General features: G+C 64.8%; 210 protein-coding genes and 9 pseudogenes (1 of these 219 running past the window's edge). 105 read left to right on the forward strand and 114 right to left on the reverse strand.

Annotated elements, in window-relative coordinates; genetic code table 11:
• Positions 1-162: 162 nt before the first annotated feature.
• From PL79_RS00005 to phnS, 7 genes are read right to left on the reverse strand one after another with little or no spacing between them, the layout of a single operon-like run.
• Entirely contained in the window at positions 163-714 is a 552-nt protein-coding gene (locus tag PL79_RS00005) for a phosphonate degradation HD-domain oxygenase (RefSeq protein ID WP_044845720.1), read from the reverse strand.
• A 4-nt stretch (positions 715-718) separates the two neighbouring features.
• Entirely contained in the window at positions 719-2,173 is a 1,455-nt protein-coding gene (gene phnY, locus PL79_RS00010) for a phosphonoacetaldehyde dehydrogenase (protein WP_044845721.1), read from the reverse strand.
• Entirely contained in the window at positions 2,170-3,480 is a 1,311-nt protein-coding gene (gene phnA / locus PL79_RS00015; protein WP_044845722.1) for a phosphonoacetate hydrolase, read from the reverse strand. The genes phnY and phnA overlap by 4 nt, the downstream gene beginning before the upstream one ends.
• Complete coding sequence (gene phnV, locus PL79_RS00020) at positions 3,477-4,337, reverse strand: 2-aminoethylphosphonate ABC transport system, membrane component PhnV (RefSeq protein ID WP_044845723.1); 861 nt, start codon at positions 4,335-4,337, stop codon at positions 3,477-3,479. The genes phnA and phnV overlap by 4 nt, the downstream gene beginning before the upstream one ends.
• Positions 4,327-5,247, reverse strand: coding sequence for a 2-aminoethylphosphonate ABC transporter permease subunit (locus PL79_RS00025; protein WP_044845724.1), 921 nt, complete (start codon positions 5,245-5,247; stop codon positions 4,327-4,329). The genes phnV and PL79_RS00025 overlap by 11 nt, the downstream gene beginning before the upstream one ends.
• Complete coding sequence (gene phnT, locus PL79_RS00030) at positions 5,225-6,328, reverse strand: 2-aminoethylphosphonate ABC transport system ATP-binding subunit PhnT (RefSeq protein ID WP_044845725.1); 1,104 nt, start codon at positions 6,326-6,328, stop codon at positions 5,225-5,227. The genes PL79_RS00025 and phnT overlap by 23 nt, the downstream gene beginning before the upstream one ends.
• Before the next feature lie 34 nt (positions 6,329-6,362).
• Positions 6,363-7,454 (reverse strand): 2-aminoethylphosphonate ABC transporter substrate-binding protein, encoded by a 1,092-nt coding sequence (gene phnS / locus PL79_RS00035; RefSeq protein WP_044845726.1) that lies wholly within the window; start codon positions 7,452-7,454, stop codon positions 6,363-6,365.
• Positions 7,455-7,709: 255 nt separating this feature from the next.
• Here phnS and PL79_RS00045 point away from each other — a divergent pair, with 255 nt between their 5' ends.
• The gene (locus PL79_RS00045) at positions 7,710-8,819 is read left to right on the forward strand and encodes a 2-aminoethylphosphonate--pyruvate transaminase (RefSeq protein ID WP_044845727.1); all 1,110 of its coding nucleotides are present in this window, start codon (positions 7,710-7,712) and stop codon (positions 8,817-8,819) included.
• 102 nt (positions 8,820-8,921) lie between these two features.
• Here PL79_RS00045 and PL79_RS00050 read toward each other — a convergent pair whose 3' ends face one another.
• The 3 genes from PL79_RS00050 to aroQ are packed head-to-tail and all read right to left on the reverse strand — an operon-like array spanning position 8,922 to position 11,610.
• On the reverse strand, positions 8,922-10,262 hold the full coding sequence (locus PL79_RS00050; RefSeq protein ID WP_044845728.1) for an MFS transporter: 1,341 nt from the start codon (positions 10,260-10,262) through the stop codon (positions 8,922-8,924).
• A 41-nt stretch (positions 10,263-10,303) separates the two neighbouring features.
• On the reverse strand, positions 10,304-11,158 hold the full coding sequence (locus PL79_RS00055; RefSeq protein ID WP_044845729.1) for a shikimate dehydrogenase: 855 nt from the start codon (positions 11,156-11,158) through the stop codon (positions 10,304-10,306).
• Entirely contained in the window at positions 11,155-11,610 is a 456-nt protein-coding gene (aroQ, locus tag PL79_RS00060; protein WP_044845730.1) for a type II 3-dehydroquinate dehydratase, read from the reverse strand. The genes PL79_RS00055 and aroQ overlap by 4 nt, the downstream gene beginning before the upstream one ends.
• Positions 11,611-11,867: 257 nt before the next feature.
• Here aroQ and PL79_RS00065 point away from each other — a divergent pair, with 257 nt between their 5' ends.
• A complete protein-coding gene (locus PL79_RS00065; protein ID WP_044845731.1) occupies positions 11,868-13,760 on the forward strand; it encodes a bifunctional sugar phosphate isomerase/epimerase/4-hydroxyphenylpyruvate dioxygenase family protein in 1,893 nt (630 codons plus the stop codon).
• 285 nt (positions 13,761-14,045) lie between these two features.
• Positions 14,046-14,309 carry a hypothetical protein gene (locus PL79_RS00070; RefSeq protein WP_044845732.1) on the forward strand — a complete coding sequence of 88 codons (264 nt, stop codon included), beginning with the start codon at positions 14,046-14,048 and terminating at the stop codon, positions 14,307-14,309.
• 65 nt (positions 14,310-14,374) lie between these two features.
• Here PL79_RS00070 and PL79_RS00075 read toward each other — a convergent pair whose 3' ends face one another.
• The gene (locus PL79_RS00075; RefSeq protein ID WP_044845733.1) at positions 14,375-15,169 is read right to left on the reverse strand and encodes an AraC family transcriptional regulator; all 795 of its coding nucleotides are present in this window, start codon (positions 15,167-15,169) and stop codon (positions 14,375-14,377) included.
• A gap of 662 nt (positions 15,170-15,831) precedes the next feature.
• On the opposite strand from PL79_RS00075, the gene PL79_RS00085 reads away from it, so the two are divergent.
• Entirely contained in the window at positions 15,832-16,968 is a 1,137-nt protein-coding gene (locus PL79_RS00085) for a branched-chain amino acid ABC transporter substrate-binding protein (RefSeq protein WP_044845855.1), read from the forward strand.
• 321 nt (positions 16,969-17,289) lie between these two features.
• The gene (locus PL79_RS00090) at positions 17,290-18,600 is read left to right on the forward strand and encodes an MFS transporter (RefSeq protein WP_044845735.1); all 1,311 of its coding nucleotides are present in this window, start codon (positions 17,290-17,292) and stop codon (positions 18,598-18,600) included.
• A gap of 125 nt (positions 18,601-18,725) precedes the next feature.
• Here PL79_RS00090 and PL79_RS00095 read toward each other — a convergent pair whose 3' ends face one another.
• The 4 genes from PL79_RS00095 to garD form a co-directional block, all read right to left on the reverse strand.
• Positions 18,726-19,163, reverse strand: coding sequence for a DoxX family protein (locus PL79_RS00095; protein WP_044845736.1), 438 nt, complete (start codon positions 19,161-19,163; stop codon positions 18,726-18,728).
• Between the two features lie 225 nt (positions 19,164-19,388).
• Entirely contained in the window at positions 19,389-19,844 is a 456-nt protein-coding gene (locus PL79_RS00100) for an RbsD/FucU family protein (RefSeq protein WP_044845737.1), read from the reverse strand.
• Positions 19,845-19,923: 79 nt separating this feature from the next.
• Entirely contained in the window at positions 19,924-20,316 is a 393-nt protein-coding gene (locus PL79_RS00105) for a nuclear transport factor 2 family protein (RefSeq protein ID WP_044845738.1), read from the reverse strand.
• A 224-nt stretch (positions 20,317-20,540) separates the two neighbouring features.
• Positions 20,541-22,094 (reverse strand): galactarate dehydratase, encoded by a 1,554-nt coding sequence (gene garD / locus PL79_RS00110; RefSeq protein ID WP_044845739.1) that lies wholly within the window; start codon positions 22,092-22,094, stop codon positions 20,541-20,543.
• A gap of 233 nt (positions 22,095-22,327) precedes the next feature.
• Here garD and kdgD point away from each other — a divergent pair, with 233 nt between their 5' ends.
• Positions 22,328-23,242: a 5-dehydro-4-deoxyglucarate dehydratase gene (gene kdgD / locus PL79_RS00115; RefSeq protein WP_044845740.1), complete on the forward strand. Its 915-nt coding sequence runs from the start codon at positions 22,328-22,330 to the stop codon at positions 23,240-23,242.
• A gap of 119 nt (positions 23,243-23,361) precedes the next feature.
• Here the strand turns inward: kdgD and PL79_RS00120 are convergent, their stop codons facing one another.
• Together PL79_RS00120 and PL79_RS00125 are read right to left on the reverse strand one after the other, a co-directional pair.
• Positions 23,362-23,916 (reverse strand): hypothetical protein, encoded by a 555-nt coding sequence (locus PL79_RS00120; protein ID WP_044845741.1) that lies wholly within the window; start codon positions 23,914-23,916, stop codon positions 23,362-23,364.
• A gap of 289 nt (positions 23,917-24,205) precedes the next feature.
• Positions 24,206-25,783: an aldehyde dehydrogenase (NADP(+)) gene (locus tag PL79_RS00125; protein ID WP_044845742.1), complete on the reverse strand. Its 1,578-nt coding sequence runs from the start codon at positions 25,781-25,783 to the stop codon at positions 24,206-24,208.
• A 278-nt stretch (positions 25,784-26,061) separates the two neighbouring features.
• On the opposite strand from PL79_RS00125, the pseudogene PL79_RS00130 reads away from it, so the two are divergent.
• Together PL79_RS00130 and PL79_RS00135 are read left to right on the forward strand one after the other, a co-directional pair.
• Positions 26,062-26,275, forward strand: a pseudogene (locus PL79_RS00130) (MFS transporter); the annotation flags it as partial.
• A gap of 132 nt (positions 26,276-26,407) precedes the next feature.
• Positions 26,408-27,256 (forward strand): helix-turn-helix domain-containing protein, encoded by an 849-nt coding sequence (locus PL79_RS00135; RefSeq protein WP_044845743.1) that lies wholly within the window; start codon positions 26,408-26,410, stop codon positions 27,254-27,256.
• 6 nt (positions 27,257-27,262) lie between these two features.
• Here PL79_RS00135 and PL79_RS00140 read toward each other — a convergent pair whose 3' ends face one another.
• A complete protein-coding gene (locus PL79_RS00140; protein ID WP_044845744.1) occupies positions 27,263-27,889 on the reverse strand; it encodes a LysE family translocator in 627 nt (208 codons plus the stop codon).
• A 174-nt stretch (positions 27,890-28,063) separates the two neighbouring features.
• Between PL79_RS00140 and PL79_RS00145 the strand changes: the two genes are divergently transcribed.
• Together PL79_RS00145 and PL79_RS00150 are read left to right on the forward strand one after the other, a co-directional pair.
• Positions 28,064-28,528 (forward strand): Lrp/AsnC family transcriptional regulator, encoded by a 465-nt coding sequence (locus tag PL79_RS00145; protein ID WP_044845745.1) that lies wholly within the window; start codon positions 28,064-28,066, stop codon positions 28,526-28,528.
• Between the two features lie 206 nt (positions 28,529-28,734).
• Entirely contained in the window at positions 28,735-29,763 is a 1,029-nt protein-coding gene (locus PL79_RS00150) for a hypothetical protein (protein WP_044845746.1), read from the forward strand.
• Between the two features lie 166 nt (positions 29,764-29,929).
• Here PL79_RS00150 and PL79_RS00155 read toward each other — a convergent pair whose 3' ends face one another.
• Genes PL79_RS00155 through PL79_RS00180 form a run of 6 tightly spaced genes read right to left on the reverse strand, consistent with a single transcriptional unit; the run spans position 29,930 to position 36,176 of the window.
• Entirely contained in the window at positions 29,930-31,141 is a 1,212-nt protein-coding gene (locus tag PL79_RS00155; protein ID WP_044845747.1) for an acyl-CoA dehydrogenase family protein, read from the reverse strand.
• Positions 31,138-31,995 (reverse strand): hypothetical protein, encoded by an 858-nt coding sequence (locus PL79_RS00160; protein WP_044845748.1) that lies wholly within the window; start codon positions 31,993-31,995, stop codon positions 31,138-31,140. Before PL79_RS00160 ends, PL79_RS00155 begins: the two co-directional genes overlap by 4 nt.
• 54 nt (positions 31,996-32,049) lie before the next feature.
• Positions 32,050-32,706, reverse strand: coding sequence for a methionine ABC transporter permease (locus PL79_RS00165; protein WP_044845749.1), 657 nt, complete (start codon positions 32,704-32,706; stop codon positions 32,050-32,052).
• Positions 32,699-33,898, reverse strand: coding sequence for a methionine ABC transporter ATP-binding protein (locus tag PL79_RS00170; RefSeq protein WP_044845750.1), 1,200 nt, complete (start codon positions 33,896-33,898; stop codon positions 32,699-32,701). The genes PL79_RS00165 and PL79_RS00170 overlap by 8 nt, the downstream gene beginning before the upstream one ends.
• Positions 33,899-33,916: 18 nt before the next feature.
• Positions 33,917-35,335 (reverse strand): LLM class flavin-dependent oxidoreductase, encoded by a 1,419-nt coding sequence (locus PL79_RS00175; RefSeq protein WP_044845751.1) that lies wholly within the window; start codon positions 35,333-35,335, stop codon positions 33,917-33,919.
• Between the two features lie 10 nt (positions 35,336-35,345).
• On the reverse strand, positions 35,346-36,176 hold the full coding sequence (locus PL79_RS00180; protein WP_044845752.1) for a MetQ/NlpA family ABC transporter substrate-binding protein: 831 nt from the start codon (positions 36,174-36,176) through the stop codon (positions 35,346-35,348).
• A 435-nt stretch (positions 36,177-36,611) separates the two neighbouring features.
• Here PL79_RS00180 and PL79_RS00185 point away from each other — a divergent pair, with 435 nt between their 5' ends.
• The 5 genes from PL79_RS00185 (at position 36,612) to PL79_RS00205 (ending at position 42,840) form a co-directional block, all read left to right on the forward strand.
• The gene (locus PL79_RS00185) at positions 36,612-37,976 is read left to right on the forward strand and encodes a 2-hydroxycarboxylate transporter family protein (RefSeq protein WP_044845753.1); all 1,365 of its coding nucleotides are present in this window, start codon (positions 36,612-36,614) and stop codon (positions 37,974-37,976) included.
• Positions 37,977-38,136: 160 nt separating this feature from the next.
• Positions 38,137-40,023 carry a sensor histidine kinase gene (locus PL79_RS00190; RefSeq protein WP_044845754.1) on the forward strand — a complete coding sequence of 629 codons (1,887 nt, stop codon included), beginning with the start codon at positions 38,137-38,139 and terminating at the stop codon, positions 40,021-40,023.
• Positions 40,013-41,374, forward strand: coding sequence for a sigma-54-dependent transcriptional regulator (locus PL79_RS00195; RefSeq protein ID WP_044845755.1), 1,362 nt, complete (start codon positions 40,013-40,015; stop codon positions 41,372-41,374). Before PL79_RS00190 ends, PL79_RS00195 begins: the two co-directional genes overlap by 11 nt.
• A 25-nt stretch (positions 41,375-41,399) precedes the next feature.
• Positions 41,400-41,729 (forward strand): DUF3579 domain-containing protein, encoded by a 330-nt coding sequence (locus PL79_RS00200; RefSeq protein WP_044845856.1) that lies wholly within the window; start codon positions 41,400-41,402, stop codon positions 41,727-41,729.
• A 259-nt stretch (positions 41,730-41,988) separates the two neighbouring features.
• Positions 41,989-42,840, forward strand: coding sequence for an alpha/beta fold hydrolase (locus tag PL79_RS00205; protein ID WP_044845756.1), 852 nt, complete (start codon positions 41,989-41,991; stop codon positions 42,838-42,840).
• Between the two features lie 105 nt (positions 42,841-42,945).
• On the opposite strand, the pseudogene PL79_RS37090 reads toward PL79_RS00205, so the two are convergent.
• Positions 42,946-43,056: pseudogene (locus tag PL79_RS37090) on the reverse strand (PACE efflux transporter); the annotation flags it as partial.
• Here PL79_RS37090 and PL79_RS00210 point away from each other — a divergent pair.
• Positions 43,055-43,201, forward strand: a pseudogene (locus PL79_RS00210) (LysR family transcriptional regulator); the annotation flags it as partial. The pseudogenes PL79_RS37090 and PL79_RS00210 sit on opposite strands and share 2 nt — an antisense overlap.
• Before the next feature lie 63 nt (positions 43,202-43,264).
• On the opposite strand, the gene PL79_RS00215 reads toward PL79_RS00210, so the two are convergent.
• Positions 43,265-43,696: a hypothetical protein gene (locus PL79_RS00215; protein ID WP_044845758.1), complete on the reverse strand. Its 432-nt coding sequence runs from the start codon at positions 43,694-43,696 to the stop codon at positions 43,265-43,267.
• Between the two features lie 127 nt (positions 43,697-43,823).
• Between PL79_RS00215 and PL79_RS00220 the strand changes: the two genes are divergently transcribed.
• A complete protein-coding gene (locus PL79_RS00220; protein WP_044845759.1) occupies positions 43,824-44,420 on the forward strand; it encodes a TetR/AcrR family transcriptional regulator in 597 nt (198 codons plus the stop codon).
• Positions 44,421-44,514: 94 nt separating this feature from the next.
• Here PL79_RS00220 and opcM read toward each other — a convergent pair whose 3' ends face one another.
• From opcM to PL79_RS00240, 4 genes are read right to left on the reverse strand one after another with little or no spacing between them, the layout of a single operon-like run.
• Positions 44,515-46,050 carry a multidrug efflux transporter outer membrane subunit OpcM gene (opcM, locus tag PL79_RS00225; protein ID WP_044845760.1) on the reverse strand — a complete coding sequence of 512 codons (1,536 nt, stop codon included), beginning with the start codon at positions 46,048-46,050 and terminating at the stop codon, positions 44,515-44,517.
• 10 nt (positions 46,051-46,060) lie between these two features.
• Entirely contained in the window at positions 46,061-49,261 is a 3,201-nt protein-coding gene (ceoB, locus tag PL79_RS00230) for a multidrug efflux RND transporter permease subunit CeoB (protein WP_044845761.1), read from the reverse strand.
• A gap of 46 nt (positions 49,262-49,307) precedes the next feature.
• The gene (gene ceoA / locus PL79_RS00235; RefSeq protein ID WP_044845762.1) at positions 49,308-50,525 is read right to left on the reverse strand and encodes a multidrug efflux RND transporter periplasmic adaptor subunit CeoA; all 1,218 of its coding nucleotides are present in this window, start codon (positions 50,523-50,525) and stop codon (positions 49,308-49,310) included.
• A gap of 32 nt (positions 50,526-50,557) precedes the next feature.
• Complete coding sequence (locus PL79_RS00240; RefSeq protein WP_044845763.1) at positions 50,558-51,418, reverse strand: alpha/beta hydrolase; 861 nt, start codon at positions 51,416-51,418, stop codon at positions 50,558-50,560.
• Between the two features lie 173 nt (positions 51,419-51,591).
• On the opposite strand from PL79_RS00240, the gene ceoR reads away from it, so the two are divergent.
• Entirely contained in the window at positions 51,592-52,596 is a 1,005-nt protein-coding gene (ceoR, locus tag PL79_RS00245) for a putative multidrug efflux transcriptional regulator CeoR (protein WP_044845764.1), read from the forward strand.
• 416 nt (positions 52,597-53,012) lie between these two features.
• Positions 53,013-53,309 carry a DUF4148 domain-containing protein gene (locus tag PL79_RS00250; RefSeq protein ID WP_044845765.1) on the forward strand — a complete coding sequence of 99 codons (297 nt, stop codon included), beginning with the start codon at positions 53,013-53,015 and terminating at the stop codon, positions 53,307-53,309.
• 227 nt (positions 53,310-53,536) lie between these two features.
• On the opposite strand, the gene PL79_RS00255 is transcribed toward PL79_RS00250, so the two are convergent.
• From PL79_RS00255 to selD, 3 genes are all read right to left on the reverse strand, one after another.
• A complete protein-coding gene (locus PL79_RS00255) occupies positions 53,537-54,604 on the reverse strand; it encodes a purine-nucleoside phosphorylase (RefSeq protein ID WP_044845766.1) in 1,068 nt (355 codons plus the stop codon).
• Between the two features lie 246 nt (positions 54,605-54,850).
• A complete protein-coding gene (locus tag PL79_RS00260) occupies positions 54,851-55,441 on the reverse strand; it encodes a LysE family translocator (RefSeq protein WP_044845767.1) in 591 nt (196 codons plus the stop codon).
• 73 nt (positions 55,442-55,514) lie between these two features.
• On the reverse strand, positions 55,515-56,579 hold the full coding sequence (gene selD / locus PL79_RS00265; RefSeq protein ID WP_044845857.1) for a selenide, water dikinase SelD: 1,065 nt from the start codon (positions 56,577-56,579) through the stop codon (positions 55,515-55,517).
• A 105-nt stretch (positions 56,580-56,684) separates the two neighbouring features.
• Between selD and PL79_RS00270 the strand changes: the two are divergent.
• Positions 56,685-57,522, forward strand: a pseudogene (locus PL79_RS00270) (EamA family transporter).
• A 243-nt stretch (positions 57,523-57,765) separates the two neighbouring features.
• Here PL79_RS00270 and pdxR read toward each other — a convergent pair.
• A complete protein-coding gene (pdxR, locus tag PL79_RS00275; protein ID WP_044845768.1) occupies positions 57,766-59,274 on the reverse strand; it encodes a MocR-like pyridoxine biosynthesis transcription factor PdxR in 1,509 nt (502 codons plus the stop codon).
• Positions 59,275-59,394: 120 nt separating this feature from the next.
• Here pdxR and PL79_RS00280 point away from each other — a divergent pair, with 120 nt between their 5' ends.
• The 3 genes from PL79_RS00280 to PL79_RS00290 all read left to right on the forward strand — a co-directional run bounded on the left by PL79_RS00280 (position 59,395) and on the right by PL79_RS00290 (position 63,558).
• Positions 59,395-60,684 carry a 4-aminobutyrate--2-oxoglutarate transaminase gene (locus PL79_RS00280; RefSeq protein ID WP_044845769.1) on the forward strand — a complete coding sequence of 430 codons (1,290 nt, stop codon included), beginning with the start codon at positions 59,395-59,397 and terminating at the stop codon, positions 60,682-60,684.
• A gap of 89 nt (positions 60,685-60,773) precedes the next feature.
• Positions 60,774-62,243 carry an NADP-dependent succinate-semialdehyde dehydrogenase gene (gene gabD, locus PL79_RS00285; RefSeq protein WP_044845770.1) on the forward strand — a complete coding sequence of 490 codons (1,470 nt, stop codon included), beginning with the start codon at positions 60,774-60,776 and terminating at the stop codon, positions 62,241-62,243.
• A gap of 166 nt (positions 62,244-62,409) precedes the next feature.
• On the forward strand, positions 62,410-63,558 hold the full coding sequence (locus PL79_RS00290) for a hypothetical protein (RefSeq protein ID WP_235879165.1): 1,149 nt from the start codon (positions 62,410-62,412) through the stop codon (positions 63,556-63,558).
• A gap of 74 nt (positions 63,559-63,632) precedes the next feature.
• Here PL79_RS00290 and PL79_RS00295 read toward each other — a convergent pair.
• A pseudogene (locus PL79_RS00295) lies at positions 63,633-65,176 on the reverse strand (methyl-accepting chemotaxis protein).
• A gap of 420 nt (positions 65,177-65,596) precedes the next feature.
• Positions 65,597-67,140 (reverse strand): annotated as a pseudogene (locus PL79_RS00300) (methyl-accepting chemotaxis protein).
• A gap of 546 nt (positions 67,141-67,686) precedes the next feature.
• On the opposite strand from PL79_RS00300, the gene PL79_RS00305 reads away from it, so the two are divergent.
• Both PL79_RS00305 and PL79_RS00310 read left to right on the forward strand, forming a co-directional pair.
• Positions 67,687-68,247, forward strand: a complete 561-nt coding sequence (locus tag PL79_RS00305) for a GNAT family N-acetyltransferase (protein ID WP_044845774.1) — start codon at positions 67,687-67,689, stop codon at positions 68,245-68,247.
• A 114-nt stretch (positions 68,248-68,361) separates the two neighbouring features.
• Positions 68,362-68,841: a DUF523 domain-containing protein gene (locus PL79_RS00310; protein ID WP_442861520.1), complete on the forward strand. Its 480-nt coding sequence runs from the start codon at positions 68,362-68,364 to the stop codon at positions 68,839-68,841.
• 102 nt (positions 68,842-68,943) lie between these two features.
• Here the strand turns inward: PL79_RS00310 and pcaF are convergent, their stop codons facing one another.
• Positions 68,944-70,146, reverse strand: coding sequence for a 3-oxoadipyl-CoA thiolase (gene pcaF / locus PL79_RS00315; protein WP_044845776.1), 1,203 nt, complete (start codon positions 70,144-70,146; stop codon positions 68,944-68,946).
• Positions 70,147-70,372: 226 nt separating this feature from the next.
• On the opposite strand from pcaF, the gene PL79_RS00320 reads away from it, so the two are divergent.
• A complete protein-coding gene (locus PL79_RS00320) occupies positions 70,373-71,161 on the forward strand; it encodes an IclR family transcriptional regulator (RefSeq protein ID WP_044845777.1) in 789 nt (262 codons plus the stop codon).
• Between the two features lie 226 nt (positions 71,162-71,387).
• Here PL79_RS00320 and PL79_RS00325 read toward each other — a convergent pair whose 3' ends face one another.
• The 3 genes from PL79_RS00325 to PL79_RS00335 form a co-directional block, all read right to left on the reverse strand.
• On the reverse strand, positions 71,388-72,719 hold the full coding sequence (locus PL79_RS00325; RefSeq protein ID WP_044845778.1) for an MFS transporter: 1,332 nt from the start codon (positions 72,717-72,719) through the stop codon (positions 71,388-71,390).
• A 63-nt stretch (positions 72,720-72,782) separates the two neighbouring features.
• On the reverse strand, positions 72,783-73,973 hold the full coding sequence (locus PL79_RS00330; protein WP_044845779.1) for a M20 aminoacylase family protein: 1,191 nt from the start codon (positions 73,971-73,973) through the stop codon (positions 72,783-72,785).
• A gap of 605 nt (positions 73,974-74,578) precedes the next feature.
• Positions 74,579-75,094, reverse strand: a complete 516-nt coding sequence (locus PL79_RS00335; protein ID WP_082088575.1) for a lipocalin-like domain-containing protein — start codon at positions 75,092-75,094, stop codon at positions 74,579-74,581.
• Positions 75,095-75,404: 310 nt separating this feature from the next.
• Between PL79_RS00335 and PL79_RS00340 the strand changes: the two genes are divergently transcribed.
• Both PL79_RS00340 and PL79_RS00345 read left to right on the forward strand, forming a co-directional pair.
• The gene (locus PL79_RS00340) at positions 75,405-76,157 is read left to right on the forward strand and encodes a hypothetical protein (RefSeq protein ID WP_235879166.1); all 753 of its coding nucleotides are present in this window, start codon (positions 75,405-75,407) and stop codon (positions 76,155-76,157) included.
• Between the two features lie 151 nt (positions 76,158-76,308).
• Positions 76,309-76,824 (forward strand): hypothetical protein, encoded by a 516-nt coding sequence (locus PL79_RS00345; RefSeq protein WP_044845780.1) that lies wholly within the window; start codon positions 76,309-76,311, stop codon positions 76,822-76,824.
• A gap of 441 nt (positions 76,825-77,265) precedes the next feature.
• Here the strand turns inward: PL79_RS00345 and PL79_RS00350 are convergent, their stop codons facing one another.
• Entirely contained in the window at positions 77,266-77,691 is a 426-nt protein-coding gene (locus tag PL79_RS00350; protein WP_044845781.1) for a GlcG/HbpS family heme-binding protein, read from the reverse strand.
• 28 nt (positions 77,692-77,719) lie between these two features.
• Positions 77,720-78,730: a zinc-binding alcohol dehydrogenase family protein gene (locus tag PL79_RS00355; protein ID WP_044845782.1), complete on the reverse strand. Its 1,011-nt coding sequence runs from the start codon at positions 78,728-78,730 to the stop codon at positions 77,720-77,722.
• 97 nt (positions 78,731-78,827) lie between these two features.
• On the opposite strand from PL79_RS00355, the gene PL79_RS00360 reads away from it, so the two are divergent.
• Both PL79_RS00360 and PL79_RS36395 read left to right on the forward strand, forming a co-directional pair.
• Complete coding sequence (locus PL79_RS00360) at positions 78,828-79,766, forward strand: LysR family transcriptional regulator (RefSeq protein WP_044845783.1); 939 nt, start codon at positions 78,828-78,830, stop codon at positions 79,764-79,766.
• Between the two features lie 159 nt (positions 79,767-79,925).
• Positions 79,926-80,099 (forward strand): hypothetical protein, encoded by a 174-nt coding sequence (locus tag PL79_RS36395; RefSeq protein WP_235879167.1) that lies wholly within the window; start codon positions 79,926-79,928, stop codon positions 80,097-80,099.
• Between the two features lie 63 nt (positions 80,100-80,162).
• Here the strand turns inward: PL79_RS36395 and PL79_RS00370 are convergent, their stop codons facing one another.
• From PL79_RS00370 to PL79_RS00380, 3 genes are all read right to left on the reverse strand, one after another.
• Positions 80,163-80,789, reverse strand: a complete 627-nt coding sequence (locus tag PL79_RS00370; protein WP_044845859.1) for a zeta toxin family protein — start codon at positions 80,787-80,789, stop codon at positions 80,163-80,165.
• Between the two features lie 65 nt (positions 80,790-80,854).
• Positions 80,855-81,538 carry a hypothetical protein gene (locus tag PL79_RS36400; RefSeq protein ID WP_235879168.1) on the reverse strand — a complete coding sequence of 228 codons (684 nt, stop codon included), beginning with the start codon at positions 81,536-81,538 and terminating at the stop codon, positions 80,855-80,857.
• On the reverse strand, positions 81,535-82,368 hold the full coding sequence (locus tag PL79_RS00380) for a TIGR04255 family protein (protein WP_082088566.1): 834 nt from the start codon (positions 82,366-82,368) through the stop codon (positions 81,535-81,537). The genes PL79_RS36400 and PL79_RS00380 overlap by 4 nt, the downstream gene beginning before the upstream one ends.
• A gap of 125 nt (positions 82,369-82,493) precedes the next feature.
• Between PL79_RS00380 and PL79_RS00385 the strand changes: the two genes are divergently transcribed.
• From PL79_RS00385 to PL79_RS00410, 6 genes are all read left to right on the forward strand, one after another.
• Complete coding sequence (locus PL79_RS00385; protein ID WP_044845784.1) at positions 82,494-82,748, forward strand: multiubiquitin domain-containing protein; 255 nt, start codon at positions 82,494-82,496, stop codon at positions 82,746-82,748.
• Positions 82,723-83,925: a ThiF family adenylyltransferase gene (locus PL79_RS00390; RefSeq protein WP_044845785.1), complete on the forward strand. Its 1,203-nt coding sequence runs from the start codon at positions 82,723-82,725 to the stop codon at positions 83,923-83,925. The genes PL79_RS00385 and PL79_RS00390 overlap by 26 nt, the downstream gene beginning before the upstream one ends.
• Positions 83,915-84,376 carry a DUF6527 family protein gene (locus PL79_RS00395; protein ID WP_082088567.1) on the forward strand — a complete coding sequence of 154 codons (462 nt, stop codon included), beginning with the start codon at positions 83,915-83,917 and terminating at the stop codon, positions 84,374-84,376. Before PL79_RS00390 ends, PL79_RS00395 begins: the two co-directional genes overlap by 11 nt.
• Before the next feature lie 297 nt (positions 84,377-84,673).
• Complete coding sequence (locus PL79_RS00400) at positions 84,674-85,231, forward strand: hypothetical protein (RefSeq protein ID WP_126220993.1); 558 nt, start codon at positions 84,674-84,676, stop codon at positions 85,229-85,231.
• A 171-nt stretch (positions 85,232-85,402) separates the two neighbouring features.
• Positions 85,403-85,966: a hypothetical protein gene (locus PL79_RS00405; RefSeq protein ID WP_126220994.1), complete on the forward strand. Its 564-nt coding sequence runs from the start codon at positions 85,403-85,405 to the stop codon at positions 85,964-85,966.
• 132 nt (positions 85,967-86,098) lie between these two features.
• Positions 86,099-86,956, forward strand: coding sequence for a hypothetical protein (locus tag PL79_RS00410; protein WP_126220995.1), 858 nt, complete (start codon positions 86,099-86,101; stop codon positions 86,954-86,956).
• 285 nt (positions 86,957-87,241) lie between these two features.
• On the opposite strand, the gene PL79_RS00415 is transcribed toward PL79_RS00410, so the two are convergent.
• Positions 87,242-87,436, reverse strand: coding sequence for a hypothetical protein (locus PL79_RS00415; protein WP_044845786.1), 195 nt, complete (start codon positions 87,434-87,436; stop codon positions 87,242-87,244).
• 44 nt (positions 87,437-87,480) lie between these two features.
• Between PL79_RS00415 and PL79_RS00420 the strand changes: the two genes are divergently transcribed.
• Complete coding sequence (locus PL79_RS00420; protein WP_044845787.1) at positions 87,481-87,744, forward strand: hypothetical protein; 264 nt, start codon at positions 87,481-87,483, stop codon at positions 87,742-87,744.
• 90 nt (positions 87,745-87,834) lie between these two features.
• Here the strand turns inward: PL79_RS00420 and PL79_RS00425 are convergent, their stop codons facing one another.
• The 4 genes from PL79_RS00425 to PL79_RS00440 form a co-directional block, all read right to left on the reverse strand.
• Positions 87,835-88,836, reverse strand: a complete 1,002-nt coding sequence (locus tag PL79_RS00425) for a LysR substrate-binding domain-containing protein (protein ID WP_044845788.1) — start codon at positions 88,834-88,836, stop codon at positions 87,835-87,837.
• A gap of 620 nt (positions 88,837-89,456) precedes the next feature.
• Positions 89,457-90,434, reverse strand: a complete 978-nt coding sequence (locus tag PL79_RS00430; protein ID WP_044845790.1) for a GlxA family transcriptional regulator — start codon at positions 90,432-90,434, stop codon at positions 89,457-89,459.
• 91 nt (positions 90,435-90,525) lie between these two features.
• A complete protein-coding gene (locus PL79_RS00435; RefSeq protein WP_044845791.1) occupies positions 90,526-91,677 on the reverse strand; it encodes a hybrid-cluster NAD(P)-dependent oxidoreductase in 1,152 nt (383 codons plus the stop codon).
• An 8-nt stretch (positions 91,678-91,685) separates the two neighbouring features.
• A complete protein-coding gene (locus tag PL79_RS00440) occupies positions 91,686-92,945 on the reverse strand; it encodes an aromatic ring-hydroxylating oxygenase subunit alpha (protein ID WP_044845792.1) in 1,260 nt (419 codons plus the stop codon).
• Positions 92,946-93,218: 273 nt separating this feature from the next.
• Here PL79_RS00440 and PL79_RS00445 point away from each other — a divergent pair, with 273 nt between their 5' ends.
• A complete protein-coding gene (locus tag PL79_RS00445) occupies positions 93,219-94,139 on the forward strand; it encodes a LysR substrate-binding domain-containing protein (RefSeq protein WP_044845793.1) in 921 nt (306 codons plus the stop codon).
• Between the two features lie 281 nt (positions 94,140-94,420).
• A complete protein-coding gene (locus PL79_RS00450) occupies positions 94,421-95,662 on the forward strand; it encodes a M24 family metallopeptidase (RefSeq protein ID WP_052664691.1) in 1,242 nt (413 codons plus the stop codon).
• 734 nt (positions 95,663-96,396) lie between these two features.
• On the opposite strand, the gene PL79_RS00460 is transcribed toward PL79_RS00450, so the two are convergent.
• Entirely contained in the window at positions 96,397-96,777 is a 381-nt protein-coding gene (locus PL79_RS00460; protein WP_082088568.1) for a winged helix-turn-helix transcriptional regulator, read from the reverse strand.
• Positions 96,778-96,870: 93 nt separating this feature from the next.
• Between PL79_RS00460 and PL79_RS00465 the strand changes: the two genes are divergently transcribed.
• Positions 96,871-97,281, forward strand: a complete 411-nt coding sequence (locus PL79_RS00465; RefSeq protein ID WP_044845795.1) for a DoxX family protein — start codon at positions 96,871-96,873, stop codon at positions 97,279-97,281.
• Between the two features lie 12 nt (positions 97,282-97,293).
• Positions 97,294-98,037: an SDR family NAD(P)-dependent oxidoreductase gene (locus PL79_RS00470; protein ID WP_044845796.1), complete on the forward strand. Its 744-nt coding sequence runs from the start codon at positions 97,294-97,296 to the stop codon at positions 98,035-98,037.
• Between the two features lie 291 nt (positions 98,038-98,328).
• Here PL79_RS00470 and PL79_RS00475 read toward each other — a convergent pair whose 3' ends face one another.
• Entirely contained in the window at positions 98,329-99,126 is a 798-nt protein-coding gene (locus PL79_RS00475; RefSeq protein WP_052664693.1) for an IclR family transcriptional regulator, read from the reverse strand.
• A 162-nt stretch (positions 99,127-99,288) separates the two neighbouring features.
• Entirely contained in the window at positions 99,289-100,632 is a 1,344-nt protein-coding gene (locus PL79_RS00480) for an MFS transporter (RefSeq protein WP_235879169.1), read from the reverse strand.
• Positions 100,633-101,142: 510 nt separating this feature from the next.
• On the opposite strand from PL79_RS00480, the gene PL79_RS00485 reads away from it, so the two are divergent.
• Positions 101,143-101,814, forward strand: coding sequence for a TetR/AcrR family transcriptional regulator (locus PL79_RS00485; protein WP_044845798.1), 672 nt, complete (start codon positions 101,143-101,145; stop codon positions 101,812-101,814).
• Positions 101,815-101,889: 75 nt separating this feature from the next.
• On the opposite strand, the gene PL79_RS00490 is transcribed toward PL79_RS00485, so the two are convergent.
• From PL79_RS00490 to folD, 5 genes are all read right to left on the reverse strand, one after another.
• Positions 101,890-103,290, reverse strand: a complete 1,401-nt coding sequence (locus tag PL79_RS00490; protein WP_044845863.1) for an amino acid permease — start codon at positions 103,288-103,290, stop codon at positions 101,890-101,892.
• A gap of 15 nt (positions 103,291-103,305) precedes the next feature.
• Positions 103,306-103,635 (reverse strand): hypothetical protein, encoded by a 330-nt coding sequence (locus PL79_RS00495; RefSeq protein WP_193759792.1) that lies wholly within the window; start codon positions 103,633-103,635, stop codon positions 103,306-103,308.
• A 62-nt stretch (positions 103,636-103,697) separates the two neighbouring features.
• Positions 103,698-104,963, reverse strand: coding sequence for an NAD(P)/FAD-dependent oxidoreductase (locus PL79_RS00500; RefSeq protein WP_235879170.1), 1,266 nt, complete (start codon positions 104,961-104,963; stop codon positions 103,698-103,700).
• Between the two features lie 307 nt (positions 104,964-105,270).
• Positions 105,271-105,915 (reverse strand): maleylacetoacetate isomerase, encoded by a 645-nt coding sequence (gene maiA, locus PL79_RS00505; protein WP_044845801.1) that lies wholly within the window; start codon positions 105,913-105,915, stop codon positions 105,271-105,273.
• A gap of 100 nt (positions 105,916-106,015) precedes the next feature.
• Positions 106,016-106,912, reverse strand: coding sequence for a bifunctional methylenetetrahydrofolate dehydrogenase/methenyltetrahydrofolate cyclohydrolase FolD (folD, locus tag PL79_RS00510; RefSeq protein ID WP_442861514.1), 897 nt, complete (start codon positions 106,910-106,912; stop codon positions 106,016-106,018).
• A gap of 145 nt (positions 106,913-107,057) precedes the next feature.
• Here folD and PL79_RS00515 point away from each other — a divergent pair, with 145 nt between their 5' ends.
• Together PL79_RS00515 and PL79_RS00520 are read left to right on the forward strand one after the other, a co-directional pair.
• Entirely contained in the window at positions 107,058-107,411 is a 354-nt protein-coding gene (locus tag PL79_RS00515) for a hypothetical protein (RefSeq protein ID WP_135800918.1), read from the forward strand.
• A gap of 101 nt (positions 107,412-107,512) precedes the next feature.
• A complete protein-coding gene (locus tag PL79_RS00520; protein ID WP_044845802.1) occupies positions 107,513-108,703 on the forward strand; it encodes an amino acid aminotransferase in 1,191 nt (396 codons plus the stop codon).
• 142 nt (positions 108,704-108,845) lie between these two features.
• Here PL79_RS00520 and PL79_RS00525 read toward each other — a convergent pair whose 3' ends face one another.
• The gene (locus tag PL79_RS00525) at positions 108,846-109,475 is read right to left on the reverse strand and encodes a TetR/AcrR family transcriptional regulator (protein ID WP_044845803.1); all 630 of its coding nucleotides are present in this window, start codon (positions 109,473-109,475) and stop codon (positions 108,846-108,848) included.
• Positions 109,476-110,069: 594 nt separating this feature from the next.
• Between PL79_RS00525 and PL79_RS00530 the strand changes: the two genes are divergently transcribed.
• Both PL79_RS00530 and PL79_RS00535 read left to right on the forward strand, forming a co-directional pair.
• A complete protein-coding gene (locus PL79_RS00530) occupies positions 110,070-111,200 on the forward strand; it encodes a branched-chain amino acid ABC transporter substrate-binding protein (RefSeq protein WP_082088570.1) in 1,131 nt (376 codons plus the stop codon).
• A 71-nt stretch (positions 111,201-111,271) separates the two neighbouring features.
• A complete protein-coding gene (locus PL79_RS00535; RefSeq protein ID WP_044845805.1) occupies positions 111,272-112,318 on the forward strand; it encodes a porin in 1,047 nt (348 codons plus the stop codon).
• 122 nt (positions 112,319-112,440) lie between these two features.
• On the opposite strand, the gene PL79_RS00540 is transcribed toward PL79_RS00535, so the two are convergent.
• A complete protein-coding gene (locus tag PL79_RS00540) occupies positions 112,441-112,890 on the reverse strand; it encodes a winged helix-turn-helix transcriptional regulator (RefSeq protein WP_082088576.1) in 450 nt (149 codons plus the stop codon).
• Between the two features lie 87 nt (positions 112,891-112,977).
• On the opposite strand from PL79_RS00540, the gene PL79_RS00545 reads away from it, so the two are divergent.
• A complete protein-coding gene (locus tag PL79_RS00545) occupies positions 112,978-113,532 on the forward strand; it encodes a flavodoxin family protein (protein WP_044845806.1) in 555 nt (184 codons plus the stop codon).
• A gap of 60 nt (positions 113,533-113,592) precedes the next feature.
• On the opposite strand, the gene PL79_RS00550 is transcribed toward PL79_RS00545, so the two are convergent.
• The 10 genes from PL79_RS00550 to purU all read right to left on the reverse strand — a co-directional run bounded on the left by PL79_RS00550 (position 113,593) and on the right by purU (position 125,501).
• A complete protein-coding gene (locus PL79_RS00550) occupies positions 113,593-115,620 on the reverse strand; it encodes an acyl CoA:acetate/3-ketoacid CoA transferase (RefSeq protein ID WP_044845807.1) in 2,028 nt (675 codons plus the stop codon).
• A gap of 10 nt (positions 115,621-115,630) precedes the next feature.
• Positions 115,631-116,413, reverse strand: a complete 783-nt coding sequence (locus PL79_RS00555) for a 3-hydroxybutyrate dehydrogenase (RefSeq protein WP_082088577.1) — start codon at positions 116,411-116,413, stop codon at positions 115,631-115,633.
• Positions 116,414-116,436: 23 nt separating this feature from the next.
• Positions 116,437-117,723 (reverse strand): fumarylacetoacetase, encoded by a 1,287-nt coding sequence (gene fahA / locus PL79_RS00560; protein ID WP_044845809.1) that lies wholly within the window; start codon positions 117,721-117,723, stop codon positions 116,437-116,439.
• The gene (locus tag PL79_RS00565) at positions 117,720-118,265 is read right to left on the reverse strand and encodes a VOC family protein (RefSeq protein ID WP_044845810.1); all 546 of its coding nucleotides are present in this window, start codon (positions 118,263-118,265) and stop codon (positions 117,720-117,722) included. The genes fahA and PL79_RS00565 overlap by 4 nt, the downstream gene beginning before the upstream one ends.
• Positions 118,262-119,353, reverse strand: a complete 1,092-nt coding sequence (gene hppD, locus PL79_RS00570; protein WP_044845811.1) for a 4-hydroxyphenylpyruvate dioxygenase — start codon at positions 119,351-119,353, stop codon at positions 118,262-118,264. The genes PL79_RS00565 and hppD overlap by 4 nt, the downstream gene beginning before the upstream one ends.
• Before the next feature lie 96 nt (positions 119,354-119,449).
• A complete protein-coding gene (locus PL79_RS00575) occupies positions 119,450-120,043 on the reverse strand; it encodes a sarcosine oxidase subunit gamma (protein ID WP_044845812.1) in 594 nt (197 codons plus the stop codon).
• Entirely contained in the window at positions 120,036-123,035 is a 3,000-nt protein-coding gene (locus PL79_RS00580) for a sarcosine oxidase subunit alpha family protein (RefSeq protein WP_044845813.1), read from the reverse strand. The genes PL79_RS00575 and PL79_RS00580 overlap by 8 nt, the downstream gene beginning before the upstream one ends.
• The gene (locus PL79_RS00585) at positions 123,022-123,342 is read right to left on the reverse strand and encodes a sarcosine oxidase subunit delta (RefSeq protein WP_044845814.1); all 321 of its coding nucleotides are present in this window, start codon (positions 123,340-123,342) and stop codon (positions 123,022-123,024) included. The genes PL79_RS00580 and PL79_RS00585 overlap by 14 nt, the downstream gene beginning before the upstream one ends.
• A 12-nt stretch (positions 123,343-123,354) precedes the next feature.
• The gene (locus PL79_RS00590; protein WP_044845815.1) at positions 123,355-124,605 is read right to left on the reverse strand and encodes a sarcosine oxidase subunit beta family protein; all 1,251 of its coding nucleotides are present in this window, start codon (positions 124,603-124,605) and stop codon (positions 123,355-123,357) included.
• A 23-nt stretch (positions 124,606-124,628) separates the two neighbouring features.
• Positions 124,629-125,501 (reverse strand): formyltetrahydrofolate deformylase, encoded by an 873-nt coding sequence (gene purU, locus PL79_RS00595; protein WP_044845816.1) that lies wholly within the window; start codon positions 125,499-125,501, stop codon positions 124,629-124,631.
• Between the two features lie 507 nt (positions 125,502-126,008).
• Here purU and PL79_RS00600 point away from each other — a divergent pair.
• Positions 126,009-126,659, forward strand: a complete 651-nt coding sequence (locus tag PL79_RS00600) for a TetR/AcrR family transcriptional regulator (RefSeq protein ID WP_044845817.1) — start codon at positions 126,009-126,011, stop codon at positions 126,657-126,659.
• A 273-nt stretch (positions 126,660-126,932) separates the two neighbouring features.
• Here the strand turns inward: PL79_RS00600 and PL79_RS00605 are convergent, their stop codons facing one another.
• Positions 126,933-127,664 (reverse strand): GntR family transcriptional regulator, encoded by a 732-nt coding sequence (locus PL79_RS00605; RefSeq protein ID WP_044845866.1) that lies wholly within the window; start codon positions 127,662-127,664, stop codon positions 126,933-126,935.
• A 182-nt stretch (positions 127,665-127,846) separates the two neighbouring features.
• Between PL79_RS00605 and PL79_RS00610 the strand changes: the two genes are divergently transcribed.
• Positions 127,847-129,217, forward strand: coding sequence for a class-II fumarase/aspartase family protein (locus PL79_RS00610; protein ID WP_044845818.1), 1,371 nt, complete (start codon positions 127,847-127,849; stop codon positions 129,215-129,217).
• A 101-nt stretch (positions 129,218-129,318) separates the two neighbouring features.
• On the forward strand, positions 129,319-130,647 hold the full coding sequence (locus PL79_RS00615; protein ID WP_442861515.1) for a cation:dicarboxylate symporter family transporter: 1,329 nt from the start codon (positions 129,319-129,321) through the stop codon (positions 130,645-130,647).
• A 316-nt stretch (positions 130,648-130,963) separates the two neighbouring features.
• On the opposite strand, the gene PL79_RS00620 is transcribed toward PL79_RS00615, so the two are convergent.
• From PL79_RS00620 to PL79_RS00630, 3 genes are all read right to left on the reverse strand, one after another.
• Positions 130,964-131,899: an ornithine cyclodeaminase family protein gene (locus PL79_RS00620; RefSeq protein ID WP_044845820.1), complete on the reverse strand. Its 936-nt coding sequence runs from the start codon at positions 131,897-131,899 to the stop codon at positions 130,964-130,966.
• A gap of 11 nt (positions 131,900-131,910) precedes the next feature.
• On the reverse strand, positions 131,911-132,969 hold the full coding sequence (locus tag PL79_RS00625) for a proline racemase family protein (RefSeq protein WP_044845821.1): 1,059 nt from the start codon (positions 132,967-132,969) through the stop codon (positions 131,911-131,913).
• Positions 132,970-133,069: 100 nt separating this feature from the next.
• A complete protein-coding gene (locus PL79_RS00630; RefSeq protein ID WP_044845822.1) occupies positions 133,070-134,044 on the reverse strand; it encodes a LysR substrate-binding domain-containing protein in 975 nt (324 codons plus the stop codon).
• 1,230 nt (positions 134,045-135,274) lie between these two features.
• Between PL79_RS00630 and PL79_RS00635 the strand changes: the two genes are divergently transcribed.
• A complete protein-coding gene (locus tag PL79_RS00635) occupies positions 135,275-136,705 on the forward strand; it encodes a hypothetical protein (protein ID WP_044845823.1) in 1,431 nt (476 codons plus the stop codon).
• A gap of 138 nt (positions 136,706-136,843) precedes the next feature.
• Here the strand turns inward: PL79_RS00635 and PL79_RS00640 are convergent, their stop codons facing one another.
• On the reverse strand, positions 136,844-137,668 hold the full coding sequence (locus tag PL79_RS00640) for a three-Cys-motif partner protein TcmP (RefSeq protein WP_044845824.1): 825 nt from the start codon (positions 137,666-137,668) through the stop codon (positions 136,844-136,846).
• Between the two features lie 127 nt (positions 137,669-137,795).
• On the opposite strand from PL79_RS00640, the gene PL79_RS00645 reads away from it, so the two are divergent.
• Positions 137,796-138,653 carry a DUF5131 family protein gene (locus PL79_RS00645; RefSeq protein WP_044845825.1) on the forward strand — a complete coding sequence of 286 codons (858 nt, stop codon included), beginning with the start codon at positions 137,796-137,798 and terminating at the stop codon, positions 138,651-138,653.
• Positions 138,654-138,683: 30 nt separating this feature from the next.
• Positions 138,684-139,955 (forward strand): three-Cys-motif partner protein TcmP, encoded by a 1,272-nt coding sequence (locus PL79_RS00650; protein ID WP_044845826.1) that lies wholly within the window; start codon positions 138,684-138,686, stop codon positions 139,953-139,955.
• 144 nt (positions 139,956-140,099) lie between these two features.
• On the opposite strand, the gene PL79_RS00655 is transcribed toward PL79_RS00650, so the two are convergent.
• Positions 140,100-141,158 carry a hypothetical protein gene (locus tag PL79_RS00655; protein ID WP_044845827.1) on the reverse strand — a complete coding sequence of 353 codons (1,059 nt, stop codon included), beginning with the start codon at positions 141,156-141,158 and terminating at the stop codon, positions 140,100-140,102.
• A gap of 241 nt (positions 141,159-141,399) precedes the next feature.
• On the opposite strand from PL79_RS00655, the gene PL79_RS00660 reads away from it, so the two are divergent.
• A complete protein-coding gene (locus tag PL79_RS00660) occupies positions 141,400-141,699 on the forward strand; it encodes an H-NS histone family protein (protein ID WP_044845828.1) in 300 nt (99 codons plus the stop codon).
• A 117-nt stretch (positions 141,700-141,816) separates the two neighbouring features.
• Positions 141,817-142,275, forward strand: coding sequence for a hypothetical protein (locus tag PL79_RS00665; RefSeq protein ID WP_082088572.1), 459 nt, complete (start codon positions 141,817-141,819; stop codon positions 142,273-142,275).
• A gap of 240 nt (positions 142,276-142,515) precedes the next feature.
• Here PL79_RS00665 and PL79_RS00670 read toward each other — a convergent pair whose 3' ends face one another.
• The 3 genes from PL79_RS00670 to PL79_RS37100 form a co-directional block, all read right to left on the reverse strand.
• Positions 142,516-143,328, reverse strand: coding sequence for a hypothetical protein (locus tag PL79_RS00670; RefSeq protein ID WP_135800919.1), 813 nt, complete (start codon positions 143,326-143,328; stop codon positions 142,516-142,518).
• A gap of 634 nt (positions 143,329-143,962) precedes the next feature.
• Positions 143,963-144,181 (reverse strand): BPSL0761 family protein, encoded by a 219-nt coding sequence (locus PL79_RS37095; RefSeq protein ID WP_044845829.1) that lies wholly within the window; start codon positions 144,179-144,181, stop codon positions 143,963-143,965.
• Positions 144,182-144,311: 130 nt separating this feature from the next.
• Complete coding sequence (locus PL79_RS37100) at positions 144,312-144,815, reverse strand: DUF6471 domain-containing protein (protein WP_044845867.1); 504 nt, start codon at positions 144,813-144,815, stop codon at positions 144,312-144,314.
• A gap of 885 nt (positions 144,816-145,700) precedes the next feature.
• Here PL79_RS37100 and PL79_RS36405 point away from each other — a divergent pair.
• The 9 genes from PL79_RS36405 (at position 145,701) to PL79_RS00725 (ending at position 155,524) form a co-directional block, all read left to right on the forward strand.
• Entirely contained in the window at positions 145,701-147,023 is a 1,323-nt protein-coding gene (locus PL79_RS36405; RefSeq protein ID WP_235879173.1) for a hypothetical protein, read from the forward strand.
• A 659-nt stretch (positions 147,024-147,682) separates the two neighbouring features.
• Positions 147,683-148,015: a hypothetical protein gene (locus tag PL79_RS00690; RefSeq protein WP_135800920.1), complete on the forward strand. Its 333-nt coding sequence runs from the start codon at positions 147,683-147,685 to the stop codon at positions 148,013-148,015.
• Positions 148,016-148,528: 513 nt separating this feature from the next.
• Positions 148,529-148,711 carry a hypothetical protein gene (locus PL79_RS00695; protein ID WP_135800921.1) on the forward strand — a complete coding sequence of 61 codons (183 nt, stop codon included), beginning with the start codon at positions 148,529-148,531 and terminating at the stop codon, positions 148,709-148,711.
• A 65-nt stretch (positions 148,712-148,776) separates the two neighbouring features.
• On the forward strand, positions 148,777-149,712 hold the full coding sequence (locus PL79_RS00700) for a hypothetical protein (protein ID WP_135800922.1): 936 nt from the start codon (positions 148,777-148,779) through the stop codon (positions 149,710-149,712).
• Positions 149,709-150,503 (forward strand): TnsA endonuclease N-terminal domain-containing protein, encoded by a 795-nt coding sequence (locus PL79_RS00705; RefSeq protein WP_135800923.1) that lies wholly within the window; start codon positions 149,709-149,711, stop codon positions 150,501-150,503. The genes PL79_RS00700 and PL79_RS00705 overlap by 4 nt, the downstream gene beginning before the upstream one ends.
• A 383-nt stretch (positions 150,504-150,886) precedes the next feature.
• Positions 150,887-152,839 (forward strand): hypothetical protein, encoded by a 1,953-nt coding sequence (locus tag PL79_RS00710; protein ID WP_235879174.1) that lies wholly within the window; start codon positions 150,887-150,889, stop codon positions 152,837-152,839.
• Between the two features lie 353 nt (positions 152,840-153,192).
• The gene (gene acuR / locus PL79_RS00715; RefSeq protein WP_044845834.1) at positions 153,193-153,831 is read left to right on the forward strand and encodes an acrylate utilization transcriptional regulator AcuR; all 639 of its coding nucleotides are present in this window, start codon (positions 153,193-153,195) and stop codon (positions 153,829-153,831) included.
• Positions 153,832-153,876: 45 nt separating this feature from the next.
• A complete protein-coding gene (acuI, locus tag PL79_RS00720; RefSeq protein WP_044845835.1) occupies positions 153,877-154,860 on the forward strand; it encodes an acrylyl-CoA reductase (NADPH) in 984 nt (327 codons plus the stop codon).
• A gap of 85 nt (positions 154,861-154,945) precedes the next feature.
• Positions 154,946-155,524 carry a peroxidase-related enzyme gene (locus tag PL79_RS00725; RefSeq protein WP_044845836.1) on the forward strand — a complete coding sequence of 193 codons (579 nt, stop codon included), beginning with the start codon at positions 154,946-154,948 and terminating at the stop codon, positions 155,522-155,524.
• 201 nt (positions 155,525-155,725) lie between these two features.
• On the opposite strand, the gene PL79_RS00730 is transcribed toward PL79_RS00725, so the two are convergent.
• Together PL79_RS00730 and PL79_RS00735 are read right to left on the reverse strand one after the other, a co-directional pair.
• Positions 155,726-156,601, reverse strand: a complete 876-nt coding sequence (locus PL79_RS00730) for an SDR family NAD(P)-dependent oxidoreductase (RefSeq protein ID WP_044845837.1) — start codon at positions 156,599-156,601, stop codon at positions 155,726-155,728.
• Positions 156,602-156,787: 186 nt separating this feature from the next.
• Positions 156,788-157,366 carry a TetR/AcrR family transcriptional regulator gene (locus PL79_RS00735; protein WP_044845838.1) on the reverse strand — a complete coding sequence of 193 codons (579 nt, stop codon included), beginning with the start codon at positions 157,364-157,366 and terminating at the stop codon, positions 156,788-156,790.
• A gap of 202 nt (positions 157,367-157,568) precedes the next feature.
• On the opposite strand from PL79_RS00735, the gene zwf reads away from it, so the two are divergent.
• Positions 157,569-159,044: a glucose-6-phosphate dehydrogenase gene (gene zwf, locus PL79_RS00740; RefSeq protein WP_044845839.1), complete on the forward strand. Its 1,476-nt coding sequence runs from the start codon at positions 157,569-157,571 to the stop codon at positions 159,042-159,044.
• A gap of 174 nt (positions 159,045-159,218) precedes the next feature.
• Here the strand turns inward: zwf and PL79_RS00745 are convergent, their stop codons facing one another.
• Positions 159,219-160,163, reverse strand: a complete 945-nt coding sequence (locus PL79_RS00745) for a LysR family transcriptional regulator (protein ID WP_044845840.1) — start codon at positions 160,161-160,163, stop codon at positions 159,219-159,221.
• A gap of 101 nt (positions 160,164-160,264) precedes the next feature.
• On the opposite strand from PL79_RS00745, the gene PL79_RS00750 reads away from it, so the two are divergent.
• The 7 genes from PL79_RS00750 to PL79_RS00780 all read left to right on the forward strand — a co-directional run bounded on the left by PL79_RS00750 (position 160,265) and on the right by PL79_RS00780 (position 166,825).
• Entirely contained in the window at positions 160,265-161,467 is a 1,203-nt protein-coding gene (locus PL79_RS00750; RefSeq protein ID WP_044845841.1) for an MFS transporter, read from the forward strand.
• A gap of 29 nt (positions 161,468-161,496) precedes the next feature.
• Positions 161,497-161,820, forward strand: coding sequence for a MoaF-related domain-containing protein (locus PL79_RS00755; RefSeq protein ID WP_044845842.1), 324 nt, complete (start codon positions 161,497-161,499; stop codon positions 161,818-161,820).
• Positions 161,821-161,836: 16 nt separating this feature from the next.
• Positions 161,837-162,805 carry a TIGR03571 family LLM class oxidoreductase gene (locus PL79_RS00760; protein WP_044845843.1) on the forward strand — a complete coding sequence of 323 codons (969 nt, stop codon included), beginning with the start codon at positions 161,837-161,839 and terminating at the stop codon, positions 162,803-162,805.
• Between the two features lie 149 nt (positions 162,806-162,954).
• Positions 162,955-163,761: a 2,5-didehydrogluconate reductase DkgB gene (gene dkgB, locus PL79_RS00765; RefSeq protein ID WP_044845844.1), complete on the forward strand. Its 807-nt coding sequence runs from the start codon at positions 162,955-162,957 to the stop codon at positions 163,759-163,761.
• A 64-nt stretch (positions 163,762-163,825) separates the two neighbouring features.
• The gene (locus PL79_RS00770; RefSeq protein WP_044845845.1) at positions 163,826-164,941 is read left to right on the forward strand and encodes an alkene reductase; all 1,116 of its coding nucleotides are present in this window, start codon (positions 163,826-163,828) and stop codon (positions 164,939-164,941) included.
• A gap of 20 nt (positions 164,942-164,961) precedes the next feature.
• Positions 164,962-165,924, forward strand: coding sequence for a cyclase family protein (locus tag PL79_RS00775; protein ID WP_044845846.1), 963 nt, complete (start codon positions 164,962-164,964; stop codon positions 165,922-165,924).
• A gap of 118 nt (positions 165,925-166,042) precedes the next feature.
• Positions 166,043-166,825: an SDR family oxidoreductase gene (locus PL79_RS00780; RefSeq protein ID WP_044845847.1), complete on the forward strand. Its 783-nt coding sequence runs from the start codon at positions 166,043-166,045 to the stop codon at positions 166,823-166,825.
• 85 nt (positions 166,826-166,910) lie between these two features.
• Here the strand turns inward: PL79_RS00780 and PL79_RS00785 are convergent, their stop codons facing one another.
• Complete coding sequence (locus PL79_RS00785) at positions 166,911-167,576, reverse strand: O-methyltransferase (RefSeq protein ID WP_044845848.1); 666 nt, start codon at positions 167,574-167,576, stop codon at positions 166,911-166,913.
• A 48-nt stretch (positions 167,577-167,624) separates the two neighbouring features.
• Here PL79_RS00785 and PL79_RS00790 point away from each other — a divergent pair, with 48 nt between their 5' ends.
• From PL79_RS00790 to PL79_RS00815, 6 genes and pseudogenes are all read left to right on the forward strand, one after another.
• A complete protein-coding gene (locus PL79_RS00790; protein WP_044845849.1) occupies positions 167,625-168,302 on the forward strand; it encodes a TetR family transcriptional regulator in 678 nt (225 codons plus the stop codon).
• Between the two features lie 538 nt (positions 168,303-168,840).
• Positions 168,841-170,229 carry an NCS2 family permease gene (locus tag PL79_RS00795; protein WP_044845850.1) on the forward strand — a complete coding sequence of 463 codons (1,389 nt, stop codon included), beginning with the start codon at positions 168,841-168,843 and terminating at the stop codon, positions 170,227-170,229.
• A gap of 239 nt (positions 170,230-170,468) precedes the next feature.
• Positions 170,469-171,061 (forward strand): annotated as a pseudogene (locus PL79_RS00800) (hypothetical protein).
• Positions 171,062-171,091: 30 nt separating this feature from the next.
• Complete coding sequence (locus PL79_RS00805; RefSeq protein WP_135800924.1) at positions 171,092-171,304, forward strand: hypothetical protein; 213 nt, start codon at positions 171,092-171,094, stop codon at positions 171,302-171,304.
• Positions 171,301-172,221, forward strand: coding sequence for a LysR substrate-binding domain-containing protein (locus tag PL79_RS00810; protein ID WP_044845852.1), 921 nt, complete (start codon positions 171,301-171,303; stop codon positions 172,219-172,221). The genes PL79_RS00805 and PL79_RS00810 overlap by 4 nt, the downstream gene beginning before the upstream one ends.
• Positions 172,222-172,446: 225 nt before the next feature.
• Positions 172,447-173,229: an ABC transporter substrate-binding protein gene (locus tag PL79_RS00815; protein ID WP_044845853.1), complete on the forward strand. Its 783-nt coding sequence runs from the start codon at positions 172,447-172,449 to the stop codon at positions 173,227-173,229.
• Between the two features lie 79 nt (positions 173,230-173,308).
• On the opposite strand, the pseudogene PL79_RS37105 reads toward PL79_RS00815, so the two are convergent.
• Positions 173,309-173,374 (reverse strand): annotated as a pseudogene (locus PL79_RS37105) (IS3 family transposase); the annotation flags it as partial.
• A gap of 313 nt (positions 173,375-173,687) precedes the next feature.
• On the opposite strand from PL79_RS37105, the gene PL79_RS00820 reads away from it, so the two are divergent.
• Positions 173,688-174,803, forward strand: a complete 1,116-nt coding sequence (locus PL79_RS00820; protein ID WP_044849039.1) for a succinylglutamate desuccinylase/aspartoacylase family protein — start codon at positions 173,688-173,690, stop codon at positions 174,801-174,803.
• 148 nt (positions 174,804-174,951) lie between these two features.
• On the opposite strand, the gene PL79_RS00825 is transcribed toward PL79_RS00820, so the two are convergent.
• On the reverse strand, positions 174,952-175,758 hold the full coding sequence (locus PL79_RS00825; RefSeq protein WP_044849040.1) for a MetQ/NlpA family ABC transporter substrate-binding protein: 807 nt from the start codon (positions 175,756-175,758) through the stop codon (positions 174,952-174,954).
• Between the two features lie 306 nt (positions 175,759-176,064).
• On the opposite strand from PL79_RS00825, the gene PL79_RS00830 reads away from it, so the two are divergent.
• The 9 genes from PL79_RS00830 (at position 176,065) to PL79_RS00870 (ending at position 185,068) form a co-directional block, all read left to right on the forward strand.
• Entirely contained in the window at positions 176,065-177,225 is a 1,161-nt protein-coding gene (locus tag PL79_RS00830) for a porin (protein WP_044849041.1), read from the forward strand.
• A 223-nt stretch (positions 177,226-177,448) separates the two neighbouring features.
• Entirely contained in the window at positions 177,449-177,709 is a 261-nt protein-coding gene (locus PL79_RS00835) for a DUF2866 domain-containing protein (RefSeq protein ID WP_044849042.1), read from the forward strand.
• A gap of 144 nt (positions 177,710-177,853) precedes the next feature.
• Positions 177,854-178,237 carry a DUF6232 family protein gene (locus tag PL79_RS00840; RefSeq protein ID WP_044849043.1) on the forward strand — a complete coding sequence of 128 codons (384 nt, stop codon included), beginning with the start codon at positions 177,854-177,856 and terminating at the stop codon, positions 178,235-178,237.
• A 71-nt stretch (positions 178,238-178,308) separates the two neighbouring features.
• Positions 178,309-178,536: a hypothetical protein gene (locus PL79_RS00845; protein WP_044849044.1), complete on the forward strand. Its 228-nt coding sequence runs from the start codon at positions 178,309-178,311 to the stop codon at positions 178,534-178,536.
• A gap of 269 nt (positions 178,537-178,805) precedes the next feature.
• Positions 178,806-181,082 (forward strand): TonB-dependent hemoglobin/transferrin/lactoferrin family receptor, encoded by a 2,277-nt coding sequence (locus tag PL79_RS00850; protein ID WP_044849045.1) that lies wholly within the window; start codon positions 178,806-178,808, stop codon positions 181,080-181,082.
• Between the two features lie 49 nt (positions 181,083-181,131).
• A complete protein-coding gene (locus PL79_RS00855; protein ID WP_044849053.1) occupies positions 181,132-182,223 on the forward strand; it encodes a hemin-degrading factor in 1,092 nt (363 codons plus the stop codon).
• Positions 182,220-183,128, forward strand: coding sequence for a heme/hemin ABC transporter substrate-binding protein (locus tag PL79_RS00860; RefSeq protein ID WP_044849046.1), 909 nt, complete (start codon positions 182,220-182,222; stop codon positions 183,126-183,128). The genes PL79_RS00855 and PL79_RS00860 overlap by 4 nt, the downstream gene beginning before the upstream one ends.
• A 15-nt stretch (positions 183,129-183,143) precedes the next feature.
• A complete protein-coding gene (locus PL79_RS00865; protein WP_044849047.1) occupies positions 183,144-184,223 on the forward strand; it encodes a FecCD family ABC transporter permease in 1,080 nt (359 codons plus the stop codon).
• Entirely contained in the window at positions 184,193-185,068 is an 876-nt protein-coding gene (locus PL79_RS00870) for a heme ABC transporter ATP-binding protein (RefSeq protein ID WP_442861517.1), read from the forward strand. Before PL79_RS00865 ends, PL79_RS00870 begins: the two co-directional genes overlap by 31 nt.
• A 139-nt stretch (positions 185,069-185,207) precedes the next feature.
• Here the strand turns inward: PL79_RS00870 and PL79_RS00875 are convergent, their stop codons facing one another.
• Both PL79_RS00875 and PL79_RS00880 read right to left on the reverse strand, forming a co-directional pair.
• Positions 185,208-185,819, reverse strand: coding sequence for a trimeric intracellular cation channel family protein (locus PL79_RS00875; RefSeq protein WP_044849048.1), 612 nt, complete (start codon positions 185,817-185,819; stop codon positions 185,208-185,210).
• Between the two features lie 8 nt (positions 185,820-185,827).
• Positions 185,828-187,942, reverse strand: a complete 2,115-nt coding sequence (locus tag PL79_RS00880) for a penicillin-binding protein 1A (RefSeq protein WP_044849049.1) — start codon at positions 187,940-187,942, stop codon at positions 185,828-185,830.
• Between the two features lie 241 nt (positions 187,943-188,183).
• Here PL79_RS00880 and PL79_RS00885 point away from each other — a divergent pair, with 241 nt between their 5' ends.
• Positions 188,184-188,978, forward strand: a complete 795-nt coding sequence (locus PL79_RS00885) for an aminoglycoside phosphotransferase family protein (RefSeq protein WP_044849050.1) — start codon at positions 188,184-188,186, stop codon at positions 188,976-188,978.
• Between the two features lie 98 nt (positions 188,979-189,076).
• Here PL79_RS00885 and PL79_RS00890 read toward each other — a convergent pair whose 3' ends face one another.
• The 6 genes from PL79_RS00890 to PL79_RS00915 form a co-directional block, all read right to left on the reverse strand.
• Positions 189,077-189,346, reverse strand: a complete 270-nt coding sequence (locus PL79_RS00890) for a hypothetical protein (protein ID WP_044849051.1) — start codon at positions 189,344-189,346, stop codon at positions 189,077-189,079.
• 313 nt (positions 189,347-189,659) lie between these two features.
• On the reverse strand, positions 189,660-190,496 hold the full coding sequence (locus tag PL79_RS00900; RefSeq protein WP_044849052.1) for a bifunctional allantoicase/(S)-ureidoglycine aminohydrolase: 837 nt from the start codon (positions 190,494-190,496) through the stop codon (positions 189,660-189,662).
• A gap of 696 nt (positions 190,497-191,192) precedes the next feature.
• Positions 191,193-191,633 (reverse strand): hypothetical protein, encoded by a 441-nt coding sequence (locus PL79_RS00905; protein WP_124486109.1) that lies wholly within the window; start codon positions 191,631-191,633, stop codon positions 191,193-191,195.
• Between the two features lie 377 nt (positions 191,634-192,010).
• Positions 192,011-192,670, reverse strand: a complete 660-nt coding sequence (locus PL79_RS00910) for a methyltransferase family protein (RefSeq protein WP_044848524.1) — start codon at positions 192,668-192,670, stop codon at positions 192,011-192,013.
• A gap of 165 nt (positions 192,671-192,835) precedes the next feature.
• Positions 192,836-193,003 (reverse strand): hypothetical protein, encoded by a 168-nt coding sequence (locus PL79_RS35955; protein ID WP_185500310.1) that lies wholly within the window; start codon positions 193,001-193,003, stop codon positions 192,836-192,838.
• A gap of 256 nt (positions 193,004-193,259) precedes the next feature.
• Positions 193,260-193,679, reverse strand: a complete 420-nt coding sequence (locus PL79_RS00915) for an HIT family protein (RefSeq protein WP_044848523.1) — start codon at positions 193,677-193,679, stop codon at positions 193,260-193,262.
• Between the two features lie 289 nt (positions 193,680-193,968).
• Here PL79_RS00915 and PL79_RS00920 point away from each other — a divergent pair, with 289 nt between their 5' ends.
• Positions 193,969-195,144 (forward strand): hypothetical protein, encoded by a 1,176-nt coding sequence (locus tag PL79_RS00920; RefSeq protein WP_193759793.1) that lies wholly within the window; start codon positions 193,969-193,971, stop codon positions 195,142-195,144.
• Between the two features lie 203 nt (positions 195,145-195,347).
• Positions 195,348-196,751 carry a serine hydrolase domain-containing protein gene (locus PL79_RS00925; protein WP_044848522.1) on the forward strand — a complete coding sequence of 468 codons (1,404 nt, stop codon included), beginning with the start codon at positions 195,348-195,350 and terminating at the stop codon, positions 196,749-196,751.
• A 66-nt stretch (positions 196,752-196,817) separates the two neighbouring features.
• Here the strand turns inward: PL79_RS00925 and PL79_RS00930 are convergent, their stop codons facing one another.
• From PL79_RS00930 to PL79_RS00945, 4 genes are all read right to left on the reverse strand, one after another.
• On the reverse strand, positions 196,818-197,441 hold the full coding sequence (locus PL79_RS00930; protein ID WP_044848521.1) for a glutathione S-transferase family protein: 624 nt from the start codon (positions 197,439-197,441) through the stop codon (positions 196,818-196,820).
• Between the two features lie 141 nt (positions 197,442-197,582).
• Positions 197,583-198,053, reverse strand: coding sequence for a DUF2269 family protein (locus tag PL79_RS00935; RefSeq protein ID WP_044848520.1), 471 nt, complete (start codon positions 198,051-198,053; stop codon positions 197,583-197,585).
• Positions 198,050-199,303, reverse strand: coding sequence for an SDR family oxidoreductase (locus tag PL79_RS00940; protein ID WP_044848519.1), 1,254 nt, complete (start codon positions 199,301-199,303; stop codon positions 198,050-198,052). Before PL79_RS00940 ends, PL79_RS00935 begins: the two co-directional genes overlap by 4 nt.
• Positions 199,304-199,444: 141 nt before the next feature.
• Complete coding sequence (locus PL79_RS00945; protein ID WP_006760784.1) at positions 199,445-199,978, reverse strand: GbsR/MarR family transcriptional regulator; 534 nt, start codon at positions 199,976-199,978, stop codon at positions 199,445-199,447.
• 207 nt (positions 199,979-200,185) lie between these two features.
• Between PL79_RS00945 and fabV the strand changes: the two genes are divergently transcribed.
• Positions 200,186-201,388, forward strand: coding sequence for an enoyl-ACP reductase FabV (gene fabV / locus PL79_RS00950; RefSeq protein WP_044848518.1), 1,203 nt, complete (start codon positions 200,186-200,188; stop codon positions 201,386-201,388).
• 58 nt (positions 201,389-201,446) lie between these two features.
• Here the strand turns inward: fabV and PL79_RS00955 are convergent, their stop codons facing one another.
• A complete protein-coding gene (locus PL79_RS00955; RefSeq protein WP_044848517.1) occupies positions 201,447-202,151 on the reverse strand; it encodes an SDR family oxidoreductase in 705 nt (234 codons plus the stop codon).
• Between the two features lie 337 nt (positions 202,152-202,488).
• On the opposite strand from PL79_RS00955, the gene PL79_RS00960 reads away from it, so the two are divergent.
• A complete protein-coding gene (locus PL79_RS00960) occupies positions 202,489-203,073 on the forward strand; it encodes a TetR/AcrR family transcriptional regulator (RefSeq protein WP_044848516.1) in 585 nt (194 codons plus the stop codon).
• A 31-nt stretch (positions 203,074-203,104) separates the two neighbouring features.
• Here the strand turns inward: PL79_RS00960 and PL79_RS00965 are convergent, their stop codons facing one another.
• The gene (locus PL79_RS00965) at positions 203,105-203,683 is read right to left on the reverse strand and encodes a membrane protein (protein ID WP_044848515.1); all 579 of its coding nucleotides are present in this window, start codon (positions 203,681-203,683) and stop codon (positions 203,105-203,107) included.
• Positions 203,684-203,861: 178 nt separating this feature from the next.
• Entirely contained in the window at positions 203,862-204,392 is a 531-nt protein-coding gene (locus PL79_RS00970) for a GNAT family N-acetyltransferase (protein WP_044848514.1), read from the reverse strand.
• A gap of 196 nt (positions 204,393-204,588) precedes the next feature.
• Between PL79_RS00970 and PL79_RS00975 the strand changes: the two genes are divergently transcribed.
• The 3 genes from PL79_RS00975 to PL79_RS00985 all read left to right on the forward strand — a co-directional run bounded on the left by PL79_RS00975 (position 204,589) and on the right by PL79_RS00985 (position 206,009).
• Positions 204,589-204,966, forward strand: coding sequence for an ArsR/SmtB family transcription factor (locus PL79_RS00975; RefSeq protein ID WP_044848513.1), 378 nt, complete (start codon positions 204,589-204,591; stop codon positions 204,964-204,966).
• Positions 204,929-205,414 (forward strand): SRPBCC family protein, encoded by a 486-nt coding sequence (locus PL79_RS00980; RefSeq protein WP_044848512.1) that lies wholly within the window; start codon positions 204,929-204,931, stop codon positions 205,412-205,414. The genes PL79_RS00975 and PL79_RS00980 overlap by 38 nt, the downstream gene beginning before the upstream one ends.
• Positions 205,415-205,532: 118 nt before the next feature.
• Complete coding sequence (locus tag PL79_RS00985; RefSeq protein ID WP_044848511.1) at positions 205,533-206,009, forward strand: SRPBCC family protein; 477 nt, start codon at positions 205,533-205,535, stop codon at positions 206,007-206,009.
• 27 nt (positions 206,010-206,036) lie between these two features.
• Here PL79_RS00985 and PL79_RS00990 read toward each other — a convergent pair whose 3' ends face one another.
• From PL79_RS00990 to PL79_RS01005, 4 genes are all read right to left on the reverse strand, one after another.
• Positions 206,037-207,167: an amidohydrolase family protein gene (locus PL79_RS00990; protein WP_044848510.1), complete on the reverse strand. Its 1,131-nt coding sequence runs from the start codon at positions 207,165-207,167 to the stop codon at positions 206,037-206,039.
• 1 nt (position 207,168) lies between these two features.
• Positions 207,169-208,476 (reverse strand): MFS transporter, encoded by a 1,308-nt coding sequence (locus tag PL79_RS00995; RefSeq protein ID WP_044848509.1) that lies wholly within the window; start codon positions 208,474-208,476, stop codon positions 207,169-207,171.
• An 85-nt stretch (positions 208,477-208,561) separates the two neighbouring features.
• Entirely contained in the window at positions 208,562-209,857 is a 1,296-nt protein-coding gene (locus PL79_RS01000) for a CaiB/BaiF CoA transferase family protein (RefSeq protein WP_044848508.1), read from the reverse strand.
• Positions 209,854-210,840 carry a hydroxymethylglutaryl-CoA lyase gene (locus tag PL79_RS01005; RefSeq protein ID WP_044848507.1) on the reverse strand — a complete coding sequence of 329 codons (987 nt, stop codon included), beginning with the start codon at positions 210,838-210,840 and terminating at the stop codon, positions 209,854-209,856. Before PL79_RS01005 ends, PL79_RS01000 begins: the two co-directional genes overlap by 4 nt.
• A gap of 173 nt (positions 210,841-211,013) precedes the next feature.
• Between PL79_RS01005 and PL79_RS01010 the strand changes: the two genes are divergently transcribed.
• The 4 genes and pseudogenes from PL79_RS01010 to PL79_RS01030 all read left to right on the forward strand — a co-directional run bounded on the left by PL79_RS01010 (position 211,014) and on the right by PL79_RS01030 (position 213,940).
• A complete protein-coding gene (locus PL79_RS01010) occupies positions 211,014-211,835 on the forward strand; it encodes an IclR family transcriptional regulator (protein ID WP_044848506.1) in 822 nt (273 codons plus the stop codon).
• Between the two features lie 133 nt (positions 211,836-211,968).
• Entirely contained in the window at positions 211,969-212,607 is a 639-nt protein-coding gene (locus tag PL79_RS01015; RefSeq protein ID WP_044848505.1) for a 2-hydroxychromene-2-carboxylate isomerase, read from the forward strand.
• A gap of 39 nt (positions 212,608-212,646) precedes the next feature.
• Positions 212,647-212,813: pseudogene (locus PL79_RS37110) on the forward strand (MFS transporter); the annotation flags it as partial.
• A 431-nt stretch (positions 212,814-213,244) separates the two neighbouring features.
• On the forward strand, positions 213,245-213,940 hold the full coding sequence (locus PL79_RS01030; protein WP_044848504.1) for a phosphatase PAP2 family protein: 696 nt from the start codon (positions 213,245-213,247) through the stop codon (positions 213,938-213,940).
• Positions 213,941-214,076: 136 nt separating this feature from the next.
• On the opposite strand, the gene PL79_RS01035 is transcribed toward PL79_RS01030, so the two are convergent.
• Together PL79_RS01035 and PL79_RS01040 are read right to left on the reverse strand one after the other, a co-directional pair.
• Entirely contained in the window at positions 214,077-214,736 is a 660-nt protein-coding gene (locus PL79_RS01035; RefSeq protein WP_044848503.1) for a glutathione S-transferase family protein, read from the reverse strand.
• Between the two features lie 128 nt (positions 214,737-214,864).
• Entirely contained in the window at positions 214,865-215,935 is a 1,071-nt protein-coding gene (locus tag PL79_RS01040; RefSeq protein WP_044848502.1) for an MBL fold metallo-hydrolase, read from the reverse strand.
• 234 nt (positions 215,936-216,169) lie between these two features.
• Here PL79_RS01040 and PL79_RS01045 point away from each other — a divergent pair, with 234 nt between their 5' ends.
• Both PL79_RS01045 and PL79_RS01050 read left to right on the forward strand, forming a co-directional pair.
• On the forward strand, positions 216,170-217,075 hold the full coding sequence (locus PL79_RS01045) for an HTH-type transcriptional regulator ArgP (protein WP_044848501.1): 906 nt from the start codon (positions 216,170-216,172) through the stop codon (positions 217,073-217,075).
• A 168-nt stretch (positions 217,076-217,243) separates the two neighbouring features.
• On the forward strand, positions 217,244-217,456 hold the full coding sequence (locus PL79_RS01050) for a DUF1059 domain-containing protein (protein WP_044848500.1): 213 nt from the start codon (positions 217,244-217,246) through the stop codon (positions 217,454-217,456).
• Positions 217,457-217,570: 114 nt separating this feature from the next.
• Here the strand turns inward: PL79_RS01050 and ltaE are convergent, their stop codons facing one another.
• Both ltaE and PL79_RS01060 read right to left on the reverse strand, forming a co-directional pair.
• A complete protein-coding gene (gene ltaE / locus PL79_RS01055; RefSeq protein WP_044848499.1) occupies positions 217,571-218,584 on the reverse strand; it encodes a low-specificity L-threonine aldolase in 1,014 nt (337 codons plus the stop codon).
• Positions 218,581-218,988 carry a hypothetical protein gene (locus tag PL79_RS01060; protein WP_135800925.1) on the reverse strand — a complete coding sequence of 136 codons (408 nt, stop codon included), beginning with the start codon at positions 218,986-218,988 and terminating at the stop codon, positions 218,581-218,583. Before PL79_RS01060 ends, ltaE begins: the two co-directional genes overlap by 4 nt.
• 164 nt (positions 218,989-219,152) lie before the next feature.
• Here PL79_RS01060 and PL79_RS01065 point away from each other — a divergent pair, with 164 nt between their 5' ends.
• From PL79_RS01065 to PL79_RS01075, 3 genes are read left to right on the forward strand one after another with little or no spacing between them, the layout of a single operon-like run.
• Positions 219,153-220,574: a cytochrome ubiquinol oxidase subunit I gene (locus PL79_RS01065; RefSeq protein ID WP_044848498.1), complete on the forward strand. Its 1,422-nt coding sequence runs from the start codon at positions 219,153-219,155 to the stop codon at positions 220,572-220,574.
• Between the two features lie 30 nt (positions 220,575-220,604).
• A complete protein-coding gene (gene cydB / locus PL79_RS01070) occupies positions 220,605-221,612 on the forward strand; it encodes a cytochrome d ubiquinol oxidase subunit II (protein WP_044848497.1) in 1,008 nt (335 codons plus the stop codon).
• Positions 221,584-221,763 carry a hypothetical protein gene (locus tag PL79_RS01075; RefSeq protein WP_044848496.1) on the forward strand — a complete coding sequence of 60 codons (180 nt, stop codon included), beginning with the start codon at positions 221,584-221,586 and terminating at the stop codon, positions 221,761-221,763. The genes cydB and PL79_RS01075 overlap by 29 nt, the downstream gene beginning before the upstream one ends.
• Before the next feature lie 105 nt (positions 221,764-221,868).
• On the opposite strand, the gene PL79_RS01080 is transcribed toward PL79_RS01075, so the two are convergent.
• The 6 genes from PL79_RS01080 to PL79_RS01105 all read right to left on the reverse strand — a co-directional run.
• On the reverse strand, positions 221,869-222,156 hold the full coding sequence (locus PL79_RS01080) for a helix-turn-helix domain-containing protein (protein ID WP_044848495.1): 288 nt from the start codon (positions 222,154-222,156) through the stop codon (positions 221,869-221,871).
• A 170-nt stretch (positions 222,157-222,326) separates the two neighbouring features.
• The gene (locus PL79_RS01085; RefSeq protein ID WP_044848494.1) at positions 222,327-222,521 is read right to left on the reverse strand and encodes a YqaE/Pmp3 family membrane protein; all 195 of its coding nucleotides are present in this window, start codon (positions 222,519-222,521) and stop codon (positions 222,327-222,329) included.
• 283 nt (positions 222,522-222,804) lie between these two features.
• Positions 222,805-223,260 carry a TIGR00725 family protein gene (locus PL79_RS01090; RefSeq protein WP_063927876.1) on the reverse strand — a complete coding sequence of 152 codons (456 nt, stop codon included), beginning with the start codon at positions 223,258-223,260 and terminating at the stop codon, positions 222,805-222,807.
• Between the two features lie 70 nt (positions 223,261-223,330).
• On the reverse strand, positions 223,331-224,161 hold the full coding sequence (locus PL79_RS01095) for an ABC transporter permease (RefSeq protein WP_044845032.1): 831 nt from the start codon (positions 224,159-224,161) through the stop codon (positions 223,331-223,333).
• 10 nt (positions 224,162-224,171) lie between these two features.
• Positions 224,172-225,260, reverse strand: coding sequence for an extracellular solute-binding protein (locus tag PL79_RS01100; protein ID WP_044845031.1), 1,089 nt, complete (start codon positions 225,258-225,260; stop codon positions 224,172-224,174).
• A 35-nt stretch (positions 225,261-225,295) separates the two neighbouring features.
• A protein-coding gene (locus tag PL79_RS01105; RefSeq protein ID WP_044845030.1) for an ABC transporter ATP-binding protein crosses the window boundary here: on the reverse strand, positions 225,296-226,232 show its 3' portion. It continues 95 nt past the right edge of the window; 937 of the gene's 1,032 nt are visible here — the last part of the coding sequence; its start codon lies off the right edge, out of view; the stop codon is at positions 225,296-225,298.

Raw genomic sequence — 226,232 nt, forward strand, 5'->3', positions numbered from 1 at the left:
CCCGACAGCACCGCTTCCCTTCTTCCCCCGCGCCGCGTTTCCGTTAGCGCGAAAGAGGCGTGATTCTAAGCACCTGCCGGCAATCGCGCAAGGGGTTTCGTGAAAAATATAAGGCCCCGCACGCTGCCGCGTGCGGGGCCTTATAGGGATGCAGCCGAATCGTCAGCTCACGCGCACCTGGCGCGCCACGATCTCCATATAGTGATCGAGATCCGGCGTCGCCTTGCCCTCTTCCTTGGCCGTATCGTCCCAGCGGCGCAGGCGCAGCGCGTCTTCCGCGAACGGGCGCTGCAGGAATGCCGCCGTCTCCGCTTCACTGAAGATGCCGCCCTGCAGCGCGAGGCTGCGCACCGAATCCGGCGACAGGCTCTCGAAGTAGCCGGCGTCCGTGCGACACAGGCAACGCTTCGCGTCGACGTGCAGCCGGATCGGCTCCAGAACCGCGTCCGAAAACAGCGGCCGCAGGAACGGCAGCACGTAATACTGATGCAGATCGTCGATCCCGCGCGCGCTCGGCGTCTCGCCCTGCCGATTCAGCAAATGCCCGAGGTCATGCAGGAACGCCGCCGCGACCAGCGCCTCGTCGGCGCCCGCCTCCTCCGCCAGCAAGCCGCTCTGCAACGCATGCTCCAGCTGCGTGACGGGTTCGCCGCTATAGGCAACGTGGCCGTGCTCGCGATACAGCCCGTGAATCTCGTCTACCGTCAATGCCATCCGCTCACTCCCAAGGCAGCGAAAACGTCTTCAGGTTCGTGAAGCTCTTCATCGCTTCCTGAACACCTTCCTTATAGCCGAGCCCCGAATCCTTGATCCCGCCGAACGGCGACAGCTCGATCCGGTAACCGGGCACCTCCCAGACATTCACCGTCCCGACGTTCAGCTCGTTCACGAACCGCACGACCGCGGCCGTACTGTCCGTACAGATGCCCGACGACAGCCCGAACGCCGTGCCGTTGCTGATCCGGATCGCGTCGTCGATCGTGTCGAACGCGATGACGGGTGAAACGGGGCCGAAGGTCTCCTCGCGCACGAGCGTCATCGACGGATCGACGTTGTCGAGCACGGTCGGCGAATAGAGCGCACCGCGCCGCACGTTGCCGGTCAGCAGGCGGGCCCCCTGCGCGACCGCCTCGCCGACCCGGGCCTCGAACAGCCGCGCCGCGACGTCGTCGATCACCGTGCCCATTTCGTTTGCGGGATCGAACGGATCGCCGTACTTCCAGGCGCGCGTCTTCTCGACGAGCAGCTCGGTAAACGCCGGCGCGACCGAGCGCTGTACCAGGATCCGCTTGACGGCCGTGCAGCGCTGCCCCGAATTCCGGTACGAACCGAGCACGGCCAGCGATGCCGCACGTTCCAGATCGGCATCGTCGAGGACGATCAGCGGATCGTTGCCGCCCAGCTCCAGCACGATGCGCCGGTAGCCCGCCCGCGCGGCGATCGCCTTGCCGATCGACACGCCGCCCGTAAAGGTGATCAGCGATGCATGCGGATGCGTGACGAGTTCGTCCGCGATTTCGCGCGGGTCGCCGGTCAGCACCTGCAGCATCGGCTCCGGCAAACCGGCTTCATACAGCAGGTCCGCCAGATAAAACGCCGAGAGCGGCACCTTCTCCGACGGCTTCACGATCACGCGGTTGTTGGTCGCAATCGCCGGCGCGATCTTGTGCGCGACCTGGTTCATCGGGTGATTGAACGGCGTGATCGCGACGATCACGCCGTCGAGCGGCTGGCGCTGCGAGAACACGCGGCGCGCCTTGCCGTGGGGCGTCAGGTCGCACGAGAAGCTCTGCGCGTCGTCGCGCAGCGCTTCGACCGAAGCAAACTTCAGCACGTCGGCAACGCGACCGATCTCGTAGCGCGAATCCTGTTTCGACAATCCCGACTCGAGCGTGATCAGGTCGGACGCCTCCTCGGCACGCTCGCGCAGCAGCGCGGCCGCGCGCTCGAGGATCTGCGAACGCTCGTAGCGCGTGAGCGCGGGCCGGTACGCCATCGCGTAGTCGAACGCGGCGCGCACATCGTCGACGCTCGCCAGCGGCGCCGTACCGACGCGCGTGCCGGTGTACGGATCGGCGACGTCGAGCACACGGTCGCGCGTCGCGCGCGTGCCGCACCAGCGCAGCGTCTCGGCGCGAAACGCGGGGTGATCCTGTCGAGGGTGAGCCATCATGTCGCGACCCGATTCAGCACGAAATCGAAGACGTCGAAGTTGCGCGGACGACGTGCAGGGTCGTCCCGCTCGATCCGACGGTTGAACAGCAACGGCACCTCCTGCTCGGACACGCCGCCGTGCGAACGCAGCGGCACGGTCAGGCCGGACAGGTCGTGTTCGCGCTCGCGCGTGCCGAGCGTCATGTCGCGCCGACCGATCACGACGAGATCCCCGATCCGGTCGGCCGGCAGTTCGAAGCGCGCGGCCGCTTCCGCGTTGTCGAGTACGAGCTCGACGCCGTCGAGCCCGCCGACGCGCCACATCGCTTCGATCCGGTCGACGCCGGGCGCCAGGTAGACGGTCGCGAACGAGCCGAGCGCGCCGTGGTGCACGACGTACGGATCGGTGATCGGCAGGATCACGCGTGCGGCCCGCGCACCGAACCAGCCGTCGAACGCATCCTGAAGATAGATCACGTTCGGGCGGCCCGTGGCCGGATCGTGCTTCGCGTTCATCCCGTGGTCGGCCGTGAGCCCGATCGCCCAGCCGAGCGCATCGAGCTGCGCGAGATAGCCGTCCATCATTGCGTAGAACGCGTTCGCGCCGGCACTGCCCGGCTCGCACTTGTGCTGCACGTAGTCGGTGGTCGAAAGGTACATCAGGTCGACCTGGCGCGTCTGCGCGAGCCGCACGCCGGCCGCAAACACGAATTCGGACAATGCCGCGCTGTACACGTCCGGCGACGGCAGGCCAACCCAGTCGAGCACGTCGACGATCCCGTTTTCCGCGAGATTCGCCTGCGCGGCCTTCTCGGCGGAAAAACAGATGCCGTTCATCTGCCAGCCGAGCAGCCGGCGCAGCTTGTCCTTCGCCGTGACGACGGCCACCCGCGCGCCGGCATCGGACGCCGCCGCGAGCAGCGTGCCGGCCCGCAGGTAGGCCGGGTCGTTCATCATCACTTCGGCGCCGCGACCGCCGTCGGCGGCCGGATCCCAGAAGTAGTTGCCGCAGATCCCATGAACCGACGGCGGCACGCCGCAGACGATCGACAGGTTGTTCGGGTTGGTGAAGGTCGGCACGACGCAGTCGGCGCGCCACGCGGTGCCTTGCGCGATCATCCGGCCGATGAACGGCGCGACGCCCGCTTCCACCGCACGCTCGAGATAGTCGTACTCGCAGCCGTCGACGCAGATGACGACGGTCGGTTCGACCGGTAGCCGGTAGCGTCGGCCGTTGACGTCGACGGAACGTCCCGCGAGATCCGCCGAACCCTTGCCCGCGGCCGACTGCTCGCCGGGCTGCCGCAATGCGAACGCGGCGTTCATGATGCCGCCCGCTTGCCGCGCGGCACGCGCGCGGCGATCAGCAGCAGCGCCGCGAGCGACGCGCCGAGCATCAGCAGCGACAGCGCCGAGGCGGGCAGGTAATAGCCGCGCTCAACCTGGCCGATCACGACGATCGGCACGGTCGCGAAACCGGGCGGATAGACGGTCAGCGTCGCGCCGAGTTCGCCGAGCGACAGCGCGAAGCCGAGCGCGAGGCTCGCGCGCAGCGCCGGCACGAGCTGCGGCAGCAGCACGCGGCGCAGCACCATCGCGGGCGGCGCACCGAGGCTCGCCGCCGCTTCGCGCAGCACGGTCAGCTCCGGGCGCAGCGCGGCGGCCGCGCAGCGATAGCAGAACGGCAGGATCAGCGCGAGCTGCACGAGCACGACGATCGCCGCCGAGCTCGACAGGTCGAGCGGCTTCTGGTGATACGCGATCAGCACCGCGAGCCCGAGCACGACGCTCGGCACACCGTTCGGCACCATCACGAGCGCGTCGACCACCGCGCCGAGGCCACGCCGGTCGCGCCCTTCGAGCGCCAGCGCAAGCCACAGCCCGAGGATCGTGCCGATCGCCGACACGCCGAAGCCGATTTCGAGGCTCGTCAGCAGCGCGTCGTATTCCGGCGACCCGAGCCGCTCGAACCAGCGCAGGCTGTAGCCGGCCGGCAGGATCGTGCCCGACCACTGCGTCGACACGCTCGACAGCGCAACGACGATGACCGGCAGCACGAACAGCCAGAAGCAGGCGAACGCGGCCAGCGCGAGCGCGGCGCGCGACGCATGCTTGAGCAGCGTGTCGCTCCAGCCGATCCGATGACGCGGCACGGCTTGCCCGATATGGAATTCAGCGGACATCGTTCCCTCCCGTCGCACGCCGGTTCACCCGGCGATAAACCGTATAGAGCGCCAGCGACAGCGCGAGCATCACGACCGCGCCGGCCGACGCGGTCGGCAGGTCGAGATCGACGGTCGCGCTGCTGTAGATCGCGACCGGCAGGGTCACGAGCCGCGCGCTGCCGAGCACGAGCAGGATCCCGAACTCGTTCAGCGTCAGCAGGAAACACAGCACCGTGCCGGCGGCGATGCCCGGCCACGCGATCGGCAGCACGACGCGGCGCGCGAGCATCCAGCCGGACGCGCCGAGGCTGCGCGCCGCTTCGATCAGGCGCAGGTCGAGCGTCGCGAACGACGCGAGCGTCGGCCGCACGACGAACGGCGTATAGAACACGGTCTGCGCGAGGATCACGCCGCCGATGCCGAACAGGAAGTCGAGCGGCGGGTTCTCGAGATGGAACAGGTGCTGCAGCGCGATGCTGATCGAGCCTTGCGAGCCGTACAGGAAGATCAAGGTGAACGCGACGAGGAACGACGGGAACGCGACGTACAGTTCCAGGAAGCGCGTGACGAGCGACGCGCCCGGGAACGGCTTGAAGAACAGCAGCGCGGCCAGCAGCACGCCGAGCACCGATGCGGTGCCCGCGCTCGCGAACAGCACGCCGACCGTCGTCAGCAGCACGTTGCGCGTATCGGGGTTGCCGAAGAAGGTCCGGTATGCGGCGAAGCTCAGCCCGTGATCGCCGGACACGCTCAGCAGCACGAGCCGCAGCAGCGGATAGACGACGAGCGGGCCGAGCACGACGATCGCGAGCGCGGCGAGGTGCAGGTCGCCCATGCGCTTGCGGCGCCGCGCGGCGGCGGCATGCGCGGCGGCCGACGCGAGCACGTGCGGCGGCAGGCCGGCTTCAGGGCTCGATAAGGACGACATCGTCTGCCTCGCAATGCAGGGACACGCGCGCACCGCGCTCGGGAGCCGCGCCGCGGCCGCGTTGCATCGTGACGCGCACGGGTTCGTCGGGCGCCGCGTCGATCATGACCGCGATCGACAAGTCCGCGCCCTGCCATTCGACCGACGACACCGTGCCGTGCAGGCCGCCCGCCGCGAGCGGCATCACGGTCAGCCGCTCGGGGCGCACGCACGCGACCTTGCCGCGCACGTCGTGACGCGGGTCGCCGAGCGGGAAGATCACGTGCGGCGGCAGCAGGTTGGCCGGGCCGAGATAGCGCGCGACGTAGCCGTCCCGCGGCGCGTCGTACAGCTGCTGCGGCGTGCCGAGCTGCGCGATGCGGCCGTCGCGCATCAGCAGCGCGCGGTCGGACAGCACGAGCGCGTCGTCGCGGTCGTGCGTCACGCAGACGACGGTCAGGTTCGGCAGGCGCTCGTGCAGCGCCTTCAGTTCGCTGCGCACCGATGCGCGCAGATTGGCGTCGAGCGCCGACAGCGGCTCGTCGAGCAGCAGCACGTCCGGCTCGATCACGAGCGCGCGCGCCAGCGCGACGCGCTGTTGCATCCCGCCGGACAGTTGCGCGGGCAGATGGTGGCCCGCGTCGCCGAGTTGCACGAGCTTCAGCGCGTCGGCGACGCGGCGCGTCACCTCCGGCGACGCCATGCCGCGTGCGCGCAGCCCGAAGGCGACGTTCTCGAACACCGACAGGTGCGGAAACAGCGCGTAATTCTGGAACAGCAGACCGAGATTGCGCTTGTGCGGCGGCGCATGGGTCAGGTCGCGTCCGGCCACGGTCAGCGTGCCGGTCAGGCCGTCGGCCTTCACGAACCCGGCGATGAAGCGCAGCAGCGTGGTCTTGCCGCAGCCGCTCTTGCCGAGCACGGTCAGAAATTCACCGGCGCCGATCGACAGCGACAGATCTTCCAGCACCGTGCGTGCGCCGTAGCGCACGCTCAGGTGCTCGATCTGCACGCCGCCCGGCGCGCCGGACCGCAGCGTTGCTTGCGGTTCGGCGGCGCCGAAAGCGCCGGGATGGGTCAGGGTGGTTTCCACCGGGTTCATCCTCTTGCTCACTAATACAGGCAGCGTGCGCCGATCACTTCGGCTTGACGACGTCGAGCTGCTTGCCCGAGCTGCCGATCACGTCCTTCTTCCAGCGCTCGATCCACACCGGCTTCTTCGCCATCACCTGGGTCCAGTCGACCGGGATCAGCTTCACGCCCGCGATCGCCTTCTTGACCGCCTCGCCGTTCTTGCCGGCCAGCGGCACGTCCGTGCGGCCCGGGATGCCGTACATGTCCGGCACCTTCGACTGCACGTCGGTCGACATCAGGTAGTCGATCAGCTTCTTGCCGGCGTCCTGGTTCGGGCCGCTCTTGATCAGGCCGATGCCGTACGGCAGCTGGAACGTGGTCGGCTGGTCGCCGTCCTTCGCGGCCAGGAAGATCGGCTTGACGGACAGCGCGCCGTGCTCGGCGTCGTCGAGGTCCATCTGCAGGTCGCCGTTCGCGACGCTGATCTCGTTACGCGACAGCAGCACGTTCAGGTAGCCGGTGCCCTTCGTGTGGAACTTCACGCTCTGCGACAGCTTCGCGAGGTAGTCGAACGCCTTGTCCTCGCCCATCAGCGACGTCGTCAGGATCAGCACGGCCATCCCGTCGCCGGCGGTGGCCGGGTTCGAGTATGCGACCTTGCCCGCGTAGGCCGGCGACAGCAGGTCGGCGAACGTCTTCGGCTGGTTCTTCACGACGTCCGGGTTGATCGCGAACGAGAAGTAGTTGTTCACGAACGTCGCCCAGGTGCCGTCTTCCGCCTTCGCGATCGCCGGCACGTTCTTGTAGTTCACGCTCTGGTACGGCTGCAGCAGGCCCATCTGGCCGGCTTGCTGGATGAACGGCGGCAGCGTGACGATCACGTCCGCCTTCGGCGAATTCTTTTCGATGTTCGCGCGGTTGACGACCTCGCCGCTGCCCGCCGTCACGATGTTGACCTTGACGCCTTCCTTCTTCTCGAACGCCGGCAGCACATCGCGATAGAGGTTCTCGAGACCGTCCGCCGTATACAGCACGACCGCGTTCGCCGCGTGCGCGGGCATCGCGGCGCCTTGCAGCAGACCGGCGGCGCAGGCGGCCAGCGCGAGCTTGCGGAACGCGCCGGCAGCGGCGCGCGAGGAATTCTGCAGTGTCATCTCACTTCTCCGTAGGCGGAACACCAAACGGCCGGGGCACGATCCGGCTCCTTTCAGTCGGACAGACCGACAACCGGCCCGTCTCGCTGCCGCGCTGCAGGTGGTTTCGCGCGGCAACCGAAGGATCACAGCGTTCGATGACAACGCCGTGACGTGTGCCACAATTTCCAAAAAATGACACATTTTGCCAATATCATGCAAGTCATTCAGAAATGCCGCCCTGGCGTTTCATCCGATCTTTGCTGGAGAAAAATCATGTCGGACCCGATTCTGCTCACGCCCGGCCCGCTCACCACGTCCGCCACAACACGCCACGCAATGCAACACGACTGGGGCTCGTGGGACGCCGCTTTCAATCAATTGACGGCGAGCGTCTGCACGGATCTCGTCACGATCGCGCGCGGCGGCGACGCATACGTGTGCGTGCCGATGCAAGGCAGCGGCACGTTTTCGGTCGAAGCCGCGCTCGGCACGCTGGTGCCGCGCGACGGCGTCGTGCTGGTGCCGGACAACGGCGCGTATTGCGCGCGCATCCTGAAGATCCTCGGCCGGCTCGGCATCGAGTCGATCGCGCTGCCGTTCGGCGAGAATGCGGCGGTCGACCCCGGCGCGGTCGAAGCCGCGTTCGCGCGCGAGCCGCGCATCACGCACGTCGCGCTGGTGCACCTGGAAACAAGTGCCGGCATCCTGAATCCGCTCGACGCGATCGCGGCCGTGTGCCGGCGGCACGGCAAGCGGCTGATCGTCGATGCGATGAGTTCGTTCGGCGCGCTGCCGATCACGCTGGCGGACAGCGGGATCGACGCGCTGATCTCGGCGAGCGGCAAATGCCTGGAAGGCGTGCCGGGGATGGGGTTCGCGATCGTGCGGCGTGCTGCGCTCGACGCGTGCGAAGGCAACTCGCGGTCGCTCGCGCTCGACCTCCACGATCAGTACGCGTACCTGCGCAAGACGGGCCAGTGGCGTTTCACACCACCGACCCACGTGATCGCCGCGCTGCGCGCCGCGCTCGACCAGTACCTGGCCGAAGGCGGCCAGCCCGCGCGCGGTGCGCGCTATGCGGAAAACTGCCGGACGCTGGTCGAATCGATGCGCGCGCTCGGCTTCACGCCGTTCCTCGACGCCGGCGTGCAGGCGCCCGTGATCGTCACGTTCCATGCGCCCGACCATCCGGCCTACGATTTCCGCCGCTTCTACGACGCGGTGCGCGACGCGGGCTTCATCCTGTATCCGGGCAAGCTGACGCAACTCGAGACGTTCCGCGTCGGCTGCATCGGCGCGATCGATGCCGGCGACATCCGGCGGGCGGTCGCGGCGATCGCACAGGCGGTCGAATCGCTCGGGATCACGATGCGGCACGCGTGAGCGCGGCGGCCTGAACCGCTTCGCAGTCGCGAGCGGATACAAAAAAGCCCGGCGACCCACAGGTCGCCGGGCGAACGCACCGAGAGTGCGTGGAGCCGGTGCTTACAGTTCGATCCGCTTGATGTCGCCGACGACGAAGATGTACGACAGCGCACCGATCAACGCGATCACGCCGATGAACACCAGCGCACCGACGAACGAGCCGGTCGACGCGACGATGAAGCCAACGACGAGCGGCGTGATGATGCCGGCCAGGTTCGCCGCGAAGTTGAAGATGCCGCCGGTCACGCCGAGCAGGCCGTCCGGCGCGATGTCGGACACGAGCGTCCAGCCGAGCGCGGCCATCCCCTGCGCGAAGAACGCGACCGACATGATCGCGATCACGGCTTCGTTGCTTTGCACGTAGTTCGCGAGAATGATCGTCGACGCGAGCAGCAGGCCGGCGATGATCGGCAGCTTGCGCGCGAGGTTCGCGGACTTGCCGCGGCGCAGCAACCAGTCGGAGAAGATCCCGCCGAACATCACGCCGACCGACGCGGCGATGAACGGCATGATCGCGAAGAAGCCGATCTTCAGCCAGCCCATGTGGCGCTCGGTCGCGAGATAGGTCGGGAACCAGGTCAGGAAGAACACGAGCGTCGAGTTGCCGGCGAACTGGCCGAGGCAGATACCCGCGAGCTGGCGCTTCTTCAGCAGCCGGCCGGCCATCGCCCAGCTGAACTTGGCCTGGGCGGGCTTGCCGCCCTTGTCGCCGTCCTTGCGCGCGCCGTGCACGAGACCGCCGCCCGCTTCGATGTACGCGAGTTCTTCCGAATTCGCGGCCGGATGGTTGCGCGGCTCGTGATAGAACTTCCACCAGACCAGGCCGAACACGATGCCGACCGCGCCGACGACCCAGAACAGCGAACGCCAGCCGAACGCCCCCATCAGCGCGAACAGCACGGGGCTGAAGAACGCGAGACCGATGTACTCGCCGACGGTGTAGGTGCCGGTCGCCATCGCGCGTTCATTCTGCGGGAACCACGTCGCGACGACGCGGCTGTTGGTCGGGAAACACGGCGCTTCCGTCACGCCGAGGCCGAGCCGGCATGCGAGCAGCGTCCCGACGCCGGGCACGAAGCCCTGCAGGAGCGTGCACAGCGACCACAGCGTCATCGACCAGTAATAGGTGACCTTGCTGCCGAAGCGGTCGAGGAACAGGCCGCCGGGCACCTGCATCGCGACGTACGTCCACGAGAACGCGGAGAACATGATGCCCATCACGGCCGCGTTGATGCCGAGCTCCTTGGTGAGCTGCGGCGCAGCCACCCCCAGCACGGTACGGTCGAGATAGTTGATCATCGTGCCGATCGCGAGCAGCGCGAGGATCTTGTAGCGCGCCGAGGTCCGCCGGACCGTACCGGCCGCCGCGGGCGCGGCGTTCGTGTGGGTGGTGTGCTGCATGGTTGTCTCCTGGTCTATTTTTCAGCTGGTCGCTAGAAGGGTCAGCGTGCGACGAGCGACTGAAAGTGTTCGAACATCCGTTCGTCGTCCGGCGTTCGTCCGGTGAAGATCTCGAACGCATCGACGGCCTGGTACACGGCCATCCCGCCGCCCGGCAGCGTCGCGCAGCCGGCCGCGCGCGCGGCGCGGATCAGTTCGGTTTCGAGCGGGAAATACACGATGTCGGCGACCCACATGCCCGCGCGGAGCAGCTCGGCCGGCAACGGCAGGCCCGGATGCTTGGCCATGCCGGTCGGCGTGCAATGGATCAGGCCGGTCGCGGCCTGCATCGCGGCCGCGAGATCGCTGCCCGGCGTGACCCGGGCGGCCGGGAAGCGCTGCTGCAGTTCACCCGCGAGCGCGGTGGCGCGCGTGCCGTCGACGTCGAAGATCGTCAGTTCGGAAGCACCCATCTGCAGCGCCGCATGCGCGACGGCCGCACCCGCGCCGCCCGCGCCGAGCTGCACGACACGTTCGAGCGACGCATCGGGCAGGCCGCGGCGGAACGACTTCGCGAAACCCGACCAGTCGGTGTTGTGGCCGATCCGCTTGCCATCCTTGAACAGCACGGTGTTGACCGCGCCGAGTGCGCGCGCGTCGTCAGACAGTGCGTCGAGGTGCTCGATCACGCGCTGCTTGCAAGGATGCGTGATGTTGAGCCCGTTGTAGCCCATCCGCTGCGCGGCATCGAGCAGTTCCGGCAGCGCGTCGGCGGTCACGCCGAGCACGTCCAGATCGATGCGCCGGTACACGTAGCCGAATCCCTGGCGGAAGCCTTCTTCCTCGTGCATCGCGGGCGACAGCGAACCGCCGATGCCCTGGCCGATCAGGCCGATCAGAAAAGACGGGCGGCTCATCGTGCGGCTCCTTGGGCAAAAATGGTCGACAGGCGCTGCAGCGCGAATACGTAGCCTTCGGTGCCGCAGCCGCAGATCACAGCTTCGGCCACCGCCGACACATAAGAGTGGTGACGGAATGCCTCGCGGCGATGCACGTTGGAGATGTGCACCTCGATCACGGGTTTCGCGATCGCGGACAGCGCGTCGGCCAGCGCGACCGACGTGTGCGTGTAGGCGGCCGGGTTGATCACGATGCCGTGCGTGTCGTGACGCGCGGCATGCAGCCAGTCGATCAGCTGGTGCTCGGCGTTCGACTGGCGGAAGTCGATCTCCAGCCCGAGCCCGTCGGCCGCCGTGCGGCAACGCTGCTCGAGGTCGGCGAGGGTCTCCGCGCCGTAGATATGGGGCTCGCGGGTCCCCAGCAGATTCAGGTTCGGGCCGTTCAGCACCAGCACCTTGTGCTTGCTCATGGTGTTTCTGCTCCTAAAACAGGGGCGAATCGCTAGTCGACTTCGCCCTCTGACGTCAAGATTTGGCGCTAGTGTGCGCTTGCGCAAGCGCAATGTCTTTTCGGGTTTTCGCTAATTTGTACCACCTAGTTAGTTTGTATAATTTCACTCACTCCCCTAGTAAATTCGGGATATGGCGCTCACCGGTAATTCAACGACTGGTTCATTCCGGCCCGACCCGGCCGACGCCACACCCCGCTCATCCGCAGGATTCGCCCATGCAGCGCTCGATCGCCACCGTGTCACTGTCCGGCACGCTCGCCGAGAAGCTCGCCGCCATCCAGGCCGCCGGCTTCGACGGTGTCGAAATCTTCGAGAACGACCTCGTCTACTTCGACGGATCGCCCGCCGACGTGCGGCGCATGGCCGCCGATCTCGGCCTCGACATCGTGCTGTTCCAGCCGTTTCGCGACTTCGAGGGCGTGAGCCCGGCCCAGCTCGCCCGCAATCTCGACCGCATCCGCCGCAAGTTCGACGTGATGCACGCGCTCGGCACCGACCGCATCCTGGTGTGCAGCAGCGTGTCGCCCGACACGATCGCGGACGACGCGCTGCTGGTCGACCAGCTCGGCGCGCTCGCCGAAGCCGCGCGGCAGGCGGGCGTGGTCGCCGCATACGAGGCGCTCGCGTGGGGCCGCGTCGTGAACCGGTACGGCCATGCGTGGCAGCTCGTGAACGCGGTGAACAGCCCGCACCTCGGCCTCGCGCTCGACAGCTTCCATACGCTGTCGCTCGACGATTCGCCGGACGCGATCGCCGACATCCCGGGCGACCGGATCGCGTTCGTGCAGATCGCCGATGCGCCGAAGCTCGCGATGGACGTGCTCGAATGGAGCCGTCACTACCGCTCGTTCCCCGGCCAGGGCGACTTCGACCTCGCGCGCTTCACCGCCCGCGTGATCGAGTCCGGTTACAAGGGGCCGCTGTCGCTCGAGATCTTCAACGACGGCTTCCGCGCCGCGCCGACCGCGATCACGGCCGCCGACGGCCACCGCTCGCTGCTCTATCTGGAAGAACTGACGCGCGCGCGACTCGCGCAGGACGGCCGCGCGCCGGCCGCCGATCAGCCGCTGTTCGCGCCGCCGGCGCCGCCCGCGCACGTCGGGTTCCAGTTCATCGAGTTCGCGGTCGACGCGCAAGCGGCGGCCACCGTCGGCGAATGGCTCGGCCGGATGCGATTCCGGCTCGCAGGCCGCCATCGGTCGAAGGACGTGACGCTGTTCCAGCACGGCGCCGCGTCGATCGTGCTGAACGCCGAGCGCGACTCGTTCGCCGACGCGTTCTTCCAGCAGCACGGGTTGTCGCTGTGTGCGTCGGCGTTCCGCGTCGACGATGCGAAAGTGGCATTCGAGCGCGCGGCCGGCTTCGGCTACGCGCCGTTTTCCGGGCGCGTCGGCCCGAACGAGCGCGTGCTGCCGGGCGTGCAGGCGCCGGACGGCAGCCTCGAGTACTTCGTCGACGAGACGCCGAACGCACCGACGCTGTATGAATCGGATTTCGTGCTGACCGACATCGACGGCCCGAGCGAGGTCGGCCCGCTCACGGGCATCGACCACGTCTGCCTCGCGCTGCCGGCCGACGCGCTCGACACGTGGATCCTGTTCTTCAAGACCGCCTTCGGCTTCGAGGCCGAGCGCAGCTGGCTCGTGCCCGATCCGTACGGCCTGATGCGCAGCCGCGCGGTGCGCAGCACGGACGGTTCGGTGCGGATCGCGCTGAATGCGTCGGTCGACCGTCATACGGCCGTCGCCGAATCGCTCGACCGCTATCACGGCACGGGGCTGAACCACGTCGCGTTCCGGACCGACGACATCGTGAAGACGGTCGCCGCGTTCGCGGCCGACGGCGTGCCGTTCCTGCGGATCCCGCCGAACTACTACGACGATCTGGCCGCGCGCTACGCGTTGCCGGACGAACTGATCGACACGCTGAGCGCCCACCACCTGCTGTACGACCGCGACGAAAACGGCGGTGAATTCCTGCACGCGTATACCGAGCTGGTCGACAACCGCTTCTCGCTCGAAATCGTCGAGCGGCGCGGCGGCTACGACGGCTACGGCGCTGCCAACGCCGCCGTGCGGCTCGCCGCGCAGGCCCAGCGCAGGAAATAAGGGAGCAACGGAATTTCGTCCAGGGGTCGAATCGAATGAGAAAAACACGACGCCCCTGCGACGCGCGCCGCGCGACCGCACCATCGTGGTGAATCCCGCTGCGGCGCCCGCCCGGCAAGGCCAGCCGCCGGCGGCCGGAAACGGCCGCCCGGCGGGCGTTACATCCGGTAACGCACACCGCACCGCAGCATTCGCGCGGTCGCGGCCGTTTTAAGAATCGCTTAAGTCTCCGACGGCACCATCCGCAACCAGTACCCGATGGATACCCCGAAAAGGAGGACAGCGATGAGCGCCGTAGATACACCCGCGGGCCGCCCGGCCGCCCCCCCAGTGAAAAAGACGATGCTGCGCCGTTTGCTCAGCCATCATGAAATCGCGACGCTGCTCGTGCTGCTGCACGCACCGATCGGCGCGAACGCCAAACCCGAATTGCCCGCGCTGCAGGAAGCCGGCCTCGTCGAGATGATCAAGCTCGATGCCGACACGGCGCCGAGCTTCCGGCTGACCGAAGACGGCACGGCCGTCCTGAAAGGGCTCGGCTACCGCTGAGCCGCCGCACGCCGAATCCCGTCTCGCCCCCCCTTCAGATCCGCCGGCCCGGCCGGCGCGTCACTTCACCCTGCCCGGTCCTGCAGCATCAGCCGGTATTCCGTCGGCGTCACGCCAACCGTCGCCTTGAACTGGCGCGTGAACGCGCTGTGATCCGTATATCCGCATAGCGCCGCGACGTCGGTCACCTTGTCGTGCGTGACCAGCAGCGCCGTGGCCGCATCGAGCCGCGTCTTCAGCAGCACCTGGCGCGGCGTCAGGTGAAACACCTTGTGGAAGTAGCGCTCCAGCTGCGCGACCGACATCCCCGCCATCTGCGCGAGCTGCTTCAGGTTCAGCGGCTGCACGTAGTGATCCTGGATGTGCTGCACCACGTCGGCGAGCTTGCTGTAGGCCGGATGCGAGCCCTCGTGCGCCTTCAGGTCGCGCGAGATGCCCGCGAGGCCGACCACCTTGCCGGCCGCGTCGCGCAGCGGCTCCTTGCAGGTTAGGCACCAGCCCGGCTGGCGTCCCGGATACAGATGCAGCTCGAGCTGGTCCATCAGCTGCTGGCCTGCGGTGATCGTCGCCATGTCCTGCTCGAAATAGGTCTTGCCGAAGCGGCGCGGAAACACTTCGTCGGTCGTCTTGCCGAGCAGGTCGCGCTTGTCCTTGTAGCCGCAGCGCATCGCCAGCGTGCGGTTGACGAGCGCGTAGCGGCCGTTCGCGTCCTTCACGAAGAACGCGACGTCGGGCAGCGCATCGAACACCGGCTCGAGCAGGCGGAAGTGCGCGAGCATCGCGCCGAGATCGGCGTTGTCGGGCTGGTAGCGCAACGTATCGGACAGGCTCATGGGCGGTGCGGCAAGCAAGGTCGTCATCCCGGCATCTGCGAAGGGGTGGCTGATGGCGTCGATTATAGGAGCGCCGTCTCGAACGCGTCGTGGCGATCGCGGGCCAGCGATCGGGCGGCCCGGCGAATGGCGGCAAGCGCAACGCGCGGCCGATCGGCGCCGATCGGGCGATTCGCGTGGGCCGGCAAGCACGTCATGCGCCGTGCGGTTGTGCGCGCAACCACTGCGCCGCACGCACGTCCGGCGGGCACGATTTCGCATCGGCACGTTGCCTGGCGTCGCGCACGGCCGGCGCTGCCGACGCTATCGGCTCACCCCGCCGGCGCCGAGACTACGCGCGCCCGAACCCGCCATCCTAAAAATGCCGGCGTGTCGCGTCTTGGCGCGTTTGCGCACTCGTCATGACGATTTCAGCATATATAAGGGTTATCGACGATATGCCGAAATCGTCGCCGGCTGCGCTCCGAACGCGCAAGACGCGCGCATTTTCGCTACCTAGACTTCGATCAACGGTTACGAGACGACATCCCGCCGCCGCCGCGCACGCCGATTCCGGCACAACCCGCGCAGCGCATGGCACACCCCGCACGGCTTTCGGAAAGGCCTGCAACCCGATACGTCTCGCCCGGTTTACCGCGCCGGCCGGCTGGCCGGCGGCGGCCCAACCATGCCATCAAGGGGAAGTGAAAGTGAAGCTGAAGGTATCGCACGTCGCGCTGGCTGCTGCCTGCGCACTGTCGGGCGCACACGCCATCGCCGCCGACGTCGTCAAGATCGGTTTCGCCGCACCGCTGACGGGGCCGCAGTCGAACTACGGCTCGGACATGCAGAAGGGCGTGCAACTCGCGATCGCCGATTTCAACGCGACGAATCCGACGATCGGCGGCAAGCCGGTCACGTTCCAGCTCGACTCGCAGGACGACCAGGCCGACCCGCGCACCGGCACGACGGTCGCGCAGCGGCTGATCGACGACAACGTCCGCGGGGTCATCGGCCACTTCAACTCGGGCACGAGCATTCCGGCGTCCGACCTGTACGATCGCGCGGGGCTGCCGCAGATCTCGATGGCGACGTCGCCGCAATACACGGCGCGCGGCTACAAGACGACCTACCGGCTGCTGACGAGCGACGCGCAGGCCGGCCGCATCGTCGGCACGTATGCGGTGAAGACGCTGCACTTCAAGCGCATCGCGATCATCGACGACCGCACGGCCTACGGCCAGGGCATCGCCGACGAATTCGCGAAGGCCGTGCAGGCCGCGGGCGGCACGATCGTCAAGCGCGACTTCACGAACGACAAGGCGCTCGACTTCTCCGCGATCCTGACCAACCTGAAGGGCATCAACCCGGACGCGATCTTCTACGGCGGCGGCGATGCGCAGTCGTCGCCGATGATCCGCAAGATGCGCCAGCTCGGGATGAAGTCCGCGTTCGTGACCGGCGAGATGTCGCGCTCGCCGACGTTCCTGAAGGTCGGCGGCGACGCGGCCGAAGGCGCGATCGTCTACATGGGCGGGCTGCCGAAGGAAAAGATGCCGGGCTTCGCCGGCTACGCATCGCGCTACAAGGCACGCTTCAACGAAGACGTGATCACCTATTCGCCCTACTCGTACGACGGCACGATCGCGCTGCTCACCGCGATGAAGGACGCGAACTCGACCGACCCGAAGGTCTATACGCCGTATCTCGGCAAGGTGTCGATCAAGGGCGTGTCGGCGCCGAGCATCGCGTACGACGCGAAGGGCGACCTGAAGGATGCGCCGGTGACGATCTACAAGGTCGAGCACGGCGCGTTCAAGCCGGTCGACACGATCGCCGGCAACTGATCGCGCAGACCCCGTCACACGCGGCGCGGCAAGCGGTTCTCCCGCCTGCCGCGCCGCGTGCGTTTCGGGCTCGACGAAGTTCGAAGCATGCCTCGGCGCGGCCCCGCGCGCGCGCATTTCGCGCTCCTGTAGAATCCCCCCACCCGCTTTGACGCTTCGTCTGCGTCGTGCCCCATCCCGGTGCGACGGTGCGTGTCACATGCCCCATCCGGCACTCGACGCACGCTCGACGACGCAGGCCGCGCCTTGCCAGTCCATGCCGATAGCGGGTTCTGGAGACGCAGCACCGACAACTACATTCGAAAACCGATCGTCCTGACCATGCAAGCTTCCGAATTGAGCGGCGTGCCTCGCGCCGCCGAACGCGCGCTCACGCGCAGCGACTACAAGACCCTTGGCCTTGCCGCACTCGGCGGCGCCCTCGAGTTCTACGACTTCATCATCTTCGTGTTCTTCGCACCCGCGATCGGGCAGCTGTTCTTCCCGCACGACATTCCCGACTGGCTGCGCCAGTTGCAGACGTTCGGCATCTTCGCGGCCGGCTATCTCGCGCGCCCGCTCGGCGGCGTGATCATGGCGCACTTCGGCGACCTGTTCGGCCGCAAGCGGATGTTTACGCTGAGCGTGCTGATGATGTCGGTGCCGACGCTGCTGATGGGCCTGCTGCCGACCTACGACTCGATCGGCATCCTCGCGCCGGTGTTGCTGCTGCTGTTCCGCGTGCTGCAGGGCGCGGCGGTCGGCGGCGAAGTGCCGGGCGCATGGGTGTTCGTGTCGGAACACGTGCCGTCGCGCCACATCGGCTATGCGTGCGGCACGCTGACCGCGGGCCTCACGGCCGGCATCCTGCTCGGCTCGCTGGTCGCCGCGGGCATCAACAGCCGTTACTCGGGCGCCGAAGTCACCGCGTTCGCGTGGCGCATTCCGTTCCTGCTCGGCGGCGTGTTCGGCCTGTTCTCCGTGTACCTGCGCCGCTGGCTGCACGAGACGCCGGTGTTCGCCGAAATGAAGGCGAAGAAGGCGCTCGCGGCCGAGATTCCGCTGAAGGCCGTGCTGCGCGACCACGGCCGCGCGGTGATCGTGTCGATGCTGCTCACGTGGATGCTGTCGGCGGCGATCGTCGTCGTGATCCTGATGACGCCCGCGCTGCTGCAGAAGCAGTTTCACCTGACGCCCGCGACCACGCTGTTCGCGAACAGCGTCGCGACGCTTTGCCTGACGGCCGGCTGCATCACCGCCGGCTCGCTCGCGGGCTGGATCGGCGCGAAGCGCGTGCTCGGCATCGGCGGCCTCGTGCTGGCCGCGTGCTATTACCTGCTGTTCGCGCAGGTCGCGGCCGACGCGTCGACGCTGCCGCTGTACTACGGGATCGCCGGCTTCATGGTCGGCACGATCGGCGCGGTGCCGTTCGTGATGGTCAAGAGCTTCCCGCCCGTCGTGCGCTTCTCGGGCATCTCGTTCTCGTACAACGTCGCGTATGCGATCTTCGGCGGCCTCACGCCGGTGATCGTGTCGCTGATGATGAAGTCGAATCCGCTCGCGCCGGTCGTGTACGTCGCGGCGATCTGCGTGCTCGGCGCGATCGCGGTGCAGTTCTCGAAGGATGCGAAGGACCCGAAGGACACGCGCTGAACGTCGGCGCGCACGCGCCGGCCGGATGAACAAAGGGCCGAATCCCGCGGCGTGCGGGATTCGGCCCTTTTGTTTGGCTTCAGCGTAGCGACTTGCGTGCGTCGCGCCATCCAGCCCGGTTCGATTCAGCGCAGCGCGCCGTACGACGAACTCGGCCGGCGCAGCGCGTCGATGCTTGCGCCGCCGGCGCCGGTCACGAACAGCAGCAGGAAACCGCCGGCGATCGCGACGTTCTTCCAGAAGTGGATCACCATGTCGTGCTGGACCGCGGCGTCCGTCGCGTCCCAGAAATTGTGTCCGACCATCGCGGTCGCGATCGTATAGAACGCCATCAGCAACGCGAGCGGCTTCACCTTGTACCCGACGATCAGCAGCAGGCCGCCGAGCGCCTCGATCGTGACGACGACCGGCCCCGTCACCTGCGGATAGGGCACGTTCAGCCCGTGCAGATAGCCGATGAAATCGCTGTAGCCGAGCAGCTTCATCACGCCGCCCCACAAGAACAACGCCGCCAGCGCCAGGCGCGCGAAAAAAATGACGCCGGAATCGACGGAACGCGTCATGCCTCTCTCCTCGTATGCAATTCGGCCGTCCACACGAGGCGTGCCCGTGCGGTTCGGGGTCGCGCGGCCCTGCCGGGCCGGCGGCAAATGGGCCAGCATAGAGGGTCTTTCCGCGGTGTCCAAGAAAAAGGTTGTAGCAAATCTTTACACCGCGGCGGTCATGCAGGCGCGGCGGCACCGCGAAACACGGTGTTCGGCCCTGGCGGATAAATAACGGAACAGGCCCTAACCGGCGTCGCTCAACAGCACGCCTTTCTTGAAGATGAAACAGCCGTAGCCGCGCGACTCGCCGGTGACGATCACCGCATACGCCTGCTGAGCGCGCTCGTAGAACGCGAAACGGTCGATGCCCGTGAGCGGCACCGCGCGCCCTTCCGCACGATCGATCTCGGCCTGCACTTCGCGCTGCACGGGCGGCACCGCGGCCGGATCGCCGACGACTTCCATCCGCCAAGCGGGTGTGTCGACGAACGTGTCGAGCGGCAGCACCGACAGCACCGCGCGCGCGACGCGCGCCGAGTCGGCGCCGTCGATGCGCAGCGCGCGGCCGACCACCGTGTGCCCGGCGACGGATTCCGCCGGAAAATTCGCATCGCAGATCACCAGTTCATCGCCGTGGCCCATCGCGCGCAGCGCGTGCAGGATGTCGGCGTGCAACAGCGGATCGAGATTCTTCAACATGTGGGAAAGGCTCCGGGATCGGGAACGAATCGCATAACGTTACCCGATCCCGGCCGCCGCCGGGCATGCGTCGCTCGTATCACGACGCCGCGGCCGGCATTTCGTCGATGAAACCCGTGACCGACTTCAGGCGGCCCGACGCATCGACGGTGCCGAAGTCCGAACCTTTCACGACCGCCGCGCCGTCGGGCGACACGAGCGCCCACGAGAAGCGCAGGTGCTGACCGAACCCGTCGACGTCGGTCGTGCGGCGAAAGCGATACGCGGGGAAACGCTCCTGCACCGCAGCGATCATCGTGTCGATGCCAGCATGGCCGTCGCCGGCCATCAGCGGATCGCGATAGGCCGCGTCGCTCGCGTAGGTCGCATCGATCAGCGCGCGCCGGCGTGCGACGTCGGGTTCGTTCCAGGCATCGAAATAGCGGTCGATCACGTCGGCGTGAGCCGACTGGGCGGTTTCGGCGGTGTTCATGGCGAGGCTCCTTGTGTCGATGGGGGGACGATGTCGCAAACGTTTCGTGTTCGCGTGCCGCCATCGTCGCCGGCCTCGCGTGGGCGGTCGATTACGTGCGAGGTAAGGAATTCGTGCCGGCCGCGGAAAATACGCATGCGCCGCACCGCGCACCCGCCGCCGCCATCAAAAACGGGCGCCCGAAGGCGCCCGCATCGCATCGTCTGCCGCCGTCGCGGCGCGCGTCAGGTCACCGGCGCCGGATTGAACAGCGTCAGCGCATTCGCGAGCTTCCATTGCTCGGCCCACGTGCGGCGCTTGCCGCTCGCGACGTCGAGCATCAGCCGGAACAGTTCCCAGCCCACGTCCTCGATCGACGCCGCGCCGGTCGCGATCTGCCCCGCGTCGAGATCCATCAGGTCGTGCCAGCGGCGCGCGAGATCGCTGCGCGTCGCGACCTTGATCACCGGCACCTGCGCGAGGCCGTACGGCGTGCCGCGCCCCGTCGTGAAAACGTGCAGGTTCATCCCCGCCGCGAGCTGCAGCGTGCCGCAGATGAAGTCGCTCGCGGGCGTCGCCGCGTACAGCAGCCCCTTCTGCCGCGCCCGGTCGCCGGGACGCACGACGCCGGCGATCGGCGCGCTGCCCGACTTCACGATCGAGCCCATCGCCTTCTCGACGATGTTCGACAGGCCGCCCTTCTTGTTGCCGGGCGTCGTGTTCGCGCTGCGGTCGACGCGGCCGCGCTGCAGGTAGCGGTCGTACCAGTCCATCTCGCGGATGATCTCGCGGGCGACGTCCTCGTTCGCCGCGCGCGACGTGAGCTGCGCGACGCCGTCGCGCACTTCGGTCACCTCCGAGAACATGATCGTGGCGCCCGCCCGCACGAGCAGGTCGGCCGCGAAGCCGACCGCCGGGTTCGCGGTGAGCCCCGAGAACGCGTCGCTGCCGCCGCACTGCACGCCGACGACGAGATCCGACGCCGGGCAGGTTTCGCGACGGCGGCGGTTCAGCCGTTCGAGATGCGATTCGGCCATCTTCATGATCGAGTCGATCATCGAGTTGAAGCCGACGTGCGCGGCGTCCTGCAGGCACACGACGCCGCCGTTGTCCGGCGCGCCGTCGGCCGCCACCGGAATCGAGCCCGGCGGCAGCAGGCGCTCGGGCTGCAGCTTCTCGCAGCCGAGGCTCACCGTCATCACCTCGCCGCCGAAGTTCGGATTCAGGCTGATGTTGCGCAGCGTGCGGATCGGAATGTCGGCATCGGGCGCATCGATCGCGACGCCGCAGCCGTATGTGTGCTCGAGCCCGACCACGTCGTCGACGTTCGGGTAACGCGGCAGCAGTTCGTCCTTGATCCGCTTCACCGCATGCTCGACGACGCCCGACACGCATTGCACGGTCGTCGTGATCGCGAGGATGTTGCGCGTGCCGACCGAGCCGTCGGCATTGCGAAAGCCCTCGAACGTATAGCCTTCGAGCGGCGCCAGCGGCGGCGCGGCACGCGTGGCGAGCGGCAGGTCGTCGAGCCCCGGCGGCTCGGGCATGCGCATCGTGCGCTCGTTGACCCAGCTGCCGCGGCGCAGCTCGGCGAGCGCGTAGCCGATCACGACGTTGTAGCGGACGATCGGATCGCCGGCCGCGAGGTCGACCAGCGCGACCTTGTGCCCTTGCGGCACGCCTTCGCGCAGCGTCAGGCCGTCGGCGAACGTCGCGCCCTCGGGCAGGCCGCCGTCGTTGACGACGATCGCGACGTTGTCGTCCGGGTGCACGCGGATATAAAGCGGGGAAGCAGTCATCGGAATTCCTGGGAGGCTACCGGTCAAATCGTTAGTCATCATATGACATTCAACACCAAGCCGCGATGCTGCGTAAACCCTTATCCGGAAAGACCCTATCTCTCGCCGGCCGGCAAACCGCTTGCGCCGCGCTTTTCCGCGTTGTACGATGACATACAACGACATCGCCAATATGGCCCGGATGCCGTACCCGACGAACCCATCAGCACTCGCGCTGGACGGACGACCCAACCATGACTTCACCGCAAGAACTCAAACAGATCATTTCCCACGGCCTGCTGTCGTTTCCGCTGACGGATTTCGACGCGGACGGCAGCTTCCGCCCGGCCACCTATGCCGAGCGTCTGGAATGGCTGGCGCCGTATGGCGCGACCGCGCTGTTCGCGGCCGGCGGCACCGGTGAATTCTTCTCGCTCACGCAGCGCGAGTATTCGGACGTGATCCGCGTCGCGACGGAAACCTGCAAGGGCAAGGTGCCGATCCTGGCCGGCGCCGGCGGCGCGACGCGCGTCGCGATCGAATACGCGCAGGAAGCCGAGCGCCTCGGCGCGAGCGGCGTGCTGCTGATGCCGCACTACCTGACCGAAGCCAGCCAGGAAGGCATCGCCGAGCACGTCGAGCAGGTGTGCCGCGCGCTGAAGATCGGCGTCGTGGTGTACAACCGCGCGAATTCGAAGCTGAATGCCGACATGCTCGAGCGCCTCGCCGATCGTTGCCCGAACCTGATCGGCTTCAAGGACGGCGTCGGCGAAATCGAGAGCATGGTCACGATCCGCCGCCGCCTCGGCGACCGCTTCGCGTACCTCGGCGGCCTGCCGACGGCCGAAGTCTACGCGGCCGCGTACAAGGCGCTCGGCGTGCCGGTGTACTCGTCGGCCGTGTTCAACTTCATCCCGAAGACGGCGATGGCATTCTACGAAGCGATCGCGAAGGACGACCACGCAACGGTCGGCCGTCTGCTCGACGAGTTCTTCCTGCCGTACCTGAAGATCCGCAACCGTCGCGCGGGCTACGCGGTCAGCATCGTGAAGGCGGGCGCGAAGCTCGTCGGCCACGACGCCGGCCCGGTGCGCGCGCCGCTCGTCGACCTCACCGACGCCGAAATGGCCGAACTCGACGTGCTGATCAAGAAGATGGGCCCGCAGTAAGCGGCGGGCTGACCAACGGCACGCGATCCAGTGCGTGCCGGCCCGCGCGGGACCGGCGGTTCCGCCCGGCGCTCCCCCTTTCGACGGCCGCCCCGTGCTTCGCGGGCCGGCCGTTTTCATTACATCTGTGCGATGGTTCCGACGATCCGGTAGCGCAGGCTGCCGAGCCTGAGACGGGTCGCGGCGATATCGGTGCCGGCCGCCGACCGCCGGAAGCGCGTGTTCGGATCGTCGGCAAGAATCTGATCCAGCACGTCGGGATCCACGACCGCATCGAAAAATCGGCCGAGCGTGAGCGTCGCATACTGTTTCGCGGTCGCGAGCTGGCTGTTGGCCTGCATCAGCGCCTCGGTGCGCAGGCCCGGATCGCGCTCGTCGATGCTGCGGCGATGCTTCAGCGCAAATACCAGCGCCTCCATGTCCAGCCGGAACCGCTTGACGGCCTGGCCGAACCCGAGCGAATGCGGATCGGCGCCGGTGACGGGCCGCCCCTGATTGATCGTCACGTCGAATTCACTGCCGCCCAGGTCGCGCTGCAATTCGAACAGCGCATTGGCCAGTACGCGCCCTTCGCTGGTCTCGCCGATCTGGGTACGCACCGATTTCGCGACGTCGCCGATCGCTTTCCACAATCCGGCCGCGAACAGGTGGTCGCCACGCTTGCTGATATTCATCGGAGGGCTCCTTGTTGGTTTTTGTCGGTCTCTCAGGCTCGCCTGCGGACCGGCGGGTCCGAGGCCTCGCTAATGTAGGAGAAATTCCGGCGGCGTGGAAGCCGCCATCCATCTCGTCAAGGCGGCGCATCATGAGAAGCATCATTCGATGCCCCCCGCTCTCTAATCGAGCAAAACCGGCCCTCCATCAAAAAGGCGGCGGGGTACCCGTGGGCACCGTGCGCCGCCTTGTTTCAACCTTGCCGGAACGCGCCCCTCCCGGGACGCGGCCTTCAGTCGTCCTGCGCCATCACTCCGCCTTCCCGTCCCGCAGCCGCGGAATGTCGAGCGGATTGCGTTCCTGCAGCCCTTCGGGCAGCAGGTCGTCCGGGAAGTCCTGATAGCACACGGGCCGCAGGAAACGGTCGATCGCGGTCGCGCCGACCGACGTGACGGCCGGGTTCGACGTCGCCGGGAACGGCCCGCCGTGCACCATCGCATCGCACACCTCGACGCCGGTCGGGTAGCCGTTGACGAGCAGGCGCCCGGCCTTGCGTTCGAGGATCGGCAGCAGGCGGCGCGCGAGCGGCTTGTCGTCGGCGTCCAGTTGCAGCGTGGCCGTCAGCTGGCCCTCGAGTGCGTCGAGCACGCGCGCGACTTCGTCGAGATCGCGGCAGCGCACGATCAGCGACGCCGGCCCGAACACCTCGTGGCCGAACGCCGGTTCGGCCAGGAACGCCTGCGCGGCGACTTCGTACAGCGCGCCGCCTGCCTGGCATTCGGTCTGCGCCGCCTCGCCCGCGCCGATTTCGCGCACGCCCGGCAGTTCGGCCAGCTTGCCGCGGCCGTTGCGATAAGCGTCGGCGATGCCGCGCGTCAGCATCACGCCGGCCGGCTTCTTCGCGAGCGCCTGTGCGGCGACGGACTCGAAGCGATCGAGATCGGGGCCGTCGACCGCCAGCACGAGACCCGGGTTCGTGCAGAACTGGCCGGTGCCGAGCGTCAGCGAATCGACGAAGCCGGTCGCGATCGCGTCGCCGCGCGCGGCCAGCGCGGCCGGAAACAGCACGACCGGGTTGATGCTGCTCATTTCCGCATAGACGGGAATCGGTTGCGGGCGCGCGTTCGCGAGCTGCACGAGCGCCATGCCGCCCTGCCGCGACCCGGTGAAGCCGACGGCCTGGATCGCCGGATGGCTGACGAGCGCCGCGCCAATCACGCGGCCGGGGCCGATCAGCAGCGAGAACACGCCGGCCGGCATCCCGCATTTCGCGACCGCCGCGCGGATCGCGCGGCCGACCAGCTCGGACGTGCCGAGGTGCGCCTCATGGGCCTTCACGATCACCGGGCAGCCGGCCGCGAGTGCCGACGCGGTATCGCCGCCGGCCACCGAGAACGCGAGCGGGAAGTTGCTCGCGCCGAACACGGCGACGGGCCCGAGCCCGACCTTCTGCAGCCGCAGGTCCGAGCGCGGCAGCGGCGTGCGCGCGGGCTGCGCGGGGTCGATCGACGCGGCGAGGAAGCGCCCGTCGCGCACGACGCGCGCGAACAGCCGGAGCTGGCCGACGGTGCGGCCGCGCTCGCCCTGCAGCCGCGCGACGGGCAGGCCCGTTTCGGCGTGCGCGCGTTCGATCAGCGCGTCGCCGAGCGCGACGATTTCGTCGGCGATCGCCTCGAGAAACGCCGCGCGGGCCGCGAGCGGCTGCGTGCGATACGCGTCGAAGGCGTCGCGCGCGAGTTCGCACGCGCGCTCGACATCGGCCTGCGTCGCGACGCCGAAGGCCGGCGCATCGATCGGCGCGCCCTTCGTCGGGTCGAACGCGCGCAGGGTACCGGCCGAGCCGGCCACCGCGTCGGCGCCGATCAGCATCTCTCCAGTCAGTTGCATGGGTGTGCTCCGTGGTTCGGGAATGGTTCGCTCATTGTAGCCCAACAGATATGATGTCTGCTGACGACATGGCGATATTCCTGTCGCTCCACAGTTACTCGACCGCAGGCCGCAAACCCTTATCCATGCGGCACAAGCAGGAAATTCTTGCCTCTCCCTCGGCCGTCCGAAGGGAAAACCCGAGGTGTCCGCGCGCCCTCGTTGCAGGTAATTTTTGGCCCATGTCATACGACGACATATATTAGGCACGCAATCGGCGCACCTCTAGAGATCTTCCGATCAAACTCGCCGGCAGCGCGCGTGCCGCACCGCCGTGCGCTACTGGATCCGGGCGCCGCTGTCCGTCGTCACGACGCTCAACGATGCGGACCGCGCGACGCCGTCGGTCACCGGCATGCCGATCCGCAAGGCGTTCGGCATGATCCGGTGACGACGGGCCGGATCTTCCCGGCGCTCAGCCGGGCGTACGTGCTCGCGCAACTGCCGAGCGGCCGGTTCCCCGATTCGTCGATCGAGTTGCCCATCGGGCGCAGGCAGCGGGCAGCATCGGCGCTGCACACCGATCCGGAATGCTTACCTCGCAGGTAATGCCCGGCACGCGCGGGATTGCCTATCATCTTCGTCATGAACTCGACCGCCACCCTCCAATCGCTGCCCCCGTCCGCCGGCCGCGCGTCCGGTATCGGCTCGCTGCTGCGCACCTGGCGTCAACGCCGCCGCCTGAGCCAGATGGCGCTCGCGCTGGAGGCCGAGGTGTCCGCGCGGCACCTGAGCTTCGTCGAATCGGGGCGTGCGCGGCCGAGCCGGGAGATGGTGCTGCATCTCGCCGAGCGCCTCGACGTGCCGCTGCGCGAGCGCAATGCGCTGCTCGTCGCGGCCGGCTATGCGCCGCTGTTTCGCGAGCGGCCGTTCTCCGATCCGCAGCTCGATGCGGCGCGCCAGGCGGTCGAAGCCGTGCTGCGCGGCCACGAGCCCTACCCGGCGCTCGCCGTGGATCGCCACTGGACGCTGCTCGCCGCGAACCGGATGCTCGGCGCGCTGGTCGCGCAGGCCGATCCGGCGCTCCTGCGGCCGCCCGTCAACGTGCTGCGGCTGAGCCTGCATCCTGACGGCCTCGCGCCGCAGATCGTCAACTGGCACGAGTGGCGCGCGCATATCCTGCACCGGCTGCAACGGCAGATCGACGCGAGCGGCGACCGCACGCTGCATGCGCTGCGCGACGAACTCGCGAACTATCCGGCACCGGCCGGCCAGCCCGCCGACACGCAGGCACGCGCCGACTACGCGGACATCGCGGTGCCGCTGCGGCTGCGCACGGCAGCCGGCGAACTGACGTTCTTCAGCACGACGACGGTGTTCGGCACGCCGGTCGACGTCACGCTGTCGGAGCTCGCGATCGAGGCGTTTTTCCCGGCGAATCCGGAGACGGCGGACGCGATGCGCGCGCTGGCGGACGCGTTGCCGGCGCAGTGAGCATCGTCAACGACGCTCGAACGCCAGCTTCACGCCCAATCCGAGCAGGACCGCGCCGCTCGCCCGGTGCATGCGGGTCAGGATGCGCGGATTGCGCCGGATCGACGTCGACAGCAGGCCGGCGAACAGCGCGACCGGCCCCTTGACGAGAAACGTCAGGCCGGCAAACGTCGTGCCGAGCACGAACAGCGACAGCATCGGATGCGCGGCGCCCGCGGGGACGAACTGCGGCAGGAACGCGAGATAGAACAGCGCGACCTTCGGATTCGACACGTTGGACAGCGCGCCTTGCGCGAACGTGCGCAACCCGGACGCCGGCGCGTCGCGACCGCTCGCGAGCGTCAGCTCGCCCGACGACCGCAGCAGCGTGATGCCGAGGTACAGCAGATACAGCGCGCCGATCATCTTCAATGCAGTGAACAGCCATTCGGATGCCTGAAGAAGCGCACCCAGCCCGAGCGTCGCGAGCATCGTATGCACGAGCAGCCCGACGCTGACGCCCGCCGCGGTCACGAGGCCCGCCCGCGTGCCGCCGGATAACGTGCGCGACATCACGAGCACCATGTCCTGGCCCGGCGTCAGAATGATCAGAAGGGAAGTGGCCATGAACGGCAACCAGGCTACGTGCGGCATCGGAACTCTCCTGAAAGCGGCGCCAGGCGGGACGGGCGGGAATCGCGCGCGTCCGATGAGCCGGGCAGTCATCGGATTATCGGCAACTTGCCGTGGAGAATGGCTGCGAAGTCGGCTACTTTCGAGGCACGATTTGGCGTTATTCTCCAATATCGACTTCATCGGTAGTCAAAAATGCCAATCAAGCTGGATGCCATCGATCGGCGCATTCTGCGTGCGCTGCAACGGAACTCGAACCAGACGAACGCCGAACTCGCGCAGCAGGCCGGCCTCTCGCCCACGCCCTGCCTGCGCCGCGTTCACCTGCTGGAGGAACAGGGCGTGATCGACGCGTACGTCGCCCTGCTGAACCCGGCGGCCGTCGAGCTGCGGTTCACGGCCTTCGTGCGCGTCACGCTGGAACGCCAGGACAAGACGACCGTCGAGCGCTTCGCGCGCGAGATGGAGCAGGCGCCGGAAGTGCTCGAATGCCATCTGATGGCCGGCAGCTACGACTATCTGCTGCGCGTCATCGCGAAGGATCTCGACGACTATCAGCGCTTTCAGATGGAGACGCTCACGCAGATCGAAGGCGTACGCAACGTCGAAACCGAGATTCCGCTGAAGCGCATCAAGCAGACGGTGCGTCTGCCGATCTAGGCAGGCGAAAAGACAACGGTGTGCGCACCGCTGTCTTCGGATCAGGCGCCAGAACACTACAATGACGTCCGTTCGTACAAGATCCTGAAATGTCGTCCGCCACCCGGGCCACGCCGGCGGCGGCACCCTTCACTTGACGATGCCGGCACGCCCCGGTCTACCGCGGCCATTCCAACAATGATTCCGCTCGGTCGTTCGCCCGTCTCATGATTCCCGCTCCGATTTTCTCCGGCACCTTCTTCATCGTTCTCGGCATTTCGTTTCTGGCGGCCGTCTCTGTCGTGCTCTGGATCGTTGCGCTGGTGCTGTTTCCGCCTGTACGACGATCGTTTCGAGCATATCGGCGACGCTCCACCGCCATCTTCGCCGCCCTGTGCGTGACGAGCAGCTTCGTCGTCGCGATGGTGGCGATCGGGCTGCAGGCCGAGGCGAACATCAGAAAGGAAGAGGCCGCGAAGCATCCCGCGCTCGTGAAGAGCGAGCGTCTGCTGGGCATCGACATGCCGCCCGGCACGCGGCTGTCGCTCTCGACTGCCGGCGACATGAACTCGATCGAGAAAGCCGAGTTTCCGCATGCGGTCGATGTCTACGGCATTGCGGCCGTCGCGCTGACGGTCGGGACGGAATTCGACGATGAAGCGCCGCGCAACGACCGGGACCTCGCCACCCTCACCGCACTGACGCTCACCATCACCGGGCCCCGGACGATCGATGGTTGGACCTGCGGTTCGAAAGCGCCGCTGAAGATCGTGCTGCGCAACGATGCGCGGACCAGGACGCTCTGGTCATGCCACCTGGCCGACGGCAATCGCGTGGCCGGCGGTGTCGTACCCGCCGGGTCGCGCGTCATGAGAAGCACCACCACCTATGGGGACGGCATGCGCGACAACGACTATTGGGAGATCAGGGTCGCGGAAGGCGACGTGTTCGAATTGTCATCGATACCGCTGCGTCACCCCGAACTGCGACTCGATCGGGAACGCAACGTTCTCGCGTTCGACTACGCGACGCTGGCGCGTGCGGCGAGCGTCGGTAACATCGCCTACCCGGCCGGCACCGAAGTCGCGTTCGGCGTGCGCGGGCTGCGCGAAGACTACCCCGGTGCGTGGCGCTTCAGGACACGCGGGCGCCAGCACGCGGTCGACAAAAACACGGGACCGATCGCCGATGGTGCGTCGGTCGTACAGGCGCCTTCGGGGAAGGTTTACGCGATCTTCCCGGGTCGTACCGACTGAATGCGCTGCGCCATGACCGGCCGGCGGCCGAGTGCGAGCGCAGCGGAATGGTGATTGCACGGTTCGCGCAGAAATGCCGAAGTCCCGCAAGGACGCGGGCGCGGGCGTCGGCTATCGCCGGCAAGCCACACCGAGCGGCATGGCGACGCCGGACGGTTTGCCGACGCTACGTATAAAGCGACGCCTGCGGCAATTCGCCCGTCAGCGCGAACCGGCCGACGTCGCGCAGCCGATAGTCGAGCGGATCGTGCAGCGTATGCGTGCGCGCGTTGCGCCAGAAGCGGTCGAGGCCGTGCGACGCGGCCGTCGCGCGTGCGCCGCACGCGTCGAACAGCGCCTCGCCGTTCTCGAGCGCCGCGCGCTGCGCGACGATCTTCGCGTCCGACACCGCGAGTGCTACCTCGGCCCGTTCGTCGGCCGTCAGCGCGTCATGCCGCGACCATGCGCGCTGCAACGCGACGGCCGCGCGGTCGGCGAGCGCCGCCGCCGCGACCGCCTGCACGCGCATGTCGCCGAAGCGCTGCAGCGTATAGGGATCGTCGCTCGCCTGCGCGACACCCGCGTTGATCCACGGCCGGCCGTGCTCCAGCACGTAGTCGCGCGCCTCGGCCAGCGCGCCTTCCGCGAGCCCGACGAACAGGTTCGTCAGCACGAGCTGCGACACCAGCGTGCGCAGCGTCGCGCGCGGCGTCGGCGGCGTCTCGGAGCGGTGCAGCACCTCGTCCGGCGCGAGCGTCACGCCGTCGAAGCGCACGCTGCCGCTATCGGTCTGGCGCTGGCCGATCGGATCCCAGTCCTCGTTGACCGTGATCCCGTCACGATCGGTCGGCACCACGCCGAACACGGCGCGGCCCGTTTCCGGATCGTGCGCGGACACGGTCATCCGCTGCGAGCCGCGCGTGCCCGAACAGAAGCCCTTCACGCCGTCGAGCCGGTAGCCGCCGTCCGGCGTCGCGGTCGCCACGAGCCGCGTGTCGAGCGGGTTGACCGCATTGCCCCACCACCAGCGATGCTCGACCGTGCCGCGCAGATAGCGTTCGCGCTGCGCCGCGCTGCCCCACACGTCGACGCTCACCACCTGCAGGATCTGGAACCCGACCAGATGCGCGAGCGCGCTGTCGACGCGCGCGATCCGCCGGATCGTGTCGTAGATCGCCGGCCACTCGGCTTCCTGTCCGCCGAATTCGCGCGGCACCGCGAGCGTCAGCAGGCCCGCGTCGGCGAGCCGCTGCTTTTCGTCGGCCGCGTGACCGCCCGCGCGGTCGCGCTCGGCAGCCGTCGCACGCAGCGCGTCGATCGCACGCGCCAGCGCATCGGCGTCGAGCGCGCGTGCGTCGGTTTCCGGCGCCAGCGTCGCCGGGCCGCGGGGATCGTTCATGCGACGGCTTCCTGTGCAACGGTTTCGTGCGCAACGATTTCGCCCGACAACGGCACCAGCGCGCCGAGCCGGCGGCCGGTCAGCCGCGACAGGATCTCGCGCCGCCAGTCGTCGTAGATCGCGCGGTATTCGGCGATATCCGCACCGAACACGTGCGCGGTGTGCGCGTATTCGTCATGCAGATAACCGTCGAGCCGCGCCTGGGTTTCCTCGTCGGCCGCGATCACGCGGTCGACCAGCGCGTCGCGCTCGGCGGGCGGCAGCGCGTTCAACGTGTCGAACCACCACTGGACGATCTGCACGCGATGCCACTCCTCGTCCGGACGGATCCGGTTCTCGCCGTGCTCGCGCATCGCGCCGTCGGCGATGCGGCCGGTCTTGCGCTGGATCCACAGCTTCGCGAGGATGTGCAGCTCGTAATGCCATTCGAACGCGAGAAAGCCCGCGACGTCGCGCACCGCGATGTCGCCGATGCGTTCCCAGTGCGCGGCGACGAGCCGCTCGACCTCCGGCAGCGGATCGCGGCCCGTCAGTTCGGTCACGCGCTCGCGCCCGATCACCGCGTGCGCGCCGTCGTCGCCGAGCTGGCGCGACAGGATCAGCTGGAAATGCGGGTTATCGCGAAACAGCGTGTCGATCGCCTTCGCGACGACCTGCACGATGAACAGGTCGTGCGACGCCATCTTCGTGTAGTAGTCGGCGACGGCGGCGAGCTCGTCCGCGCCGTGCGGCTCGCGCGGCGGCGTCGCCAGTTTGTCAGGGAAGCCGGGGCGATGGCGTCGTGCGACGTCCAGAAACAGGGCTTCCTCGAATTGTCCGTTCCATTCGCGCGGCGCGCCGATGGGCAAGGTCATGGGTATCGTTCTCTCAGGGTCTTCAATGAAAAGAGCCGGCGCTCGTGGCGCCGCTCAGGTACGCCGGGTCACGCGTCGGACCAGGCGGTCGCCCGTGATTTGCACGGCCGAAACGAGTGCGATCAGGATCACGATCACGGTCACCATGACCGTGGTGTCGAAACGCTGATAGCCATAGCGGATCGCGAGATCGCCGAGCCCACCCGCGCCGACTGCGCCCGCCATCGCGGTCGAGCCGATCAGCGCGACGACGGTGATCGTGAAACCGCCGAGCATGCCGGGCAACGCCTCCGGCAACAGCACGTGCCACACGATGTGGCGGCGTTTCGCGCCCATCGCGAGCGCGGCCTCGATCAGCCCGCGATCGACTTCGCGCAGGCTCACTTCCGCAATCCGCGCAAAGAATGGAATCGCTGCGATCGACAGCGGCACGACGGCCGCCCACACGCCGATCGTCGTGCCGATCAGCACGCGCGTGAACGGCAGCAGCGCGACGAGCAGGATGATGAACGGTGTCGAGCGGAACACGTTGACGAGCGCGCCGAGCACCGCGTTCAGGCCACGGCGCGCGTAAATGCCGCCGGGCGCGGTCGTCACCAGGATCACCGCGAGCGGGATGCCGATCAGCGCGGCGATCGCGGCCGACGCGGCGACCATCGACAGCGTGTCGCGGATCGCGTCGAGCAGTTCGGGCCACCAGAGTTCAAACATAGCCGAGCACCTCCGCATGATTCGCGTGGCGGCGCGCGCGTTCGAGCAACGCGGCGACCGCGCCGCCGCGTGCCGGCGGGTGGCCGGCGTCGTCCGCGCGCGGCGACGCCGCGATCACGAGGCGCCCTTGCGCATGCCCCTGAATGCGCTCGATCCCGCCGTGCAGGAAGCGCACCGAGCCGCCGAGCGCCGCCGCGAGCGCGCCGACGTCCGGCTCGCCGCCGCTTTCGCCCGTATAACGGACGTCCAGCACGACTTGCGCGCCGTCGGGCAGCGCGGCCAGCTCGGGCAACGGCTGCACGCGCGCGGCGAGTTCGGCCGGCAGGTCGTGCACGAGCGTGCTGAGCAGGGCGCGCGTCGCGCCGTGGCGCGGATCGCCGAACACGCGCCACACCGGGCCCGTTTCGACGACCTCGCCCTGCTCGATCACCGCGACCGTGTCGCACACCGCGCGGATCACTTCCATCTCGTGCGTGATCAGCACGATCGTCAGTCCGAGGCGGCGGTTGATATCGGCGAGCAGCATGAGGATCGATTGCGTCGTCTCGGGGTCGAGCGCCGACGTCGCCTCGTCGCACAGCAGCACCTCCGGGTCGTGCACCAGCGCCCGCGCGATGCCGACGCGCTGCTTCTGGCCGCCCGACAGGCTCGCCGGATACGCGTCGCGTTTCGCGGCCAGCCCGACGAGATCGAGCAGCGCCTCGGCCTTGCGCGTGCGCTCGGCCTTCGGCACGCCGGCGATCTTCAGCGGCAGCGCGACGTTCTCGAACACCGTCTTCGCCGACAGCAGGTTGAAATGCTGGAACACCATGCCGGTGCGACGCCGCAGCGCGACGAGCCCGTCCTCGTCGAGCGCGCCGACGTCGACCCCCTGCACGCGCACGCTGCCCGAACTCGGACGTTCGAGGCCGTTCACGAGCCGCAGCAGCGTCGACTTGCCGGCACCGCTGCGGCCGATGATGCCGAACACCTCGCCGCGCCGCACGTCGAGCGTCACGTCGCGCAGCGCGGCGGCCTGGCCGCGCGGCGTCGCGAACACCTTGCCGACGTGTGCGAACGACACGGCGGCGGCGCCGTCGGCCCGCGCGGCCGCTGCGTTACGCGAATCATGCGCGTCATGCACGTCCGCACCCGCACCGGCCCGCACCGCCGATGCCTCGATGAAACCCAGCGTATCGAACAATTGCGTCATCGCTTCGCTCCGTCACGTTCACGCATGCGCGGGATGCCTGGGTTCGGGCGCCGGCACGGCGGCCGGCCGGTGCTGTGCGCCCGTGTGCCACGCGGGCAGCCGCGCGCCGGCGCCGAACAGCTTCTCGCGCAGCGTCGGCGCGGGATCGTAGTCTTCCTTGTAGATGCCGCGGTTCTGCAGCTCGGGCACGACCCAGTCGACGAAATCCTCGAACGATTCGGGCATCACGGTGCGCGTCAGGTTGAAACCGTCGATGCCCGTCTCGTCGATCCACGACTGCAGTTCGTCCGCGACCTGCGACGGCGAGCCGACGATCGGCGCATAGCGGCCGCCGAGCGACATCTGTTCGAGCATCCGGCGCACGGTCCACGTGCCGGTCGTGCTCTTGCGCGAGATCGCGTCGACGGCCGACTGGATCGAGTCGGTCTTCACGTACGAGATCGGCTCGTCGAGGCCGTACTTCGCGAAGTCGATGCCGGTCGAGCTAGCGAAATGCGCGAGGCCGGCTTCCGGGCTCGCATAGCGCCGGTATTCGTCGAACTTCTCGCGCGCGAGCCGCTCGGTTTCGGCGGTCACGACGCTCACGCCCGCGAAAATCTTGATCGATGCGGGATCGCGGCCCTGCCGCGCGGCGGCTGCGCGAATATCCAGCGCCGCCGCGCGCGCCGCGGCCTTGCTCTGCCCGTTCACGAACACGCACTCCGCATGCCGCCCCGCGAACTCGACGCCGCGCGCGGACGAGCCGGCCTGGTACAGCACCGGCGTGCGCTGCAGCGACGGCTCGCTCAGGTGGATCGCGTCGACCGAATAGAACGGCCCGTCGTGCTTCACGCGCCGCACCTTGCCAGGCTGCGCGAACACGCGCGCCTGCGCGTCGCGGATCACCGCGTCGTCGTCCCAGCTCTGTTCCCACAGCTTGTAGACGACGTCCATGTAGTCGTCCGCGCGTTCGTAGCGGTCGTCGTGGCCGATCTGCTGTGCGAGGCCCATCCCGCGCGCGGCGCTGTCGAGATAGCCGGTCACGATGTTCCAGCCGATGCGCCCCTTCGTCAGGTGATCGAGCGTCGACATGCGGCGCGCGAACAGGTAAGGCGGCTCGTAGGTCAGGTTCGCGGTCACGCCGAAGCCGAGATGTTGCGTGACCTGCGCCATCGCGGGCACGAGCAGCAGCGGATCGTTGACGGGCACCTGCACCGATTCGCGCAGCGCGGCGTCCGGGCCGCCGCCGAACACGTCGTACACGCCGACGATATCCGCGAGAAAGATCCCGTCGAACTTGCCGCGTTCGAGCGTCCTCGCGAGATCGGCCCAGTAGTCCAGATCGGTGTAGTGCGCGGAGCGGTCGCGCGGATGCGTCCACAACCCGTGGTTGATGTGCCCGACGCAGTTCATGTTGAACGCGTTGAGCAGGATCTTCTTGCGGTTCGCCGTCGTCATGTCGCCTCCGTCACCACGCGATCGCGTACAGCGAGCCGAACGCGTTGTCGAGCGCACGGCGCACCGCCGGCGAATGCTGGTAGATCGCGATGAACTTGCGGATGCGCGCGTCGTTCACGCTCTCGGGCCGCACGACCCACTGGATCGCGAAGTTCTTGTTCTCGGTGCCGTCGAACAGCAGCGCGCTGTTCGGGTCGGTCGTGCCGGCGAGCTTGATGAAGCTCGGATAGCCCTGCGCGAGGTCGACGTCGTCGAGCGAGCGCGCGAGCTGCGACGCTTCGAGCGGGATGATCTTCAGGTGCTTCGGGTTGGACACGATGTCGTGCGTCGTCGCGCGGTAGTCGGCGCCCGGCTTCAGCGTGATGAGGCCCGCGCGCTGCAGCAGCAACAGTCCGCGCCCGCCGTTCACCGGATCGTTCGCGATCGCGACACGCGCGCCGTCCTTCAGCTCGTCGAAGCGCTTCACCTTCTTCGAGTAGAGGCCGATCTTCATGATCGTGCCCGGCGCGATCGAGACGAAGTCATAGCCGCCCTGCTTCTTCGCGTTCTCGAGAAACGGAATGTGCTGGAAGTAGTTGACGTCGATGTCCTTGTTCGCGAGCGCCGCGTTTGGCGTATTCCAGTCGGTGAACTCGACGATCTTCACGTCGAGGCCTTGCTCCTTCGCCTCCTTCGCGGCAATCTTCAGCGCGTCGATCTGCGGGCTCGTCGAGATGCCGACCTTCAGCGGCGCGGTGTCGGCACGGGCGCCGTTCAGCATCAGGACACCGAGCAGCGCGGCTGCCAGCAGGCGGGCCACGCGGCCGGGGGAAAAGCGGGCGGAAAAAACGGCATGCAGCATGGGAACCACTCTCCTGTCCAAAGACGGTATCGACGGATGAGCGGCGCCGCGGCGAACGCGCGGGCGTTCTCCGGACAGTCGGTCGTCACATCGGAAAAAGATCAGCCGATGATAGAGAGCGGCAGGAAGGCGGTCTACGAAGCGATTGTGCGAAGAAAATCGCGTGCGGCGATATGGCGCCAGGGCGCGCGTCCGATGCGCGTGCGGCCGCCCCGCCGGCCATCGGGCCGAAATCTCGGCCTGCCCGCCGGGCGAATTCCGAAATCTCGGCCAGCCGGGTGTTGCCACCCTTTCCGCAGACGAAACAAAATCCTTATAAATCAATGCCCTAAAAATATTCCGGCAGGCCGGAATGCTTGGCACGGGGGTTGCATTAATAGACGCCACACGATGCCGCATAGCAATGCGGGCATTCCAAACATCAGGAGACACGTCTTGCAGACCTCAATCCCCACCCAATCCCGTCCGGAGGCACTTGCCGAAGCCGGTCCCGCCACGCGCACACGCTTCTGGCCGGAAGGCTGGTGGAAGCTGATGGAAATCCGCATCGGCATCATCCCGCTGCCGGTCTACGTGATCCTGTTCGGGCTGATCGTCGGCTTCGCGGTGACGGGCAAGGTGCCCGGCGAGATCTCGATGGCGATCGCCGTGCTCGCGTTCTTCGGCTTCACCTGCGCGGAACTCGGCAAGCGCCTGCCGCTCTTGCGCAACATCGGCGCGGCCGCGATCTTCGCGACCTTCGTGCCGTCGGCGCTCACCTACTACCACGTGCTGCCGAAGCCGGTGCTGAACCTCACCGTCGAGTTCACGAAGTCGACCAACTTCCTGTACCTGTTCATCGCGTCGATCATCGTCGGCAGCATCCTGAGCATGGACCGGCGCGTGCTGATCCAGGGCTTCGTGAAGATCTTCATTCCGCTCGCCGCCGGTTCGGTCGCGGCCGCGATCGTCGGCACGGCGGTCGGCACCGCGCTCGGCCTCGGCGCGCGCCACACGCTGCTGTACATCGTCGTGCCGATCATGGCGGGCGGCGTCGGCGAAGGTGCGATTCCGCTGTCGATCGGCTATTCGGAACTGATGCACCTGCCGCAGGGCGAGATGTTCGCGATGGTGCTGCCGCCGGTGATGCTCGGCAGCCTGACCGCGATCATCCTGTCGGGCGCGCTCGACATGCTCGGCAAGCGCCTGCCGCACCTGACCGGCAACGGTCGCCTGCAGGTCGGCGAAAGCGGCGACATGACGCCGGAAAGCGAGGAGATCCGCGGCCACGTCGACGTCACGCACATCGCGGGCGCCGGCATCACGGCGATCACGCTGTACCTCGTCGGCCTGATGGCGCACAAGCTGTTCGGCCTGCCCGCGCCGGTCGCGATGCTGTTCCTCGCGGTGCTGGTGAAGCTCGCGCGCGCGGTGTCGCCGCCGCTGCAGGAAGGCGCGTTCGTCGTCTACAAGTTCTTCTCGACCGCTGTCACGTACCCGCTGCTGTTCGCGATCGGCGTCGCGATGACGCCGTGGGACAAGCTGACCGCCGCCTTCACGATCGTCAACGTCGTCACGATCGTGTCGACCGTCGCGACGCTGATGGGCACCGGTTTCGTGGTCGGCCGCCTGCTGAAGATGTACCCTATCGACACCGCAATCGTGAACGCCTGCCACAGCGGGCAAGGCGGCACCGGCGACGTCGCGATCCTGACCGCCGCGAACCGGATGCAGCTGATGCCGTTCGCGCAGATCGCCACGCGCATCGGCGGCGCGATCGTCGTCACCGTGACGCTGGTCCTGGTCGCGCACTTCGGATGACGCGCCGCTGCGCGCACCGTCGCGCAGGCTGCTTCGCACGCGCCGCCGCCGGCTTTGCCGGCGCGCGGCGCGCGTCGTTGTGGCGGGGCGTTTGGGACGGCCGGAGTTGCGGACGGCCGGTCTCGGACGGCCGGTCTCGGACGGCCGGTTGCGGGCATCGATGAGGGCGAACGTGCAGAAGAGCTTCAAGGGAATCCCGTGGTGGGGCTGGGCGTCGGCCGCCGTGCTGTATGTCGGCGTGGCGGGCGCGGCGGTCGATTTCGCGTGGGAACGCGCGATCGACGCGCTCGAGGAAACCGGCGCGCACCGGCTCGACCTGTACGCGTCGAGCCTCAAGAGCGAACTCGGCCGCTTCGAGATCCTGCCCGGCCTGGTCGCCCGGCAAGACGGCGTGCGCGCGCTGCTGCGGGCCGCGCCGCAAGACCGGCCCGCGCTCGCGCACACGGTGGACACGTATCTCGAAGCCGTGAACCGCGATGCGGGCAGCGGCGCCGTCGACGTGATCGACCTGCAGGGCGAAGTGATCGCCGCCAGCAACTGGAACGAGACGATCAGCTTCGTCGGCACCAACGTGTCGTACCGGCCGTACTTCAAGGATGCCCTGGCGCACGGCAGCGGCCGCTTCTTCGGGATCGGCACCAACACCGGCGTGCCGGGCGTCTATTTCGCGAGCGCGGTGCGCGACGGTGGCGTGCCGATCGGCGCGGCGGCCGTGAAGATCAGCGTCGACCCGCTCGAATCCGCGTGGCGCGCGCCGGGCGTCGCCGCGATGGTGGTCGACGGCAACGGCGTGGTCGTGATCTCGACCGAGCCGGCGTGGAAGTTCACCGCGCTGCGCCCGATCACCGCGCAGCAGCAGCGCGACATCCAGGCGTCGCGGCAATACGCGGGCCGCACGGTCGACATGCTGCCCTACCGCCACCTCGGCGACCGCAGCGCCGCCGCATGGTTCGGCACGTTCCCCGATCCGCGTCACGCCGGCCGCAGCACGCGCTATCTCGTGATGTCGCGGCCCGCGCCGCAGGCCGGTGATTCGCTGATGGTGCTGCTCGACATCGCCGGCGCGCGGCGCCAGCAGCAGACCGCGTTCGCGTTCGTCACCGGCGCGTTCCTGATCGCCGCGCTGCTGGCCGGCTACGCGATCCAGCGGCGCCGGGCGATCGTCGCGCGGCTGAACGCCCAGGATGCGCTGCGCCGCGCGAACGACCGGCTCGAGCTGACCGTCGCGCAACGCACGGCCGCGCTGACGGCGGCGAACGAGCGGATGCAGCGCGAGATCGTCGAGCGCGAGCGCACCGAGCAGCGGCTGCGCGATTCACAACAGGAAGTCGTGCACGCGGGCAAGCTCGCGGTGCTCGGGCAGATGGCCGCGGGCCTCACGCACGAGCTGAACCAGCCGCTCGTCGCGATCCGCACGCTGTGCGACAACGCGCGTACGTTCTTCGAGCGCGGCCAGCCGGCGCCGGCGTATGCGAATCTCGAACGGATCGGCAAGCTCGTCGACAGCATGGCCGTGCTCACCGGCGAGCTGAAGACCTTCGCGCGCAAACCCGACGTCGAGCGCGTCGCGGTGTCGCTGAACGAGGCCGTCGCGCATGCGCGCCTGATCTACGATGCGCGGATCCGCGACGAAGGCGTGCAGCTCGACGTGAACATCGCGCCCGGCACGACGGTGTCCGCGGAATCGAGCCAGTTGCAGCAGGTGATCGTGAACCTGCTCGGCAACGCGCTCGACGCGGTGCACGACGCGCCGGTGCGGCGCATTGTGATCGAAGCCGCCGGGCCGGACGACGCCGGCCGCGTGCGTTTCTCGGTGGCCGACAGCGGCGCGGGCATCGCGCCCGACGTGCTGCCGCACCTGTTCGAGCCGTTCGTCACGACCAAGCCGCGCGGCCAGGGCCTCGGGCTCGGCCTCGCGATCACGTCGCGCATCGTCGAGGCGTTCGGCGCGAAGATCGCCGCGACGAACCGCGACGAAGGCGGCGCGCAGTTCAGTATCGAATTCGCGGCGGCAACGCCGCAACAGAGGATAGAGCATGGAAGATGAGATTCGCGTGCTGGTCGTCGAGGACGATGAAAACGTCCGGATCGGCGTCGAGCAGGCCGTCGCGCTCGCCGGGTTCCCGGTCGACGCATTCGCGTCGGCCGCCGACGCGCTCACGCACGTCGCGCCCGGCGCCCCCGTCGTGATCGTGTCGGACGTGCGGATGCCGGGCATCGACGGGCTGCAGCTGCTCGAACGCGTGATGGCCGTCGATGCGCAGATTCCGGTCGTGCTGATCAGCGGCCATGCGGACATTTCGACGGCCGTCGGCGCGATGCAGGACGGCGCGTACGACTTCATCGAGAAGCCGTTCTCGTCGGACGTGATCGCGGGGCGCGTCGCGCGCGCGGTCGAGAAGCGCCGCCTGACGCTCGAGGTGCAGGGGCTGCGCGCGGCACTGAACAACTGGCAGGGCATCGAGGCGTTCGTGCTCGGCAAGTCGCCCGCGATGGCCGACGTGCGCAAGAAGATCCTGCGGCTCGCCGATACGTCGGTGTCGGTGCTGATCACCGGCGAGACGGGCACCGGCAAGGAACTGATCGCACGCAGCCTGCACGACTTCGGCGGACGGCGCGACGCGCATTTCGTTGCGCTGAATTGCGGCGGCCTGCCCGAGCAGGTGTTCGAGAGCGAGCTGTTCGGCCATGAGGCCGGCGCATTCACCGGCGCGATCAAGAAGCGCATCGGCAAGATCGAATGGGCGCACGGCGGCACGCTGTTCCTCGACGAGATCGAGACGATGCCGATTCCGCTGCAGATCAAGATGTTGCGCGTGCTGCAGGAGCGCGTGGTCGAGCGGCTCGGCGCGAACGAGCTGATTCCGGTCGACTGCCGCGTGGTGGCCGCATCGAAGGCCGATCTCGCCGAACTCGCGGCCGACGGACGCTTCCGCGCAGACTTGCTGTATCGGCTCAACGTCGCGCAGATCGAGCTGCCGCCGCTGCGCGAGCGGCGCGAGGACGTGCCGCTGCTGTTCGAGCATTTCGTGCTCGCGGCCGCACGGCGCTTCGGGCAACCGGCGCCGGTCGTCACGGCTGCGCAGGTGTCCGAACTGATGACGCATGCATGGCCCGGCAACGTGCGCGAATTGCAGAACGTGGCCGATCGCTTCGTGCTCGGGTTGACCGGCGACAGCCTGTTGTCGTCCGGCGGCGCGCCGGCGGCCGGCGGCACGCTTGCCGAGCAGATGGCGTATTTCGAGCGGATGCTGATCGAAGACATGCTGCGGCGTCACAACGGCAACGTGGCGGACGCGAGCGTCGCGCTCGGCATGCCGAAGAAGACGCTTTATCACAAGCTGCGCAACCTGCGGATTCCCGCGCGCGGCGACGCGGCGGCCGACGGTGGCGAATGACGCGAACGAGGATACGCAGAACAGCATGGATCGCATCGACATCACCGAACGCGGCCGCATCGACGGCCACCTGATCCGCGGCGTCACGCGCGCGCAGAAAACCTTCCGACCGAGCGACTGGCCCGAGCGCCTCGCGGGTGTCATCACGCTGTTCGTCGGCGAGCGGCGGCCCGGCTATCCCTGCGCACTGTCGCGGCTCGCGATGCCGGTCGTCGATGGGGGCGCCAAATGCCTGTTCGTGTCGGACGAATTGCGCGACGTATGCGCCGACGCGTTCGACTTCGCGATGCAGTTCGCCGCCGACAACGACCTTCCCGTCGAGCTTCAGACCGCGCCCGCGCTGGCGGTGCGGTGATGCGCGGGTCGCGTTCGGCGGCCCTTTCTCCCGTTTCCCCCCGCTCAGATGCGCGCCTGCGCAGGCGTTCACACGTGCTTTCAGCCGCCAAATAAATCATCAGATGATTGAAGACTTCGGCACTTCCCCACGCTGCGACAAGGGTTTTCAGCCGAGCCATCAATAAAATTGATCGTCACGATGAAAATTATGCGTTTTCCTTGCAGCTTGCCGTGAGGCATAGTTGCGATGTGATGACGCACCCATTGAGTTTTCAGTCATGAACATGCGAATCGAGCCTTCGGTGCTCGCGAACCCCGACCTGCAATTTGCGACGCTTTCGTCAGGCATCAGCCTGCCGTATGTCGAGCGGGGCAGCGGCGCACCGATGGTCTTCGTGCACGGATCGTTGTGCGACTACCGTTACTGGGATCCGCAACTCGCGTCGTTGTCGGCCCATTACCGCTGCATCGCGCCGAGCCTGAGCCATTACTGGCCGGCCGTCGAGGCGGGCATCCAGGACGAGTTCAGCTGGCAGAACCACGTCGACGAGCTCGCCGAATTCATCGACGCGCTCGATCTCGGCCCCGTGCATCTCGTCGGCCACTCGCGTGGCGGCAGCGTCGCGTTCAACGTCGCGCGCCAGCATCCGCAGCTCGTCGACACGCTGACGCTCGCCGATCCGGGCGGCCCGCTACAACAGCCGGGCGTGCGCGAAGCCGCGCTGCCGGCCGCCGCGATCGCCCTGCGCACGCAGGCCGTGAACCTGATCGGGCAAGGCGAAGTGGAAGCCGGCCTCGAAATGTTCGTCGACTCGGTGAGCCTGCCCGGCGCATGGAAGAAGAGCACGTCGCGCTTTCGCACGATGGCGATCGACAATGCGAGCACGCTGCCGAAGCAGCTGCAGGATCCGCTGCCCGCGTATTCGCAGCACACGGCATCGGATATCGCATGCCGCACGCTGCTGATCGACGGCCAGCGCAGCCCGAAGATGTTCCGCAACAACGTCGACACGCTGTCGCAGTGGATCGGCGATGCTCAACGGCAGACCGTCGCCGGTGCGTCGCACGGGATGAACGCCGCGAGCCCCGCGGTGTTCAACCGTTACGTGCACGAGTTCGTCGCCGCGTAACGCTCGCGGGCGGCATTCGGTCCGCCCGTCACTTCCCGTCACTTCCCGCCCCTTTCCTGAACGAAGCGATACGGGCTGCCCCGCATCGCTTCGCCCGCCTCCGCGTCAAACGATCGGTTCGGGCTTGCGCGTCACCGCATCCGACAACCCGAACACGCTGTCGAACGACCAGTTGTACGCGAACGTGAAGATCGGGAAGAACACGATCAGCACGGACGGCGAACTCGCGCCGCTCGTGTTCGCGAACATCCGGAACGGGCTGCCGCCGCCCGTGTATCTGCGGCGGCCGAAACATACGGGGCTCGGCAAGGCAGCCAGCGAACTGATGCGGGCACTGCGGGCTGAAGGCAGTCACGGCTGATCGGTGCGGCGAATCATCGCCGCACCGTCGGTCAACGCTGGATGGTTTGACCGTTAGTTGCGGTTAATGCGAACCAGCCGCCGCACCCTGGATCGAATCGACGAGCGCAGCGTTGTCGTACCGTCGCCCGGCAATGCCCCATCCGCCGTCGACCGCATGCACGACATTCACCCAGATCTGCGCCGGCGTCAGCCGCCCGCCTGCGCGATGCAGCACGATCGCGGTCGCCCGTTCGACGAATTGCCGCTGCTTGTCGGGCGCCGCGAGCGCCACGGCCGGCAGCTTCAGCTCGACGAATGCCGCGGGCTCCGCGCGACCATGCACGAAGGTCCGGTGACGCGGCAGCACATTGAGCGAGCCGATCACGTTCGGCGCCAAGAACGCATTCCCGGTCAGCCCTTCGACCTCCAGCAGCGCATCGGTCAGTTCGGCAAATACCGGCCCTTCGTCTTCCTGCGAGAAAACCCCTTCAGATACTGTCAGCGTAATCGGCATCGCACGTTCTCCAGGTCAGGTCATCGGAATCGTGACGTGATATAAATATCAGTCACTCTCTATACATTAGACACTGATCGCTCTCTATGCAAGCGATAAAGAGCGATCGCTCTGAAGCGAGCCTGTCATGCGTTATTCCGTCGAGCACAAGCACGAAACCCGCGCGCGCATTCTCGAGGCGGCGAGCCGCCTGTTCCGCCAGGAGGGCTATGGCGGCTCCGGCATCGGTCCGCTGACGAAGGCGGCGGGCGTCACCAACGGCGCGTTCTACGGGCATTTCAAATCGAAAGGCGAAGCGTTCCGCAGCGTGGTCCTCGCCGGTCTCGACCAACTCCGGCAAGGCGTCGCGATCTTCAAGGCCGAGCATGGCGCGCGCTGGCGGCGTCCGTTCGTGTCGTTCTATCTCGGGCCGCGGCGCACCTGCGCGCTCGGCGAAAGCTGTGCGCTGCCGAGCCTGTCGCCCGAAGTGATGCGCGCCGACGACGACACGCGCGACGCCTATGAACAGGCGTTGCGGCAGATCGTCGACGAAGTGTCGTCCGGGCTCGGCGACGCCCCCGACGACGATCGCGCGATCGCGTTCCTCGCGCTGCTGACGGGCGGCGTCACGCTCGCGCGTGCAGTGCGCGATCCCGAACTGGCGCAGCGCATCGCCGATGCGGTCGGCCGCTACGCGGTGGTGATCGCCGAACGCACGGACGTGAAGCCCGAACAGCAGGCATAACGCACGGCCAATAAAAAACCCCGATCCGCGTTGCCACGGAATCGGGGCTCTTCGATCAGCCACCTGCTCGAACGGCCCCTGGCGGGCCGCTGCTTCAACGCGCGGCGACTTCCGCCTTGACGGACGCCGCATCGCCGACGGCCGTCGGCACCGCACCCCACCCGCCGCCCAGCGCACGGATCAGGTTCACGGTCGACACGGCCTGCGCCCCGGTCAGCTGGTTCGCCTGCAACTGCGACTGCAGCACCGACCGCTCGCTGTCGATCACGTCGAGATAGGCCACTTCGCCTTCCTGATACTGCGTCCGCGACAGCGTCGCCGCACGGCGCGACGCATTGACGGCCGCATCCTGCGCGCGAATCTGGTCGTCGAGCAGACGCAGATCGGCGAGATTGTCCTCGACCTCGCGGAACGCGACGAGCACCTGCTGCCGGTAGTTCGCGACCTGCTCGTCATACTGCGCGCGCGCCTGCTGCACGCCGGCCGCCCGTCGCCCGCCGTCGAACAGCGGCAGCGTCAGCGCGGTGCCGGCGAACGGCCCGAGCAGGAACGTGCGGCTCGACCACATGAACAGGTTGCCGAGCGTCGACGCCTCATAGCCGAACGCGCCCGTGATATCGAGCTTCGGGAAGTACGCCGACTTCGCGAGACCGATCCGCGCGTTCGCGGCCGCCATCGCGCGCTCGGCCGCCGACACGTCCGGGCGGCGTTCGAGCAATGCCGACGGCAGACCCGGCGGGACCTTCACCGCGACCGGCACGATCGGCGTTTCCTTGAACGCGAAGTCCGCGGGCGCCTTGCCGAGCAGGATCGCGAGCGCATGCTCGGACGCCGCGCGCCGGCGCGCGACGCCGACCGCATCGGCCTGCGCGGTCGCCAGCTCGTTCTTCGCGCGCGACACGTCGAGCTCGCTGATGTCGCCTTCGTTGAAGCGGCGCTGTACGAGCTTCAGCGCCTGATCACGCAGTTCGACCGTGCGGCGGTACAGGTCCTGGTCCGAGTCGAGCTGGCGCAGTTCGAAGTAGTTCTGCGCGACGTCCGCCTGCAGCGCGAGCTGCACCGAACGGAACAGCGCTTCGCTCTGCGCCTGGTCGGCACGCGACGCCTCGACGTTGCGGCTCACGCGGCCGAACAGGTCGGCCTCGTACGACACCGTGCCCTGCGCGCGCCACAGCGTCGCGGTGGTCGGGCCGGTGCCCTGCGGCTGGAACTGCGACGCCGACGACAGCCCTTCGCGCGTCGGCCCGAACCCGGCGCCGACCTGCGGGAACCACTGCGAGCGCGCGGTGCGGGTCGCCGCACGCGCTTCTTCGACGCGCGCCGCCGCGGCCTTCAGGTTCTGGTTCGCGGCGAGCGCCTGCGACTCGAGCGAGTCGAGCACCGGATCGCCGAACACCTTCCACCATTCGCCGCGATGCTCGCCGTCCGCCGGTTCGGCGGTCTTCCACGTGCCGGCCTGTTCGCCGGCCGCGAGCGTCGGCGCTTCCTTGAACGCCGCGGGCGTCGACACGTCCGGGCGCTTGTAGTCGGGCCCCACCGCGCACGCGGCGAGCAGCGTCGCGAGCAGGGTGCTCGCGGCCGCCACCTTCGCGAAGCGCATCAGGCCATTCGTGTTGTGCATGTTGTCCATCTTGTTGTCCTCAAGCATCCGAAGCCGACGCACCGGAAGGCGACACGCCATAGCCGGCCGAGTCCTTGCCCGCGACGTGGATCTTGCCGCCCGCCAGCGTGCGCAGCACGACGTAGAACACCGGCGTCAGCATCAGCCCGAACAGCGTCACGCCGAGCATCCCGAAGAACACCGCGACACCCATCGCATGGCGCATTTCCGAACCCGCACCGGTCGACGTGACGAGCGGCACGACGCCCATGATGAATGCGATCGACGTCATCAGGATCGGGCGCAGCCGCAGCCGGCTCGCCTCGATCGCGGCCTCGAGCGGCGTCCTGCCGTCGTGCTCCAGTTCACGTGCGAATTCGACGATCAGGATCGCGTTCTTCGCGGACAGCCCCACCAGCACCATCAAGCCGATCTGCGTGAAGATGTTGTTGTCGCCCTGCGTGAGCCACACACCCGTCAGCGCCGACAGAATGCTCATCGGCACGATCAGGATCACCGCGAGCGGCAGCGTCAGGCTTTCATACAGCGCGGCGAGCACGAGGAACACGAGCAGCACGCTGATCGGGAACACGTACATCGCCGAATCGCCTGCCAGGATCTGCTGGTACGTGAGGTCGGTCCATTCGAACCGCACGCCGCGCGGCAGCGTTTCATGCGCGATACGCTCGATCGCCGCCTGTGCCTGACCCGACGAGAAGCCCGGCGCCGGGCCGCCGTTGATGTCGGCTGCGGTGTAGCCGTTGTAGCGCACGACCATTTCCGGGCCGAACGTCGGCGTCACCGTGACGAGCGACGACAGCGGCACCATTTCGCCCTTGTCGTTGCGCGTCTTCAGCTGCAGGATGTCGTCCGCGCGCTGACGGAACGGCGCGTCGGCCTGCACGCGCACCTGGTACACGCGTCCGAAGCGGTTGAAGTCGTTCACGTACAGCGAGCCGAGATACACCTGCATCGTGTTGAACACGTCGGTGACCGGCACGCCGAGCTGCTTCGCCTTCACACGGTCGAGATCGACGTTGAGCTGCGGCACGTTGATCTGGTAGCTCGTAAACAACGGGCCCAGCTCAGGCGCCTGCTGCGCGCGCTTGATGAAGTCGTTGGTCGCATCCGACAGCTTCGCGTAGCCGACCGCGCCGCGATCCTCGATCTGCATCTTGAACCCGCCGAGCGTGCCGAGGCCGAGCACCGGCGGCGGCGGGAACACCGCGACGAACGAATCCTTGATCGCACCGTACTGCTGGTTCAGCGCACCGGCGATCGCACCGGCCGACAGCGCCTTGCCGTGCCGCTCCGAGAACGGCTTGAGCGTGACGAACACGATGCCCGCGCTCGAGCTGTTGGTGAAGCCGTTCACCGACAGCCCCGGGAACGCGACCGCACTCTCGACGCCCGGCTGCTTCAGCGCGATCGAACCCATGTCGCGGATCACCTTCTCGGTGCGGTCGAGCGACGCGCCGTTCGGCAGCTGCGCGAACGCGATCAGGTATTCCTTGTCCTGCGCGGGCACGAAGCCGCCCGGCACGACCTTCGACACGAGCACAGTCGCACCCACCAGCACGAGGTACACGCCGAGCATCAGCGTCTTGCGCGACAGCACGCCGCGCACGCCGCGGCCGTAGTTCTCCGCGCCGCGATGGAACACCTTGTTGAAGCCGCGGAAGAAGCCGCCGAGCACGCGGTTCATCACGCGCGTGAGCCAGTCTTCCTTGTCGCCGTGGCCCTTCAGCAGGATCGCGGACAGCGCCGGCGACAGCGTCAGCGAGTTGAACGCCGAGATCACCGTCGAGATCGCGATCGTCATCGCGAACTGCTTGTAGAACTGGCCGGTCAGGCCCGACATGAACGCGAGCGGCACGAACACGGCGACGAGCGTCAGCGCGATCGCGATGATCGGCCCGCTCACTTCCTGCATCGCCTTGTAGGTCGCCGCCCGCGCGTTCATCCCGCTCTCGATGTTGCGCTCGACGTTCTCGACGACGACGATCGCATCGTCGACCACGATCCCGATCGCGAGCACCATCCCGAACAGCGACAGCGCGTTGATCGAATACCCGAACGCCAGCAGCAGCGAGAACGTGCCGATGATCGACACCGGCACCGCGATCAGCGGAATCAGCGACGCGCGCCAGGTCTGCAGGAACACGATCACGACGATCACGACCAGCGCGATCGCTTCGAGCAGCGTGTGCACCACGGCCTTGATCGACGAGCGCACGAACTGCGTCGGGTCATAGACGATCTTGTAGTCGACGCCGGCCGGCATGTCCTGCTTCAGCTCGGCCATCGTCTTGCGCACTTCGTCGGAGATCTGCAGCGAGTTCGCGCCCGGCGACTGGTTGATCGCCATCGCGACGGCCGGCTTGTTGTCGAGCAGCGAGCGCAGCCCGTACTCGGACGCGTCCAGCTCGATGCGCGCGATGTCGCGCAGATGCGTGACGCCGCCGTCCGGCGTCGTCTTCACGACGATGTCGCCGAACTCGTCTTCCGTCTGCAGACGGCCACGCGCGTTCACCGACAGTTGCAGCGGCGTGCCGGGCAGCGACGGCGACGCGCCGATCACGCCGGCCGCGACCTGCACGTTCTGCTCGCGGATCGCCTGCACGACGTCCTCGGCCGACAGTCCGCGCTGCGCGACCTTCTGCGGATCGAGCCACACGCGCATCGCGTAGTCGCCCGAACCCCACAGCTGCACCTGGCCGACGCCCTGGATCCGCGACAGGCGATCCTTCACGTTGATCAGCGCGTAGTTGCGCAGGTAGGTCATGTCGTAGCGGTTGTCCGGCGAGATCAGGTGGACCACCATCGTCAGCGTCGGCGAGCTCTTCACCGTGGTGATGCCGAGCCGCTGCACGTCTTCCGGCAGGCGCGGCAACGCCTGGTTCACGCGGTTCTGCACGAGCTGCGTGGCCTTGTCCGGATCGGTGCCGAGCTTGAACGTGACGGTGATCGTCATGTTGCCGTCGCTGTTCGCCTGAGACTGCATGTAGAGCATGTCCTCGACGCCGTTGATCTGCTCTTCCAGCGGCGACGCGACCGTCTCGGCGATCACTTTCGGGTTCGCGCCCGGGTACTGCGCCTTCACGATCACGGAAGGCGGCACGACTTCCGGATACTCCGAAATCGGCAGCAGGAACATCGCGATCACCCCGCCGAGCAGGACGATCACCGATAGGACTCCTGCAAAGATCGGCCGGTCGATAAAGAATTTGGAAATGTTCATGGGTTGCTCTGTCTGGTTGAACGCGGAAATCGAAGCGGCGGGCCGCTTACGATTCCGCCTTCGCCGGTGCGGCCGGCTTCGCGTTGTCCGCGAGCGGCGCGGACGGCGCATCGCCGCCCGTCATCGGGACCATGTGCGGCTTCACCTGCTCGCCCGGCCGCACGCGCTGCGTGCCGTTCACGATCACGCGATCGCCGGCGGCGAGGCCGCTCACGATCACGCGCCGGTTGCCGTGCTGCATGCCCTGCTGCACTTCGCGATACGACACGCGGCCCTGCTGGTCGACGACGAACACGAACTTCTTGTCCTGGTCGGTGTTGATCGCCGCATCGTCGACGAGCAGCGCCTCGTGCGGTGCGCTGCCACCCACCTTCACGCGCGCGTAGAGCCCGGGGACGAGCGTACCGTCCGCGTTGTCGAAGCGCGCGCGCACGCGGATCGTGCCGGACGACGTGTCGAGCCGGTTGTCGACCGAGTCGATCTCGCCGCTGCGCGAGTAGCCGGTTTCGTTCGCGAGGCCGAGCTCGACCGGCACCTTGCGGCCGTTGCGCGCGCCGTTGATGTACTGCAGGTAGGTCTGCTCGTCCGCGTCGAACGATGCGTAGATCGGCGACACCGACACCAGCGTCGTCAGCGGCGCGGCCGACGCGCCGGCCGACACGACGTTGCCGAGTGTGATTTCCGCGCGCGACACGCGGCCCGACACGGGTGCGGTGATGCGCGTATAGCCGAGGTTGATGCGCGCCGTTTCCAGCGCGGCTTCGGCGGCCTTCAGGTTCGCCGTCGCTTCGCGCGCCGCGTTCTGCTTCTCGTCGTAGTCGCGCTTCGCGATCGCGTTGTCGCCGATCAGCCGCTGCGCGCGCTGCCAGTCGCTCTGCGCGTAGCCGTTGCGGGCCTGCGCGGCGGCGAGCTGCGCGGCCGCGCGGTCGGTTTCCGCCTGGTACGGGCGCGGATCGATCACGAACAGCACGTCGCCCTTTTTCACGAGCGCGCCGTCCTTGAAGTTCACCGCGACGATCGTGCCCGACACCTGCGGGCGCACGTCGACTTTCTCGACCGCCTCGAGGCGGCCCGAATAGCCTTGCCAGTCGGTGACGGTCTGCGGCACGACGGTCGCGACGTCGACTTCGGGCAGCGGCGCTGCCGCCTTTTCGGGCGCGTTCGCGTTCACGCGCATCGCGCCGAACGTGCCGAGGCCGACGACGGCGAGCGTCGCGATCGCCGCGGTCGCGATTCGGGAGCGGGAGGTGCGTAGGATGGCCATGTGGATCTCCAATAAGCGTGGATTGGTTCTGGTTATTCGGAACGGTTCGGCTGGCGCGCCTGGAAGCGGCACTGGAAGAAGCGCACGGCCTCCTCGAGCGCGGCCTCGTGCGTCGCGAGCGCCGCGTGCGTGACGTCCGGGTAGCGGATCACCTGCGTGAGCACGCCCGACGAAATCAGGCAGCCCGCATATTTCTCCGCTTCGACGTGCAGCACGTCGTTCTGCGCGGTGACGACGAGCGTCGGCGGCAGGCCCGCGAGGCGCACCGATTCGAGCGGCGCCGCATACGGGTGCATGCGCTGCGCCGCCTGCGGCAGATAGGCGCGATAACAGGCCGCGCATTCGCGCGCGGTGATGTCCGACGCAAGGCGTTCGGCGTCGCCGATGCGCGTCATGCTCGGGTCGAGCATCGGCCCGAACAGCGCCTGCGCGGCGATCGACACTTCGCCGCGATCGCGCGCGATGAACGCGAGACAGTTCGCGAGCTGGCCGCCCGCATCGTGCCCCGCGACGCCGATCTTCTTCGGATTGCCGCCGAACGCGCGGGCGCGCGTCGCGGCCCACACGGCCGCGCGATACGCATCCTCCGGCGCGGCCGGAAAAGGAAAGGCCGGCGCGAGCGAATAATCGACCGACACTACGAGAGCCGGTAAGCGTTCTGCTAAAAAGCGCGCGGCGAAATCGGCGTCATCCAGCGTGCCGCGCACGAAACCGCCGCCGTGGAAGTAAAGCACTACCGGCAATCCGGTCTTGTCCGCGCGCCGATAGAGGCGCAGCACGATGTCCTGCGCGTAGCCGGGGATTTCCACCTCCGCGACCGTCAGTGCCGCGCCGGCTCTGGCTTCGGCGGGCAACGCGGCTTTCAGGAATTTGCTGAATTCAGAAGCGTCCATGACGATGCAGCATCCATTTCGAGATGGAACGAATTCTGGGTCCGGCAGACATCCGGATAAATGCCTATAATCCGGCAACACAATTCAACGCCCCCGAACAATCCAGGCTGCGCTTACCCATGAGGTAGCGCAGCCTTGTCGTTCGGGCGGCAAATTAGATTGCGGAGGTTGTGATGGACCGGCTTCAGGCCATGCAGGTGTTTACTCGCGTCGTCGATACAAGCAGCTTCACCAAGGCAGCAGAGTCGCTCAGCCTGCCGCGGGCGTCCGTCACGACGATCATCCAGAATCTCGAAGCGTTCCTCGGCGTGCGGCTGATGCACCGGACCACGCGCCGGCTGTCGCTCACGCCGGACGGTGCCGCGTACTACGAACGCTGCGTGCGGATCCTCGCCGATGTCGAGGAAACCGAAGCAAGCTTCCAGAACAACAACCGGAAGCCGCACGGAAAGTTGCGTATCGACATGCCGGGCTCGATCGGGCGGCTGCTCGTGATTCCGTCGCTGTGCGAATTCCACACGCGCTATCCGGACATCGACCTGCAGCTCGGCCTGTCTGACCGGCCGGTCGACCTGCTGCAGGAAGGCGTCGACTGCGTGATCCGCGTCGGTGCGCTGCAGGATTCGTCGCTGGTTGCGCGCCGGGTCGGATTGTTCGAGTGCGTGTCGGTCGCTGCGCCCGCGTATCTCGAGAAGTTCGGCGAGCCGCGGACGATCGAGGATCTGAACGACCACAAGGCCGTCAACTACTTCTCGAGCCGCACGGGCCGCACGATCGACTGGACGTTCCTGACCGACGGCAAGGAAGTCGAGGTCAAGATGAACGCGATCGTGTCGGTCAACGATGCCGATGCGTACGTGACGTGCGGGCTCGAAGGCTTCGGCCTGATCCAGCCGCCGCTGTTCATGGTGCTGCCGCACCTGCGCGACGGCCGGCTCAAGGAAGTGCTGCCCGGCCTCAAGCCGCTGCCGATGCCGATCTCGGTCGTGTATCCGCACAGCCGGCACCTGTCGCCGAAGGTACGCGTGTTCGTCGACTGGATCGCCGAAGTGTTCGACCGCTGCCCGCTGCTGAGCGGCAAGGGCAGCCTCGACGCGACGTGCAGCAAGCGCACGTTCGAGGAAGCCGAGCGCGCACCGGCGCTCGACACGCCGGTCATCAACGAGTGGGTCGCGTAATCGTCTGAACCGCGGTGCGCGGGCTGTGCGGCCCGCGTACCGTCCTGCCTTCGCGCCGCCACGGCGTCACGTTCGTGCCGCCTTCCCCGCCGCACAGCGCCTTTCCTGAATCCGCATCACACCTTTGCGCCGTGCGCGGAAATCGGCCGCGTGCGTGACGGCGCGCGCCGCGCGACATCGCCGGGAGCCCCGCTGCAGGCGGCTGTGCGCGATTTTCGAGTAACCCTGCCGACAGTACGGATCGCGATTGTTCCACCATCACGACAATTCAATTCGCGTCAGCCGCATTTATCGCGCCGGAACGGCCCCCTAGAGTAAACCCTGTCGCGCACCTCGTTGCGCATCGAACAGATCCCGCTTGACGGGACCGGAGCAAGCGCCGACGCGCCAACTCCGACCAACACAGGAGTTACGTCATGAACCGCCGCCATCTTCTCTCCGCCGTCGCACTCGCACTCGCCGTGTCCGCACCGGCCTTCGCCGATACGACCACCCCGCACGCCGGCGACTACGCGAACACGTCGTGGTACACGCAGCACAACAACGGCCCGCGCACGCGCGCCGAAGTCAGCGCGGAAGTCGAGCAGGCCCGCCGCGACGGCACGCTGGCCTGGCTGCGCAAGGCGAATTCGTATCCGCAAGGGCTCGAACTCGCGCAAGGCCCGTATCGCCCGACACCGGAAGGCAACCAGCTCGCCGGCGCAGGCCGTTGAGCATCGATCAACGCGCAACGCCGCGCAGCGGATGATCCGCGGCGCGGCATCGAGACACCGCCATCGAACACCCGATTAGTCAGTTAGTTGCAGGAGCCTGTGATGAACGATCAACTTCCTTCGCCGCTCGATCATTGGGACGACACGACGCCCGTCTGGACGCCGTTCCGTTCCGCGCCGCACGCGCATTGAACTTCGCGTCGATCTCTCGCTGAAGACGCTGGCCTTCAACGGCGCGGCACGCCGTCGCGCCATTCGCCCCAGTGCGTGACGATGTCCTGAACGAGCGGATTGCCCGCGCGGTACAGGTTTTCGGTCGCCGGGGCGAAACCACCCTGGTCCGCATAGTTCAGCAGATTGTCCGCGCTCGTCTGCCCTGCATACGGCCGGTCGAAATCGGAACCCGTGCGCAGCACCGCGACGCGCGACAGGTCGACCCGCTTCACGCTCGCCGCGCGCTTGAGCGCTTCATAGGTCGCGTTGTCTTCCTGTGCGGTCATGCAGTAGGTGCCCTTGCCGTCGGTGAGGATCTTGGTCCACTGGCGCGCGCGCTCGCCGATCAGCGTGCCCGAGAACCACGTATTGCCCGATGACGTGTCGCACTGGATCACCGTCGGCGGCCGATTCGCCGGCGCATACGTGAACTTCGCGCGCGCGGCCTGGGCCTGCGCGCTGTCGGCGAGCACGACGTTGCGCGACAGCGCATACGCGGCATCGGTCAGCTGCGGGTTGAGCTGGAATACTTCGGTGCGGTAATCGAGCGGCGGCTTGTCGTTCGGGCTCTTCGTATTGATGCCGAGAAAGCCGGTATTCCAGCCGGCCGGAATCTCGCGCGCATCGAGCTCCCACTGCAGGCTGAAGTCGACCAGGTATTTCGACCAGGCGGCGGAGCCGACCGTGCCTTGCGCGGGGTCGACGCCCGCGATGCCCGACACGAGGAAGTACGTGCGGCGCAGGTCGAAACGCTGCGAGAACGTGAGCGCCATGATCGTCGCGGACGCGTTCGCATAGCCCATGCCGGTCGTCACCACGCACACGTCCTGCTTGTTGCAGTGAACGGCCGGATAGTCGGGCGACAGGCCGGGCACGGTGATGTCGCGCCACGGGCCGAGCCGGTCGAGCCATGCCTGGCCTTCCGGACCGAACATCGTGATGATCATGACCTTGACCGGGCGGCCCTGTGCACCGGTCTCGGCGAATGCAGCGTTGCCCTGGTTGTTCTGCGCAATCGACGGCGCGGTCGCACAGGCGGCAAGCGAGAATGCAGCTGCGGAAAGGATGGAGCGAGTCAGCATCGGCGTTCCTTGTTTCGGTGATGTTGGGTGAGAACGGCTCTCGGAGACTGCGCGAGGGAGTATAGAACGCGCGTGTGCGATGCGGAACCCGACTACGAAACGGCGGGCGGTGTTTCGTCTCGCGATTGTTGTACGCCCGGTTCGCATGCCGCCTGACAAAAAAAATCAGGAATGCTACTCGGTTGATCGATATGAAATCGCCACATCTTCCGCCAATGATCGTGACCGACGACTGCGCTCGAGCCGCTAGACGCGAAGCATCCCCGCAACGCCATAACCGAGCACGACCAGTGCGGCCACCACATGACTCGCGGCGAGCCATCGCGGCGACTTCACGATGCGCCCGATTGCGCTGCCGCCGAACGCGAACACGAGTTGCCCGGCGAGACTGCCGGCAAACACGCAGGCGGCACCGAGCAGCCAGTGCCGATGCGCACCGGCCGCTGCGGTGGCATAGCCATAGAACAGCAGGATGGTCAGCGGATTCGCGAGCGTGACGAAGAACATCGACGTGAACGGGCGCGCGCCCGGCGGCGGCGCGGCGCCGTTCAGCGTGCGGCGCCGATCCTGCAACGCGCGCCACAGCATGCGTGCGCCCATTGCAAGCAACACGAGCGCGCCGACGAAGCGGAACAGCGGCAGGTGCGACGCGAGCGTGCTCGCGAGCATCGCGCCAATGGTGAACGCGACGAGCGCATAGCAGCCGTCGGCCGACGCCACGCCCATTGCCGCGCGCACGCCGCTCGCGGTGCCGGCGCGCATCCCGTAGTTCGCGATCATCAGCGCGACGGGCCCGACCGACAGCGCGATCATCAGCCCGAACAGGAAATCGTTCATCGGTCGTCGATGCCTTCGAGGGAAGGCATCGATTCTAGCGACCGACAGCGATCCAGCGTGAAAAAAAACCGCGTCAGGCGACGTCGACGCGCGCGGGCCCGTCCACCATCTCGCCGATCACGGCCGCACGGTCGAAGCCGTCGGCGCGGAAGCACGCGAGCACGTCGTCGACGGCATCCGGCGCGCACGCGACCAGCAGGCCGCCGGACGTCTGCGGATCGGTCAGCAGCGCCTGCGCGACGGGCGGCAGCCCGTCGGCGAGCCGCACGTCGGCGCCATATGCGGCCCAGTTGCGGCCCGATGCGCCGGTGAACACGCCGTCGGCGACGAACGCCTCGACGCCCGCCAGCCACGGCAGCGATGCGTAATGCACGCGTGCGGTCAGCTTCGCGCCGCGCGCCAGTTCGAGCGTATGGCCGAGCAGCCCGAAGCCCGTGACGTCGGTCAGCGCATGCACGCCCGGCAGCGCGGCGAGTTCGGCGCCCGGCCGGTTCAGCTTGGTGGTCGTCGCCACCATCTGCGCGTAGCCCGCGTCGTCGAGCTGGTTCTTCTTCAGCGCGGCCGACAGCACGCCGACGCCGAGCGGCTTGCCGAGCACGAGCACGTCACCCGCGCGCGCGGCCGCATTGCGCTTAACGCGCGACGGATGCACGACGCCGATCGCCGCGAGCCCGTAGATCGGCTCGACCGAATCGATCGAATGACCGCCCGCGACCGGAATGCCGGCATCCGCGCACACCGATTCGCCGCCGCGCAGCACGGCCGCGATCGTCTCGTGCGGCAGCACGTTGATCGGCATCCCGACCAGCGCGAGCGCGAGAATCGGCTTGCCGCCCATCGCGTAGACGTCGGACAGCGCGTTGGTGGCCGCGATGCGGCCGAAGTCGAACGGATCGTCGACGATCGGCATGAAGAAGTCGGTCGTCGCGACAATCGCCTGCTCGTCGTTCAGCCGGTAGACGGCCGCGTCGTCGGAGGTCTCTGTGCCGACCAGCAGGTCCGGGAACAGCGCGGGCGGCGTCGCCCGCTTCAGCAGCTCGGACAGCACGCCCGGCGCGATCTTGCAGCCGCAGCCGCCGCCATGCGACAGGCTCGTGAGGCGCGGAACGGCGGGCGAGGTGAGGGGGGCTTCGGTCATCGTCGGCATCCGGTGAATAACAACGTTCTATTATCGACAATTCCGCGCGAGCGCGCCCGGCACCCACATAATTGACGGCGCCCGCCCTCGTCCGCTCGCTCATTCATGGATCACCTGTTCATCGGCCTCGTGCTGTGCTCCGCCCTCTTGCACGCGATCTGGAATGCCTTCCTCCACGTGAGCGAAGACCGTCTCGTCCAGCTCGGCACGATGTCGCTGCCGTATCTCGCGTTCGGCATTGCGGGCGTCGTACTGCTGCCCGCGCCGGCGCCCGCCGCATGGCCGTACGTCGCGACGTCGGCCGTGCTCGAGGTCGCGTACTGCTTCACGCTGGCGCGTGCATACCGCAACGGCGAGTTCGGGCAGATCTACCCGATCGCGCGCGGGATCTCGCCGTTGCTCGTGTCGGTGCTGGCGTTCGCGATGCTGCACGAGCGGCCGACGCCGTTCGGCTTCGCGGGCATCGCGCTCGTGTCGTTCGGCATCATGTCGCTCGCGTTGCGGCGCGGCTTCCGGTTCTCCGGCGAAGGCGTGCCGTACGCACTGCTCACGGGCGTGTTCATCGCCGCGTATTCGATCTGCGACGGCATCGGCTCGCGTGTATCGGGCAGCGCGCTCGGCTATATCGCGTGGGTTTATCTGCTGTGGAGCGTGCCGCAACTCGTGTTGGTGTGTGCGATGCGCGGCGGCCCGCGCGTGGTGTTCGGTTCGCGCGCGTCGCTGCGGCAAGGCGCGATCGCCGGCACGATCTCGCTCGCCGCCTATGGAATCGTGATTCTCGCGTACCGGCATCTGCCGGTCGCGACGGTATCGGCACTGCGCGAGACAAGCTCGATCTTCGCGGTCGCGATCGGCTGGTTCGTGATGCGCGAGCGGCCCGGCGCGCAGCGCGCTCGCAGCATGCGCGCTGGTGGTCGCGGGCGCGGCGTTGATCCGGCTTTGACGCGCGTGCGTATGCCCTCAGGAAGGACCGGCAGTCACGGCAGGTCCGGTGCACTCGGCAGTTGGGCCGTTGTGTGCTTGCAGCCGAGGTTTTTCCAGACGAGGCAATTGTCTCCGCGCGGCGGAGACAATTGACCTGGACCTGCTTGAAAACGCTGATCCATATCGACTCCCTCTCATACGTGACTTTCGCATCGCGCTCTGCCGTCTCGAGCGTTGGTCGTCACCTCAACTGCCGCACACGTCAAGCCGCCGCAATCAGTCCGTCGAACGCCCGCTCGTCGATCGCCTCGGCCAGCGTCGCGAACGCCGTCGCGATCTCGTCCTCCGGCACGCACGCATAGCCGAGCAGCAAGCCCGACGCCGCGCGTTCGCGCTCCGCGTAATAACCGGACAGCGGCCGCACGACGATGTTGCGTTCGAGCGCGGCCTGCGCGACCGCGCGATCGTCGACCCCGTCCGGCAGGCGCGTGACGAGATGCAGCCCCGCATCGCTGCCGAGTGCCTGCAGCGTGTCGCCGTAGCGGCGCGCGACCGCATCGAGCAGCACCTCGCGGCGCTGCCCGTACAGCGTGCGCATCTTGCGGATATGCGACACGAAGTGCCCTTCCGCGATAAACTCGGCGAGCACCGCCTGCTGCAGCAGCTGCCCTTCGCGATACAGCTCGGCGCTCGCGGTCGCGAAGCTCTCCGCGAGCGGCTCCGGCGCGACGAGGTAACCGACGCGCAGCCCCGGGAACAGCGTCTTGCCGAAGCTGCCGACGTAGATCACCTGCCCGGCCGTATCGAGCCCCTGCAGCGACGCGAGCGGCCGGCTGCCGTAGCGGAATTCGCTGTCGTAGTCGTCCTCGATGATCCAGCAGCCGTGCTGGCGCGCGTATTCGAGCAGCATCCGGCGCCGCGCGAGGCTCATCACCATCCCGAGCGGATACTGGTGCGACGGCGTGACGAGCATCAGCTTCGGCGGCTCGGCGAGATCGGCGGCCGACGGCGCGATCCCTTCGTCGTCGACCGGAATCGGCCGCGTGGTCAGCCCCGACACGTTCAGCACGCTGCGCACGCCCCAGTAGCACGGATCCTCGGTCCAGATCGCGTCGCCCGGATCGGTCAGGAGCCGCACCGCGAGGTCGATCGACTGGTGGATCCCGGTCGTGATCACGATCTGCTCGGGCGTGCAGCGCACCGAACGCGACGTGCGCAGGTAGTCGGCCAGCGCCTCGCGCAACAGCGCGAGGCCGCCGCCCGGCGCGTAGGTCAGCAAATCGGGGCGCAATCTCCGCCAGTACTTGTTGTGCAGCCGTGTCCACACGCGCGCCGGAAAGCGCGACACATCGGGCACGCCGGGCATGAACGCGCCGCCCTGGCGCTTCGACACGCCCGCGCCCTCGACGAGCCGCGTGCCGCGCGCGGACAGCCGCCGCGCGGACGATGGCGCCACCGCCGGGCCGGCGGCCGGGTCGGGCGACGCGCCGACGATCTCGTCCGGCGCGCTGTCGGCGACGAACGTGCCGCGCCCCGTCGCCGAGTTCACATAACCTTCGAGCGCAAGCTGTTCGTAAACCTGCGTGACCGTGTTGCGGGCGATCCCGAGCTCGGCCGCCAGCAGCCGCGACGACGGCACGCGCGTGCCGGCCGGCAGTTCGCGCGACAGGATCGCCTGCTGCAGCAGCCGATGCAGCTGCCGGTAGATCGGCTGTTCGCCGCCGCGCACGAGGCGCTGCGCCAGCCAGTCCGACAACACGCTTGCGCGCATGATTGGCTCCTGAATATTTATTGAAATGGCTCTGATTGCCAGAGCCAAATGTGATTATAGTCGCCTCCATGGGCTGCCAATGCGGCCGATTTTTATCCCACCGGACAGAACATCAAGGAGATGACCGTGAAGAATGCCGACCTGCAGGCCCGCAAGAACGCCGCCACCCCGCGCGGCGTCGGCGTGATGTGCGATTTCTACGCAGCCCGCGCCGAGAACGCGGAGCTGTGGGATGTCGAAGGCCGCCGCTTCATCGATTTCGCCGCCGGCATCGCGGTGCTGAACACGGGCCACCGCCACCCGAAGATCGTCAAGGCGATCGCGGATCAACTGAACAGCTTCACGCACACCGCTTACCAGATCGTCCCGTACGCGTCGTACGTCGAGCTGGCGGAAAAGATCAACGAACGCGCGCCGGGCGACTTCCCGAAGAAGACCGCGTTCTTCACGACCGGCGCCGAAGCCGTCGAAAACGCGATCAAGATCGCGCGCGCCGCGACCGGCCGTCCGGGCGTGATCGCGTTCTCGGGCGGCTTCCACGGCCGCACGATGATGGGCATGGCGCTGACCGGCAAGGTCGCCCCGTACAAGCTGAACTTCGGCCCGTTCCCGGGCGACGTGTTCCACGCGCCGTACCCGAACGCGCTGCACGGCGTGACGACGGCCGACTCGATCAAGGCGATCGAGATGCTGTTCAAGGCCGACATCGATCCGAAGCGCGTCGCCGCGATCATCTTCGAACCGGTCCAGGGCGAAGGCGGCTTCAACCCGGCGCCGGCCGAGTTCGTGCGCGCGCTGCGCAAGATCTGTAACGAGCACGGCATCCTGCTGATCGCCGACGAAGTGCAAACGGGCTTCGCGCGTACCGGCAAGCTGTTCGCGATGCAGCACTACGACGTGCTGGCCGACCTGATCACGATGGCGAAGAGCCTCGCGGGCGGCATGCCGCTGTCGGGCGTCGTCGGCCGTGCGGACGTGATGGACGCAGCGGCTCCCGGCGGCCTCGGCGGCACCTATGCGGGCAATCCGCTGGCCGTCGCGTCGGCGCACGCGGTGCTCGAGATCATCGACGAAGAGAAGCTGTGCGACCGTGCGACGCAACTCGGCGACGTGCTGAAGGCGAAGCTGAATTCGCTGCAGGCCGACGTGCCGCAGATCGCCGACGTGCGCGGCCCGGGCGCGATGATCGCGGTCGAGTTCCTGAAGCCGGGTTCGGGCGAGCCGGACGCGGAATTCACGAAGCGCGTGCAGACGCGTGCGCTCGAGCGCGGGCTGCTGCTGCTCGTGTGCGGCGTGTACTCGAACGTCGTGCGCTTCCTGTTCCCGCTGACGATCCCGCAGGCCGTGTTCGACGAAGCGCTCGTGATCCTCGAGGAAGTGCTGAAGGAAACGGTCGGCGTGCCGGCCTGAGTTCCGGTCCACGTCAACTGAATGCGCCGCCGCCGTCGTCAGGACGGCGGCGGCCTTTTTATCCGTCATTTTCAAGGCAGGCGATTCATATGAGCACCGTTCAGGAAACCCTGGCACTGAAAGATCCGTCGCTGTTCCGCCAGCAGGCGTATGTCAACGGCGAATGGCAAGGCGCGGCGAACGGCGAGTCGTTCGAGGTCCGCAACCCGGCAACCGGCGGCCTGCTCGGCACCGTGCCGGCGATGGGCACGGCCGAGACGCGCCACGCAATCGAGGCCGCGAACGCCGCATGGCCGGCATGGCGCAAGAAGACCGCGAAGGAGCGCGCGGCGATCCTGCGCAAGTGGCACGACCTGATGATGGAAAACGCCGACGACCTCGCGCTGATCCTGACCACCGAGCAGGGCAAGTCGCTCGCCGAGGCGAAGGGCGAGATCGGCTACGCGGCGTCGTTCCTCGAGTGGTTCGCGGAGGAAGGCAAGCGCGTGTACGGCGACACGATCCCGACGCCGGCGAGCGACAAGCGCATCGTCGTGACGAAGGAAGCGATCGGCGTGTGCGCGGCGATCACGCCGTGGAATTTCCCGGCGGCGATGATCACCCGCAAGGTCGGCCCGGCGCTCGCGGCAGGCTGCCCGATCGTCGTGAAGCCGGCTGAAGCGACGCCGTTCTCGGCCCTCGCGATGGCCGTGCTGGCCGAACGCGCGGGCGTGCCGGCCGGCGTGTTCAGCGTCGTCACCGGCGACCCGAAGGCGATCGGCGGCGAGCTGACGTCGAACCCGATCGTGCGCAAGCTGTCGTTCACCGGCTCGACGCCGGTCGGCCGCCTGCTGATGTCGCAATGCGCGGCGACGGTCAAGAAGGTGTCGCTGGAACTCGGCGGCAACGCACCGTTCATCGTGTTCGACGACGCCGATCTCGATGCCGCCGTGCAGGGCGCGATCGCATCGAAGTACCGCAACAGCGGCCAGACGTGCGTGTGCACGAACCGCTTCTACGTGCACGAAGCCGTGTACGACCAGTTCGCGCAGAAGCTCGCGGCGGCGGTCGGCCAGCTGAAGGTCGGCCGCGGCACGGAGCCGGGCGTCACGCAAGGTCCGCTGATCAACGAAGCGGCCGTGCTGAAGGTCGAGGCGCACATCGAGGACGCGCTCGCGAAGGGCGCGACCGTCGTGACGGGCGGCAAGCGCCACGCGCTCGGCCACGGCTTCTTCGAGCCGACCGTGCTGACGGGCGTCACGCCGGCGATGAAGGTCGCGAAGGAAGAGACGTTCGGGCCGCTCGCGCCGCTGTTCAAGTTCGGCAGCGACGACGAGGTGATCCGCCTCGCGAACGACACCGAGTTCGGTCTCGCCGCGTACTTCTACAGCCGCGACATCGGCCGCGTGTGGAAGGTCGCCGAAGCGCTCGAGTACGGGATGGTCGGCGTGAACACGGGCCTGATCTCGAACGAAGTCGCGCCGTTCGGCGGCGTCAAGCAGTCGGGCCTCGGCCGTGAAGGCTCGCACTACGGCATCGACGACTACGTCGTGATCAAGTACCTCTGCCTCGCCGTCTGACGGTTCGGGGCCTGGCGCTTCGGCGACAGGCCCTGACCGCCCGGCCGGAACCGGGCGGTCACGACGCGGGCCGGTACCTCCTCTCCGCCGTGCCCGCGTCACCTTGCCGTGCGCGATGTCGGCACGCGTTCCGTGCGCGACGTCGATGCCGCATCGGCCAAACGTCATGCCGTTCGGCAATTTCGTTCAAGTCTCATTTCTCGTTCCGCTGCCAGCCGCTAGATTGAGCGTTCCACCTCGATCCGGTTTGCCTGCGCATGAACAGTTCCTCCATCCGCCCGACCTGCGTATCCCCCGCGCACCGCGCCCTCGTCGCGCTTCCTCGCACCCGTCCCGGCATCGCGCCCCGCACGAAGGGAGCCCGCACATGAGCGTCGGATCAGCCGATCGTCGTACGTGCCCGCCCGAGGAAAAGCGCAGCGGGCCGAGCAATCACCAGCCGTTCAACGTCGTCTACGACGGGCCCGCGCTCGGCGAGCACCGGATGGACGTGCGTGACCTCGCACCGGTGCTGCTCGCGATCGCCGACCTGTTCTCGTCCGCCAACAAGGAACTCAATGGCGACCACTCCGAGGTTCGTCTCGAGGTCAGGGGCGGCTTCAAGGCCGGCTCGTTCCATGCAGAGCTGATCTTCGTCCAGTCGCTCGCGAGCCAGATCCGCGACCTGTTCGCCGGGCCGAACGCCAATGCGTTCAGCAACGCACCGGCAATCCTCGCCGCATTGGGGATCATCGGTGGCGGCGGGCTGATCGGCCTCATTCGCACGCTGCGCGGGCGCAAACCGCATCGCACCGAGCCGGACGGAGCGCATGTCAGGATCTGGATGTCGGAGCAGGAATGCTTCGTCGTCGATGAACCCATCGTCCGGCTGTATCGGAACCGGGCCGTTCGCGTCAACCTGCAGAAAATGCTCTCGCCGCTCGAACATGACGGCATCGACAGCTTCGGCATCGTCCGCGACGACATCGTCGAACTCTCGATCGAACGCGACGAACTCGGTACGTTCGCGAGCAGCGACGATCCCGGCGAAATCGTCACCGACACGATCGCACTCAAGATGTTGAAGCTCGAATCCGTCGTGTTCAAGGACGGCAACAAATGGCGCGTGCACGACGGCACGTCCGCGTTCTATGCGTCGCTGGACGACGAACGGTTCATCGCGAAGATCGATGCCGGCGAGCGCTTCGGAAAGGGCGACGTGCTGGTCGTCGATCTGCGTCAGACGCAGATCGTCACCGACGACGGGCTTCGCAACGAATACCGGATCGTCACGGTTCGCGAGCACCGTGCGCCGTTGCAACCGGCGCTGATTTGATCTGCGCCCCCCCGTGGAGGTGACGCGCGGGCCGCGCGTCTCCGCCGTGCCCGCGTCACCTGCCTTGCCCGCCTTCAACGAAACACGTTCACCGCATCCACAAGCCGCGTCGCCTGCTGCTTCAGGCTTTCCGACGCCGCCGCGCTCTGCTCGACCAGCGCCGCGTTCTGCTGCGTGATGTTGTCCAGATGCACGACCGCCTGGTCGACCTGCGCAACCCCGGTGCTCTGCTCGGCCGTCGACGAGCTGATCTCCGCGATCAGGTCCGACACGCGCTTCACCTGCGTGACGATGTCCTCCATCGTCTTGCCCGCGCCGTCGACGATCCGTGCGCCCGACTCGACCCGCTCGACACTCGCGCCGATCAGTGTCTTGATTTCCTTCGCCGCGTTCGCGCTGCGCTGCGCGAGCGCCCGCACCTCGCCGGCGACCACCGCGAAGCCGCGTCCCTGATCGCCCGCGCGCGCCGCCTCGACCGCCGCATTCAGCGCAAGGATGTTGGTCTGGAACGCGATGCCGTCGATCACGCCGATGATGTCGGAAATCTTGTGCGAACTCGCCGTGATGTCGCTCATCGTCGTGACGACTTCGCTCACCGCCCGTCCGCCGCGCTCGGCCGCCTCGCTCGCCGAAACCGACAACTGGTTCGCCTGCAGCGCCGTCTCCGCGTTGCTCGATACGGTGGCCGTCATCTCGGCCATCGACGCAGCCGTCTGCTGCACGCTGGTCGACGCCTGTTCGGTGCGCGCGCTCAGGTCGTTGTTGCCTTGCGCGATCTCGTTGCTCGCGCGTTGTACGTTGTGCACCTGCTCGCTGACGTCGTCGACGAGCCAGCGGAAATCAGCCCGAGCTGGTTGATCGTGCGCGGCGTCATGCCGATCTCGTCGACGCGGTTCATCGCCACGCCGGTGCGGCTCTCGCCGGTCGCGACGCGCAACGCCTGGTCGCGCAACTGAATCAGCGGACGCACGATCTGCGCGTCGAGCCACAGTCCGGCCGCCACCGCTACACCGACCGCCGCACCGGCAAACGCCGCGAGCCCGCCGCCGGTCAGCCCGCACGCCCACCCCGCGCCGACGACGGCCGGCGCCAGCACGCACAGGGTCGAATGAACGCGCGCGCGCACCGACATCGTCTGGAACAGCGACGCGACACGCATCAGCCCGGTACGGACGATCAGCCCCTTGTGGAAACGGCGATTGCCGGCCTTGCCTTCGCGGAACGCGCGGTACAGCGCGTCGGCCGCCGCGATCTCGTCGCGCGACGCCTTGGTGCGCACCGACATGTAACCCGTCGGCTGCCCGTTGCGCATCACCGGCACCGTATTCGAACGGACCCAGTAATGATCGCCGTTCTTGCGACGGTTCTTCACGAGCGCGGTCCACGGTTCGCCGTTCTTCAGCGTCGCCCACATGTCGGCGAACGCCTCCTTCGGCATGTCCGGGTGCCGCACGACGTTGTGCGGCTGACCTTCGATCTCCTCGGGGGAAAATCCGCTGACCTGAATGAACGCGGCATTCGCGTACTTGATGTAACTGTCCGCGTCGGTGGTCGACATCAGCGTCGCGCCGTCGGGAAAATCGAATTCGCGTTGCGTGACAGGCTGGTTATTGCGCATGGTGTTGGAGTTCCCGGGTTGCGGATCTTTGCGTCCGCTTGTGGATTGAACCGAGACCGTCCGCATCGCGGTCGTCCCGCATGCGTTCGATCAGACTCCTGCGCTTTCGGCAAATCCGGCGAAAACATTATGCCGGCTTCGGGTAAATATGCATGAATTTCGCATCATCTTGATTCAGCCGAACATTTTGTTTATATGTAAATAAAATCCAGCTTTATCAAATACTTGCGCCATCAATCATCTGACTATCCCGGCGCTTGTTCCGACGGGATTCACGAGTCGATCCGGAATCGAGAATGCGAATCTCTCTCGTTTAATTCATGTAAATCGAAACGAAAATCGGGGATTTCGCCGCCTTGCCCTGATTTGCTTCGCGTTGCCTCGCAGTGGCGGGAGCGCGCTGGCACGCGCGCCCGACGATCACCGAAACACGTTCACCGCGTCCACGAGCCGCGTCGCCTGCTGCTTCAGGCTTTCCGACGCCGCCGCGCTCTGCTCGACCAGCGCCGCGTTCTGCTGCGTGATGTTGTCCAGATGCACGACCGCCTGATCGACCTGCGCGACCCCGGTGCTCTGCTCGGCCGTCGAACGAGCTGATTTCCGCGATCAGGTCCGACACGCGCTTCACCTGCGTGACGATGTCCTCCATCGTCCTGCCTGCATCGTCGACCCGCCGCGCCCCCGACTCGACCCGCTCGACGCTCGCGCCGATCAGTGTCTTGATTTCCTTCGCCGCGTTCGCGCTGCGCTGCGCGAGCGCCCGTACCTCGCCGGCGACCACCGCGAAGCCGCGCCCCTGTTCGCCCGCGCGCGCCGCCTCGACCGCCGCATTCAGCGCAAGGATGTTGGTCTGGAACGCGATGCCGTCGATCACGCCGATGATGTCGGCGATCTTGCGCGAGCTGTCGGTAATGTCGTTCATCGTCGTGACGACTTCGCTCACCGCCTGCCCGCCGCGCTCGGCCGCCTCGCTCGCGGACACGGCGAGCCGGTTCGCTTGCAGTGCGGTCTCCGCATTGCTGTCGACGGTGGCCGTCATCTCGGCCATCGACGCGGCGGTCTCCTGCACGCTCGACGCGGCCTGTTCGGTGCGCGCACTCAGGTCGTTGTTGCCTTGCGCGATCTCGTTGCTCGCGCGTTGCACGTTGTGCACCTGCTCGCTGACGTCGTCGACGAGCCAGCGGAACATCAGCCCGAGCTGGTTGATCGTGCGCAGCGTCATGCCGATCTCGTCGACGCGGTTCATCCGCACGCCGCGGCGGCTTGCGCCGGTCGCGACATTCAGCGCCTGGTCGTGCAGCCGCTTCAGCGGACGCACGATCTGCGCGTCGAGCCACAGGCCGGCCGCCACCGCCACGCCGACCGCCGCACCGGCAAACGCCGCGAGCCCGCCGCCGGTCAGCCGCACGCCCACCCGGCGCCGACGACGGCGGCGCCAGCACGCACAGCGCCGAATGAACGCGCGCGCGCACCGACATCGTCTGCGGCAGCGACGCGATGCGCAGCAGCCCGGTTCGGATGACCAATCCCTTGTGGAAACGGCGCTGGCCGGCCTTGCCTTCGCGGAACGCGCGGTACAGCGCGTCGGCCGCCGCGATCTCGTCGCGCGGCGCGCTGGTGCGCACCGACATGTAGCCCGTCGGCTGCCCGTCGCGCATCACCGGCACCGCGTTCGCGCGCACCCAGTAGTGATCGCCGTTCCTGCGGCGGTTCTTCACGAGCGCGGTCCACGGTTCGCCGTTCTTCAGCGTTGCCCACATGTCGGCGAACGCCTCTTTCGGCATGTCCGGGTGCCGCACGACGTTGTGCGGCTCGCCGACGAGTTCGTCGGTCGAGAAGCCGCTCACGTGCGCGAACGTCGTATTCGCGTATGTGATGATGCTGTCCGCATCGGTGGTCGACATCAGCGTGACGTCGTCGGGAAATTCGAATTCTTGTTGGGTGACAGGCTGGTTGTTGCGCATGCAGGGCTCCGAAAGGCGGATCCGGCTGCAGGATCCGCGCAGCGCGAAAATCACGCTCAGTAGCCGAAAAACGGTTTATCGCTTTACGACGGTCTCGTCCTTACTGTCGGCAAGCTCCGGAAAAACCTTAATCCGGACGCGCGTGAGAGATCGAATTCGGTCATCGGCATGATTTCGATCAAGTCATCCGGCGATAATCACATCCGACGCTTTGCGAAAGTGAACCGATGCTTTATGGAATAACCCCTTGCAACGAGCCAATCTACGCAGCCGTTGCGCGCAGCGAAACGACTCTGCCTGGTCTGCTCCATTCGACCGGCATTTGAACTCGATGAAAAAATCCCGGCTGCAATTGAATCGGCCGCCCCGGAATACGGCACGGCCTGCGCATGACGGCGATAGACACGATCAGGCCGCGCTTTTCCGCGATCGCGACACGATGCGCATTCCGCAAACGCACGACATGCACGACATGCGCGGCGCCGCAGCAGGCACGCGGCCGCACCCACCCAACCACACGCAACGCGCTGCACACCGGACCACCGCATGACACGCCGCACCGCCACCGAACGCGACGCACTCTCGGCACGCCTGCTCACCCGCGACGAACTGCCGCTCGTCTGGACCATCGACCGGCGCGAGAGCATTCATCATCTGTACGCGCTGCGCGACGGCGAACTGCAGCTCGTCCCCGACTTCTACGACGTGCGCGGCTGGCCCGACGGCGAAGCCGAGCACTACACGCCGATCCTGCTCGACTGCCACGATCGCGGCGGCTGGTGTCTCGGCATGTTCGACGGCGCGCGGCTGGTCGCGGCGGTCATCGTGGACGCCGATCCGCTCGGCCCGCGACGCGACATGCTGCAGCTGAAGTTCCTGCACGTGAGCCAGGACTGGCGCGGTTGCGGGCTCGGCGAGCATCTCTATCGCGCGGCCCGCGCGCAGGCACGGACGATGGGCGCCGCATGGCTCTACGTGTCCGCGACGCCGTCGCAGCGCACGATCGACTTCTACCTGCGCCTCGGCTTCACCGTCAGCGCATCGCCCGACCCGGCGTTGTACGCGCTCGAGCCGGAGGACATCCACCTGGAAGCGCCGACGGCCTGACGCGCGCGAACGCCACCCGCGCGCAACATTTCCGCGCGCCCGACACCGCCCGCACGGAGAACGACATTGCAGAACACGCCGCAGCCGCCGGTCACGCCGAAGATCCTCGTCAGCATGTGCGTGCTCGGCCACCCCGTCCGTTACAACGGCTCGGCGAAAACCGCCGCGCATGAAACGCTCGTACGGTGGCAGCGCGAAGGGCGCCTGGTGCCCGTGTGTCCGGAACTGGCAGGGGGATTGAGCGTGCCGCGTCCGCCCGCCGAGATCGCGGCAGGCGAATCGGGGCAACGCGTGCTGTCGGGTGCCGCGCGCATCGTCGACGTGCACGGCACCGACGTGACGGCCCCGTTCGTCGACGGCGCGCACGCCGCGCTCGCGCTGGCACGCGCGCACGACTGCCGCTTCGCGATCCTGGCGGACGGAAGTCCGTCGTGCGGAAGCAGCTTCATTTACGACGGGAGTTTTGCGGGCCGGCGGCATGCCGGCGCCGGTGTGACGGCGGCGTTGCTGCGCCAGCATGGCATCGAGGTGTTCGCGGACACCGAGATCGACGCGCTCGCGGCACGCATCGCGCAGTATTCGCCGGCTGAATGACGAAGTGGCCGGCACGACGAACGCGTGCCGGCCACTTCGCTGGATGAGTCGGGAAAGGGAACACGGCGAAGCAGCGCCTGCGCGCTTCGCCGCATCGCGCGATCAGACGCGTTCGATCGCGATCGCGATACCCTGGCCGACGCCGATGCACATCGTGCACAGTGCGAAGCGGCCGTTGGTGCGATGCAGCTGGTACATCGCGGTCGTCACGAGACGCGCACCCGACGCGCCGAGCGGATGGCCGAGCGCGATCGCGCCGCCGTTCGGGTTCACGCGCGGATCGTCGTCGGCGACGCCGAGCATGCGCAGCACCGCGAGACCCTGCGACGCGAATGCCTCGTTCAGCTCGATCACGTCGAACTGGTCGATCGTCATCCCGAGCCGCGCGAGCAGCTTCTGCGTGGCCGGCGCCGGGCCGATGCCCATCACGCGCGGCGCGACGCCGGCCGTCGCGATGCCGAGCACGCGCGCACGCGGCGTCAGGCCGAAGCGCTTCGCGGCTTCCGCGTTCGCGAGCAGCAGCGCGGCGGCGCCGTCGTTGACGCCCGACGCGTTGCCGGCCGTCACCGAGCCGTCCGGGCGCACGACGCCCTTCAGCTTCGCGAGCGTCTCGAGCGACGTTTCGCGCGGATGCTCGTCACGCGCAAAGACGACCGGATCGCCCTTCTTCTGCGGAATCGTGACCGGCACGATTTCCTCGGCGAGCGTGCCGTCCTGCTGCGCACGCGCGGCCTTCTGCTGGCTGCGCAGCGCGAACAGGTCCTGATCGGCGCGGCTGACGTTGTAGTCGACCGCGACGTTCTCGGCCGTCTCCGGCATCGAATCGACGCCATGCAGCTGTTTCATCAGCGGATTGACGAAGCGCCAGCCGATCGTCGTGTCGTAGATGTCGGCCTGGCGCGCGAACGCGCTGGCGGCCTTGCCCATCACGAACGGCGCGCGCGTCATGCTTTCGACGCCGCCGGCCACCATCAGCGCGGCCTCGCCCGACTTGATCGCGCGCGCGGCCACGCCGACCGCGTCCATCCCGGAACCGCACAGGCGGTTGATCGTCGAACCCGGCACGCCTTCCGGCAAACCCGCGAGCAGCGCGGACATGCGCGCGACGTTGCGGTTGTCCTCGCCGGCCTGGTTCGCGCAGCCGTAGATCACGTCGTCGATCGCCGTCCAGTCGACGTCGCGGTTGCGCTCGACGAGCGCCTTGAGCGGCACCGCGCCGAGGTCGTCGGCGCGCACGCCGGACAGCGCGCCGCCGTAGCGGCCGATCGGGGTACGAATCGCATCACACAGAAAAGCTTCGGTCATCAGTGTCTCCGGTCTCATGCAAGCTGGGAAGTGAGTGAAACGCGCCCCTTGCTTTGCCCGCCGGGATGCGCTTAAATGTTCTATATACGAACATAAGATCGTGTATCGAACGTCCAACGCATCATAGGGAGTGCGGGGACGACCTGTCAAGCGCCCGGTCCGCCGTGCGGTTGGCGTGTCAGGCCCCATGCGCTATCTTCTCGGCTGCACGACAATCCGACCGTTCATGACAACCGAAGACATCCAGACGAAACCGGGCGACTCCTATGTGCAGTCGTTCGCGCGCGGCCTCGCGGTGATCCGCGCATTCGACGCCCAGCGCCCGGAGCAGACGCTCACCGAGGTCGCCTCGGCCACCGGGCTCACGCGCGCCGGCGCACGCCGGATTCTGCTGACGCTGCAGACGCTCGGCTACGTCGAGGCGGACGGCCGGCTGTTCCGGCTCACGCCGAAGATCCTCGAGCTCGGCTTCGCGTATCTCACGTCGATGCCGTTCTGGAATCTCGCCGATCCGGTGATGGAGCAGTTGTCCGCGCAGATCCACGAAAGCTGCTCGGCCGCCGTGCTCGACCGCACCGAGATCGTCTACGTGCTGCGCGTGCCGACCCGCAAGATCATGACGATCAACCTGTCGATCGGCAGCCGCCTGCCCGCGTACTGCACGTCGATGGGCCGCGTGCTGCTGGCGGCGCTCGACGACGCGGCGCTCGACGAAACGCTCGCGCAGAGCGGCATCCGCGCGCATACGCCGCGCACGATCACCGACATCGGCGAACTGAAGGCGACGATCGCACAGGTGCGCCAGCAAGGCTGGGCCGTGGTCGACCAGGAACTGGAAGTGGGCTTGATGTCGATCTCCGCGCCGATCCGCAACCGGCGCGGGCAGGTGATCGCCGCGATGAACATCAGCGGCAACGCGCAGCGGCACACCGCGAAGCAGATGGTGAAGGAGTTTCTCGGGCCGCTGCAGCAGGCCGCGCAGACGGTGTCGGAACTGGTCGCGCGGCGCGGGTGAGCGGTGACTTCGCGTGCCGGATCGGCAACACGATCATTCGCGGATAGCGCGGATATAAAGACGGGCGGCATAAGCCGCCCGCTCAACCCTCAGACTCTGCTTGCAACGCCCTTCTCTCGGAACGCGGAGCCCCCTCCGCATCGCTCAATTTAGGGATGCGGCACAGCCCCGTCAATTTGACGAAAACGAAATTGCACCGCGTCGCTTCGGACAGCGGCATCCCGCATCAGTCCATCGACTCGCGCGCCGTCTCGCGCAGCATCGCGACCGCGATCAGCGACAGCACCACGCACGCGGCCACGTAGCCGGCCGGCGCGAGCTTGCTGCCCGTCGTCTTCACCAGCCAGGTCGCGATCAGCTGCGCGGTGCCGCCGAAGATCGTCACCGCGAGCGCATACGCGATCGAGATGCCCGTCGCGCGTACGTGGCGCGGCAGCGATTCGCACATCAGCGCCATTTCGGATGCCGACCCGAGCGAATAGAACAGCAGCATCAGCGCGGTCAGCGGCAGGATCACCGACAGCGTCGGATGATGGTTCATCAGCCAGAACGCCGGGAACAGCAGCAGCACCAGCACGCCGCGCCCGACGAAGATCGGCAGGCGCCGGCTGCCGAGGCGGTCCGACAGCCAGCCGAACAGCGGACACGTCACCAGCATCACGCAGCCCGACGCGACGCCGACGAACATCGACAGCTTCATCGGCAGCCCGAGCGTATGGATCGCATAGGTCGGCATGTAGAAGGTCAGGATGTAGGTCGACACCGTGCCGCCCATCACCGTCAGCATCAGCAGCAGCACCGTGCGCGTGTGCTGCGAGAACAGCTCGCGCAGCACGCCGCGTTCGATCCCGTGATGGTTGTCGCCGGGCGCATCGTCCGCGAGCCGGCGGCGCAAGTACATGCCCACCGGCGCGATCAGCACGCCCACGAGGAACGGCAGGCGCCAGCCCCAGCCCTCGAGCGCGTCCTTCGTCAGCGTGTTCGACAGCAGCGCCGCGAAGCCCGAACCCATCAGCGCCGCACCGCCCTGCGTCGCGAGCTGCCAGCTCGCGCGGAACGCGCGGTGCGACGTGCCGCCCTGCTCAATCAGCGTGGACGTCGCCGCGCCGAACTCGCCGCCCTGCGAGAAGCCCTGCATCAGCCGCGCGAAGACCACCAGCAGCGGCGCGGCCACGCCGACCTGCGCGTAGGTCGGCGCGATCGCGATCAGGCCGGTGCCGAGCGCCATCAGCATGATCGTCAGGTTCAACGCGGCCTTGCGGCCCTTGCGGTCCGCATAGACGCCGAGCACGACGCTGCCGAGCGGCCGCGTGAAGAAACCGGCGGCGAACGTCGCGACCGACAGCAAGAGCGACGTGGTCGGATCGCTCGACGGGAAGAACAGCTTGCCGATCAGCACCGCGAAAAAGCCGTACACGGTGAAATCGAAGAACTCCAGCCAGTTGCCGATCACGGCCGCCGCGATCGCGCCGCGCTTCGTGACGGCCGGCGCGCCATGCGCATCGGTTGCGGCGGCGCCCGTCGACGCGGGGTGCAGCGCGAGATGGTCTTTCTGCATCGTTCGTCTCTCCTCTCAATGCGGCCGGAAGCGCCGGCCGCTCGTCGCGTGCCGCCGCCGGGGTTACTGCCCGAGGTAACGCTCCACGAGGCGCGTCCAGAACGCCGCGCCGATCGGCAGGTTGCGATCGTTGAAGTCGTACTTCGGGTTGTGCACCATGCAGCCGTCCTCGCCTTCGCCGTTGCCGAGCCGCACGAACGAGCCGGGCCGCTGCTGCAGCATGAACGCGAAATCCTCGCTGCCCATCAGCAGGTCGGCCTGCTCGACCACATGCGCGTCGCCGACCAGTTCGCGCGCGACCTGCGCGGCGAAATCCGTTTCGGCATCCGTATTGACGACGACCGGATAGCCTTCGATGTACTCGACGTGCGCGGTCGCGCCATAGCTCGCGGCCTGCGACTCGGCGAGCTCGACGATGCGGCGCTTGAGCAGCGCGCGCACGTCGGGGCTGAACGAACGCACGCTGAGTTCGAGACGCGCGCCGTTCGGGATCACGTTGTTCGCGGTGCCCGCGTGCATCGAGCCGACCGTGACGACCGCCGGCTGCGACGGGTCGACGTTGCGCGCGACGATCGTCTGCAGCGCCATCACGATGCTGGCCGCGACGACCACCGGATCGACCGTCAGGTGCGGCCGCGCCGCGTGGCCGCCGACGCCCTCGATCGAGATGATCGCCTTGTCGCCGGCCGACATGAACGGGCCGCGCCGCGTGAGGAACACGCCGGGCGCCGCGCCCGGATGGTTGTGCATGCCGAACACCGCATCGCACGGAAAGCGCTCGAACAGGCCGTCGTCGATCATCTTCTTCGCGCCGCTGTCGACGCCGTGCTCTTCCGCCGGCTGGAAATACAGGTGCACGGTGCCGGAGAAATTGCGCGTCTTCGCGAGGTGTTGCGCGGCACCGAGCAGCATCGTGGTGTGGCCGTCGTGGCCGCACGCGTGCATCTTGCCGTGCGTGCCGCTCGCATACGGCAGGCCGGTCGCCTCGAGGATCGGCAGCGCGTCCATGTCCGCGCGGATGCCGATGCTGCGCGTGCCGTCGCCCGCGCGCAGCGTGCCGACCACACCCGTCTTGCCGACCCCGCGCGTCACCTGCCAGCCCCACTGCTCGAGCTTGTCCGCGACGAGCGCCGCCGTTTCGTGCTCCTCGTACGCGAGTTCCGGGTGGCGGTGAATGTGATGGCGGATCTCGCGCAGCCCGCCGGCGGCGGGCATCAGATCCTCGATTTCGGTGAATCGGGCGTCGGTGGTCATCAAGCGGCTCCTGCTGATCGTCAGCGTGTCAGCCGCACGCAAACGGTGCGTGCGGGAAAGCGAGCCACTATAGCGAGCCGATATCGGTTCAATAAGATGCGGAATTTTTCACCGCGATAAGCTTTATTAATCAGGGTTAACGCGGGCAAAGGTCGCCGGCATGTGATCTTCGATTAGATATGGATACGACTTTCGATTAGATGCGGATACGGGTACCCAACACCGGCCCGGTACGCCCGCAGTACATGGCGTATCCACATCTAATCGAAAACGGCTTTGAGCCCGCCCGGGAGGCTACTTCACATTCCCGCCCGCAAGTCAATAGGCGGCCCGATGGGAGATCGAACCGGGTATTCCGAACGCTCCGTTCGCAGAATTCGCATAGCCTCTTTGAAAGGTCCCGCCGCGGCCGGCGCGAACGGCGCGAGCGGAGCATCTTGTCCAGCAGGGTCTGCCTGTCTCTAGGTCGCCTAAGAACGAGGCATATAAGGCCACAACCCGCCCGGCGCCTCCCGATCGCCTTGCGTGCCGGCATCGATCCAGCACGCCACGACAGCGGCGCTCAATCCCGGGGCGGTCATTCCGAGCACTCCCCCTGTACTCGATCATTTGGCTCGCCTTAGCACGACCTCACCCGAGCCTCCTCCCCCCGAGGCTGCCGGCGTGGTCCACCTGAGTTCGTCTCCCGAGAGGACAAACGGCCTGCGCTGCTCAACCCCGTTCCAGTTTGGAAATGTGCTTGTGTCGATGCGAAAGGTGATGGTTTTGTCTGCTTCGTTTACGACGTACGTACCAAAGTGGGCGATCGAACCTTGCACCACGGCGCGGTATTCCTCTGCACTGCCTTTCATGCGATCGTTGGATACATACTTGGGTAGATCGCTGCGCGAATTCACCAGTGCGTAGTGACCATGGCCGTCAAAAATCACGAGCCCGTGCGGATTGGGTCCGTACATGGGTGTGCGGCTTCCGTCCGGGCGGACAGTGTCGACCGAGACATATGTCCATGCGCCGGCCAGTTGCTGGTCCACTGACTGTTGACTTAACGCAACGCCCGATTGAAGCGTCAGTACCAGAAGCCCCCATCGCGAAGCGGTGATGACGATGCGGATTTGATTCACGGCCCCTCCTCTCGCAAAGCGACCCATTGCGACAAATATAGAATGTGCGCAACGAAAGGCAGAGGAAATCGCCGCCGCTCCGAATGCTCGGTGCGCGTGCAAACGTGTCCGCGCGACGACCGCGTCCCCCTCGCTAAGTACCGGGCCGATACTTGCATCCGCCGGCCATGTGGATTGCCACGGCGAAGTTCAATCTGTCTCTAGACGCCTGCTCAGACATTACCCGCTGCGCGTCGACCTGGAGGGTTTCGGGTGCGGCGTGGCCCGGAGTCTGGGCCACTGCGGAATACCATCTGGTTCCGCGCCGCTCATGGCCTACAGATTTCTGGCGCGCAAGCTGCACTTGGGCTGCATGGCCTGCAAACGTGGGCCGGGAAAAACGGCGGGAGGCCTTCGTGGTCCAGCAACTCAAGGGCAAGCGAATATTTGCACCGTCATGCGCTGGCTACGCAGCTATACGGGCCAAGCCCACTCCTTCACGTACCCCATGCAGCTCAAAGCAACTCGAGAAGCCCACGCTGGAACCGTCGACGCACTGGTTTCTTTCATGAATGACTGCCAGTTCGGCGCCTCAGACCTGACGGCCGCGACCGTTTCGCTCGCGCTCGAATACGTCTATCAACCCCACCCGCGCTTCTGGCGGGACTTCAACGTGGCATTCCTTGTCCGGGCGCTCACGCTGTGCGTTCGCGATTGGCGCGCCGCCGTCAATAGCGCCGGTCATGCCTCAGGAGGCGCCACAAGGCTGCTCGCGGACGTCGAGGAATACGTGCGCGTCAACGCGTTCGACGAAGCAAATGCCGAAATGCTGAGGACGTTGCCGGTCCACATGCGACCGACCGACGGAGCCACCGCGTTCGAGTGGCTTTCCGCGCAACTGGCCAGGAACGGAATGATGGAGGAACTCAATTTCGCGCGGCGAGACGGCGATGTCTGCGGCGACGGCGCGCTCGATGCGCTGCATTGCATCGAGGAAGCGGCAGCCGGGCGACACATCGAGAGGACGGGGACGCTCATCGCTCGAGTGTATCGCGACGCAGTGGTGAAGGAGCATGCGGTGTGAGCGTCGTCCGGCTCGTAAGTGGGACAGTTTGCTGGGCGCGAGAATGCGATCGTCACGCCGATTGGATTGCGCGTCACCCCTGACCTCGATTGGAATTGCGCCCACCGCTTCGCACATACCTGACATATCTGGACCAAACACACCCACCGATATGATTCAATTCACGGAAGAGCAGATAGCTGCCAGAGAGCTCCGAAACGCCGCATACCACGAAGCGGGCCACAAAATGCTCTACGAGCGCTTCGGCGGCGCTGGCGACGCAGTCGTGTGGAAAAACGAGAGTGGTAATCCTGAGGAAAGGGCGTGGCTTGGCCAGTTCCGTCCCCGCACCTGCCCCGAGGAGATGCGCAGAACGGCGTTGAACCATGGGTTTCCCGCTGCCGAGCTACCTGAGAATTGGATGGTGCTCGTCGGCATGGCAGGCCTGTTGGCCGAGGACATCCTGAGCGGCGAGACGGATGATACGGGCGCCATGGCGGATACCCTGTTTCTCAGAATTTCCTTTGGAGAGGCATCGCCCTCCGACCTCGCGCACATGGGCGTCACGGATATCGAAAACTGCGGACTGAGCTATGAGGTGGTCGACGAAGCCGTGCGGATGCTGCGCGAGGGATGGCCGGTCGTGCAGAAAGAAGCCGAGTATTTGATAAAAGCCGTGGCAAGCTGACCCGCGTGCGACGGAATTGTGTGAGTCAACACCCGCCTGCGCCATGTGATGCGGCGATTTTTCCGGCTGGCTGGCCATGTGATCGGCGCGAACCATCCCGTAATCGCCGAAAAGTTGCGACGCGCGAGCTCGTATTGGCCCGCCACGCCCAGGAAACGCGCTCTCGCTCGCGGAGCCAAACTGACGACGGTGCGCGATAGCCTGCGTCATGCATCGATTTCGACCACCACTGTTTGCCTGCGAGCGACGGACCGGCCAGATAAATCAGGCGTTCGCAGCACGATAGTTGGCCTGCCCGCATCGACCTATTTCTCTGTTCGACCCGAAGCCGCCGTTCGAGCCGCCAGAGCTTCCGTCCGCGCCGGTCCCTCACGAGCAACGGTTTCGCCTTTGTGGAACGTTTATCGATTGACGGCCAGGCGATCGCTCAACGGCCCAGGCTTACTGATTAAACCCTGCCTGGCGCAGCGCTTCCTCAGCGGCGTCGTGGTCTTGAGCCGATGTTCCGCCAGAAACGCCGATGCCCCCGACCAGACGCCCTTCGTGAAAGATCGGGACGCCGCCACCGACCGGCATCAGCCGCGGATGGTGCGCCAGCGGGGCAACGGCGGGCTCGGCCATGTACTGATTCCATTGGTGCGTGGCCATGCCGAACGACGCGGCGGTCCATGCTTTGTCGATGGCGACGTCAACAGTCAGGAACGGGGCGGCATCCGCACGCTCGAACGCGCGCAGGTGACCGCCTGCATCGGTAATCGCGATTGTCGCGGCGAATCCTCGCGCGGCGCACGCGCGGCGGGCTTCGGCCATCAATGCTTGTGCGGCTTCCAGGCTAATTGTGGTCGTGTTAATGATTGGCGATGTCATGATGGTTTCCGTTGTCAGAAGGGGTTCACTAGTTGGCGACGACGACCTTGCCGATCATGTTGCCGGCTTCGACCAGCGCATGCGCTTCGGTCAGACCTGCGGCGTTGATGCCGTCAATGCGTCGGGTCAGGGTGTGTTTTAGCCGCCCCTGATCGACCAGTTGCGCCGCGCGGCGCAGCAATGCGTGTTGTCGTGCAATGGTGCCGGTGCTAAACATCGCGCGGGTGAACATCAGTTCCCAGTGAATCGAGATGGATTTTCCCTTGAACGGACCGATGTCCAGACCCACCGGGTCGTCGATGAGGGCGAACTGGCCTTCCGGGCGCAGCACGGCAGCGATCTGAGTCACATAGGCGGCGCTGTTGTTCAACCCGGCAACATGGGTGACATGCTCGATACCGAGCGCGGCTAATTGCGGCGCCCAGGGTTCATGGTGATCGAGGACGTGATGGGCGCCATGTGCCAGCACCCACTCGCGGGTTTGCGGCCGCGAGGCCGTGCCGATGACCGTCACACCAGTCAATTCGCGCGCCAGTTGCGTCAGGATCGAGCCCACACCGCCAGCTGCGCCGATGACGAGCAGCACGTTGTGGTCGGTCGGGTCCGCCGCCTGAACGCGCAGGCGGTCGAACAGCAGTTCCCATGCGGTGATCGTCGTCAGCGGCAACGACGCGGCTTCGGCGAAGTCCAGTGAGTTCGGCATGGGGCCGACGATGCGTTCGTCCACGGCGTGCAGTTCGCTGTTGCTGCCGGGCCGCGTGATATCGCCGGCGTACCAGACACGGTCGCCTGCCTTGAAGCGCGTGGCCAGCGGACCGGTCGCGCGAACGATTCCCGTCGCGTCCCAGCCGGCGATACGGGCACCGCCTTCCGGAATATCTCCGCCGCCCCGGATCTTGGTATCGACCGGGTTGACCGATACCGCCTTTACTTCCACCAACAGATCGTGGTCGCGCAGTTCCGGCGTGGGCAGCTCGATATCGTGCAGCGCCTGCGGGTAGCTGATGGGGTGGTTCTGATAGAAGCCGATGGCTTTCATACACAGGGTCTCCAAGAGTGATTGAGACCATGTTATCTTTCATCGATATGCGGATAAATACCAGTTTTTCCCAAACAATTTCGTCATTTCAGCGAAAATGATACGACTCGATGACGTTCAGATCTTCGTGCACACGGTGGACTACGGCAGCTTCTCGGAGGCGGCACGCCAGCTGAATATCGCGCCAGCTCACGCGAGTGCATCAGTTCAGCGGCTCGAAAAAGCATTGGACACGCGCCTGTTCACTCGTTCGACGCGCAGCATGCAGCTGTCGGAAGCTGGCGAGCGCTACCTGCCGCATGCGCGGGTCATGATTGGCGCGCTGGAGCAAGGCCAGCAGGCCCTGGAAAGCGGCCGGGGGGCGCTGTCCGGCCCGCTGCGGCTGTCCGCCCCATCTGACTTTGGGCGAAACCTGCTATTGCCGTGGCTGGATGAATTTCAACACCAGCACCCGGGTTTGTCGCTGCACCTCAAAATGAGCGACCGCGCGGCCGACCTCATCCGCCAGCCGTTGGATGCCGTCGTGCGCTACGGAGCGCTACCCGATTCGTCTCTGCTGGCCTTGAAGCTGGTCGACAACAACCGGCGGGCATTGTGCGCCGCGCCGTCATACCTCAAACAACATGGCGCACCGGCCAAAGTTGATGACCTGCGGCGACACAATTGCCTTCGGTACGTCTGGAGCGAGCAGCTCCATGAGCGCTGGCGATTTACCCCACCTGGAGGCGAGCGCACCGTGGCAGTCACGGGCAATCGCGTCAGCGACGATGCCGATGCCGTTCGTCGCTGGGCGGTAGCCGGGGAAGGCCTTGTCTACAAGTCGCGACTAGACCTCATCGACGATCTGAAGGCAGGCCGGCTAGTGGAGATATTTCCTCCCGAGGACTGTGAGCCTGCGCCGCTGCACCTGATTTGCGCCCACCGCGCGCAACTGACGCCCGCGATTAACCAGTTGCATTTCTTCCTACGCGAGCGCTGCTCGGCGTTGCTTGCCAGTCATCCATATGGGGGCACTCAGGCTGTACTCGCGACTTAATTGACCGCCTAGGTTGCTCTCGGACATCGGCGAGTACATGCGCGTCAGCACGTTTGATGAAGCCAATGCAGAAATGCTGCGTGCACTACCGAGCCACAGCGACCGACAGATGGAGACACCGCATTCGACTGGATTTCGGCTGAGTTGACGAGAAAAGGAATGACGGTGGAACTCGAGTTCGCTCGACGAGACAGGGATGTCTGCGGTAACTGGGCGCTAGACGCGTTGCATTGCATCGAGGAAGCAGCAGCCGGCCGGTCCATCGAGAGGACCGGAATGCTCATAGCGAAGGTGTATCGCGACGCAGTCGTGAAGGAGCACGTCGTGCAATGAGCGCCCGCGCGAACCGCCGTCACGTGCCTGAGCTTGCCGCGCCAACATAGGGCGCGACACGAACTATGGAAGAATCATCGACCACCACGCAGGCATCTCGTCATGTAAGGCCAGTACGGCCCCGTTCTTTACAATGGCGACCGGTCGATGCGTGCCCTGCCCATCCTGCCGATCTGGAGAGTTGTCAAAAAACACGGCGAGCGGCACGATTTGCAGCGCTTTTTGCGCATTAGTAAAGACGCGCGGAAACCGCGCCTGCTGCACATCGGACGGGACGTCATGTCCTCCACCGCCGACCCGGTGTTGAACGCGCTGTTGGGCAAGCTGCACATTGTCCAGTCCAACAAAGAACATGATGACGTAGTACCCGGCGGCGACTCCACGTCGCAGTTCGTCAAGTTTGTGCCCGTACGGATCCGAAAAGACCGTTTCGAAGACGAAGTGGCTTTGAGCGCCCGGAGCCGCAGACAAGAGCAACTCGCGCCGGCGTGTCGCCTCGGCTTGCGCCTCCCGAGCAGTCTCTACCGTTTGCGGAGCTTGCGGGTCCGTTTGCGCCGCTTCGTTCAACTCACGCTCGATCTCGTCGGCGTTTATATATTCAGCCCCTAAGGCGTCTTCCAGCATTGGCTCCAGCTTTTTCCGCCAAAGCGTGGTCTTGCCAGCCCCATTGGGACCGGCAATCATGACCATGAGAGATTTGTCTCCTGCGCCTGCTATAAGCTCGTCAAGGAACAAGTCATAGAGCTGCGCCCCCGTCAACTCAGATCCATCCCGAATTTGTTCGCGTTCTTACGAAGATTTTCGACGCCCTTCTTCAACGCTTCGCGCTGGCCTGCTCGGTGTTGCCGGGTACGTGCGGTTGGACTGGTGGCTCGCGCCAGTAGCTCATACGCGTGCGCGAATTCTCCCTGGTCCAGTTGCTGGCCGCAGAGCATCTGCAGCAGTGTTGTGTCTTTCCCTGGGATGATTTCGACCAGGTATTTCCCGGCCAGCGGCGCGTAACTGCTCCATTGCTTGGCGATTTGGTACAACCGCCAGAGTCGGCTACGGTTGGACGAACTGAGCTTCTCCATCCGCTCGGTGCGCATCCATGCATAGATCGTAATCCGCTCAACCTGCAAGGTCTGCGCGAGCTGCGTGACATTTAAGCCAAATGCCGAGCGCAGTTTTTCCACCATCTCTGCGGGCGTCGTCAGGGCCGGCTCGGACGGGTGCCCGGCCGAAGCAAGTTGAAGTGGCAGTGGCACCGCCGCGTTGACGCTTGTTCCAAGGTACTGCTGCTGGGAATCGCTAAGACAGATCACGACTGTCAGTAGTGCGGTACCGCAGTCAAGAGCCGTTCTCAATTCGCGAACACCCGTGGACCCGGACTGACGCCAGATTGCATCCTGTCCGATCGCCGAGCTCAATTTCGCGTCGCGCTCGGAGGCATAGATCATTTCGCGTCTCCTTTTGCTTTGTCAGTTTGCCATTCGTCATGCGCCAACGGGCTAATCATGGCGCGGAACGCAGACGATACGTCCGTATGCATTTGGGTGAACAGTTGATCGACGGTGGCTCGACCGGCGTTGTGTTCCCCGTCTATCCAGCGATCGCTGTCGATAACCGCGCACTCGCCGACATTGACATGCACCGATTGGTGCCGAGGCGTCAGCATCCCTTGGAGATCCATAGGCAACGTTGGCACACCGACACCGCGCATGAACTGCAGGCGCATTCTGCCAGGCGGAAAAGCGACGTCCACCATCGAAACGTGCAGATCGGGCCCCCGGGCAGCGCCAGGCAGTTCGGGCATACCGGCGAGGTTCCAAGGCGCATTGACGTAGTCCTCGGGGCGCCGCCCGCGGGTGGGGATCACAAAATCGACATAGCGCAGGCCAAGGCGCGTCACAGTCGTGACTTGCGCGTCGCCCAGGGCGTCGATGATTTCGAGCCACTGATCGCGGAAGTGCGGTGAGTCTACATAAGACGTGACGGCGTATGTAAGGGAGCCCGGCTGCACGCGCACCATGCCGTCTACGTCACTGTTGACCAGGTCATATCCGACAGACTGGGTCGTTCGCGGTGGACCGCCATTCGGGTTGATCTCAATTCCCAAGCTATTTGTCTGACTAATAGTTGGAAACCGACTGCCGATTCGTGTCGTGATTGCGTCGCGCAGGTGCTCTGGCGCTGCCGCGGCGCTAGGCAAAAAGCGGACTTGGGCAAGTACAAAGACTAACGGCGCGTTGGCCCATTGCCCCTTCTGGGGGACGGCGTTGCTACTCAAGCGGACTCCTTCCGGTTCGTCGATGAACAGATTTTACACCGCACTTTACACCTTACACAAAATCTGACAGAATTTCCTCACCTTACACGAAACCTGACATTTTTTAGTCAAAGGAGGCTAAAACCATGTCTACCCCGACACATACGACGACCATCATCGTCAACCTCGATCAGGTCCAGGTGCACGAAGCCAAGCTGACATACGCGCAGCTGGTGCACTTGGCGTACCCGCAGGATCCGCCTGCAGATACCTCCGATATCGTTTATACGGTTACGGTCGATTATCCGGACGGGCAAAGCCTGTCGCTGGCACGGGGCGAAAAGCCCGTACCGGTTAAAGAAGGGATGGTGTGCCATGTCCGCAAAACCGGCCGTTCTTGATGCAGTGCTCGCTCCGTTCCTCGCTGCGGGGTTGCGAGTGACGGTGCAGGGGTCGTACTTGCTGTTGCACGACGTGCCAGTTGTCGACGACAAGAAACAGCTTCAGCTCGGCACCCTGATCGCAACGCTCATCTATACCGACAGCCAGGTAACACCACCCGCAACGCATCAAGCGTGGTTCGACGGCCCGTTCCCGTGCTTCGCGAATGGCGGCACGATAGAACAGTTGCGACATTCGGACGTCGCTGGGGGATTAGTCGCGCCCGAAGTTCCTGCTCGGTTCTACTTCTCCAACAAGGATGACGGCTGGACTGGTTACGCGACGCATTTCGATCAGCTGATGCACTACTGGCGCATCATCACGGACCAGGCGCGGGTGATCGATCCTCAGTGCACACGCCCTCTCGGGCACGGATCATCACAGGTCGCGCCTCGGACCTCTCCGTTCCGCTACCCCGACGCATGCTCCGCTCGCGGCAACTTTGTTATGGCCTCAGAACGCTTAGCCAACTTGCGCATCGCGATCATTGGATTGGGGGGGACCGGGTCCTACGTGCTGGACCAGGTAGCGAAGACACCGGTGCGGGAAATCCATCTTTTCGATGGCGACGTGTTCGAACTGCACAACGCCTTCCGGGCGCCGGCAGCAGCGTGCGAGACGAGTTTTGGCAGCTCCAAAGTCGCCTATTTCGCGCAACTGTACGGTCCAATGCATACTGGAATCGTCGAACATCCTGCGTACGTGACGGAAGCCAATGTTGGCCTGCTGGCGCAGTTTGACTTCGCTTTCGTCTGTGTCGACAAAGGCCCAGCGCGGCGGCTGATCTGCGCCAACCTCATCGCCCAAGGCGTGCCTTTCATCGACTGTGGCATGGACATGTCCCTCTCCGCAGCCCAGCAGATCTTCGGAACTTGCCGCGTCACAGTGGCCACACCCGGTCGAAACGGGCATTTCTTTGATCGCGCTCCCACTATGGAAGACGCTGGCGATGCGCTGTACGACCAAAACATCCAGATCGCGGATGCGAATGCGCTCAACGCCATCCTGGCCGTCATGCGGTGGAAGCAGCATTTCGGCTTCTATGCGATGAACTGGGACTGGCACCAGTTGGAGTTTGTCATCAGCTCAATGGCGTTGGCTAAAGCAGAAAGAACGGAGGGCGAGGATGCGAATTGACCGCGTCACGCCGGAACTGGTAGAGCTCGCACCTCGCGTGCTGGAACCAGGGCGGCTCTATATTAGCGAGAAGTATCGTGCCGCCGTGCACCTCTGCTGCTGTGGATGCGGGGAAAAGGTGGTGACGCCTCTCTCCCCCGCAGAATGGCGCATCGAGCTTAGAGAGGGGCGAGTTTCCATGCGTCCGTCGATTGGAAACTGGTCAATGGCCTGCCAGTCTCATTACTGGATTCGTAATAACAGGGTGGTCTGGAGCGGACAGATGTCCAAGAGCCAGATCAGGGCAGTTTTTGAACGTGATCGTCGGGACTTGCAAGCGATGCATCGCAGCGCCCAAGAGCCGCGAATCGAGGACCGGAATTCCTCACTTCCCCCGCCTGTCAGCCCGAAGCAGGAACGCATTAGCTGGCGTTCATGGCTGAAGCAGTTTTGGCATTGGCTCACTCGCTAAGCTGGCGCTTTACAACGGCACGAAGAAGCAATGCGGACAACCGATCGCGCGAGTTCAGCCGGCTGCTCCGAGCCTCAAGGGGCTTGAGAAAAATCGCGGTCTGGTGCGTACGATGCAAGACGTTACAGTCGAATCAGCAGGCAGCGCTGAATTTTGGAGGCACCGGAACTTCAACCCCGTTTGGCGCCGGACGGAGCAGCATTGTGTATTGTCAAGTCGCGGTCGGAACATCGATTGCGAATTGGCGCTCGAGAGGTTGGAGGCAGCCACACGTGTTGGTCAACATGCGGACAGAGAATGCAAACAATAGCGTGTCTTGGCTGGGGTTCTCTCGTTTGGGATACGCGAGAGCTCCCCATTCGAAATGGATGGTTTAACGACGGTCCCCTAGTACCTGTCGAATTTCTTCGTCAGTCGAAAGACGGAAGAATCACGCTGGTTATTGATGAAGGTGGGCCGCCCGTCCGCGTGCTGTGGGCGCTGATGGAAGCGACGAACATTCAAGACGCATGCCGTGCGCTGGCTGAGCGAGAGGGGATGCCCGAGAAGAACTGGTCGAAGCATGTCGGAGCGTGGGTACATGACGACGCGCCGCCGATCGTGATGCCAGCACTAGGCCAATGGGCACAAGCTTCCGGGATCAACGGAGTAGTATGGACGGCTCTGCCGCCGAAGCTGGACACCCGAGACGGGTATCGCCCGACCTCTGATGAAGTGGTCGCGTACCTTGCGTCTCTCGAAGGGCAGCAGCGCGAGGTTGCAGAGCGGTATGTCCGCAAGGCGCCACGCCAGATTGATACTCCCTTCCGTCGACGCATCGAATCCGTTCTTCACTGGACCGCCAGCGACGAATAGCGCTTTACGTTAGTCTTTGCTCTGTAAACGTCACCATCCGGGCCGTTTGGCAACGCCGCCACGAACGACCACCTGCGACCGTCCATAGGAACCAAAATCTGGCTATATCCCCTTCATTTTCTCCCCAATTAGTCGTTATTAGCTTGTCGACTCATGATGGGGAGAAAGTAGTTGCAAAAGGACACGACCGATAGCCTTGCTACGTCCAGCGCGCAAACTTACGACGTGCTCAATAACTGGGAACTCGGAACCTCGGCTGTTAGTTTCGTCATGGTGTTCGCACTTCTCGTTGTGCTGCCGGGATATGACCTGTACGAGCACGTCCTGCCGCCATCATGGCGCGGCACGGCCAACGGCGTGCTCGGAGGTGCGATAGGTGTTTTTGCATTCATCGCATCCAAGCTTCGGGACGATGAACGGTTACGCCTGACTGTGCTTGGCAAAGAGCCGGCGTCAAAGGAGCACGTCAGTTATCTGCGCAATCGCCTGTTGTCGGGGATCCCATCCGGTTTCGTACTGTCGGCCCTGCTTGCCGCCTATCTTCCCAATTCGACCGATGCGCTACTTACCGCGGCCGGCATCGTTGGAGGAGCGTCTAGCACACTGCTCTCAACTGTAGCGTCTGCCGTAGAGACATTCGCCGCCAAGTTGGGAAATCCTCGGAAGCCAGCATCCACCTCACGTTCATCTCGTATTGTGAGACAGCGCCACGGTGGCTCAGGTCAGAAGCGGTAGGTTCATAGACGAGCGTCATGGATCCATCGGAACACCATCGCCCGACTGAAATCACTGCTGCTACGGAGCCGCCGTTGTAGCCTCGTCTCCCCCGGAATCAATAATCGAAGCCTTTCAATTTACAAGAATTCTATGTACCTCTACTTTCCCCCTCCCGCGAATTGGCAAGACTTCCAGACCCTTGCGGCACGTGCGGTATGCAATATATGCGACGAACCGACGGTACATGAATATGGCCGTCAGGGACAACGTCAGCATGGTGTAGATGTGCACGGCGAGATGTACGACGGTCGGCAGCTGGGGTTGCAATGCAAGGAGATGAAGCCAGGCAAGAAATTGACAAAGGCCCTTATTGAGAAAGAGGCAGCGCTGGCACTTTCATTTCGCCCATCGCTCGATCTTTTCATTGTTACCACTACGCTGCCGAACGACACAGAAGCACATGATGCAGTAGGCGAGCTAAACGCTTCAAAGGCGTACAGCTTCAAGATCGCTTACTGGAGTTGGGACCATTATGTCGATGTTCTCAACCGATCCTCACAGTTGGTAGATTCAACCTACAAAGCCTATGCGGCAGGATTGGGCTATGACCAACAGCGTGCTCATTTGATCGCCCTCCACGAAGCTTTCGATCGGCCGTGTTTTGTGGACGATTTCGCGCATGAGCTAAGCAATACCGACTTTATGGAAGCCATGTCAGATATGCGACTTTTCTTGAAATCAGGACTTTTGCGCGACAGATTGTCTAACCAAATCATTTCCACTACATACGCCTTAACGATGCTGCCAAAAGGACCGGAGCGGGATCTTACGACGCACCTCCTGAAGAGTATCGACGACATCAGGAATAATGCCATCAAAGATCACACTGGTAACGTACTCGACGCGCAGAAGGCTCCCTTTTACAACGCCCTTCGTAAGGCTTTGATCGTGCGGCTCAATGCGGCCTTGGACGCCGGAGGGCTGCCGACGGTAAAACTTCGGTACTGAGCGCTTTCATGGCGAATGATTGATGATGCGCGGCTCACCCTGGGCTGCGCCTCTGCACCGTTTCTCCGCTCGACCACGTCAGGTCATTCTGGGTATGCTGATGAGCGACTGGCCACGTCTGCAGCGGAACCAGGGTAGCCGAAAACGAACCCTCGCGACGAATCTCGGGCAGGCGAGCGGCACTACGCGACATCTCCTCGAGTAAGCGAGGCACAGAATAAGCGAACAGGTATTACGTAATGGTATCGGCGTACCCGCTGCTTCACTCATTCCTGGCGCGGGCGGTCATTCCTCGAACTGACGAATTGTCGCGTTGTACGCGCGCGCTGCCATCTCTTCCAATGGCAGCTTGCGCTCGACTTCAGATAGAATTTCCACGCCCCAAGGACCATCGAAGACCGTCGCCTGAACCGCTTTGATGAATCCCTTCACGTCAAGAACGCCTTCACCGGGCAAGCGACGCTTGTGACAGGTGTCCATCCACAGCGTCTCGATTGCATAGCGGTCAGCGTCGTCGAGCTCAGTTGACGACCAACATGGAACTGCTGCGCCCGGCCATGACGCTCCGGGAATTCGCTGAACGCAACTGGAACATGCCGGCCGCGTATCGAAAGAACCGCTACAGCTGCCTCGCGCACGGCATCCGCATGGTCGACGAGTATCCGTCTGCTGCGTACGGCATCGAATGGGAACGCGGAGGATACGACGGCCGATTCGAAAGCGGGATGACGCTGTGCGTCAAAAGCCACATCGGCGCGGATCGCGCTTGTATAGCGATCAAGCTGTAGTGGTGAGAGAGATTCGCGATTCGCGTCGAGTACGGAAGGCATCCGTTGCACGCCAACCATCAAAATTCGGCTTGTTCGTCGTCCGGCCCGCTACCGACGGAGTGCAACACTGACATCGAGCCACCCGCGCATCATCACGCTGACCTCGTCGCTCAGCCATTGACGGAACAGTCGGTATTCCTCGCGCGGCTGCGCATTCCGGTGCGTGATCAGATAGTGATGGCGATCGCGAAACACGAGCACGTCCTGCACCGGACGCACGAGAACGCCGTCATCGATCTGCCGGTGCACGAGGTGATGCCAGCCCAGCAGCGTCCCCTCGCCTGCTTCGGCCTGCGCGACGAGCAGGCGATAGTCGTTGCTTTCCAGCGACTTGTTCTCGATCAGCGTGTCGGTGCCGTCGCTTTGCTGGAACCAGTTGCGCCACACGCGCCAGTCGACGTGCTCGCACACCTGCGCGCGGCCGAGCATCGACAGGTTCAGGGTCGGGCACGACAACAGGTCGAGCGGCTTCAGCGACCGGCCGTGAAAATGCCGCTCGTGAAACGACGGGCCGCACACCGGATACACGATGTCGTGAAAGAGCGGCTCGGCTTCGAATTCCGGCTCGCGCGGCGGGTTCTTCGTGATGATCACGTCGGGCTCGATGAGCCCGTCGAGTTCCATGAAGTGCTCGGTGACGATCACGTGGAGCTGGATGTTCGGAAACTGCTCGCGAAACGCGGGCAGCCGCGACGAAAGCCACAGCGCCGAGAACGTATGCGACACGCAGATCATCAGCGCGTGCCTGTCGGTGCGGCGCACCGCCTCCGCCGCCTCGGCGATGTTCATGATCGACAGGTACGACGCGTTGTAGAGGACGCGCCCCGCATCCGTCAGCGCGATATGCCGGCCGGTGCGCTCGAACAGCGCGACGTCGAGCGAATCCTCGAGCTCCTTGATCTGCCGGCTGATCGCCGCCTGCGTGACGCACAGCACCTCGGCCGCCTGGGTGAAGCTCTCGTAGCGCGCCGCCGTCACGAAGCATCGCAGCGCGCGAAGCGACGGCATCTGCGCGAGAAGTCGGTCGGCAAACAATTGCTTCTTCAACATGGCTTTCACTCTCAAAACGGAGGTCGGACGCTGCGTCGACGCACCCGTCGACGACAGTCCCGCCGGTTGCTCGCGCGGGTCTCGTCGCAAACCTTTCAATTATTCGATCAGTGCAGCTTGTGCGTCAGCCGGGCGGCTGGCAAGAGCGGCTCGGCCGCCGCCACGGCGTCACGATGACGCCATTCTCGATCCATTGTGCACCGCATCGCCATATCGGAATCGACGAGAGCGACGGCAACGCGCACGTCGAATCGTCACGTCCGTCGGTTGCGCCGCCACGTCGTGGCGTCGTGGCGTCGTAGCATCGTGGCGAGCAGCCGGGCGCAGCGTCGTTTGTCTCGTCGCGCACAGCGTGATCGGCCGGCGCGGTGCGGCATCGCGATCGATCTGCAGCGCACCGCAGACACATAGCCATCGCGGCGCCTCTGCTAGCGCGGGCTGCCATTCCGACGACCTCACCCAGAAACTCGCCGTCTGGCTCAATGAGAAAAATGCAGACAAAGCCGAACTCGATGTAACTTGCCCGGGTGGGTGAAGTCCGATGAAAACCGGCCCCCACCCGCTCCGCACCCTGGCGCTGCCGCATGCCGAGCCGGCACGAGCCGCCTCATTCCCCGCAGTTATCTCGGCGCGCGGCGCTCGACGATAGGCGCATGGCCGAATTCCTTCCGATACGCCTTGCTGAAAGTACACGCCGACGGAAATCCGCAACGTGCCGACACATCACCGACGAAATCGTTGCCGCGGCGCAGCAGGTCCCGTGCGTGCCGAAGGCGAATGCTCCGATAATAGCCGCGCGGCGACACATTTAGAAATTCCTTGAACACCCGCTGCAACTGCCGTTCCGACAGCCCGACCAGTCGCGCGATCTCAGGAAACGAAAGCGGCTCCTCGACGTTGGCTTCCATCAGCTTCACCGCTTCGACCAGGTCCTCGCGCGTCGATTCGAGACGCGCACACACCGGTATCGGCTGCGGTTCATTCATGCCGCGCAGCCGGTTGACGACGAGATGCTTCGACACGTCGACGACGAGATGCGGACCGAAATCGCTCGACATCAGCGTGAGCATCATGTCCATCGGCGCGATGCCGCCCGTACACGTGATCCGGTCGCGATCGATCACGAAGAGCTCGTCCGTGATCTCGACACCGGGAAACTCGGCACGCAGCGCGTAGAGGTCGGCCCAGTGCGCCGCGCACCGGTACCGGTCAAGCAGGCCTGCGGTCAGCAGCGCGTACGCACCACTACACAGCGCGCCCATCGCGATCCGACGTTCGGCGAGCGCGCTCAATGCGTGCCGTGTACGCGCGTCGACCATCTCGCGGATCCGCGTACCGCCGCACACGATCATCACGTCGGGCAGCGGACCGGAAAGGTTGAGCGCCTGCGTGGGCCGCATCGCGATGCCGTTGCTGGCTTCGACAGGGTTGCCGTCGATGGAATACACCGTCCAGCGATAGTGCTCCGTACGGTCGACGTAGTTCGCCACGCGAAGGGCCTCGATCGCGTGGGTAAACGCGATCATCGAATACGACGGCAGCGTGAGAAAGCCAAAATGGCGCGGTCGTGAGGTGAGGAAAGCCGGGGTATCGGACACGGTGGCAATGCCGGAAGGACGACGGATCGACTGGCGTCGGGCAGTGCGCGCCGATCCGGATCGGGATCAGCGCGCATTGGGACAACCACCGCTACAGATCGAGTACGAGATCCGACGTGGGACGGCTGCAGCACATCAGGCGCAGCCCCTTGTCGATTTCCCGCTGACGGATACCGCCGTTGTGCTGCATGTCGACCGTGCCTTCGAGCACCGCGGTCTTGCAGGTTCCGCAAATGCCCTGGCTGCACGACGACGGCAGCGCGACGCCGGCCTTGCGCGCGGCCGACAGCACCGTCTCCGCGCCGCTCATCGGAAAGGTCTTGCCCGACTTCGCAAGGCGCACCGTATATGTGCGGACGCCCGCCTCCGCCGCCTGTTGCGCCGCGTCGGCCGCGTCCGCGGCAGGCTCGACCGTTTCGGCGAAGTTGAAGCTTTCCTGGTGATAGCGGGCGGGATCATGACCGCCTTGCGCGAGCAGCGCCTTCGCGGCGTTCATGTAGCCCGCCGGGCCGCACGTGAAGACTTCGCGGTCCCGATAGTCGGGAACGTGCCGTTCCAGCAGATCGAGGCTGAGCCGGCCGGTCGGCCCGCTCCAGCCCGGCTCGGCCCCCGTCGCCTCGCAAATATGGATCACCTTGAGATGGTCGGCTTCCGCGCTCAGCCGCTCGAGCTCGTCGCGAAACACGATGTCGTCGGGCGTTCGCGCGCTGTGCACGAAGACGATGTCGCGATTCAGCCCGAGGTCGATCGCCGCTCTCGTCATCGACATCAGCGGCGTCACGCCCGAGCCGGCGGACAGGTAAAGCACCTTCGCGGCCGGCCCGGAGGACGGCGTGAAAATGCCGGACGGTCCGAATGCACGCAGCTCGACACCGGGCTTCATGTTCGCATGCAGCCAGTTCGACATCACGCCGCCCGGCGTGCGCTTGACCGTGATCGACAACGTGTACGGCCGAGTCGGCGGCGACGACACCGTATAGCAGCGGCTGACCGGCACGCCGTCGACGTCGGCCGACACCGTGATGAACTGGCCGGGCTCGAAGCTGAACGGGCGCCCGTCTTGCGCGCTGAACACAAAGCTGCGGACGTCGTGCGTCTCGTCGCGCACGCGGCAGCACACCAGCGTCTTCTGTTCGCTGCTGTCCCACTGGACGTCCACGCGTTCCCAGGTAGCGGGGTCCGAGAAACGATCGGTCGCCGCGGCGGCCGGATCGGCCACGCAAAAGTTCTCTCTGACTGTCATGACGATACTCAGATGCCGTGAGCCTTCAGGCGCGCGTCGTACCACCGCGCGAACTGGTCGAGCGCGCCTTCGGTGTACGTCGAGTACGGGCCCGGGACATACGCGGGATCCTGCGTCCCGCTATGCGTGATCGCGACGAGGTCGGCGTCCTGCCGCGTCGTGGCGTCCCACACTTCGGTCAGCGTCTTGACGTCGTAGTCGACGCCTTCCACCGCATCCGCATGAACGAGCCACACCGTGCGCACCACCGTCTTGTCCGGCGCGATCGGCAGGATGTACGCGACGACCGCGTGATCGCTCATCACGTGCGTCCACGAATGATGGGTCCACATGTGCACGTCGCCGAGATCGCGACGCGGCAGATCGCCGAGCAGCTTCGTGCACGCGACCTTGGTGTCCATCGTCTGCGATTCGCACGCGCCGGCAATCACGAGCCGCTGCGAGCGGAAATTCGTCTGGACGCTCTCGTCGACCGATTCGAACGCCTCGCAGATATAGCCGTCCTCTTCCCACTCCTTCTTGCGCGCGGCATTGTGCTCGAGATACGCGTCGTAGTCGCGCAGCGATTCCTCGCTCTGGCCGTCCGGGCAGAAACCGAAGTCGTGCGCGAGGAACGATTGCGTGAGCTCCGGGTGCGTACCGCCGCAGTGGTAGCACTCGCGGTTGTTCTCCATCACGAGCTTCCAGTTGCCGTTCTCGACGATGGTCATCTCGTGCGCGATCTTCGTGCGCTGCATGTCGTGCGGCGCGAAGCGCGGCGTCATCACCGACTCGAGCTTCGAGAAATCCTCAGGCGCCTCATCGGCGAGGCAGACGAACACGTGCGCGCCGACCACCTTCACGTGCACCGGGATCAGGCTGCGGCACTTCGTGTCGAAATCCTTGCCCATGTGCGTCGCGTGCTTGAGGCTGCCGTCCAGATCGTACGTCCACTGGTGATACGGGCAAACCAGCATGCCGACGGTGGCCTTCGTCGCGCTCTTCATCAGACGCGCGCCGCGGTGGCGGCACACGTTGCGGTACGCACGGATGTTCTCGTCGTCGTCGCGCACGATCAGGATCGACGACTTGCCGATATCGACCGCGTAGACGTCGCCCGGCTCCGGCACGTCGGCCGTCACCGCGACGAAGATCCACATCTTCTCGAAGAACACCTCGACGTCCGTCTCGAACACATCCTGCCGGCCGAGAAGCCCGGCCGGCAGCCCGTGTCCGGGCTTGCGGCTGTCGAGCAGTTCGCGGTGGCTCTTGAGCGGAATGGCAGACATCGTACTCCTCCAATGGGGCTGATTTTCGCTATGCTTTTTTCAAACTTTGAGCGAAGTATTGGAGGGGCAATTTCACCCGTCAACGCGCTATATTTTCCCGTTCGCATTACTTTATGTTATGCGAGGCCGCCGACGCGCCTGCCCCCTTGGTTAACCCGAATCCGTGCGACGGAAACTCGCAATTCGGGACCCGTCCGCATCGCAACGTCGGCGACTGACCGGTACAATTTGGAGACAGACGATTCGCCCCGGTCGCACGAAAAACAGACTCAAATGACGAAAGGAACAAAAGGATATCGGCGGATCGTCCCGTCGCTGACTGCCCTGGTCGAATTCGAAGCGGTCGCCCGCCTCGGCAGCTTCACTCACGCGGCGGCCGAACTCGGCGTGACGCAGGCGGCGGTCAGCCGGCAGGTGCGCTTTCTCGAGGAAACGCTCGACGTGCGCCTGTTCCATCGTCTGCACCGTTCGATCTCGCTGACCAACGAAGGCGAAATGCTCTATCTCGCGGTCGCGGAGTCGATGCAGCGGATCGCCGGCGCGTTCGACCGCCTGTCGACGGGCGCCGACCAGCAGGAGCTCGTGCTCGCGTCAACGGCACCGTTCGCGCAGTTCCGCCTGCTGCCGAGGCTGCCCAAGCTCAAGCACCTGAACCCGCCATTGAAGCTGCGGCTGACGACCCAGATGTTTACGGCGGACCTTCGTCATGTGGAAGTCGACGTCGCTGTGCGCTACGGCGACGGCAAGTGGGTCGACGGCACGTCGATCTTCCTGTTCGATGAAGAAGTATTCCCCGTCTGCTCACCGAGCTTCCTCGAAGAGAACGGGATGCCGAATTCGCTCCAAGCGCTCACCGAGCTTCCGCTCATCGAGTCCGACTCGACGTACGAAGGCTGGATGGGCTGGGAATCCTGGTTTCGCTCGGTCGGCTACCGTCCTCCGAAGCTCAACTACACGCTGCGTTGCAGCCTCTACACCGACGCCGTGCAGGCCGCGCGATACGGGCAAGGAATTGCACTCGGCTGGAGCCGGCTGGTGCATGACCTGCTCGCCACCGGCGAACTCGTGCGCATTCCGATTACATCGTCCAAGCCAAGCGATGCCTACTTCGTCATCGTGCCGCATGGCCGCTCGATCACGCCCGCAGTCACCCAGTTGATCGACTGGTTGCGCGAAGAACTTCCCGTTCGCTGAATACGGCCTCGCCGGCCATCTTCATCGCGTCGCGAACCGCGCGGCGTCGCTCCGTGTCGTCCGCATTCGCCCCGCCAGTCAGGCGGTACTGGTCAGGCGATGCCGTCGCGCATACTGTTCGTGTTCGCATAATTTAAATTAATGCGAGCGTGAAAATATAGCGCGTTGACCGGCCTTTTCGGCGTTTCGATACTGATTCAAAGGACCCGCTGGCGCCCGGAGCGGCAAGCGCGTCGCTGCCACGAGTCCGGACGGATCCATAACGACGAACTGGAGGAGCAATGTCAGCGGTAAGCACGCTTCATGCGGCGACAACGATGCAAACTGACGGTACCGCCAACGTTCCGAACGACCTGATGGAGCGCGTACGCGCGTATCGCATCGAGCGGGTCAGGAAAGAACTCGTTCAGCGGGGCTGTCCGGCCATCATCCTGTACGACCCGGTCAACATCCGCTACGCGACCGACACATCTAACATGCAGATCTGGACCGGCCGCAACCCGACGCGCTATGTGATCGTGTTTGCGCACGGGTCCGTCATCGGTTTCGAATTCCACAATTGCGAGCACGTTTGGAACGGCAGCACGCTCGACGTCGAGTTGCGCGGCGCAACCTGCTGGAATTACTTCAGCTCGGGCCCCGAATCGACGCGCAAAGCCCGGCAATGGGCGCGGGAAGTCGCGGACCTGCTGCGCCGGCACGCGCCGTCGGAGATGCGCATCGCGGTCGACCGACTCGATCCCGAGGGCGTCTACGCGCTGCAAGAAGAAGGTGTACGCGTCGCCGACGGACAGGCGCTGATGGAACACGCGCGCGCCGTGAAATCGCCGGACGAACTCGAGCTGATCAAGGCCGCCGTCGCGGTCTGCGAGCAGGGCATCCAGCGCATGCACGACGTGCTGACCCCGGGGATGAGCGAACAGGATCTGTGGGCGCACCTGCATTACGAGAATATCCGCCTCGGCGGCGAATGGATCGAAACGCGGCTGCTCGCGTCGGGGCCGCGCACCAATCCGTGGATGCAGGAATGCAGCGCACGGATCATGAAGCAAGGCGAGCTGATCGCGTTCGATACCGATCTCGTCGGTCCGTTCGGCTATTGCGCCGACATTTCCCGGACCTGGACGGTCGGCCACGTTCGTCCAACTGACGAGCAGCGCCGGCTCTATGCCGCCGCTTACACGCAGTTGACGACCAACATGAAACTGCTGCGCCCGGGCATGACGTTCCGGGAATTCGCTGAACGCAGCTGGAACATGCCGGCCGCGTATCGAAAGAACCGCTACAGCTGCCTTGCGCACGGCATCGGCATGGTCGACGAATATCCGTCGGTTGCGTATGGCATCGATTGGGAAAGCGGCGGATACGACGGCCGATTCGAAAGCGGGATGACGCTGTGCGTCGAAAGCTACATCGGCGGAGAAGGCGGCGAGCAAGGCGTCAAGCTCGAGCAGCAGGTTCTGCTGACCGACACCGGCTGCGTTCCGCTGTCGACGTTCCCGTTCGAAACGAACTGGCTGTAGACGCTTCGGCAACGCGACCGCCGGCTGCGTCCGCAGGCGGCGGTCGTCGCAGCGGCGTGGTCGACCAACAGTGGGACTACCACGTAACGGGGCAGGCTCCCGAGGTGCTTTCCCCATCGTGCTCCGGCTATTTCGGTTGCGCGTGCAACTTCCAGCGCACGTCCGAATACCTGTGGACACTGCGGCGTCTGTGCCAAGGTGGCGGCCATTCAGTCGCCTGCCGCTACCACCTTCCTGGCCGCAAGCTCCGTCTACGAAGCGGTTGATCAAGCTGCGGCAGACCGCGCCCAGCAGCGCCGCGGTGCACATCTGGCTGAACCGGCAGTACTCGAACGCCTCGCATACGACCAGTTCCTCGATGCCGCGCAGTGGGATCTCGCGGGTTGAGAGCCGTCAGTTTTTCAACGGGCGGAGGACACAATCCTCTCCATCGAACGCGTGTGGTGTTGCCGGCGGTTCGGCGGTCCGCGGAATTATCTCCTCGCCGGTCGGCGGGCGCGAGTAGATCCGCCGATCCCACACCAGCGCCGTGGCCGCCCCTAGTCTTGCGCAGTCTGCACATCACCGAGCTCGGCGCTGCGAAAAACGGTCACGTATGTGAACAGCGGCGGCTGCATCGCCGCACTGGCCCAAACTCGAAACGCGACGTTGTCGCAACACGCACCTCGCAGCTGCGCCGGGTGGTATCGCACTGGGCGACTGCGCACCATCCGTGTGTATGCCAATGTCGCGGCCTAGCTGCCTTTGGGCGGACGTCCCCGAGAAGGCGGCTTTACCGGCAGGCTCCGGCCGTACTCATTCCACCAAAGCGTGAGTGCTTCCATTGTGGGCCCAAGCCCGCGAGCCTTTTGGGTGATCTCGTATTCGACCCGGGGAGGTACCTCCGCGAAAACAGTCCGGGATACCAGACCGTCTGCTTCAAGTTCACGAAGCTGCGTCGTCAGCATGTGTTGGGTGATACCAGGAATCGCTTTCCGCAGTTCTCCGAAACGGTACACGCGCTGGTTGAGTAGCCACATGATTTCTAACTTCCACTTGCCAGAAAGCAGCGCAAATGCCCGACGCATTTCGTCATGCATATTTATCTCGCAACTTTCCTCAGTCTGGTTTTTCATACTAATAGACAGTTAATCATCCTACTTGATGGATTTCATATTAGACGACATTCTTGACGAAAGTCTCCATGGATCGACACTAGGAACTCTCTCATGATTGCGCACTACGCATACTGGATCACCACAACACTCCTATCGCTGCTTTATCTGACGTCTGCAACGTTGTACATCGTCAAACGGGACTGGGTACGGCAGACGCTTGCTGCACTGAACTATCCCGCCCCTTACCTCGTGCCTCTCATGATCGTCGTGAAGATCCTCGGGCCGTTGGTGATTTTGTCACGGATCAGTGTGCCGTTGAGCGACCTAGCCTATGCCGGCATCTTCTTTCATCTTCTCTTATCCGGTTCGGCACATCTCGGCGTGCACAAGTTGAAGGGAGCAGTACCGGCTGTCATCGGTCTTGCGCTTTTGATCATTTCATTCGGCACACAAAATGCCGCAAGGGAAGTTCCCTCACCCTATGGCGAGGTCGCAATTACACAACTTGCCACGGTCATCTGAAAGGACGAAGTCATGTCACGACTCAATGGAAAGATAGCAATCGTCACGGGTGCAGGTCGCGGCATCGGTCGCGCAACGGCCAAGCTATTCGCATCAGAGGGTGCCAAGGTGGCCGTCCTATCGCTCACACCTGCCAATGTCGATTCTGTTGTAGCCGACATCACTGCCGCCGGGGGCACAGCGCTCGGTGTGCCATGTGACATAAGCGACGCTGCACAGATCCACGCTGCCGTTGAGAAAGTGGTCACAACTTACGGTGGGATTGACATCTTGGTGAACAACGCCTTCGATCCTTCAGTCGTCGCATCTCCAATCATCGAATTGTCCGTGGAGCAACTGCAACGCAATTTCGACACTGGACCGATAGCCGCGCTGCGGACAATGCAAGCGTGCTATCCACATCTGAAGGCCAGCGGCAGTGGCCGCGTCATCAATTTCGGTTCGCCCGCAGCCGCCTTGGGGATGACGCCCTATGGTCCGTACAACATGGCAAAGGAGGCAATCCGCGCTTTGACTCGCACCGCGGCTCGCGAGTGGGGGGGCGACAAGATCACCGTAAACAATATCCAACCTGTTGCTGACACGTGGGGTGCCGGGGCTGACACTCCCCCGGCAACCAATGCGCTTGGGCGGCACGGCTCGCCCGAAGATGACGTTGCGCCTGTCGTGCTTTTCCTCGCCAGCAAGGATGCGCAATACCTGACCGGCTATACGCTCACTCCGGACGGCGGCATGGTCATTGACAGCGCACGTTGAGACGATAAGCGATGCGCCATTATTGAAACGGCCCGACCGCGCATCGCACGATCACAGCAAAGTTGCGCGATCGTGATTCCGCACTCACGAAGCGTGAATCTAGAAGCTCCTCGATCTGGTCGATTTCGCCGCGGCGGTCTCGCCGCGGCGGCCTAGGACAAGCAGGTTCGAGTTGCTGCACAGAACTATTGCCAAGAACAGTGTCAACGCCTGAAGGATCGGGGCAATCTTGAGGCCCCTCTCTGTTGCAGATCAGTTGCAGGAGCAGGGGTGGCGTACGCGACCAGCGCCTTACAATAACTTCGCGACGATCCTTTTGGCCGTTTCATGCAACCGTTCGGCGACTTCGGGCAGCGAGCGAGTATGCATGCGCTGTGTCGGGCCGGTCACGGCGAGCACACCAATTAACCGGTCACGTTCGTCACGCACGCCAACTGCCAGCGCGAACAGACTTTCCTCGAGTTCGTCGTCAACCACTGCATATCGCTGCTTGCGCACTTTGTGCAGCGACCGGATCAGCGCGGCGCGATCCGTGATAGTTCGGCTCGCGAGCAACGGTAAGGTTTCCGGCAATACCGATGAGATCTTCTCGTCGGTCATTTCGGCCAGAATGATCTTGCCGGTCGCGCTCGCGTGCAGTGGAAAATCGCGAGCGACGTAGCCAGGTGACAGCGTAATCAGGCGCGATCCCGACGCCTCCGCGATAAGGTCGAAATCGACGTCACCGTTGACCACTGCATAGCCGATCATTTCGTTGAGCTCTTCGGCCAGCGCCTTGAGGATTGGCTGTACGCGGCTAATAATGCCGGCGTGTGGATCGGCCAAACGCCCAAGACGCGCGAGTCGCCAACCGAGCTTGTACTTGTTGTCGGCTCGTTCGACGAAGCCCGTCTGCTCGAGGCTGAGCAAGAGACGAAATGCTGTCGGACGTGACATCCGAACGCATTTCGCGAGTTCCGTGACCGTAATTCCTTGTGGATGCAGACCGAGCTCTGTGAGCAGCACGGTTGCCTTGATCACTGATTTGTTGATGAGATCAGGCGCCTCCGATTCTATCGACTGCTCGCCCGTTTCGATGTTCACGGCCACTGTGGCTTATCACCTTACTCTGCTATCCGGATCGACCCACGCCAGTCGGTATGGGCAAGGGCATGTAGTCTACTACACGGGATTGCAGGGGTCGGGCCGGCAGCGGCCAGCGCCGACTTGTTGGAACGCGGCGGCGCTCGCCGTTGTTCACAAACCGAATGGTCAGCCTGCGGACACCTCGCTCAGTAGCTTGCCTTTCGTCTCGGGTGCAAGCAACTGGGACACGACGCCGCCGAACAGGCTGATCCCTGCGGCAATGAACATCGCGACCACAATGCCGAGCGACTGAATCGTGATCGGCAGGACGAACGTACCGAACGCCGCGCCTACACGCGAGGCAGCCGTCGCGAATCCGACGCCGACACCTCGTACCTCGGTCGGGAATACTTCACCGGGGTACACACCGGTCAGCGCGGTGGAAATCGCATTCACGAACGAGAACGTCAGGAAGGCGACCATGATCACCGTGGTCGAACCGTTGGAAAAGAGTCCGACGATCACCAGTGCAACGGTCGAAATCCAGAATGGCGGAATCGCCAGATTGCGGCGCCCAACGTGTTCGACCAGCCACGCGGCGACGATCGTGCCGAGGACCGCGATTCCGTTGAGCGCGAGACCCCCAGTTAGGCCGTCGTGCAAGCCGAGCTGGTTGAGCACGACCGGAATGAACGTGCCAATCGCAAAATACGGCGTCACGTTGCAGATCCAGAAGACTGACACGAAGATAGTGCTTTTGATACAGTCGGGCGCGAACAGTCGACCGAAGCCGGCCTTACCCGCGATGCGATGCACGAGCAGGTCCCGCTGCTCGGCCTCTTCCATATATGCCGCAGCGAGCTCCATCGCCTCTGCCCTGCGTCCTTTGCTCATCAGCCAGTGTGGGGATTCTGGCGTGCCGAAACGCATTAGGAGAACGATCAGCGTGGGTATCGTGCTCAACCCGAGGATCATGCTCCAATCTGCCGCGGCCGACATCGTCAGTACCCAGCCAAGCGCATATGCGACCAGATAGCCGACATACCAGCCAATTTCCTGGGTTGCCAGCAGCCTGCCGCGCAGTCGCGATGGTGCGAACTCGGCCAACATTGGCCAACCGATCGCATAGTCCGCACCGATCGCAACACCCATAATAAATCGCACTACGAATAGATGCCACGCCTCATGGACGAAAAACTGCGCAATGGAACCGCACAGGAAAATCGCCAGATCGATCGTAAACATCGGCCGCCGACCAACCTTGTCCGCAAGGTAGCCGCCCAGTGGGCCACCGAAGAAGATGCCAATCAGCGTCGATGCGCCAATCAGACCTTGCCATGCGAGGGACAACTTCAGGCTTTCGGTGATCGCCGGCATGACAATGCCGATGCCGCCGAGGATGAAACCATCGATGAACATCCCGCCCGAAATCAGGACAGTCAGTTTGACGATGAACTTGCGCTGCCTCTCGGACATTGATTGCGACGGCTGCGCCGTCGCAATAAAGGCCCGCGAAGTGAGTTTTGACACGGTGACGTCTCCTTGTCTCCTGGATCCCCGCAAGGCATGTTATGGATCGGCAACCCGAACGGCTTCGACGGGATGAGATTGCACGACTGACGCGAGCTTTTTATCTCATTCGACGTTCACATTTTGAACGTCGCGTTCATGATACCGCAGATCTCTCGCATTGCAGTAGATCAAAATTCAGTGCTACATCGGGCATGTTGTCATAGCCCCCAGTGGGCACTGCACATAGACCTAAACCCACACATCCCGACGCAGCAAAGCGTCACTGGACGAGTCGAACATTGGATTGCGGCGCATTACTTGAGCCCCTGCTCCCACAGTGGATCTTCCGCTCAGGACTGGCGCACCGAACGACGCAAGTGCAGGTTCATGAAGCAGTTGCAAGAACCCTGCTGCTGCAATGCGGGCGCCATCGGCAGAGTCGCCATCCGCGCCTCACCTTAAAGACGAAGGCGGAAGTGTAAAATTCAATCATTGCCAATAGCTGCATCGAAGCAGATGGGAGCAGTAATGAAGGAGATATCCAGCCGGCCAGCGAGATCGTCGTCGAAACGACGTACCCAAGCCGAACGAAGCGAAACGACTCAGCGGAAGGTCATCGCATCCGCGATCCGGCTTTTGCAGAAGGTCGGCTTTCAGGAGACGAATCTGCAGGAAATTGCGCGGGGTGCGAAGGTCACGCTCGGTGCCGTACAACATCAGTTCGGGACAAGAACCGCACTGATGGAACGGGTAGTCGATGAGGTGATGCAGCCGCTTGGCGAACTCGGAGCGGTATGGCCCGATGAGGGACTCCAATTTCCTCTTGAGGAGCGCGCGAGCCGGTTCGTGCATTCGGCTTGGGACAGCGTGTATGGACCACCGAGCTACGTTGCCGCGTGGAGTCTTTTTTTTGGGTGCAAGACGTCGCCCCAACTATTCAAACGAATTAACGAGCATCGAGCGAAGCACGACCCTTCATTTTTTGCGCATTTCGTGGCCGTGTTTCCCGAAATCGCAAGAACTCATCCAGAACCCGAGCAGTTCGCTGCGGTAATCTTTGCCGCGCTACGCGGATTGTCGATTATGCGGCTCTTCGAGACCAATGAGGAAGCAACCGAAAAACAACTGCAAGTAGTCGTCCAGATGATAGTCGACGCCGGTAAATCCGGCGTCGCTAGCAACAATACAGATGGGACTTGACCTGAGTTACCCCAAGCTGCGGATCGTCCGAACAACTCCGGACGACCACGAATCGCGTCCGGCCAGCGATTCGATTCAGGAAACGTCAATCGCAACGGTCGTCGATTTCGGAGAAATAACTCGATATGCCCCATAGACGATGGCGATCCAGACTGGTATCGCCAAAGCGGACATCCGGATTCCTGGCGTCATCAACATAACGACGACTACAATCACCATCGCCAACAGACAGACGTAGTTCGACAACGGAGAGAGCGGCGCTCGGAAGCGTGCAGAGATGCCTTTTTTCTTGCTCGCATTCCGAAAGCCTATATGAGCGATCACGATGACAACCCACGTGATCACAAGGGCCGCAACGATGAGCGACATCAGCAATTCGATTACCCCCGCCGGCGCAACGTAGTTCAGCAGGATGCACAGCGCGGTCACGATACCGGGATAGACGATCGCACGAACCGGCACACCGCGCTTATTGACCTGCATTAGCGACTTCGGTGCGTTGCCTTCGAGCGCCATGCCGTACAGTAGACGGCTGCTGCTATAGACCATGCTGTTGTAGACAGAAAGCGTTGCGGTGAGAATCACGAAATTCAAGAGATTCGCAGCAAGATGCTCACCGATTCCGGAAAAGACGAGTACGAACGGGCTGCTGCTATAGGTACCCCCGCCGGCCTTGAGTTGCGCGACCAGGTCGTTCCACGGCGTCAAGGACAGTAGCACAACCATCGAGCCGATGTAGAACACGAGCACGCGATAGACCAGTTGGTTAATCGCCTTCGGAATCACCTTGCGCGGTTCATCAGTCTCTGCTGCGGCAAAACCCAGCATCTCGACGCCGCCAAAGGCGAACATGATGAACGCAAAGGACATTCCGAGCCCGGAAATTCCGTTCGGCAAGAATCCGCCGTGCGTCCAGAGGTTGCTCAGGCTCTGATTCGGGTTGTGAGTCGTCACGAGGAGGTATCCGCCGGCAGCAATCATCGCCAGTACCGCGGCGATCTTAATCAACGCGAACCAGAATTCAAACTCGCCGTAGATTTTGACGTTGATGAAGTTCGCTGAATTGATCAACACGAAAAACACCGCCACAGTGATCCAGGTGGGAATTCCCGGCCACCAGAATTGAATGAACTTCCCGACCGCGGTTAGTTCGAGCATTCCGACGAGCACGTACAGTGCGATACAGTTCCAGCCGGACATGAAACCCGCAAAGTGCGAAACATAACGGTTCGCGAAATAGCTGAACGATCCGGCCGTCGGCTCTTCGACCAGCATCTCGCCCAGGAACCGCATGATGAAGAAGATAATGAGGCCGCCGATGGTATAGCCCAGGATCACGCCCGGACCAGCAAGCTCGATGATGCCCGCAGACCCGAGAAAGAGTCCGGTTCCGATGGTTCCACCGAGGGCGATGAGCTGAATGTGCCGGTTCTTGAGTCGGCGTTGAAGATGTCCTGACGAGGAGGCGTTATGCATCCTTTCCTCCATTACTCAGTTGGTCACAAAGAAGAGCTTCGCTTTGCTACCGAAGTACTTCACGGTAGCCCCCTTCGAGAGCTCGATAACGTCCCCGGCATTGCCTTGAACCCGGGCGCCATCCGATGATTCGACTCCGAACGTGCCCTCGAGAACGAGGATCACTTCGTCGTATCCGAGCGTCTTTGGCTCGCAAACAGCTTCATCCCAGGCCCCGAATCCGCACGGCAATGCCGCGCCTTCGTTGTCGCCGATCGCCCATGAGATCTCCGCGATGCCATCGGTTGCTCCGCCACGATCCGCAGTCGCGATGGCGTTACCCTTAATCAATCTAATGCCCTTCATTTGGATCGTCTCCGTAGTAATGCTTAACAAACAGTCAACCATCGTTCATTCATTCGTGAAACTCACTCCTCTCCCCGCCCTCGCCAGGTGTCCCATGAAATCGTCAGTCCGATTCCGACGTCGCGAATGGGCCGCGGGGGAATATAGTTGGCCGTGCCTTGCGCGAGAAAATCATTAATCAAGGGGTTCTCTCGACCGAGCGCAAGATCCGCAATGAGCATCCCTGCAGCCGTATGGCGAACAATGCCGGAACCGTTGCAGCACGACGTCGCGTAGACGTTATCGGAAATCTGCCCGAAAGCCGGCGCATGGTTCTGCGATATCGCAAGCCAGCCCATCCAGAAATGCTCGATCTCCACTTCACCTAGTTGGGGGAAACGGCGGCTCAACAGCCGTTCGTGGGTTTTTCGCGCCAGCTCGCGACGTGAATCCGTCGTGCGCAACGTCGGCGAATGTTCGAATCCTTGGCGGATCATCAATCGCTTGTCTCGTGTCAAACGAACAGTCGAACCGGCAACACCATGTGCCGGCGTAATTCCCCAAGAACTGTCGTAGCCCATTTTCACGATTTGCTCATCCGATAGACGCCTGGACAGACTCGCGAACAGCAGCACGGGGATCTGACGCTCCTTGTAGACCCCGAACGATTGCGAGAACGCGTTGACTGCCAGGATCAGCTTTCCGAAACGAACGCGACCGCGGGCGGTTTTGACATACGGCGATTGACCAGTGAACTCCACTTCCGTAACCGGTGACTGCTCAAACAGCTCGACGTTGGCCGGAAGGCTGTCCGCGAGGCCTCTGACCAATGCGGCCGGATTCAGGAGATAGGTTCCAGGGGTATAGATGGCGTCGCCGTAATACTGCGTTCCGAGGCGCGCCCCGAGCTCCGACCGTGTCAGCCACTCATATGGTTCGCCCCATGCCTCGAGGTTGGACGCATACGTCTTCAGCGCGCTATCGGCAACCGCAGGGGTCACGGCCGCGTGGTATCGACCGCGTCGCTCCCAGTCGCAGTCGATGTGGTGCTCGAGGATCAGGCGATTGAGTTCGTCGAGCGCATAACGTCCGATTCGAATTGCACTGCGTCCTTCCTCGATAGATTTTTCCGACACGGCCGACGCGTGCGGCAGATCGATAGCGAAGCCAGAGTTGCGCCCCGACGCGTTTTCGCCCACTTCGCCCGCCTCGATCACTGCAACGGAGTCAGATGGATTCTGCGTGGCCAACGCCCTTGCTGCCGCAAGACCGGCATATCCAGCACCCACGATGACCCAGTCGAACTCGTGATCGCCAAACAACGGCGTCCGGCTCTTGCGGGTGGGCAATAAAGCACTCCACCCGTTGGTCTGATCGTCGGCAGGGACTCTGTCAATGTGACGCGGCATGATCTAGGTATAAACCCTGAAAAACCATTTCAAATCAATCGTCTACGACGATCCATAACCGCAGTCTAGATGATCATTTTACGTGTTGCAATACTTGTTTAATGTTTTTGCGACGACCGATTCGCTTGCGGATAAAGGCTCTGCCCCGAATTTTGGGGAGATTGATGGCCGAAATGCCCTGTACGCGACGAGGCGGGCTGGTACAGTGCCGCCCCCATGTCTCAGATTCGCCGATGAGCTCGTCAGACTATTCCGCATCAGGCTGCCGTCCCGGAGACGCGTCGATGAACGCAGGCAGCTCCATCGAATGTTGGTAGATCCGGTGTAACGTCGGGTATCGGGAGGTATCAATCTCGAATCGATGCGCATTGAAGACCTGCGGCACGAGAGCAATGTCCGCGACCGTAGGCTTATCGCCATAACAAAACGCTCCGGTTCGCGGATCGTTCGTAAGCCGCAACTCGAATGTTTCGAAGCCTGCTTCGATCCAGTGCCGATACCACGCACGTTGTGCTTCGTCGCTGATTTGCAGCACCCCCTTCAAATATCTCAGAACGCGCAGATTGTTCAACGGATGGATTTCGCATGCGATTTGCAGCGCGAGCCCTCGCACGTGCGCACGCGCCGCGGGCTCCGGCGGCAACAGCGGCGGCGTCGCGTGCCGCTCCTCAAGATATTCGATGATGGCGAGCGATTGCTGCATCACTACCTCATCATCGACGAGGGTCGGCACAAGCGCGTCCGGGTTCACTCGCCGATAGTCGGCCGAGAGTTGCTCGCCCCCGCCACGGACTAGATGTACCGGCAAGTAGTCGTAACCAAGCCCCTTCAGATTCAAGGCGATGCGTACGCGAAACGATGCAGAACTGCGGAAGTAACTATAGAGCTGCATAAGCCATTCAAATCTAAAGCGAACTCAGTCAGGGACTAATACGGCACACGTCGGCCCAGTCGCAGGTCACCGCGACCGGCCTTTAACACAGGAACCGCCGTCAACTTCCCGCAGCTCGTTCGGCGGATTCCAGAGTGTTCACGAGAAGCATCGTGATCGTCATGGGGCCCACACCTCCCGGAACCGGCGTGATATGACCCGCCACCTCGCTCACGGACGCGTAGTCGACATCGCCGCACAACTTGCCCTCATCATTTTTGTTCATCCCGACATCGACGACCGTCGCACCAGGCTTCACCATATCGGCGGTCAGGACATCCCGCTTCCCGACGGCTGCGACAACGATATCTGCAGACTTCGTGTGGTAGCCCAAGTCCACAGTCTTGCTGTGGCAAACGGTCACCGTCGCGCCGGCCTCCAGCAACATCAGCGCCATCGGCTTGCCTACAATGTTCGAGCGACCGATAACGACGGCATGTTTGCCCGCGACCGGAATCTCGTAGGCCTCCAGCATCTTCATCACGCCATATGGCGTACAAGGACGGAACTTCGCCTGTCCGGTCATCAAGGCGCCTGCGTTGGCCACATGAAAGCCATCGACGTCCTTTTCCGCCGCGATGGCTTCAATCACCTTGTGGCTGTCTATATGGGCAGGCAGAGGGAGCTGAACAAGGATGCCGTGAATACTGGGGTCGGCATTCAATTCTTCGATACAAGCTAGCAATTCCGCTTCCGAGGTCACAGCCGGGAGGCGATCAAGCCGCGAATAGATTCCCGCCTGCTCGCAGGCCCTTACCTTGTTTCTCACGTACACGGCGCTTGCCGGGTCATCCCCGACGAGCAACACCGCCAGCCCGGGCGTGACGCCACGCGCCGTCAATGCTGCGGCACGGCTCGAGACCTCTTCCCGCAGTTGTTTCGACACCGCTACACCATCGATCACTTTTGCCTGACTCATAGTCACCTCACACACTTTCGCTTCCGGCACATTGGACATATCTGTACATAATACAAGATGCGGACGTTACCATGCGATCTAAGCTTATTCCACAGGGTTTATTTTCCTATTGATACGCGCGCCACTTGGATGTAGTCTCCGTACAGATATGTCCATTACTGACCACGAAGCACCTGGCGTCGCCATGATCGATACCGCCCATTTGTCGAAGGATTTGTCGGTCGAATGCCGCCGGTTATTTCTGCGGGGTTGCCGGGCAGCGACGAATGTCGGGCATGCGACGAAGCCGCTTGTCAACGTTGAAGTCTGGGTGCCGTATGAACATTCGACCTCGCAAGACGACGACCTTGCTGGCGTCGTGGACTACGGCATCATGCGCGACGCCGTGCTCAAGGCTGACAGCTCAGCGATCGATCGATTCATCTCGACCACGCTCGACCAGCTCGCAACGCATCCGGTAGTTCGCGCGCGCGTCGAGGTCATTGACCAGCGAAGCGGAAAAGTAATCGCCGATGGCTGCCGGTTGATCGTTCCCTGACCCAGACCAAGCGTCCATGCGGCGCTTGCGAATTCGAAGGGGCGAGAAGCTCGCAACCTCAAGTGCTGCCCAGATTTGTACCTTTTTATCGAAGGATTTCTATGTTCTCGAATGTTCAGCCCTTTTCCGGCGACCCGATCCTCGGGCTCATGGAAAAGTACGCGCACGATCCGCGCGCACAAAAGGTCAACCTCGGTGTCGGCATCTATTACGACGAGGCGGGGCGCATCCCCGTTCTGCCTTCCGTTCGCGAAGCAGCGTCTCGCATCTTCGAAGCAAACGCGCCAACTTCCTACCTGCCGATCGAAGGCGATAAGGTGTATCGCTCCTACGTCGGTGCGCTTCTGTTCGGGGAGCAAGCTGACTCGCTTCGCGACTCGCTTGCAATCGTGCAGTCAGTCGGTGGAAGCGGAGCGCTCAAAGTGGGCGCCGATTTCCTGCGCCACCACTTCCCGACGAGCACGGTGCATGTGACGGATCCGACCTGGGATAACCACATCGGCATCTTCGAAGGCGCAGACTTCACCGTCGGCCGTTACCGCTACTACGACGCAAAGTCGAAAGGACTCGATTTCCAGGGAATGATCGCGGACCTGCGCAATCTCAAACCGCGCGACATCGTCCTTCTACACCCCTGTTGCCACAACCCGACCGGCGTCGATCCTACCCGCGAACAGTGGCAAGAAATTCTCGACGTCGTTGAAGAGCGCGACTTGATCCCGTTCGTGGACATCGCCTATCAAGGCTTTGCTGCCGGCCTGGAGGAGGATGCGTTCGTGGTCCGCGATCTCGCACGCCGGCGCGTCAACTTCCTCGTCAGTAGTTCGTTCTCAAAGATCTTTTCGCTCTATGGTGAGCGTTGCGGTGCTTTGACCATTCATTGCGCAAACTCGGCGCAAACCGCGAACGTGCTCGGGCAACTCAAGTTCACGATTCGCCGAAATTACTCTTCGCCCCCGACGCACGGGATGCGCTTGATTTCGACCGTGTTGTCGGACAACACCCTGCGCAAGCAATGGACCGACGAACTGGAAGCGATGCGAACACGCATTGTCACGATGCGCGAGAAGCTCCACGCGTCGCTAACACAAGCAGCGCCAGATCGCAACTTCGATCACATCGTCAAGCAGCGCGGCATGTTTGCGTATACCGGCCTCAGCACGCAGGAAGTTGCGGCGCTCCAAACCGATTTCGGTGTGTATGCCGTATCGACTGGGCGCATCTGTGTGGCAGGGCTGAACGAGAACAATGTCGAATATGTGGCAGACGCATTCGCTAAGGTGTCCAGGTAAGACCTGATTCCCCCAATCCTCCAACGTCTGTCATCGGAACAATGGCAATGGCCCTGAGAGGCCGGCCATTTATCGACCCTACATCGGTGCGAGAGCCGATTTGAGCGGCACGGACGCTATGTCCGTTGCCGCATTTTTTTGCTCAGAGCTTGATGCCGCTCAATACCTCAAGGTACCGCGGCGCCACGCGCGTGCGCACCGCCTGACTTTCCTTGATGCCGGTCAGGTAATACCCGAGCTGATGGAAATAGAGGATCTTCGCGCGGATCAGGCTATCCGGCTTCGAATGCCCCATGTCCTGAAAAATCTTTTGCAGGTGCGCGATACGCTCACGATCGATACGCGCTACCTCTTTTGCGACGGCCGCGTCTTTGCGCGCCCACTCCCGCATAGCCATATCGAATTCCGACGAAAATTGCCGCTCGTCGATAAAGAGGTTCACCAACTGCCGCAAGCGCGCCTTCGCGAGCTGCTCGCGCTCCTTCGGATTCGAATCATCTGGCTGCACTAGCGCCCGCAGTGTCCGGTCGTTCACCTCGGTCCAGTACTCGATCAGAGCATCGAGCAGCTCCTGGCGATTCTTGAAGTGCCAGTAGAAGCTGCTCCGGCTGATCTCGAGCATCGCCGCAAGCGGTTCGACCTTGACGGCATCAACGCCCTGCTCGATCAGAATCGCCCTCGCCGCGTCAAGCCAAACGGTACGGTCAACGACTGGGCGCGCTGCCTTGGTCATCTTCCTGGTCGGCTTCTCATTCACTTTTTCCTGCTGCATTCGTAACTGGTCCAAGTTGATTGCGGTCAAGCATAGCATTCCCGGTTGTCACCCGGCCTCATGCAGAGACATCACCGCTCTCTGCTCTGCCCCTGTTTCGCACTCTCCCACAAAGCAGATATGTCGCTCCACGGATCGGACGTGACGGCGCCCGACAATGGACAGGATCGCCCATTAACACAACGATCTCGCGACGGTGTTCCGACACGGTGGTGACACGCCGCTCGATCGTATGCGTCCAGTGCACAAGCAACCTCGAAATTCTTACGAGGAAACTGCCTCGACTTCCCGTGAATTCTAGGCTTTTACGCTCGCCGATGCTACCTCAGACTCACCTAGTTACCGAAGGATACCGCAGGGGCGTAAACCACTACGCTTTGTTCGCCGAAAGACGTTGATCAAAGATATTGAAATACTTATCTTACGTACAGAACTGTCCATTGTCTGTTTGTGGCGCCATTTGCGGAGGTTTGGTCGCAGCGCATCAACTCGCAGGCATGCTCGTCCAGTTCCACTGACCGGATTCCCACATCGCTTGCCACGCATCGTGTGGAAGGTCTCTTTACATAGACATACCCTGCAAAGGTGAACCACATGCAAATGGCAACGAAAAACGCGCTCGCTCTGGCCTGCATGGCTGCTGTCACGGCCCTCGCTCACGCGGACCAGACCGTGACCATCGGATACGGCGGCCCGCTCACCGGGCAGGTTGCACACGTAGGCAAGGACGCAGAAAACGGTGTCCGCCTGGCTATTGACGACGCAAACGCCGCCGGCATCAAGATCAAGGGTGTACCGGTGCATTTCGTCCTTGACGCTCAAGACGATGCAGCCGACCCGAAAACGGCTGTCGCCATCGCTCAGAAATTCATCGACGAGAAGGTGAATGGCGTCGTCGGCCACATCACGTCCGGAGCAACGATCCCGGCATCGAAGGCGTATTCGAATGCCGGTATCCCGCAGGTGTCGCCGTCCGCGACCAATCCGATCCTCACTCGACAGGGTTTCGCGACGGCCTTCCGTGTCATCGGCGACGATAGCTACGTTGGTCGTGCAATCGCCCAATACATGGCGAAGACGAAGGGCTACAAGCGTGTGGCCATCGTCGACGATCGGACCGCATACGGCCAAGGCCTCGCAGACGTCGTAGCGAACGAATTGAAGGCCGCCGGCGTAGAGGTCGTGGATCGACAATACGTGTCGGACAAGACGATCGATTTTCGCGGCATCTTGACCTCCATCAAGTCGAAAGATGCGCAGGCCATTTTCTACGGCGGTGTCGACGCGCAGGCAGGCCCGATGCGTAAGCAGATGACCAGTCTTGCGATGAAGACTGCGCTCGTCGGCTCGGCGATCGAAACCGAAAAGTTCATTGAACTCGCGGGCTCCGGAGCCGCGGAAGGCACCGTGTCGGCAGAATCCGGCCAGCCGCTCGAAAGCATGCCGAAGGGCAAGTCGTTCGAGCAGAAATTCAAGAAGTACGGGTCGGTAGTGCTCTTCGCCCCGTACTCCTACGATGCAACGTGGGCGCTCATCAACGCAATGCGACTCGCGAACTCGACGTCACCTGCAGATTACCTGCCGGCGATGAAAAAGGTCGATTTCGACGGCGTGACCGGGAAAGTCGCCTTCGACGACAAGGGCGACCTGCGCGCCGCGAATGTCACCCTGTATGAAGCGAAGGGCGGGAAGTTCGCCCCGATGACCACGATCTCGCTCAAATGAATCGTTCCCGCTTTCAATAAATACAACCAAGCATCTCAATCACTTCATCGACGATTAATTTGGAGATCCTAATGAAAATGAAAGTTTTGGCTGCCGCTTTGCTCTGCAGCAGTTCCGCCTTTGCCCAGTCGTCGGTCACGCTCTATGGGTTGATCGACGCCGGCGTCACCTACACCAACAACGTCGTGACACCGACTGGCCACGGGTCGGAAGTGCAATTCGTTTCGGGGTCCTCCCAGGGTAGCCGGTGGGGCCTCAAGGGGACGGAAGACCTCGGCGGCGGACTCAAGGCAATCTTCGTGCTGGAAAATGGCTTTGACGTCGGCAATGGCCAATTGGGTCAGGGCGGCCTCATGTTCGGTCGCCAAGCGTTCGTCGGGCTCAGCAATAGCTGGGGCACGTTGACGCTGGGCCGTCAGTACGATTTTATCGGTGACATCCTGCCCGCCTACGCGATCGGCGCGAACACTCCGGCCGGCTTGCTCGCGTGGAGCCTGCCCGCTTATGCAGCTGGCGGTTACACGCTCGATAACCGTGTCTGGGGCGACGAGGTCAACAACTCGGTGAAGTATCAATCGCCGACCTTTGGCGGCTTTAGCTTTGGCGCGATGTATGGCTTCGGCAACGTCGCCGGTTCGATGGGGACGAACAGCTCCAGCAACTTCGTCGTGAACTACGACAATGGCCCGTTTAGCGCATCGCTCGCGTACATGTCGATCCATAATGCGACCAGCACCGCAAACTCGCGAGAAATCGCCGGTGGCGGGGCGTACAACATCGGCAAGGCCCGGCTGTTCGCTCTGGTGACGGACGTTCAGTTGTCGAGCGGGACGAAGGCGCGCGCCACGACCTACGAGGGTGGCGCGAGCTATCAGGTCATTCCGGCGCTGTCGTTGGCCGGCGGCTTCCAGTATCAGCACCGCAACAACGGTGTCGGCAGCGCAAATCAGCTGGTTCTCAGCGCAGACTACTTCCTGTCGAAGCGCACCGATGTCTATCTGGTTGGCGCGTTGGCACATGATCACGGGTTCGGAGCACAAGCACAGGCTGCACTCGGCGATCCGTCCAGCACTGACGCCCAAACCGCGGTGCGTATCGGGATCCGCCACAAGTTCTAACGCGTCGGCTTAAACGTGCGCGCCGCACGAAATCGCGGCGCGCTGTCGCGGCAGATGCATCGCTATTGTCGACCAGGCAATCGCGCTCGAACGAGCACACGTCTGATGCTGCGAGTCCCTAGCTATTCGCTGTGCTTGCCCGATAGTGCATCGTATCGATGTTGAGCGTCCAGCACATCCTCGATTTGAGTGACCGCCCATGCAATCAGAGGCTCGACTGCCTCCGCCAGGGACCGCCCCAATTCGGTGAGTGAATATTCGACCGCAACTGGCGTACTCGCAATCACCTGGCGACTCACGAGGCCGTCGCGCTCGAGTCGCCGCAAGGTTTGACTCAACACCTTCTGAGAAACACCCTCGATTTCGCGCCGAAGCTGGTTGAAACGCGTCGGGCGACATTTCAGCAATCTCACTACAAGCAGTGCCCATTTGTCGGCCAGTCGCTCGAATACCAATCGCGCAGGACATCCCTCCTGATAGACGCTAAAAGCCTCGGACCGGTCGGCACTCGTCTGAGCATCAGCGGGAGTCAGTTCCCGCAGCTCGGTTTCCTCAGGGTAACTAGGTGACATCATGGTTCCTTCTTGTCCGCGGTGTTGCCAGTCGCTACCATTCGCCGCTTTCATCCCGCCGTTTTCCATATCTCAACAGGAGCAGTCATGGCGAACGCCATCGTTGTCTACTTCTCCGGCTACGGTCATACCAAGCGCGTCGCCGAAGCAATCGCCGAAGGGGCGAATGCACATCTCGTTGCAGTCGACCAGGAAGGCAATGTCGACGAGCAAGGCTGGGCAGCGCTCTCCGATGCCGATGCGATCATCTTTGGCGCGCCGACCTATATGGGTTCGGTGCCCTGGCAATTCAAAAAATTCGCCGACGCCACCTCGAAGAAGTGGTACACGCGTGAATGGCAAGACAAGGTCTTCGGTGGCTTTACCAACAGCGCCAGCTACAACGGTGACAAGCAGGTCACGTTGATCTATCTGCAAACCCTCGCATCCCAGCACGGTGGCGTATGGGTCAGCCTTGGGCTGTTACCTTCGAACGCGAAATCCTCGTCTCGACAGGACGTCAATAACCTGGGCGGCTCCGTCGGTGTACTGGCTCAATCACCGGCCGACGCTGGTCCAGACGAGATGGCAGCCGGCGATCTCGAAACGGCGAAACTGTATGGCGCCCGGGTCGCCGATGTCGCGCGCCGCTTGCATGGCTGACGGCCAATAAGCAACACGGACGGGCCCGCCCTGACGAAGCGTTCGATGCGTGGAGCGCCATCACGATTGGCCCGGCCCCATCCGTCCTTCCCGCAGCATGGCAAGATTGTCGATTGCTTCCGACTCACTTTCGAACATATAAGGTGCAAGCTTGCGTCGAGACAGCGCATCGCCCAGTTTCGCGCGCATGAAGGCGCTCGTGGTAAACCGGGTCACGCTCGAGTAATAGCGTTCAACGCAGGTTTGCACCATCTCCGAATAAAGCTCTTCGAGGTCTCGATCCAGCACGAAGCCTTCGTAATTGACGATCGCCTGAACGCGGTTGCCCGAGGCAGCGATTGGCCTGCAAACGTCAGAGACTTTGGCAAAAATCGATTCAATCAATTTGGAGCTTCTGATCTCGAGTTGCGCGAAGTTCAGATACAGCACGTTCTTTGCTACGTCGTAAGCGAACCGTTCATCAAACTGGAGATCGATTAGCAGCTTGCGCAGGTACATCGGCTCTTCGCGGAAAATCCGCGGATCCATCAACCGCGGGCCATCTACACGCGGTCGAAAAGCCATATGAGCCAGTACGTCGCGCTCGAGGTCGATGCCCGGGGCAAGTTCCGTCAGCACAAGACCGTCCGGTGTCAGCTCGAACACACATCGTTCGGTGATATACAGCACCTGCTGGTTCTGTTCGATCGCGTGTTTCCCCGAGAAGGTCCGGTGCTCGACCATATCGACAAACTTCCTGGCACAGGCGTCACGATCGATCCGCAGCCCTTCCGCTGTGACCGCAATCCCAGAGTACCCAGTCATGAAGCTACCAGTGAAGACTACCTTCTTCGCGCTCTGGCTAATGTTGATGAACCCACCCGCGCCAGCGAGCCGCGTCCCGAACTTCGAGACGTTTACGTTGCCTTCGGCATCGACCTGCGCGAGGCCAAGTACGGCGACATCGAGTCCCCCACCGTCGTAGAAATCGAACTGGTACGGCTGATCGATGATCGCGTGCGGATTGACGGCCGCGCCGAAATTGAGGCCTCCAGCGGGAATACCGCCAATGACGCCCGGTTCGGCGGTCAGCGTGAACAGATCCGAAATTCTTTCTTCGGCCGCAACTGCTGCGACACCCTCGGGCATCCCGATGCCGAGATTCACGACGCTGCCTGCATGGAGTTCCATCGCGGCCCGGCGCGCGATGACTTTGCGCGTATCAAGCGGCATCGACTGGGTGCCGGACATACTCACCCGCAACTCACCCGAGTAGGCCGGATCGTAGTTGGTCGCAAATGTCTGCTGATGCTGCTCCGGTGGCGCCAGCACGACGCAGTCGACGAAAATCCCCGGTATCTTCACCTGCCTCGGATTGAGCGCACCGCGGGCTGCGAGCCGCTCGACCTGGACGATCACGAGCCCGCCGCTGTTGCGCGCAGCCATAGCGATCGACAGCGTTTCCAAGGTCAGCGCCTCCCGTTCCATTGAAACGTTGCCGTCCGGATCCGCGGTGGTGCCACGCAGAATCGCGACGTCGATGGGAAACGTCGGATAGAACAGGTATTCTTCGCCGCGCACCTGCATGATCGACACGAGTTCTTCTACCGTGCGCGCGTTGAGCCGACCGCCGCCGTATCTGGGATCGACGAATGTGCCGAGACCAATACGGCTCAGGTGTCCCGGCTTTCCAGCTGCGATATCGCGAAACAGATGCGCGATCACACCCTGCGGCAGGTTGTACGCTTCGATCTGCTCGTCGAGCGCGAGTTTCTGTAGCTTGGGAACGAGCCCCCAATGGCCACCGATCGCCCGCTTGATGAGCCCAGGATGTCCAAAGTGATTGAGGCCCCTTGTCTGTCCGTCGCCCTGCCCGGCTGCGTACACCAACGTGAGCGCCGCAGGCTTCTGCTCGACGGGTACGTCAGCGTCGAGATACAGGGACTCTAGAGCGACCGCGACCGCCTCGGGAAAACCTATCCCGACGAATCCACCGGTCGCGACGGTCGCACCCGGTCGAATCAGCCGCACCGCATCGGTCGCCGACACACACTTGCTGCGCTCGCCGTCAGGGAATGCGGCGAATGATCCGGGCGTTCTCTCGCTCATCGCTACTCCGTTATCGTGCCGTCCATCCGCCGTCCACCGGAAGCGCGATGCCAGTGATCGAATCCGCCGCCGACGAACACAGGAATCGCACCGTGTCGCCGATCGCATCCGCTTCGGCAAATCGCCTGTTCGGCTGGGTGGCAAGGATCACCTCCCGAACGACGCGATCCTCGCTCATGTTGTGTGCCTTTGCCTGATCCCGGATCTGTCCGTCGACAAGCGGCGTCCTGACGTAGCCAGGGCAGATCGCGTTGCATGTGATCGGCGTTTCTGCAACTTCGAGCGCCACCGTCTTCGTCAAACCCAACACCCCATGCTTGGCCGCGACGTACGCGGACTTGAACGGTGAGGCAACCAGCCCGTGCGCAGAGGCGATGTTGACGATGCGGCCCCACTCACGGGCTTTCATCCCAGGCAGCGCGGCGCGGATGGTGTGGAAGTTTGACGACAGGTTGATTGCCAGAATCTGTTCCCACTGGACAACTGGAAACTCATCGATGGGCGCAACGTGCTGAACCCCCGCGTTGTTGACAAGAATATCGACAGCCCCGAGCTCGCGCTCCGTGTCCGCAACCATCGCGGCAATCTCGTCCGCATTGCTCATGTCAGCTCGCTTGTACAGCACCGGTACGCCGAACTCACTCGACATCGACGCGCACAGCGGCTCGACATCGCCGGCCTGACGAAAGCCGTTCAGGACGATGCCTGCGCCACCTTCCGCCAACCTTCTCGCGACGGCGAGCCCAATGCCACTCGTCGAACCGGTCACGATCGCCACCTTCCCCTGGATCATCTGCACGTTCCTCCGCACGACCGTCAGTTGCCAACCGCTGGAAGAACCGTGCCGCGGCATTCGCCGAAGCCGATCCGGCGAAAACCATCGCGATGGCAATACGCCCGCAAGATGACCGTGTCGCCGTCGAGGAGGAACCCGCGTGTCTCGCCGTTCGAGAGTACGATCGGCGACATCCCGCCCGTTGTGAGTTCGAGCAATGAACCGGCTGCATCAGGCGTCGGACCGGAAAGCGTCCCGGTGCCCAGAAGATCGCCGTCTTGAAGGTTGCAGCCGTTCACGGTGTGATGTGCGACGAGCTGCGCCACGGTCCAGTACGCATCGCGATAGTTCGAGCGACTGATGCAATCGCCGGCGTGATCCGCGGCACGCATCTTCTCCGTCTGAAGCCATACCTCAAGTTCGATCGAAATCGCGCCTCGCTCACGGTTGCCGGCCGAATCCAGATAAGGAAGCGGATCGGGATCTCCGAGCGGGCGCTGGTACGTTTCACGGAACGGTTCGAGCGCGTCGAGCGTCACCATCCACGGCGATACCGTCGACGCAAAGTTCTTGCTGAGGAACGGTCCGAGCGGCTGATACTCCCACGGCTGAATATCGCGCGCGGACCAATCGTTGAACAGAGTGAGCCCGAAAACATGCTCGTCTGCCTCGACGATTGGAACCGGCTCGCCAATCGCGTTCGGACGAGACACAAAAATACCCAGCTCCAGCTCGTAATCGAGTTTCTGGGTCGGGCCAACCGTCGGCACGGACACTCCAGGTACCAGCGTCTGACCGCGCGGCCGTCGGAACGTATGGCCGAGGTCCGGCGAACTCACACCGATCGACGATGCACGACCGTGATACCCGATCGGAACCCACTTGTAATTCGGCAGCAGCGGGTTGTCGGGGCGGAACTGCTTGCCGACATTCGTGGCGTGATAAACGCTGGTATAGAAATCCGTGTAGTCGCCAATCGTGCACGGCAGCCCCATTACGGCTTCCGACATAGGAACGAGCGCAGCGCGAAACCGCGCCTCGTCTGGGCTTCCGATGCGAAGCCCGAACGAAATCGCATCACGCAACACTTGCCTTTCAGTGCGCGGCCGCCGCATCAGTTCGTGAATGTCGTCGGTTCGAACCAAGCCTGCGCGCTTCAGATCGAGCACCTGATCACCGATCGCGACGCCGACATGCCAGTCGATCTCGCCGGCACGCCGGAATCGCCCGAACGGCAAATTCTGAATCGGGAAGTCCGTCGTCGGGTCGTTGGCCGCTTCCACCCAGCTACGCAAAGCCGGATCGTGCGTATGGTCGACGTGTGTCATTTCGACTGTCCGAGTTCGTTCGCGTGAAGGAATGCTGCATGCTTCGGCGCCCGCTTGGTCCTGGACCATTCCTCCAGCATGTCCCATTTCACCGCATCGAGTTTGCGGATCATCGCCTCTTCATCGGGGTCCGGACACGCGAGTTCGACGCGATGCCCGTTCGGATCGAAGAAGTAAATCGAATGGAACGCGCCGTGATCCGTGACGCCTAGCACATCGATGCCATTCGCTTCGAGATGTGCCTTGAACGCGAGCAACTCTTCGCGGTCCTTCACACGAAACGCGATGTGCTGCACCCAGGCGGGCGTGTTCGGATCCCGGCCCATCTCGGGTTGAGTCGGCAACTCGAAAAACGCAAGAACGTTACCGTTCCCCGCGTCCAGGAAGATGTGCATGTACGGGTCCGGTGCTTTCGTCGACGGCACAAAGTCTTCGGCGATCGCCAGCACGAAGTCCATGTTGAGCATCTTCTGATACCAGAGAACCGTTTCCTTCGCGTCTTTGCAGCGATACGCTACGTGATGGATGCGGTCGATCTTCATTCCTGGACTCCGGCGCTCAGTACACCGCGCTGAATCTGGTCACGTTCGAGCGACTCGAACAGTGCCTTGAAGTTGCCTTCGCCAAAGCCTTCGCGGTAGTCGCCCTTGCGCTCGATGAATTCGAAGAATACCGGTCCCAGCAGCGGCTGCGAGAAGATCTGCAGCAGCAGTCTCTTCTGACCGCCCTCGGTCGTACCATCGAGCAGCAGGCCCCGGCTTTGCAGTTCGGCGACGTTCTCGCCGTGACCCGGCAACCGGGTTTCGATCCCTTCGTAGTAGAACTCGTTCGGAGCGGTCATGACCGGGATGCCGGCCATCTGCAGACGATCGACGGCATCGAAGATATTGTCGGTGAGGAGCGCGATATGCTGGATACCCTCACCGTTGAACTGCATCAGGAACTCCTCGATCTGGCCGCCGCCTTGCTTCGCTTCCTCGTTGAGCGGAATGCGAATCATCCCGTCCGGCGCGGTCATCGCCTTCGACGTGAGACCGGTGTACTCGCCCTTAATGTCGAAGTAGCGGATCTCACGGAAATTGAACAGCTTCTCGTAGAAGTCGGCCCAATAGCTCATGCGGCCACGGTAGACATTGTGCGTCAGATGATCCACGATCTTGAAGCCATGGCCTACCGGATGCCGATCGACGCCGGGCAGAAATTCGAAGTCGATGTCGTAGACGGATTTGCCATCCTCGAAGCGGTCGATCAGATAAAGCGGTGCACCACCGATACCCTTGATAGCCGGCAGGCGCAATTCCATCGGACCAGTGGGAATTTCGACAGGCTGCGCGCCCAGTTCGATTGCCCGCTTATACGCGTGATGCGAGTCCTTTACGCGGAACGCGAGACCGCATGCAGACGGGCCGTGCTCGGCAGCAAAAAACGCTGCCTGACTGCTCGGCTCACGATTGATGATGAAATTGATGTCGCCTTGGCGGTAAAGCGACACATTCTTCGAGCGATGGCGCGCCACTTCGGTGAACCCCAGTTTCTCGAACAGCGGCTCCAGTACGCCAGGCGTCGGCGACGCGAACTCGACGAACTCGAAGCCCATCAGACCCATCGGATTTTCGAAAAGATCAGCCATGATTAGTCATCCAAATTACAAAAAGTTGATGAATTTCCAATACGAGGCACGGTGCCACCCGGCACGTGCCCCACTCCGTTGACACTCAATGGAGTATCAAGCAGCCGGCTCGAGAAACTCCTCTGCGGCGTCCAGCATCCACTTGACGACGAATTCGACATATCCGATATCGAAATAGATGACGTAGTCACCGCCGCCCCGATGCATCAGCATCGCCGGCAGCCCCGCGAACCGCGTGGTGACCGCACGATCCGCCGGAAAGCTGGCTGGATTCATATCGATCGAACACCCTTTCGAAATGAACGCCTGGGCTTCGCGCCCCGTCACAAGGAAGGCCACCCGACTATCGGATACCAGCGTGACCGTGGCAAATTGTCCGGCCAGCGCCTCGGTCAGTGCGGACAGGTGCTTTTCCTCGGCGGCAAGTGCGCAAAAACACAAGTATTCATTCGGCCCCGTCCATGCGATTCGCACATCAGCACCAACGGACGTTCGCTCCGCGGCCGGAAGATCGGCGCCCAGACACGTGGCGACCTGTGACCGAAACGCGTCGTCCGCCGTTCGCCCCTGCACTCGGATGATGCCCGCGAGCGGCAGCTCCGAAATCTGAAGGTTGTCCGCCCGAATCGGAAAGACGTTCGAATCGACAAACTGTTGTGAGACTGTCGAACGGGCAATCAGCTTATCCATTGAGGCGCTCCCCTTTCGGATCGAAATGCGCGGTCGGTACGACCCGCGCGGCGATGATTTCGCCCTTCGCGTAGATGTTCACCGTTTCGCCCATGCGCGCAGTGCCGTTACGAAGAATGCCAAGACCGATTGCCCTATCGAGCATCGGACTCATGCATGCCGTTGTCACGTAGCCATGCGATGCAGTCGGGATCCTTCGTTCTGCCGTTTCGACGAAATGGCCGCCGACCGGCAGTTTTACCTTCGGATCGACCGATTCCAGGCCGATGAACTCGAGACGGTTGTCCGCCTTGTCGGCCGGGCGTAGCAGCGATCGCTTGCCGATGAAATCGTCAGCCTTCTTCTCGATAACTTTCGCCCAACCGATGTCGAGCGGGTTCGAATTCCCGTCGGTATCCGCGCCAACGTGTAGGTAACCCTTCTCGGTCCGCATGACCTCAAGTGCCTCGATGCCGTACGGAGTCATGCCGTACGGCTTCCCCGCCGACGCGACGAGATCCCATAGCGATTTGCCATAGCGACTCGCGATCGAGATTTCATACGTAACTTCGCCGGTGAAGCTTGCACGAAGAATCCGAACCGGCACACCTGCGAACGTCCCGGTACGGAAGTGCATGTGCGGAAAACGTTCAGCCGAGAAATCGATATCGGATTCAATCTGCATCAGCACGTCGCGCGCCTTGGGACCAGATACCGTCACGTTGGCCCATTGCGTCGTCACGTTATTGACGTGCACACGCAACTCGGGCCATTCGCATTGCGCGTATTCCTCGAGCAAAAGTGCCACACGCGCAACGGCACCGCTCGTCGCATGCACGAGATAGTGGTCTTCGGCCAGCCGAACCACCACGCCGTCATCGATCAGCACGCCGTTTTCGTTCGTCAACATCGCGTAGCGCGCGAAACCTGGCTTCAGTGACGCGAGGTTGTTCACGTACACACGGTTCAGGAAGGTAGCCGCATCGGGACCTCGGACCTCGATCTTGCCAAGTGGCGAACCATCGAACATGCCGACACCGTTGCGCACCGCAAGGACCTCGCGACGCGTTGCCGCCACGATATCTTCCTGGCCGCGCGGGTAGTAGTCCGGCCGGCGCCACCCATAATCGCCGAACCGAGCATTCGCTGCACGATGCGACGACACCGACGGAAGCGTCTGCCAGGGGGCATAAAGCTCGCCGACCGTGTTGCCTGCGAAGGCACCGATCGTCACCGGCTGATACGGCGGGCGGAAACGTGTCGTCCCGACCTTGACGATCGGCTGGCCGCTGAGCTCGGCCATGATCGCGAGAATGTTGAAGTTGCTCGATTTCCCTTGATCGACGCTCATCCCGCCCGTCGTATAGCGCTTGACGTGCTCGACCGAACGGAAGTTTTCGCTCATCGCCAATTCGATATCGGACACCTTGACGTCGTACTGGAAATCGAGCCATTGCTTGTCGGTGCGCGCGCTCTGCGTATACCAGTACGGTTCGATGTTCGATGCCTCGCGCTCCGCGGCGTGCGTCTTCGGCTCCTCGGCGGTTGATATCACCTCGACGCCGAGATCGCGCACCGCAGCTTCTGCAGCCTCGATGCCGGATTTGACGCACAACGCCAACGCGAAATCACCATTCGCGGCACCAATCACGCGAACGGCTTGCGCGCAAGAAAGCGGTACGAGGCACGCATTGGCCTCGTTGTATTGCAGCGTCCCGCCTGCCTGACTATACAAATGGATGGTCGGTGTCCACCCACTCGACATCGCGACCAGATCACACTCGACGGTGGTAACATCGTCGCCCAGCTTGCCAGCGCCGAGGTGCTTCGACAGTTTCAGCCCTTTGACTTTTCGCTTGCCGACGACGTCGCGAATACCATAGCCGACATGGTGAGCAATACCGAGTCGATTCAACTCGGCGACCCACCGGTCCGAGACACGCGCACGGGTATCGACGACACAGATCGATTTGACGCCGACCGCATGCAGGTCGAGCGCGGTCTGGTAAGCATTGTCGTTGTTCGTCGCAATGACGATCCGCGAACCGGGGACGACGCCGAAGGCGTTCACGTATGCTCGAACAGCCGATGCCAGCATGATGCCCGGACGGTCGTTATTGGCAAACACGAGCGGACGCTCGATTGCGCCGGTCGCGAGAATGACCGAGCGCGCCCGGATACGCCAGAGGCGTTCCCGCACGCGGCCGCTCTGGCCGTTCGGCCCGAGATGATTTCGGACACGCTCGGCAGCGGCGAGCACGTTGTTCTCGTAATAGCCACTCACGTTGGTACGACACAGCAATGTCACGTTCGGAAGTTGCCGGAGCTGGGCGACCGTTTTCTCCACCCACTGCACGCCCGGCACCCCATCGACATCGAAGCGTTCCCCGGTAAGGGCACCGCCGAACTGCTCCCGATCGTCCACCAGCAACACCCGCAAGCCGGTACGGCCCGCGACGAGTGCGGCTGACAACCCTGCCGGGCCGCCACCAACGATCAGCAGATCACAATGCACATTGCGCTTCTGGTACTTCTGCGCATCCGGCACCTTGGGTGCTTTGCCGAGACCGGCGATATGGCGCACGATGCGCTCATAAAAATGCCAGCTGGGCCAAATCATCGACTTGTAATAGAACGACGCCGGAAACAGCTTCGCAAAGCAGTCCATGATCCCCAGGACATCGCGCCTCGCATTCGGCCAAGCGTTTTGGCTCGTCGCTTGGAGTTCCGGATACAGCGGCATCATCGTGGCTCGAACGTTCGGTTCGTCGAACTGGCCCGACTCGAGTTGCAGCAGGCCGTTAGGTTCCTCGACCGAGCATCCCATGATGCCGCGAGGCCGATGCAGCTTGAAGCTGCGACCGACGATATCGACCTCGTTCGCGAGCAAGGCCGCAGCGAGCGTGTCACCTTCCAGCCCCTCATAGGACCGACCATCGAACGTGAAGCGCACCTTACGGCGCAGCTCGTTCGCAAGTCGTCCGTACACGGGCACACGATTACGCGACTTCATGCATACCTCCGGTGATCGTCTCGCCCGCTCCACCATGCCGTGAATCGGTATCGAACGTGAAGACACGCACCAGTGCGTGGCTGACAGTATCGCGTTCGATGCCGAACCATTGCCGACAACCGAACGTGTGGCGCCAGCGCTCGCGGGCATTGCCGCGCGTGTTGTCCCGCGTGAATAGGTAATCGGCCCATTGCTCATCCGACAGGTTCTGCGGCGCCGCAGGCCGCACGCGATCGTACGGGCCGCCGAACGTGAATTCGTCTTCGTCGCGTGTACTCCCGCAATACGGGCACGGAATGCGTAACATGGTTCTTCTCGCTTAGTGGTCGACGCCGGCAGCAGCGGCTTCATTGACGAAGCGGCCTGTTGCAAAGCGTTCCATGCCGAATGGCTCGATAAGGGGATGCGGCCGATCATTCGCGACCGTATAGGCGAGCGTCTCGCCGCCGACCGGAATGGCTTTGAAACCGCCCGTGCCCCAGCCAGTGCTGATGTAGAGCGCGGTCACCGGGGTCTTGCCGAGAATCGGGCTCGAATCTGGCGACAGATCGACGATACCCGCCCATTGGCGCATGAGCTTCAGTCGGCTGAACGAGGGGAACAGGTTCAGCGCCGCGCTCAGCGTGTCTTCGAGTGCGGGCAGCGTTCCACGCTGGCCGTACGACGGGTAGGCGTCGGCCCGGCCGCCGATCAGGATCTCGCCGCGGTCGGACTGGCTGACGTAGCAATGGACGAGCGGCGACACGACCAACCCGTCCAGGACGGGTTTGACTGGCTCGCTGACCATGGCCTGCAGCGCGACGCTGGTGATCGGCAATGAAAGGCCGGCCATCTTGCCCATCACGGACGAATTGCCCGCGACCGCGATGACGACCTTGTCAGCTTCGATATAGCCAAGCTTGGTTTCGACGCCGCGAATCCGGCTTCCGTTCATGCGCAGCCCAGTCACCTCGCAGTTCTGGACGATGTCGACGCCGAGGTTGTCCGCGCCCCGCGCGTAGCCCCATGCGACCGCGTCGTGTCGAGCCACGCCCGCGCGACGCTGGATGAATCCGCCCAGGATCGGAAAACGGGCGCTCGGGCTGGTGTCGAGCGCCGGCATGTACTCCCGGATCTGGCTCAGATCGAACATCTCGGCGTCGATACCCTGCAGCTGAATCGAGTTCGACCAGCGTTCGAGGCCATCCATCTGATGCGGATTGTGCGCGAGCGTCAATGCGCCGCGCTGGCTCAACATGATGTTGTAGTTGAGCTCCTTGCTCAGGCCTTCATACAGCTGCAGCGATCGCTCGAAAAAGTTCGTGCTTTCCGGGTAGAAGTAGTTCGACCGGATGGCGGTGGTATTGCGCCCGGTGTTCCCGCCGCCCAGCCAACCCTTTTCGAGAACCGCGACGTTTGTGATGCCGTGGTTCTTCGCAAGGTAATAGGCGGTGGCAAGCCCCTGCCCGCCACCACCGACGATGACGACGTCATATCGTGATTTCGGTTCGCGAGAGTGCCACGCCGGCGTCCAGTTGCGATGGCCGGTCAGCGCGTGCTTCGCGAGTGACCAGAATGAATAGTGTTCCAAGCGAGACCTCTTGCGCGTATCGATTACAGAACGACGGTGCGATGGCCGTTCAGGAAAATGCGTCCCTCGCTGAACAGTCGGACGGCTTGCGCCAGTGCCACCGCTTCGCTGTCGTGGCCCACGAGCACCATGTCTTCCGCACTGTACGTGTGATCGATCGCCTTGACCTCCTGGACGATGATCGGCCCTTCGTCGAGGTCGCTGGTCACGAAATGCGCGGTCGCCCCAATGACTTTGACACCGCGATCGTGAGCCTGATGGTACGGGCGCGCACCTTTGAAACCAGGCAGAAACGAATGGTGAATGTTGATGGCACGACCTTCGAGCTTGCGGCTCATGTCGTCCGACAGGATCTGCATGTAGCGCGCAAGCACGAGCAGTTCCGCACCGGTGCTCGCGAACAGGTCGAGAATCTGCGCTTCCTGCTGCGGCTTGGTATCCGACGTGATTGGAAAATGATGGAATGGGATCCCATACCACTCGACCAGACTGCGGCAATCGTTATGGTTCGATACGACGCCGACGATGTCGATCGCGAGCGCCCCGGCACGCCATTTGGTCAACAGCAGATTCAGACAGTGGTCATACTTCGAGACGGCGATCAGAACCTTGGGGCGATAGTCGGCAGCACGGATCGTATATTCCATCTCCAGTTCCTTCGCGAGAACCGACAACTTCGTCCGCAGGTCGTCGACCGAGCCTTTCAGCACGTGATCGTCGAACACCATGCGCGCAAAGAATTTTTCGGTTTGCGGGTCACCGTAATGAAACGACTCCGTGACGAAGGCACCCTGCTCGTACAGCAGGTTCGACACTTTCGCAAGAATGCCCAGACGGTCAGGGCATTCGAAGGTGAACAGATATTCGGACGACTTGTGCGCGGCAGGTGTGGACATGAGAATTTCCTGATAACAAATCAAAAATCGGACGCACCGACGACGTTAGCCAGTGATTCGGGCACTACAGTGGCCGCTGACCAGCAGAACAAATCACTTGCACCGACGAGACCGGCGAATGCAGATACTCGACCGCTGCGTCCAGCAAGGTGCCGAACGTGTCGATCATTCAACAGCCACTCCAACAAACTGGCCCTTTCAATCACCGCTGAGCTACTTGTCTGGCTCCCCGGTCAGGCCAAGCGTCGTACTTTCTGAACGACTCGTAGCGCGATCCACCGAACAAACATTACGCCCTTATTGTTTGTTGGCGAGCCAATCTACGTGCAAAGCGTGCCCATCGACTTCGCGAGACCGCATGCGACTGTGGCAAGTATAAGAGCGGCCGGGTTCATGTACAATAAATATTTAACGTTACATGTTTATCGCAAACCCTCGGTTGACCCCCGACATCCTTTCCGCGAAGCTTCCCGCGATACACTTTGCCCTGACGAATGTAGGTAGGCCATGAGAACTGCTTTGAACGCCGCACCGCCCCGCCGCACGGGGTCGCGCCGAACTCAAGAAGAGCGTAGCGACGCGACTCGCCGACGCATCATCGAATCCGCGATGCATCTGCTGCATGCAAAAGGGATCAAGGCAGCCAATCTTCAGAGTATTGCGCGCGGTGCGCGTGTAACTCTGGGTGCCCTGCAACATCACTTTGCTAACCGTCAAGTCTTGATGGAGCGACTGATCGACGAAGTGATGGCGCCGCTCTCCGATGACGGAGTCGTATGGCCTCCGGACGAACTCCCGCTTGAACAGCGCGCACACGAGTTCGTACGCCTCGCGTGGCAAATGATCTATGGCGTTCCGGGCTATATTGCAGCGTGGAATCTCTTCTTCGGATGCAAGTCGTCTCCGGAGCTGTTCGCGAAGATCGATGCGAACCGGGCCCGCTCGGATCCTGTGTTCTTCGCGCGCTTTACGTCTTGCTTCCCGGAGATCGCCACCACCCACCCGAATCCCCATCAGTTTGCTGGGCTCGTCTTCGCCAGCCTACGCGGGATGGGTATGTTCGATCTGTTCGACGTTAGCCAGGACGAAATCGACGGACAGTTAGAGATTCTCGCCCAGATCATCGTCCAGGCCGGAAATTCAGCGAAATCGACCTAGCAGCGTCTGCAGTGACATTCCATCGATGGTGCCTCGTCCACGAGATCAAGCAAAGCACCGCCTATGGCCGCATATAGACGGATATGGACGAACATTACCCATACGGTGAAAGTCGAGGCCCCACTGTCCACCGCTACACCCATCCAAGCCAGAAAGGTGAGCGCGAGTTGCTGCAGTCTTGATTTTCCGACGCTCGAGTCGTCCATCCTGGCAAGCATCGCAAGCGCTCGTTTCGGCATGTTATTGCGGATCGTCGGATCGTGAGGCGCTTGCTCAACTATCGGACCGCTTGAGCCGCATCGAGACTGAGAAGCGCTCTGCCGGGTGAACGCTGACAGACACCTCGAACGCAACTCCGGCTGAGTCGATATAACGCCGCACGATCTCAAGCGCAGCCGTTCCAGTGGGTACGCGCAGCCGTCCGGCCATATCGGACGGGAGATTTATCGCATGCACATTTTGCTGAATCTCCGCGACGGATCGCCCGTAGCGCGCCTCGATCAGTGTGCTGATTAGTGTGCCCGGTTCCGCGCGCGCGGCAACCGCGATTTCCTCGTAGTCTGGATCGAGATAGACATCCGTCCAACCGATGGGCGGTCGCGTCGTGTCTCGGTCGACACGCAGACTCGAAATCCGAAGCCAGTGCGCGCCCGCGTCGCACTGCAAAACTTTCGCAAGCGGACCGTCGACGGTGACCGGCTCTACTGTCTGCACAATCCGCTGATTTTCAGAACCAAACTGCACGAGATCCTCGACCGACGCGAGCGACGGCCGGAAGTCGTTGCGCGGCTGCGCGGATTCGACACGTGTGCCGGCGTTCTTGCGTCGCGACACGAAACCCAGTTGCTGAAGCTCATGCAGCGCCGCGCGGATCGTGTGTCGACTGGTCTTGTATAGATCGCGCAGCTCGAGCTCTGTCGGCAAGTACGAGCCGACCGGAAAACGACCGCTCACGATGCCCTCCGTCAGGTCGCGCGCGATGTTAACGAAATGGGGTCTGTTCATGTCCATTGAATTCCGAATGCTGGTCGCAGTTTAGACGCGGTCCCGAGGGGCCCCACGGGTAAATCATAGCTTGAACAATATGTCCGGACATTTTATGCTTTATATGTCCGGACATATTAGAGCCATCACCGTTCTATCGATTCGGAAACGTCTCCGTTCCGTCACCCAATCCCGAGGCCGTCATGCAGAACCGCACTACCCCCACTTCCAGCACCGTCGTCGATTCGATTCTGTTCCGCGACGCATTCGGTACCGCGAAAATGCGAGCATTGTTTTCCGACTACGCACTCGTGCAGCGCTATATCGATGTCGAGGTCGCCCTTGCGAAAGCCGAGGCTCGCGTCGGCGTAATTCCAGCCGAAGCAGCCGAGGTGATCGCACGCGAATCGCGGATAGAGCGAATCGACTTCGACCTCATGCGCGACGAAACGGACATCGTCGGCTATCCGATCCTCCCACTTGTGCACCAGCTCGTCGCCATGTGCGGCGACGCGGGCCGTTACGTGCATTGGGGCGCAACCACGCAAGACATCATGGACACGGCAGTGGCGCTGCAGGTGCGCGATGGGCTCGATTCGATTGACACCGACATCCGCGAACTGCGCGGCATCCTTGCTGATCTTGCGAACAAGCATCGCGACACAGCGATGGCGGGCCGCACCCATTTGCAACAGGCATTGCCGGTCACATTCGGCTACAAGGTCGCAATTTGGCTCGCAATGTTTGACCGCCACCAACAACGGCTCGCGGAGGTACGCGCCCGCGTCGCGGTTGTCGAGTTCGCCGGGGCCGCTGGCACCCTCGCATCGCTCGACGACAACGGGTTCGAGGTGCAAAGAGCACTCGCAGAAGAACTGAAACTTGGTGTACCCGCAACGACATGGCACGTTGCGCGAGATGGCTTCGCTGAGGCAGTGAACCTGCTCGCACTAATCACCGGCTCGCTCGGCAAGATTGCGCTCGACATCATGATCATGGCCTCGACCGAATTCGCAGAAGTGTACGAACCGTTCGTCAAGGGGCGCGGTGCGAGCAGCACAATGCCGCAGAAGCGCAATCCGATTTCAAGCGAACTGATGCTGGCGGCCGCGAAGGCAGTAAGGCAGCATGCCGGCCTGATGGTCGACGCCATGGTCCAGGATTTTGAACGCGCGACCGGGCCGTGGCACGCGGAGTGGATCGCGATTCCCGAAAGTTTCATTCTGAGCTCGGGCGCATTGCATCAGGCAAAGTTTGCGCTCGGAGGCCTGATCGTTGACACAGAGCGGATGAAGCAAAACCTCGGCATCAGCAAGGGTCTGATTGTGGCCGAGGCTGTAATGATGCAGCTGGCGCCGTTTACCGGTCGCCAGCTGGCGCACGACATTGTGTACGACGCATGTCGCACGGTAAATGAAAAAGGCGGCACGCTCGCCGAAGCGCTAGCCGCGCTCCCCGACGTCACTCGGCATTTCGACCACGCCGCGGTCGAACGGATGACGGACCCAGCAAACTACTTGGGCCTCGCACCGCAGATGGTCGATCGCGCGATCGCGCTGTCCCGCGAAATCTGACACCGCCTCTGGAGGAGACAAGCATTATGAGTCGCTCACAACGCACAACCGAAACAATAGTCGCGCCCTCACCGAAGCGTCCATGGTATCGCAGGCTCGGCATGCAGGTTCTTGCCGCCTTAGTGCTCGGCATCGTCGTTGGCCTACTTTTTCCGAAGGCCGGAACGCAACTGAAAATCCTCGGCGACATCTTTCTCTCATTGATCAAGGCAGGGGTCGCCCCACTTGTTTTTCTGACGATCGTGCATGGCATCGCGTCGGCCGGCGATGTCAAAAGCGCCGGACGAGTCGGCTGGCGCTCGGTCGTCTATTTTGAGGTCGTTTCGACTATCGCGCTCGCAATCGGTCTAATGGCGGGCAATCTGATCCAGGTCGGCCAAGGCATGACGTCCGTCGCCACTGGCAACGTGCCGATCGCCGCGACGAAGGCCGCGCCACAGGGCTTTGCCGAGTTCGTCATGCATCTCGTGCCGGATAACTTTATCGGTGCATTCGCGAAGGGGGAACTGCTGCAGGTCGTCGTGCTCGCGGTAATGGTCGGCATCGGCATTCTGGCAATTCCGGAAGGCCGCCGCGGGCGAATCAACGAAGGGCTCGAGCAGATTTCGGAGGTGCTCTTCTCGTTCATCAATCTGGTAATGAAGCTTGCGCCACTCGGTACGTTAGGGGCAATCGCATTCGCCGTCGGCAGTAACGGCACAGCCGTGCTGGTCGCGCTCGCTCAGCTTGTATTTAGCTTCTACGCCGTGATCCTGCTGTTTATCGTCGTCGTAATGGGGATCATCGGGAAGCTGGCCGGCGTCAGCATGTGGCGCTTCATGCGCTACATCAAGGATGAGATTTTGATCGTGCTCGGCACCGCGTCGTCGGAGAGCGCACTACCGCGCCTGCTGATCAAGCTTGAACGGCTCGGCTGCGCGAAGCAAACTGTCGGGCTGGTGCTGCCGACCGGATATGCATTCAATCTGGACGGCACATCGATCTTCATGGCGATGGGCGTGATGTTCATCTCGCACGCGTACAACGTGCCACTATCGTTCGAGCATCAACTCGGCATTCTGCTGCTGATGCTTCTGACGTCGAAGGGCGCGGCGACGGTATCCGGCGGCTCGTTCGTAGTGTTCGCAGCGACAGTCACGTCGACTGGGCTGCTGCCCGTCGAAGGTCTTGCCCTTATCTTCGGCGTCTACCGATTCATGTCTATGGCGATCGCAACCTGTAACACGATTGGTAACAGCCTGGCCACAGTGGTGATTGCAAGGTGGTCTGGAACATTCAACGAGACAGTTGCGCAACGCCATCTCTACCCTGAACGTTATCCAGAAACCGCACGCGCAGATGCGAAGCTGGACGATGGCAACCTGCTTCCAGAAGATTCGAACGAAACAAGTCCCCATCCGTCGGGCATCCCGCTCAAGCGAGGTGGCTAGGGCGGTAGTCTAGGGTGAAAGTGCACATCGCTTTTGCATCTTTGTGCACTTTTCGCTGTTGTAGCGTGCGCATCGGCGCAGAAACGACGGATCGGATCGTCCGACGATCGAATCTGAAAAAAGCGGCGGCCGGCCAAGGTTTGTCTCTCATGGTCCCTTCGGGCCCGACTCGCTGACATCGAACGGGGCGTTGTCAGGCCCCATCCGGGCGTCGCTGCGACGAAGGGGGCAATCGACGCCACACGTTGCGTTAGGAGTCCACTTAGAGCGGCGATATTGGCTGCGCTGGTCTTCCCACCGCTCGGGCACACGCCCGCTATCTGCGCGACTTTAATTGCTCGATCACATACTGACTGACGATCAAGTCCAGGTGTGCGCCACCGGCGTTTTTGTAGACTGTCCTATCCCCGACCGACCGCTCGAACGCCGGCATCCGGCAAAGATCGAACAGATCGCCTTCGATGTCACTTTCCCGAATGACGCCCGCCAGCATCGAGATCTGAATGTCGCCCGACTGCGCAGCATTCTGGCGGTCATCCACGAAGATCCGCGCGCCCCGGAATACCTCGCAATCTGCCTCCTGCATGTCGGGCCGATATCCGCCGACCAGATCGACATGGGTGCCGCGCCGCACGCATTCGCCGCGGATCACGGGTGTGGATGCGCTGGTGGCAGCCGTGATGATGTCGGCACGCGCGACCGCAGCATCGAGATCCTCGACAATGCGTGCGCGGATGTTTCGTGCGTCGAGCGCCGCGCGTGCGGACTCCAGTTTCGACGGCGTGCGATTCCACAACAGCACTTCGCGGATGGCTGGCCGGATGTGCAGGTAAGCGTCCGTCAACGACCGTGCAACCGGACCCGCGCCCAGCACCAGCAGGACCTCGCTGTGCTCGCTGCTGAGCATGCGGGCCGCCAGCGCGGAATCGGCTGCGGTCTTCCATCGCGTGATTTCGGGACCGTCGAGCATCGCGACGATCCCCTTGGTGCGCTCGTCCAGGACGAGAAACGCGGCTTGCTCCGATGGCAGTGGTGGGACGGCCGCGGCATTGGCCGGATGGATCGACGCGATCTTGACGCCGGCACCCCTGCCCGGCAGGATCACGCCCCGGCTGAACAGGCCGAAGCCGGCATCCCCGATGAAGTAGCTGTCACCGACAGGCCGGGCGCCGGCATGCCCGCGGTGCAACGCGTCCAGCACGCCGGACCAGTCGAGTACCGACCGGATCTGTTGCGCGGAAATGATCTGCATGCGTACCGTTCCTACTGTTTCGGCCAGATGTCGCCAACGGTGTAGCCCTCCGGGAACGGATCGTCGTGATCCAGCACGATGGTGTGGATGCCATGGATCCAGCTGGTTCCGGCCAGCGTCGGCACCACGGCCGCTTGCTCGCCGACGCGGGTCGTCTCTTCCAGGCGGCCGGTGAAGACGGTGCCGAGGATGCCCTGGTGCCGGAAGTCCTGGTGCAGCGGAAGCTCGCCCTTGGCGTGCAACACGGCCATCTTGGCGCAGGTGCCGGTGCCGCAGGGGCACCGGTCGATCGCGCCGGTCCAGGTGGCCGGATCGTCCCACGAAAGCGGCCCGGTGGGCATCGTCACCGCGTTCTTCCAGTCGGCGCGCGGGTCGTCGGTGGGGCCGGAGAGCTGGGAAATCGTGATGCCGACGCCCGGATAATCGGGATGCGCAACCGGCAATTGCTCGATGGCGGCCTGCCGGATCATGGCCGAGATCCGCGCGATCTCCTTGCCGTGTTCGGGCTTCAGTTCCAGCCCCGGAAACTGGCGCACGTCTGCAATCGCGTAGAACATGCCGCCCCAGCCGACATCCACGCGAACCTTGCCCAGATGCGGCACGTCGATCACGGCATCGAGATGCGCGGCAAATGCCGGCACGTTCCTGAACTTGACGCTCTTGACCTTGCCGTCCTTGCACTCGGCCGTGATGCGAATCAGGCCGGCCGGCGCTTCCAGCGTCAGCTCGGTCACCGGCTCCTGCATCGGCAGCATGCCCATTTCCAGCAGCACGGTGGCGACCGAGATGGTGTTGCCGCCCGACATCATCGGGTACTCGACCTGCTCCAGGATGATGTAGCCGGCGTCCGCGTCGGGGTGACACGGCGGCACGATGATGTTGCAACAGTGGGCCGGGTAGCCGCGCGGCTCGCGCAGCAGCAGCTTGCGCAGCCCGTCGTCATTGGCCTCCAGCCATTTCATCTTGGCCTGGACGGTATCGCCGGGAATGTGCGGGATGCCGCCGGTCACGACGCGCATCGGAATACCCGAATGGGTTTCCACCGCATGGATGCTTCGCTTGAAACCCATGTGCTGATTTCCTCTTACGTCCCGCCGCCCCTGTGCGACGTAAAGAGAAATTTATGCCAGTTTCGTCGCAAACTTAAGCGACATTTCCTCCGGCATTCCTTCAACTTTTCGTTGAAGATGGCGCGGCGAGCTGCTGCCTGATCCATTGGCAGAATCGTTTGCACACGCTCGCGTCCGCCTTGTCCTTCCGCACGGACAGGTAATGGCCGCGATTCCTCATGATGGTCGAGTGCGGTAGCGGACGCACGAGGTCGCCGCTATCGAGCAGGTGCCCGACGAGATGATGCCAGCCCAGGGCCACACCCTGATGTGCGAGGGCAAGCTGCACGATGGCCGGGTAGTCATTGCTGGTGAAGAGCTGACGCGGGACCTCCGCGCCCCAGCTGGTATCGACGTCATGCAGCGCCAGCCAGACTTTCCAGTCGATATGCTCGGAAATCTGCGAGCGGCCATAGGCGCTGAGATCCAGCAGCGACGTGTCCAGCAAGCCTGCGGGTGAGTTGATCGCGCCATGGCGCTGCAGATAGTGCGGCGTGCAGACCGGATAGACCTCGTCGTCGAACAGGTGCTCGCTGTCGTATCCGTCCCGCAAGCTGGCCAGCTTCGCGATGTAGACGTCAGGCTGCACGCCGGCTTCCATCGAGATGAAATTCTGCGTGGCCAGCACGGTGAGCTCGACATCCGGCTCGTCCTGCAGGAATTCAGGCAACCGCCGGTGGAGCCACAGCGCCGAAAACGCGGGTGAACAGCACACGATCAGGGTCTGTCGGGCGGGGATTCTCTTGCGCAGGCGTTCGGCCGCCTGGTGAAGATTGATCAGCGAAAGTTGGGCGGCATCCTTGAACATCTCGCCATCGGCCGTGAGCGCGACGGTTCTGCCGGAACGCACGAACAGCGACGTCCCGAGGTAGTCCTCGAGTTCCCGCACCTGCTTGCTGACGGCTGCCGGGGTAAGGTTCAGCGCGTTGGCGGCGCCGGTGAAGCTGCTGAACTTCGCAGCCGCGAGAAATGACTTGATGGCTCGCAGCGAAAGCGCGCCGACCAGGGTTTCGCCGATTTCGAATTGAGGCGCCATGACGATTTGACCGATGCAAGGGATCCGGGACAGCACTCAAAGATGGAACTTTCCAGATATGACACGAGATTTTGGTCCGATTCTCATATTCAGAGCGCTCGCGCGCCTGGCCATTGCGTTTGAACATTACAATGAGCGCCACCCACAAAGCCATGAAATACCGCTCGCCTCGCGAGCTCATGCGTTCTGCGGTGTCATCAACCTAACGGTGTCCGCGTGTCCTGAGTTACAGGGGCAACTCCAACGACTCAATGCTCAGAATGAGCGAAGCTGTCGGAAGCAGTTCGAACCCGACGACCGCGCCGCGATCCCTCGTTGATCGACGCGAGCTTGGCAGCGCCTGCACTCGACAAACCGGCGCCCCATGCCAGCCCGACCATCGGACGCGTAGGCTCCTACCGTACAGCCAATGCAACCTACGCCTGCGGGCTCTGAAGCACCCACCCGTCCGTTTTGAGCTTTCGCCGACGTGGGCGCCAGTCGTGCCCCAACGACATTCGGACCGCACTCGGGCAGTTCACCGAGCGATCACTGCTGCCTACGCGGCACCAAATAACCAACAACGACGGAGAGCCTGCGCTTCACCGCTCCTCTGGTCAGCAGCCGCGCAGCGGCCGCAACACTGGATTCGCGCGCCCGGGCGATATGCTTACGTAAGCATATCCTTTTGAAAGTCGAGCATATCTACGGGTGAGGATATGTTTCCTTGAGAATTGCTTGTGAGGATATCCTCACGTGAGCAGAACCGGAATGGCCAGAGCCCCTGCCAGCTGTCGCTGGCAGCCCTTCCACCATTCCGTGGTCGAATGGTTCCGATAGACGTTCGGGTCGCGGCTCTATCTTCGCCACCGCACCGGACTGTCTCAACCCTACCCCCGTGGTCGTCCGGATTTCCCCAGCGCGCCACCGGTCATGCCCGTCCGCGCCAGCGGTCACTCACCGAAGCCCTTCAATCGGAAGGGGCGGCCCTCTCGTCGGGCGGCTCGTGCTCGGCCGACGCGTGACGGGGAGTATAGTGTTCGAAATGCCTCATCCAGCAAAAAATTGCATGGGGAATTCGGCTCAGAAGATCTCCTTTGCATCGAAAGATCTTTTCGGCTCAACCCCGAGAGAGTTATGTTCCGTTGAACGTCGGCACGCGAAAGTTCGGCTTCTCCAAACGCTCGTTGCACCCGCAGTGTCTTGTCGGAGGCTGGATATCGCAGTTGATCGCATTACCGTGGAGAAGCAATGCAGGCTTCACTCGTTCCTCTCGACACGTTGAGGGAGCATATTGCGCGGGCGGTCGCATCAGCCAAGGCCTATGAAATTCCCGACGCATGTATCCGCCTGGGGATTCAACAGGCGGTCGAAGAAAGCGACGCACCGGAAGCTTTCAACAGCAAGCGGCTGTACGTCCGGCGCCGCATCCTCACCTGGAGCGAGAAAGCCCTCCTCGACTTGGCAGCGCGGGTGCTGCGCGAGTACCCATCGGAGGATCTCGCGGAGGCGGTGAGCGAGATGACGGTCCATGCAGAACACCGAATAAGCGAACTGGTCCGGCGTGATGTGCTCAAGGCCATGAACCACTTGGCATCCCTGTTCGGCGAACTGCCATTGCTTAACTGCCTCAGCGAGGTATTCGGTGTCTCGGTCATCCGTGACGATCCGGATGGACTGCTCGGTCGCGCCAGTCTGCAAGGGCAAATAGTCCAGCACTGCCTGGACAACGACGACTGGTCGCACGAAGAATTGCTGACCCGATGCGGCGCACTGACGTGCAGCCAGACGCGCTTCTTCGAGCTGCTGGCCAAGCTTCTGCACCCCATGACACGCCGCGACGTGGAGCAGACGGAGTTGGCCACCGCAATTAGCGCAGCGTTAAGGCGGGACGGCTTCACGGTTCGGCAGACCGGCGTCGAGTCCGGGTACGCCCTCTACGGCGTGGTCCGGTCGCAGGCTGGTGTTGCCGGAGCGATGAAGAACCTGATCTTCGCGTCCATCGGCGAAAAGCCGGAGCTGGTTTTTCGCGACGCGGTCAATAACGACGTCGAGATCGTCAAGCATGCCGACAAAGTGCTCGTCTTCAATCGGCCCTTGCCGAGTTCGGGCCTCCTGCTCTGGAAAGATCTGCGGGACTGGTATGCCGAAATGTACGGCATCGCCGACCCCGGCAGCGCGAAGGATCAGCTATTCCGACGGCTTCGCCAGGCCGTCCTCAGTGCCCGCTCTGCGGGGGAGTTAGCGGTGTTTCAAGGCTACTACGAGCGCTACGGTGTTTCGCTTGGCGACCGGTTGCCGGCTCTCATCCCGCAGGTCTATGTACACTACGACCCATACACCCGGCGCCAGCGCGGCGATGAGCTGTTCCTGGCGCGCCAGCGCATGGACTTTCTGCTGATGCTGGAGCAAGGTGTGCGCATCGTGATTGAGATTGATGGGCGCCATCACTATGCAGTGCAGGATTCTTTGGCGCCGGGTCGGTTCATCGCGAACGCCCAGCGATACGCAGAGATGGTAGCGGAGGACCGTCGCCTACGGCTGATGGGATACGAAGTCTATCGCTTCGGTGGGCATGAATTCCTCGACGTCGACCTTGAACACCGCAAGGTCGGCCCGCACGCACTGCAATCCGTCGCCGAGTTCTTCGATAGGTTGTTGGCTAGGCATGGCGTCCGGTGATTGGCGTCAAGCATCCGATCGACGAGAGTCCGCAAGCCCTTATCGTCACACTGCCGCACAAGCCCACCAGCGTGCGCCGTACGCTGGATGGATTCCAGTAGGCGTCAGCTTTGCAGCCGGCTGCGGACAGCTCTGGCGTCAAAAGAGACTTCGTGTTTCCAGCTGACATGCTTCACGCCACAACTTATCCGCGAGCGGGTGTCGAGCAATAAGGCATAGCCAATACATGGTCGATTCCTTGCTGTTCCGGACCGGGTACATCGTGTCACAAACGTGCATCCCCGCCTTGCTCACCAGGGTTCTCCAGTGCCCGACGAACGCATCCCGCATTGCATGCTTGGAGCTCTGTTTCTTCACAACGTAACGCCAGCCGGGAGCGAAGTTATCCAGCGGCGAGTGGCCCGCTTCAAGGCCCGCCGCAATGTTGCGTTGGATATCGCCAGTGCTGAGATGAACCACGATGTCCATCGTGGGCTTGGTGGCGAGCTTCTCGATGATAGAGAAATGCAGATGTCCCGCGTTGAACGGATCGAGCAGTGCGAGATGGAAGCCACGGTCGTTGAGCTGCGGCAAGACCCAGTCAACGGTTTCATCAGCACGACCGGCTTTGGACTTGAGCGGCACACCGTGCGTGCGCAACCGTGCATCGCACGCGGCGAGGAATTCCGGATTCGCGTCGGCGATGAAAAAGTCCGAAAAAGCCCCCCGTTTCTGCTGAGCGATTTGCCACGCGGCGAGCGGCCCACCGTCCTGAAACGTGTCGGTATGTTTGATCTTGACGCGGCCGGTTCCGGCGAAGAGGTCGATGTATGTGCGCTGGCTCGTGAATTTCTGTCGTGCAGCCCAGGACGCATCGATGTATCGCTTGATGATCCGATGTTTCTCCTCCGTCACCCAGCGCCCCACTACCATGGCCGGGAGTCCGTCGAGCGGGTCAGGTACAACCTTTTCCTCATCTTTCACGTGTTCCCCCGTATGCGTCGCTGATCGAGCGCCTTTCCTGACTCTCGCATGGCACTGCCCATCCCGCTCCTTTTTCGGCACATCGGAGAAGGGTACAATAACGCGTTAGCTCATTCACGCGCAGGCAATGGGAAAAGATTCTCGCATCGAGTGGACGCATCATACCTTCAACCCCTGGTGGGGTTGTGTCAAGGTATCGGCGGCCTGCGATCACTGCTACGCGGAGACGTGGGCAAAACGCCTCGGAGAAGGACTATGGGGCCCCCACACCCCGAGACGCTTTTTCAGCGACGCCCACTGGAAAGAACCTCTCAAATGGGATAAGGACGCTGCCAAGGAAAAGGTCCGCAGACGTGTATTCTGCGCGTCGATGGCCGATGTGTTTGAGAACCGCCCCGACTTGGTTGCTGAGCGTCGGCGGTTGCTTGACCTTATCGCCCAGACGCCAAACCTCGACTGGCTGCTCCTCACGAAGCGAATCCACCTGGTCCGCAAGCAATTGCCCAAAGGATACGATTTCCCGAAAAACGTCTGGCTTGGAACGACGGTCGAAGACCAGGCGACGGCACACAAGAGAATCAAGCACCTATTGGAATTCTCATCGCCCGCCGTGAGATTCCTCTCCTGCGAACCGCTTCTGTCGGCCGTCGACCTTTCGCCGTATCTGGTACGGAACGACAAAGGCAACCGTGTAGACTGGGTAATCGCTGGAGGCGAGTCCGGCCCGCAGGCGCGCCCGATGGACCCGGCTTGGCCCGCGGCTTTGCAGCGTCAATGTGCTCGAGCGAAAGTGCCGTTCCACTTCAAGCAATGGGGACATTGGGCGCCTGTCGACCAAGTGACTGACGTCCTGAAAAAAAACACCCCCATCCGGGTTATCCGGCAGGACGGCACCGAAGTCTCCGTCGCGGCTATCGGCAAAGGCAAGGCGGGAAGAGTTCTGGCCGGCAAACACTGGGATCAATTTCCGCGCGTTGTCGTTTAGTTCGCTCAATCTATCCCGAAGGTCCCCACCTTGGCAAAACGTCACTACGATTGGACCAACGGTCCAGCTGAGCTCGAACCGCACAGCCTGACGAAACACCAGGTACTTGTTGACTATCTGATTCGCTATTTCCAGCAACGCCTGCTCAACGCCCGTGGACGCGACCGCTTCCGCATCACCTTGGTTGATGGCTTCTGCGGTGGTGGGCGATATCAGGTGAATGGAACGGGAGAACTTGTACTGGGTTCGCCTTTGCGCCTGCTACAGGCTGTAAAAGAGGCGTCGTTCAAGATAAATGAGGACCGCCCGAAAGCTATTCTGTTCGATGTGCGATACGTCTTCATCGACAAGGACAAGAAGGCGCTCGGACATCTGCGTGAAGTCTTGCGTCAGGAGGGCTACGAGCGGGAAATCGGCGACACCATTCACATCATGCATGCGGAGTTCGGTGCGGCAGTCGACGAAGTTCTCGCCCGCGTCGCTCAGCATACGCCTCGCTCTGGCACCGCGCTGTTCTTCCTCGATCAATACGGTTATGCAGAGGTACCAGCAACACTGATCCGCAAGATCTTCGCCAGTGCCCGCGACGCGGAAGTCGTTCTGACCTTTCATGTGTCGTCGTTCGCGACGTACACGAATGACGAGCTTGCCAGAAAAATTTCGTCAACCTTGCAAGTCGACATCTTCAAACGTTTGGGCGGCAGGTCAATCGACGAAATCAAACAGAACGAAGCGGACTGGCGAAGGTTCATTCAGGCCGCCCTCTACGAAGCTCTGGTCGACGGCTGTGGGGCAGGCTTTTTTACCCCCTTCTTCATTCGCGGTACGGGCGCGGGCCACGGTGAATATTGGCTTGTACATCTGTCCCAGCATCACCGGGCTCAGGACGTTATGAAGCAGGTTCACTGGCAGCACAGCAATCACTTCGTCCACTACGGTGGCGCCGGCCTCGACATGCTTGCCCCTCAGACTATGGGTTTCCTGCAAGATTTCGATGGAGGCTTCAGGTTCGATGACGTTGCGCGTGCGAAGTCGGACAAGGAACTCGTCGGTCAACTCGCAAGACGGATCTTCGACCAAACCAATCCCAAACCATTCTCCTTGGTCTTCTCGGAAACGTGTAATGGCTCCCCTGCGACGGCATCAATGTATAAGGATGCACTGGCCATTCTGATATCGGAAGGAGAAGCAACGGTGCGTTCGGCGGATGGAAAACCTCGATATCGCGCGCGATATATGCGCGACACCGATGTAGTAGACAAGCCGAAACAGTTCAAACTGTTCCTCGGGAACAACCTGTAGAAATTCGCGCCGTCATTTCGCTTACTGGCTACGCGCATCTGGCTGGCCGATGTGTTTCGCAGGCACATCCTCTGGCAGCCCGCGCGGCAAGAACCAAGGCGTTCGATTTCGATCGAGGGCGCCTAATGGTCCGTGAGCAACACGTCATTCGTAGGGCAACTCACCGAGTAGACCAATCATCAGGTCACCTTGCAACTTTTTGAAATGAATATTGACGTATTGACTTGGATGACGCGGTTTCGCCAGACCGTCATTCGGAGCGTTGCGAGTGTGGCCTTGCACCCGCTCGCCATCCTCCTTGATATAAGGAAGAATCACCAGGCGACCATGATTCTTTGACAAGATAGTACCGGTCTCCCACAAGGTGGCCCCCTCGGAATCGGTTGTGTCCGCCGTTTGCTTCACTTGCCACCCGACTGTGCCATCGTCCTCGTACCAGAAAACAATGCCATTACACACGAGGACTCGCTCACCTCTAGCAAGAGCATCGGCCAACATGCGCTGAACGCTCGCCAATTGCAGTAACTGGTTTGCACGCGGCAACAAGATCTGGCGAATATTTGCCTTTGCTTTTCCCCAATGCATACGGTAGTTCAGCCCAAATCCGCAGGCAATGCGAGCGCGTAACGCTTCGGTAGCCGATCGCTTTGAAACGTAATAGGGCTTCGTCCAGTTTCCATCCGGAGTTCGATACACAATTACGCGCCGACCGTGTTCACCCAGTAGAACCACTGGCAAATACGGCATTTCGTTAAGCTGAGCAGCCAATTCGGCACGGTAAATCTCGGACGCCTCGTCAAGAACGAGCTCCGACGCCTCCGGTCGAGGAGAGCTTTGGTGGCGCCTCTTGGCTTCGGAAAGCATCAACGACTCCTCGTCGGCGAGACGCTCCTTCGCTTGAAGGCTCTTGGAGACCTTCAACTGGAGGGATTGCCGGACCATCTCGTTTCCATGACGATTCTGGAGCTCCGAGGCGTACTGCTCATTGAGGACGGTGGCCGCAGCATGTGCAGCCTCCTTCACCAGGTACACGTCTAATCGAACGTGCCCCGCTTCCGTTGGCACACGTCGGTCGCGCCATTTCGGAGGGAGTTCCCCATTGTCGGTCAACTCCTCCATCACCCACGCATCGAACACCGGGTTGTATGTCGGCCAGACTGCAAGGATCACGTCAAAGTCACGCTTACTGTCGCCCCATTTCATTGATTTCTTCCCCGTAGAACATTGTTATCTTCGAACATCATTCGGCAAAGCACCTTACGGCCGAGACAGCCGTGCCGCTACCGCTACTGCAACGCATGGCAACTCTTAGAGTCGTCCGACCTATCAACTGACACATTGATCCTCGGCTGCAGTCCAGCCATGTGCGATTTAGCACAACAATCGTACTACTTCTTCCGACTAAAATCGTTATCATGCACGTACACAACCAGAGGAGTGAGACGTGGCTACCTACAAAGTGTTGAAAGCCCAAATGGACGCGTTGGCGGAAAAGGCAGAAGCCGCCCGCGTAGCGGAGTTTCAAGCTGTCGTCGACGACATCCGTGCCAAAGTAGCTGAGTATGGCATTACCGAGAAGGACATCTTTGGCGCACGTCGCATTCGATCGGCTAAGCAAGCGAAAGCCCCGGTAGAAGCGAAGTATCGCGATCCGAAGACCGGTGCGACCTGGTCGGGCCGCGGTCGCGCGCCGGCATGGATCAAAGATGCGAGGAATCGGAATCGCTTCCTCATTCAAGAGTGATCTCGCTGTCAACGAGTTGGGACACAAAGCGCTGATGCCACGGCCGGCGTAAAGATTCACTACCAGGTGCCGTTATGTCCGTATGTCAGGTCACTGACATTTCAAAGGACATTACGAATGCAATTCAACAAAGTGGTGCTGGTCCCCGCGTTGATCGCTGTCGCGGTGATGTCGGGCTGTGGTGAGAAGCACGACAGTAACGAACCGAATTCGGCGGCAGGGTCGCCGGCTCAACCAACGCCGAGCCAGGCAGCATCTGAGACGCCATCGGCCAGCGGGTCAGTCAGCCAGGCGCAGCAGGCAAGCGTTCAACAATCTGCGGTACGTTCGGCACCGACACCGGACGCCGAAGGGATCGTACGCGCGCATTTCGACGAGTTGTTTGCTGTCGACGCCAATGGAAACCTCACCCCGAAGGTTCCGATCGAAGTCAACGGCACTCAAATGACGCCAGGAGTCACGTTTGGCGGCGGCGTTCAATTTGGCGGCTTCGCCTTCAGTCAAGCAGTCGGTCACGATTTCGGTGTTCGCCGACTGCAAAACGGTTTCGTACAGCTCGTGAAGTTGTATAACTAATCGCCAAGTGCTGGGCAATCTGAACGATGCGGGACGTCCGGCACTTTCCAACGCCGACAAGCCGCATATGTGGGCGGACCACACTCATAGCACGCACGGCCGCAGGAAAGTGCTGACCGCCTGCCGGAAGCGTCGGTCTGGTGACGATATGCAACCAACAGTGCTCGATGACTAGCGCCATTGTGATCGATTCGACCACCGTGCTAGTTGGGCGTCGCGAAAGACCGCCGACGCCGCCTTTCATCGCCCGTGACGCGACATCGGTTCTGCCGCTGCCAGCAGCTTTCGCACTATCGCGACGACGTCGTCGGTTACATCGATTGGCACTGGTCTCAATCTTGTCAGTTCCACGCTGGAGCTCACGACCCTCGCATACCCCACACCGCCCAACACCCTTACCTCAAATTTGACCTCGTGAAGAGGCTCAGAATCGCCACCCGCACACTTTGTGACGACAACAGTCATTGCATCGAGCCGAGGATACGGGCCCGTCGGTCGGAGGTTGCCGCAGTATCTCAGCGCCTCCGCCGCTCGATGCCACACAGCTTCACCCGGATCAATCTCCACGGTACCCATGCAGACCGGAGCGGATGATTCTGCATCAGCCTCGCCTGCCGCATCACGCCGAATCTCGACCGTCGTGCGCCACCACTGAGCTGCCCAGAATTTAGCGATCGCCAGCAACCGTGCGAATCCGCCCTCCGTTTGCATTGCCTCAAGCGGCGTTCGATCATTGAGTGCGCCCCACTTCGTAGTGAGGTACTCCCATCGAGCAACCGCTGGCGCAGGGAAAATCAGGCGACAAAGTTTTCTCAACCGGCGCTGGTTATAGCCCGGAGATGTGAAGAAGGCCGGATAGTACGGCGTTCCGTCTACATCGACCGAAAACACACTGCCACTTCTTTCGCGTCGAGCAAGCTGTTGCATGTTGATGCCTAGGCGCCGCGCGAAAAACGGTGCGATCAGCAAGTCGCCGGCGCGCACGTGCCGCCTCAGCCGCTGGCGGGAGCCCTCCGGTTGCTGGTAGATGGAAGTGTACTTTGCCTTGTTCATTGACCAATGTCGTCCACTGTTAGCCAAATTCGCCGAAGTGTCGCCGCGGCAATCCCACGCTCACAGACCAGTTCGGCCCGGAAAGCAAGCAGGGTCTTCCATGCGCCCTTTTGCTCATCAGCTCATCGCTGGCATGCCGTTACAATCTCACGCATCGCGAAGAACATCCAAAGTACACTCGTCTCAATGACGGTCCATGCTATTAGGATTAAGTACGTCATGACCGTCAGCGTCGGCGAGTAGCCGCGAGGTAACGTCCGAGTACGACTTCACTTCGGTCAAGGCGCACCACTGTTTCCACACGTACTCCGCATCAAGCGACCAGCCATCTTGGCCAACAAGTTGATAAATTCGTCCCGACTGAGTCCGACCACGTAACGTTGCACGATCGAAAGTCGTGATGGCGGAACTGACACGGCCAGTGAAATCGAGCACATCGACACCGACGAAATGCCGAGTCCCCGCGTCTATCTCGAGGATGCGCCAACTCGATAGCGTGACGTCAGGCGCTTCGTGCGAGGGCGGCAGTCTCCAGATTGGCATCACAGTCTCCCGTTCTGGTGGGATTTCAACGTGCAAAGTACAGTTGAGCAATCTAGCGGATCGAAGAGCCCGAGCGCCGTACGCAGCCTCGTCAGCGGTCGGCCTTCGCGTGTGTCACCGGCATTTCCCAACATCCCGGATACATAGCGCACGTCAACTCGATGTCGGCCAACGACGGATAGTGGCGTAGCAGGTTTTCGGCGGCCAAGACTACGTCTCGAGGTACGGCGTCGGCCGACGGCCTCGACAGCTGCATGAGAAACGACCGCGTCCTAAGCACCGCGGCCGTACGCTCGCTCGGCGTCGTCATTGCTCTGCCCCCTAGGCGACTCTGCTCAATCGCCGGACTCGATTGAGCCGAAATCCAAAACCGTTACCAATATACGGTTTCATTCTAGCCGCTGACCCGTTATTGGCAAGGCGACTTCGGCGGGAGACCACTACTCCGATGTAGGGGGGACACCCTGCATCGCAGCCGAAACGAGGGCGCGAGAATCAACATACGCGTCCATGCTTTGGCTTCTGAGAACGGCCATACACTGGAGAAAGAACGTGAGCGAGAAGTCTCCAGCCGACAGATGCGAGATCATCGTCTTTACCGTGGTGCTCGCTCCTACAACCGCAAGTCGGTGCAGCAATTCGTTTGGGGTAATCCACGGTTGCTGCGCTAGCTCTGCCGCTAGAACGGCCTGCGCACGGGCCTCCCAGGTACCTTGCGGTGCTAGCGCCTCAGCCCATAAGGTTGGAGGATGTGCCCCTGTTGCATGAATGATCTGAAGGAGCAAAGTGAACTTGACGGAGCCGCGCGCGACACGCGCGATTAGCGGGCGCTCGTCTTCGTGAACGCCGATCGCAGCCAGCGCTTCGATTAGTTCTCCGTAGCTGCAATCCTCTCGAGCTAGCGCGACCCGGATTACACGGGAAGCCAAACCTGCCCAGGACATATCCGTCTCGCCGCTCACGGGGCTCTTGAAATTTGAAGGTTTCCGACTAAATTAAACTGTGACGAAAGCCTCACTTTCGATCACTTCGCGGAACGCGGGAAGGCCAACCATCTCAGCAGCGGCCCACCACTCTGCCGCCGCGACGCCCCCACAAAAAATCAGAATACTACAAGGCCAGCCGCACAACTGCAGGGTGGCAGCCGCAACAAAGCACTGCATTGGCACAGAAACGCGGTATACGCCGCCGATTAAGCGCCAACAGGCCGACAAGCGAACAGATGCTTGACGGCCGCAGCAATGACATGGCACTATCGGACCCGCCCTAATAGGGTCGGGTAGACAATATTCTATTTTAAGTTATACATGCTCGTCAAGTAGCTGGATGCGGTTCGTTCCGCCGCCCCATCAATCGAAAGAGGATACTAGCCTTACGAATACCTGAGCGAACTCACAGAAAAAACGCCCAAGGATGCGGGTCCTTGGGCGTTCATTCGGTGCGCCCCCGAAAAGGCCCACCTGTGCTACTTACGCGTGCGCAGGATGCCATAGACCGGGAGGCGTTGTCAAGACACGTCTGTACGAAACCCATTTATGGCATAGAACTATGGCAAAGAACTCCGCAGTGCCTTGTGGCACTTGCCCTCACGCGCGTCAAAATCCGCGCGAATTACCCCAGCCTTCTTGGGCAAGACCATATAAGCGTCCCTCTTCGGATGAAGTCACGTCGAAGTCCAGCGCCGATACGCCCAGCCAGTTCCCTGGGGTAACCGTCGCCGCTCTCCGCCGGCTCGCCTCAGCGCCGCGCACGCTTCCGCGGCATCCGCGCGACATCCTCGGTTGCGCCGTCGATCCAGCACTCGCCCGATGTGTGCGTGGAGTTTGACAATGGACCGCAACCTCACCTCTCGGATGTCTACGCCAACCGTTCGTAACGGAGCTTTACCCGATGACGGCAATCCGCTTCTCGGGAACATACCTCCAGTCCCCTCTGTGCAGGAAGCCATGCACATTGTGGCCGAGAGCTACTTGGATCACGACCTGACCGGGTTATCCGATTCGGAGATCGTGGTTCGGCAATCCAGGCATGCGATTGTTCCCAATTCCCAGCTTGCGGGCATCATTGTCCATTTGATTACGCTAGTCCGCGACTCATATCGCGACAGAGATCTGCGTACATTTGAATATCGAAATCACGTACTAGCCACAAACAACTTTCTGCATCAACGAATAGTCGCCGCTCGAAAATCGATACCTAGTTGTTTTGGTATTGCGCCCTTCGCGAAATCAAGGGGGTTAGTTGCGGCAATCCCAGCATATATGGGAAGAACCGCTCTTTGCGATTCGATCGAGTCGCTTCTCAAACGTGAACTGGTCAGCGCTCGAGTTGCCGTTGGAGATAGCCTCGCTGAATATCCCCAGCTTCGAGTATTACGAGTGCAGTGGCCAATTGGGGGCGAAGTGAGCGATTTCGTGCATAATTTTATTGGTGCATTCGATAGCGCACTCAACACTGACTATATAAATGCAGCACGCGTCCCGCTGTTTCGCAACCGGGACGGGGTGCCGGCGATTTGCTCATTAGGTACAGCCGCCCATCTTGGCTTACTGATCGTAGAACGCATAAACATCGAAAACGTGAGTCCTCTGGCGGCCGATCTTACGTGGAATGCGATTGCCCAGTTCACACGAACGACTGGCATTCCCGTACTGTGCCTCCCCTCCCCAGGAGCAGCAGCGCTCTCACTCACAAAATTATCGGGCTCAGTCAGTGATCTAACTTCATCTGGCGTAATTGAAATTACGCGGTCGCCCAACGCTGCTAATTCGCATTGGGTCGCTGTCTGCGAAACACAGTTCGACGCCACGCTAGGTGTTGTAGATGTCGGACCGATGCCGGCCTGGTTCCCGGAAGCAGCTTATGAATTAACGCTCGGTTATCCGGGTCTTTTGTCAAAAGCATTAACCTACATCGCTCAGCTTCTTATTCGCATGAATGTTTCGACCTTCGACCAGAAGATGTTTAAATCAAATGGAAAGAGCGCCCTTGCGATTGATCTGCCACACATCGAAGCAGTTAGAACTATCAGAAAGCTGGACAAAAATTCTCAAAGACCGGTTAGGTTCAAACCGTCCAGTCTCTTGCGTCATGGCGACTGGCTCTCGTTCGAAGAGCTTTTTCCATCGCATCTCATGCCCGAACCGTTGTGACACGTGGGGAGAACATCATGTTTCGAACGCTTTACGCATCAATACCATACGAAACGCCATTCAGCATAATGACGGCACTCGTCAACACGACAAGGGATCGGAAAATTCGATCTGTCGCGAGACAGGCCGTTCGCCGCGGCCCGAAGTTATTGCAGACGTGCCCGTGCCGTCTTACGCGATTCTGCGCCTTGACCGACAATTTCTACGGAGAGGTTCGCCAAGTGCTGACGGAGCGGACGCTTTACCCACTCTATTTCGGCTGTATGTCGAAAGCGTCGACGCATCGATTAGAGTCACAGGTCTGCGACGGTGCCCGGAGTCGCTCATGCGGCGCAACGCTGCCGGTCCAATTTCACTCCGCAAATCGTTACGGAATTGAATGCCCGGAGTGTAGCGAACACGCCAATCTGGCTATTGGGCGGCGATGTTCGCTATCGTTCCACTGCATTCCACTACAGACTCGGTGTCCGATGCACGAATGTCGGTATCGACTTGCAGATGCATGTAGTTCAAAAGAATTCCAGATGCTTGCATTTCCAGATACTTTGCGGACCCGCAACAGCGTTCGGCTAAGTGAAACGTTGTTTGGATTTCTGTGTTCGACAACGCCTCGCTGCCAAGTTGATACGATTATATCATTACTCCACGAGCGCGGTTACATGGCTGAAAACGGCAGAGTCAAGCGCGCCGCATTGTCGAAGGATTTTGAAGCCGTCCATTCACATGGATTCGAGGATATTCGACTGAACACGTGGGTAACATCTGGCAGCATGATTGTGCACATGCTCAAATGCATCACACACCCCGAAGTCTGTCCGCATCCAGTCGAAATTGCACTACTAAAAATAGCACTTTCGGAGATCGAATATACGCCCAAGCAGATGCGCACGAAACCTGGCACCCCCGTTCAAACAACGGGACAGTTCGACCGCCATGTGGCATCGCCACGTTGTCGGCCGAAGAAGGCCAAAGGCTCGCTCATACCGGGGTAGATGCACCGCTATCCTATGACGCGAGAAAAATAGCGGAAGAACTCGCGATACGGTTCTTGTGAATCAGCTCTCGATATCAAACCTGAAAATTAGCTTACTTTATTGCTGATCAGTCGATGAAATCTCAAATTTTGATAAAACACGGGATGTTGTCACTATCGTCGATTTGCCCTGGAGAAGTATTTGCGGCGTATATATATAGGCAACATCACCATCCTGTTTCCGGCCTAAGCAGGCGACTTGGCGGCTCCGAACCGCTGTCATGGCTACTTCCGAACGGAATTGAGGACCAGGTCAATGTTCTGACTGAATTTGTCGGCTCGATAGATCGCGTGATCGATAACAACACCCTCCTTCCGGGGTACAGTCGTTTTCTATCAGAGGAAGATGGCCAACGACTTCGCCTTCATCATTTGGGCACCGCATATCCGGGGATCGTAGCAACTGTCGGACTCAATACACACGGACGCCCAGGCCAAGCCTGGAGCCCTGGCGTCTGCGACCAATGCCTAAATGAAGACCGCAGCGTCTGCGGAGACGCTTTCTGGCGTCGCGATTTCTTATTATCTGGCGTTCGATGGTGCACGCGCCATCACAGGCCCATTCAATCTCTTTGTCCGTCTTGTCTCTATAGACTTCCATTCACCAAAAGATTTTCTGGACCAAGCAACAGCTGTGTCTGCGGGCGCGCCCTGATCTCTCGTCCGCGCAATAGCGACTTTGAGGACTTAGAACTTGATTTGTCGCGTGGATGGACAAGGATGCTCGATCCTACGTTTTCGCCGTATACGCGAGGATCTGAAATTGCAGCTTTGACTCGTGCAAAGGCCATCAGCCTTGGACTAGCTAATTCACGCACCGTCGAGTGGAAAAATTTCCAAGATTACTTCGATCACCCAATATTGAAGGCATTCGGAACAGACATTGCATTTCCGTTCCGCAATGAAACCACCAGAGACATGATACGTGGTAAGAGATCTATTCGAAATCCAATTCACGCTCTGTTTCTGCTCATCGCCCTATTCGGCAATTGGAATGCTGTTGAGGATGCGATCCAAGGGGCGGCTCAGAATTTTCCGGAGGATTCCAGAAAGCGACGCAAGAGAGCGGCCGTTGCCACGAAAGAAAGAAACCGACTGTACTGGAAGAAATACTACTCCGAGTCGATAGCTCTTCTCCCGCAAACAAGCCAACTATACGAGAAATTGCGCAAGGATAATCCGGAACTTGGTCACCTGGCTATCCGACGACTCCTTCCGTGTCGGCACGGACTGGCTGCGACCAGTGAGAGACTCCGGGAACACGGCGCATGCCCGCCGCCAACAGAAGGTGATAAAGAACATGCGGCTGCCAAGGATATTTCGGCTGCACTACACATCGAGCGGCGATGGCGCGAGCTAATTCAAGCTGGCACAAAGGTTCGTTTGTCGAAGAGCCTCCTGCTTTGGGGCCATCCCCTTCACGGGCAAATTAATGACCCAGCCGTGCGGGCCCGCTCTCCACGTACGAAAGCGGCACTTGAAAAGTATGTCGAGACGGCGGAGATGCGTCGCCGCCGAGTGATACGCACGGAAGTGCTCGCCGGCAAGATACCTCGTTATCCGCCCTCGGAGGCCTACAAGATTGATTCGCTGACCGATCGGGAAATCGTCTCGCTCATGGACCATTGCAAATATCTGCGGAGAAAAACCAAGTGAAGATCCTCGAACTCCCAAAGAAGTTTGCGACACCGAGACATGTCGAAATTCCCATGCGTGACCCGTTCGGCGTCTCCCATGGAGCAAGTTATGCACCACTCAGAGAAGCGGCAGATATCAGTTCGGCGACGCGCGCCTCCTTCGGCTGCATCAAGGCTCGACGGGTACACGAAGCCCTTTCCCTTAATGAGGTGCGAGCTTTATTAGCGTTCAACTTCAATCCATATGTTATCGATATACGCGATCAATATCCAATTTACGATCAGGAACTTTACAATCGCGCCAAACTAGAAGGCCTCAGAATGCCAATAAATAGCGTCATGACATGCGACATCGTCTTGACGCTCGTACTCCCTCCTGAATACCGCCTTCATTACCACGGTGTATCCATCAAGGACGCCCGAGACGAACTTACCCCAAAGGACTGGAATCGGCAGGAGCGAGAGCACGCCAAGTTCCGCGAACGAGGATGGACCTGGGAGTTGCTTCGCGGCGATCAGTTCACGAAGCGCGCGTTCGGGAACCATGCCCTCATGAAGTCTTGGATTGCAAACCTCGACGTGTGGAGCCTATATGACGAAGCAGATCACCTCGCCACGCGACTCAAGCTCCGCTCCCTCCGCGGCACACTGGACGACATTTTGAACCGCCATGCCAGGTACATGGGCATTGAGCTTGATCGAGCGTTCGAGCTATTCGCGGTCGCGGTCTCCTTCGGCTTTCTCCATATTGACCATAGCGAAGACCTTCGCGTGGATAAGCCGCTGCACCTTGAAAGGTTTACGTCATGAGTAGCACTTCTGCCCCGAAAGATGTCAGGCCTATCGTCGGAGACGACTCGCTGATCGCGCGTTTGCGCGAGTTGCACGACATGGAATGGCCTGCGGGTCTGCGTCGCTTCACTCCATTCAAATTGGCCGGCAATGACGAAGGAACAGCCTATCGAGCGGTTGCGTGGGATGCGTCCTCTCGCGTTCTCTGTGTTCAAGTCATAGCGATTGGCCAACCTCCCCCCGCATGCGGGTTGCCGCGTCCCATCGCCTTTGAGACAAATGACGATATGAAGGCATGGTGCTCCCGAGTCATCCCAATATACGATCGTCTCCGCCCATCGTATATGGACGCGCCGTGGAACGAGGTGCGGAGTAGCGCGTTTAACGGGTTCGCGAGGCGCATGATGCTTATCAACGCCCTAGTCATGGTCGACACGACCGGCAGGGGCCTAGAATCGGACTACATCGTGAACGACTACGTGTTCTTCGACTCGCAGTTCCGTAACGAGCGCATCCGGCAAATCGAGGAAGCAGTCGGCGGTGGCCCGGGATTTAGGGCAGCCACCGACAAATTGTTGACAAAATTCATCTGGTATGGCGGCGACCAACGCGCGATGCTGGCTCGAACGGCGGATTGTGGTGGTCCGGACAAGCCACGACCGAAGCCCGCTACCAAGCCTGGGCCACTATCGACCAGGGAACGATTGGCCAAAGCACGTGCGATTTCACGAGGCAAAACCTTCGTCAGGAAAGCCAAGCGGACCGATCAAGACCGTAAGTCCAAGATGGTTGAAGCGGTAACCAAAGATTGGGCGGGGAAAAAGCGTGGTTTAGCATCCGCCCATCGTCGAATGATCAAGCGGCATTTCCTAGAGTGTCGAGCCGATGATAGACCAAGTTACGGCACGCTCTATTACCATCTCGACAAATGGATCGCGCCGGAGAATGATTCGGTTGCCGACCGCTATGGTCCAAGAGCAACGGAACAATACATCGCCCCGCGACCAGGTACCTCGAGCGAAATGACACAAGGCGCCATCGAGATATTGGACGCCGACGGCATGGTTCCCAAGATACCGATCGGCGGAGTGGTCGGTGGCAAACTTGAGCCGATGGAGATCTGCGTCATCCTATCCGTATCTCGCCTCTCAGGTGGCGTATGGGGTTACGAAATCTTGCTGTCGCGAGAGCGTGCTGCTGGTTACCGTCAATGCCTCGTCTGGTCACTGCTCTCGATGGCAGACCGCGCAGAGGCACTCGGCCTGGAACCATTACCCGGACTTTTGCACGGCAACTTCGATGGTTTATTTGTTGATAATGGCCCCGGCAAAGGCAAGCAAGTGCGAATACCCGTGACCGAATCACTTGATGCCAGCATGTTCAATCCAGGACCTGGCAAACCAGAATACCGGGGTGTCGGTGAGCGCTTGAACGAAATAATCATCGAGCAACTTGCTGACGAAACCGATCAAGGCTACACCCGCAGAAACAGCGTTTTGGAGCGTGTCAAACGTCGTGAGCGATCCCGTCAATCCGCCATGCCGTTAGATGATTTCGAGAGAGCTCTGCTAAAAGCCATCGACACCATCAACCTCACGGCTGATCGGTCTCATCTGCGCACGAAAGAGATGGCGCAACTAGGTGTCGGCATAACTCCACGTGAGCTTCACGAGTATTATCAGAAACTTCGCCGTGGTCAGGCTGCTCGAGTGCGGAACCCCGAAGAGGTATTCGATGCGTTCCTTCCATGGCATGAAGCGACCTGTGTGCGAGGCCGCGTTCGATACAAGAATGCACGCTATAGCTCTCCCGAGCTTGTGGAAATTGCGAGGGCCCATGCCCGGCATCCTATAAAGAGGCGTCTAACGGTCGAAATCAAGCGCACCGTCCAGATCTCTCGAACACTCCTCTGTAGAGGTCCGGACAAAAAGGTCTTTGAAATCGAGATGATTGACGAGGATAAGCGACGTTTCGGCGAGGGCAGTTGGATACAGCTTGAGGCGGCTACTCGCGATGAGAATATTCTGAGAAGTGACCTTCAAACGGTACGTGCGAGGAATTCTGGCCGATTGAAAACCACGCAACAGGAACGAATCGACGCAATCGAGCGCGGTCGCGGCAACAGTTACGCCGGCGCTGTAGGTGCAAGCAAGGCGCAAGCGAGGAAAAGTGGCGCGGCAACTCGTGCGCACGCACTGGACGAAGTTCAGCGGACGGCATACAACGTGTCACCGACCACTTCGATAACGACGTCGCCGTCACACCTCGAGCGGGTTACCGCCGATGAAAGCGACGACGATCCATTAGCTGCTGCCGCTCGGCAAATAGAGGAAGCTTACCTCGGCACTAAGTAAACGCCGGCCCCGTCCGTACCGCAGCGGCGTTGCGCATCTTTGAATCCGATCGAAACGGGGCACTCTGCCCCATTTATGCATGTCCCGTCGGGCTGGCTTCCGTGTGCCGTATCCACATCTAATTGAAAGTCCAATTTCACTTCCTCGGCCGCCTTCCTTCATACAATAAGGCGAGTTCCTTTACGTTCATTGGCCCACGGAGACCCTTGCTACATAAGCGTTTCAACACAATATCCGCATCTAATCGAAAAAGCGTATCCGTATCTAATCGAAGATGACACCGGCACGCGTTCGCCCGGCGCGATCGACACGCCCGCTATTGATTTTTGAGACGAACGGTCTATTATTCGCCCATGGACGTTCGAACCGATCCGCCGCGCCGCCGCGGCAGGCCACCGAAGCAGCACGAAGACCTCGTCGCGACACGTGACATGCTGTTGCGCACCGGGCTGGAGGTGCTCACCGAAAAGGGCTTTTCCGCCACCGGGCTCGACGAGATCCTCGGGCGCGCCGGCGTGCCGAAGGGCTCGTTCTATCACTACTTCGACAGCAAGGAGGCGTTCGGCCTCGAGCTGATCGATCGCTACGCCGAGTTCTTCGCGCGCAAGCTGGACCGTCATTTCAGCGAGACTGAAGCAACGCCGCTGGCGCGCGTGCGCGCGTTCGTCGACGATGCGCGCGACGGCATGGCCCGCTACGAATACAGCCGAGGCTGCCTGATCGGCAACCTCGGCCAGGAAATGGGCGCGCTGCCCGAGCGTTTCCGCGCGCGCCTGCGTGAGACGTTCGAGGACTGGCAGCGCCGTCTGGCCGACTGCCTGGTCGCGGCACAGCAAGCCGGCGAACTGGCGGCCTCGGCCGATCCCGCCGAGCTGGCCGCGTTCTTCTGGATCGGCTGGGAAGGCGCCGTGCTGCGCGCGAAACTCGAACGCAGCGACGTGCCGCTCGCGCTGTTCGCACAGTTTTTCTTCAATGGATTGCCTCGCCGCTGAGTTTTTTTGCCATTAACTAGACGATCGGTCTAGAAAGGAGGACGGATGTTCCAGGGCATCGTGATCGACAAGGACGAGACCGGCCAGCACGCGCGGCTGCAGACGCTGGACGACGCGCAGCTGCCTGCGGGCAACGTGACGATCCGGGTCGGCTATTCGACGTTGAACTACAAGGACGGGCTCGCGATCACCGGCAAGAGCCCGGTGGTCCGCAAATTTCCGATGGTGCCGGGCATCGACCTCGTCGGCGAGGTCGAACACAGCACGCACCCGGACTACCGGGCAGGCGACCGCGTCGTGCTGAACGGCTGGGGCGTCGGCGAAACGCATTGGGGCGGCCTCGCGCAGAAGGCACGCGTCGACGGCGACTGGCTGGTGCCGCTGCCGTCCGCGTTTTCGCCGCAACAGGCGATGGCCATCGGCACGGCCGGCTACACCGCGATGCTGTGCGTGATGGCGCTGGAACGGCATGGCGTGCGCCCGGACGATGGCGAGATCGTGGTGACCGGCGCGGCCGGCGGCGTCGGCAGCGTCGCCACCGCCCTCCTCGCGCGGCTCGGGTATCGCGTCGTCGCCGTGACCGGCCGCCCGGCCGATGCCGACTATCTGCGCGAGCTCGGCGCGGTTGAGATCCTCGACCGTTCGCAGTTCGGCGCACCCGGCAAGCCGCTCGGCAAGGAACGCTGGGCCGGCGCGGTCGACGTCGCCGGCAGCCATGTGCTCGCCAACGTCTGCGCGACCACGCGCTATCGCGGCGTGGTGACGGCCTGCGGCCTGGCCGCCGGCATGGACTTCCCCGCGACCGTCGCGCCGTTCATCCTGCGCGGCGTGACGCTCGTCGGCATCGACAGCGTGATGTGCCCGCGCGCCGAGCGTCTGGAGGCATGGCGCAGGCTCGCGTCCGATCTCGACGTCGAGAAACTGGGCACCATCAGCCATCAGGTCGGCCTCGCAAATGTCATCCCGCTCGCCGAGGACCTGATCGGCGGCAAGGTGCGCGGCCGCATCGTCGTGGACGTCAACGCATGACGCCGGCGACGGCGACGCATCGTTTCATCCCCGGCCGGTGGCGCGCGCATCGCGTTCGCCCGTGCCGCTTTATCCAGGAGACCTCATGACCGCTGCAGACCACGCGCCCGTCAGCCGCTTTCCGGTGCCCGCGCTCGAAGACCTGCCCGACGACATTCGCGAACGCATCGCGGCCGTCCAGGAAAAGTCGGGCTTCATCCCGAACGTGTTCCTCACGCTCGCGCATCGCCCGGACGAGTTTCGCGCGTTCATCGCGTATCACGACGCGCTGATGGACAAGCCGGGCAACCTCACCAAGGCCGAACGCGAAATGATCGTCGTGGCCACCAGCAGCGTGAACCAGTGCCAGTACTGCGTGATCGCGCACGGCGCGATCCTGCGCATCCGCGCGAAGGATCCGCTGATCGCCGACCAGGTCGCGACCAACTACCGCAAGGCCGATATCACCGCTCGACAGAAGGCGATGCTCGACTTCGCGATGAAGGTTTCGCAGACCGCGCACCAGGTGGGCGAAGCGGACTTCGACACGCTGAAGTCGCATGGTTTCACCGAAGAGGACGCGTGGGACATCGCGGCGATTTCGGCGTTCTTCGGGATGTCGAACCGCATCGCGAACGTGACGAACATGCGGCCGAACGCGGAGTTCTACGCGCTGGGGCGCTGAGGACCGCCGGCAACGGCAATCGCCGTCGAAGACCGGGGCGTGCATGCGCCCGGTCTTCCTCCGGTCGCCGCGCGCAATTGGCATCGGCATCTGCATCTGCGTCTGCGTCTGCGTCTGCAATCGGCAATCGGCAATCGGCAATCGGTAATCGACGACACGGCGCGACGCTCGCGCGAACCCGCGCCGCCCCGGCTCCCGCGCTTACCCGACCTGCTTCAACGCCTGCAGCCCATCCGGCAGCTTCGCGTCCGGGAACATCGTCGACAGCGTCGTATCGCGCCACCGCGCCGCCTCCTCTGCGCGCTGCGCTTCCGCCTGCTCGCACACGAACAGCGCATCGCCGCCGAGCAGCAAGCGCATCGGCACGTCGTCGCGACGCGACAGCTCGACGATCAGCGCCGCGATCCGCGCGGGATCGCCGACCTCGTGACCGCCATACGCGCCGAGCAATTCGAGCATCTTCCCGACCGACGGCTGATAGTCGGGCAGCAGGCCGTCGACCGCACGCTTCGCCTCCGAGGCCCATTCGGTGCGCATCCCGCCCGGCTCCAGCGTGCAGACGCGCACGCCGAACGGCGCGACTTCCTTCGACAGCACGTCGCTGAACCCGCCGACCGCCCACTTCGCGGCCTGATACGCGGACAAGCCGGCCGTCGACGTGCGCCCGCCGACCGACGACACCTGGAAGATGTGGCCCGCGCGCTGCGCGCGCATCGTCGGCAGCACCGCGCGCGTCAGGTTGACCACGCCGAACAGGTTCGTTTCGATCTGGTCGCGGAAGTCGTCGGCGCCCATCTGCTCGAACGGTGCCGTATGACCGTAGCCCGCGTTGTTCACCAGCACGTCGATGCGGCCGAACGCGTCGCGGGCCGCCGCCACCGCATGCTCCGCCGCCGCCGCGTCGGTCACGTCGAGCTCCATCGGCAGCAGCCGGTCGCCGTACCGTGCTTCCAGATCCGCGAGCCGCGCGGGATCGCGCGCGCCGGCCACCAGACGATCGCCCGCCGCCAGCACCGCTTCCGCGATCGAGCGCCCCAGGCCGCGTGCGGCCCCCGTTACCAACCAGACTTTCGACATTTTCCACTCCTCGACAAAGTTGAAACCGCAAAATGAATGATTACTCACTCATTAATATGGGCGATGAGACGATCGTTTTCACCGCGCCTCGCCTGCTTGCAACCGCCTTCCGTCGGCGCGGCAACGTCCGAACCCCAGGCGCCGCCGATCACCCGCCTTCAGCTTTCCGTCACGCCGATCGCCCGCTCACACCGCGTGCAACACGGCCCACAGCGCGCGAAACCCGGCCTCGCGATACGCATCGGCCAACGCCGGGTCGCGCGCGATCGACTCCATCGCCGTTTCCGCGATCGACGTGAACAGCGCCGCGCAGAACGCGTGCGCGTCGTCGGTCTTCAGCCCGCCCGCCGCGGCGACTTGCGCACGCAGCAACGCGCTGATCGCGCCGAAGCCTTCGGCACCGGCCGCGCGATGCGTGTCGTCGATACGGCCGCTCACGCCGAGCTGCTGCAGCGCGCGCCGCCCGTCCGGGTTCGCGACGCCCCACGACACATAGCCGTTCCACGCATGCCGCATCGCCTGTTCGGCCGGCGCGTGCTCCGGAAACCCGGTCATCATCGCGTCGCGCATGTCCGCTTTCAGGCTCAGGTACAGCGCGTTCAGCAACGCATCCTTGGTCTCGAAATAGGTGAACACCGTGCCTTCCGCCACGCCGGCGAGCCGCGCGATGCGCGCGGTGGTCGCGCCCGCGCCGTCCTCCGCGAGCGCGCGGGCGGCAGCGGCGAGGATGGCGTCGTGCTTGTCGGGACTGCGCGGTCGGGCCACGTTCGATTCCTTTAATGAGTGAGCGCTCAATCATAATCGCGCCAACGCAGTCATGCAAGCCCTGTTACATACGCGGGAACCGATCCGCAATCGATCAAAAGCGTGCACTATTAGTGTTTTCACGTACTGGCGCGCCAACCCACCGGCGCCCGGCGCTCGCCGTTCGTTCCACGCTCACACCGCTTCAGACCGCGAACCACTCATGACGAATAAGCCCAACCAGACCGAAGCCGACCAACCCGTCGACATGATCATCTTCGGCGGCGGCGGCGACCTGGCCGCCCGCAAGCTGTTGCCCGCGCTGTACATGGCGCACCTGCACTGCAACCTGCCGCCGGAGACGCGCATCATCGCGGTCGGCCGCCGCGACTGGGGCATCGACGGCTACCGCAAGTTCATGGACGAGCAATCGCGCCCGTTCATCGACGACAAGGCCTTCGACGCCGACGCGTGGAGCCGTTTCCTCGACCTGTTCCAGTACGTGCTGATCGACGTGAGCGCGCCGGAAGACTACGCGCGCCTCGCCGAAGCGGCGCGCAGCGACGCGATCCGCGTGTTCTACCTGTCGACGTCGCCCGAGCTGTTCACGACGATCTGCGACAACCTGTCGGCCGCGCACCTCGTCGATGCGCGCTCGCGCGTCGTCCTCGAAAAGCCGCTCGGCCACGATCTCGCGTCGGCGCAGGCGATCAACGATGCGGTCGGCAAGCATTTCGCGGAATCGCAGATCTACCGGATCGACCATTACCTCGGCAAGGAAACCGTGCAGAACCTGATGGTGCTGCGCTTCGGCAACCCGATCTTCGGGCCGCTGTGGCAGGCGCCGAGCATCCGCAGCGTGCAGATCACGGTGGCGGAGACGGTCGGCGTCGGCAGCCGCGCGGGCTTCTACGATCACACCGGCGCGCTGCGCGACATGGTGCAGAACCACCTGCTGCAGCTGCTGTGCATCGTCGCGATGGAGCCGCCGGTGTCGCTCGACCCGGACGCGGTGCGCGACGAGAAGCTGAAGGTGCTGCGCTCGCTGCGGCCGATGGCGCTGTCGGACGTCGCGCGCGATACCGTGCGCGGCCAGTACACGGCCGGCGCGGTCGACGGCCAGCCGGTCAAGGGCTATCTCGACGAGGAGAACGTGCCGGCGGACAGCCACGCGGAAACCTTCGTCGCGCTGCGTGCGCACATCAACAACTGGCGCTGGGCGAACGTGCCGTTCTTCCTGCGCACCGGCAAGCGGCTGCAGCGCCGCCAGTCGGAAATCGTGATCGAGTTCGCCGACATGCCGTTCTCGATCATCCCGACCGGCCCGCGCCACTACAGCAACCGCCTCGTGATCCAGCTGCAGCCGGAAGAGTCGATCCAGCTGCAGATGCTCGCGAAGGAGCCGGGCAGCGGGATGAAGATGGTGCCCGTGAGCCTGAACCTCGACCTGCAGCAGGCGATTCCGGAACGGCGCGCGGAAGCGTACGAACGGCTGCTGATCGACGTGATCCGCGGGCGCCTCACGCACTTCATGCGCCGCGACGAACTCGAGGCCGCCTGGTCGTGGGTCGAGCCGATCCTCAACGGCTGGAAGCAGCTCGGCGACCGTCCGCGCCTGTACACCGCGGGCACGTTCGGGCCGGCGGCATCGTCGGCGCTGCTGGCGCGCGACAACATGTCGTGGTCCGAGGAAGCGTAGGAAGCGCCGCACGCGACGGCATGTCGGCGGCGCAAGCGCCGTCGGCGTGCCGGATCATATCGGCGCGCCCGCCGCGCACCGTCCGCCGCCCCGCCGTTCGCGTCGGCCGGCGGAAGTCCGCCGAGCCGTCCTGCGCGGGAACGGCACCCGGCGGCAACGACGCAGCCTCCCTGGCTACACCGTCCCCATCCACGCCGCCTTGCGCCGCGCCGGCGCATCGCTGCCGCCGCTCCCGCCGCCCAGCACCTCGATCATGTAATCGACGAACGACGCGATCCGCGACGAAATCGCGGTATTCCGGTAATACACCGCGTTGATCGGCTGCTCGACGTCGAGCGTCTGCCGCGCGAGCACCTGCACGAGCCGCCCGGCCTCGCGATCCTGCGCGGTCATGAAATCCGACAGGCACACGACGCCCGCGCCCTCCAGCGCGAGCTGCCGCAGCGTCTCGCCGCTCGACGACCAGATAGCGGGCTCGATGCGGCTCGGCTCGCCGTCCGCGCCGAGGATCGGCCACACGTTCAGCGATTCGGGCTGCGTGAAGCCGAGCAGCGTGTGCTTGCCGAGATCCTCGACCTTGCGCGGCTGGCCGTGCGCTTCGATATAGGCGGGGCTCGCGAGGATGCGCAGCCGGCTGTTGCCGATCCGCCGGCTGTGCAGGGTCGAATCCTTGAGCCGGCCGATGCGGATCGCGACGTCGGTGCGCCGCTCGAGCAGGTCGATGATCCCTTCGTTGCTGTTCAGCTCCAGGTCGACCTTCGGGAAGCGTTCGCGGTAGCCGCGCACGAGCGGCACGATCACGTGCAGCATGAACGGCGTCGCGGCATCGACGCGCAGCCGCCCCGACGGCATCTCGCGCCGCGCGAGCATCTGCTCCTCGGCGTTCTCGACCGATTCGATGATCGCGCGCGCGTCCTGCAGGAACGCGCGCCCCTCTTCGGTCAGTTCGAGCCGGCGCGTGGTCCGGCGCAGCAGCGTGGTCTTCAGCTTCTCCTCGAGCCGCGCGAGCGTGCGGCTCGTGGCCGACACGGTGAGGTCGAGCTGCTGGGCGGCGGCGGTGATCGAACCGGTGTCGACCACGGCGGCAAAGGCCTGGAGTTCGTCGAGGGTGATCTTCATTGTTGATCTGAAATCAAAACAATTTGGTTTATAGACCAGTTTTTCCGCAAAAGTAAAGGCGGCACACTGCGATCCATCCTCACTGGAACCAGGATCCCGCCATGCCACTCGCCCTGCTTGCGCTGACCATCAGCGCCTTTGCCATCGGCACGACCGAATTCGTGATCGTCGGGCTGATCCCGACGATCGGCGCCGATCTCGGCGTCAGCCTGCCGTCGGCCGGCCTGCTCGTCAGCCTCTACGCGCTGAGCGTCGCGATCGGCGCGCCGCTCCTCACCGCGCTCACCGGCCGCGTGCCGCGCAAGACGCTGCTCGCCGCGCTGATGGCGCTGTTCACCGTCGGCAACCTCGTCGCCTGGCAGGCGCCGGGCTACGAATCGCTGATCGTCGCGCGCGTGCTCACCGGCCTCGCGCACGGCGTGTTCTTCTCGGTCGGCTCGATCATCGCGACCACGCTCGTGCCGAAGGACAAGGCCGCCAGCGCGATCGCGACGATGTTCAGCGGGATGACCGTCGCGTTCGTCGCCGGCATTCCGCTCGGCACCTTCATCGGCCAGCACTTCGGCTGGCGCGCGACGTTCCTGATCGTCGCGCTGTTCGGCCTCGTCGCGTTCCTCGGCGCGGTGGCGTTCGTGCCGCGCGGTCTTCCGCAAACGCCGCCGGCGCCGCTCGCCCGCCAGTTCCGCGTGCTCGCCCAGCCGCGCCTGCTGCTCGTCTACGCGATGACGGCGGTCGGCTACGGCGGCTCGCTGATCGCGTTCACCTACATGGCACCGCTGCTCGAACAGGTCGCCGGCTTCACGCCGTCGCAGGTCAGCCTCGTGCTCGTCGGCTACGGCGTGTCGGTCGCGATCGGCAACGTGTGGGGCGGCAAGCTCGCCGACAGCGTCGGCCCGGTCAAGGCGCTCAAGCGGATCTTCCTGCTGCTCGCGATCGTGCTGCTCGCGCTGACCTTCACGGTGCACGTGAAGTGGCTCGCGGTGCTGACGATGCTTGCGTGGGGCGCGGTCGCGTTCGGCAACGTGCCGGGCCTGCAGGTGTACGTCGTCAAGCAGGCGCGCCACTTCGCGCCGGACGCCACCGACGTCGCATCGGGCTTCAACATCGCCGCGTTCAACCTCGGCGTCGCGGGCGGCTCGTCGCTCGGCGGCCTGATCGTCGCGAACGTCGGCCTCGGCCACACGCCTTGGATCGCCGCCGTCGTCACGCTCGGCGCATTCGCGCTGACCGCGCTGAGCGGCCGCCTCGACCGCGGCCAGGGCCTGCCGGAACGCACGGCCGAACCCGTCGAACTCGCCCATTGAACGTCAACTTTTTGCAGGAGCTACTCAGCATGAACGCATCGACCCAACGCCCGCCGTTCGCCGGCAAGACGTTCGAAGTCCGTTACGAGGGCCTCACCGCGCTCAACGCCTATGACGAAGACGGCCTCCGCATGCGCTACGAAATCACCGAAGGCGCATACGCCGGCGCGAAGGGCGAAGTCGCCTGCACGTGGCAGCACGTCGCCGGCGAGACCTATGCGATCTCGTGGCAGGAAGCCGACCGCGCCACCGTCGTGCACATCGACGATTTCGCCGCGGGCACGTCGCGCTCGTTCTTCACCGCGGCGTCGCTCGATTTCTACCGGCTCGAAGGCAGCCTGCGCGCGGTCTGAACGGAGACGCCCGACCATGTCCACCTCACTCGACAAGCTCACCGCCGGCGGCTTCAGCATCGGCATCGAACTGCCGCTCGACAACGACTGGTCGCCGGCCGGCGACGCGAAGCGCCAGCACGACGGCCGCCGCCCCGGCGTGCCCGACCTGGAAATTCACGCGGAACTCGCGCAACTGGCCGACACGCTCGGCTTCCGCGCGCTCTGGGTGCGCGACGTGCCGGTGTACGACCCGTCGTTCGGCGACGCCGCGCAGGTGTTCGAGACCTTCTCGTATCTCGGCTACCTCGCCGGCATCACGCGCGACATCCTGCTCGGCACGGCGGCCGTCGTGCTGCCGCTGCGCGAACCGCTGCTGACGCTGAAATCGGCCGCGACGATCCAGGAACTGAGCCGCTCACGCCTGCTGCTCGGCGTCGCGAGCGGCGACCGGCCGGTCGAATATCCGCTGTTCGGCCGCGAGTTCGCATCGCGCGGCGCGAGTTTCCGCGACCAGATCGCGCTGCTGCGCGACGGCGCGCGCGCTCACCTGCCGCCGGGCCTCGACGTGCTGCCGGCCGCGCGCTCGCCGGTGCCGCTGCTCGTCGCGGGTCTCGCGCAGCAGACGCCCGCCTGGATCGGTGAACACATGGACGGCTGTCTCGCCTATCCGGGCACGCCGGACGATCACCTGAAACGGGTCGCGAACTGGCGCGCGGTGGCCGGCGACAAGCCGTACGTGAGCTTCATCCACCTCGACCTCGCGAACGATCCGCACGAGCCGCTGCAGCGGCACCGCTTCGGCGCGCGCGCCGGGCGCATCGCGCTGACGGAGGAACTCGCGGCGATGCGCGACGCGGGCGTGCAGCACATCGGCCTGCATTTCCGCCGCAACCGCCGTCCGCTCGACGAGACGATGGCCGAGATCGCGTCCGACGTGCTGCCGGCATTCCATGCGAATGCGAACGACGCTGCCGACACGAACGCGCGCACGGCCACGGCCTGACGAACGCACGCCGGCAGCCGGCTCGACCCACGACCGATATTTGACTTTAAATCAAATATTTTTGACCTCTAAAGGCGTTTATCTCATCAGTATCAAACGCCAGAATGACTTCCATACCGCAATCGGTCCACCTATCCCAGGAGCACAAGATGAGCAACATTCCCGCATTCGGCCTCGGTACGTTCCGCCTGCAAGGCCAGGTTGTGATCGACTCGGTCCGTAACGGCCTCGAAGTCGGCTATCGCGCGATCGACACCGCGCAGATCTACGGCAACGAAGCCGAAGTCGGCGAAGCGATCGCCGCGTCGGGCGTGCGCCGCGAAGACCTGTTCCTCACGACGAAGATCTGGGTCGACAACTACGCACCGGAAAAGCTGGTGGCGAGCCTCGAGGAAAGCCTGCGCAAGCTGCGCACCGACTATGTCGACCTGACGCTGATCCACTGGCCAGCCCCGGACAACGGCGTGTCGCTCGAGGCATTCATGACTGCGCTCGCCGAAGCCAAGGCGAAGGGCCTCACGCGCCAGATCGGCATCTCGAACTTCAACATCGAACTGACGAAGCAAGCGATCGCGGTGGTCGGCAAGGATGCGATCGCGACGAACCAGATCGAACTGAGCCCGTACCTGCAGAACCGCAAGCTGGTCGAGTTCCTGAACGCCGAAGGCATCCACGTGACGTCGTACATGACGCTCGCGTACGGCAAGGTGCTCGGCGACCCGGTGATCGGCGCGATCGCGCAGCGTCACGACGCGACGCCGGCGCAAGTCGCACTGGCCTGGGCACTGCAGCTCGGCTACTCGGTGATTCCGTCGTCGACCAAGCGCGAGAACCTCGCAAGCAACCTGCTCGCGCAGACGCTGCGCCTCACCGACGAAGACATGGCGCAGATCGCCGCGCTCGAGCGCAACGGCCGCGAAGTCGATCCGGCCGGCCTCGCGCCGACGTGGGACTAAGCGCGCCGCACCCTCAATCGACCCGTCCGCGGCCAGCCGGCCGCGGCACCGACAGGAATCCATCATGACCCAGGACCCGCTGTTCCAACCGCTGCAATTCGGCGCGCTGACGCTGCCGAACCGCATCGTGATGCCGCCGATGACGCGCTCGCGCGCCAGCCAGCCCGGCGACGAAGCCAACGAACTGATGGCCGCGTATTACGCGCAGCGCGCGAGTGCGGGCCTGATCGTCAGCGAAGGCACCTACATCGCGCCGCTCGGCAAGGGCTACGCATGGACGCCCGGCATCCACACGCCGTCGCAGGTCGCCGGCTGGCGCAAGGTGACGGACGCCGTCCACGCCGCGCACGGCCGCATCTTCGCGCAGCTGTGGCACGTCGGCCGGCTGAGCCACACGAGCCTGCTCGGCGGCCGGCAACCCGTGTCGTCGTCGCCGCTCCAGGCGAAGGGCGTGAGCGTGTTCATCGCCGGTGAAGACGGCAGCACGCCGGGCTTCGTGCAGGCCTCCGAGCCGCGCGCGCTGTCCGTCGACGAAATCCGCGAGATCGTCGATCAGTACCGCGTCGCCGCCCGCAACGCGATCGAAGCCGGCTTCGACGGCGTCGAGCTGCATGGCGCGAACGGCTATCTCGTGAACCAGTTCATCGACTCGAACGCGAACACGCGCACCGACGCGTACGGCGGCTCGCTCGAAAACCGGCTGCGCTTCCTGCGCGAAGTCACGCAGGCGCTGATCGAAGGCACCGGCGACGCATCGCGCGTCGGCATCCGCCTCGCGCCGCTGACCACGCTGAACGGCTGCGTCGACGACGATCCGGAAACGACCTACCTCGCCGCCGCGAAGCTGCTCGGCGAACTCGGCGTCGGCTACCTGCACATCGCGGAAGCCGACTGGGACGATGCGCCGCTGATGCCGGTCGAATTCAAGCAGCAGCTGCGTGCCGCGTACCCGGGCGTGCTGATCTACGCCGGCGCATACACCGCCGAGCGCGCCCGCGAAGCGATCGCCGCCGGCTGGGCCGACCTCGTCGCCTTCGGCCGCCCGTTCGTCGCGAACCCCGACCTGCCCGAGCGCCTGCGCACCGGCGCCGCGCTCACGCCACACGATCGCAATACGCTGTTCGGCGGCGGCGCACAGGGCCTGACCGACTATCCGACGCTCGCGCAAGCCGCTGCGTAAACGATCCGAAGGAATCCTGCATGAAAGCAACACTCGCCCGGCTCGCGCTCGCCACGATCCTGCCGTTCACGGCGGCCCAGGCGGCGCACGCCGCGCCGGCCGCACCCGCGGCCGACTGGTATCCGTCCGTGTACGGCGCGAACGACGAAATCGGCGCGGCCAACCTGCTGACGCCCGACGTCGTCAGGCAGGCGGTCGGCCTCGTGAAGGCCGGCAAGACCTATCCGCTGGCCGTGCCGGTGAACAAGGACCTGCCGGCATTCCGCCACCGCAGCTTCCGGCTGTACAACGTGCAGGTCGGCCAGCAGGCCGGCAAGAGCCTCGGCCCGAACAAGTTCACGTTCAACGACGAACTCGTCAACGCATGGACCGGGGTCGGCACGCAGCTGAACGGCATCGGCCACATCGGCATCGACAACGTGTACTACAACGGCAACAAGGCGGCGGATTTCGTGACCGTCGACGGCGTGAAGAAGCTCGGCGTCGAGAAGGTGCCGCCGATCGTCACGCGCGGCGTCGTGCTCGACATGACCGCTTACTACGGCAAGCCGATCGTGCCGGGTGGCACCGAATTCACGGTCGCCGACATCCAGGCCGTGCTGAAGAAGGAAGGGCTGACGCTGCGCAAGGGCGACGTCGTGCTGTTCAACACCGGCTGGCTCGAGCTGATCGGCAAGGACAACAAACAGTTCCTCGATGTCGAACCGGGCATCGGCATGGAAGCCGCGAAGTGGCTCGCCGACCAGGGCATCGTCGCGTTCGGCGGCGACACGTGGGCGTCCGAGGTCTATCCGAATCCGCACACGCAGGACGAATTCCAGATCAACCAGTACATGCTCGCGAAGCGCGGCATCTACAACCTGGAGTTGATCGACAGCCGCGCGCTGGTGCGCGACAACGCGTGGGAATTCCTGTTCGTGCTCGGCCAGCCGCTGTACGTCGGCTCCACGCAGGTCAACATCAACCCGGTCGCGATCCGCTGATCCGGCGGGCCGCTCGTCGACCGGTTGCCGGCGGCCCGCAACGACGGTTTCCCTTTTCCGGCGCCGCCCGCTTCGGCCGGCAGCGCCGTTCTTTTTACAGGTTTTGCAGGAACTGATAATGAGCACGCAAGCATCGAAACTCGCCCTCGTCACCGGCGGCTCGCGCGGTATCGGCCGTGCCACGTCGTATGAACTCGCGCGACAGGGCTTCGTCGTCGCGGTCCACTATCGCGCCGATCGCGCGGCGGCGGAACAGACGCTCGCCGGCATCCGCGAACTCGGCGGCCGCGGCTTCGCGATCCAGGCCGACCTCGACGCGCCGGACGGCGTCGCCACGCTGTACGATGCCCTCGATCGCGCGGTCGCCGAACAGAACCTGCCGGCCACGCTCGACGTGCTCGTCAACAACGCCGGCGTCGCCGACGGCGGCACGCTGGACGACACGTCGGTCGCGCTGTTCGACCGTCAGTTCTCGCTGAACGTGAAAGCCGTGTTCTTCACGACGCAGCAGGCCGTAAAGCGCATGCCCCGCGGCGGCCGGATCGTGAACCTGTCGAGCGTGCTGTCGAGCCGGGTGTTCGAAGCCGGCGGCAACTTCAGCGCGATTTCCGCGTACGCCGCGTCGAAGGCCGCCGTCGACACGCTGACGCGCCACTGGGCGGTCGAACTCGGCCCACGCGGCATCGTCGTCAACGCGGTCGCGCCCGGCCCGGTCGATACCGACATGAACGCGAGCTGGCTGCGCACCGACGACGGCCGCGCGACGATGACGTCGGCCAGCCCGCTCGGCCGCGTCGGCACGCCCGAAGACATCGCGGGCGTGATCGGCTTTCTCGCGAGCCCGGCGTCGCAATGGACGACCGGCCAGGTCATCGACGCGAGCGGCGGCTACCGCCTGTAAGTCACGCAGGTGCCGCCGGGTCGCCCGGCGGCACCGATCGGCCCGCCCGCGGCGCGCGGCTCGCATGCTCGCAACGTCTCGCCGCTCAGCCAATCCGCATCGACAGCTCGACATCGCCGCCGAACGGCACCGACAGGTAGCCGTTCTCCGGCGCGCGCACGTAGGCGAGGTAGTCGGGGCTGTATTCCGCGTTGTCGGCGACGACGAACGCGCCGGGCCGCAGCCGCGGCTCGACCCGCGCGAGGATCTCCGGATACAGCGCCTTCGCGCCGTCGAGCAACACGAGATCGACGGTCTCCGGCAGATCGGCCGCCAGCGTGCGTAACGCATCGCCCGCGCGGATTTCCACCAGTTCGGCCAGCCCGGCCGCCGTCAGGTTCGCGCGCGCCCGTTCGACCTTCGACGCTTCGAACTCGCTCGTGATCACCCGGCCGCCGCCGTTGTCGCGCAGCGCAGCCGCGAGGTGCAGCGTCGAGATGCCGAACGACGTGCCGAATTCGACGATCGAGCGCGCACCGCAGCCGCGCGCGAGCATGTACAGCAGCGTGCCCGTCTCGCGCGACACCGCGAGCGGATAGTCCTTCAGGCGTGCATAGAAATCGGCGTAACCGGTCTTGCTGCGCATCAGCCGCGCGTGCTCGTCGTGCGACAGGTCGGCAAAGTCCGGGCTCGACGCGGGCGACGATGCCTCGGCTTCGTCGAACAGGCGCGCGAGCAGCGACGCCAGCGGGTCGTGAATCAGGGTGGTCATGCGAATCTCCGGTGTCAGGTTGAGTGCGTCAGGGCGCCCGACTAGAATATGACGAACTATTCAGGTTTTACTATTCGCATTGGCAGACCCGTCATGACCGACCGCCGCAACACCCCGATCGCCTCGCGCAGACTGCCTCGGCAGGCCCGCGCGACCCAGCTCGTCGACGACGTGCTGCAGGCCGCTATTCAGGTTCTGGCGACCGAAGGCGCGCAGCGCTTCACGATGGCGCGCGTCGCCGAGCGCGCCGGCGTGAGCGTCGGCTCGCTGTACCAGTACTTCCCGAACAAGGCGGCCGTGCTGTTCCGGCTCCAGCACGACGAGTGGCGGCAGACGTCCGGGATGCTCTGCGCGATTCTGCAGGACCCGCGGCAGACGCCGCCCGAGCGCCTGCGCACCGCCGTCCACGCGTTCATCCGTTCTGAGTGCGACGAGGCGCCCATGCGCATCGCGCTCGACGATGCCGCGCCGCTCTATCGCGACGCCCCCGAGGCGCAGGAAGTGAAGGACGCGTGCAACCGGATCTTCAGCGCGTTCATGCGCGAAGCGCTGCCCGACGTGCCCGACGCCACGCATGCGCTCGCGTGCGAATTGATCATGACGACGCTCACGACGGGCGGCAAGGCATTCTCCGAAACCGCGCGCACGCCTGCGGAAATCGATGCATATGCGACCGCGATGGCCGACATGTTCTGCACGTACCTCGCGCATCTCGCGCGTGTCTGATTCAGTGGCAGGCCAGGACGAGCGCGGGCGCGGCCCGCGCGCGGCACCGGCATCATCCGGATGCGGGTTGCGCACGGCCGCGTTTTCACATCCGGCGCGGCTGTTTCCGCGCGCCCGCGCAGCCTCTCCGAAAGTCCTTCGTAAGACTCGATGCATCACCCGCTCCCGCCCTGCCCGCCGACCCTGCATTCAAATAGTCGCCTTAACGGATTCGAACTAGGCGTATACACGCGTTCCGCGACGACGAAGCCCCGTTGCACGCCGATATAAGCGCTGCGACATGCGCTGCATGCTCTTCCCCCAATGGGACGTGATGGGCCGTTCGCCTAACCTTCGCTACGGCAAAGCACACGTGACGGGGTCGACCGCACCACGCGTCGCACGACGCGGCACACGCGCCCCCTTCGACGCGCGTACGACGACACGACTCACGCGTGATGCGTCCCCACGACGCCGCCGAACATTCCAACCAGATTCGAGACACCCTGACGACGGTCCGCCACGGGCCGTTTCAGCATGCTGATAAAGGAGCAAGCTCATGAGTGATACCCCGGTGCAGCCGACGGTCGGCGTCGGCGCGGAAGAAACGGACTTCGGCACCAAGGGAGTCATCGACCGGTACTTCGGCATTTCGTCGCGCGGCAGCACGCAGCGTCGCGAAATCGTCGCGGGCGTGACCACTTTCCTCGCGATGGTCTACTCCGTGTTCGTCGTGCCCGGCATGTTCGGCAAGGCCGGCTTCGACACGAGCGCGGTATTCGTCGCGGTCTGCCTCACCACCGCGTTCGGTTCGCTGCTGATGGGCCTGTGGGCGAAGCTGCCGATCGCGATCGGCTGCGCGATTTCGCTGACGGCGTTCACCGCGTTCGGGCTGGTGCTCGGCAAGGGCCTGCCGCCGACCGTCGCGCTCGGTGCCGTGTTCCTGATGGGCCTCGTGTTCACGGGCATCTCGGTCACCGGCGTGCGTTCGTGGATCCTGCGCAACCTGCCCGCGGGCGTCGCGCACGGCACCGGGATCGGCATCGGCCTGTTCCTGCTGCTGATCGCGTCGAACGACGTCGGCCTCGTGATCAAGAATCCGGGCGCCGGCCTGCCGGTCTCGCTCGGCCAGATCACCGCGTTCCCGGTCATCATGTCGGTCGTCGGCCTCGCTGCGATCTTCGGGCTCGAGAAGCGTCGCGTGCCGGGCGGCATCCTGCTCGTCGTGGTCGCGATTTCGCTGATCGGCCTCGCGTTCGATCCGGCCGTGAAGTACCGCGGCATCTTCGCGCTGCCGTCGCTGAGCGCACCGGGCCACGCGTCGCTGATCGGCGCGATGGACATCAAGGGCGCATTGTCGATGGCCGTGCTGCCGAGCGTGCTGGCGCTCGTGATGACCGCCGTGTTCGACGCGACCGGCACGATCCGCGCGGTCGCGGGCCAGGCCGGCCAGCTCGACGAGAACGGCCGCATCATCAACGGCGGCCGCGCGCTGACCGCCGATTCGGTCAGCTCGATCTTCTCCGGCTTCCTCGGCGGCGCGCCGGCGGCAGCCTACATCGAGTCGAGCGTCGGCGTGGCCGCCGGTGCGAAGACGGGCCTCGCGGCCGCGGTGGTCGGCGTCCTGTTCCTGGTCGTGATGTTCTTCTCGCCGCTCGCGGGCCTCGTGCCGTCGTACGCAACGGCCCCCGCGCTGATGTACGTCGGCCTGCTGATGCTCGGCAGCGTGAGCAAGCTGCACATGGACGACATGGTCGACGCGATGTCGGGCCTCGTGTGCGCGGTGTTCATCGTGCTGACCGCGAACATCGTGACGGGCATCATGCTCGGCTTCTCGACGCTCGTGATCGGCCGCGTCGCCAGCGGCGAATTCCGCAAGCTCAACGTCGGCACCGTGCTCATCGCGGCCGTGCTCGTCACGTTCTATCTCGGCGGCTGGGCGATCTGACCGCGGATCATGCGCGACGTCGCCTGCCGAAGGGCGGCGCGCATCGGGACGGCATCGTCTCCTCCACCATCGTCGTTGATGGTCTCCAGGCTCGGGAACGTACGTTTCCGGGCCTTTTTTCGTCGGTGCGGCGGGGGTTCCACCGGGCCGTTCGACCGACACGGGAAACCGCGGCAGCGTGCCGCGCATCGCGAATCCGCACGCGGTGCTACGATCGCGTTTTATCCTCCGGAACGCTCATGAATCCGTTCGGCATCGTCTCCGAATCAGACACGCGGACCGCGGCGCGCAAGCCACCGTTCATCCCGTCGTTCGGTTTCGTCGAAGTTCATGAATCGCGGCCGATCGATGCGCCGCCGTCGCGCATCATCGATGCGGTGGCCACGCTCGACATGCGCGCCGATCCCGTCATCGACGCGCTGCTTGCCGTGCGCGAAGCGCCGGCGGCCATCGCCCGCGCGCTGGGCCAGCGTCCGGCCGGCGCCGCCCGCGAGCGCTTCGGCTTCGATTCGTTCACGCTGCTGCATCGCGACGACACGTCGCTGTCGCTCGGGCTCGTCGGACGCTTCTGGCGCCCGACGCCCGACGTGCGCACGATCGACGACGCCGCGGCGTTCGTCCGGCACGACGATCCGGATGACGCGAAGCTGGTGTTGCGCTTCGAGGTCGTCGGGCTGTCGTCAGGCGCGCGGCTGCTGCGCACCGAAACCTTCGTGCACTGTCCGAGCGCGCGCACGCGCCTGCTGTTCCTGCCGTACTGGCTCGCGATCCGCTCGGGAGCGGCTGGACCCGCCGCCGCACGCTCGCGGCCGTCGAACTGGCGCTCGCCTGACACGCCGGGACGCCGTCGAACGGAAACGCGATGATGTCGTATCGCGGCATACATCGACGGCATCTCGAACACGCACGCAACATCATCTGCAATCCTGATCGGTTTACCGCCGGACACGGCGAAACTGTGCCGCGCACCGCCGCGAGATTTTTGTTCCGCCCCGCGCCCGCCGTCACCTCGCGCTACCCTATCGATCTTCGCGCCGGCGCCCCGGCCCGCCGCCAGATCCGAACCGATCGATGACCCGCATCCGCAACCACCTGAACATCGCGCAGCTCCAGGCCTTCGTCTCCGCCGCGCATCACAAGAGCCTGCGCGCCGCCGCGCGCGAGCTCGGCGTCACCCAGCCCGCGATCACGCACACGATCCGCGAACTCGAAACGGCGCTGAACGCGGAACTGCTCGTGCGCAGCGTGCGCGGCGTCGAGCTGACCGCGTGCGGCCACGCGCTGCTGCCGCGCGCCGAGCAGCTGCTCGGCGACATGCGCCGCACCGTCGAGGCCGTCGAGCAGGTGAAAGGGGAAATGTCGGGGCGCGTCGCGGTCGGCACGATGCCGTCGATCGCGCTGACCGCGCTGCCGCACGCGGTCACCGCCTTCCGCCGGTCGATGCCGAACGTGAACCTGCATCTGGAGGAAGTGACGGTGCCCGACGCGCTCGCGCAGCTGCGCAACGGCACGCTCGACATCGCTGCGATGCACCATGTGCCCGCGCTCGACCGCGATTTCACGCAGGTCCCGCTGCTGTCGACCGAGTTCACCGTCGTGATGCGCGAAGGTCACCCGCTCGCGCACGCGCGCCGATTAGAGGAATTGCTCGACGCGGAATGGATCGTCACGGTCGGCGCCGAGCAGTTTCCGCACAGCGTGATGGTCGGGATGTTCGAGGCGCGCGGGCTGCCGCTGCCGAAGCGCCTGCTGCGCTCGCCGATGTCGTTCGCGGTGACGCTCGGGCTCGTCGCCCGCTCCGACGTGATCGGCTGCTTCACGCGCCCGCTGGCCGCGATGGTGGCGCCGCTCGGGATCCGCACGGCCGATCTCGACGAAAGCATGCCGCGCTTCGACCTGTCGATCATCGCGCGCCGCGACCTGCTGCCGACGCCGGCGGTATCGCAATTCGTCACCTGCCTGCAGCGCGCGGTCAACGAAACGCTAGGTTGAATCGTTCCTTCCTCTGAAACGGTCACGCGCCACGCGCGCGGCCGTCGGGTCCGGTATCGGGGCTTGTCCTAGGCGCCCTGCCGGTATTTTGTCTTGATAATCTTGCGCACGTCGCGCGCCCGCATCGGGCAGCGAAACGGACAGTCCGACGCGAAGCCGCGCCGGGCCGAAGGCTTACGGCGCGGCACAACCGCGCACCCATCGAACAAAACGAGGAGTCACCGAGTGAAAAAGATTCTTGCGGCTGTGACCGTGGCCCTGCTCGCCGTATCGGCCGGCACTGCATACGCGAAGGACTGGACGACCGTACGCTTCGGCGTCGACGCAAGCTACCCGCCTTTCGAATCGAAAGGGGCTGACGGCAAGGTGGTCGGCTTCGACGTCGATCTCGGCAACGAAATCTGCCGCCGCATCAACGCGAAATGCGTGTGGATCGAGAACGACTTCGACGGGATGATCCCCGCACTGAAGGCTCGCAAGTTCGACGGCGTCCTGTCGTCGATGTCGATGACGCCGGCACGCGAGGAACAGATCGCGTTCTCGTCGAAGCTGTTCAACACGCCGACGCGCCTCGTCGCGAAGAAGGGCGCCGGCCTGATGCCGACGGCCGAATCGCTGAAGGGCAAGTCGGTCGGCGTCGAGCAGGGCACGATCCAGGAAACCTACGCGAAGACGTACTGGGCCTCGAAGGGCGTGAACGTCGTGCCTTACCAGAACCAGGACCAGGTCTACGCCGACCTGATCTCGGGCCGTCTGGACGGCGCGCTGCAGGACGCGGTGCAGGCTGAAATCGGCTTCCTGAAGACGCCGCGCGGCGCGAACTTCGATTTCGCCGGCAAGGACATCGACGATCCGAAGACGCTCGGCAACGGCGCCGGCATCGGCCTGCGCAAGGAAGACACCGACCTGAAGGCGAAGATCGACGGCGCGATCGCCGGCATGCGCAAGGACGGCACGTACGACAAGATCGCGAAGAAGTACTTCGATTTCGACGTGTACGGCAAGTAACACCGCGCAACGCGCGCTTCGCGACCGCGCAGACGGGCTCCGCAAGTGAACTGACCCCACGAAGTTGGACGGTTGAAGCCTAGGCGGCCGAGGGCTGAGTTCTGTATTGCACGGGACTCAGCCCATTTAATTTGAGCTTGATGCGATACGCCTGAACCACTCGATGCCGGAAACGTTCGTCGTACTTCGTCATGAAAAACACCCCAAAGATTGGATCTAGTCCAACTTTTGGGGTGCAGTTCAAAGGAGCCCGTTTTTTTTGCTCGCGCGCGGCGAAAGGCCGCGCGACACGCGGGGGCGAAGGGCTGCGGCGCCGTTATTTTTTACGCGCCAACCCGATGATTCGTAAAGGAAATCGACATGGTCGGCGCGCGGTTTGATAGGTTCGCGGAAGGCAACGTACAATCGATCTTCCACGCATACCGGATCACTCGCGGCTGCGCCGCCCTCCCCTCATCATGCAAACGCAGACCCATCCGCTGATTTCCCCCGCCATCGGCACCGAACGCCAGATCACGAGCTTCCACTACGGCCCGCGCGGCGGCAAGAAGGTCTACATCCAGTCGTCGCTGCACGCGGACGAACTGCCCGGCATGCTGGTCGCCGCGCTGCTGCGCCGCAAGATCGCCGCGCTCGAGACGGCCGGCAAGCTGCGCGGCGAAGTGGTCATCGTCCCCGTGCCGAACCCGATCGGCCTGTCGCAGCACGTGTTCGGCGATCACCTCGGCCGCTTCGAGCTCGGCTCGATGCAGAACTTCAACCGCAATTTCTACGATCTCGCGGCGCTCGTGCTGCCGCGCATCGAAGGCCGCCTGACGAACGACGCGCAGCGCAACCTCGCCGCGGTACGCGCCGCGATGCGCGAGGCGCTCGACGAACAGAAGCCGCGCACCGAGCTCGAATCGCAGCGCCTCGCGCTGCAGAAGCTGTCGTTCGACGCCGACATCGTGCTCGACCTGCATTGCGACAGCGACGCGGTGATGCACCTGTATACGAACCCCGATCTGTGGGAAGACGTCGAGCCGCTGTCGCGCTACCTGGACGCGCAGGCGTCGCTGCTCGCGCTGAATTCGGTCGGCAACCCGTTCGACGAGATCCACAGTTTCTGCTGGTCGGATCTGCGCAACCGGTTCGGCGATCGCTTCCCGATCCCGAACGGCGCGATTTCCGTCACGGTCGAACTGCGCAGCGAGCGCGACGTGTCGTACGAATTCGCGGAGAAGGACTCACAGGCGATCGTCGAATACCTGACCGAGCGCGGCGTCATCGACGGCACGCCGGCACCGCTGCCGCCGCTCGCGCATCCGGCCACACCGCTCGCGGGCACCGATCCGCTCGTCGCACCGGTGTCCGGCGTGATCGTGTTCCGCACGCCGGTCGGCGCATGGATCGAGGCCGGCCAGGACGTCGCCGACATCGTCGATCCGCTGACCGATCGTGTGATCACGTTGAAGAGCAGCGTGTCGGGCGTGCTGTACGCGCGCCAGATCGTGCGCTTCGCGACCGCCGGGATGGAAGTCGCGCGGATTGCCGGCGCGAACCCGATCCGCACCGGGTCGCTGCTGTCGGCCTGAGTCGCCTCCGGTCCGGGCCGCCTGAACGGCCGGCCCGCGCGCCGCATCGCGACGCGCACCAACGAAATCGCCCGCTTGCGCGGGCGATTTGCTTTTCGGTCCGGCGGCATGCCCGGCGACGTGGCCGGGGAGCAGCCGGGCGCAGCGTTCAGAACGCCGGCACGATCGCGCCGCCGAACTTCTGGTCGATGAACTTGCGCACGTCGTCCGATTCATAGGCCGCGACGAGCTTCTTCACCCACGGCTTGTCCTTGTCCTGCGCGCGCACCGCGATCAGGTTCGCGTACGGCCCGCGCAGATCCTCGATCGCGATCGCATCCTTCACCGGCGTGAGCCCGGCCTTCACCGCGTAGTCGGTGTTGATCGACGCGGCGTCGACATCGGGCAGCGCGCGCGGCAACTGCGCGGAGTCGAGTTCGACGATCTTGATCTTCTTCGGGTTCTCGGCGATGTCGAGCGGCGTCGCGTTCACGCCGTTGCTGCCGACGCCCGGCTTCAGCTTGATCACGCCGTACTTCTGCAGCAGCAGCAGCGCGCGGTTGCCGTTGGACGGATCGTTCTGGATCCCGACCTTCGCGCCGGCCGGCAAGTCCTTCAGCGACTTGAGCTTCTTCGAATAGAAGCCCATCGGCGCCGTGTAGGTCAGCCCGACGTTGACGATCTTGTAGCCGCGCTGCTTGATCTGGCTGTCGAGGAACGGCTGGTGCTGGAAGCCGTTCGCATCGAGGTCGCCCGCATCGAGCGCCGCGTTCGGCTGCACGTAGTCGTTGAATTCGATGACCTTGATCGCGAGCCCTTCGCGTGCGGCGACTTTCGTCACCTCGGTCCAGATCTGCGCGTCGGGGCCGCTCATCGTGCCGATCTTCAGCGTCTGGGAATCGGCGTGCGCGCCGGGCGCGGCAAAGGCCAGCGCCGCGGCAAGCGCGCCGAGGCCGGTCAGGATCGAACGTCGCATGGTGTCCTCTTGTCCCGTGTCGTTGTTGAAGCGCGCATCGTGGCACGGGGCCGGACCGGCACCAACCAAGCTTATTTCATGTGCATATTCCTCACTCCGATCGAATCTCAGGCGGAATCGGTATAACTCCCTGCTGTACAACCGGGCAGAATCCAATGTCGCATCGGCACCACAGATTCGTAATATGACAAGCCTGTCACATTCATTACGTGGCCCGCCGATAAAGTTGCGACCGGTCCGTGAAAGCGCCCATAGAGAGCGCCGGAACCGCAACTGGACACGCCATTTATTCGCTCGGAGAATCCTTTGAACAAGAAACTGTTGACCATCGCCATCCTCGCAGCAACGGCTGGCACGGCGCACGCACAAAGCAGCGTGACCCTGTACGGTGTCATCGATGCCGGTATCAGCTACGTGAACCACAGCAAGACCGCGAACGGCGGCAGCGGCAAGCTGTTCAAGTACGACGACGGCGTGGCCCAGGGCAGCCGTTGGGGCCTGCGCGGCACCGAAGACCTCGGTGGCGGCCTGAAGGCGATCTTCGTGCTCGAAAACGGCTTCAACAGCGGCAACGGCACGATCGGCCAGGGCGGCGCGATCTTCGGCCGTCAAGCGTACGTCGGCCTGAGCCAGGCGCAATACGGCACGGTCACGTTCGGCCGTCAGTACTCGTTCTCGACCGACATCCTCGGCTCGAACTACTCGACGGGCGGCAACACGGTCGCGGGTAACTACGCGTACCACGTGAACGACGTCGACCAGCTCACGTCGAGCCGCATCAACAACTCGGTGAAGTTCCAGAGCGCGAACTACGCCGGCTTCACGTTCGGCGCGTTGTACGGCTTCTCGAACTCGACCGACTTCGCAGGCGCACCGTCGACCACGACGGGCACCACGACGACGGCCGGTTCGTCGCGCGCATACAGCTTCGGCCTGAACTACGCGAACGGCCCGTTCGCGCTCGGCGCCGCTTACACGGACATCCGCTTCCCGAGCCAGTCGACGCCGGCATTCTCGACGTCGATCGCGAACATCGCGCTGACGAACATCCGCGACCTGCGCACGTACGGCGTCGGTGGCCGCTACATCTTCGGCCCGGCAACGGCATGGCTGCTCTGGACGCGCACGCAGTTCACCCCGATCGCGGCTGGCGCATCGGGCACGTTCTACAACGCGTATGAAGCAGGCGTGAAGTACGCGATCACGCCGGCCCTGTCGGCAGCCGTCGGCTACACGTACACGAACGCCACGCAAAGCGGCAACTCGGCACACTGGAACCAGGGCAACCTCGGCCTCGACTACGCACTCAGCAAGCGTACGGACGTGTACGCGCTGGTCATCGGCCAGAAGGCGTCTGGCAACAACGTGCAGGCGCAGATCGGCTCGAGCACGAGCTACTTCAGCACGTCGGGCAACGGTGCGACGAACCAGATCGCCGCGCGCGTCGGTATCCGTCACAAGTTCTAAAGCATCCGCTTAACTCGTCCGCTCATCGCGCGGATGACGACGGCACGAAGCGCCCCGCTCCATGCGGGGCGCTTTTTTATGGGCTTTTAAGTTTCGCTTAATTCTGGGCTGAGAGGATGCTCTCACCCCCCCTGTTGGCCGCCTGAGCATCGGCGGCTTCTTTTTTTTGAGACCCACTACGGCACCGCCATCAACTGCCCGCAAGACAGGATCGGAGGCCAAGATGATCGAAGATACCGTTTTCAGCCATCTGCACGCGATTCTGACGCGTCAGCATTCGCTACCGGTCCAGAGCTGCCGCGTGTCGGTGGCGATGCAGCGCCCGTGGGGCCGCCCGTACCGGCTCGTCGAATGGACGATGCATCTCGACGCGCCCGCGCGGCGCCAGATCGTGCCGGCCGAATCGACCGACGAAGAGATCGCCGAGGTCGTCGCGTCGCACGTGCCGGGCCGCCTGTACGGCGACGGCCAGCTGCAGTTCTGACTTCCCCTCGTTACGCCTGGTTACGCCTCGCTACCCGTCACTGCCCGCAGCGCGGCCGGCCCGCACGCATCGTGCGGCACTCGGTCTCGTTTGACGCGGCAACGAAGTCTGCTACGCTGCGCGTTTTCGTCCACGCACCATACGATGGAAAACGCATTCAACGAACGCGGCGTGATGGTCACGCGCAACGGCCTGTCGGCCGCCGGGCAGGTCTTCCCGCTGCGTGACATCCGCAACGTCGACGTCGTCAAGATCCCGAAGAATCGCCTCGTGCCGTCGCTGATCTCGCTGATCGGCGTGGTCGCCGCCATCGCCGGCGGCATCGGCGGATCGAGCGCCGCGCTGGTCGTCGGCGTGATGCTCGCCGTCGTCGGCTATCTCGCCTGGACCACGCAGGACATCACGTACCGGCTGATGGTCGAGATGCCCGACGGCAAGCGCGAAGCGCTGTCGAGCGTCGACGCCGAATTCGTCGAACGCGTCGCGCAGGTCGTGCGCGACGCACGGACGGCGACGGCCGCCGGCTGATTTCCACTGCGCGCGCCGACCACCTACTATGAAATGAGCGGCACGCCGCCGCGTCGTTCGAGGAGGTCGGCATGAACCCCCAATCGCTGTCCGGCATGCTGCGCGCGCAGGAACTGCTGCTCGTCACGATGATCCGCGCGCTGCCGCCCGACGCACGCAGCGCGCTCGTCGACCTCTACGCCGAGCAGCTCGCGTTCGCCGAACAGGCCGGCTTCGAGGGCCACGGCGATCGCGCGACGCACGACGCGTACATCGCGCATGCGCGCAACCTGTTGATTCGCCTCGAATCGCTCGCATAGGGCCTCTGCTCACACGCCTATAACGGGCCCGCGCCGGCCCGCTTCTCCCGAATCTGCCCCTGCGCGGCGCGTCCGGTCCGCGCCGGCGGCGCACGTCCGTAGACCCAGCTTTACGTTCTTGTATTGATAATAATTCTCATTTACACTGAACGAATCCTCAATTTCCTTTCAATTCGCCGTTCGCCGCCTGCCGCGCGCGAACGGGCCAGCCAGGTGAACGCGTCACCCAGCCAGCCTTCGGGCTAGTCATCGTCAATGGGAGACCACCTGTGCATTGCTATCCGCTGGCGCGGCGGCCGATCTGTGCCGCGCTGTTCGGCGCGTTCGGCCTGTCCGCCGCCCCGGCTTATGCCGATCCGTCGCCGCAAGGCGCCAACCCTTCATCTGCCGTGCTGACCAGCGCCGCCGCATCTACGCGCGGCAATGCGGCGCTGCTCGACCCCGTCACCGTCACGGCCACCCGCACCGCCACCGCTGCGAGCCGCACGGCCGCGTCCGTGTCGGTGATCACCGACGACGATCTCGACGAACAGCAGGCCACCAACATCAAGGACGCGCTGCGCTACGAGCCGGGCGTCACGGTGCGCCGCACCGCGTACCGCCCCGGCAGCGCCGCGCTCGGCGGCGGCCGCGACGGCGATTCGAGCATCAACATCCGCGGCCTCGAAGGCAATCGCGTGCTGCTGATGGAAGACGGCATCCGCCTGCCGAACGCGCTCTCGTTCGGGCCGCTCGAAGCCGGCCGGGGCGACTACGCGGATCTCGACATGCTCAAGCGCATCGAGATCCTGCGCGGGCCGGCGTCGGCGCTGTACGGCAGCGACGGGCTGACCGGCGCGGTGAACTTCATCACGAAGGATCCGCGCGACCTGCTGTCGATCTACGGCAGACCCACCTACTTCTCGCTCCGGCCGGGTTACGACTCGGCCGACCGCAGCGTCGGCGCGACGGTGTCGGCCGCGGGCGGCAACGACCGCGTGCAGGGGATGATCGTCGCCGACGGCCGCCGCGGCCACGAAGTCGATACGCGCGGCGGCAACAACTCGGCGAGCACGCTGCGCACGACGTCGAACCCGCAGGACGTCTATTCGGAATCGCTGCTCGGCAAGCTCGTGCTGACACCCACCGCGCGCGACACGATCAAATTCACCGCGGAAACCGTGCAGCGCCGCGTGAGCACCGACGTGCTGTCGGCAATCAACCCGCCTGGCACACTCGGGCTCACGACGCACGACCGGCTCGAGCGCAACCGCTTCAGCATCGACTACGACTTCCGCGACGACGCATTCCGCTGGTTTCAGAACGCACACGTTCAGTTCTACTACCAGGATGCGAAGCAGGATCAATACGCGTTCGAGACGCGCGGCGCGCCGCTGAAATCGCGCTCGCGCGACAACCAGTACAAGGAGCGCACGTTCGGCGGCGCCGCGTTCGCCGAAAGCGGCTTCTCGACGGGCCCGCTCGCGCACAAGCTGCTGTATGGCGTCGACGGCAGCCTGTCGCGCGTGACGAACCTGCGCGACGGCACGGTGCCGGGCGTCGGCGAAGCATTCCCGAACAAGGCGTTTCCCGATACCGACTACACGCTGTTCGGCGCATTCGTGCAGGACCAGGTCGGCTATGGCCGCCTGCTCGTCACGCCGGGGCTGCGCTTCGACACGTACCGGTTGAGCCCGACGCGCAACGATCCGCTGTTCACCGGCACCGCGGTGTCGACGAGCGCGAACGAGGTGTCGCCGCGCGTCGCGGTGCTCTACGAGATCACGCCCGCGCTGATTCCGTATGCACAGTACGCGCACGGCTTCCGCGCGCCGACGCCCGACCAGGTGAACAGCAGCTTCTCGAACCCGGTGTACGGCTACACGTCGATCGGCAATCCGAACCTGAAGCCCGAAACCAGCGACACGTTCGAAGCCGGCCTGCGCGGCAAGGCCGGCACCGGCTACGGCGTGGTGCGCTACAGCGCGGCCGCGTTCACGGGCCGCTACCGCAACTTCATCGCGCGCACGACGATCGCGGGCAGCGGCCGGCCGACCGACCCGTTCGTGTTCCAGTACGTGAACTTCGCCGACGCGCGCATCCACGGCCTCGAAGGCCGCGCCGAATGGATCATGCCGAACGGCATCACGCTGAAGACCGCGATGGCGTTCACGAAGGGCTCGACACGGAACGACGGCGCGGCGAGCCAGCCTCTGAACACGGTCAATCCGTTCTCGGCGGTGTTCGGCGTGCGCTACGAACCCGGCGAACGCTGGTTCGTGCAGACCGACCTGCTGTTCCAGGCCGCGAAACGCGACAAGGACATCGACAAGTCCGACTGCTCGAACAAGGCGTGCTTCGCGCCGCCGTCGTCGTTCGTCGTCGACCTGCGCGGCGGCTACCGCTTCAACAAGCATGTGAGCGCGACGATCGGCATCCGCAACCTGTTCGACCGCAAATACTGGAACTGGTCGGACGTGCGCGGCATCGCCGCCGATTCGCAGGTGCTCGACGCGTATACGTCGTCCGGCCGCACCGTCGCCGTCAGCATGAAAGTGGATTTCTGATGCGCGCGATCGCGCGTTCCTGCCCAACCGTTACTTGAAGGAATCCGACATGATGCATTCCGCCCTTCCCGGCCAGCCGGCCACGCCGGCCCGCGCGTCCGCCGCGTTGCGCGACGCATTCGTCAAGCTCAAGGCCGAGCGCCAGCTGCGCAACCGCGACGTCGCGCAGGCGCTCGGCGTCAGCGAAGGCGAGGCGCTCGCCGCGTTCGTCGGCGAGCACGTGGTGCGGCTCGACGCGCGCTTTCCGGCGATGTTCGAGGAAATGCCGCGCCTCGGCCGCGTGATGGCGCTCACGCGCAACGACACGGCCGTCCACGAGAAGGACGGCGAATATGCGCAGATGAGCCACGACGGCCCGGTCGGCCTCGCGCTCGGCGACATCGACCTGCGCATCTTCTACCGTCACTGGGCGTCCGCGTTCGCGGTGCACGACGAGACCGCGCACGGTCCGCTGAAGAGTTTGCAGTTCTTCGACGCGCAGGGTCATGCGATCCACAAGGTCTACCTGCGCGCGCACAGCGATCACGCGGCGTACGACGCGTTCGTCGAACGCTGGCGCGCGACGTCGCAGGAGCCGGGGCTCGACGTCGTGCCCGCCGCACCGAAAACGCCCGAGCGTGCCGATACCGGGATCGACGTCGCGGGCTTTCGCGCCGCGTGGGACGCGATGACCGACACGCACCAGTTCTTCGGCATCACGCAGCGCTTCGGCGTGAGCCGCATGCAGGCGCTGCGCCTCGCCGATCCGCGGTACGCGTATCCGGTCGAGGCGACGCGCGCGCTGCGTCACGTGCTCGAACGGGCCGCGGGCAGCGGCCAGCCGATCATGGTGTTCGTCGGCAATGCAGGGATGATCCAGATCCACACGGGCCCCGTCGCGAACGTGCGCGAGGTCGGCGCATGGATCAACGTGCTCGACCCGGGCTTCAACCTGCACGTGCGCGAGGACCTGATCGCCGCCGCGTGGGTCGTGAAGAAGCCGACGAGCGACGGCATCGTCACGTCGCTGGAGCTGTTCGACCGGCAGGGCGACCATGTCGCGCTGCTGTTCGGCGAACGCAAACCCGGCAAGGTCGAACGCGACGACTGGCGCGCGCTCGTCGCGACGCTGCCGTCGGCGGCGCGCGGAGACGCGCGGTGAGCGCGCGATCGTTCCAGCCGCGACGCCGCGTCGTGCTCGCGAGCGCGGTGGCCGGTGCGCTCGCAGGCGCGCTGCCGGGCCGCGCGCGCCCGCAAGCCGCGCAGAAGCGCATCGTCGTGATCGGCGGCGCGCTCGCGGAAACCGCGTTCGCGCTCGGCGGCGCCGACGCGCGCGGTTACCGGCTCGTCGGCACCGACACGACCTGCACGTACCCGGACGCCGCGAAGCGCCTGCCGAAGGTCGGCTACCAGCGCGCGCTGTCGGCCGAGGGGCTGCTGTCGCTACGGCCCGATCTCGTGCTCGCGTCGGCGGAGGCCGGCCCGCCCGCCGCGATCGCGCAGGTGAGAAGCGCGTGTGTCGCGGTCACGACGTTCGACGAGCGGCACGACGTCGATTCGGTGCGCGCGAAGATCACCGGCGTCGCGCGGGCGCTCGGCGTGCGCGACGCGGGCACCGCGCTGCTGCAACGCTTCGATCGCGACTGGCAGGCCGCGCGCGACGCGGTCGCCGCGCGCGTGCCGGACGGCGCGCAGCCGCCGCGCGTGCTGTTCGTGCTGAACCATACCGGCAACCAGGCACTCGTCGCCGGCCAGCGCACGGCCGCCGACGCGATGCTCCGCTACGCGGGCGCGCGCAATGCGATGCAGGGTTTCGATCACTACAAGCCGCTGACGACCGAGGCGCTGGCCGCCTCCGCCCCCGACATCGTGCTGATCTCCGACGAAGGACTCGCGGCGGTCGGCGGACGCGCCGCGCTGCTCGCCGCGCCCGGCTTCGGCGCGACGCCGGCCGGCCGCGCGCGGCGCGTCGTGTCGCTCGATGCGCTGTTCCTGCTCGGCTTCGGTCCGCGCCTGCCGCTCGCCGTCACGACCCTGCACCGGCGCCTGTCGGATGCGCTCGCCTGATTCCGGAGCGTCCCGATGCCTGTTCATGCTTCGCCTTTCCCCGCGCGGTCACACGTATCGCGTGCCGGCGCCGCGCGCGTCGGCGCGTCGCGCCGCCTCGTACCATTCGCGCTGGCCGCGCTCGTGTGTGTCATGTCCGTCATCGCGCTGTGCGTGGGCGCGTACCGCATTCCGTTCGCCGAGGCCTGGGCCGCGCTGAGCGGCGACCCGGCCGCCCGGCAGGCAGGCGCGGTGCTGTTCGACATCCGCGCGCCGCGCGTCGTGCTCGCGCTGCTGGTCGGCGGCGGCTTCGGCGCGGCCGGCGCCGCGATGCAGGCACTGTTCCGCAATCCGCTCGCCGACCCGGGGCTCGTCGGCGTGTCGAGCGGCGCGGCGCTCGGCGCAACGACGACGATCGTGCTCGGCCCCGCGCTGTTCGCCGCGCACGCGAGCGCGGCCGTGCTGCCCGTCGCCGCGTTCGCCGGCGCGCTCGCGGTCGCGGCGCTCGTCTACCGGCTCGCCGCGTCGCGCGGCCGGCTCGCGCTGCCGCTGCTGCTGCTCGCCGGCATCGCGATCAACGCGCTGGTCGGCGCGGCGATCGGCCTGCTCACGTTCGTCGCCGACGACGCGCAGTTGCGTTCGCTGACGTTCTGGAGCCTCGGCAGCCTCGGCGGCGCGCAATGGTCCGCGCTGGCGGCCGTCGCGCCGTGCGTCGCGATCGGCTGCGTGCTGCTCGCGCGCGACCGTGACGCGCTCAACGCATTGCAGCTCGGCGAAACCGAGGCGCTGCACCTCGGCGTGCCCGTGCAGCGGCTCAAGCGGCGCGTGCTCGTCGCGGTCGCGCTCGCGGTCGGCGCGCTCGTGTCGTGCGCGGGCATCATCGGTTTCATCGGCCTCGTCGCGCCGCACTGCGTGCGCCTCGCGTGCGGCCCCGACCAGCGCGTCGTGCTGCCCGGCGCCGCATTGCTCGGCGCGCTGCTGACGCTCGCCGCCGATCTCGCCGCGCGCACCGTCGCCGCACCCGCCGAGATTCCGCTCGGCGTGCTCACCGCATTGCTCGGCGCGCCGTTCTTTCTCGCGCTGCTGTGGAAAAGCCGCGGCGCGCTCGGCGGCTGATCCTTCATGCACCCATCATGCTGACTGCCCATCATCTCGACGTCGCCCGCCGGCACCGCGCCGTTCTGCACGACCTGTCGCTGTCGATCGAACCCGGCCGCGTGACCGCGCTGCTCGGTCGCAACGGCGCGGGCAAGAGCACGCTGCTGAAGACCCTGGCGGGCGAACTGACCGGCAGCGTCGCGCCGAACGGCGTGCGCGTGACCGGCGACATCACGCTGAACGGCGAGCCGCTCGCGCACATCGACGCGGCGCGGCTCGCGTGCCTGCGCGCCGTGCTGCCGCAGGCCGCGCAGCCGGCGTTTCCGTTCAGCGTCGACGAAACCGTGCTGCTCGGCCGCTATCCGCATGCGCGGCGCGGCGGCGCGCGGCACGTGATCGCGCATCGCGATCGCGACATCGCGTGGCAGGCGCTCGAACGCGCGGGCGCCGACGCGCTCGTCGGCCGCGACGTGACGACGCTGTCGGGCGGCGAGCTCGCACGCGTGCAGTTCGCGCGTGTGCTCGCGCAGTTGTGGCCGGACGACGACGCGGAACCGGACCCGCGCTACCTGCTGCTCGACGAACCGACCGCCGCGCTCGATCTCGCGCACCAGCACCGGCTGCTCGATACCGTGCGCACGGTCGCGCGCGAGTGGCGGCTCGGCGTGCTCGCGATCGTCCACGATCCGAACCTCGCCGCGCGGCACGCGGATACGATCGCGATGCTCGCGGACGGCACGATCGTCGCGCAGGGTGCGCCGCGCGACGTGATGACGCCCGGCCATATTGCGCAGTGCTACGGATTCGCCGTGAGGATGGTGGAAACGGGCGACGGGGCGCCGCCGCTCATGGTGCCGGCGTAGAACACGTCGTCCGTCCATATCGCGCAGTGCTACGGGTCCGCCGTGAGGGTGGTGGAAACGGGTGACGGGGCGCCGCCGCTCATGGTGCCGGCGTAGAACACGCGTATCGTCGCGTCCGTGCGGCACCCTCGCTCAACGCTCAACGCTCGACGTCCGCGACACCGAACGTGCGCATCTTCCACCCGAGCCGTACGGCCAGCATCCGCATCGTGAAGCCCGCCGCCAGCGCAACCGCCGTCGCGAACCCCGCGTCGATGCCGAGATGCTGGATCCCGACGTACAGCGTGCCCGTGAAGAACGCGACGCTCGCATACAGTTCCTCGCGCAGGATCAGCGGCATCTCGTTGCACAGCAGGTCGCGCAGCATCCCGCCGCACACGCCGGTGATCGCACCGGCCAGCACGACGATGATCGGCGCGGTGCCCGTCGACGCGCCGATGTCGCAGCCGATGATCGTGAACGCCGCGAGGCCGATCGCGTCGACGGTGACGAACAGCGTCTTCATGCGCGCGACGTGCCGCGCGGCCCACGACGCGACGGTCGCCGCGGCGAGCGTGATCACGAGGTACTCGGGATGCGCGATCCAGCCGAGCGGATAGTGGCCGAGCAGCACGTCGCGCACGGTGCCGCCGCCAAGCGCCGTGACCGCGCCGACGAGCGCGAGCCCGAAGCGGTCCATCCCGCGCCGCATGCCCATCAGCGCGCCCGACATCGCCTCCGCGACGATCGCGATCAGATAAAGCGTATGCATCGCGCGCCTCAGTCTTCGGTACGGAACAGGTCGAGCACGCGTTCGCGTTCGGCCGCGTCGACGGCGGCCGGCATCGGCTCGCCGGGCATGCCGCGCCCGTCCGGCGCATCGGACGCCGGCGCACCGCCACAGGCAAAACGGCTGCGGATGAACGGCGGCATGTCGGCGGTGCAGGTGCCGCGCGTGTATTCGGCGTACACGAAATCGCCGTCGACGAGCGCGACGTCCTGCGGCGGCGTCGCATCGACCGGCGTGCGTCCGTCGACGGCCGTCTTCATGTAGTCGAGCCAGACCGGCAGCGCGAGCGTCGCGCCGGTCGCGCGCCCCATCGTGCGCGGCGTGTCGTAGCCGAGCCACGCGACCGCGACGATGCCCGACGAATAGCCGGCGAACCACACGTCCTTCGAGCCGTTCGACGTGCCCGTCTTGCCGGCCGCGTCGTCGCGGCGCAGCGCGAGCGCGCCGCGCGCGGTGCCGGCCCGCACGACGTCGCGCAGCATGCTGTCCATCACGAACGCATTGCGCGCCGACACGACGCGCGCGCCTTCAGGCGTCGTCGCCTCGTACATCGCACCGCCATGACGCTGCTTCACCGACAGGATCAGCCGCGGCACCATCCGTATCCCGCCGTTCGCGAACACGCCGTACGCGCTCGCGAGTTCGAACGGCGTCACGGCGCCCGCGCCGAGCGCGAGCGGCAGCGACGCCGGATTGCGCCGCGCGTCGAAACCGAAGCCCACCGCGTGCTGCTGCACGTAGCGCGCGTCGGCCGCCTGCATCAGGTTGACCGCGACGAGGTTCTTCGAGCGCACGAGCCCCCGCCGCACCGGGATGAAGCCCTCGTAGCGGTTGCCGAAATTGCGCGGACGCCACGGCCGCGCGCCGGTTTCCGCATGCGTGAGCGTGCGCTGCGTATCGTCGACCAGCACGCCCGGGAAGTAGCCCTTCTCCAGCGCCGCCGAATAGACGAACGGCTTGAAACTCGACCCCGGCTGGCGATACGCCTGCAATGCATGGTCGAACACGTTGCGTCCGAAATCCGCGCCGCCGACGAGCGCGAGCATGTCGCCCGTCGCCGCATCCAGCGACACGAGCGCGCCTTCGAGCCCGTTGCGCGCATCGCGCTTGCCGGGCTGGCGGCGCAGCGTTCGCCCGAGCGCGGCCTCGGCCGCGCGCTGGTCGCGCATCGAGATCGTCGTCGTCACGTCGAGGCCGAGCGTATAGGCGTCGTCGTGAAAGCGCTCGACCATCATCCGGCGCGCGCGCTCCGCGACGTACGGCGCCGCGACGATGCCGGGCGGCGGCGTGGTCGCCAGCGCGATCGGCAGGTCGAGCGCCGCGCGATAGGTCGCATCGTCGAGTTCGCCGAGCGCATGCATGCGGCCGAGCACGTAGTTGCGCCGCGCGGTCGCGCGCGCCGGATTGACGACCGGGTTGAACGCGGACGGCGCCTTCGGCAATCCGGCGAGCACGGCCGCCTCGCCCGCGCTCAGCGCGTCGAGCGGCTTGCCGAAATACACGTTCGCGGCCGCCGCGAAACCGTACGCGCGCTCGCCGAGATAGATCTGGTTCATGTACAGCTCGAGCAGCTTGTCCTTGCCGTATTCGCGCTCCAGCTTGATGGCCATCAGGATCTCGGCAAGCTTGCGGCTCAGCACCTTGTCGCGCGTCAGGTAGAAATTGCGCGCGACCTGCATCGTGATCGTGCTGCCGCCCTGCCCCGGTTGCCCGGTCACGACGTTCGCGAAGGTCGCGCGCGCGAGGCCGCCGACGTCGATCGCGCCGTGCTGGTAGAACTTCGCGTCCTCGGCCGCGAGCAGCGCTTGGCGCATCAGCGGCGGAATGCGTTCGAGCGGCACGAACTCGCGGCGCTCGACGCCGTACTCGGCCAACAGGTCGCCGTCGCGCGAAAAAATCCGCAGCGGTAGCGCGGGACGGTAGGCGGCCAGATGTTCGACGGATGGCAGTTGCGTCCAGATGCGGTGAATCGTCCATGCACCGATGCCCGCGCACGCGAGCGTCAGGCCGAGCAGCGCGCCCGCGAGCATGCGCCACACGCGGCGGCGCGGCGATGCGGACGGCGGCGCAGGGGGCGGCGATGGGTTGGCGGTGGGGTCGGTCATGTCGGGCTCCTTCTTCAGTGCCGCGACGGCCGGCGCGCGAGCGGCGCCGATCGTCGCGAAAGGCGCGCATTGTCGAGGGGATGCCCGAATACCGGAACATTCTTTAGCCAAAGTTTGGCTGGCTAAATTTTATTTAGGAAAGCGCGCCGAGGGCCACTCGCGCGGTGCATGTGGGCCTATGGCGTGTCGTCACGGCCGAGCGCACCGGGCGCGCGAGCCGGTTCGCTTGTACCATCGTCGGATGTTCGATCGATACCTCGACCTGTGGGGCCTCGTTCCCGACGGCGGCCCGATCCTGACCGCGAGCGGCGGCCTGTTGCCGGTCGTCTGGCGCACGCGGCCGGCGATGCTGAAGGTCGCGACCTGCGACGAAGAGCGTCGCGGCAATGCGCTGATGACCTGGTGGAACGGGGATGGCGCCGCGCGCGTGTGGCTGCACGACAGCGACGCGGTGCTGCTCGAACGCGCGCAGCCGGCGCCGACGCTCACCGGCCTGTCCGCCGCGGGACACGACGACGACGCGATCCGGATCGCATGTCGCGTGGTCGCGCGGCTGCATGCGCATCGCGCACCGGCACCGCCCGCGGCCGTGCCGCTGCCCGACTGGTTCCACGCGCTGCTGTCGCACGACACGGACGACGACGTGCTGCGGCGTTCGGCCGAGACGGCGCACCGGCTGCTGGCCGTGCCGCCCGTCGACGACGTCGTGCTGCACGGCGACATCCATCACGGCAACCTGCTGTATTTCGGCGATCGCGGCTGGCTCGCGATCGACCCGAAGGGGTTGCGCGGCGACCGCGCGTTCGACTACGCGAACCTGTTCTGCAATCCCGCGCACGACATCGCTGTGGATCCCGCGCGCTTCGAGCATCGCGTCGTGCTCGTTGCCGAGGCAGCGGAACTCGAGCGGCGCCGGCTGCTGCAGTGGATCCTCGCGTGGGCGGGCTTGTCGGCGGTGTGGCTGATGGAAAATGAGTTGCCGCACGATACGCGGCTGGAGGTCGCGAGGCTGGCCGCGAACGCGCTGGGTCTATAGCACGCGCGCACTGCCGCTCCGGTCGCATCGAATCGCATCGCATCGCCCGAAAAAAGCCCACGTCAGATGGGCGAGTTGATTCGTGCGAATGTCATCGGTCATCCGGGGCGCGTCGATCGCCGCATCAACCGATTCACGCCCCATACGATCAGACCCGCGATACCAAGGCAAACACCGAGAACGAGAAGGAGCCCGACTCCTTCAACATCATCGGCATGTGCGATCGTGTCGACGCCGAAAAGCGCCATCATCGATTCGATGGTTGACGGGATCGACGTCTCGATTGGAAGTCGGACGAACCAGCGCGCGAGCAGCACGCCGAGAGCGCCCGTTGCAAGGACATTGATGCTGTAGCGGACCGCTTTCATTACCTGACCTCGACGATTCCATATGCCTCGATGGCGGTGCCCGGAATCGGAACCGTTGCGCCGTGCGCGCGAAATCATAGAGCCATCCCAAGCGACCGCCAGTCTGTCTGTCGACAATGTAATAGAGGCCGCGCGGTAGCGGGCCCGATTTCGGTTTAGCGGCTGATTCTGCTTCCGCTCGATTCCTTGCTCCATCCGGCACTTCTGCGCGTCCGCAAAAAGTGTCAATCTGTTTCCGGACGGGTCACGGGTCACAATGAAAAAAGCCCGTCGGCACAGGCCAGCGGGCTTTCCGATCCAACGCGCGCGACGCTTAACGCGCCGGATTCAGCGTCAGGTTCATGTGACGGTTCACATCCTTGTACAGCAGGTAACGGAAGCGGCCGGGGCCACCCGAATAGCAAGCCTGCGGACAGAACGCGCGCAGCCACATGAAGTCGCCCGCTTCCACCTCGACCCAGTCCTGGTTCAGGCGATAGACGGCCTTGCCTTCGAGCACGTACAGGCCGTGCTCCATCACGTGCGTCTCGGCGAACGGAATCACGCCGCCCGGCTCGAAGGTCACGATGTTCACGTGCATGTCGTGACGCATGTCGCTCATGTCGACGAAGCGCGTCGTCACCCACGCGCCGTTGGTGCCCGGCATCGGGATCGGCTCGACGTCCTGCTCGTTGGTCACGAACGCGTCCGGCAGCGGAATGCCGTCGACGACCTGGTAGTGCTTGCGGATCCAGTGGAAACGCACGGCGGCATCGCTGACGTTGTGCAGCGTCCAGTCGGCGCCCGGCGGAATGAACGCGTAGCCGCCCGGCTTCAGCGTGTGCTGCTTGCCCTGCAGCGTCAGCTCGGCCTCGCCCTCGACGACGAACAGCACGGCTTCGGCGTTCTTGTCCTGCTCGGGCTTGTCGCTGCCGCCGCCCGGGTTCACTTCGACGATGTACTGCGAGAAGGTTTCGGCGAAACCCGACAGCGGACGCGCGATCACCCACAGGCGCGTGTTGGTCCAGAACGGCAGCCAGCTCGTGACGATGTCGCGCATCACTCCCTTCGGAATGACCGCATACGCCTCGGTGAACATCGCGCGATCGGTCAGCAGATCGGTCTGCGGCGGGTGGCCGCCATGCGGCGCGTAATACGTTGTCTTAGACATAAAGCATCCAGGCAATGGGTTGGTCCGGCCCCGGGTCGCAACGGCAGGCGCGGCACGCGCGTGGGGCACGCATGCGGCGGCGGGACATCGTTGCCGGGGTGGCTTGAAAGCGCGGGCGCCTTCGTTCGGTCGGCCAGGCTTCGCGACGGGTCCGCCCGGTTCAGCGGGCGGGGCGCCCCATGCTTGCAGGTCCGGCGGCCGGGCCGCGGACACTCGGGGTGATGCGGCGGGGCACGGGGGACGGCACGGTTCGATTCCGTACGCGGGCAGCGTTGACGATAGCGAAGTCGATCCTGATCGACCAATTAAATGTTGCGATGCCATCCATTCGATTTCCCACTACCCGCCGCGGTGCGCGACGGCCGGCGAACGCGTGTCGCAGATGCGTCGGCGCATGAGGGAAATCCTGATGACCGGACGCCAACGCGTCGATCAGCAATATCGAAACGGGGTCGGCCGAACCTGCCCGGCTGCATGTCGATGCAACGGGAGATGCCGTCTACAAGCGGGAAAAGTCAGGCGGGAGAGAGGCGCCAACCCGTCGAACGAGGCTGGGCATGAACTGCCGAAGGGGAGAAGGTGCCGGTCTTGCCGGCGACGGCCGCCCGGCTGAAGCTGCCGGGCCGGCTGTCGGAGGGTGCCACCGCGTCGGGCGCGCCAGTGCGCGAACCGCGCACCGTGCCGCGCCCGCGGGGATCAGTCCCAGTCGCGGTGATGGCGATGCTTGCGGTGACGATGGCCGCGATCGCCATAGTCGCCGCGGTCGTACGAGTTGCGCGACAGGTTGCCGCCGAGCGCCGCGCCGGCGCCGCCGCCGACGGCTGCGCCGAGCAGGCCGCCCGTGCGGCCGCCCATCGCGTTGCCGGCCGCGGTACCCGCGCCGCCGCCGAGTGCGCCGCCGATGATCGCGCCGGTGCGTTCGCGACGGTTCGACGTCACGGCACCACCCGCGCCGCCGCCGATCGCGCCGCCGATCACGGAGCCCGTGCTGCCGCCGACCGCGCCGCCGACCGCTGCGCCGGCGACCCCGCCGAGCGCGCCGCCAAGCGCGTTGTTCATGTCACCGGCCATTGCCGGCAGTGCGGTCGCGCCGGTCAGCACGGCGACGACGAGAGTGGGGGCGATTTTCTTCCACATTCCCGTATTCTTCCTTGTTCGCAATCTGGTTATTAAAGGTCCGCTCGTTACGACGATCTGAATCGATCGACGTCGATGCCGGCATTGTGCCGAATCCCGGACCAATTCATTTCAATGAGCTTGCGGCGAAGAATAGCATCGGTCGCGCCCCCTTGCCGTCGACATTCTGGTAACAAGTTGTTTACCGCAACAGGACCGGAAAAGGTTGCCGAAAACCGCCTGCAAAGCCCGCCGGCAGGGGCTCCGGCCGTGGGCCGGCCGCACTCGAAGGCGGTGCCAGAAGCGCCCGTCGCGCGGGTTCCGACACACGTGGCAACACATCGCGGGTGCGTCACGAGCCGGCCGGGATCGACCGGGCCATCCAGGACGAACGAGGGTCAGTACACGCCCGGCAGCAGCCGCCACGTGTGCGCGCAGTACGCGTCGTATTCGGCGCCGAATTGCGCGCGCAGCAACGCTTCCTCGGAACGGATGCGGGCAACCAGCGGGATCATCGTCAACGCGACGAGCAGCAGCCCGACGCCCGATCGAAACGCACACGCCCAGCCGGCCGCATTGACGAGCAGGCCGAGATAGCTCGGGTTGCGAATTCTCCGATAGATACCGTCCGTCACCAGCGTGTGGCCCGGCTGGATCGCGACGAGCCCGCTGAAGCGCTTGCCGAGCACGAACACGGGCCAGATGCGCAGCACGCCGCCCGCGACGTACAGCACGACGCCGATCCAGCGCACCGTGTCGCCGCCGAAGGTCCACACATCGAGCCGGTCGGTCAGCGCGGGCAAGTAAGCGAGCAGGAACCCGCTGGCCGCGAACGCCGCGAGCACCCAGCGGTTGTCGCGGTTCACGCGTTCGCCGGCGCTCAGGTTGCCTTCGGTGAACAACGCGGCGACGGCCAGCGCGAGCGTCGCGACGGCAATGACGGTCAATTGCGGATGCGAGAAGAAGGCGGCGAACCCGCCGATGCCGAGCACGGCGAGCCCGAGATAGACGAGCGTGGAGACGCTCGCCACGATTGCGACCTTGCGCGTAACGGCCATGGCTGCCTCGCCGGAGTGGGCTTTCCTGTGAAGTATAGGAACCCGGGCGGGCCATGCGCACGCGCCCGTCATGCGGCGCGCGAGTCGTCCGTGCGGGAAGCGGCGGCCAAGCGCCGAACGACGGGGCCGCTCGATGTGCGGGCGGCGCCCGCGCCTGCCGCCCGGTCAGCGAATGCGGAAGTTGCCGCCGATGCCGACGCTGACGGGCGGTGCGTAATAGGCGGGCGCATAGCCGTAGTAGGCCGGCGCGGGCGCGTAGTAGCCGTAAGGCGGCGCGACATAGCAGCCGGACAGGCCACCGATCAGCGCAAACGTGATGAGGATTTTGTACATGACTCGATTCCCGGCGAAGAGGGCACGTTGCATCTCGCGAAAACCACGCCGTCGCAGCCTGCGACGGCCGGCACGGAAGAGACAACCGGCCCTTCCCGTCGCTCGATGCGGCAATGCGCGGAGTCTAGCGCCGGGGCCACCGGGACACGTTTCGCGAGCGGTTACACGTGTTACGTGGTGTGACCGCTGAAACAGGCGCGCACGGCGTCGCGGCACGCGCCCGCTGGCGCCGCCCGAACCACGCGCCGTCTGCGCGTTACACGAAACGCGCGCGGATCCGCTCGGCGACCGATTCGAGCGTCGCCGAATCGGCGATGTCGCGCGCGTGCATCCGCAGCTCGACGCCTTCCCAGCGCGGAATCACGTGGAAATGCACGTGCGGGACCGTCTGGCCCGCCGCCGCGCCGTTGAACTGGCCGATGAAAACGCCGTCCGGCCCGAGCGCCGCGCGCACGGCCGCCGCGACGCGCTGCGTCATGCGGATGCCGGCCGCGGCCGCGTCGCCGGACAGCTCGAAGATCTGCGCGGCCGGCTCCTTCGGGATCACGAGCACGTGACCGTCGGCCTGCGGCATGAGATCCATGATCGCGAGGGTCGCGTCGTCTTCGGCGACCTTCACGCACGGCAGTTCGCCGCGCAGGATTCGGGCGAACGGGTTGTTGTTGTCGTAGGACATGGGCGTTTTCCGATGTTTGCGATTGCGGTTTGACTGGGAACGATGCCGGACGATTATCGGCCGACGGCGGTCCGGATTTCAACTTGTCAGGCCGTGTCGCCATGGCGGCGAACAATGCGCGCCGACTCGCGTGCAATGCCCGTCGCCGGATGGAATATCCGGCCGTCGCGATCCGTTTATTTCGAGTGCGGACTCGCACGTCAAGACCGCGGATCCGCGCCGGACATCCGCGCGCTGCGCAGGCCGGCAGCCGGGATGACTGCTCGCGATCATCAACCGGAGTCATGCCATGGACCCTCTCCCCTCCTGTCGTTCGCCCGCCCCGCCCGTGTTTGCCGTTCATCCGCCGATCCTCGCCCACGCCCGCCGCACGATGGCGCGCACGCTATGCCGCGCGGCTTTCGGCGCGGGGCTGATCGCGTTGTCGTCGGCTTTCGCGTGGGCCGGCGGCGGCAATTCCATCCTGCCGGTCTCGTCGGTCACGGCGTCGACCGTGCCCGCCAACGGCGACGTCAATCCGTACGGCATCGCGTTCGTGCCGCGCGGCGTGCCGAGCTGGAGCACGCTGAAACCGGGCGACGTCGTCGTATCCAACTTCAACGCGGCATCGAACACGCAAGGCACCGGCACGACGGTCGTCAAGCTGTCGCCCGGCAAGACGCCGGCAACGTTCTTCCAGGGCAGCAATGTCGGCCTGACGACCGCGCTCGCGGTGCTGCGCAGCGGCTTCGTGCTGGTCGGCAACGTGCCGGCGCCGGACGGCAAGACCGTGGTCCCCCCGGGCTCGCTGCTCGTCATCGGTCCGCAAGGCAATCTCGTCACGCAACTGTCGAGCAGCACACTGCTCGACGGACCGTGGGACATGACCGTGATCGACCGCGGCCAGCGCGTGACCGCGTTCGTGTCGAACGTGCTGAACGGGACGGTCGCACGGATCGAGCTGATGATCGGCAGCGACGGCGTCAGGATGCTGCCGGGCTCGCAGATCATCGCATCGGGCTACGTGAACCGGACCGATCCCGCTGCGCTCGTCGTCGGCCCGACCGGCCTCGCGTACGATCCCGACATCGACGTCCTGTATGTCGCCTCGACCGGCGACAACGCGGTGTTCGCGATCCAGAATGCCGCGACGACGAATCGCAACGGCGGCGTCGGACGGATGATCTACTTCGATGCGGCTCACCTGCACGGCCCGCTCGCGCTGGCGCTCGCGCCGAACGGCCATCTCGTGACCGCGAACGGCGATGCGGTCAACCCCGACCCGCTGCAACCGAGCGAGATCGTCGAATTCACGGTGGACGGGCGCTTCGTCGCGCAGATGCAGGTCGATACCGTGCCGGGCGCGGCATTCGGGCTCGCGTTCGGGCGCGGCAGCAAAGGCCAGCCGGAGTTCGCGGCCGTCGACGACAACACGAATACCGCGACGGTCTGGACACTGCGCTCGGACAACGACAACGCACAATGACGCATCCCGCGAACGGGCCGCGTGCGGCCCGTTCGAACCTGCGCGATCGACACATGCGATTCGCAGACGCCGGGCACCATGCCGCCTGACCGACGCCGCCCGGCGTCACCCGCCCCCACGATTGCCACCGCTCGCGCGAACCTGCGACACTGCCGGATCGTTGCCATCGTTGCCGGCCGGCACGCCACCGAGGACGCTCGCGCATGACGATCCCCTTCAAATCGCTGATCCTGCGCGGTGCCGCCGTCGCGCTCGTCGCCGCGGCCGGCTACACCGGCTACATGCTGTCGCGGCTCGCGCCCATCGCGACGGGCTATGCCGCGAAGGCGCTGTGTTCGGGCGTGTTCGTGTCGGGCCGTCCGGCCGCGTCGGTGATCGACGTCGACATCATGGCCGGCGTGCATCCGCTGCTGAAGCTGGTGCGTCCGTCGATCGATCCCGAGCATCATCGCGCCGTCGCGACCTTCGCCGGGTTCGCGCAACGCGAGGCGGACTTCCGGCCCGGGCTCGGCTGCACGCTCGCGCTCGGACCGTCGCCCGGCGGGCTGCCGGCCGCGCTACCGCCCGCCACCGATCCGCCGCCCGCGCACGAAGCGGCGCCGGCCGACCCGCCCGCCGGCATCGACGCGCACAAGCTGCAGGCCGCGCTCGACCGCGCGTTCGACGAACCCGATCCGGCGCGGCCGCGGCGCACCCGCGCGGTCGTCGTGATGTGGCGCGGCCAGGTGATCGCCGAACGCTATGCGCCCGGCTTCGCGGCCGACACGCCGCTGCCCGGCTGGTCGATGACGAAGACCGTGACGGCCGCGCTGGCCGGCATGCTCGTCGCGCAGCACAAGCTGTCGCCGGACGCGTCGGCGCTGCTGCCCGAATGGCGCGACAGCGGCGACCTGCGCGCGGCGATTACGCTCGACGAGCTGCTGCGGATGACGAGCGGCCTGCAATTCAACGAGGACTACGACGACCCGCTGTCCGACGTCGCCGTGATGCTGTTCACGCAGCCGGACACCGCGCGTTTCGCGTCGGCCATGCCGCTCGCCGCGCAGCCCGGCACGCAGTGGTACTACTCGAGCGGCACGAGCGCGATCGTCGCGCGCGTGATGCGCGAGGCGATGGGCGGCACCGAAGACGACTACCTCGCGTTTCCGCGCCGCGCGCTGTTCGCGCCGCTCGGCATGCGCAGCGCGGTGTTCGAGCCCGATGCGGCCGGCACGCTCGGCAGCGCGTCGTTCATGTATGCGAGCGCGCGCGACTGGGCGCGCTTCGGGGAGCTTCTGCGGCAGGACGGGGTGTGGAACGGGCAGCGGCTGCTGCCGCAAGGCTGGGTGCGCTACCTGACGCGCGCGACGCCGCTGTCGACGCGCCAGGAATTCGGCGCGCATCTGTGGGTGAAGGTGCCGGAGCCGTTCAACGATCGCGATGCGCACGCGAGCCCGCTGCCCGTCGACGCGTTTCATGCGGTCGGCCATGAAGGCCAGTTCGTGAGCGTGGTGCCGAGTCGCGAGCTGGTGGTCGTGCGGCTCGGGCTGTCGCGGCCGGAATCCGCATGGAATCACGAGGCGTTTCTCGCGCGCGTGCTCGAGGCCGTACCGGCATCGGGCTCGTGACGGCCGCGGCGCGGCGGCGCTGCGGCGGCAAATCACGCCGCCGCGCCGCGCGCGACACGCGATGCGTTACGGGTTCGCGCTGCCCGCGTACTGCTGGAAACCTTCGCGCGTCGCCAGGCGCTCGATGTAGCGCTTCACTGCCGGGAAATCCGGATGCTCGAACGGCGTGCCGAACCAGCGGTTCACCGACAGGCCGATCGGAATGTCCGCGAGCGTGAAGCGGTCGCCGGCCACGAACGCGCCGGTCGCTTCGAGCTGCGCGTTCAGTATCTGCATGTGCTTCGTCCAGCCCGCGATCGACTGCGCGATCGCCGCCGGGTCCTGGTGATCGGGCGACTTGCGCACGAGGCCGAGGAACGCGCCGACCCACGAGCGGTTCAGGTCCGTGCCCTGCCAGTCGATCCACTGATCGACCCGCGCGCGCGCCTGCGGCTCGGCCGGATAGAGCGCGTCGCCGCCATAGCGGTTCGCGAGATAGCGGATGATCGTGTTCGACTCCCACAACACGAAGTCGTCGTCCTTGATGACCGGCACGAGGCCGTTCGGATTCAGCGCGAGGTACGCCGGGTCGTTGGTCGTGCGAAAGCCCGCGCCCCAGTCTTCCTGTTCGAACGGCAGGTTCAGTTCGGTGCACAGCCACAGCACCTTGCGGACGTTGATGGACGGGATCTTGCCGAGGATGTGCAGCATGCAGGCTCCTTGTGAGGTCGAATGCGAAGCGTTCGGGAGGCGCGACACGGCCCGGACGCGCTCCCGTCGAAGTTATACACGAGCCCGCGAGAATCGACAGCGCGTCAGGCGAAATCGCTGTTGCAGGCCGCGCTGCCTCGCTCACATCGGCTTGAGCACCATCAGGAAATAAACGCTCAGCATCGCGAAGAACGCCGGATAGCCGAGCAGCTCCCAGCGCTTCGCATAGCGCCAGTAACGTTCCGGCAGCGCGGCATCGCCGTTCGCATGCGCGCGCTTCGCCATCGCGGCCAGTTCGATCTGCAGCCATACGACCGGCAGCCAGCACGCGCCCGCGACCGCATACAGCACGATCGACGCGACCAGCCACGGCGTCGTCCACGGCCAGCCGGCCGTATGCGCGAGCCACAGCCCGGATGCGGGCTGGAACAGCACGGCCGGCGTCGTGAACCACCAGTCCGCGCGCACGACGAGGCGCGACACGGCGGCGATCGCCGGCACCGAGCGCGTGCGGTTCGCGAAGAACAGATAGAACGCGGTGCCGAAACCCGTGCCGACCATCAGCACCGAGGACAGGATATGCAGCGTCTTGATCACGAGATAGGTGTTCATGCGTGTTCTTCTTCTGAAAAGAGGATCAACAGGATCGCCAGAATCGGCACGTTCTTGAGCACGGGGCCGAACGGCTCGGCGAGCAGGCCGGGCATCGTGACCGCGATGACGGCCGAATACGCGACGATCAGCGCGCCTTGCGCGGCCCACAGCCGGCGGGACGGCGCGACGACGGTCGCCACGCCGAACGCGAAGTCCAGCGCGCTGGCCGCGTAGAGCGCGATCAGCGCGGGCAGCCCGGTCAGGTGCGCGTGGGCGAGCATCGCGAGGCTGTCGTGCCGCGGATGGATGAACGCGCTGACGATGGCCGTCCAGATCCAGACGATCGCGAGCGCGCCCAGCAGCAGCGGCCGCCGCCACATCGCGAGCGCGTCGCGGCGCAGCGCGGGCGCGTCCGCGCCGATGAAATGCCTCAGCCCGCGCGGCGGTCGGCCGAGCACGGCCGCGAGCGCCGCGGGATCGCCGGTGTTGCCGCCGCGCAGCATCGTCCACGTGTCGCGGGTCAGCATCGCGCCCGGCAGCGCGCCGAGCAGCGCGGCCGCCGCACCGACCAGCGGGCCCGGCAGCGCGATGCGCGCCGCCGGCGGGAAGCCCAGCGCGGCGCGATAGACGCTCAGCATCTCGCGATACTCGACTTCGTCGCCGCCGACCGCGTCGATGACCGGGTTGCCGGCCGCCGGCGCATCGACGAGCCGCGCGACGAGTTCGGCGAGATCGTCGATGTGCACGGGGCGCAGCCGTTGCTGGCCGCCCGCCGGCAATGCGTGCACGGGCAGGCTCGCGAGCATCCGGAAGAACCGTGCCGACGTGCCGGAAGCGCCGTAGACGAGCGCCGGGCGCACGATCCGGTAATCGAGCGGCAGCGTCCGCAGGAAGGTGTCGGCTGCGTATTTGCTGGCGAAATACGGCGTGTCGCCGCGCTCGACGCCCAGCGCCGAGATCTGGATCACGCGTCGCACGCGGGCACGACAGCACGCGGTGAAGAGCGCGCAGGGCGCCGCGCGATGCACGGCGTCGAACGTCGCGTCACGCCGGTCCGCAAGGATCCCGACCGCATTGATCACCACGTCGACGCCGTCGAGCCGGGCGAGCCACGCATCGGGATCGACGTCCTTCGTGAAGTCGATCGCGACGTCGTGCGGGCCGACCGCATGCCGCACGCCGCGCAGCACGCGATGGCCGCCGGCTTCGAGCCGCGCGCCCAGCGCCCGCCCGATGAAGCCGTTCGCGCCGCAGAGGAGGATGTTCATGTCGCACTCCGCGGTATGGCATGCCGGCGGATCGATCGCGATGCCCTGTTCATTTTCATCCTCTACCTACAGTTATTTCTGTAAAGACAGAAATTTCACTTCCAAAAAAAGCGGGCTGCGTGCCCGCACGTCCGGTACCGCTTACTTCGACGACTTGCGCCTGACCGTCTGGCTGATCTTCGCGCCGATGCCGAGCGCCTTCATCAGCGTGTCGGGCTTGAGCCGCAGCATCTCGTCCGACCAGGTCGTGAGCGTCTCGACGAACTGCAGCGTGTCGCGGATGCGCTGTTCGGTTTCGCGGCTCTCGTCGGCGATCTCCGGGCTCGTCAGGCAATCGCGCAGCACCGTGAGCGTCGGTTCGATCTCGCGCTGCCGCCGCCCTTCGACGATCAGCTTGAACAGTTCCCAGATGTCGGTCGACGTCTCGAAATGGTCGCGCCGGTCGCCCAGCACGTGCACGACCTTCGCGAGCCGCCATGCCTGCAGTTCCTTCAGGCTCGTGCTGACGTTGGAACGCGCGACGTTGAGCGTCTCGGCGATCTCGTCGGCCGCAACCGGCCGGCCGGCCAGGTACAGCAGCGCGTGAATCTGCGAGACGGTGCGGTTGACGCCCCAGCGCGAGCCCATTTCGCCCCAGTGGAGGATGAATCGTTCGGCAATCGGTGTGAGTTCCATGTCGGGGAATTTAGTTTTTTTCAGTTATTTCTGTCAAGAGAGAAATATCGGGCGGCGACGCGAATGGCTGCCTCGACCGTCCCGCCCGCGGGCGACTGCGACCGCGGCCACGGCTCACCTTTCCCGCCGTTGCGCCCGCTTCCATTACAATGCGCGGGATTTTTCCGATTTCAGGCCGTCCGCGCCTTTCTGACTAGAGGTTCTCCCATGATCATCAAACCGCGCGTGCGTGGCTTCATCTGCGTGACGACTCATCCGGTCGGCTGCGAAGCCAACGTCAAGGAACAGATCGACTACGTGACTTCGCACGGCCCGATCGCCAACGGTCCGAAGAAGGTGCTCGTGATCGGCGCGTCGACCGGCTACGGCCTCGCCGCCCGGATCTCGGCCGCATTCGGCTCGGGCGCGGACACGCTGGGCGTGTTCTTCGAGCGCGCCGGCAGCGAGACGAAGCCGGGCACCGCCGGCTGGTACAACAGCGCCGCGTTCGAGAAATTCGCCGCCGAAAAGGGGCTCTATGCGCGCAGCATCAACGGCGACGCCTTCTCCGACAAGGTCAAGCAGATCACGATCGACACCATCAAGCAGGATCTCGGCAAGGTCGACCTGGTTGTCTACAGCCTCGCGGCACCGCGCCGCACGCACCCGAAGACGGGCGAAACGATCAGCTCGACGCTGAAGCCGGTCGGCAAGTCGGTCACGTTCCGCGGCCTCGACACCGACAAGGAAGTGATCCGCGAAGTGTCGCTCGAGCCGGCGACGCAGGAAGAGATCGACGGCACCGTCGCCGTGATGGGCGGCGAGGACTGGCAGATGTGGATCGACGCGCTCGATGAAGCCGGCGTGCTGGCCGACGGCGCGAAGACGACCGCGTTCACGTATCTCGGCGAGCAGATCACGCACGACATCTACTGGAACGGCTCGATCGGCGAAGCGAAGAAGGATCTCGACAAGAAGGTGCTGTCGATCCGCGACAAGCTGGCCGCGCATGGCGGCGACGCGCGCGTGTCGGTGCTGAAGGCGGTGGTCACGCAGGCAAGCTCGGCGATCCCGATGATGCCGCTCTACCTGTCGCTGCTGTTCAAGGTGATGAAGGAAACCGGCACGCACGAAGGCTGCATCGAACAGGTGTACGGGCTCCTGAAGGACAGCCTGTACGGCGCGACGCCGCACATCGACGAGGAAGGCCGTCTGCGCGCGGACTACAAGGAGCTCGACCCGCAAGTGCAGGACAAGGTCGTCGCGATGTGGGACAAGGTCACCAACGAGAACCTGTACGAAATGACCGACTTCGCGGGCTACAAGACGGAATTCCTGCGCCTGTTCGGCTTCGAGATCGCCGGCGTCGACTACGACGCGGACGTGAACCCGGACGTGAAGATCCCGGGCATCATCGACACGACGGTCTGACGAAACGCCCCGCCGCCGCGCTCATCGAGCGAGCGGCGGGGTCGCGCTGCCGGCCGAGTCAACGCGGCGCCGGCTCTTCCAGATAGACGCCCGACGACAGCGTGGCCTTCACCTGCCGCGTGAACTCGTCGGTCGACACTTCCTCCTCCCCTGCTTCGATTGCCTCGTACGCCTGGCGCACGACGTCGGCCGGCGTGGCCTTCGGCACGTCGAGGCCGGCCGTCAGGTCGGTATCGATGAACCCCGCATGCAGCCCGACGACCTGCGTATGCTGTTCGCGCAGCGAATGGCGCAGCCCGTTGGTCAGCGCCCACGCGGCCGACTTCGACACGCCGTAGCCCGACAGGATCGGCCGGTTCACCCAGCTCGCGACCGACAGCACGTTCAGGATCGCGCCGCCGCCGTGGCCGGCCAGCGTTCCCGCGAAGGCGCGCGACATCGCCAGCATTCCGAACACGTTGGTTTCGAAGTGATCTCGCAACGCGTCGAGCGCGCCGTCGTCGGTCAGGCTGCCGAGTCGCGCGATGCCCGCGTTGTTGATCAGCAGCGTGACGTCGCGCGCGATATCGGCGGCCGCGGCGACCGTCGCCGGATCGGTCACGTCGAGCCGCACGGGCACCACGCCCGGCAGCGTCACGCTGGCCGGATCGCGCGCGCCCGCATAGACCTTGCGCGCCCCGCGTTCGAGCGCCTGCTTCGCGAACTCGCGGCCGAGCCCGCGGTTCGCGCCCGTGACGAACACCACTGCACCTTCGATCTTCATGCTCGTTCCTTTCGGAGAAAGGATCCCGCTCGCGCCGGTTCGCCGCGCGCCCGGGATCCGGTGATAAACCACGCCGCCATCGCGGACCGAACCGTTGCTCCGCCGGTGCCGTGCCGGAAGCCGCGCAGTCCGCCGCCCACGCCACGCCGCACCGGGACCGATATCCATCCGTGCCGCGCCGGTCGCTTCGCTTCATTCGCGAAGTCGGCTACACTCGATGTCAATGTCGATCACCATTGTCTTTGCGGTGCATTGTGTCAGTGCGATTTCGACACGTCAATGGCGATCACCATTGTGTTTTTCAATCGACGCAATTGCCGGAATGAGGGAGGGATCGATGGGCGTCTCGAGACAACAGGCCGCCGAAAACCGCAACGCGATCGTCGCGGCCGCCGAGCGGCTGTTCCGGGTGCGCGGTGTCGACGCGGTGGGGTTGACGGAGTTGATGAAGGAAGCCGGCTTCACGCAGGGCGGCTTCTACAACCACTTCAAATCGAAGGATGCGCTGGTCGCCGCGGTGATGGAGAAAGCGATCCAGGACCGCGCGGATTCACCGAACGCCGGCAGCGTCGCGAAGCAGGCGACGGCGTACCTGTCGACCGCGCATCGCGACAACGTCGAAGCCGGCTGCCCGCTGTCGGGTTTCGCGGGCGATGCACCCCGGCTGACCGACGCGGCGCGCGCGTGCTACGCGCACGGCGTCGCCGCGTATCTCGACCGGCTGGAACGGATGGTGGCCGCCGAAGGCCCGGCCGCGGCGGATACGCGCCGCGACGCGATCGCCGTCTTCAGCCAGATGGTCGGTGCGCTCGTGCTGTCGCGCGCGATCGCCGGCACCGATCCGGCGCTGGCCGACGAGGTCCTCGACGCGGGCCGGCGCACGCTCGGCGCGCAGCCCGACGATCCGGCCGTACCGGCGTAGCGGCACGACGGGCGCCGGTCGCGCGCGATCGCTATTGCACGGCCCTGGCGGCGTCCCACAACGGCCGCTGGCCGAGCGCCGCATGCCACGCCGCGAATTGCGTGCGCCACGACTCGAACGGCTCCGACAGCGGATGACGCGGATCGTCGCTCAACGCATACGCCATCCCCTCGATCAGCCAGCGCGGCTTGGTCGCGACCGCGAGGTTGCCGAGCACTTCGGCCTGCCGGTGGTGGATCAGCTCGTGGGCGAGAAAGTAGGTCTGCCAGCCGCGCGGCGCGACGACCACGCCGAAATCCCCGAGCGTCAGTGCGGCGCGTTCGCCGAGACCGAACTGGTCGGCGCACGCGCGCGTCGAGCAGAACACGACGCGCGGCGCGTCGCGAAACGGGCCGACGGCCGCGGCCGCGCGCGCGTAGCCGTCGCGATAGAGCTGCTGCGCGATGCCGAGCTTCGCGGCATCGTCGGTGCAGATGTCCGCGCTCGGGCATGACACGCCGGGCAGCAGCGCGGGCGCGACGACGCGCAGCGGCTTGACGAGCGCGTAGGCGGCGATCGGCACCGCGACGAGCAGGCCCGTGAGGGCGAAGGCGATACGGGAGCGTTTCATCGAGGCGGCAATTCCGTTGGCGTGGCGGTGACGTGTTCCAGCACGAATATATCGGAGCCGCGGCGGCGGCGGCCGGCTTTTCTGGTTCGCCCGGCTTCCGGCGCCGGTACTGCCGCGCCGCTGCGCCGCTGCGCACACGCGCCGGTCGCGACCCGGATCGCGACCGCATCCGGCCCCGTTACGCGAGCTGCTTGTGAAAATAAGTCGTCGCGCACAACGCGCCGTCGGGCATCAGCGCATAGTTCGGCACGACGCCTACGCGCTGCCAGCCGGCCCGCTCGTACAGGCGCTCGGCATCGCCGCCCGTCACGGTGTCGAGCACGAGCACGGTCTTGCCGGCGGCGCGCGCGGCGTCGTCGGCAGCCGCCATCAGCCGCGCAGCGACGCCCTGCCGGCGCGCATGACGCGACACGAGCATCTTCGCGAGGTCCGCTCGATGCGGCTGGTTCTCCGGCTGCGCGGTCACGAGTTGCACGGTGCCGACGATCCGGCCGGCCGCGTCCTCGGCGATCAGCAGGATGCGCTCGCCGCGCGCGACGCCGTCGGCAACCCGCGTCCAGAACGCGACGGCCGTCGAGCGTTCGATCGGCAACATGAAGCTGACGGACGCGCCGCCTTCGACGCAATCGATCAGCACGTCGGCCAGCGCGTCGATGCAGGCGCGGGCTTCGCTCGCGTCGACACGGCGGACGGTCACAGGTTCTGTCATACCCTCTCCGGTATATCAGGCGGGGCACGCGTTCGGCCGACGTGCGCCCGGATCGAATGGAATGCCGCCGTGTTGCCGATACATGCGAAACAGCGGCGGATGCCCGGCAACACGACGCCCGGCCTGGTCGGCGGGTGTTACCTCCCCATCATCCTAAGCGACGAAAATTCCCGTTGCATTGCCTATACTTAGCCGCATGGCTAACTTTCAACCCGGCATCACCGACGTATTCCAGGCGCTCGCCGATCCGACGCGCTGCGCGATCGTCAGCGCGCTCGGCAACGGCGTGCGGACCGTTTCGGAACTGGCCGCGCCGTTCGACATGGCGCTGCCGTCGCTGATGAAGCATGTCGCGGTGCTCGAGCGCAGCGGCCTCGTCACGACCCGGAAAACCGGCCGCACGCGCACCTGCGAGCTGGTCGGCGGCCGGCTGGCCGAAGCCGAGCAGTGGCTCGCCGCGCAGCGCGCGCTGTGGGAAGCGCGGGCCAATCGTCTCGTGGAATTCGTCGAACGCCGTCACCAGGAGGAACACGCGCATGTCAACCCGCCACGTCGCCCCCGCCGAAGCTCATGACCTCGTCATCACGCGCACGCTGCGCGCGCCGCGCCAGGCGCTCTGGCGCGCGTGGACCGATCCCGAACTGCTGAAGGAATGGTGGTGCCCGAAACCGTGGACCACCGAAGTCCGTGCGTTCGACCTGCGCCCGGGCGGCGCCTTCCACACGTTCATGCGCGGCCCCGACGGCGGCACGAGCGACAACCCCGGCTGCTTCCTCGACATCGTGCCGGAAGCGCGCATCGCGTTCACGTCGATGCTCGCGGGCGGCTGGCGGCCGCAGGTGCCGTGGCTGGGCTTCACGGCGATCATCACGATGGCGGATGACGCCGCCGGTTGCCGCTACGACGCGCGCGTGATGCATCCCGACGCCGCGACGCGCGAGCGCCACGAGGCCCTCGGCTTCTTCGAGGGCTGGAACACCTGCATCACGCAGCTCGACGAATTCGCGTCCGCATTGCGCTGAATTAGCACGTGCGCGGGCCATTGCATGCCGCCGCGCGCGCGCCTAGGATTCCTGAAGGAAGCGTGACGACACGCCGGCATCCGGCGTGCACCGTCGCGCGCGCTCCGCGGGAGGCCACATGCTGCAGATGCACACGCATTCGACCCGGGTCAGCCGGCACCTGAACGCACCGCGCGGGCGCGTCTACCGCGCGCTGCTCGATCCGCACGCCGTCGAACAATGGAAGGTGCCGGACGGCATGACGTGCCGCGTGCTCGCCTACGACGCGCGCGAAGGCGGCGCGCTGCGCGTGTCGCTGAGCTACGACGAACCGTCGGACGGCACCGGCAAGACCACCGCGCACACCGACACCTATCACGGCCGCTTCGTGACGCTCGTGCCCGACGAACGGATCGTCGAAATCGACGTGTTCGAAACCGACGATCCGATGCTGCGCGGCGCGATGACGATCACGATCACGCTGTCCGACGAAGCTGGCGGCACACGCGTCGACGCGGTGCACGACGGTGTGCCGCCCGGCGTGCCGGCGGCCGACAACGAGACCGGCTGGCGCATGGCGCTCGCCCGGCTGGCGGCGCTGGTCGAGACGGGCTAGCCAGCGCGACGCGACGTGCTCGGTGCGTCAACCGAGCCGGTACGCGTGCGAGACGGTCCCGCGGAACAGCGCATCGCGCTCGTCCGGGCTCGCGTGTGCGGTCAGCCGCTTGAACGCGTTCCAGCCGTTCACGTACGAATACGAGCCCTTGTCGACCGGAAAATTGCTCTCGAACATGCAGCGCTTCGCGCCGAACGCCTCGATGCACGTGAGCATCCACGGCTTCCACGCGGCGGCGAGCTGTTCGGACGACGGCGGCCGCGTGCCCTTCTCGAAATCGAACCCGTTGATCCGCATGCCGAGGCCACCGACCTTCACGAATACGTTCGGCAGCTGCGCGAGTTCGCGCATCGACGCCGACCAGCGCTGGAAGACTTCCGGCCGCTGGTCCGCGTAGCTCGCGATCCGCACGACGCCGCCGCAGTGATTGACGACGATCCGCGTGTCGGGGTTCGCCTTCGCCAGATCGAACAGCTCGGGCAATTGAGGAAAGAACAGCCACGCGTCGTACGACAGTCCGAGCGGCGCGAGCTGCGCGACGCCGGCCCGGTACGCGGGGTCGAGCAACAGCCCGCGCGGCACCGCCGACAGCGGATTGGCGAGCGACGGATCGGCATCCCAGGTACTCAGGTGTCGAACGCCGCGAAAGCGTCCGCGCCCCGCGTCGACATGCGCTTCGAGCACGTCGCGCACGCGCTCGCCGAGCCGCAGGTCCGCGTGCCCGACGATGCCTTTCGCGACGGCCGGGCCGCTGCGTTGCAGCGGCTCCGTCACGCCGGCGACGTAGGCCGTCTCGCCGACCGGCTTCAGTTCGGCCGGGCCCGCGTCGCGATAGCGCGTCAGCGCCTGCATGTAGACGGATGCCTGGACGTTGTGGCCGGATCGCGCGTCCTGCAGATAGTCGTCGAGCATGTAGATCCAGCCCGGCCGCTCGTAGAAGTGATGATGCGCATCGACGATCGGCAGATCCGGATCGAGTGCGGGTTCGAGCGCAGATGCGAGCCAGTCGCTTCGCACTGCGAGATAGTTGCCTTGGGTCGTCATGCGGGAGGGTCCGTTTTCAGCCGGCGCGCGCGTATCGGCCCATGCAGGGAGCGCGAGCGATGCGGCGGCCGCACCGAGCAACCGGCGTCGTTTGATCGAAATGGTCGCATCCATGTCATTCGCTCCGGTCGAATGCGTACAGCGACAGCGTGAGCAGCGTCGTGATCGCCAGCACGATCGCGAGGCCGAGCATCCCGGCCGTGAAGGTGCCGAAGCCGTCCTTCAGGTAGCCGACGAGATAAGGGCCCGCGAATCCGCCGAGCGCGCCGATCGAATTGATCAGCGCGAGCCCGCCGGCCGCCGCCTGGCCGGACAGGAAGCGCGAAGGCAGCGTATAGAAGATCGTGCGGCCGGCAATCGTGCCGATCAGCGCGAGCGTGATGCCGACGAGTGCGGGCCCGAGCGTCAGGAAGTGGGTCGACACGCCGAGCGCCACCGCGCCGATGGCCAGCCCGATCGCCAGGTTCGCGACCGGGCCGCCGCGCCGGTCCACCCGCTTCGCCCACCACAGCAGCGCGACGGTCGCGAAGAAGTACGGCACCGCGGAAAGCCAGCCCGTCTGCATCGTCGACATGCCGTGCGCCTTGAGCATCTGCGGCAACCAGATGCCGATCCCGTAAGAACCCATCGTGAAGCCGAACGAGATCAGCGCGAGCACGTACACGCGCACGTCGCGCAGCGCGACGCCGAAGTGCTTCTTGCGTCCGGCGGCCGCGCCTTCGCGCTCGAACGCGCGCTGCAGCGCGGCACGCTCGTCGCTCGACAGCCACGCGGCATCCGCGGGCGAATCGGACAGCAGCTTCAGCACGAAAAAGCCGAGCGCGCACGCGGGCAGCCCTTCGACGATGAACATCCACTTCCAGCCCGCAAGGCCGAGCGCGCCGTCGAGCTGCAGCAGCCACGTCGACAACGGGCCGCCGATCAGCGACGACAGCGGTGTCGACACGGTGAACCACGCGAGCACGCGGGTGCGGTAACTCGCCGGAAACCACACCGCGAGGAAAAAGATCACGCCCGGAAAGAACCCGGCTTCGCCGATGCCGAGCAGCAGCCGGATCGCATAGAAACTCGTCGGCCCGGTCGCGAGCGCGGTCGCGGCCGCCATCAGCCCCCACGTGATCATGATGCGCGCGAGCCAACGGCGCGCGCCGAAGCGATACAGCGCGAGATTGCTCGGCACCTCGAACACGCAATAGCCGGCGAACATGATCCCCGCGCCCCAGCCGAACTGCGTCGCGGTCAAGCCGAGATCGCGGTTCATCGTGAGCGCCGCGAACCCGACGCTCGTGCGGTCGAGGTAGTTGAAGAAGTACGCGAGCGCGAGCAGCGGAATGAAACGCCACGCGGCCTTGCGCACGGCCCGTTGCTCGATCGACGCGTCGGTTTCGCGATCGGCGGCCAGCGCCGGGGAAGCGGATGTCATGGTTGTCTCCGTGGATACGGCGCTCCTCGCCCGCGCGATCGCACGGGCAGGACGCCTGTTGTTCGTTCGATGGATCGCGGCGGCGCTACGCGCTCGCCACTTCGTTCGCCGAAGGCGCATCGGCCGCCACGTCCGGCGGTTGGCCGTCCGCGCCGTGTCCGTGCGATCCGGCGACGACGCCGGCTTCGATCAGCGCCCGGGCCTCGTCCGGCGTATAGCCGAGTTCGCCGAGCAACGCGCACGTGTCCTGACCGAGCGCGGGCGGCGCCGCGCGCAGCCGCAGGCGCTCGCCCGCGAGCGTGAGCGGCAGCAGCGCGGTGCGCGTGTCGACCGGCCGGCCGGCGCTGCTCGCGTCGGCCGGCAGCGTCACGGCTTCGAGCCCGCCCGTCGCGAGCAGATGCGGATCGTCGAACAGGTCCTGCGGCTTCGTGATCGGCGCATACGGCAGGCCGATCGATTCGAAGATCGCGCCGATCTCCGCGGCCGAATGCTCGGCGAGCCGCGCACGCAGTTCGGGCAGCAGCCACTCGCGGGCCTGCACGCGCAAGTTGTTGGTTGCAAGACGCGCATCGTCCTTCAGCGCGGCGAGGCCGAATGCGTCGCAGAACAGCGCCCATTGCGTGTCCGATACGACCGCGAGAAAGATCTGCTCGCCGTCCTTCACCGAAAACACGTCATAGACCGCCCACGCGGAAATGCGGCTCGGCATCGGCGACGCGGCCTGCCCCGTCACCGCGAACTGCATCATGTGCTGCGCGACGAGGAACACGTTGTTCTCGAACAGCGAACTCTGCACCTGCTGGCCGCGGCCGGTGCGTTCGCGCTGCGCGAGCGCGGCCATCGCGCCGATCGCGCCGAACATCCCGCCCATGATGTCGTTCACGCTCGAGCCCGCACGCAACGGCCGGCCTTCGGGGCCCGTCATGTACGCGAGACCGCCCATCATCTGCACCACTTCGTCGAGCGCGGTGCGATGTTCGTACGGCCCCGGCAGGAAACCCTTGTGCGACACGTACACCAGGCGCGGATTCAGCGCGGACAATGCGGAGTAGCCGAGCCCGAGCCGATCCATCGTGCCGCTCTTGAAGTTCTCGCTGAACACGTCCGCCGTCGCGACGAGCCGCCGCACGATCTCGAGCCCGCGCGGATCCTTCACGTCGACCGCGAGGCTTTTCTTGTTGCGGTTGAACATCCCGAAGAAGCCCGCGCCGGAACCGCGCAGCGCACGCGTGCTGTCGCCCGCGATCGGTTCGATCTTGATGACTTCCGCGCCGAGATCCGCGAGCAGCATGCCGCAGGTCGGGCCCATCACCATGTGCGTCATCTCGATCACGCGCACGCCTTCGTACGGCAGCGCCGCGGCCGGTTGGCGATCGTTCATTGCGCGACTCCCGTCAGGCAACCTTCCGGCTGGGCCGCCGACGGCGCACGGCCGTCCGCGTAACGGAATCCCTTCGGCAGCCCCGCGTCCGGCACGTGGCCATACAGCGGCTCGGCAGGCAGCGCCGCGTGCAGGATCGCGCGCGCGGCGAGCAGCGCATCGGCGTCGATGCCCGTGTCGATCCCCATCGACTCCAGCAGGAACACGAGATCCTCGGTGACGATGTTGCCGGTCGCGCCCGGTGCATACGGGCAGCCGCCGAGACCGCCCTGGCTCGCGTCGATCGTCGTCACGCCGGCGTCGAGCGCGGCAACGACGTTGGCGAGCCCCTGCCCGCGGGTGTTGTGGAAGTGTGCGCCGCCGGCCTTGTCGCCGACTTCGCGTTGCAGGCGCGTGAACAGCCGGCGCACCTGCACCGGATTCGCATAGCCGCTCGTATCGGACAGACCGATCTCGTCGACCCCGCATTCGGCCATCGCAGCCGCCATCGCGATCGTCTCGTCGTCGGAGACCGCGCCGGCAAGCGTGCAGCCGAACGCGACCGACACGCCGGCCTCGATCTGCACCGACGGAAACCGCGCGTCGCGCAGCGCGACGATCGCGCGCACCTCGTCGATCATCTGCGCGGGCGTCTTGCGGATGTTCGCCAGCGAGTGCGCCTCGGTCACCGAGACCGGCAACGTCAGCTTGTGGACGCCCGCCTCGAACGCGCTTTCGGCGCCGCGCAGGTTCGGCGCGAGCGCGGCGACGTGCAGCCCGGGAATCGCCAGCGCATGCGCGACGACTTCCCGCACGTCGGCCATCTGCGGCAACAGCCGCGCGGGCACGAACGACCCGACCTCGATCTCGCGCAGGCCGGCCGCGGCGAGCGCGGTGATCCAGCGCCGCTTGTCCGCCGTCTGCATCACGGCCTTGATGCTCTGCAGGCCGTCTCGCGGCCCGACCTCGCTGACCAGCACCTCTGGATACCCGGAAACGCTCATTCGACACCTCATAGTTCTATCTAAAAGAACAACGTTCTGTTTGACGGAACTTTAGAGGCGCGTCGAATCGCCTGTAAGCGGGGTATACCAGTGAAATTGCGATTTTCTGGAACTTGTGTTCTATCAGGCAGAACGATATAGTGGATCGACCGTCACCCAAGGACCTGCAAGCCGTGCCTCCGACCTCGCTCCCCGCAGAACCCACCGGCGCAGCACCCGACTCGTCGGCCGACGCCTCCAGCGGCGTCGCCGTCCTCGATCGCGCGTTCGCGATCCTCCATGCCTTCGGGCAAACCGACGACCGGCTGTCGCTCGCGGAACTGTCGCGCCGCACCGGGCTGTACAAGAGCACGATCCTGCGCCTGCTCGCCGCGCTCGAGCACGGCGGCTTCATGCGCAAGCTCGACGACGGCCAGTACGCGATCGGACACGAGCCGTTGCGGCTCGCCGCGCTGTACCAGCGTTCGTTCCGGGTCGGCCCGGTCGTCGAGCCGCTGCTCGAGACGCTGAGCCGCGAACTCGGCGAAACGGCATCGTTCTACGTGCGCCACGGCGAGATGCGCTCGGTGCTCTATCGTGTCGAACCCACGCGCACGGTGCGCGTGTCGATCCGGGTCGGCGAGGAGTTTCCCGTTCACCAGGGGGCGTCCGGGAAGGTGCTGCTCGCGTTCACCGACCCGCACGATGCGCGCTGGAACGACATACGCGAACAGTTGTGGGCCGCGTCGTACGGCGAGCGCGACCCGGAGACGGCTTCGGCGTCCGTGCCGGTGTTCGGCGCGGCCGGCGATTGCGTCGGCGCGCTCACGGTGTCGGGCCCGAAATCGCGGCTGGCCGCCGCGCCGGCGATGGCCGCGGCGCTCGCGCTGCTGTTGCCGCTCGCGCAGAAGGCGACCGTCGCGCTCGGTGGCGCCGGCGCGCGCTACGACGCGCAGGCCGTGCGCGACAGTCTCGCGCGCTTCACCGCGGCCGCGGACGAACCCGCGCAGCCCTAGCCGGCACGCGCGTCCGGCGACGCGGCAGCGCAAACGCCGGCCGCATGCGACACTGACCGCTGCCGCATGCAGCGCGCCGCCCGCCGGCGCGGCCCATGCCACTGCCGTCCGGACACGCACAAGGGAACCCACGATGAACGCCCCGCGCACCGCCACCTGGTATTTCGATTTCGTCTCGCCGTTCGCCTACCTGCAGCAGGAACGGTTCGACGAGTTGCCGCCGGCTGCCGCCTACGAGCCGAAACCGATCGTGCTCGGCGCCGTGCTCACGCACTGGGGCCAGAAAGCGCCGGCCGAGATCGCGGCAAAGCGCATCTTCACCTATCGCCACGCGCAGTACCGCGCGGACAAGCTCGGCATTCCATTCCGGATGCCGCCCGCGCATCCGTTCAACCCGATCCGGCCGCTGCGTCTCGCGATCGCGATGGGCAACACGCCCGATGCGATCCGGCGGATCTTCCGGCACATCTGGCGCGACGGCCAGGACGTATCGACGCCAGAGGGTTTCGCCGCGCTGTGCGAGGCGGTCGGCTTTCCGGAAGGCGTGACGGCGGTCGACGCGCAAGCGGTGAAGGACGCGCTGCGCGCGAACACCGATCAGGCGATCGCGCATAGCGTGTTCGGCGTGCCGACCTTCGAACTCGATGGCGACCTGTTCTGGGGCGACGATGCGACCGACATGTTCGTCGATTGCGCGACGTCCCGCGCGTGGCTCGACTCGCCCGAAGTGCGCCGCATCAGCGCGCTGCCCGAAGGCATCCGGCGCGGTTGACGGCGCGCCGCGGCGCTTGCGGCTCACGTGTCGCATCGTTCGACGCGCAGCCGCCTCGACGCGGTGCTGTTCTCGGCATGTTCATCGGGATGGCGGGCGGCGCCGCGCTTGGCGGTTCGTTGCTCGCGCAACTTGACCGGCATGCGGTGATCGCGCCGGCGCCGACAACGTCGCCAGCGGCACCGGCCGTGCGCACGTGGCGCCGTCGATTTTCGGCAGTGCGATTGCACGGCAGGCGGGTCCGCAGGGCTTGCCCGCCTTTTCTTTTATTTTCGATCGGTGCTGTGCGGCCCCGCGCGGCACGGCCGATTCGTGCAAGAGACAGCCGGCATTCGTTCATCCGATGCAATACTCGGAACGCGTCGCCGGATTGCGCAGTTCAACCGATTATTTTTTCGCCCGCGCCCGGCGTCCGCGCGCAATCATCGGATCATTTATCACGGCCGCACCGCACGGCCCTCCGCAATCCGGCCCCATCGGCAAAGGACGTGTTCTCAGGGGATTCCCGGTATTTTTTCCCATTTTCTTCGAAATTACCGGTGACATACTTGCCCCCCATTGCGCTCCGGTGCGAGCGCGCTTCCTGATCCCTGCCGGTCGCATGTCCTGTGCTGCGTGTCCGCCGGGGTCGCAGAACATGAACAATTTCGACACCACGATCCAGATCTTCCTCACCCACATTACGTTCGGACCGCTGATGAATCATGCGATCCGCGTGATCGCCGGCCTCTATACGTTCAAGGGCTTCGTCCTGATTCCCGTGCTGTGCTGGCTGTGGTTCCAGCCGGGACCGCAGCGCGAACGGCAACGCGAGCTGGTCATCGCGACGGTCGCGAGCGGGCTCGTCGCGCTCGCGTTCGGCCGATTGCTCGCGAAAGTCCTGCCGTTCCGCGTGCGGCCGATCTACAACCCCGACCTGCACCTGCACTTCCCGTCCGAGGAATTGCGTGCGGCCACGCTGCAGGCCTGGAGTTCGTTTCCGAGCGATCACGCGATGCTGTGGATGGCGATCGCGACGGGCATCTTCATCATCGCGCGACGCGCCGGCGTGTTCTCGCTGCTGTACGCGGTCGTGTTCATCTGCGTGCCGCGCGCGTATCTCGGCTATCACTACCCGACCGACCTGATCGCCGGCGCCGCGATCGGTATCGCGCTCGCGTGGCTGCTGACGCGCGATGCGATTCGATCGCGCTTCGCGCCGCAGGTGCTGGAGGCGATCCGGCGCTTCCCCGCGCCGGCCTATACGCTCGCGTTCCTGCTGTGCTTCGAGCTGATCACGCAGTTCGACGAACTGCTGACGCTCGCGCAGTCGGTCAAGCATACGGCGATGTAACGGGACGGCGCCGCCATGCATCCGCTGCTGTCGACACGACATCCGGGCACACGCTGCCGGCCCTGCGCGGCGGCATCGCGCCCGGCGCGCGCCGCCGTCCGGATCGTCGCCGCCGCGGCGACGGCGGCCGCGCACGTCAGTCGCGGTCGGGCGCCCCGAGCGGGAAGAACGAGCGATACGGCCGCGCTTCGTCGACCGCACGCGCGAACGACGGCCGCGCAAGCAGCCGCCGGCGATATGCGATCACGTTCGCGAACGACGGATCGATCCGGTGCGTCCAGTCCGCGTAGAACAGGAACGGCGCCGCGCCGCAGTCGGCGAGGCTGAAGCGGTCGCCGGCCGCCCATTCGCGATCGGCCATCGTGCGATCCAGCCATGCGTACGACGTTTCGAGCATCGCGCGCGCATCGGCGACACCCCGCGCATCGCGCTCGTGTTCCGGCCGCAACGCATCGAACACGACCTTCTGCTGCGGGGTCGCGACATAGTTGTCGAAGAAACGATCCATCATCCGCACTTCCAGCGCCGCGCGCCGGTCGTCGGGCACCAGCCGCGCGGGGCCCGGGTGGTAGAGATCGAGATACTCGACGATGATCGTCGCCTCGATCACGGTACGGCCCGCGTCGACGAGCACCGGGAAGCGCTTCAGCGGCCACAGCGCGGCCAGTTCCTGCATCGGCTTCGGATCGTCGTGCGCGAGCACGCGATAGTCGAACGGCGTGCCGTTCTCGTACAGCGCGGTCAGCGCCTTCTGGCAATAGGACGAAAAGGGATGGGCGTAAAGCGTCGGCGTCATCGCGGGTCTCTCGGGGTTTCGGCGCCGCGTCATGCGGCGCCACGTGATCGGATACCTTGACGACGAACGGCGCCGGGCCGAATCGACACTGGGCCGAACATTTTTTTCCGTTGCGCGGCATCGCGCCGCTACGACCGGCCATCCATCACGACGCGGCCTTCGCCTCGCCAGCGCAGCATCCCGCCGCCGAGGTTCGCGACGGCATCGAACCCGGCCTTCAGCAGGATCACGGTCGCCTGCGCGGAGCGGCCGCCCGCGCGGCACACGGTCACGATCGGCCGGTCGCGCGCGAGTTCGCCGGTGCGCGCGGCCAGTTCGCCGAGCGGAATCGGCGTCGCGCCCGGCAGGTGGCCGAGCGGGCCGGTGAATTCGTCCGGCTCGCGCACGTCGACGACCTGCACCGCCGGCAGGTGATCCTCGAGCCACTGCGGATCGATTTCCCAGAATCCGGCGAACGTATAGACGAGCGGCGCCCAGTCGGGCGCCGCCTGCACGTCGGGCGCATTCGCGGCGAGTCCGCACTGCAGGTTCGCGGGCACCGCGACGTCGATCTGGCGCGGATGCGCGAGCCCGAGGTTGCGCATGTAGCCCGCGAAATCGTCCTCGCTGAGATCGCCGCCGAGGCGCGGATTGAAGCGCCGCTCCTCGCCGACGCTCGTGACCGTGAGCCCGCGATAGTCGTGCGCGGGATACAGCAGGCATGCGGCCGGCAGCGTGAAAAGCCGGCCGTGCACCGCGCGATACAGCGCGCGCGGGTCACCCTGCTGGAAGTCGGTACGGCCGGTGCCGCGAATCAGCAGGCAGTCGCCGGTAAACGCCATCGATTCATCGTCGAGCACGAGGCTGATGCAGCCGCTCGTGTGGCCCGGCGTCGCGCGCACGGTCAGGTAGCGCGGGCCGAATGCGCAGCGATCGCCGTCGTTCAGGTAGCGGTCGGCGCCCTGCGCGCCGCTCGCGGCCGAAATCGCGATCGCGCTGCCGGTGCGCTGCTTCAGCAGCCACGCACCCGTCACGTGATCGGCGTGCACGTGCGTATCGACGGTCGCGACGAGCCGCAGCCCGAGCTCGTCGAGCAGCGCCGCATCGCGGCGCACCTGCTCGAACACCGGGTCGATCAGCAGCGCCTCGCGCGATGCGCGGTCGGCGAGCAGGTACGTGTAGGTCGACGATTGCGGGTCGAAGAGTTGCCGGAAGATCATCGCGAAGTCGCTCCGTCGGCTGGGCGTGTCGGTCGGGTGAAGGGTGCGGGTCGTGCAACCCGCACCGCGTGTGGCACCGGCTCGCGGCGCACACGTTCATACAGCGTAGTTCAAAACACGCGCGCCACCGGCGTCGTTGCACGCGGCGAGACGTCACGCCGCATCCGGTCCGTCTCGCGTGCTGCCTTACACTACCGCCTGTTCTCGTCTTACGTTCACAAGAATTGCGTCGACATGTCTCTGACGATCGATCCGAAGCAAGCCGCCGCGCTACTGGCCGTCGCCGACACCGGCAGCTTCGAGCAGGCCGCCGTGCGCCTGCACGTGACCGCGTCCGCCGTCACGCAGCGGGTCCGCGCGCTGGAGGCGAGCCTCGGCGCGCCGCTCGTGCTGCGCACGCGGCCGTGCCGGCCGACGGCGGCCGGGCAGCGCGTGCTGCAGCACCTGCGCCGCGTCGCGCTGCTGCAGGCCGACCTGCAAAGCACGCTCGCGACCGAGCGCGAATCGCCGATCTCGGTCACGATCGCGCTGAACTCCGACAGCCTCGGCACCTGGTTTCTGCCCGCATTGACGTCGGTGCTCGCGGGCGAGCGCATCCTGTTCGAGCTGATCGTCGAGGACCAGGACCACACGTTCGCGCTGCTCGAAAGCGGGATGGCGGTCGGCTGCGTGACGACCGAGCCGAAGCCGATGCGCGGCTGCGTCGCGACGCCGCTCGGCACGATGCGCTACCGGCTGCTCGCGGCCGCCGCGTTCGCGCTGCGCTGGTTTCCGCGCGGCCTGAACCGCACGGGCGCGCGCCATGCGCCGGTCGTCGCGTATTCGCGGCGCGACACGCTGCAGTCCTCGTTCCTGAAGGAGAAGTTCGGGTTGCCCGAAGGCGCGTATCCGTGCCACTACGTGCCGGGCACGCACGCGCATTTCGCGGCGGTGCGGCACGGGCTCGGCTACGCGATGGTGCCGGAGCCGCTGCTCGGCGGCGCACCGCTCGACGCGCAGGGGCTCGTCGATCTCGCGCCGCTGCATCCGACCGACATCACGCTGTACTGGCACGCATGGACCGTGCAATCGCCGACGATGGCGTCGCTGTCCGCACGGGTGGTCGAAGCGGCGCGCCGGTTGCTCGCGCCGCTGCCGTGACCAACGGGTGATCGACACCGCCGGCGCGGCACGTCGCGCGGCATGCGCGGCATGCGTGGCCAAGAGAAACGCCGCCGCGCCGCCTATACTTTTTCCATCGGCCCCGCGAACGCGCCGCGCGGCCGATCACGCACATCCGGCCGTTCCCTTTCCCGTGAGGAGAACATCATGCCCCGCCGCTATATCGATTGCCGCGAGTTTCCCAGCGCGATGAATTGCTCGGTCGCAATTTCCGCCGACTCCGACGACGAACTGCTGGAGGCCGCCGTGCAACACGCGGTCTCGGTGCACCAGCACACCGACAGCGCCGAACTGCGCACGCAACTGAAAACCCTGTTCCGCGACGGCACGCCGCCCGCCGACATGCTCCGGCAAGCGTAACCCGCCGGCACGCCAGATATCGACAGACGGGCTGCATCGCCGCCCCCGTCGCCTCCCTGCTCCTGCTTCGCGCCACGACGCGCCGGCGCCCCCCGCCGGCCGGCGCATTCGGCTTTACGTACGCCGCTGCGCGAAATACGCGCCGACCGCATCGATGAAGGTATCGATGTCCGCGCGCGACACGTCGCAGTGCGTGACGAAGCGCGACGCGTACAGCATCTGCGTGAGGATCCCGCGCGCCTTGAGCCATGCCTCGAGCGGCGCGCAATCGGCTTCGGGGAATTGCGCGAACACCATGTTCGTCGCATGCGACAGCACCTTCACCGGCTCGATGCGCGCGAGGCCTGCCGCGAGATGCGCGGCGTTCGCGTGATCGTCGGCCAGCCGCTCGACATTGTGGTCGAGCGCATACAGGCAGGCCGCCGCGAGAATGCCAGACTGCCGCATCCCGCCGCCCAGCACCTTGCGCCAGCGCTGCGCGCGCTCGACCAGCGCGCGATTGCCGACCAGCACCGAACCGACCGGCGCGCCGAGCCCTTTCGAGAAGCAGATCGACACGGTATCGAACGGCGCGCACAGTTCCGCGATCGGACGGCCCGACGCGACGGCCGCATTGCACACGCGCGCGCCGTCGAGGTGCGTGGCCAGCCCGCGGCTGCGCGCGAGCGCGACGGCTTCCTGCACATAGCCGTCCGGCAACACCTGGCCGCCGATCGTGTTTTCGAGCGCGAGCAGGCGCGTGCGGGCGAAGTGATTGTCGAGCGGCTTGATCGCCGCGGCGATCTTCGCGAGCGGCAGCGTGCCGTCGGGCGCGTTCTCGATCGGCTGCGGCTGGATGCTGCCGAGCACGGCCGCGCCGCCGCCTTCGTACTTGTAGGTGTGCGCGAGCTGGCCGACGATGTATTCGTCGCCGCGTTCGCAATGGGCCATCAGCGCGGCGAGGTTGCTCTGCGTGCCGCTCGGGAAGAACAGGCCGGCTTCCTTGCCGGCCCGCTCGGCCGCGACCGCCTGCAGGCGCAGCACGGTCGGGTCGTCGCCCCATACGTCGTCGCCGACTTCTGCGGCAGTCATCGCGGCCAGCATCGCCTGGCTCGGACGTGTCACGGTATCGCTGCGTAAATCGATCATCTTCGTGCCCTGAGTGAACGCGGACCGGTACCGATGCGCCCGGCCCTGCCGAAACGAGACTCAGAGTGTACGCAATTCGCGCAGCGCTTGCCGATGCTTCGCGCCGCGCGAAAGCCGCGTGACCGGGCGCCGCCGGTGCACGATCCGGATACAACCGGCACGACGCGACGCAGTCCACGCCGGCGCGGCATCGTCAACAACGCGGCGGCGGCCGGACACCCGGCATCGGCATCGGCATCGGCATCGGCATCGGCATCGGCAGCATAGGCCGCGCGTGCCAACGCGCGGCACCTTCGCGCACGCCGCATCGTTCCCGTGATGCGACGCGCCATATTGCCGCACGTGCGGCAGACCGCCACGCCACCGCCACCTGCGGCGCGCGCCGCGATCTTGATACGAATCAACGATTTATCCCGAAACCACGCGCGCCGGGCTGGACATCTGCGACGAGTTGGCGCATTTCGCGGCGCAACATCGCGGCACATACTCCAGCCAACCCCGATGCCCCCTCCGGCCGGGGTCCGCCGGCACCCCGCCGGCGGGTATCGTCAAGCCTCGGTCAACTGGTATGGACACCGCATTTTCGGCCCTCGATCTGGCCCGCCTGCAATTCGCGTTCACCGTCTCCTTTCACATCGTCTTCCCGGCGCTGAGCATCGGCCTCGCCAGCTTCATCGCCGTGCTCGAATATCGCTGGCTGAAGACCGGCAAGCAGTACTACAAGACACTCTGCCTGTTCTGGTCGAAGATCTTCGCGGTCGCGTTCGGGATGGGCGTGGTTTCCGGCGTCGTGATGAGCTATCAGTTCGGCACCAACTGGTCGGGTTTCTCGAGCTTCGCCGGCTCGGTCACCGGCCCGCTGCTGATGTACGAGGTGATGACGGCGTTCTTCCTCGAGGCCGGCTTCCTCGGCATCATGCTGTTCGGCTGGAACCGCGTCAGCCCGCGCGCGCACTTCGGCGCGACGCTGATGGTCGCGATCGGCACGCTGATCTCGACGTTCTGGATCCTCGCGTCGAACAGCTGGATGCAGACGCCGCAGGGTTTCGAGATCGTCGACGGCCGCATCGTGCCGACGGACTGGTTCGCGATCGTCTTCAACCCGTCGTTCCCGTACCGCCTGTTCCACATGGCGATCGCCGCGTTCATCGTCGCCGCGCTGGTGGTGGCCGCGACGGGCGCGTGGCACCTGCTGAAGGGCCGCCGCGACAAGGGCGTGAAGAAGATGTTCTCGATGGCGCTGTGGCTGCTGCTGGTGCTCGCGCCGCTGCAGGCCGTGATCGGCGACCAGCACGGCATCAACACGCTGAAGCACCAGCCCGCGAAGATCGCCGCGATCGAAGGGCTGTGGGAAACCGAAAAGGGCGGCACGGCGCTCAACCTGTTCGGCATTCCGGACATGAAGGCCGAAACGACCCGCTACGCGGTGCAGGTGCCGCACCTCGGCAGCCTGATCCTCACGCACAGCTGGGACGGCGAGATCCGCGGGCTGAAGGAATTCCGCCCCGAGGATCGTCCGAACTCGACGGTCGTGTTCTGGAGCTTCCGGATCATGGTCGGCCTCGGCTTCGCGATGATCGGCCTCGCCGCGCTCGCGTGGCTGCTGCGCCGCCGCGGCAGCCTGTATGAATCGAAGTGGTTCCAGCGCCTCGCGCTCGTGATGGGCCCGACCGGCTTCGTGTCGCTGCTCGCGGGCTGGGTGACGACCGAGGCGGGCCGCCAGCCGTGGGTCGTGTATGGCGTGATGCGCACCGCGCAGGCCGTGTCGCCGCTGTCGGTGCAGCAGGTCAGCCTGTCGATGATGACGTTCGTGATCGTCTACTTCCTCGTGTTCGGCACCGGCGTGTACTACATGCTGAAGCTGATGAAGGCCGGCCCCGCGCTGCCCGACGTCAAGCACGACGCGCGGCACGGCGAGCCCGACACGCGCCCCGATCACACCGCGCGCCGCCCGATGTCGGCCGTCGACGAGCTGATCGAGACCGTCTGAGCCCACCCACTTTCGCAAACGAGAAAACCTATGGACGTCACCGTAATCTGGGCCGCGATCATCGCATTGGGGCTCTTCATGTACGTCGTGCTCGACGGCTTCGACCTCGGCATCGGCATCGTCTTCCCGTTCTTCCCGGACGAGAAGGAACGCGACCTGATGATGAACACCGTCGCGCCCGTGTGGGACGGCAACGAGACGTGGCTCGTGCTCGGCGGCGCCGGGCTGTTCGCGGTGTTCCCGATCGTGTATTCGACGGTGCTGTCGGCGCTGTACCTGCCGCTGATCTTCATGCTGGTGTGCCTGATCTTCCGCGGCGTGTCGTTCGAGATCCGCGCGAAGGCACGGCGCACGAAGCAGCTGTGGGATCTCGCGTTCATCGGCGGCTCGGCCGGCGCGACGCTGTTCCAGGGGATCGCGCTCGGCGCGTTCCTGCAGGGCATCGACGTGAAGGACGGCGTGTACGCCGGCGGCGCATTCGACTGGCTCACGCCGTTCAGCCTGCTGACCGGCCTCGGGTTGATCGTCACGTACGCGCTGCTCGGCTGCTGCTGGCTCGTCGCGAAGACGGAAGGCGACCTGCAGCGCCGCCTGCATCGCGTCGTGTGGCCGCTGACCGTCGTGCTGCTCGGTTTCATCGCGGTCGTCAGCCTGTGGACGCCGCTGCAGGATCCGTCGGTCGCGCAACGCTGGTTCGATTCGGGGCTGTTCTGGCGCCTGCTGCCGGTGCCGTTCCTGGTCGCCGGGTGCGCGGTGTGGATGCGTCGCGCGGTACGCAACCGGCACGACATGACGCCGTTCGTGCTCGCGCTGGCACTCGTGCTGCTCGGCTACGTCGGCCTGCTCGTCACGATGTTCCCGTATGCGATTCCTCAGACGATGACGATCTGGGAAGCGGCGGCGCCGCGGTCGAGCCAGACCTTCACGCTGGTCGGCGCAGCGGTTATCCTCCCCATCATCATCGCCTACACGACGATGGGTTACTGGGTATTCCGAGGCAAGGTGCGCCATGAAGACCAGCATTACTACCACCACTGATCCCGCCGCGCGCCGGCCCGACGCGCCGCGGCCGCGGATGCGCGGCTGGATGTGGTTCGTCGTCCTGTGGGCGGGCGGCGTGCTCGGCGCCGTCACGCTCGGCTATGCGTTCAAGATCTTCATGAACCTGACGCTGTTCGCGGTGAAGTAAAAGGCAGCGCGCCGGCCGGGCGATCGCGTCACGCGCGCGGCCCGGGCGCGGCGCGCATCGATCGCCCGATGGATGCGTGATCCGCTGCCTCTTCCTCCGCGTGCGTTATTGCGGCGCCCGCCGCACTACGCCGAGCTTCAATCCCAGCATGCCGAATATACGGTTCATCGTCTGAACCGTCCCGTCGCTGCGGCCCTGCTCGATATCCTGAATCGTCTTTGTCGACACACCGGCGAGCTTCGCCATTTCGGCGCTCGTCAGCCGCATCGTCTGCTTCAGATGACGCACGGATTCGCGCAGCGACCACTCGGGATGCGCGAGAACGTCCTCGATCGCTTGCCGGCGCAACGCGAGCTGATCGGGAAGCGACATCGCGTTATAGCGTTTGTCCATCGTGTCGCCCTCGCCTAGCGCAGTGCATCCATCGTGCAGGAAGCGTTCATTTCAGCAGAAATCTATACAAATCATGCCGTTCATCGTAGCTGAATTATATAAATTTCTACCGAAATAGGAATCGAGCCCCTTGAACTCCGGAAGCAGCGGTCGAGGGAAACTGCCGCCGCTTACCGCCGCTCGCGCAGCGCCGCCTCGATCTTGCGATCGGTCTTGTACTGGCTCAGCGCATACACCGACCAGATCGCGGCCGGCAGCCAGCCGATGATCGTGAGCTGCAGGATCAGGCAGATCACGCCGGCGATCGGGCGGCCGATCGTGAAAAACTGGAACCACGGCAGCAAGAGGGCAAGCAGCAGACGCATCGGATTTCCTTTTCGCATCGTTGAAGAACAGCGTACGCGGCCAATATGGCGCGTGACGCCCCCCATTTCAAGCCGGCGCGCGCCCGGCACGCAGCCGACGCCCCGCGCCGGAACGCCCGCACCGCCCTCGCCTTCTTCACCCGCCGGCCGTAAAAAAACGGCCCTCGCATCGCGCGAGAGCCGTATCGGAATCGCTGGAGAAGGTACCGCGCCGCGCCCGGAACGTGTGCCGCATGCCGATCCGCACGCGCGTCTGCGTGTTCCCGTCAGCCGGGATGCCGACCTACGCCGAACCGGACAGCCATCGCGCAACCTGCGCGACGAGCGGATCCGCTTCGTCGAAACGCTCGACGCCCGCTACCTGCGGCGCATCGCAGATCGCGAACACCGGCTTGCCCCATTGCAGCCCCAGCGCGATTTCGGACAGCGTGCCGAGACCGCCGCCGACCGCGATCAGGCACAGCGACGCGCGTGCGATCAGCGCATTGCGCGTGATGCCGAGCCCGGTCGGCAGCGCGACCGACAGGTACGGATTCGCGTCCCGCGCATCGTCCTCGGGCAGCAGCCCGATCGCGCATCCGCCCGCGGCCCGCGCGCCGCGCGCCGCGGCCTCCATCACGCCCTGCTTGCCGCCGCCGACGATCGCGATGCCCGTCGCCGCGATCGCGTGCGCGATCCGCTCGGCGACGGCGAGCTGCGCGTCGGTCGCGTCGCGCGGCCCGATCACGCCGACCGGCATCCGGTGCCGGCGTGCGCCGCGCTGTCGCTGCGCGAGCTGCGCCAGCGCGGCGCGCGTGTCGTCCGACCATTCAATGACGTCGTTGCCGTGCAAGTCCTTCCCCCAGTGCAAGAACGCAGGTGCAAAGCGCCGTCAGCACGATCGACAGTACGGCGGCCTGCGAGAAATCGGTCTGTCCGTCGGACAGCTTCAGGTACATCAGCAGCGGCAGGATGTTGACCTGCGTGCCGGCCAGCGCGAGCGCCGTGCCGTACGTGCCGAGCGCGATCGCACCGACGAGGCACCACGCCGACGCGATCGACGGCCACAGCTCGCGCCACGCGACGTCTAACCACGCGCGCCACGGCCGGGCGCCGAGCGTCAGCGCCGCCTCGAGCGGCCGCCGGTCGAGATTCGCGAGCGCCGGGTAGAGCATCAGCGCGACGCGCGGGATCAGGTAGTACGCGTAGGCGAACGCGAGCCCCGGCATCGTGTAGATCGCGCCGCCGACCACGGTCGGGTCCGCGCCGAGCGACGCCAGCAGCATCGTCACGAAGCCGGCGCGGCCGAACACGAGGATGAAGCCGTACGCGATCACGAGGCCGGAGAAGGCGAGCGGCACGCCGAGCAGCGCGAGCGACCAGCGGCGCCGCGCCGGCGACTGCCCAGCCAGCACGAACGCGACCGGCACGCCGACGGCGACCGACAGCGTGCCGGCGCCGAGCGCGAGCGCCAGCGAACGCACGATCGCGTCGGCCACGAGCGGATCGCCGAACACCGCGGCGAACGCACGACCGCCGCCGTCGAACGCGGCGCCGACGAGCGCGGCGAGCGGCAGCACGAAGCACACCGCGAACAGCCCGGCCGCCGGCACCGCGCCGTAGCGGCGCAGGACGCCGCGCTGCATGGACGAAACCCGCATCGCGCGCCCCTTACTTGCCGAGCGTGGCCTGCGACCAGAGCTGGTCGACTTCGGCCTTGTGCGCCGCGGCCTTCGCGACGTCGAGCGGACGCACCTGCGGCGCGTTCGGCAGCTTCGCGGCGACATCCTGCGCGACCGGCGTGCCGGGCACGGCCGGACGCACGAAGCCCTGCGCGAACAGCCCCTGCCCGACGTCGCTCATCACGAGGTTGAGCCACAACTGCGCGGCGGCCGGATTCGGGCCGTTCTTCACGAGACTCATCGCGTACGGCGCCGACACGCTGCCGTCCTGCGGGATCACGACTTCGGCCGCGTCACCCATGCCGTCCGCGTACTTGGCCTTGAGCCCGTCGTTCTCGTAGCCGATCAGGACCGGAATCTCGCCCTTGACGAATTTCGCGTACGGCGTCGTCCCCTCGACGCGCAGCACGTTGCCCGCCCGCTTCAGCTTGCCGAAGAAATCCGCGCCCGGCTTCGGGTTGTCGACGCTGCCGCCGTTCGCATAGGCGGCGGCGAACACGGCGACCTGCCCCTGCCCGGTCGAGCGCGGATCGAGATAGACGACCGCATTGCGATATTCGGGCTTCAGCAGGTCCGACCAGCGCTGCGGCACGTTCTTCACGAGCTTCTTGTTGACGAGCAGCGCGATGTTCAGCGAATGCACCGCGAACCAGCGGCCGTCGGCCGCGCGGAATACCGTGGGCAGCTTGTCGAAATTGACCGGCTTGAACGGCGCGACGACGTCCTTGGCCGTCGCATCGAGCGCCGATGCCGCGAAGTAGTACGCTGTGTCGGCCTGCGGGCGGCGTCGCGACTTGTCGAGCGCGACGACCGTCGCGGCCGAGCCGATGTCGTTGTACGTGATCTCGACCTTCGGGTAGCGCTTGCGGAATTCGGCGAACAGCGACTTCCAGTTCGCCCATTCCGGGCCCGTGTCGAACGACACGACGAGCCCTTCGTCGGCGGCCTTCTCGTACAGCGCGTCCTCGCCGGGATACAGCGGCGCGGCATGGGCCAGCGCGGGCGCGAGGGTCGCGAACGCGCAGAGCGCCAGCAGGCGGCGGCGCGTCGCATGAAGGAAGTGGCGGCGTGCAGACATCGTGATTCTCCGTTGAATGAATGGGTCGCCCGCGCTCACGCGGCGGGCAGCACGAGCAGATGGCGCGGCTCGATCGACACGCAGCGCGCCGGCAGCTCGCGCCCTTCGCCGAGCAGTGCGTCGGTCGCGCCGGCCGGTACGAAGTCGAAACGCTGGGTCGCGCCGAAGTAGCGCACCTCGCCGACCCGGCCGTCGATGCGGTTCGCGACGGACTCGGGCGGATCGGGCTGCAGGTGTTCCGGCCGGATCAGCACCTCGACCGGGTCGCCCGGCCGGTGCGCACCCGTATCCGCGCGCAGCGTCGTGAACCGCACGTCGACCGCGCCATGCGCGAGCACGCGGCCGCGCAGCAGCGTCGAATGGCCGACGAAACGCGCGACCTGCGCGGTCGCCGGACGCTCGTACAGGTCGCGCGGGGTGCCGGCCTGCAGCATGCGTCCGCCGTCGACGATCGCCACGCGATCGGCCATGCTGAGCGCTTCGTCCTGGTCGTGCGTGACGAGCAGCGTCGTCGCGCCGCATGCGCGCTGCAGCGCGCGGATCTCGTCGCGCAGCTGGTGGCGAATGCCGGCGTCGAGCGCCGCGAGCGGCTCGTCGAGCAGCAGCAGCTTCGGTTCGATCACGAGCGCGCGAGCCAGCGCGACGCGCTGCTGCTGCCCGCCGGACAGCAGCGCCGTGCTGCGTCCGGCCTGCGCGGCGAGGCCGACGCATTCGAGCATCTCGAGCGCGCGGCGGCGGCGCGGCGCCGCGGCCATGCCGCGCATCTTCAGGCCATAGGCGACGTTGTCGACGACCGACAGGTTCGGAAACAGCGCGTAGTGCTGGAACACCATCCCGACCTCGCGCTGCCACACCGGCACGCCGGCCATGTCGCGGCCGCCGATCGCGATACGGCCGCCGTACCCGTCGAGCAGGCCGGCGGCGAGGCGCAGCAGCGTCGATTTGCCGGAGCCGCTGCGGCCCATCACGGCG

Origin of the sequence: Burkholderia sp. USMB20 (assembly GCF_000949135.2) — a bacterium.
Taxonomy (GTDB): Bacteria; Pseudomonadota; Gammaproteobacteria; order Burkholderiales; family Burkholderiaceae; genus Burkholderia.

What these genes read in the sequence shown, in the direction of transcription:
- PL79_RS00820 (WP_044849039.1), top strand. Translation starts at nt 173,688, where the DNA reads ATGCAAACGCAGACCCATCCGCTGATTTCCCCCGCCATCGGCACCGAA.
- PL79_RS00310 (WP_442861520.1), top strand. Translation starts at nt 68,362, where the DNA reads ATGTGCGTGCTCGGCCACCCCGTCCGTTACAACGGCTCGGCGAAAACC.
- folD (WP_442861514.1), bottom strand. Translation starts at nt 106,912, where the DNA reads ATGTCCAATGTGCCGGAAGCGAAAGTGTGTGAGGTGACTATGAGTCAG.
- PL79_RS00065 (WP_044845731.1), top strand. Translation starts at nt 11,868, where the DNA reads ATGCAGCGCTCGATCGCCACCGTGTCACTGTCCGGCACGCTCGCCGAG.
- PL79_RS00410 (WP_126220995.1), top strand. Translation starts at nt 86,099, where the DNA reads ATGTACCTCTACTTTCCCCCTCCCGCGAATTGGCAAGACTTCCAGACC.
- PL79_RS00370 (WP_044845859.1), bottom strand. Translation starts at nt 80,789, where the DNA reads ATGGTCATGATTGCCGGTCCCAATGGGGCTGGCAAGACCACGCTTTGG.
- purU (WP_044845816.1), bottom strand. Translation starts at nt 125,501, where the DNA reads ATGTCCACACCTGCCGCGCACAAGTCGTCCGAATATCTGTTCACCTTC.
- PL79_RS00970 (WP_044848514.1), bottom strand. Translation starts at nt 204,392, where the DNA reads ATGACAGAACCTGTGACCGTCCGCCGTGTCGACGCGAGCGAAGCCCGC.
- PL79_RS00755 (WP_044845842.1), top strand. Translation starts at nt 161,497, where the DNA reads ATGAACGCATCGACCCAACGCCCGCCGTTCGCCGGCAAGACGTTCGAA.
- PL79_RS01080 (WP_044848495.1), bottom strand. Translation starts at nt 222,156, where the DNA reads ATGGACAAACGCTATAACGCGATGTCGCTTCCCGATCAGCTCGCGTTG.
- PL79_RS00635 (WP_044845823.1), top strand. Translation starts at nt 135,275, where the DNA reads ATGCAGGCTTCACTCGTTCCTCTCGACACGTTGAGGGAGCATATTGCG.
- PL79_RS00910 (WP_044848524.1), bottom strand. Translation starts at nt 192,670, where the DNA reads ATGGCCGTTACGCGCAAGGTCGCAATCGTGGCGAGCGTCTCCACGCTC.
- PL79_RS01095 (WP_044845032.1), bottom strand. Translation starts at nt 224,161, where the DNA reads ATGCGGGTTTCGTCCATGCAGCGCGGCGTCCTGCGCCGCTACGGCGCG.
- PL79_RS00465 (WP_044845795.1), top strand. Translation starts at nt 96,871, where the DNA reads ATGATTGCGCACTACGCATACTGGATCACCACAACACTCCTATCGCTG.
- PL79_RS00450 (WP_052664691.1), top strand. Translation starts at nt 94,421, where the DNA reads ATGTCAGCGGTAAGCACGCTTCATGCGGCGACAACGATGCAAACTGAC.
- PL79_RS00620 (WP_044845820.1), bottom strand. Translation starts at nt 131,899, where the DNA reads ATGCAGATCATTTCCGCGCAACAGATCCGGTCGGTACTCGACTGGTCC.
- pdxR (WP_044845768.1), bottom strand. Translation starts at nt 59,274, where the DNA reads ATGCGCGCAAGCGTGTTGTCGGACTGGCTGGCGCAGCGCCTCGTGCGC.
- PL79_RS00575 (WP_044845812.1), bottom strand. Translation starts at nt 120,043, where the DNA reads ATGGATAAGCTGATTGCCCGTTCGACAGTCTCACAACAGTTTGTCGAT.
- PL79_RS00840 (WP_044849043.1), top strand. Translation starts at nt 177,854, where the DNA reads ATGGAAAACGCATTCAACGAACGCGGCGTGATGGTCACGCGCAACGGC.
- PL79_RS00105 (WP_044845738.1), bottom strand. Translation starts at nt 20,316, where the DNA reads ATGAACACCGCCGAAACCGCCCAGTCGGCTCACGCCGACGTGATCGAC.
- phnV (WP_044845723.1), bottom strand. Translation starts at nt 4,337, where the DNA reads ATGTCCGCTGAATTCCATATCGGGCAAGCCGTGCCGCGTCATCGGATC.
- PL79_RS00710 (WP_235879174.1), top strand. Translation starts at nt 150,887, where the DNA reads ATGATGCTTATCAACGCCCTAGTCATGGTCGACACGACCGGCAGGGGC.
- PL79_RS00790 (WP_044845849.1), top strand. Translation starts at nt 167,625, where the DNA reads ATGACGAACTATTCAGGTTTTACTATTCGCATTGGCAGACCCGTCATG.
- PL79_RS00795 (WP_044845850.1), top strand. Translation starts at nt 168,841, where the DNA reads ATGAGTGATACCCCGGTGCAGCCGACGGTCGGCGTCGGCGCGGAAGAA.
- PL79_RS00630 (WP_044845822.1), bottom strand. Translation starts at nt 134,044, where the DNA reads ATGGCGCCTCAATTCGAAATCGGCGAAACCCTGGTCGGCGCGCTTTCG.
- PL79_RS01050 (WP_044848500.1), top strand. Translation starts at nt 217,244, where the DNA reads ATGCCCCGCCGCTATATCGATTGCCGCGAGTTTCCCAGCGCGATGAAT.
- PL79_RS00150 (WP_044845746.1), top strand. Translation starts at nt 28,735, where the DNA reads ATGATTCCCGCTCCGATTTTCTCCGGCACCTTCTTCATCGTTCTCGGC.
- PL79_RS00655 (WP_044845827.1), bottom strand. Translation starts at nt 141,158, where the DNA reads ATGAAATGGGGCGACAGTAAGCGTGACTTTGACGTGATCCTTGCAGTC.
- PL79_RS01045 (WP_044848501.1), top strand. Translation starts at nt 216,170, where the DNA reads ATGTCTCTGACGATCGATCCGAAGCAAGCCGCCGCGCTACTGGCCGTC.
- PL79_RS00125 (WP_044845742.1), bottom strand. Translation starts at nt 25,783, where the DNA reads ATGCAACTGACTGGAGAGATGCTGATCGGCGCCGACGCGGTGGCCGGC.
- PL79_RS00825 (WP_044849040.1), bottom strand. Translation starts at nt 175,758, where the DNA reads ATGCGACGTTCGATCCTGACCGGCCTCGGCGCGCTTGCCGCGGCGCTG.
- PL79_RS00155 (WP_044845747.1), bottom strand. Translation starts at nt 31,141, where the DNA reads ATGAACGATCCCCGCGGCCCGGCGACGCTGGCGCCGGAAACCGACGCA.
- PL79_RS00250 (WP_044845765.1), top strand. Translation starts at nt 53,013, where the DNA reads ATGAACCGCCGCCATCTTCTCTCCGCCGTCGCACTCGCACTCGCCGTG.
- PL79_RS00355 (WP_044845782.1), bottom strand. Translation starts at nt 78,730, where the DNA reads ATGAAAGCCATCGGCTTCTATCAGAACCACCCCATCAGCTACCCGCAG.
- PL79_RS00700 (WP_135800922.1), top strand. Translation starts at nt 148,777, where the DNA reads ATGCTCGATCCTACGTTTTCGCCGTATACGCGAGGATCTGAAATTGCA.
- PL79_RS00005 (WP_044845720.1), bottom strand. Translation starts at nt 714, where the DNA reads ATGGCATTGACGGTAGACGAGATTCACGGGCTGTATCGCGAGCACGGC.
- PL79_RS00485 (WP_044845798.1), top strand. Translation starts at nt 101,143, where the DNA reads ATGAAGGAGATATCCAGCCGGCCAGCGAGATCGTCGTCGAAACGACGT.
- PL79_RS00180 (WP_044845752.1), bottom strand. Translation starts at nt 36,176, where the DNA reads ATGCTGCATGCCGTTTTTTCCGCCCGCTTTTCCCCCGGCCGCGTGGCC.
- PL79_RS00875 (WP_044849048.1), bottom strand. Translation starts at nt 185,819, where the DNA reads ATGCATACGCTTTATCTGATCGCGATCGTCGCGGAGGCGATGTCGGGC.
- phnY (WP_044845721.1), bottom strand. Translation starts at nt 2,173, where the DNA reads ATGATGGCTCACCCTCGACAGGATCACCCCGCGTTTCGCGCCGAGACG.
- PL79_RS00545 (WP_044845806.1), top strand. Translation starts at nt 112,978, where the DNA reads ATGGCGAACGCCATCGTTGTCTACTTCTCCGGCTACGGTCATACCAAG.
- PL79_RS00645 (WP_044845825.1), top strand. Translation starts at nt 137,796, where the DNA reads ATGGGAAAAGATTCTCGCATCGAGTGGACGCATCATACCTTCAACCCC.
- PL79_RS00550 (WP_044845807.1), bottom strand. Translation starts at nt 115,620, where the DNA reads ATGAGCGAGAGAACGCCCGGATCATTCGCCGCATTCCCTGACGGCGAG.
- zwf (WP_044845839.1), top strand. Translation starts at nt 157,569, where the DNA reads ATGACGAATAAGCCCAACCAGACCGAAGCCGACCAACCCGTCGACATG.
- PL79_RS00775 (WP_044845846.1), top strand. Translation starts at nt 164,962, where the DNA reads ATGAAAGCAACACTCGCCCGGCTCGCGCTCGCCACGATCCTGCCGTTC.
- phnT (WP_044845725.1), bottom strand. Translation starts at nt 6,328, where the DNA reads ATGAACCCGGTGGAAACCACCCTGACCCATCCCGGCGCTTTCGGCGCC.
- PL79_RS00960 (WP_044848516.1), top strand. Translation starts at nt 202,489, where the DNA reads ATGGGCGTCTCGAGACAACAGGCCGCCGAAAACCGCAACGCGATCGTC.
- PL79_RS36400 (WP_235879168.1), bottom strand. Translation starts at nt 81,538, where the DNA reads ATGATCTATGCCTCCGAGCGCGACGCGAAATTGAGCTCGGCGATCGGA.
- PL79_RS00955 (WP_044848517.1), bottom strand. Translation starts at nt 202,151, where the DNA reads ATGAAGATCGAAGGTGCAGTGGTGTTCGTCACGGGCGCGAACCGCGGG.
- pcaF (WP_044845776.1), bottom strand. Translation starts at nt 70,146, where the DNA reads ATGACCGAAGCTTTTCTGTGTGATGCGATTCGTACCCCGATCGGCCGC.
- PL79_RS00865 (WP_044849047.1), top strand. Translation starts at nt 183,144, where the DNA reads ATGCCTGTTCATGCTTCGCCTTTCCCCGCGCGGTCACACGTATCGCGT.
- PL79_RS00885 (WP_044849050.1), top strand. Translation starts at nt 188,184, where the DNA reads ATGTTCGATCGATACCTCGACCTGTGGGGCCTCGTTCCCGACGGCGGC.
- phnS (WP_044845726.1), bottom strand. Translation starts at nt 7,454, where the DNA reads ATGACACTGCAGAATTCCTCGCGCGCCGCTGCCGGCGCGTTCCGCAAG.
- PL79_RS00695 (WP_135800921.1), top strand. Translation starts at nt 148,529, where the DNA reads ATGAAGACCGCAGCGTCTGCGGAGACGCTTTCTGGCGTCGCGATTTCT.
- ceoB (WP_044845761.1), bottom strand. Translation starts at nt 49,261, where the DNA reads ATGAACATTTCCAAATTCTTTATCGACCGGCCGATCTTTGCAGGAGTC.
- PL79_RS00095 (WP_044845736.1), bottom strand. Translation starts at nt 19,163, where the DNA reads ATGACGCGTTCCGTCGATTCCGGCGTCATTTTTTTCGCGCGCCTGGCG.
- PL79_RS00750 (WP_044845841.1), top strand. Translation starts at nt 160,265, where the DNA reads ATGCCACTCGCCCTGCTTGCGCTGACCATCAGCGCCTTTGCCATCGGC.
- PL79_RS00725 (WP_044845836.1), top strand. Translation starts at nt 154,946, where the DNA reads ATGACCGCTGCAGACCACGCGCCCGTCAGCCGCTTTCCGGTGCCCGCG.
- PL79_RS00425 (WP_044845788.1), bottom strand. Translation starts at nt 88,836, where the DNA reads ATGTTGAAGAAGCAATTGTTTGCCGACCGACTTCTCGCGCAGATGCCG.
- PL79_RS00215 (WP_044845758.1), bottom strand. Translation starts at nt 43,696, where the DNA reads ATGCCGATTACGCTGACAGTATCTGAAGGGGTTTTCTCGCAGGAAGAC.
- PL79_RS00520 (WP_044845802.1), top strand. Translation starts at nt 107,513, where the DNA reads ATGTTCTCGAATGTTCAGCCCTTTTCCGGCGACCCGATCCTCGGGCTC.
- PL79_RS00540 (WP_082088576.1), bottom strand. Translation starts at nt 112,890, where the DNA reads ATGTCACCTAGTTACCCTGAGGAAACCGAGCTGCGGGAACTGACTCCC.
- PL79_RS00805 (WP_135800924.1), top strand. Translation starts at nt 171,092, where the DNA reads ATGATGTCGTATCGCGGCATACATCGACGGCATCTCGAACACGCACGC.
- PL79_RS00460 (WP_082088568.1), bottom strand. Translation starts at nt 96,777, where the DNA reads ATGAAAAACCAGACTGAGGAAAGTTGCGAGATAAATATGCATGACGAA.
- PL79_RS00920 (WP_193759793.1), top strand. Translation starts at nt 193,969, where the DNA reads ATGGACCCTCTCCCCTCCTGTCGTTCGCCCGCCCCGCCCGTGTTTGCC.
- PL79_RS01065 (WP_044848498.1), top strand. Translation starts at nt 219,153, where the DNA reads ATGGACACCGCATTTTCGGCCCTCGATCTGGCCCGCCTGCAATTCGCG.
- PL79_RS00915 (WP_044848523.1), bottom strand. Translation starts at nt 193,679, where the DNA reads ATGTCCTACGACAACAACAACCCGTTCGCCCGAATCCTGCGCGGCGAA.
- PL79_RS00515 (WP_135800918.1), top strand. Translation starts at nt 107,058, where the DNA reads ATGATCGATACCGCCCATTTGTCGAAGGATTTGTCGGTCGAATGCCGC.
- PL79_RS00165 (WP_044845749.1), bottom strand. Translation starts at nt 32,706, where the DNA reads ATGTTTGAACTCTGGTGGCCCGAACTGCTCGACGCGATCCGCGACACG.
- PL79_RS00890 (WP_044849051.1), bottom strand. Translation starts at nt 189,346, where the DNA reads ATGAAAGCGGTCCGCTACAGCATCAATGTCCTTGCAACGGGCGCTCTC.
- PL79_RS36395 (WP_235879167.1), top strand. Translation starts at nt 79,926, where the DNA reads ATGACGGTGGAACTCGAGTTCGCTCGACGAGACAGGGATGTCTGCGGT.
- PL79_RS00845 (WP_044849044.1), top strand. Translation starts at nt 178,309, where the DNA reads ATGAACCCCCAATCGCTGTCCGGCATGCTGCGCGCGCAGGAACTGCTG.
- selD (WP_044845857.1), bottom strand. Translation starts at nt 56,579, where the DNA reads ATGACCGAAGCCCCCCTCACCTCGCCCGCCGTTCCGCGCCTCACGAGC.
- maiA (WP_044845801.1), bottom strand. Translation starts at nt 105,915, where the DNA reads ATGCAGCTCTATAGTTACTTCCGCAGTTCTGCATCGTTTCGCGTACGC.
- gabD (WP_044845770.1), top strand. Translation starts at nt 60,774, where the DNA reads ATGAGCACCGTTCAGGAAACCCTGGCACTGAAAGATCCGTCGCTGTTC.
- PL79_RS00965 (WP_044848515.1), bottom strand. Translation starts at nt 203,683, where the DNA reads ATGAAACGCTCCCGTATCGCCTTCGCCCTCACGGGCCTGCTCGTCGCG.
- PL79_RS00585 (WP_044845814.1), bottom strand. Translation starts at nt 123,342, where the DNA reads ATGTTACGCATTCCGTGCCCGTATTGCGGGAGTACACGCGACGAAGAC.
- ceoR (WP_044845764.1), top strand. Translation starts at nt 51,592, where the DNA reads ATGGACCGGCTTCAGGCCATGCAGGTGTTTACTCGCGTCGTCGATACA.
- PL79_RS01075 (WP_044848496.1), top strand. Translation starts at nt 221,584, where the DNA reads ATGAAGACCAGCATTACTACCACCACTGATCCCGCCGCGCGCCGGCCC.
- PL79_RS00625 (WP_044845821.1), bottom strand. Translation starts at nt 132,969, where the DNA reads ATGGGTTTCAAGCGAAGCATCCATGCGGTGGAAACCCATTCGGGTATT.
- PL79_RS00220 (WP_044845759.1), top strand. Translation starts at nt 43,824, where the DNA reads ATGCGTTATTCCGTCGAGCACAAGCACGAAACCCGCGCGCGCATTCTC.
- PL79_RS00240 (WP_044845763.1), bottom strand. Translation starts at nt 51,418, where the DNA reads ATGGACGCTTCTGAATTCAGCAAATTCCTGAAAGCCGCGTTGCCCGCC.
- PL79_RS00440 (WP_044845792.1), bottom strand. Translation starts at nt 92,945, where the DNA reads ATGTCTGCCATTCCGCTCAAGAGCCACCGCGAACTGCTCGACAGCCGC.
- PL79_RS00730 (WP_044845837.1), bottom strand. Translation starts at nt 156,601, where the DNA reads ATGTCGAAAGTCTGGTTGGTAACGGGGGCCGCACGCGGCCTGGGGCGC.
- PL79_RS00320 (WP_044845777.1), top strand. Translation starts at nt 70,373, where the DNA reads ATGACAACCGAAGACATCCAGACGAAACCGGGCGACTCCTATGTGCAG.
- PL79_RS00050 (WP_044845728.1), bottom strand. Translation starts at nt 10,262, where the DNA reads ATGCAGCACACCACCCACACGAACGCCGCGCCCGCGGCGGCCGGTACG.
- PL79_RS00140 (WP_044845744.1), bottom strand. Translation starts at nt 27,889, where the DNA reads ATGCCGCACGTAGCCTGGTTGCCGTTCATGGCCACTTCCCTTCTGATC.
- PL79_RS01100 (WP_044845031.1), bottom strand. Translation starts at nt 225,260, where the DNA reads ATGTCTGCACGCCGCCACTTCCTTCATGCGACGCGCCGCCGCCTGCTG.
- PL79_RS01090 (WP_063927876.1), bottom strand. Translation starts at nt 223,260, where the DNA reads ATGCCGGTCGGCGTGATCGGGCCGCGCGACGCGACCGACGCGCAGCTC.
- PL79_RS00535 (WP_044845805.1), top strand. Translation starts at nt 111,272, where the DNA reads ATGAAAATGAAAGTTTTGGCTGCCGCTTTGCTCTGCAGCAGTTCCGCC.
- acuI (WP_044845835.1), top strand. Translation starts at nt 153,877, where the DNA reads ATGTTCCAGGGCATCGTGATCGACAAGGACGAGACCGGCCAGCACGCG.
- PL79_RS00565 (WP_044845810.1), bottom strand. Translation starts at nt 118,265, where the DNA reads ATGAAGATCGACCGCATCCATCACGTAGCGTATCGCTGCAAAGACGCG.
- PL79_RS00305 (WP_044845774.1), top strand. Translation starts at nt 67,687, where the DNA reads ATGACACGCCGCACCGCCACCGAACGCGACGCACTCTCGGCACGCCTG.
- PL79_RS00145 (WP_044845745.1), top strand. Translation starts at nt 28,064, where the DNA reads ATGCCAATCAAGCTGGATGCCATCGATCGGCGCATTCTGCGTGCGCTG.
- PL79_RS00360 (WP_044845783.1), top strand. Translation starts at nt 78,828, where the DNA reads ATGATACGACTCGATGACGTTCAGATCTTCGTGCACACGGTGGACTAC.
- PL79_RS00930 (WP_044848521.1), bottom strand. Translation starts at nt 197,441, where the DNA reads ATGCTGCACATCCTCGGCAAGATCCCGTCCATCAACGTCCGCAAGGTG.
- PL79_RS00175 (WP_044845751.1), bottom strand. Translation starts at nt 35,335, where the DNA reads ATGACGACGGCGAACCGCAAGAAGATCCTGCTCAACGCGTTCAACATG.
- PL79_RS00170 (WP_044845750.1), bottom strand. Translation starts at nt 33,898, where the DNA reads ATGACGCAATTGTTCGATACGCTGGGTTTCATCGAGGCATCGGCGGTG.
- PL79_RS01035 (WP_044848503.1), bottom strand. Translation starts at nt 214,736, where the DNA reads ATGACGCCGACGCTTTACGCCCATCCCTTTTCGTCCTATTGCCAGAAG.
- PL79_RS00785 (WP_044845848.1), bottom strand. Translation starts at nt 167,576, where the DNA reads ATGACCACCCTGATTCACGACCCGCTGGCGTCGCTGCTCGCGCGCCTG.
- PL79_RS36405 (WP_235879173.1), top strand. Translation starts at nt 145,701, where the DNA reads ATGGACCGCAACCTCACCTCTCGGATGTCTACGCCAACCGTTCGTAAC.
- PL79_RS00100 (WP_044845737.1), bottom strand. Translation starts at nt 19,844, where the DNA reads ATGTTGAAGAATCTCGATCCGCTGTTGCACGCCGACATCCTGCACGCG.
- cydB (WP_044848497.1), top strand. Translation starts at nt 220,605, where the DNA reads ATGGACGTCACCGTAATCTGGGCCGCGATCATCGCATTGGGGCTCTTC.
- PL79_RS00905 (WP_124486109.1), bottom strand. Translation starts at nt 191,633, where the DNA reads ATGTGGAAGAAAATCGCCCCCACTCTCGTCGTCGCCGTGCTGACCGGC.
- PL79_RS01030 (WP_044848504.1), top strand. Translation starts at nt 213,245, where the DNA reads ATGAACAATTTCGACACCACGATCCAGATCTTCCTCACCCACATTACG.
- PL79_RS00390 (WP_044845785.1), top strand. Translation starts at nt 82,723, where the DNA reads ATGTCCGCAAAACCGGCCGTTCTTGATGCAGTGCTCGCTCCGTTCCTC.
- PL79_RS00925 (WP_044848522.1), top strand. Translation starts at nt 195,348, where the DNA reads ATGACGATCCCCTTCAAATCGCTGATCCTGCGCGGTGCCGCCGTCGCG.
- PL79_RS00935 (WP_044848520.1), bottom strand. Translation starts at nt 198,053, where the DNA reads ATGAACACCTATCTCGTGATCAAGACGCTGCATATCCTGTCCTCGGTG.
- PL79_RS00135 (WP_044845743.1), top strand. Translation starts at nt 26,408, where the DNA reads ATGAACTCGACCGCCACCCTCCAATCGCTGCCCCCGTCCGCCGGCCGC.
- PL79_RS00490 (WP_044845863.1), bottom strand. Translation starts at nt 103,290, where the DNA reads ATGCATAACGCCTCCTCGTCAGGACATCTTCAACGCCGACTCAAGAAC.
- PL79_RS00255 (WP_044845766.1), bottom strand. Translation starts at nt 54,604, where the DNA reads ATGCTGACTCGCTCCATCCTTTCCGCAGCTGCATTCTCGCTTGCCGCC.
- PL79_RS00665 (WP_082088572.1), top strand. Translation starts at nt 141,817, where the DNA reads ATGCAATTCAACAAAGTGGTGCTGGTCCCCGCGTTGATCGCTGTCGCG.
- PL79_RS00530 (WP_082088570.1), top strand. Translation starts at nt 110,070, where the DNA reads ATGCAAATGGCAACGAAAAACGCGCTCGCTCTGGCCTGCATGGCTGCT.
- PL79_RS00940 (WP_044848519.1), bottom strand. Translation starts at nt 199,303, where the DNA reads ATGAACATCCTCCTCTGCGGCGCGAACGGCTTCATCGGGCGGGCGCTG.
- PL79_RS00435 (WP_044845791.1), bottom strand. Translation starts at nt 91,677, where the DNA reads ATGACAGTCAGAGAGAACTTTTGCGTGGCCGATCCGGCCGCCGCGGCG.
- PL79_RS00205 (WP_044845756.1), top strand. Translation starts at nt 41,989, where the DNA reads ATGAACATGCGAATCGAGCCTTCGGTGCTCGCGAACCCCGACCTGCAA.
- garD (WP_044845739.1), bottom strand. Translation starts at nt 22,094, where the DNA reads ATGACTGCTTCCCCGCTTTATATCCGCGTGCACCCGGACGACAACGTC.
- acuR (WP_044845834.1), top strand. Translation starts at nt 153,193, where the DNA reads ATGGACGTTCGAACCGATCCGCCGCGCCGCCGCGGCAGGCCACCGAAG.
- PL79_RS00340 (WP_235879166.1), top strand. Translation starts at nt 75,405, where the DNA reads ATGGCCTACAGATTTCTGGCGCGCAAGCTGCACTTGGGCTGCATGGCC.
- PL79_RS00760 (WP_044845843.1), top strand. Translation starts at nt 161,837, where the DNA reads ATGTCCACCTCACTCGACAAGCTCACCGCCGGCGGCTTCAGCATCGGC.
- PL79_RS00605 (WP_044845866.1), bottom strand. Translation starts at nt 127,664, where the DNA reads ATGAACAGACCCCATTTCGTTAACATCGCGCGCGACCTGACGGAGGGC.
- PL79_RS00745 (WP_044845840.1), bottom strand. Translation starts at nt 160,163, where the DNA reads ATGAAGATCACCCTCGACGAACTCCAGGCCTTTGCCGCCGTGGTCGAC.
- PL79_RS00055 (WP_044845729.1), bottom strand. Translation starts at nt 11,158, where the DNA reads ATGAGCCGCCCGTCTTTTCTGATCGGCCTGATCGGCCAGGGCATCGGC.
- PL79_RS00445 (WP_044845793.1), top strand. Translation starts at nt 93,219, where the DNA reads ATGACGAAAGGAACAAAAGGATATCGGCGGATCGTCCCGTCGCTGACT.
- PL79_RS01040 (WP_044848502.1), bottom strand. Translation starts at nt 215,935, where the DNA reads ATGATCTTCCGGCAACTCTTCGACCCGCAATCGTCGACCTACACGTAC.
- PL79_RS01015 (WP_044848505.1), top strand. Translation starts at nt 211,969, where the DNA reads ATGAACGCCCCGCGCACCGCCACCTGGTATTTCGATTTCGTCTCGCCG.
- PL79_RS00980 (WP_044848512.1), top strand. Translation starts at nt 204,929, where the DNA reads ATGTCAACCCGCCACGTCGCCCCCGCCGAAGCTCATGACCTCGTCATC.
- PL79_RS37095 (WP_044845829.1), bottom strand. Translation starts at nt 144,181, where the DNA reads ATGACGACGCCGAGCGAGCGTACGGCCGCGGTGCTTAGGACGCGGTCG.
- PL79_RS00195 (WP_044845755.1), top strand. Translation starts at nt 40,013, where the DNA reads ATGGAAGATGAGATTCGCGTGCTGGTCGTCGAGGACGATGAAAACGTC.
- PL79_RS00990 (WP_044848510.1), bottom strand. Translation starts at nt 207,167, where the DNA reads ATGGATGCGACCATTTCGATCAAACGACGCCGGTTGCTCGGTGCGGCC.
- PL79_RS00470 (WP_044845796.1), top strand. Translation starts at nt 97,294, where the DNA reads ATGTCACGACTCAATGGAAAGATAGCAATCGTCACGGGTGCAGGTCGC.
- PL79_RS00190 (WP_044845754.1), top strand. Translation starts at nt 38,137, where the DNA reads ATGAGGGCGAACGTGCAGAAGAGCTTCAAGGGAATCCCGTGGTGGGGC.
- PL79_RS00260 (WP_044845767.1), bottom strand. Translation starts at nt 55,441, where the DNA reads ATGAACGATTTCCTGTTCGGGCTGATGATCGCGCTGTCGGTCGGGCCC.
- PL79_RS00280 (WP_044845769.1), top strand. Translation starts at nt 59,395, where the DNA reads ATGACCGTGAAGAATGCCGACCTGCAGGCCCGCAAGAACGCCGCCACC.
- PL79_RS00045 (WP_044845727.1), top strand. Translation starts at nt 7,710, where the DNA reads ATGTCGGACCCGATTCTGCTCACGCCCGGCCCGCTCACCACGTCCGCC.
- PL79_RS00855 (WP_044849053.1), top strand. Translation starts at nt 181,132, where the DNA reads ATGATGCATTCCGCCCTTCCCGGCCAGCCGGCCACGCCGGCCCGCGCG.
- fabV (WP_044848518.1), top strand. Translation starts at nt 200,186, where the DNA reads ATGATCATCAAACCGCGCGTGCGTGGCTTCATCTGCGTGACGACTCAT.
- opcM (WP_044845760.1), bottom strand. Translation starts at nt 46,050, where the DNA reads ATGGACAACATGCACAACACGAATGGCCTGATGCGCTTCGCGAAGGTG.
- PL79_RS00345 (WP_044845780.1), top strand. Translation starts at nt 76,309, where the DNA reads ATGATTCAATTCACGGAAGAGCAGATAGCTGCCAGAGAGCTCCGAAAC.
- PL79_RS00090 (WP_044845735.1), top strand. Translation starts at nt 17,290, where the DNA reads ATGCAAGCTTCCGAATTGAGCGGCGTGCCTCGCGCCGCCGAACGCGCG.
- PL79_RS00690 (WP_135800920.1), top strand. Translation starts at nt 147,683, where the DNA reads ATGGCTGAAAACGGCAGAGTCAAGCGCGCCGCATTGTCGAAGGATTTT.
- PL79_RS00600 (WP_044845817.1), top strand. Translation starts at nt 126,009, where the DNA reads ATGAGAACTGCTTTGAACGCCGCACCGCCCCGCCGCACGGGGTCGCGC.
- PL79_RS00810 (WP_044845852.1), top strand. Translation starts at nt 171,301, where the DNA reads ATGACCCGCATCCGCAACCACCTGAACATCGCGCAGCTCCAGGCCTTC.
- aroQ (WP_044845730.1), bottom strand. Translation starts at nt 11,610, where the DNA reads ATGAGCAAGCACAAGGTGCTGGTGCTGAACGGCCCGAACCTGAATCTG.
- hppD (WP_044845811.1), bottom strand. Translation starts at nt 119,353, where the DNA reads ATGGCTGATCTTTTCGAAAATCCGATGGGTCTGATGGGCTTCGAGTTC.
- PL79_RS00385 (WP_044845784.1), top strand. Translation starts at nt 82,494, where the DNA reads ATGTCTACCCCGACACATACGACGACCATCATCGTCAACCTCGATCAG.
- PL79_RS00495 (WP_193759792.1), bottom strand. Translation starts at nt 103,635, where the DNA reads ATGAAGGGCATTAGATTGATTAAGGGTAACGCCATCGCGACTGCGGAT.
- PL79_RS00025 (WP_044845724.1), bottom strand. Translation starts at nt 5,247, where the DNA reads ATGTCGTCCTTATCGAGCCCTGAAGCCGGCCTGCCGCCGCACGTGCTC.
- PL79_RS00200 (WP_044845856.1), top strand. Translation starts at nt 41,400, where the DNA reads ATGGATCGCATCGACATCACCGAACGCGGCCGCATCGACGGCCACCTG.
- PL79_RS00780 (WP_044845847.1), top strand. Translation starts at nt 166,043, where the DNA reads ATGAGCACGCAAGCATCGAAACTCGCCCTCGTCACCGGCGGCTCGCGC.
- PL79_RS00555 (WP_082088577.1), bottom strand. Translation starts at nt 116,413, where the DNA reads ATGATCCAGGGGAAGGTGGCGATCGTGACCGGTTCGACGAGTGGCATT.
- ltaE (WP_044848499.1), bottom strand. Translation starts at nt 218,584, where the DNA reads ATGATCGATTTACGCAGCGATACCGTGACACGTCCGAGCCAGGCGATG.
- phnA (WP_044845722.1), bottom strand. Translation starts at nt 3,480, where the DNA reads ATGAACGCCGCGTTCGCATTGCGGCAGCCCGGCGAGCAGTCGGCCGCG.
- PL79_RS01000 (WP_044848508.1), bottom strand. Translation starts at nt 209,857, where the DNA reads ATGAACGATCGCCAACCGGCCGCGGCGCTGCCGTACGAAGGCGTGCGC.
- PL79_RS00415 (WP_044845786.1), bottom strand. Translation starts at nt 87,436, where the DNA reads ATGGACACCTGTCACAAGCGTCGCTTGCCCGGTGAAGGCGTTCTTGAC.
- PL79_RS00900 (WP_044849052.1), bottom strand. Translation starts at nt 190,496, where the DNA reads ATGTCTAAGACAACGTATTACGCGCCGCATGGCGGCCACCCGCCGCAG.
- ceoA (WP_044845762.1), bottom strand. Translation starts at nt 50,525, where the DNA reads ATGGCCATCCTACGCACCTCCCGCTCCCGAATCGCGACCGCGGCGATC.
- kdgD (WP_044845740.1), top strand. Translation starts at nt 22,328, where the DNA reads ATGACTTCACCGCAAGAACTCAAACAGATCATTTCCCACGGCCTGCTG.
- PL79_RS00835 (WP_044849042.1), top strand. Translation starts at nt 177,449, where the DNA reads ATGATCGAAGATACCGTTTTCAGCCATCTGCACGCGATTCTGACGCGT.
- fahA (WP_044845809.1), bottom strand. Translation starts at nt 117,723, where the DNA reads ATGACACACGTCGACCATACGCACGATCCGGCTTTGCGTAGCTGGGTG.
- PL79_RS01005 (WP_044848507.1), bottom strand. Translation starts at nt 210,840, where the DNA reads ATGAGCGTTTCCGGGTATCCAGAGGTGCTGGTCAGCGAGGTCGGGCCG.
- PL79_RS00525 (WP_044845803.1), bottom strand. Translation starts at nt 109,475, where the DNA reads ATGCAGCAGGAAAAAGTGAATGAGAAGCCGACCAGGAAGATGACCAAG.
- PL79_RS00880 (WP_044849049.1), bottom strand. Translation starts at nt 187,942, where the DNA reads ATGACCGACCCCACCGCCAACCCATCGCCGCCCCCTGCGCCGCCGTCC.
- PL79_RS00580 (WP_044845813.1), bottom strand. Translation starts at nt 123,035, where the DNA reads ATGAAGTCGCGTAATCGTGTGCCCGTGTACGGACGACTTGCGAACGAG.
- PL79_RS00985 (WP_044848511.1), top strand. Translation starts at nt 205,533, where the DNA reads ATGCTGCAGATGCACACGCATTCGACCCGGGTCAGCCGGCACCTGAAC.
- PL79_RS00330 (WP_044845779.1), bottom strand. Translation starts at nt 73,973, where the DNA reads ATGACCACCGACGCCCGATTCACCGAAATCGAGGATCTGATGCCCGCC.
- PL79_RS00075 (WP_044845733.1), bottom strand. Translation starts at nt 15,169, where the DNA reads ATGACGACCTTGCTTGCCGCACCGCCCATGAGCCTGTCCGATACGTTG.
- PL79_RS00975 (WP_044848513.1), top strand. Translation starts at nt 204,589, where the DNA reads ATGGCTAACTTTCAACCCGGCATCACCGACGTATTCCAGGCGCTCGCC.
- dkgB (WP_044845844.1), top strand. Translation starts at nt 162,955, where the DNA reads ATGAGCAACATTCCCGCATTCGGCCTCGGTACGTTCCGCCTGCAAGGC.
- PL79_RS00995 (WP_044848509.1), bottom strand. Translation starts at nt 208,476, where the DNA reads ATGACATCCGCTTCCCCGGCGCTGGCCGCCGATCGCGAAACCGACGCG.
- PL79_RS00610 (WP_044845818.1), top strand. Translation starts at nt 127,847, where the DNA reads ATGCAGAACCGCACTACCCCCACTTCCAGCACCGTCGTCGATTCGATT.
- PL79_RS00350 (WP_044845781.1), bottom strand. Translation starts at nt 77,691, where the DNA reads ATGACATCGCCAATCATTAACACGACCACAATTAGCCTGGAAGCCGCA.
- PL79_RS00290 (WP_235879165.1), top strand. Translation starts at nt 62,410, where the DNA reads ATGCCGTTCGGCAATTTCGTTCAAGTCTCATTTCTCGTTCCGCTGCCA.
- PL79_RS00395 (WP_082088567.1), top strand. Translation starts at nt 83,915, where the DNA reads ATGCGAATTGACCGCGTCACGCCGGAACTGGTAGAGCTCGCACCTCGC.
- PL79_RS37100 (WP_044845867.1), bottom strand. Translation starts at nt 144,815, where the DNA reads ATGTCCTGGGCAGGTTTGGCTTCCCGTGTAATCCGGGTCGCGCTAGCT.
- PL79_RS00945 (WP_006760784.1), bottom strand. Translation starts at nt 199,978, where the DNA reads ATGGAACTCACACCGATTGCCGAACGATTCATCCTCCACTGGGGCGAA.
- PL79_RS00770 (WP_044845845.1), top strand. Translation starts at nt 163,826, where the DNA reads ATGACCCAGGACCCGCTGTTCCAACCGCTGCAATTCGGCGCGCTGACG.
- PL79_RS00670 (WP_135800919.1), bottom strand. Translation starts at nt 143,328, where the DNA reads ATGAACAAGGCAAAGTACACTTCCATCTACCAGCAACCGGAGGGCTCC.
- PL79_RS00325 (WP_044845778.1), bottom strand. Translation starts at nt 72,719, where the DNA reads ATGCAGAAAGACCATCTCGCGCTGCACCCCGCGTCGACGGGCGCCGCC.
- PL79_RS00120 (WP_044845741.1), bottom strand. Translation starts at nt 23,916, where the DNA reads ATGAATATCAGCAAGCGTGGCGACCACCTGTTCGCGGCCGGATTGTGG.
- PL79_RS00615 (WP_442861515.1), top strand. Translation starts at nt 129,319, where the DNA reads ATGCAGGTTCTTGCCGCCTTAGTGCTCGGCATCGTCGTTGGCCTACTT.
- PL79_RS01085 (WP_044848494.1), bottom strand. Translation starts at nt 222,521, where the DNA reads ATGCGTCTGCTGCTTGCCCTCTTGCTGCCGTGGTTCCAGTTTTTCACG.
- PL79_RS35955 (WP_185500310.1), bottom strand. Translation starts at nt 193,003, where the DNA reads ATGTACAAAATCCTCATCACGTTTGCGCTGATCGGTGGCCTGTCCGGC.
- PL79_RS00160 (WP_044845748.1), bottom strand. Translation starts at nt 31,995, where the DNA reads ATGACCTTGCCCATCGGCGCGCCGCGCGAATGGAACGGACAATTCGAG.
- PL79_RS00070 (WP_044845732.1), top strand. Translation starts at nt 14,046, where the DNA reads ATGAGCGCCGTAGATACACCCGCGGGCCGCCCGGCCGCCCCCCCAGTG.
- PL79_RS00400 (WP_126220993.1), top strand. Translation starts at nt 84,674, where the DNA reads ATGCAAACAATAGCGTGTCTTGGCTGGGGTTCTCTCGTTTGGGATACG.